We start from the raw sequence: 214,642 nt of genomic DNA, 5'->3' as shown, positions 1-214,642 counted from the left end.
CGGCGGTGCAAGCACCCCGTTACCCCTCGACTTGCATGTGTTAAGCCTGCCGCTAGCGTTCATCCTGAGCCAGGATCAAACTCTTCATCGTTAAATTTTTAAGTCTTTCGACTATCTTTTTAACAACCAAAGAAATTGTCAGTACTCTTAAATGATTTATTCTCTTGTTTTGTAAGTACCGTTTCCAGTACTTACTTACGCTGTCAATTCAATATGTTTATGAACTTTTATTCTCTTTCTCTAAGACCTATATCGCTTAGCGGGTGCAAATATAAAACTTATATTTAAACTCGCAACACTTTTATTAAAAAAAAGATTCTTTTTTTTTAATACCGTGATTTCAATAAGGCTTTGTGAACTTTCCTAAAACTACAATATGATTGCTGTGTTTCGGGGTGCAAATATAAAACGCTTTTTTTAGTTTCACACTACCTTTTTAATTCTTTTTTTTGACAAATAGCATTTAATTATAAAACCACTTTATTTTCAATGTGTTAGACCTGATTATTTTTTATGAGTATACACAATTAAATAACTTTTGCTTGTCCTTATTATATAGCCTCTATTTTTGTTGCTATCGTGCTACTCATTCTTTGTTTCGCACTAAAATTAGGGCTAACTCCTACTCCAGAGGTTTTGAATTATGATAACGAACCTACTAAAAAGAGTAAATAGTAGTTACTTTTAGCGGTTAAAAAGCACAACGCCCCATTGCTGACGTAAATTAGATTAGGAACAAAACGTTTGCGTTAGGGGTTGAGGCTTTGTTGGAGCTCTCCCGATTTTTCTTCGGGAAGCGACTGCCGAAGACCCGACCTCCATTCAAAACAACAGCGTGTTTTGTATGGGGTAACGCCCAAAAAATTTAAGTGATTTTACAAAAAGAAATTCCAAACTAGCCCAAAACGAATTGCAAAATCGCGGTACGGATGGTTGGGTGCAGAGTAATAATCGTATCCTGTAAAGGGTGCATTAAAATGCTCGGCTTTTAAATAGATACGAGTTTGACGCACTTTAGCATTGATAAAGAAATCTAACCGAGGGAATCCGCCATATTTTTTGTCGTTTTGAACATAAAACTCTGCGAGTAGCGGGTCGTAACCATTCATATTATATTCGGTGAAATAATTTAGCGTAAAGCCGGTTTGTAAATACATGGCTTTTTTAAACACATGTTTTGAATAATACAATGTATTACGGGTAATTATTTCGGGAACATTAAATACTTGATTATCGTCTTTTACACTTTGATACATAAGCGTGTTGTTGAGACGAAAATCACCCACTTTAAACTCTTTATTTGCCTTAAGTCTTAAATAGGAAATAGACGCATTACTTTGATGGGGTTTTACCAAACCATTAGCTTCAGATTTTTTAAAGTACACGTAATCATTTACGGTGGTCGCATCTATAGACAGATTTAGGTACTTTTCAGATTCCACATGAAAAGCAACTTGCTGTGTCTTTATATTATTGAAACTATTTTGCCAGTTGTAGTTGATATAATTACTTTGATAAAGGAGCACGTTATAATTCGGTGCTTTTGAACTGTGGTTTAGCTGTGCTGAAAGCAAAATATCTTTATTTAATGCAAACGCAGCTTCTCCTTTAAAATAATTACCATCGAAATCTCCGGTTACATTTACACCTAAATCCCCTTTAACTTGAAACTGTCCAATTTGTTTTTTATACTTCCCTCCTACTGCAACAATATCTCCAATTAAACGGTTGGTTAGGGTCTGATTTTCTAATATCACAATTTTATCATACCCATAATTATAGTGATTATTACTCACATTAAATTGAAGTTCTCCAATGGTATTATTGGTATAATTAACCTGTAATTGATTATAAAAATTCTCTAGCGACACACTATCTTTTAAGGTCGTTGCCTGAAAGGCTTCTCCAAAATAAGAATGTGCTGAAAGCTGCTCATATTTATAAGCACGTCGGTCTAACGAAATAACATGCTTTACATTTAAGGTATTTTGCGAGGTGGAGTCTTCTTTTTTAATAAATTGATAACTGTGATCTAAATAATAACGTTTCCCTTTCAAAATATTTTCGGCATCCTCAAAGTTAACCTCTAACCTACCACGATCTAGCAAGTCTTTATCGCCGGTTTCGAACAACAAAACATTTGAATTTCTTAACCCGCCATTTTCTTGATTCATTAAATCCTGAGCTACAAAGTGACCTCTAACTGTATAGCGTTTGTTCTTTGTTTGATAACTTGATGTGAATCTAAAATTACCTGTGCTTGTTAGAGTATTTTGATAATTCCCTAGGGAACGCAATCCTTTATATGCTATAGATGCATTAAATTGTTTTGATGTATTAACAGTAAAAAAAGCATCTAATAACTGCCCTTGCTTAAAAGCTGTTTTATAAAACAGTTCGGTTAACGGAGTGGGTACGTGATAATAATTAATAGCGTCTGCCTCCATATAATTAAAATGTCTAGCCTGAGCACCAAAACTAGGTAAAAGATTGGTATTCTCGAAATCGTAACTTAGTGTATTATAACTTTGACCTATATTTGCAAAAGGCATAAGATTAAAATTATCTTTGCGCAAATAGTTATATTTATACTCTTTTTTTACAGTTAAGGTTGTATCTATATAGGTCGTATCATTAGCCTGGGACACTATTAAATAGTCGGTAATTTTAGCATCGTCATTTTTAATATTTTTATTACTAGTACTTTTGTTAGAACCCAAATTAGAAAGATTTTCATTTCTAGTCCTATTCTGTTGTATGTCGGTCCTAGAAATAGCCGGTTTTGTTTGCGCAGTTCCAGCAGCACTAAAGACTAATAAAAACAGGATGAAAATTATTTTATTCATTAAATCATAATTATTTTTAAACTTTAAAACTAAGTTTTAAGTTGCGCCAAAAATAGCAAATATCTTTTTGGAATTTTATATTCTACAAAGAAAGACTTAAATATTACTTGTTATAACGTCCAGATGCTAAGAATTATATAAATGTTACAATTAAATTATTCAGGTTTAGATTTAGAATGTGGGACAGATGAAGCTGGTCGAGGATGTTTAGCGGGTCCGGTAACTGCAGCTGCCGTTATATTACCGACACACTTTAAAAATCAGATTTTAAATGATTCGAAGCAACTTTCGGAAAAAAAACGCGATTCGTTATTACCTATTATAGAAGCTGAAGCCCTTTGTTTTAGCTACACTCATATCTACCAAGAGGAAATAGATACGATTAATATTTTAAACGCTTCGATATTGGCTATGCAAAAGTCGATTGCTAAACTTCAACCGGCCCCAGAATTTATAATTGTTGACGGTAATAAATTTAAACCTTATAAAAACATACCACACGAAACCATAATTAAAGGAGATGGTAAGTTTTTAAGTATCGCTGCAGCATCGGTATTAGCAAAAACATACCGCGATAAATACATGAATACCATTCATGAAGAATTCCCTATGTATAATTGGAAGCAAAACAAGGGTTACCCCACCAAAGAGCATCGGGAAGCCATAAGAAAATACGGTATCACCAAATACCACAGGAAAAGTTTTAAACTTTTACCAAGCCAATTAGCACTTGAAGTTTAATTTATTCTATTAGAATCAATAGTTTAAGTAAATTTACCAAAATATGTCACTCGATTTTATGAAAAATATTTATTTCAGCCTATTACTATTTATTATCCTTTCGGGGTGTAAAAACAACTCGAACACCACGTCTCTATATGACTCTATACCTAATAACTCTTCGGTAATTTTTCATATTAATGACAAAGAAAGCTTAACTAGTAATCTTAAAAATAATAGTTTGCTTGATGATTTAGTACAAACTAAGAATTACAATCGTCTCTCTGATAAATTGGCTGCTTTAGATTACGTAAACACTACAGATCGTATTGTTCTTTCCCTAATAAAAGATGATAATGACAGCTTGCAGTTTACATTTGCAACCAAGTATATTCCTAATATTTTTAATTTAGATTCCTTACAAAATCACAAATCTGAAGCCTTTAAAATCAAGGAGCACAACGCTCAAAAAATAACCTATAGAAATGAAAGCTTATATGCGGTAATAAAGGACAGTATTGCTTTTGCAGCTTCAACACAACCTCTTTTAGAAGCGATTTTAAAACCCGCAAAAAAGAATGCGCATTTAGATAAAATTATAAAAGCAACCAATACCGACAAATCGTTTTCGATGATTTTAAATCACCAGGAACTCCAAGCACCAACATCGCTTATACCATCAGACAGTCTGTTCGCCTCCCGCTTTACACATTACAGTGGATTTGACACCGAGATTTCTCAAGACCATATACTACTCAATGGGATTACAATGGCTAACGATTCGACGAACAGTTTAATTAATATTTTTAAAAACACCATACCACAAGACACACAAATTGCACAAATTACACCGTCGAACTGCGATTATGTCACGAGTTTTACTTTTGATTCGTTTACCACGTTTAAGGCGAACTTAGACCGTTATAATAAGACCACGACTCCAACCAAAAATCCTTCTCTTTTTGAAAACATTGTTGAAGTAGGAGTCATTACAGAAAATGATAATACGGCCGTAGTACTAAATTCTATTGATGTAATTGCGACTAAAGATGCTTTAATTAGTTCTCAAACAGCAGTGGAAGACTACAGACAGGTCACTATTTATGAGTTTGATAGTCCTGCGCTATTTAGCACCACATTTTCTCCACTAATCGGGTTTGAAAATGCGGCCTACTACTGTACTATCGATCAGTTTTTTGTGTTTTCAAACTCTATTGAAAACCTACAAAATATCATTGCCAATTACCAAAACAAAACAACACTTAGTGATCGGGACTATTTTAACGACGTTGTTTCTAATTTTAGCGACCAATCATCTTTACTTCAACTAGCAACCTCTTCAGTTTTAAAATCATCATTAGAAAACGGTCTTGGTTCCAAGATTAAATCGGACTTAAAGGATTATAAATTATCAGGAATTCAATACATCTACGATGGTAATTTCGCTCATGTGAATGCGATAATCAAGAAAAACAAAGTAAAAGCGGAACGCCATGCTGTTACAGAACTATTAAACATAAAATTAGACCACGCACTATTAACCACTCCTCAATTTGTTACAAACCACCGTACTAAAGAAAAAGAAATTGTAGTCCAAGACATTAAAAACAAACTGTACTTAATCTCTAATACAGGGAATATTTTATGGAAAAAACAACTTAAAGGCCCTGTTTTAGGTCGTATAGAGCAAATTGACACCCATAAAAATGGCCGACTACAACTCGCTTTTGCAACTCCAAACCACCTTTATGTTATAGCAAGGGATGGCAAGGATGTTGATAAATTCCCAATGGCTTTTAAAGATAAAATTACACAACCTCTATCTGTATTTGATTACGATAAGAATAAAAAATACAGATTATTTGTTACTCAAGGTGCCCATGTACTGCTTTACAATGCGAGTGGAAAAACGGTTAAAGGGTTTCAATTTAAGAAAGCAAACGGACTCATTAATCAACAACCTCAACATATCCGATTGGGAAATAAAGACTACATCCTGGTAAAAACAGATGAAGAACTACATATCTTATCACGGCGTGGCACCCCTCGAGTTAGTCCGAAAACGAAAGTTAAGTTTAGCGACCAAAGTATTTACGAATATAACAACACATTTACAACCACCACACAAGACGGTAAACTGGTTAGTATTGACCAAAAAGGAGGTGTTAGTATTAAAAATCTGGGTTTAAACACTAAAGTTGCATTAACCACCACCACCAAAACACTTGCCGCTCAGAGTGAGAATAAACTAATGATTAAAAACAATTTGTTAGAATTGGATTTCGGAAACTATACTGCACCAGAGATATTCTATATTAATAACAAAATTTATGTCTCGGTAACCGATTTACAAGCCCAAAAAGTATTGCTGTTCGACAGTCAAGGAAAAAGCATCGACAATTTTCCTGTGTATGGTAACTCGCCTATTGATTTAGATAATATTGATAAGGACAATAAATTGGAATTTATTACCAAAGGTGAAAACAATAGTATTTTGCTGTATGAGATAAATTAAAGCTTAGCAGATTTGATTCAAACACACTATAAATAACTGACAATCAGTAATTTTTAAACACATATAGTAGTATAATTCTGAAAAAAGAGTAACTTTATATAGCGTGATCCTTTAATTTTAATTAATCCTTAAAATCATGAAAGCAGCTATATACTCTATAATTTTTCTATTTTCCTTAATTAATTCTTGTAATGAAACTGGCAGTAAAGACACCATAACCTTGTCTTCTAGCAATCACCTTACTGAGAAGCAATTATACACTTTACATGTAATGAACTCCGATGAGCGAAGTACCAACGTAATGGTCAATGACTCTATTGCCATTGGAGGAGGCGATCCGCTTCCACCATGTCCAGACAGTTCTTTTACCGATTGCTGCCCTTCATTAAAATACCTATCCTTTATTAAAGGAACCCTGAATATAAAAATTATTTTGATGGATAGTAATGGCAATACAGTGCAAACATTTCACACTTCTGATTTAACTAAGACTAAGGATGGCACATTAATTTTTTCATTAGATAAATTAAAAGCATCCATTTGCAGTAGCCAAAATAAACTGATAGTATCGACTGACGACAAGGCACCTTACGACGTGATGTTTAGATAAGAAGATCTTCATACCCTTATGAAACAACTCTTATTACTCTTTTGCGTTTTTATCGCTTCTACTAGTAGTGCTCAGAATAATAACACTGATTACAATGCTGCTATTAATAAACTTCAGGCGAAAGCTGTTGCTGTTGCGAAACAGGAGCAAGATTCTGCTTATTTTTATTTAAAAACAAGCATCGCATTATCTACGCAGGAAAAGCAATGGGATCATGTCATGGACGCCTATTTTGAAACCTATAATATTGCTTTCTTCCACAATAATTTAGATCAACGAAAAGGCACTCTACAAACCATTGACTCGTTATACCAAAAACAAATAGATTATTTTAAAAAAACAGATCTATCGCTCCGCTATCATAACCACATTAATTATTACTATGCCTTCCATTATTTTAGGTTAAATAATTACAAATTAGCAAAGAAGCACTTTCAAAACATTATAGATGCCACCGAAAACAACGCAGATACCATAATTAAACTAAACAAATCTTTTTTATCGGTCTCCTATAGTTATATAGCGAAAATGCATACTGATGAAGGTCAATACGCCTTGTCTAAGGCCCTTTATCAAAAAAACATCCGATTGATAAAACGCATTGACAGCACTAATCACGACCTCTTGTTTTCCAATTTTAATTTATTGGCAGAAGTTTTAAAAAAGGAGAAGAAACACAAAGCATCAAATGCCTATTTTTTAAAATCATTCCGTTATTACAGTGCCAAGGACAGCCCAAATACCATTATGTCTTCCTGCTTTAATATTGCTGAAAACTATATAGCCCTGTCGAAAATAGATAGCGCCAGATTTTACTTAAAGCATGCAAAAGCTTATTTAGATGAGAACCATATTTACAACACCAATTACCACGAGTTATATTCTAAAATTTATAGTAAAGAGAATAACTACCCAGAAGCACTAACAGAGTTACAGCAGCTCATCTCTTTTTACAAAAACAAAGCAGATAGAACCACAAATAAAAGTCTTCACTTAGCCAACGGATACAAAAAAATAGGCGCTCTTCAATTAAAGTTTAACACGCCTGTTCCGGCCCTAAAACATTTAGACTCCGCCATTACCCTCTTTACCTCCGACACTATAAAATCCAGCATAAACGCTATACATTTGTTAACTACACTACAATTAAAAGCAGATGGACTTAATAGGGTGTCTAGCTATGAATCTACTATAAAAACTGTGGATTTCGCCATTACTATTCTAGATGAGATAAGACCAGAATTTAGAAATAATACAGACAAGTTATTTCTCATAGAAAACGCTTACCCTCTTTATGAGACTGGACTTCAAGCCGCATTTGCATTATATAGTAAACACAACGACAACCACTATATTGACAAAGCCTTTAAATACGCTGAAAAAAGTAAAAGCGCGCTACTGCTAGAAGGCCTATTAAGTGCTAAGGCAACTGAATACGCCAACATTCCAGAGTCCGTAATAGAGGAAGAATACCATATAAAAAATAACATCACGGCATTAGAAAAAAAATTAAATACTAATCGAAGTGAATCTTTAGAAGATGAATTATTCAACTTAAAGAATACACACCGTGTGTTTATTGAAAGACTAGAGGGTAAGTTCCCGGAATACTACAATTTAAAATACAATTCGCAAACACTATCTATAGAGGGCATGCAACACATGCTCAAAGCCAACACTATGCTCATTTCGTATTTCTATGGTGAGCGTGCTATTTACACGCTAGCCATTTCTAAAGATAAAAAGCAATTTTTAAAAAAACCATTATCTGCGGAACTCACAGCCACTATAAATACAGCATTCCGTATGCTTGGAAATCCTAAATCAGAAGTAATCGAACTAAAAAAACGACTTATTTCATTGCACGAAAGCATAATTAAACCCATTAACCACCTTGAAAGCCAATTAATTATTAGTCCTGATGGGGTGTTAAATTATATTCCCTTTGCTGCGTTAGTAGACGAAAATTCAGAGTTCCTAATTAGCAAGCATGCTATTAGTTATATTAATTCGGCTACCCTACTACAACAATTACAACGAAAAAAAGAAAATAACGGCAATATGCTGGCTTTTGCCCCAGCTTTTAATGACAACACGAAATTGCTACCGTTGCCCAACACAATAAAAGAGGCCGAGAATTGCTTAATACATTTTAAAGGAGAGCTTTTAATACAAGACAAAGCCTCGCTATTAAATTTCCAAGCTAAAAGTGGCAACTATAGTATTTTACATTTAGCTACGCATGCGGTTTTTAATGATGGCTCACCCGAGTTTTCCTACTTGGCATTTACCCCAAGTGTAAGCACCCCCTATTTACTATACACTAAAGACTTATATAACTTAAAGCTGAATGCCGATTTAGTAACTCTTAGTGCCTGTGAAAGTGGCATGGGGACATTACATCGCGGGGAAGGTTTGATGAGCTTAGCTCGAGGGTTTTATTTTAGCGGCTCGAATGCCATTATGAGTACCCTTTGGAAAATAAACGACAATTCTACCGCAGTAGTAATGGATCATTTTTATTCTAACCTTTCGAAGAGACACTCTAAAAGTCACGCGTTACAAAAAGCACAACTCAGTTTTCTTAAGGCTAACAAAGACACCCCCTTATCACACCCATATTATTGGTCGGCATTTATTATTTCAGGACATACCGAAGCCTTGCAAACCCCAACTAATTACAACCTATATATTTTAGCAATAACAACTATATTACTCTTGTTACTTTTTATTAAATTCAGAAAAAAGCTAACTTAATGTGTTTAACAGCTTCTTAGCTTCTGTTCTTTTATAGTTGTGTTTTTCCAAAAGTAATTTAAGTTCCTTTTTAGATTGGATTTTATCACCCTCCTTTAGGTAAATTAACGCGAGGTACCAATGAGATTCTGCAATAAAATTGCTGACCTCCTTTATGTTTTTTTTAAATAATTCTTTAGCCTTATCCAACTCATTAAGTTCTAAATAGGCCTGAGCTTTATAAAAGGAAATATAATTCTCTGGGTTAGAAAGGGTATTAAATGCCGCAATAGCGTTCTCGTATTCTTTAGCTTCGTAAGCCACAAACGCCTGACGTTCTATAGCGTTTAGTGTATCACTACGGGTTATGGGGTAAACTGTATTTGGATATGGATTATAATTAGAAGCATAAAGTTCCACGGTGTTCACTCCAAAAAAGGCGTCGTAACCAAACCACCCTGCAGAAAGAAACAATAGTACAGCCGCAGCCATTTTCCAATTAAACCACGATGTCTTTACTTCGGCATCCGCTTGATGCTTTAAGGCCGTTTCAAATGTTTGTAGCTTCGCTTTTAAGACCTCACTTTCCTCTTCTTTTATAACACGTTTTAAATCTTTTTCAAATTCAAACTGGGCTTTAAAATCAGCATCTTCAGCCAATAAACTTTCAAAAAGCTGTTCTTGGTTTGGAGTTAAGCTATTAGAAAAATAGCCCTGTATTAAATCTTCGTTATTCATATTCGTTTAATTAAGCTTTATGCGTTCTTTTAAGGTTTTCATACAACGCGATTTAGCACTTTTAACAACATTCTCGCTATTATAGGACCCGTGATTCAAAATCTCTTTGATTGTAAATCCGCGATAATAAAACAAGGTTAACAATTCTTGACATTGTCTTCCTAGGGTTTTAAAATGCTTTTTAAGCAAGCGCTGTTGCACTGTTAGCGCTTCCGTTTCAATATCCATAGCATCAACAATATTGGCGTTTTTTTGTAATACACTAACATCAAAATCCACCGTTCTCACCGTCTTATTTCTTTTTAGCTTATCGAAAATCATAAACTTACCTATACTAATAATATAAGTCGAAACACTACTCGTTAAGGTTTCCAGTTTACCGCTCATCACATTATTGTAGAACGCAATATAGGCGTCTTGATAAACGTCTACAATATCGTCGTCCTCTAAACCATAACGTCTCGCGAAATTTAGAAACTTCGTCCTATTGTTTTCGTAAATCGTTTTATAAATAATTTCCGATCCTTTTTTAAGATCCTCGATTGTTATATCTAATTCTACTGTATTCATTTAATGTAAATGCTGTAAAAAGGTTAACACTGCTAATAACTAAAATACAACTTTTAAGAAAATTAAGGATTAATGTTAACCTTTTTATTTTCAATCTATTAAATATCAAAACACAAACTATTTAATTATGAAAACTATCAAATTATTACCCTTTATTTTTTTGCTTAGTATAAGCACTTCAATGAATGCTCAGATTTTAAAAAAACTAGGGAACAAATTAGGAAAAGTTGTTGAGCGCACAATAGAAACTAAAGCTGAAGAAAAAACCGAACAGACAACTAGTAACGCGTTCGATTCTACATTTAATAAGCCTACGGAACATTCTAAATCGAATTCGCCTTTTAACGCGCTAGGTAATTCTGAGCCTCCAGCAAATAACTACAGCTTTACCCATCGCTACGTCATGACGTTTATAGACGGAAAAGACACTTTCGATATTACGTATTTTTTAACCAAAGACGGTAATTACATCGGCTCTAAATATGATACTGACACAAAAAACCAGCAAGATATGTTTGTTGTTATCGACGCTTCTAGAAGCACCCTGTTTACGTTTATGACCATGCAGGGAAAAAAAACCATAATGAGTATGGGCTTTGATTTAAACAAGGCTAGCAAAGAAGCTGCAGACGACCAAAATACTTCGATAAAAAAAACGGGGCGGACAAAAACCATTTTAAATTATGATTGTGAAGAATTTAAGGTGGAAAGTAAAGACTCCCAAGGGTCCATTTGGATAACAAAAGCTGTGGACGTGACCTTTCTTAACATTAATCCAAATAAGAAAGGCAAAAAAAACAGCAATCAGAAATGGCTAAGTATGTCTGACGGTTTGGTAATGGAAATGGATATGGTAGATACGTCAAAACGTAAACCTAAAGCAATAAAAATGATTTGTACTGCTTTAGAAAACACCAATTATACCATAGACACCTCTCAATACGAATCATTATATAAAAATTAATCACCTAACGCTGTTAACCTATTATAAAAATTAACCATTACATAAGTAAACAAACTATTAATCACAATTAAAATTAAAAATCATGAAACATTTAGTATTAAAAACAAAGTATGTCGTATTAGCCTTATTCGTAGCATTTAGCTTCTCTTGTACACCAGAAGACGGTGAAGATGGCCCAATTGGTCCACAAGGTGAACAAGGTATCGCAGGAACAGACGGTATAGATGGCAATGCCAATGTGCAAGTATTAACCATAGACATGTCTACAGAAGCAGGGTCCTACGATGATGTCGTTGTCCCAGAACTAACTCAGGATATTATAGAAAATGACGTCGTATTAGGCTACATAAAAAGAGGAACTAAATGGTTTCCTGTGCCTGCCGTTGCCGATATAATTCCCTTTAGTGTATCTGTAACAATTTCAGTCGGCTTTTACAGTTTAGACTATATTGACAAAGCCACGGGAGGATCTTATAATATTGCTGCCGGAGACATTGATTTACTTAAAATTGTTATTATAGAAGCTTATAATAGTTCTCGAAATTCTACTAACAATCTAAGCGCTTACGAAGGGCTATTAAACTCAGGCGTGGATATCACTAATTTTGAAGCTGTTTGCGATTACTTTCAAATCGCCTATTAAATTAGTATATCATAATTAAGTAATTAACCCGAGGACTCAAGTCTTCGGGTTTTTTTGTTCCTTTTTTAGGCTGAAATGTTTACTATTGTAGTTCAAAATTAAACATATATTTTCAAGATGATTACACGTAAAAGCGCAAGCATTTCAAAATTTATAATCCATAAAGTAGGAAATAAACACAATGATACTAAAAATGCGTTTTCTGATAAGGAAGTGCATTTCGATGAAGAAAGTTACGAGCTTATGCTACCGTTTTTATTACGTCCTTTTGGCTCTGTGGTACAAAGTTTTCGTTTTAATCATCATGCCAATGTTGAACTGAATGAAATTAATGCGTACACCAAATCTATTTTTGAAGATGAAGACAACTTTGTCGAGACTTCTAAAAACATTGTCAAACATTTATACGAACAGTCTAACTCTGCTCAAATAAAAACAGGAGATGTTCTAGTGGCTATTTTTGAAGGTATCGAATACAAAGAAATGGTTACTAACGCCATCGGTATTTTTAAAATTGAAAGTAAAGTTAATTTCTTTCAAACCTTTTTAGAAAACAACAGTTACGATGTACTGGTACAAAAAGGAATCAGTTCTAAAAAAGTAGACAAAGGCTGTTTAATTTTAAATCAAAAAGATACCGAAGGACACATTATTCTAAGTGTAGACAATAATAGTTATGATGCACAATATTGGACGGACAACTTTCTAAATATTAAGTATGCCGATGATATGAATAATCACACTCATAATTATTTAGAGTTGTGCAAAGAATTCTCGACCGAAATACTTAAAACAAGTTACGGCGAACAAGAGCGCAATATCTTTTTAGCTAAAACCATTGACTATTTTAAAGAAAATGAAACCATAAATGTCGAACGTTTTAAAGAGGAGGTATTTACTGAAGAAAAACACATTAGGGAATTTGAAGACTTTAAAAAGGATTACGAATCGGATTTAAATGTGGTATTACGAAATCAGTTTGATCTTGCTGAAGCTGTTGTTTCCAAGGAAAAGAAAAAGATTAAAACCGACATTAAGCTCGACACTCATATACAAATAAAATTAGATATTGACGCCCCCGATGCGGCTAGCGAGCATTTAGAGCGCGGGTATGACGAAGAGAAAAAGATGCATTATTACAAGGTGTTTTTTAATGCCGAAGCTTAATTATACGATTCAAGATGGGAGTTTCTAATTTAACGATTTACGACGAGGCAAAAATTGATTTTGAGGACATTCATTTTAGTCCGGAAAACAAAACAGCCTTAACACGCTTGCTCAAGGAGTTTAAACATATTGAGGCATTAAGCAAATACGGACTAACCGTCGATAACAAAATTCTATTATATGGTCATACTGGATGCGGTAAAACAACAACCGCTAAAGCCATTGCCAAGCATATAGGAAAAAAAACGTACAGCATAGATTTAAGTACAATAATCTCGTCAAGACTTGGCGAAACCTCAAAAAATGTTGCTACCGTATTTAAAAAGGCTGCTCATGAAAAAGCTGTTTTATTTATTGATGAATTCGATTATCTAGGAGCTTCTAGAAATTATAACAAAAAAGATTCGGCCGAAATGCAACGCTTGGTTAATAGTATTATTCAGCTTATCGATTTCTACCCTAGCGATGCCCTTTTAATTGCAGCCACTAATTTTAGTGAGGTGATCGATTCTGCAATTTTACGCCGTTTTCAACTAAAATTAAAATTCGAACTTCCTTCCAAAGAAGGCTTAGATACGTATTACGATTCGCTTTTAAGTGCATTTCCAAACCAATACCACCAGTTTTCAAGAATCTATGATGTTTCTTACGCCGAAGCGAAAGACCATTTACATCAAGCAATAAAAACACAAATAATAAAGGACGAGGAAGAAAAACGCCAGTAGCCTATCGGTATTTCCGGTGGTGACCTGTTTGCATAAAAAAAGCGATCTTAAATTTAAGATCGCTTTTTTTTTGTTATTAATATCGGTTACGCTTTTTCTTTCACAAATTCAGATTCAAAAAGAGTAGTGAAGTGTTTTAACAGTTTTTCTTTTACCTCATCTTCATCCACTGTCTGCTTTCCTAATTCTACATTTAAGGACGTTACAGCCTTACCACGAATACCACAAGGAATAATATTATCAAAATACCCAAGGTTAGCATTTACATTTAATGCAAAACCATGCATGGTTACCCAGCGACTTGCACGCACTCCCATTGCACAAATTTTTCTAGCAAAAGGGGTTCCCACATCCAACCAAACTCCTGTTTCACCAGGACTGCGTTCAGCTTTTAAACCATACTCTTCAAGGGTAAGAATAATCATTTCTTCTAGGAACCGCAAATACTTATGAATATCGGTAAAGAAATTATCCAAGTCTAAAATAGGATACCCTACAATTTGCCCGGGTCCGTGATAGGTAATATCTCCACCGCGATTAATTTTATAAAAGGTAGCCCCCTTCTCTTTAAGTTGCTCTTCGCTTAATAATAAGTTAGATACATCTCCGCTTTTCCCTAAGGTATAGACGTGGGGATGCTCGACGAAAAGAAAATAATTAGTAGTCTCTAAACCTGCATTTTCTCTTCGGTTTTTAATTTTAGTATCTAAAATACCTTTAAATAACTCCTCTTGGTAATCCCAAGTCTCTTTAAAGTCTTTACTACCTAAATCTTGTAATTGGATATCCTTATTCATAGACTACAAAATTACAAAAATAAATAATGCACTGCCTGATCTCCTCGTGTGAAAGTCTTCTTAAAAAATAATGTTTTTATAACCACTTAGTTAGTTCATAAAAACAATATAAAGTTAGTGTTACCTGTTAGGGTTATTTAAAATAACCAGTGCCGCAATTGTTCCAGGCACCCAGCCACATAACCATAATAAAAACACTATAAGTATAGAGCCACAGCCTTTATCTAAAACAGCTAATGGCGGACAAATTATTGAAAGTAACACTCTCCAAAATCCCATAATTTTAATTGATTTAATATTTTTTGATTTGATTGATGGCGGTACTTTGTTATAAACAGTACCTACTAGTAAGATAAGACGTATAATCTAACGATTCGTTACACTACACGTAACACATCGCTCAAACTTCTTTGATTTACTCGGTATTCGCAATGATAATAATAAGATTTATAACAGAAATAAATCACACATAAACAAGGATTTAATAAGCAGATCCCGAAGGTAACATTTGACTATAATCACCAAAAAAAATAATTTTAATTGCAGTGTAATAATCTTATCTTTGCGGGCTTAATTACACACAAATTAAACTATGTCACAATTATCTGAGCAAGAGCTCGTACGAAGAGAAAAGCTTGCAAAATTACGCGAGTTAGGAATTAACCCTTATCCAGCCGATTTATTCCCTGTTTCTGAGACTTCTAAGCAAGTCAAACAGAATTTCGAAAATGGTAAAAAAGTGGTTATTGCAGGACGATTAATGTCTCGTCGTATTCAAGGTAATGCAAGTTTTGCAGAACTTCAAGATAGCGAAGGCAGAATTCAAGTGTACTTTAATCGTGATGAAATTTGCACTGGAGAGGACAAAAGTAAATACAATGATATCTATAAAAAGTTATTAGATATTGGCGATTTTATAGGGATTGAAGGTGAGCTTTTCACTACGAAAGTAGGTGAAAAAACTGTAATGGTTAAAGAGTTTAAATTACTTAGTAAGTCGTTAAAACCATTACCATTACCAAAAATTGATGCTGATGGAAATGCTCATGATGCATTTAACGACCCTGAATTACGTTACCGTCGTCGTTATGCCGATTTGGTAGTCAACCCACATGTTAAAGATGTATTCATCAAGCGTACAAAATTGTATACTGCGATGCGTAACTTTTTTAACGACTCAGGATATTTTGAAGTAGAAACTCCTGTTTTACAACCAATTCCTGGAGGGGCAGCAGCAAGACCATTTATTACGCACCATAACAGTTTAGATATTCCTTTATATATGAGAATCGCTAACGAACTGTACCTAAAACGTTTAATTGTTGGTGGTTTTGATGGCGTATATGAGTTTTCTAAAAACTTCAGAAATGAGGGAATGGACAAAACCCATAATCCTGAATTTACAGCTATGGAAATCTACGTGGCTTATAAGGATTACAATTGGATGATGGATTTTTGTGAGAAACTCCTAGAACATTGTGCTATTGCCGTAAATGGAACTAGCGAGGCGACTTTTGGTGAGCATAAAATTAATTTTAAAGCCCCTTACGCCCGTGTTACTATGACCGACTCTATCAAGCATTTTACTGGTTTTGATATTACAGGAAAAACAGAAGCTGAAATACGCGAAGCCGCTAAAGGCATGGGTATTGAAGTTGATGACACTATGGGTAAAGGAAAATTAATCGACGAAATCTTTGGAGAAAAATGTGAAGGTAATTATATACAACCTACTTTCATTACCGATTACCCTAAGGAAATGAGTCCGTTATGTAAAGAACATAGAGACAATCCAGAATTAACAGAGCGTTTTGAGCTTATGGTTTGTGGTAAGGAAATTGCTAACGCTTATTCTGAGCTTAACGACCCTATAGACCAACGCGAACGTTTTGAACACCAATTAAAACTGGCTCAAAAAGGAGATGACGAAGCTACTGAATTTATTGACCACGACTTTTTACGTGCTTTGGAATACGGTATGCCTCCAACTTCTGGAATGGGAATTGGAATGGACCGTTTAATCATGTATTTAACAAACAACCAATCGATTCAAGAGGTACTTTTCTTCCCGCAAATGCGACCAGAGAAAAAGGCTATCCCTATGAATGACGATGAAAAAGCGGTTTTTGCTCTATTAAAGAAACAGTCTCCAATAGATTTAAACACTTTAAAAGCAGATTCTGGATTGAGTAATAAAAAATGGGACAAAACCATAAAAGGACTAACCAAATTAAAAGTGGCTAAAGTTGAAAAAACAGACGAAGGCTTGTTTGTTGCCTTAGTCTAAAATGATAAAATCTTACAATTTAAAACAGCGTTACTTAAGCTTAAGTAACGCTGTTTTTGGTTAAAGACTAACCATCATCAAAACAAACTTATCTATTTTGTTTTAATTTTTATCTGTTGTACTAACAGTTATTCATTATCGGTGTTGTTTCTGGTTATATACTGAATATCTCGTGTGTTTTTTTGCACCGCAATGGCTGAGAATAAACTCAGTAAAAAGGACATGGCATAAAATCCTTTTTCACTCAGAAGCAAGTCGGCATTCCATAAACCGACAACCAATAAAACCACGGCTGCCAAAGCAGCAAACCAACTAATACTATAATACATATCGGTAACTGGAACGCCTTCCAGCCTATCACGAACGGCTTTCTGCACAGAAACAGCCGCATATAAACCGAATAATAGAATCGTAAAATAATACCCTTTTTCGTTAAGTTGCATATCGGCATTCCATAAACCAATACAATATGATACCATTCCAGCAATTAATGTGCTCCATGCTGCTCCTATAAAAGCTGCTGTTGGTTTCTGATCGTAAACCTTTTTGTCTTTTCTGTTTTTTGTTTCTGCATCTGTCGAAACGTTTTCTTGATAGTTCATAATTTTTGTGTTTTGATTATGAAGCAAATATCCGACACTAGTTAACCTTAAAAAACACTACTTTTCAAAATTACTGACGATATAAAAACATAATAATCAAAATTAACCTTATATTTAATAAGATAATAGACAAACTAACTGACGATATAATGACTGATTTAAATGCGATTGTTTCAACATTTTCTTCTGAAGAACAGCAGCAATTCATTCAATTTTTAGAAAAGAAGAACAAAAGGAAAGACACCAAAAACATTCAATTGTTTAAATTATTAGTCAAAAACAACCTCTCTTCTGATGCACTTTGCACGTCCCTTTATAAAACCAACAACAAATCTGCATATCATGCGCTAAGAAAGCGACTTTACCACGCCATCATTGATTTTGTAGCCACCATTAATTTAGAAGAAGGGCACTCTATAGATATGCAGCTTATAAAATACATATTGGCTGCTCGTGCTTTTTTGCTACAGCACCAATATGCGGTTGCCTATGCCATTTTAAACAAAGCTGAAGTTTTAGCACAAGAGCATTATTTATTCGCTATACTCAACGAAATCTACCATACTCAAATTCAATATGCCTATGCCTATCCCAAAATTGAATTAACCACTTTAGAGCAAAAGTTTAAAGCAAACCAAAAACAGCATTATTTAGAAGATCAACTTAATCTTGTGTACGCTAAAATAAGACAAGCTTTAAACCCTTCGCACTACAAAGGCAAACCTGAAGATTTTGAAAAGCTTTTACAGCACACGCTTAACGAACATCACATTAGCCTTCAAGAATCGTTGTCATTTAAATCACTATACCAATTGATGACTATGGTAAGTCTTTCGGCATTTGTAACAAACGACTATTTAAAAATAGAACCCTTTTTAATTTCGACCTACAACAAGCTACTGTCTTATAAAAACACGAACCGACAATTATATTATCACATCCAAGTCCTTTACATCATTGCTAACACGTTATTTCGGAATAAAAAATTTAAGGATTCTCTACACTATCTAGAACTTATGCATCAGCAGATGCATTTAAATCGGAACAAATATTACAAGGTCTTTGAACCTAAATACTGTTTATTAAAAGCATTAAATTGCAACTATACCAATCGCCAAACGGAAGCTATAAGCATTATAAAAAGTAGGAACACCAAGAATAACGACGATTTAGAAACAGCATTGTTGTTATCCTTAAGCTTAGTGATGTTTAATATGCAGGCTACGAATTACAAAAGTGCACTTCGAGAATTGGCTACTATGCATCACACAGACTCCTATTACGAAAGCAAGGTTGGCCTAGCTTGGGTAATTAAAAAAAATTTAATTGAAATTATTTTACATATCGAACTAGGAAATATAGATTTAGTCGATTCGCGCTTACTTAGTTTTAAACGCTCCTACTACCCCTATTTAAAATCTATAAACCAACAACGTGTGCTCACTTACTTAGGTTTTGTAGAGCGGTATTATAAATATAGCGGTAGCGTAGTGAGTGCGACGTTTAGAGCAAAAGTAGAAGATGCTTTTGAGTGGGTACCTTCAGAAAAAGAAGATATTTTTGTTATGAGTTTTTATGCCTGGCTTAAAAGCAAAATGGAAAACAAACCCCTATATCCAATCACTTTAGACCTCGTAAAACAAGCTATAGATTAATTTAAACGGACTATCATTCTTAACGCATAAAAAAAGCTTCAAGTTAAACTTGAAGCTTTTTTTTTCTATCTAAAAGTATGTGTGTTTACAATCCTAAAGTTTCAATACCTTGTTCAAAAATCACATCTACAGGAATATTAGCATCACTTAAGCGATCTAAGTCACTTTGAAGTTCTTCTGGAATACCACCATAATTTGCAACAAAGGCACCAACACCATCATAATCACCCTCCCCTTGATACGTTAAAATAACTTTAGACAACGCTTCCATAGCTAACTCCATTTTATCAAAATGCACAGCATAGGTTCCATCTTCATTTCTTGAAAATGCTCCCATTTCTTTAAAGAAATTAAATCGGATCATATTTGCTTTTCCGTGCGCACTTGAGGCTCCAAAACGTACAGATCTAAAAATACCAGCCATAAAGGTTACCATATTATCTTTTAAATCTTCTTTTAACTCACCTTTAGCATGTAATTGCTGCACCATATAAAGTCCTAAAATATCTGCTTTTCCCTCTTCTAGTGCACTTGCATATTCTTTTAGCGATGTACGCACGGTACCTTTTCCATTAATGGTATTCTTAATCCCTAGTCCGTGAGCAACTTCATGAAACATAGTATTAGCAAAAAAGGCATCAAACGTAACATGTTTACGTTGGTCTTCAGCTATTAACACATCGGTAATAGGCAACAGTATTTTATCAAACTTTGCTTGCATTGCATTTTTAAGTTGCAAGCGGCGAGTTCCTTTTTTAAGCTGAACTTCTTCATCGTTTGGTAGATTAATAGCAATTGTTTTACTTCCCGAATTACAGTCACCGGCATAAAACACAACATCATAAGCATTTAAATCACTATCTGTTCCCGGCTGTTCTTGTTTGTATTTTTCATCTACTGGTAAGCCTTTTTGTAGTTCTGGCAAAAAGCTACTAAATTTTTCCAAGCGTTTGCTCCACTCTTGATCTTTAATTAAAACATAGCCTTCGTGTGCTGCTTTATTTCCAAAAAGTTGATCTTCATAAGTTTCAATAGGACCAATAACAATATCCAAGGTGTTATTTTTCATATCCATCCAAGCAAAATCACTCTCTTGATACTCATCATTCGACAATGCTGCTGCACGCAACTCCAAATATTTTTTTAGTCCGCCATCCTCTGCTAATTTAGACGCTTCTAACAATAGGTTGGACACCTCTTTAACTTCCGATTCAAATTGTTTGTGGTATGGTATTGTAAATAACTTACCACTCTCATCACGACGCACAAAATTGTATAAGCTAGATTTATTTTCTAACTCAGCATTCTGAAACTCTTCTTTTGTCATATCTGCCGGGTAATAATTTGCCCCTTTAGGTTTTTCACCAATCCCCTCCACAAAAGGTTTGTTATTTGCTAAGCGATCCCAAGGACCATAATTAATGGATGCATATTTTTTCACATCTTCATCAGAAATAGAGTTTAGTAAGGCATCACAATCCCCATAAGCTTCGTACCAGAATAAATCATTCATTTTATCTGCCGCTTTAATTAAGATGGGTAACATCTCGCGCTCATTATCTGTTAATCCACTTAAATCTGCCGTCAATTCAACAGGCACATACTTACTCAAATTCTGTTGCATTTCTGTAAGTTTTTCATCTTCTACTTGCTCAACTTTACTTTCTTTTTCTTTACAAGAAAATGCAATAATAGTTGTCATTAAAAGGATTGCTAATTGCTTCATAATGTTTAGATTTTAATTATATTTACAAAGATAACCATTTTAATTACTAGCATAAATGTAATTATTACATTATAAGAAGTGTTCCGAAATCACAAGACTGCAACTTATAAAATACCACATATAACACACACTAAAAGCATACACCAATGAAAAAAACCTGTATTATTCTCGGAACTTTTTTAACTTTATTATTTACCGCATGTGAAGGTCCTGCTGGGCCTCCGGGTTTTAACGGTTTTGATGGTCAAGACGGCGTGGATGGCTCAATATTTGAAGCCTTAGTTTTTGAAATTGATATTGACTTGGCTTTAAACTCGGCAAACAACACGTTTGAATTTAGAGAAGACTTCTCGGCTCATAATATTCAGCTTTATAACAACGATGCGATTTTTGTTTATAGACTAGAAGAGGTAGACAATGGCCTTGACGTGTGGCGTCAGCTACCACAACCCTTTCTAACCGATCTTGGGGTTCTTTATTACAACTTCGATTTCACTCAATATGATTATAGCATTTATGTAGAACCAGATTATAATGCAAATTCGGTCGCGCCAAGCCTTGTAAACAATCAAGTCTTTCGCGTTTTTATTCTTCCTGCTGATGTGAATTTCTCAACTAAAATGGAATTTTCCAATATGAATACTTTAATGAAGGCTACAGGAATTACCGAAAAGGATATTCAGCAGTTTAAAATAAATTAAGAGAAGTATTTTTTTGCATTTCCTACGATAAAGTGATTATTAGAGATGTAAAACAATAAAAAAGAAGTTATATTTACGGATACTATTAAACCATTAAACTTATTAATAGTCTAAAAAACAAGCAACAACATTATATTAACTAAGCGCTTAGGCGGAAATAAACACTTAAAAACAATGAAAAAATTACTATTAATTGCTATTGCATTAGTCACTTTACAAGTAAGTGCTCAAAATGATAAAACCAACAAATTAAACAATAAAAGTGCTGAAGAGATAGCTCAGATGCAAACAGAACGTTTAACAAAAGCATTATCATTAGATGAAGCTCAGCAAAAGAGAATAAGCATTCTAAATCTACAACATGCCAAAATGCAGGAGGAGCTACGAAGCTCTAAAATGGAGGAGAAAAAAGCGTCTAAAGAAAGACGTATGGAATTAAAAAAAGGCCTAGAGTCTAGTAGAAATAATAGAGATAATAATATGAAGGCTATTTTAAGCGACGAGCAGTATGCAAAATGGACTACACTTAAAGAAAAGCAAAAAGACGAACGATTAGAAAGACGTGGGAAAAAATAATATTCCACTTTTATAAGTTAAGAATAAGGCGCAGCATAATTAATCTGCGTCTTTTTTATTTGCGAATATTATGCAAATAGCTTTTCTTTGAGTAATTAATGAATAATACTTGAAAAATGAAAAAAATAATTACTTTTTGCTTCTTTGCTTTCGCTCTTGTAATAGGAACTCAAAATGTTGTGGCTCAAAACAAACTTGAGATCAATAAAGAAGCGAATGAAAAAGCTTACGAATTGAGAAAACAATTAAAGTTTTCCGATGATGTTTTAGAAGAAACTTACCAAGCGTATAAAGGTAAAGCCTTAAAAAAATATTCTTTAGCTAAACACCACGGTGTAGACACGCCAGCTTACAAAAAAAACATGGCAACCCTTGAAGCTGATTTTAAAGCTAAAATGGAAAGCATCTTAACAGAAGAACAATACAGCAGATTTGTTATACTTAACGAGTCTAAGTAATATAGATTACCTAATTAATCTTATTAATAATTAGTACAAAAAAAGCGATTGTAAATTTACAATCGCTTTTTTTATGTCTTATCTTTTACTACATACTATGAAAAAACAGCGTGACAAGCTGCAATGGTTTTGTCTAAATCTTCATAAGTTAATGCATCAGTTATAAACCATGTTTCAAAAGCACTTGGTGCGATATACACCCCATTATTCAACATCCCGTGAAAAAAGGTTTTAAAAGTCTCATTATTCCCTTTTGCTGCCGTATCGAAATCAACAACCTCAGTCTCATCAAAATGAACAGAAATCATCGAGCCTACTCTATTAATTGTATGCGTAACATTTAGCTGTGTTAAAACATCGGCTAACCCCTTGTGTAAATACGCGGTTTTTTCCTCTAAACGCGTATAAATCTCTTTATCATTATTAAGCTCTGTTAACATAGCCAACCCTGCTGCCATAGCTAAAGGATTCCCACTTAAAGTTCCTGCTTGATAAACGGGACCTAAAGGAGCCAGATGATTCATAATAGCATTATTTGCTGCAAAAGCACCCACTGGCAATCCGCCACCAATAACTTTTCCGAAACAAACAATATCTGCTTTTACATTAAACAGTTCTTGAGCACCTCCTTGCGCTAATCGAAAGCCTGTCATTACCTCATCAAAGATTAATAAGATGTTATGAGCGTCACACAAACTTCTTAACTGTTGTAAAAAGTTGTTTTTAGGTGGCACGCATCCCATATTCCCGGCAACCGGTTCTATAATAATACATGCTATCTCCCCCTTATTAGCTTCAATTAAAGCCTCAACATTATTAATATCGTTATACTTAGCTAGTAACGTATCTTTTGCAGTGCCTTCGGTAACACCAGGACTATTCGGACTACCAAAAGTTACAGCGCCACTACCTGCTTGTATTAAAAAGGAATCACTATGACCATGATAGCACCCTGCAAATTTTATAATTTTATCTTTCCCCGTATAACCTCTTGCTAATCGCACAGCACTCATACAGGCTTCTGTTCCCGAATTAACAAAACGGATTTTGTCAATATTAGGCACCATAGACACTGCTAATTCTGCGATTTGAGTTTCTATCTCGGTAGGCATACCAAAAGACGTCCCTTTTTTTGCTTTATCGATAACGGCGTTAACCACCGGTTCGTAAGCGTGCCCTAAAATCATAGGTCCCCATGAATTTATATAATCGATTAATGTATTTCCATCCTCATCATATAAATATGCGCCTTTGGCTTCCTTTACAAAAATAGGTGTACCACCAACGGCTTTAAATGCTCGAACTGGAGAATTCACCCCTCCAGGAATAACCTGCTCTGCTTTTGCAAACAAAGCACTACTGCGTTTATAAATCATAATATTTTGTAATATTTATTTTCTTATTTAATATATAATTCTTGCCCAATTGCTAATTCATTAGACTTAAGCCCGTTTAACTCTTGTAGCTCCTTCACGGTCATATTGTATTTTCGTGATAAAGAATACAAAGTATCCCCCGCAACAACTATATGTTTATCCTCATTTTTTACTACAGGGCGTTTTGCCGGTGTTTTACCAAGGACCTCTAAATCGTACTGATACAACTGATAGCGTTCAATCAGACTAATTAACTTATCTGGGTATTTTCTATCCGTAGCGTAACCTGCAGCTTTTAGTCCTTTTGCCCATGCTTCGTAATCATCTATAGCCAATTTAAATAATCCCGCATACCTTTTTCTTTCTTTTAAAAATAAGGAGTGATCTCTAAAAGAATACTTAGAGTGTTTATATTTCCTGAAACATTCTTGTGCGGCATCATCATCGTGATAAATTTTATCACCTGTCCATTCGCGGTGGCATTTTATACCAAAATGATTATTTGCTTCTACAGATAAACGTCCGTTTCCTGAACCCGATTCTAATATGCCTTGTGCTAATGTTATACTTGCAGGAATACCATAATCTCTCATTTCATCTTTTGCTATACCACTATAATTTGCAATATAGGCTTCCGTTGCATTTGCGTACCCACTAGACACTGGTTTGGACTCTTCTTTTGGCGCAGCAATAACAACCTTCTCTTCTGTAGGCGTTTTTGGTTGTCTTGTTACACGCTCTGTTTTAGTTTTTGTTTTACTAGTCACCACCTTTTTACGTGATCCACAACTTAAAACTAGTACACTCAAACAAATAATGGTAAATATCTTCTTCATCAACTTTTATTGTATTAACGGTAATTCTTTTTGTTTTAAAATAGCATTCATTCCTGCAATGCCTTGCAAGCCGCCAGTATGAATGGCTAAAATTTTTGTCCCTTTAGCAAAAACACCTTTTTTTATCAACTCTGAAATCCCATACAGCATCTTTCCCGTATAAATAGGATCTAAAGCAATATTATTTTGTGCTTTAAACTGATTGATAAACGTAATCAATTCGGGTTTTATTTTAGCGTAACCTCCAAAATGATAATCGGTGATTAATTCCCAATTATTACGCTTTGCAAATTTACTAATATCCTCTTGTAAAAAGCTTCCTTTTAATGCCGAAAAACCCAAAATTTTCTGATTTGGTTCAGAACTATTTATCAACCCTGATAAGGTCCCTCCTGTGCCTACTGATGCACATACATAATCAAAACACTTATCGGCTTCAGTCAATATTTCTTCACAGCCTTTAACCGCTAAGTCATTTGTTCCTCCTTCTGGAACGGTATAAAAAGTTCCAAACTCGGCTTTTAAGCCGTTTAAAAAGTCAGTACTAGTTTTATCCCTAAACTGCTCGCGACTAACAAATTTAAATTGCATACCACAACGTTTAGCATACTCTAGGGTCTCATTATGAATTGATTTTTTCGCGAGTTCTTCTCCTCTAATCACACCTATCGTTTGTAATCCGGAGACTTTTCCAGCTGCTGCGGTTGCAATGATATGATTAGAGAAAGCACCTCCAAATGTTAACAACTTAGTGTAATTATGTGCTTTAGCAAAGGCTATATTGTATTTTAATTTCCTGTATTTATTTCCAGAAATTATAGGATGTATGGCATCTTCCCGTTTAAGATAGACTTCGACATCTTTAATTCCATTTAAAATAACCTGCTCATTAACACTGTTTTCTATCTTAAAAATCATAGCTACGAATATACTTTAAAAATTGCCAAAACGAACGTGTTTTTAAATAGTTTAAGTTCGATTCGTTAGCATAAGCTTCACGCTCAAATGAGATATTTTTATAGGCTAAATAGACCTGTCTATACTGAATATATCGAAATAAAAACTCTAGTATATAAATGATATAAAAAGGAAGAACCAGCATTTCTACCTGCTGCCTTAAATGAATTTTCTCATGATTAATAAGTACGCCGTCTTTTTTTAAAGCTTTAGACTTTAAAAACACAAACGGATAGATGGCTAATCCAGAATAGCCTTTGGGAACTAAATATTTTGAAAATAATATCACTATTAAAAGCACTCAAAAATCACTCCAATTTACATTATATTTGTAACATATGAAGAAAATTATCCCAATTGAAGAGGGGGATTATTATTTAACCCCTGAAGGCTACAGATGTTTTACAGAGCAATACCACCTAAAAAGAGGCTATTGTTGCGAAAGCGGCTGTAGACACTGCCCTTATGGCTTTAATAAAAAAACGAATAGAAAAACATTATAATTATAAAGTAGTGACGAATGTAAAACCCTACTTTTCATGAACGCTTTACACATTAACTCTAGCGTTTACAACTACTGATAAAACACAACATAAAATGACTTTTAAAGAACAGATTCTTGAAGGAATACCAGACCATTTACCTGCAGAGAAACCTTACGAAATTGACATCAACCATGCTCCAAAACGCAAAGCCATTCTATCTCCTGAGGAAGAAAAATTAGCCTTGCGAAATGCATTGCGTTATTTCGACAAGAAACACCACAATACTTTAATTAAGGAATTCAAACACGAATTGGATACTTACGGTCGTATTTATATGTACCGCTTGCGTCCTGATTATAAAATGTACGCGCGTCCTATAGACGAGTATCCTGCACAATCCAAGCAAGCAGCAGCAATCATGTTAATGATCCAGAACAACTTGGACTATGCGGTAGCACAACACCCTCACGAATTAATTACTTATGGTGGTAATGGTGGTGTGTTTTCAAATTGGGCACAATACCGTTTAACCATGAAATATTTGGCAGAAATGAATGACGAGCAAACTCTAGTGATGTACTCAGGTCATCCTATGGGCTTGTTCCCATCCCATAAAGAGGCTCCGAGAGTTGTGGTTACAAATGGTATGATGATTCCTAACTATTCTCAACCTGATGATTGGGAGAAATTTAACGCTTTAGGGGTTACTCAGTACGGACAAATGACGGCTGGAAGCTATATGTATATTGGCCCTCAAGGTATTGTTCATGGAACGACTATAACCGTTTTAAACGGATTTAGAAAAATTAATAAAACGCCTAAAGGAAACTTATTTGTAACCTCTGGTCTAGGTGGTATGTCTGGCGCTCAGCCAAAAGCCGGAAACATTGCTGGTTGTATTACGGTTTGTGCCGAAGTAAACCCTAAAATAACACAAGTCCGTTTAGATCAGGGTTGGATTGATGAGAAAATCTCTGATTTAGACACGTTAGTTGCACGTGTTACCAAAGCTAAATCAGAAAAAGAAACCATATCTATAGCCTATTTAGGAAATGTAGTTGACGTTTGGAAAAAATTTGATGAAGAAAATATTCATATAGACCTAGGTAGTGATCAGACCTCACTTCACAATCCATGGGCGGGCGGATATTATCCGGTAGGCCTAACTTTTGAAGAAGCTAACGATATGATGGCAAATAACCCTGAACTGTTTAAAGAGAAGGTTCAAGACTCTTTACGCCTTCATGCCGATGCCATTAACAAACATACCGCGAAAGGTACTTACTTCTTCGATTACGGAAATGCGTTCTTATTGGAAGCTTCACGAGCTGGTGCTGATATTATGGCAAGCAACGGCATTGATTTTAAATACCCTAGTTATGTTCAAGATATTATGGGACCAATGTGTTTCGATTATGGTTTCGGACCTTTCCGATGGGTATGTGCTTCTGGGAAACCTGAAGATTTAGAAAAAACTGACGCCATTGCTTGTGAGGTTTTAGAAGAAATAAAACGCCATTCTCCAAAAGAAATCCAACAGCAAATGAGTGACAATATCCAGTGGATTAAAGGCGCTCAAGCCAATAAACTAGTCGTAGGATCTCAGGCTAGGATTTTATATGCCGATGCAGAAGGACGCGCTAAAATAGCTGAAGCGTTTAACCAAGCCATTGCAAAGGGAGATATTGGGACAGTAATATTAGGACGTGATCACCATGATGTATCAGGGACAGATTCTCCGTATCGTGAGACCTCAAATATATACGACGGTTCTCGCTTTACAGCAGATATGGCCATTCACAATGTCATTGGAGACAGCTTCCGCGGTGCTACGTGGGTAAGTATTCACAATGGTGGTGGCGTTGGCTGGGGAGAAGTTATTAATGGCGGATTTGGTATGGTTCTTGATGGTAGTAAAGAGGCGTCAAAGCGCTTAAAATCAATGCTATTTTGGGATGTTAACAACGGGATTTCAAGACGTAGTTGGGCGAGAAATGAAGGTGCTGTTTTTGCAATAAAACGCGCTATGGAAATCGAACCTAATTTAAAAGTAACCTTACCCAATTTAGTAGATGATGAGATTATAGACTCGTTATAATTACTAACTAAAAAATTGAAAGAGATGAAATTAATTAAAACACTACCCTTAATACTACTTGCTTTAGTAGTTACTTCTTGTAGCTCGGTGCGAGTGCAGTCAGATTACGATAAAAATGCCGATTTTAATTCCTATAAGTCGTTTGCATTTTTTAAACCAGGTATTGACAAAGCAGAAATTAGCGACTTAGATAAACGCAGAATTTTAAGAGCTATAGAATCTGAATTACTAGCCAAGGGATTTACAAAATCGGAAACCCCCGATTTACTTGTTAGCATATTCACAAAATCGCGTCAAGAGGTTAACGTGTACAACAACGGAGGTTATGGAATGTATGGTTACGGTTGGGGCTGGAGTCCTTATTACCATCATAACACCGTGAGCTCTTCAACACAGGGGAGTTTATATATAGACCTCATCGATGCCAATAAAAAAGAGCTTATTTGGCAAGGAAAAGGTTCTGGTTATTTAAGCAACGGCAGTAATGTTGAGCAAAAGGAAGCCCGAATTAACGAATTCGTCGCTGAAATTCTAGCTAAATATCCACCGGAATTAAAATAATAAACAATTAAAAAAAGCGATTCAATTTTTAAATTGAATCGCTTTTTTATTACTAGTCTAAAGGGGATTAATCATCCGTCTTTACTTTTATTTTAGTTTCCTCTCCGTCTTCTTTAATTTTCACCTTTTTATCTTCGGTTTCCATTTTTATCTTGGTTTCATCACCATCTGTTTTAACATCTATCTCGGCTCCTTCATTTTGCATTTCTTCGATTAACTCTTCTTTTTGAGTTTTCTCTTCCCTACATGATGTAAAAGCGACTGTCATAAAACATAATGCTAATACTGTGTGAATTATTTTTTTCATTTGTATAATTTTTAATTAATTATTCTAAATATACTAATTAATTGTAAACTAATAACATCACAAAAAAAACAAATCACTTAAAAACCTAGTTCTATTCTCATTGTATTGTTAAGTTCGGAATTAAAAATCTGTAATCCCTGAGTTTGCATAAAAAAAAGAGAAGCTGTTAAGCTCCTCTTTAATAAGTATTTTTTTTTAAGTAAAACAGCATTCTGTTCTCTTCTACACCCTTTAATAATTAAAAAGACTTTCTATTTTAGCTTTAATCTTTTCTGTTGATGGGATCATGGTTTGTTCTAAAGTAGAGTTTAAAGGAATTGCCGGCATATTTTCACTACCGATCGTCATCACAGGGGCGTCCAAATATTTAAAACATTCTTCCTGAATTTTTCCTGCCAAGGCTCTGGCAAAACTATTATTACTTGGCTCTTCGGTAACCACTAAACACTTTCCTGTTTTCTTAACCGATTTCATAACAGTCTCTTCATCTAATGGGAAAAGGGTACGCAGATCGATGACTTCAATTTGATCTTTCATCCCCAGCTCTTCACTAGCATTCATGGCCCAATGCACCCCCATTCCGTAGGTTACTACAGTTAAAGTCTCTACATCGTCTTGCTTCCATATTTCTTGCAACAACCATGCTTTACCAAATGGCAACACATAGTCTTCACTAGGCTCTATAGATGTCGCTCCTTGAGTTCCTGGCACTTTAGACCAGTACAACCCTTTATGCTCTAAAATCACAACAGGATTTGGATCGTAATAGGCTGCTTTTATAAGCCCTTTTAAATCGGCTCCATTACTAGGATAAGCTATTTTAATACCGCGAATATTAGTAATCACACTTTCTACAGAAGATGAATGGTAAGGTCCACCACTACCATAAGCACCAATAGGCACTCTTAAAATCATGCTTACTGGCCATTTACCGTTACTTAAATAGCAACTTCTACTTACCTCTGTAAACAACTGATTTAGTCCTGGCCAAATATAATCAGCAAACTGAACCTCTACGATTGGCTTTAATCCGACTGCAGACATACCTACCGTAGATCCCACGATAAAGGCTTCTTGAATAGCGGTATTAAACACACGATCGTCTCCAAATTTCTGAGCTAATGTAGCTGCTTCTCTAAACACACCTCCCAAGCGACCACCAACATCTTGACCGTATAGTAAACACTCTTTGTGCTTTTTCATTAATTCTTCTACAGCAAATAAAGCGCAATCCACCATCACCACTTTTTCTGCTCCTTTAGGAGCCCGTTCACCATGCTCCTCGGTAATTGGTGTCGGTGCGAAATCGTTTGTAAATAAATCTTCAGGTTTCGGATCTTCGGCTAATAAGGCCTTTTCAAAATCTGCTTGCACATTAGCTTTTGCTGTCTTTTCTAAAGTATCAATATCTTTTTGTGAAAAACCATTATCTAACAGTTGTTGCTTTAATACTGGATAAGGATCTCTAGATTTTGCTTCTTCTAAATCATCGCGATACCACTCCATACGTACACCAGAAGTATGATGATTTAATAGCGGTACTTTAGCGTGGACTAAAAACGGACGACGTTCGGTACGGATGGTTTTTATCACCTTTTCTACGGCCTGGTAACTTTCTGTAAAGTTTGCACCATCGATAGAAATGGCTTCCAAACCTTTAAATCCTTTCGCGTATTCAAAGGCGTCTTGGGCACGGGTTTCGGCTGCATTAGCAGAAATATCCCAGCCATTATCTTGTACTAAAAATAAAATTGGCATTTGTTTTAAAGCTGCCATTTGAAAGGCTTCTGCGATTTCACCTTCGGTTACTGAAGCATCCCCTAAAGAGCACACTACAAACGGCAAGTCCTTTATAGTTTTATCGTCTATTCCCTGAAGCTCTTTATATTGCATCCCCATAGCTACTCCTGTAGCTGGAATAGCTTGCATTCCTGTTGCGGAAGACTGATGCGGAATTTTCGGCTTATCATCATCCTTTAAACTCGGGTGCGCATAATAAGTACGCCCACCAGAAAACGGATCGTCTTTTTTTGCTAATAGTTGCAACATTAAATCGTAAGGTTTTAAACCAAACGATAATAACATAGCATCGTCTCTGTAATATGGAAAGGCATAATCTTGAGGTAACAATTGCATACCCACAGCGATTTGTATCGCTTCGTGACCGCGCGATGTGGCGTGCACATATTTTGAAACTTGTTTAAAGTTTGCTTCGTACAACTCGGCCATGGCTTTGGCTGTGCAAAGGTTTAAAAATCCTTTTTCTAAAATATCTTTTTTCATATTATAATCAATTCGTCGGTTAGCCTATTTATGTAAATAGTTCAGTTTTAATTTTAGAAGTCCTTAGTTATTCTAGTGGTGTTAAAACTTACTATTACTGACGGGTTATTATTTTTTGCGTTAGGGATTGAGGCTTTGTTGGAGCTCTACCAATTTTTATTGGGAAGCGACTGCCGAAAGCGCGACCCTTGTGGTAACGCCCTAAATCGTTTACACCAATTCCTTTTTTAATGTAATAAGCCAGTTGAATTTATCTTCGGTCTGACCCGTTTTAATCGCATTTAATGTATTGTTGACTTCTAAACCTACAGGGCTTTCGTCTGACACATGAACGACCTCATCACCAACTCCAATTTCTTGAATATAAGCGATACCAACGGCGGTACCTGTACCGAAAGCTTCTTCTAAAGTCCCGTTTTTTGAAGCCTCTTGAATTTCGTTAATTGTAATAGCACGCTCCGTTACTTCATAGCCTTTATCTCTTAAAATAGCAATTACACTTAGTCTTGTAATACCATCTAAAATTGATCCATCACGTTTAGGAGTGATAAATTCGCCATTAATTTTAAAGAAAATATTCATGGTCCCTACCTCTTGAATATACTTACGTTCTACAGCGTCTAGCCATAATACTTGGTCATATCCTTTTGCTTTTGCTAATTCGGTTGGGCGAATTGCAGCGGCATAGTTACCGGCAGCTTTAGCCTCTCCTGTACCTCCTTGAGCGGCACGAATGTATTGTTTTTCGGCCCATAATTTAATGCGCTTACTATATAGAGATTGCGCTGGAGATGCCATAATAATAAACTTATAACTAGTTGCTGCACGCATACCAATAAAAGCTTCATCGGCATACATAAATGGTCTTAGATACAAAGCACTCCCTTCTGATGGCGGGATCCAATTGCGCTCTAAAGATACTAATGCTTTTAAACCTTCGACAAATAAATCTTCTGGAAAATGCGGCATTCCCATTCGATCGGCACTTGCATTTAATCGTGCTGCATTTTTATCGGCACGGAAAATAATTGGATTGCCGTCGGCATCTTTTGTAGCCTTCATCCCTTCAAAAATAGCCTGACCGTAATGTAAAGCCATAGCTGCAGGGTGTGTAGGAATTGCTTTTAGTGGTTCTATTCTAGGGTTTGTCCATTCGCCATTATTATAATCGCAGATAAACATATGGTCTGTAAAAGTCGTCCCTAGAGGGATGTTATTAAAATCTAAATTCTTAACGCCAGATTCTGTAACTTTTGTGATGCTTATATTATGTTTCATTATGAGTTATATTTTTTTCATTCTAATTGATCATTAGAATTTACGTGTTATATTTTTTTATTGGTATCAAATTGTTCGAAATAATCGGCAACGCGACGTACGAAGCTACCTCCTAAAAAGCCATCGACAACACGGTGGTCGAATGACAGTGATAGGTACATCATACTGCGAATAGCTATTTCGTCACCATTTTCAGTTTCGATTACTTCCGGGCGTTTTTTAATAATTCCCAAAGCCAGGATGGCTACTTCCGGTTGGTTTATGATTGGTGTTCCCATAACCGAACCAAAGGTTCCTACATTAGAAATGGTAAACGTGCTCCCTTTTATATCATCGCCTGCCAACTTATTTTCTCTTGCTTTTCCTGCAAGTTCGTTAACGTTTGCCGCTATAGTTTTTAAATCTTTAGTATCCGCGTTTTTCACTACCGGAACAATTAAATTCCCACTAGGAAGTGCTGTTGCCATACCGATATTAATATCTTCTTTAACAATGATATTATTACCATCTACAGACGCATTAATATTCGGAAAATCTTTTACTGCTTTCGCTACAGCTTCTACAAATAAAGGCGTAAACGTTAAACGCTCACCATATTTTTCTTGGAAGGCTACTTTATTAGCATTTCTCCAATTTACCATATTCGTTAAGTCGGCTTCCACATAAGCGGTAACATGAGGTGACGTATGTTTAGAATACACCATATGATCGGCGATCATTTGACGCATTCTATCCATTTCGATGACTTTACCCTTACCTTTATCAAAATTTAATTGCGGAATGCGATATGCTGTAGGGTCTTGTGTAATAGGCTGCGCAAATTTGTACGGACGGCCTTCTTCGATATAATTAAAAATATCACTTTTACGTAATCTGTCGTCTTTTCCTGTTGCCGGAATACGAGCTAATTCTTCAAAACTGACATGGTGTTCTTTCGCTATTTTAATCACTAAGGGCGAAAAGAATGTATTGGTATTAGACGTTGAAAAACTACCTGTGGACACCTGTGGTTGTGGTGCTGCCTTAGGTTTTTTGGTTTGTTTTTTGGGTTTAGATGATTTGCTATCGGAAGCTACTGCTTTTGGTGTGTCGCTTGATACTGATCCAGCTTCAGAAAGCTCTAAAGTTGCGATAACGGTACCTACAGGCACAACATCTTTGGCTTGAAAAAGGGTTTTAATTAATTTTCCTGACGCAGGAGCTGGAACTTCGTTATCCACCTTATCCGTTGCCACTTCAAGAATAATATCACCCTCATTAAAACTATCGCCTTCTTCTACTAACCAATTAATGATTGTTCCTTCGGAAATACTTTCGCCCATTTTAGGCATTTTTAATTCAAAATTTTTCAAGCTTAAAAAGGTATTTAGTTAAAGAAATAAAAGTAATAAAATTTAAGCCTGACAAATGTTAAAACCCATCATCTTTACCTAATAAAGAATATAAATCTAAAAATTAGCAGTATTTTAGCGTAAATTTCTTTTCTATTGCTTATTTAAAGAGATAAAAAAATAATTTTCCTATGCCGAACAGCTTAGATAAAATCGACACCCAGATTCTAGCTTTATTACAACAAAACAGCAACAGAACAACAAAAAGCATTGCTAATGAGCTGGGTATGACCACAACCCCAATCTTTGAGCGGATTAAAAAATTAGAAAAAGAGGGTTACATTAATAAATATGTTGCTGTTTTAAACAATAAAAAAATAGGGTTAAAACAGACGGTATTTATAGGCATCACATTACAAGGGCACACCCGAAGTTTTTTAGAAAAATTTGTCACACAAATCAACAGCTTCCCAGAAGTTATTGAATGCCATCGTGTTAGTGGTAATTTTGATTATTTATTAAAGTTAGTCGTTGAAGATATTGAGGCCTACGAAACGTTTATTATTTCTAAGCTCACGCTACTCCCTTACTTAGGTAATGTGCAGAGTTTAATTGCGTTATCTACCAATAAAGAAACCAATGAAATAGACCTTAGTAGTCTACTATAATTACCCCGTATAAAAGCTTTACAAATAGAACAAAATAAAATTAGCCTAAGTAATGGCATGTGTTCCATACTTAGGCTAAGTAGTATTAATCTCGAAGGTTAGATAGATGGTATTTAAGACCTGCGTAAATCGACTATTCGGTTTAGTTTTCCGCCTTCACTTTTAGGAATGGAATCACAACAACATAAAGTCACCTGCATACTTAAACCAACTTTATCTCTAATATTCTTTTTTAATTGATTTGTCATTGCCAATAACGCTGAATTCTTCACAATGTCATCTTTAACAAATCCGTTACCTAAACCTATTTTTACTTGGAAATCAGTACTTGTTTCCACCTTTACTTCTACTTGATCTGTAAGCCCTTGTTTTGTTACCACCAACTGATAATTTGGTGCTAGTTCGGTATATTCTGTAAAGATTTCTTCAATTTGGGTATGGAATAAATTCACACCTCGAATGATTAACATATCATCGGCACGACCTTTTAATTTACCCATTTTTATGTGGGTTCTAGAGGTGCTATGATCGTACGACAGACTACAAATATCGTTTGTCCAATATCTAAGAAAAGGCATCGCTTCTTTAGAAAGTGTCGTAAACACAAGCACGCCTTCCTCTCCGTAAGGAAGAGGTGCTCCCGTATCTTTATCTACAATTTCTGGAAAGAAATGATCTTCCCAAACATAACTTCCTGTTCCTTGTTCATCCCAAGCTTCTTGCGAAACTCCAGGTCCGATTATTTCACTTAGACCGTAAATATTAGTTGCTTTTACACCTAACGACGATTCTATATCTGTTCTTATCGCTTCGGTCCATGGTTCGGCACCAAGAATAGCATATTTTAAGTTGATATCTGATTTACTCAAGTTTCGCTTTTCCAATTCACTTGCAATGGTTTGCGCATAAGACGGTGTACAACAAATAACTTCCGGTTTAAAATCTTGTAATAGGGTAATTTGCCTATCGGTCATCCCCACAGAAACAGGAACCACAGACATCCCTAATTGTTCTGCTCCATAATGAATTCCTATACCTCCGGTAAATAATCCGTAACCATAACTGTTGTGCATTTTCATTCCTGGTTTGGCACCTCCTGCAGCCAATGACCGCGCCGCCACTTCAGAAAAAATATTTAAATCTTTCTTGGTATATGCTACTACGGTAGGTTTCCCTGTAGTACCACTAGAGCAATGAATTCGCGCTAGCTGAGTTTCGGGCACTGTTAAAAACCCAAAGGGATATTGATCTCTTAAATCTGTTTTTTTGGTAAATGGTAATTTATGAATATCATCAATTGATTTTATCGATGACACATCGATACCAGATTTATCAAATAGATCTTTATAAAATGGCACTGTTTTATATACGCGATTTACAAGGTTTACCAAGAGTTCGCTTTGCAGCTTCCTAAGTTTTACAAGAGGAAGCGTTTCTATTTCTTTATTATACATGATGAGATGTCTTAATTATTCTTTCTAAAATCTTGTAGCGTTTTATAAAAATCCTCTTGCTTGGGTAAGTCTTTTGGAACTTCTCTTAAAGGTTCTACAGCCTCTAGGGTCTCGTGACAGTCGGCAGGTAATTGCTGATATAACTTGGTGCCTGCAGTTTTCCAAGAGATCATATCATCACTCACTTCTTTTACTACTTTCGCTGGATTGCCGACTACTAAACTACGCCTTGGAATTTTTGTTTCTGCTTTTACAAAGGCCATAGCTCCTACAATGCATTCATCTCCTATTTCGGCATCATCCATAATAACAGAATTCATTCCGATAAGGCAATTTCTACCTAAGTTAGCCCCATGAATTATAGCACCATGCCCCACATGAGCACTTTCTTTTAAGACAATAGATTTCCCTGGAAACATATGGACTGTACAGTTTTCTTGTACATTCACTCCGTCTTCCAAGATAATTTGTCCCCAATCACCACGAATGGCAGCGCCTGGTCCGATGTAACAGTTCTTTCCAATAATGACATTGCCAGTAACTGCGGCTAAGGGATGTACAAAACTACTTTCATGTACAACAGGTGTGTAGCCTTTGAATTTGTAAATCATGTTTAAGTGATAAGCTGTGAGCTATGAGCTATGAGCTTGATTAATTTTTAATATTTAGTTTTCTTCTTAACGAAGATATCATTTTTCCTATTTCAGTCAATAATGCACGATTTGATTCATATTGCTCTTTAGAAATATACTTTCTCAAATATGCTTTTGTATTCCAAGTCACACATTCATGACTGCTATCCCAAGCCATTTTAAGATATCTATTAAAATTGGCATCCGTACTAGCAGAACCTTCAGAAATATTAGCAGCTATTGAGTCTGCGGCTCTAGAAAACTGAGAGGTTAATCTAAAGGTTTCTTTATGTGGAAAGGTTTCAACCAATTCATTAATAATCTCACCAAAAGCGATTGCTTTCTGATATACAATTAAATTCTCAAAACTAAAATGATAGTTACTTTCAAATTTCATAATGCTAAATCATATTAAGTATAGTTCTCAAAATCCAACTCATAGCTAAAGGCTCAAGACTCAAGGCTATTTATAGGTCTTTAATTTTTCTTTTGTGAATTCTGAAAGCACTAAAGTTCCACTAGTTGCAGCACGTTCTGCTAACAGCGTATCCCAATCTTCCGTTCCTTTCCAGAAAATCGCTTTCATTTCTTTAATCGCTTCTGGATTGTAGGTACATAAGTGCTCCGCTGTTGCTTTTACAGCCTCGTCTAAAGCTTCTGTAGAATCGTAAACTTGTGTATAAAGTCCTTTTTGTTGTGCCCAGTCTGCAGGGTAAAATGAGTTGGCATCAATTGCGATTTGCGACATGGCGCTTAATCCCATTTTACGCTCTATAGCTGGTCCGACTACGAATGGTCCGATACCAATATTTAATTCACTTAATTTTATGGCAGCAAATTTCGATGCCATACAATAATCGGTTGATGCTGCTAAACCAACACCACCTCCTACGGTTTTACCTTGCACTCGACCGATAATAAATTTCGGACATTTGCGCATGGCATTAATAACATTTGCAAACCCTGAAAAGAAAACCTTTCCTGTTGCTGCATCGTTGATGTTGATTAATTCATTAAAACTTGCTCCGGCACAGAAGGTTCTATCGCCTCCACTCTTAAGAACAATCACTTTGATGTCATCGTTAGTTCCCGCGTCGGTAATTGTTTGTGCTAATTTTGCTAAAATATCTCCCGGTAGAGAGTTGTGTGCAGGATGAAAAAATTCTATATATCCTACTTCGTTTTGTATGTCTAGTTTAACATAAGGTTGACTCATCTTAATATATTTTTTGTCTTTCCTGCGAAAGCAGGAGTCCATTTTATGATTATTACTTTTTCTTTAAAGATTCCTGCACACGCAGGAATGACAGACTAAATTAATCCGAATTGCTCGAAATGGTGGTTTAAATGTTTACGCTCTAATAAATACCACTCGTATCTATTTAAATCTCCAAAAACCATATTTGTTAAAACGGCATCTGGATTTTCTTTATAGAAGGCAACATAAGCCTCTCTTGCTTCAAAGAATTTTGCCTTTGCTGTTTCGAAATCTGGATGTTTTAAATCTTCTAACTCTTCTTTTTTATACGTTGGAAAACTCGTTCCTTTTGGGAATTTCTCGTAGTTGTATAATGAATTATGAACTTTCTCAACGATTTTTTCCGGAGTGACACATTCGGTTACTTTAATTTCTCCTGAAGCTAATCTGTAACCTTCTTCAAGGTGTTCTAAAAGATGCTGAGGCGTTAGAATTCCCCATTTCGGTTTAGAATCTTCTTTTAATTTTGAAAGGCATTCTTTGATTTTATCTTCGGTCATTTCAACAAAAACCTCTTGCTTTTTCTCAACCATCGTTAAGATCGTTGCAAAGGCTACCATTTCGTCGGTTAAGGCATCAAAAACCTCAACGTACCATTTTACGATTCCGCTTGGGTGTTCTGCTGAAGCCACATCACGATCAATTTTTTGCTTACAAGTTAAACGCACATAGATCGTGTCGTTGTGGTATAGCGGACGAAGGAATCTACATTCTTCCAATCCGTAGTTTGCTGCTACAGGCCCTTTATTAGGATAAACAAATAAACCGGCTGCTGCTGCTATAATGAAATAGCCGTGTGCTGTTCTTTTTTCAAAAATACTACCGTCTAAAGAGGTGGTATCGGTATGTGCATAGAAATGATCCCAAGTAAGATTCGCGAAGTTGATAATATCAGAATCTGTTAATGTACGGTTATGCGTTTTAAGCGACATACCCGCTTTGATATCTTCCCAGTGGTATTTAAATGGATGCTGTTCTGCTTCCTTATACTCTGCATTTTGCTGATAAATACCTGTAATTTCTGTTAATGTCGTTGGTGAACCTTGTATGGCTGTACGTTGTAAATAGTGTTTTATACCACGCATTCCACCCATTTCCTCTCCTCCACCAGCACGTCCTGGACCACCGTGAACTAAGTTTGGTAATGGTGAACCATGGCCTGTACTTTCTTTAGCCATATCACGGTTTATCACTAAAATTCGTCCGTGGTGACTTGCCGCATTAACCACATAGTCCTTAGCTACTTTATTATCGTAAGTGGCGATAGAAGATACTAACGATCCTTTACCCATTTGCGCTAATGTAATGGCTTCATCCAAGTTTTTATATGGCATTATAGTACTTACTGGTCCGAAAGCTTCGGTTTCGTGTACTGCTAAATTTGTAAACGGATGATCTTCACGAAGTAAAATCGGACTTAAGAATGCGCCTTTTTTAGCATCGGCACCAATCGTCTCAATCTTATCTAAATCACCATAAACAATACTTGCTGTTTTAGATAATTCTTGAACACGCTCTCTCACTTCGGTTACTTGGTCTTTACTCACCAAAGCTCCCATGCGAACCTCTTTTAATCTTGGGTCACCAATAGTTACTTTAGACAAGGCTTTACCTAGGGCAATTTGAACATCTTCAACCAAATTTTGCGGTACAATTATTCTACGGATAGCCGTACATTTTTGTCCACATTTCACAGTCATTTCATTTCTAACCTCTTTAATAAACAGGTCGAATTCTGGCGTTCCAGGAATAGCATCTTCACCTAAAACAGATGCGTTTAATGAATCGGCTTCCATATTAAATGGCACAGACTCGTCAATAATACGCTTATGAGATTTTAATAAACGTCCCGTTGTTGCCGAACCGGTGAAGGTCACGACATCTTGAGATTCTACGGTATCTAAAATCGTTCTTGCCGAACCGGTAATAAGTTGCAGTGCGCCTTCTGGTAAAATTCCAGAAGCTATAATTTCACGAACAACAGCTTCGGTTAGAAACGAGGTGTTTGTTGCTGGTTTTACTACAGCAGGCACACCGGCCATCCAGTTCGTAGCACATTTTTCTAACATTCCCCAAACCGGGAAGTTAAAAGCATTAATATGAACAGCAACTCCTTTTTTAGGCACCATAATATGATGCGCCATAAAGCGACCACCACGAGACAAATCGATAGCATCACCTTCTACGTGATACGACTGATTTGGAAATAATTTACGTAGCGATGCATTGGCAAATAGGTTTCCGAAACCACCTTCAATATCTATCCAGCTATCTACTTTTGTTGCCCCTGTTCTATAACTTAATTCGTAAAAAGCGGCTTTCTTTTTCATAAGATAAAGCGCCAGACTTTTTAGCATATTTCCACGTTCTTGAAACGTCATTTTACGTAGTTTTTCACCACCTTTTGTTCTTCCGTAGTGAAGAATTTCGCCAAAATCTAGACCTTGCGTATCCGATAAGGCAACTACTTCTCCTGTAATAGCGTCGAACATTGGAACACCTTCACCTGTACCTTCTGTCCATTTTCCGTTGACGTAATTTTGTATTTTTTTCATAATATTGCCCACGACAGTGGGTGTTTTTTAAATTTGAAATTGAATCTAAAATTGAAGCTGAATGTGCTCCGAGTTCAATTTCATTTTCATTTTACTTTTTTATTCTTCATCTATTTTTGAGACCTAACAGGTTTTAAAAACCTGTTAGGTTTTATTCCGTCCGAGTGCGTTTGCGTTAGCAATTGAAGCGGCATCCTTTTTTGCCATTAAAAGCAAAAAAGATATAGCGGAAAGTGCGACCCTTGTGGTAACGCCCAAATACTACAGATTTACGTTTTCGATAACCGCTGCATAACCTTGACCAACGCCAATACACATGGTTACTAAAGCATAACGTTTTTTCTGCTCGTTCAATTCTAGAGCTGCAGAATAAGTGGTTCTCGCACCGGTAACACCTAGTGGGTGACCAATGGCGATAGCACCTCCATTAGGATTTAACCTCGGGTCGTTGTCTTTTAATCTCCACGCACGCGTACACGCTAAAGCTTGAGCAGCAAAAGCCTCGTTAAGTTCGATAACATCCATATCGTCCATTGTTAAACCCGCTTTTTCTAAGGCTTTATTAGACGCTTCAACAGGACCGATACCCATAATTCTTGGCTCGACACCAACCACAGCAGAACTTACGATTCTTGCTAGCGGTTTAAGGTTATATTTTTTTACGGCATCTCCAGAAGCAATGATTGTTGCTGCTGCCCCATCATTCAATCCTGAAGAGTTTCCTGCTGTTACACTTCCGCCTTCTTTTTTAAACGCTGGACGTAATTTTGCCAGCACCTCTAAAGAACTCGTTGGTTTTACGAATTCATCTTTTGAAAATTGAATCGGGTCTTTTTTACGCTGTGGAATTTCTACGGTAACAATCTCCTTTGCCAATCTTCCGTTTTCTTGAGCTTTGGTTGCTTTTTGCTGACTCCAAAGTGCGAACTTATCTTGGTCTTCTCTTGAGATATTATATTTCTCTACTAGGTTTTCGGCAGTATTTCCCATACCGTCTGTCCCGTACATCTCGTTCATTTTCGGGTTTACAAAACGCCATCCGAAACTAGAGTCGTACATTTTAGAATCGTTTCCAAAAGCACTAGAAGGTTTAGCGATAACGTATGGCCCGCGGGTCATATTTTCTACACCACCAGAAATAAACAAGTCGCCATCTCCAGCTTTGATTGCTCTATTAGCGTGAATGATTGCTGATAACCCTGAACTACATAATCGGTTCACCGTTTCTCCTGGAACCGTAAAAGGAAGGCCTGCTAAAAGCGCTGACATTCTCGCTACGTTACGATTATCTTCTCCTGCTTGGTTAGCACAACCCATAATCACATCGTCGTAAGCATCACTTGGTATGTTTGGATTACGTTTTACAATTTCTTTGATTACAATAGCTCCTAAATCGTCTGTTCGTACAGCAGATAAAGTACCTTTGTAATTTCCAATTGGTGTTCTGATTCCGTCTATTATATAAGCTTCTTTCATAATCTTTTATTCTTCTCAGCAGCTGAGCATTTTAATATTATAATTTTTTATTTTGGATTCCGTAGCCCGTACGAAATACCAATGGTATACATCTAAAATTTAATTCAGAATAGCAGAAAAGGTATCACCTTGTCTCATATCCCCTGTTTTAAAGCCTTTCATAAACCACTCCATACGTTGCTCTGAAGTCCCATGAGTAAAGCTATCTGGAGAAACCGTTCCTCTTGTACGCTTTTGAATAGCATCATCTCCAACTGCATTGGCTGCACTTAGAGCTTCTTCGATATCTCCTTCTTGTAAATATTTTCTATTGTGATGCGCCCAAACACCTGCATAGAAATCGGCCTGCAATTCCTGAGCTACAGAAAGTCTGTTGGCCTTCGCTTTATTAGATTGCGATTGCAATTGACGTACTTTGTTGGACGTTCCTAATATGGTTTGAATATGGTGACCAATCTCATGTGCTGTAACATAAGCGATAGCAAAGTCGCCTCCCTTAGCACCGAAACGCGATTTGAGTTCGTTGAAAAAGACTAAATCCATATACACTTTTTGATCTCCTGGGCAATAAAATGGTCCTGAAGCGGAACTTGCGCTTCCACAAGCCGTATTCACAGCATCACTGAACAATACCATTTTAGGTTCTTTGTATTCCCCTAAATTATGTTCTCTAAAAAGTTGAGTCCATATATCTTCTGTATCTGCCAATACGGTAGCCATAAAATCACCCATAAGTTGTTCTTCTTGGGTTAATTCTCTTTGCTCTACCTGCTGAACCGTTTGACTATTACCTACTTGTTCTATAATTGGAGCTATTTGCTTTCCTGTTTCACCACCAAAAAGCTGTAAGAGAATCACAACAACGGCGACCAAACCACCACCTGCTGCAATTTTACCTTTAGACCCCATACCACGACGGTCTTCTAAGTTTCCACTTTTTCTTCTACCTTGCCATTTCATATATTAATAGTTTTATGGTTTATTCCCAGTCTTTTTGCGTTCTATAAGCAACCCCTTTAAAAAGAGCTACTAATTCGTCTCCACGTTTTACTTCAATAATATTAAAGCCCAATCTGTTTTTTACATTTTCAATTACGGATTCGGCCACTAAATAATCCCCTTCGTTTAAGGCTTCGATATGATTGATACTCGTATCGATAGAAACGGCATATTTACCATGGGTATTCGCTGCAAAACCGAAGGCGGTATCTGCTAATGAATAACTGATTCCTCCATGGGCTTTTCCCATACTATTAAGCATTTCCTTTCTAACGGTCATCCCTACTTTGCAACGTCCTAATTCACATTCTAGAATTTCAATTCCTAGCCATTGACTATAGGCGTCTTGGCTGAGCATCTTTTTAGGTATGAGGTGTGAGGTAATAGGTTTCATTCGTTATTTAAAATTATATATTAATTCTTTTGAAAATTATTGCACGTAAAGTTGTTATCATTTTTGATAATTCGGTGATTAATCTTCTATTTTCCTCATCTTCTTCAGTCGTAATATAGTTTCTTAACCAAGCTTTAGAACTACAAGCAATACATTCATGTGCACTATACCAAGCGTTACCTAAATAATTATGAAACTGTTTATCAGAACCGCTTGCCCCCTCTGCTATATTCAATGCTATAGAATCTGCCGCTCTTTTAAATTGTGATGTCAACTCAAATCGTTCATCTTTAGGAAATTTCTTTGTTTGTACATTAACAACTTCTCCAAATTCCATTGCGGTTGTATAAATCGTTAATTCCTCAAATTTGAAATGATACTTGGACCTTCTCATACCCCAAACCTATTACCTTTTTTCTTCATTCGTCTTAACAACGGACTACAACGGTATCTGTCTTCGTGGTATTCGTTATATAAATCGTCTAATTTTGACACGCACCAATCGATACCTTTCTCATCTGCCCAAGCCAATAGCCCTTTTGGATAGTTAACCCCTTTAGTCATGGCATTGTCAATATCTTCGGCTGAAGCGATGTTTAAAAACAAGGCATCTGCCGCTTCGTTGATTAGCATCACCAATACTCTATCGAATATTTGATTTGCTAATTCTTTATCTTGTTTTGGTTCTGGTTTTACAGCACCTTCAGAATAATCATAATATCCTTTTCCTGATTTTCTTCCTAAATAGCCAGCTTCTGAAAATCGTTTTTGTGTAAAAGACGGCTTATATCTCGGATCGAAATAGAAGGCCGTAAATACGGTTTCGGTAACGGTATAATTCACATCATTTCCAATGAAATCCATGAGTTCGAATGGTCCCATTCTAAAACCACCAACCTGTTTCATTGCAGCATCAATCGTTGCAAAGTCAGCTATACCTTCCTCGTAAATTCGTAATGCTTCACCATAAAATGGACGCGCTACTCTATTCACGATAAACCCAGGAGTGTCTTTAGCAACAGCGACTGTTTTTTTCCAATCCCTAATGGTTTGTATGGACTTTTCAAGAACTTCTTTTGCGGTTTGAATTGCAGGAATAACCTCTACCAGCTTCATTAATGGTGCTGGATTAAAAAAGTGAATCCCAACACAACGTTCAGGCTTTTGAAGTGATGAGGCAATGGAAGCGATAGACAAACTAGAGGTGTTTGAAGCGATAATACAATCGTCGGCAACATAAGACTCTAATTCTGAAAACACCTTTTTCTTAATGTCAAGGTTTTCAATAATGGCTTCGATGGTTAGGTTTGAATCTGCTAAACTTTTCAATTCAACGACATAAGAAATATTCGATTGAATTCTGTTTTTTTCTGCATCGTCTATTCTACCTTTCTCGATTAAACGAGATAATATTTTCTCAAGAGACGCCTTAGCTTTATCTAAAGCCACTTGATTGGTATCGTATAATTTCACTTTGCAACCAGCAGTAGCAGCAACTTGCGCTATGCCACTTCCCATGGTTCCTGAACCTATAATTCCTACGTTCATGTTTTATATTTTTATTGTGGATTCCTATCTGCGTAGGAATAACAAATCTGTTTATTTAATTATATTATCGAATTTAAGTTGCGGGAAGCAACCTTATTCGAACTTTCTTATTTCCCTTTAAACTCAGGTTTTCTTTTTTCAATAAAAGCAGAAACTCCTTCAGCATAATCTTCTGTTTGTGCCGCTTCAATCTGTAATTTAGATTCTAGAGCTAATTGTTGCTCTAAGGTATTTGTCATCGAGCTATTGAATAACTCTTTGATTAAGCCTAAAGCTTTTGTTGGCATATTAGCGAGTTTCAATGCTAGTTTATTTACTTCTTCATCGAAGCTTTCTAAAGGAATCATTTTATAAATCATTCCCATTTTCTCTGCTTCTTCAGCTGAAATCTTATCTCCTAACATGGCTAAGGCTTGCGCTTTTTGAAAACCGATTAATCGCGGTAAGAAGAAGGTTCCTGCACTATCAGGAACTAAACCTATTAAGCTAAAAGCTTGAATGAAGCTCACTTTTTCATGAGCCACTACAATATCACAGGCTAATGCAATATTTGCTCCTGCACCAGCTGCCACACCGTTTATAGCGCCTATAATTGGTTTTTTAATATTTCGGATTCTGGTAATTATAGGATTGTAATGTTCTTCGAGGATTTTTTTGAATCCCGGATTTAACTCCGGACTGGTTACTTCTTTTAAATCTTGACCTGCACAAAATGCTTTTCCGTTCCCGGTTAAAACCATGGCTCTAACTTCCGGATTGTTTTCACAGTCGTCTAAAACACTTTGCAAACGCAAAGCCATTTCGCGATTAAAACTATTGAAAACTTCTGGCCTGTTTAGTGTAATGAAGGCGATTTTGTTTTCGATTTTTAATTCGATTGAATTATTGCTCATACCTTATATTTTGTTTGTCATAAAAAAAAGGGATGGTCTTAAAGAAGATTTTCCCTTCGTTTTAAATAACTTTTATTTTAAACATTTAAAATAGTCGAACGGCTCTTGGCAGTCATCACACTGAAATTGTGCTTTACACGCTGTTGAACCAAACTGACTGACTAATCGTGTGTTTTGCGAACCACAATTGGTACACTTAACAATACGTTTTCCGTGCAGCAATACATCTTTATCGGCTTCCGGCCCAAGAGGTGCTGCAATTCCGTAATCTTCTAATGCTTTTCTACCTCGTGGCGTAATCCAATCGGTGGTCCAAGCTGGGTGCAGAATTAATTCTACATCAGAATCGTAACCTGCGTGTTTTAAAGCCGCTTTAATATCATCACCAATAACGTCCATTGCCGGACAGCCGCTGTAGGTTGGTGTGATTTGCACTTTAACTTTATTATTTTCGATAACTGCAGAACGCACCACACCCATATCCATAATAGATAGGACCGGAATTTCAGGATCTGAAACTTGCTCCAAGATTGGAACTAAGATGTCGTCTATATTTTGTTCTGTTGTTGTCATTTGTTGTTGAAATTGAAATTGAATTCGAAGTTAAAATTTCACATCTGGCGATTCAACTTCGTGTTCGATTTCGTTATTCTATTTTCTTTGTATCATGAGATTCTTCGCTTTCGCTCTGAATGACATTTCTGTTTTACCATTCCATATTTGGGTAAGCACGTTGCATGTATTGCAGTTCTGCCAACAAATAGCCCATATGTTCTGTATGAATACCTTTTTTACCTCCTTTTTGGAAGTATTTAGATTCTGGTGTTTCTAATGTCGCTTCGGTTAAAACTTCGTTTACTTTTTCGTAATAGGCCTCTTTTAACTTGGTAACATCTACACCAATTCCTTCTGCAACCATAGCTTTATCAGCACCCGTTTGATGGAATAGTTCATCGGTATAGGTCCATAAATCGTTTATAGCTTCTTGTATTTTGGCTTTACTTTCTGCTGTACCATCACCTAAACGCTTTATCCAATCTGAAGTAAATCGCTCATGGTAACGCACTTCTTTAATACATTTTTTTGCAATTGCAGAAAGTGTTAAGTCTTTACTTTTCTCTAATTCTGTAAGGAATAATAAGTGGTATACATCAAAAAGAAAGTGACGTGCTATGGTATAAGCAAAGTCTGTATTTGGTTGTTCTACCAATAAGACATTTACATATTCACGCTCTTGACGAAGCATGGCAATATCATCTTCTGTTCTACCATCACCTGCTAATTTTGATGCATATTGAAAATAGCTACGCACCTGACCGAATAAATCTAATGAGATATTCGTACACGCGATATCGGTTTCTAAACTTGGACCATGGCCACATAGTTCTCCCATGCGCTGAGCAAGGATTAAGCTGTTATCTGCTATTCCAAGTATGTAATTATATAAGTTTTGTTTCATGTTGAAATTGAAATTGAAATTGAAATCGAATTCGAAATCCCTTCAATTTATATTTTTAATTCTTGTGACAATAATTCTAATAAGCTGATCATTTTCATTTTTCAATTTAGCTAAATCAGCTTCAGAAAATAATTTAGCTTTAATCTGAATGTTCAGATTTCTTAAAGACTCTCTTAATTCCTTTAGACAAATCCTTAACTTGTTTATTTTATCTTTATCTGTTCCTGCTCCTAAAACTTCACCATAATTTAAAGCTGAAGAACATGATGAACGAATAAGCTGTTTCGCTAAATAATCTCCGGCATAAGACAAAGGTTTTTTGTCGTAAAGCAAAATAACTTCAGCTGCGAAATCTTCCAATCTTTCCGTTAGGTCAAATTTATAATTACTCATCTTTTCAATTTCTTTTTCAGCTTCAAGTTCAGTTTCACCTTTACATGTGCTTCACTTCGTCTGGTAAATCGTAAAACGTTGGGTGACGGTATACTTTATCTTGAGCAGGCTCAAACATTTCGCCATTATGCTCTGGGTTTGATGCTGTAATATTTTTTGATTCTACAACCCAAATACTTACGCCTTCATTTCTTCTTGTATATACATCACGTGCATTTTCTAGAGCCATATCTGCATCTGCAGCGTGAAGACTACCAAAATGTCTGTGTTCTAATCCGTTTTTACTTCTTACGAAGACTTCCCAAAGAGGCCATTTTTTCATGTGAATTTGAATTTGAATTTGAAATCGAAGTTGAAGCTCCGACATCAAATATTTATTACTTTATTATTTTTTGAAATTATAACTGAATTTAATATCTTTTAATTTATATTTTTAATTCTTGTGACAATAATTCTAATAAGCTGATCATTTTCATTTTTCAATTTAGCTAAATCAGCTTCAGAAAATAATTTAGCTTTAATCTGAATATTCAGATTTCTTAAAGACTCTCTTAATTCCTTTAGACAAATCCTTAACTTGTTTATTTTATCTTTATCTGTTCCTGCGCCTAAAACTTCACCATAATTTAAAGCTGAAGAACAGGACGAACGAATAAGCTGTTTGGCTAAATAATCTCCGGCATAAGACAAAGGTTGTTTGTCGTAAAGCAAAATAACTTCAGCTGCGAAATCTTCAAGTCTTTCCGAAAGGTCAAATTTTCTGTCGCTCATCTTTCAGTTTCGAGTTCAATTTTGAATTCTTAAACGACTTGTTTTTTCTTTCTTTCCTGTGATTTTTCTGCATAAGCCATAGCTGCATCACGAACCCATTCTCCGCGTTCCCATGCTCCTACTCTAGCTTTCATACGTTCTTTGTTACATGGTCCGTGACCTTTAACCACTTGCCAAAACTCGTCCCAATTAATTTCACCGAAATCGTAGCTTCCGCGTTCTTCGTTCCATTTTAAATCTGGATCTGGAATGGTTAAACCTAGAATATCGGCTTGCGGCACTGTTTGATCTATAAACTGCTGACGCAGATCGTCATTAGATTTTCTTTTTAGTTTCCATTTCATAGATTGTTCTGTGTGAACAGACTCTGCATCTGTTGGTCCAAGCATCATTAATGCTGGCCACCACCAACGGTTTAGGGCATCTTGCGCCATTTCCTTTTGTTCTGGCGTACCATTACTAAGTTTTAGCATGATTTCGAAACCTTGTCTTTGGTGGAAACTTTCTTCTTTACACACACGAATCATCGCTCTTGCATACGGTCCGTAAGAGGTATTACAAAGTGGCACTTGGTTAATAATGGCTGCGCCATCTACCAACCAACCAATGGCTCCCATATCTGCCCAAGTAATTGTTGGGTAGTTAAAAATGGAAGAGTATTTTGCTTTTCCGGTATGGAGTTGCTCGTACATTTCGTCTCGTGAAATCCCAAGAGTTTCTGTTGCCGAATACAAGTAGAGTCCGTGACCAGCCTCATCTTGTACTTTAGCAAGAAGCGCTACTTTACGTCTTAAAGATGGCGCTCTGGTAATCCAGTTACCTTCTGGAAGCATCCCTACAATTTCGGAATGTGCGTGTTGCGACATTTGACGAATATGTGTTTTACGGTATTTTTCTGGCATCCAGTCTTTAGGTTCGATTTTCTCGTCTCTTGCGATACGTTCTTCGAATTGTTTTTCTAGATTATTTATTTGTTCTTCACTCATAATAGTAGCTTTTCGCTCTGGGCTCATCGCCTTTCGCTTATTGAACTTATTTTTATTTTAATTAGAAACCGGACTTGTAAACAATCACTGATTTCTGATTATGCCTTTTGTAGGCTGATTAGTGCGTTAGGGATTGAGGCTTTGTTGGAGCTCCTCGTAGAGAGCGACTGCCGAAAGCCCGACCCTTTAGGGTAACGCCCAAATGTTTATATTAAACGTCGAAATCGACAACAACTTTTTCTGTAGTTGGTACCGCCTGACAGCTAAGCACCAAGTTTTGAGACACCTCTTTATCGTCTAAAGCGTAATTGATTTTCATCTCTACCGCGCCATCCACGACTTTACATTTACAGGTGCTACACACCCCACCTTTACAGGCAAAAGGTAAATCGGCACCAGCACCTAAGGCAGCATCTAAAATATTGTCGTATTCCTTGGTCATGGTGAATGCGAATTCTTTACCGCCATCGACGATAGTGACTTCTACGCCTTCTACATTTTGTTTGGCTAGACGCTCAGCACGCTTGATATCTTCTTCTGAAAGTCCGGTAACAAACAGCTCGAAATGCACCAATTCTTTAGGCAGACCGGCGTTGATTAAATAATCGCTTACATAATGTACCATCTTTTCTGGACCACATAGAAATACTTCGCTGGTATCTGGAATATCGATGAATGTTTTGGTGAGGACTTGCATTTTTTCATCATCAAAACGTCCGTTAAACAATTCGATATCGCGACGCTCTTTGGTTAAGAAATAATAAATTTCTAATCTTCCGAAATAGGTATTTCTAAGTTGCTCTAATTCTTCCTTAAAGATAATGGATTTTGCTGTCTTATTCACATAAAACAGTTTACAAGTAGAATTTGGCTCGCCTTGTAAATGCGTTTTTATCATTGACAAAACTGGTGTAATACCAGATCCTGCAGCAAAAAACAAATAGTTTTTAGGTTTTTCTACGTTAACCTCCACACCGAAAGTTCCGCTAGGTTTCATGACTTCAAGCGTATCATTTGCCTGAAGTTCATTATTTACAAAGCTTGAAAACTTACCGCCAGGAATTAACTTTACAGCTACCCTCCATTGGTTATCTATTGGACTAGAACATAAGGAATAAGAACGACGAACGTCTTCTCCGTTAATATCTGCTTTTAAGGTTAAGTGTTGACCTTGTCTAAACTTAAATATATTTTGCAGATCTGAAGGGATATCGAAAGTGATTACCGAAGTGTCATCGGTTTCTTTATAAATGTCTGCAACTTTTAGTTTGTAAAATTCTGCCATTCTATCTTTAATTCGTTTTTCTAAATTTAGCCATATTCGGCCTGTAAAAGAAAAAGAAACTGTTATGTTAAACTTAAATCTTTAACTAACACTTGTTAGTTTAGCAACAAATCTACAAAAATTATCCATAGTGATTTGTTAAAATTTAAGCGTCAATACCTTGAATTAAAATTCGACTTAAACTTCTAGACAAACTATTTATATCTAGATTCTCTTTTTTAGGAATCCACAGATACAATGACCGCAAGGTAGTTAGCATGGAGAAGAGAATAATTTCAGGGTTTTCATTAACGATCTCCTTGTTTTCAATGCCTTTTTTTATAATATCTCTAAAGTCGTCTTCGTAACCATTTCTTAAGGTTAGATAGTGTTGCAATTGGTCACCCAGGTGCATCCAATCATTATTTAGAGACGCCATGCCATAGGTATTTTCGCTTGCTAATTTAATATGAAGCTCGACAATATCGGTTAGTTTTTGAGCAGTTGGGGAATTAGAATTTTTAATATTACTCATCTCTTCGGTAAACTGCTCGGCTATGGAGAGAATAATACTATTAAGAAGTTCTTGCTTAGAATTAATATGGTTATATAAGCTAGCGGCTTTCATACCCAGCTCGGTAGCCAAATCCCTCATAGTAACTGCACTATATCCTTTTTTCTTAAACAGTTTAGCTGCAGCTTCTACAATTTCCTCTTTTCGGTTTTGTTGTTTCATGATAAGAAGTATGTCTCTATATTTACCGGATTTTTACTAATGTACTCTTATTCCATATCTCATTGAGGTATAACAACAGTATTTAGTCATTAGTTAAAAAAACGACGGCACCTATTTTTTGGAGCAAGATAAAAACAAATCTACAAAATGATAAGTTTCCTCAAACTTAAAGCGATATCTCTCATTAAAACACTGTTAGGTGATCAACTTACTGCTACTTCAAGATCTTAATTTAATGAAATACAAAGCGCTATAAAAATTAGGAAATATCTAAAAATCAACATGAAACAAAGCAAAAACTAAAGCTATGCGCGTTAAAAAATCCCGTATAAATTTATGCCCTTAAAATTATAAGCCTTATTTTAAGGCTTAATTTACACAACTGATATGGGGTTTTTGGATTTTATTTTTGGAGCAAAAAAAAGAGAAGTGCAGTCGTTTATAAACCATAATGCGATTATATTAGATGTACGCACGCAACGCGAATGGGACAACGGCCATATAGAAGAGGCGATTCATATTCCTTTAGACGAGTTAAACACGCGAGTTCACGAAATCAAATCACTTAAAAAACCTGTAATTACCTGTTGCGCCAGTGGTGTGCGTTCTGCTAAGGCTGCGAAATTTTTAAACTTGAATAATATTAATGCTACTAATGGCGGCGGTTGGGTTAGCCTACAAAATAAATTATAATTTCATAGTATTTAGAGTCGCTTCAAATGTATCTGGAGATTCAATAATAGTCTCATTGTATTGCAAGGTCCAACCTAGTGAATGCGTTAGAATATAAAACTTAGACAACTCACTAATCAATCTGTTTTTAGCATTCGATTTTAGATCGGAATTTTCAAACTTTTTGAGCAACGCACGGTTTACATTGTCTTTTATAGCATTATAGTCTTTGGCTACAAACGGACTTAAAAAATCGGCTTGCACATCATAGTATTCAAAATCTGGACTGATTTTAATTTCTTCTTTTGGGATGCTTAAAATGTGTAAGATTTTATTTTCCGAATCTATTTTATATTCAATTTTACTAAGATCATAGGCCACAGACACCTCTGCATTAACAATAACCAATGCTTTTTTTTCTACATTAATAAGGTTGCCGAATAAGGCTTCTGACTTGTTATAATTAAAAACCTGACTATAATGACCTTCAGTCACTACTAATTTACCAACATTTTTAAGTTGTTCTTGAATAAGTGCAGAGTGTTCTTTGAGAATGATTTTATCTTCTTTTTGATCCCCACAATATTTAAAAGTCATTAAGATAAGCAGCGTGATAACAACGCCAAATAATAAGTTTCGCATGGACCTAATATAGGAAAACTTTCAGAGTCTTTATTATAATCATAAAAAACATCAGTAAACACTGAAGTTGATTAAAACTTCCAAGTTACTGATGTCTTAAATAAATGATGATTAATAGCACTATAAACTTACAACTTATTAATTATCAGTAGTTAAAAAATCGACGAACTCACAAAATAATTGTTGAAAGGATTATATGCTATAAATTGATATAGAAAAGTAGTAACCTGAAAAAACATCAATATCAAAGTGCTTATCACTCCCAATACTGATGTTTCTAACTGATTAATAGCATATTGAATATACGTCATAAATTCGAACCCACAATAAATACTCGTTAAACTGCGAATTAAATTGTTAAACACATTAAAAGTGGAGTTCAATTAAAACGGGACTCCCAAGGTTTTCAATTTTGAAATCTTATTATTTAATCCTTCAATAAATTTTAAATGCGCTTGAGAATACGGGTTAAAAGGTTTATGGGTAAGACCTTTTTGCACGGCATCAACTTCTTTCATTAAAGGGTATACGTTTGGTGCTATCCAAGCATTTTGAAACAACTCCCAAATATAATTTACTGCAGTAGAATTAGGATGCACTAGGTCTTCGGCATAAAAACGATAATCGCGAAGTTCGTCCATCATAATTTCAAAAGACGGAAAATACATTGGTGAATTAGATATAGAACGCTCATCGGCAATCACCTGATGAATAGCAGCTATAAGGTGGGACTTACTCAGGGTATTTTCAACAAAGCCATCTTTTATATGACGTACTGGAGACACGGTAAAAGTAAATTGAACATTAGGATTCACCGATTTTACTTCTCTTATCACCGATTTTAAACTTGCACTTATTTCGTGAATAGACAACAAGCGTTTTTCGAACATGTTTTGAGGTACTTTATGGCAATTAGCCACAGTAGCCTGTGTGTCTTTTAAAACATACACCCATGCTGATCCGAGAGTAATAATTATATGAGACGCTTTTATTACACTTTGGTACGTTAAAGAAACATTAGAATTTAAAGCTTCTAATAAAGCCTCTTTAGAGACTTGACTTAATTTAGAATGGGCGTCATAACACTGCCAACGCTCATTGTAATAAAACACATCATCGCTAGTATACACCTGTTTATGAAGCGCTTTTAGAAGGAGTTTCTCAATCGCTTTAGGATGAAATAAGATCCCAAATGGGTTGGAGGTGTTTTGAAATTTATAGTATTCAAATTTCTTTGAAATATGTTCGGCAAAACAAGACCCAAATAGCAATACATTTGACTTATAATCGATAGGACTACCGACTTTCTGTATTGGTATTTGGGTTTGAAGTTTCACCTGTATTTAATTATATATCCTACTGTACGTAGTTTTTAGCCTCTTTAAGCGCTTGCTCTATTCCCGCAGGGTTTTTACCTCCAGCAGTTGCAAAGAACGGCTGGCCACCACCGCCACCTTGAATAAGCTTTCCTAATTCTCTAACGACAAGTCCCGCATTAAGGTTGCGTTCTTGAACTAATTCTTTAGAAATATAACACGTTAGCATCGCTTTATTTGCATCGGCAGATGCAAATAATAAAAATAGGTTTTTATGTTTATTCCCTAATTCAAAAGCAACATCTTTAATTCCAGAAGCGTCTAAATCAACTTTCTTAGCTAAAAATTGAATGCCGTTAATTTCACTTAACTCATTGGCTAATTCCCCTTTTAAGTTTTTCGCTTTCTCTTTCAACAAACTTTCGATTTGCTTTTTTAAAGCTACATTTTCCTCTTTTAAAGATTCCAAAGCTTTAACTGGCTCTTTAGCATTATTAAGCAAATCTTTCATTTCAAAAAACGCGCGGTTATTTTCAGAGTAAAAATCTTTAACTGCATCGTTGGTAATCGCTTCTATACGTCTAATTCCTGATGCTACAGCACCTTCAGAAACAATTTTAAAATGCCAAATATCACCGGTGTTTTTAACATGAGTCCCCCCACAAAGCTCCATAGACTGTCCGAAACGAATAGTACGCACGGTATCTCCGTATTTTTCACCAAATAAAGCTACAGCCCCCTGCTCTAAAGCTTTTTCCATAGGTACTGAGCGCTGTTCTTCTAAAGCTAATTTGCCTTCTATTCTCGCGTTGACAAAATCTTCAACATCGCGTAATTGTTCTGGTGTTACTTTTGAGAAATGTGAAAAATCGAAGCGCAAGTATTTTGAATGTACAGCACTACCCTTTTGCTCGACATGATCACCCAAAACCTCTCTTAATGCTTGGTGTAATAAATGGGTTGCCGTATGATTACATTCGGTACGGTAACGTTGTTTGGCATCTACAACCGCTTTAAATGTCGCATTGAGATCTGATGGTAAGGTTTTTGAAAAATGAATGATAACATTATTTTCCTTTTTAGTGTCTACGATATATACAACATCTCCTTTAGCATCTTCAAGGTAACCTTTATCTCCTACTTGTCCTCCACCCTCAGCATAAAAAGGTGTAAGATTAAAAACCAATTGATACATCTCCCCCTCTTTTTTAGAGGTTACTTTTCTATATCGTGTTAATTTAACTTGTGCTTCTAAATGATCGTATCCTACAAACTCTTCTACAGCATCATCCACTAAAATGGTCCAATCATCGGTAGTCATTTCACTAGCGGCACGCGAGCGTTGTTTTTGTTTTTGCAGCTCGTCGTTAAAGCCTTTTTCGTCTAAGTCTAATCCTTTTTCAGATAAAATTAAGGCTGTTAAATCTATAGGAAAACCATAGGTATCATATAATTCGAAAGCTTTATCTCCAGAAACTTCCTTTCCTTTTGTCGTTTCAATAATACGATCTAACAACACTAAACCTTGATCTAATGTTCTTAAGAAAGAGGTTTCCTCCTCTTTGATTACGTTTTCAATAAGTTGCTTCTGACTTTTAATTTCCGGGAAAGCTTCCCCCATTTTTTTACTTAACACATTTACCAGTCTGTAAATAAATGGCTCCTTTTTATCTAAGAAGGTAAAGCCGTAACGCACAGCGCGACGAAGAATTCTACGAATTACATAACCTGCTCCCGTATTACTTGGCAGCTGCCCATCGGCAATAGAAAAGGCTACAGCACGTACGTGATCTGAAATAACACGAATCGCAATATCAACTTTTTCTTCTTTACCATACTCCGTATCTGTTATGGTTTCAATTTCACGAATAATAGGCGTAAACACATCGGTATCGTAATTTGATTTTACATCTTGTAATACCATACACAAGCGCTCAAAACCCATACCTGTATCGATATGTTTGTTAGGTAAACTTTCTAAAGAACCATCGGCCTTACGGTTGTATTGCATAAAAACCAAATTCCATATTTCGACAACCTGTGGGTGATCCTGGTTTACTAAATCTTTACCTGAGACTAATGCTTTTTCTTCTGGTGTACGAATATCAACATGAATTTCACTACATGGTCCGCAAGGTCCTTGCTCTCCCATTTCCCAGAAGTTATCTTTTTTATTCCCCATAAGAATACGATCTTCAGGAATAATAGCTTTCCAAAAATCGTAAGCCTCTTGATCCATTTCTAAATTGTCTCCGTCTTTACTTCCTTCAAAAACGGTAACGTATAATATGTCTGGATCTATTTTATAAACATCTACTAATAATTCCCAAGCCCAAGCGATTGCCTCTTTCTTAAAGTAATCACCAAAACTCCAGTTCCCCAACATTTCGAATAAAGTATGGTGGTAGGTATCGTATCCTACTTCCTCTAAGTCATTGTGTTTTCCGGACACACGTAAACATTTTTGTGAATCGGTAATACGCGTGTTTTTAGGCGTTCCATTACCAAGAAAAAATTCTTTAAAAGGCGCCATTCCCGAATTTACAAACATCAGGGTAGGGTCGTCTTTTAAAACCATGGGTGCAGATGGAACAATACTGTGTTTCTTGCCTTCGAAAAAATTTAAATATGTAGAGCGTACGTCTTGAGATTTCATAATGTATCTATTAGTCTTACTTCTGTTAAATTACTATTAATAGTAAATTGTTTTTAATTTATCTCCCTTAATTTTATGCTATTGATTTTAAGAGATTGAACCTACAATTATACTCTTATCAAAAATAATATGATAATATTTTTGTAGGTTTGTTCGTTTGCTAACCAATTAAACTCTTTTTTTTAATTGTTTAACAGTGCAAAAATAGTATAAATTAGATAATGAGTAAGGTAAAATATTATTATGATTCAGATACATTATCGTATCGCAAGATAGAACGTAAAAAAAGGCGTACTATAAAGTATGCTTTATTCTTTTTATTTGCTGCTGCTTTATTTGGTTTTGTATTTGTTTTTATAGCTAGTCAGTATTTAGAATCGCCAAAAGAAAAGGCCTTACAACGCGAGTTAAGTAATATGCAGATTCAGTTTAATTTACTGAATAAAAAAATGGACGAAGCTGAAGCTGTTCTTGCTAACGTTGAAGATCGTGACAATACTATTTACCGCTTATATTTTGAAGCCAATCCGATTCCTGAAGAACAACGCAGAGCAGGTTTTGGTGGTGTTAACCGATACTCAAAATTACAAGGTTATGACAATTCTAAAATTATTATAGAAACAAGCAAGCGCTTAGACATCTTACAAAAACAAATTGTTGTACAATCTAAATCTTTAGACGAAATTGCTGTTTTAGCCGAAGAGAAAGAAAAACTCCTTGCCTCTATCCCAGCCATTCAACCTGTTAAAAACGAGGATTTAAAGCGTGTAGCTTCAGGATATGGTTACCGTACAGATCCTTTTACTAAAGCTAGAAAGTTTCATTATGGTATGGATTTCACGGCACCGCGAGGCACCCCAATTTATGCCGCTGGAGATGGTGTAGTTGTTAGGGCTGACAATAATTCTACAGGTTACGGAAATCATATAAGAATAGATCACGGTTACGGCTATGTGTCGTTATATGCTCACTTGTACAAGTTTAATGTAAAGAAGAATCAAAAAGTACAGCGTGGAGATATTATAGGTTTTGTTGGTAGCACCGGTCGTTCGGAAGCGCCACACTTGCACTATGAAATTTTTAAAGATGAAGAACGCATCAATCCGATAAACTTTTACTACGGAAGTTTAACTGCCGAAGAGTTTGATAAACTTGTTGAGCACGCTTCTTTAGAAAACCAATCTTTAGATTAATGCATATAGATCTTCCAGAAAAACGCTATTATGCGATTGGCGAAGTTGCCAAGGCTTTCAAGGTAAACACCTCATTAATTCGCTTTTGGGAGAAAGAATTTGATGTGCTTAAACCAAAAAAAAACGCTAAAGGGAATCGTAAATTTACGCCTGAAGACATAGAGCATTTAAAATTTATTTATCATCTTGTAAAAGAAAGAGGATTTACTCTTGAGGGCGCGAAAATTCACTTAAAAGAAGAACGCCGTCAAACACTTTCAACTTTTGAAATTATTAGTAAATTAGAAGGTGTAAAAAATGAACTCATCAAAATAAAAAATCAACTGTAACATCCGCGTTACATTTACTACTAATAAAATAAACACTTAAAACTAACTATTATGAAAAAATGGCTAATCCCGGTAATTATATTAGGCGTACTTGCTTTCAGTCTGTACTCTTGGGGGAAAAACTTTAACAATACTGCTGTCGACTTACAAGAAACAGCAACCAAAACTTGGGGTAATGTAGAGAGTAGCTACCAACGTAGAAACGACCTAATTGGTAATTTAGTTAAAACTGTACAAGGTGCAGCAGATTTTGAAAAAAGCACCTTAGAAGCGGTTATTAATGCGCGATCTAAAGCAACATCTATTACTATAGACCCTTCAAATATTACACCACAGCAATTAGAACAATTTAATCAGGCACAAAGCGGATTAAGTAGTGCGCTTTCGCGATTACTTGTTTCTGTAGAGCGTTATCCAGACATTAAAGCGAATCAAAACTTTTTAGAGTTACAATCGCAATTAGAAGGTACTGAAAACAGAATTAATGTTGCTAGAGACCGATATAACGAAGCCATAGAGCCGTACAACAAACACGTTAAACGTTTCCCTAACTCACTTTTAGCGGGACTGTTTAATTTTGACCCAATGGATTACTACCAAGCCGAAGCAGGAAGCGAAGTTGCTCCTGATGTAGACTTTGATTTTAAATAAGATATGCCAAATACAGTTGAAGCTTTTTTAACACCTAGTGAAGAACAAGAGATTGTTGCAGCTATTCGTGTGGCAGAAAAGCAAACCTCAGGAGAAATCCGAGTACATATTGAAAACACTTCTAAGGGCGACATTGAAGCGCGTGCTTTAGAAGTGTTTTCTTCACTTAAGATGTACAATACAGATCAACGCAACGGCGTGCTTATTTACGTTGCTGTAGACGATAGAAATTTCGCTATTTATGGCGATCAAGGTATTAACGACGTTGTTAAAGACACCTTTTGGGATGATACGATTCACAGTATACAAGCTCAATTTAAAAAAGGACATTTTAAACAAGGCTTAATAGACGGCATTTTAAAAGCGGGCGAGCAATTAAAAGCGTATTTCCCTTGGGATGATACCGATAAAAACGAACTCTCAGACTCTATTTCTAAAGGTTAAAAAATACCATGCACGATTCTCCATCTTATAGTACAGCCTATTCATCGTTAAAAAAAAGCATCCTATTTTTAGTCTTTGCTTTTTGTTCACTAACACTGTCCTTTGGGCAATTTGATATCCCTAAAAAACCACCTTTAAAGGATGGCGGACAAACGAGTGTTTACGATTACTATAATTTACTATCGGCAACAGAAAAAAGCACTTTAGAGAATAAGCTTGTAAAATATTCTGACACCACTTCAACACAAATTGTTGTGGCGATTATTCCATCGACCAAAGGGGAATATATAAATTACCTAGGTGCGAATTGGGCTGAAAAATGGGGTATTGGAGATGCCGAAAAAGACAATGGAATTTTTATTCTTCTTGCCCGAGACGATCGAAAAATTGGGATCAGCACAGGAAAAGGTACCGAGCATTTAATGACCGATGCTATGTCTAGACGTATTATAGAAATGGACATCATTCCTTTTTTTAAGCGCAACGATTATTATGGCGGATTAAATCGCGGTGCAGACGCCATATTCGAAGTAATGCAAGGCGAATACACAGGCACTCGTCAAAAAGCTCCTAACGAAGGTTTCCCAGTAGGACTTATGTTTTTCCTATTTATAGTTTTTATAATCATCTTAGCTTCAATATCTAAAAACCAAAGAGGCGGTGGCGGTGGTAATAATGGCGGACACCGTACAACGAGTATTTTAGATGCGATCATTTTAAGCAGCGCTGGCCGAGGTGGTTTTGGCGGTGGTTTTGGTGGCGGTAGCTCCGGAGGAGGTTTCGGCGGCGGCGGATTTGGCGGTGGATTCGGCGGCGGTAGCTTTGGTGGCGGTGGTGCCTCAGGAGGCTGGTAACAATAATCAACTTTTTACCTGCTCAATTTTCTAATTATTAAGCACTCCATACCACACTAATACAAGATTACTTTAGCAAATTGGTCGTTCAAAATAGAAGGGCCAATTTCCCTGATAAAGAAGAGCATTTATTACCTTATAAAACAGCACTAGCAACACCAAACGCGGGTTGTGTTTATACTATAGATTCTATTCCTAATATTAAAAACGCAATCTAGCAATCAAAACTCACTAGATGAACGTCTTGTATAGGTTCTAATAAGCACTATAGTCGCTTAGTTTTCTAATTTCAAAATACCCTAAGCAAATTTAATAAGCTCTAATCTCAGTATAGCTAACTCTTTAACACATGCTATTATAAACCCTCTTTGGTAGACTCTGTAAAGTAAACGACTATCAGATGGGGTTAGTAAAACATTAGACTGTATTATTAAACATTGGTAAACACTTTAAATCAGAACACATCTCCTAGAGTATTAACAAAAAAAAATCAGCAACTTAGTTGCTGATTTTTTTTTTGATTGTGAGTTTAGCTTTCTTTAAAAGAAATGCATGCCACCACTTCTAGTTTCTCCTTTTGACCCCAAGCTATTAAACTTCCAACTAAAGCTCAACATAAAGTATTGTGTTAAGACCGTACTTTGAGAATCTTCAATATAATCTCGTGTTGCCGTTCGTCTAGCATTGGTATTTTGATTTAATAAATCATACACTTTTAAGGTAACAGCACCTTGGTCTTTCAGAACAGAATAGGCCAAAGTTGAGTTCCAAAACCATGCATCTTTTTGAAAGCCTTCAGCAATATCGGGGTTATAATTAAAGCTAATATCATTTCTCCATTCAAAATTCTTAGGCAAGAACGTCGCTGTTCTCAATCCTAAGTTATGTCTCGAAAACGTACGATCTTCAAAGGCTTCAATATCATATTTATTTTTAGAAAATGTAATTCGGTAATAGGGTTTAAACTCCATAACCTTCTTCCAATCGAACTCTAAAGATAAGTTCGGAGTTATCGAAGCTACTTTACTAGCGTACTGCACACCATTATTAAAGTTTATGTTTTTAGACAAGTTACCCCAAGCACTCAAACGGACTTTAACCTGACGCAACGAATCTAATTTGAAATTTTTACTGTAACTAACACTTGCGTTTCCTCGATAATTCCCATCGACATTGGCATAGGTTGTAATACGCTTTAAAGTCTCAGGGTCGACTTCTGTTTTAGAAACCACCTCGTTATTATTAAAATCAAAATTAGTATAAATATAAAACCCTGTTCTTTTTTGCCAATCGAAAGAGTTATATCCTAAATAAAAGCTGTGCTTATTAGAAGGGCTTAGATTCGGATTTCCAATAACAATGTTTAACGGATTAGACACATCAGAATAGGCTTGTAATTGCCTTAGAGCTGGAGGCGCTGTTTTATAGTCGTATCCAGAATACACAGAGGCTTTTTTACTAAATCGATAATTAAAGTAATAATCGATCTCGAAAGCTTCAAAGTCTTTTTTTACATTAAAATGCTCTCGGAGTAAATCGTTATTTTCAAGTGTTCTAAACACATAACTTCCCTTTAAGCTAGTAAACCATTTCTCTGTTTCATAAGACACTTTTAATCCCGGAGAATGCTTTGTGTCTAGATAATCAAAATCTGTACTTAATTCCTCATTAAAATCATCAAAACCATTAGATATTGAATTATGATCGAAAGTACTTTTGGTATTTTCATCGCTATCTCTATCGTATTCGTATTCAAAATTTAAAAAAAGTTTCTTAGAGATTACCGGCAGGCGATATGTGAAATCTACACCTAAGCCTCTACTTTTATTTAAGCCACTGGTATATTGGTTTCTATTAATAGACTCCGGATTACTTCCAAAAACTTCTGTATCTGAGCTTAAGTAGTCGTCGCTTTCGTTATTATTAATACTATTATTTAACTGCAGTCTAAAAAACGCGCCATCACTCCCATACTTTTTAGTCAGGCTTAAATTATTACTAAAGCGCTTACCTAAACTTTCTACGTTCGAATTCAGCATAGATTGGTTAATAAGCTCTTGATTTTCATTAAGCGTATTATCACTACTGTAGTAATTTGTTTGTGTGGTTGTATAACCAAAAGACGGTTTAATATTGATTAAAAAAGTAGAATCTACTTTTATTTCAAAATCTAAATTTGCTGTATGACTATCGGTATCATTAACGGATCGTGACACGGAGTTAGAAAAAAACCGAGAATCGGATAAAATGGTTTCTCTTTGTGAAGACGATTCATTTTCAGAGTTACTTCCGGAATAAAAATAATCTCCAGACACATCTGCAAACTCCCCTATTTTATCGGCATAATTCGCACCAACATTCTGAGATTTAGTAATCCCTTCTCCCCCACCAAAAGAGCGGCCTCCTATAGAAAATGAGCCATTACTATTCCAAGAGGTACTTCCGCTACGGCCAAACATTTTAGAAATCTCACCAAAACTAAAGCCTGGAGAATTGGTATTATTACCACCCGCAAGAACACTTATACGTTGGTCATTATCAAAAACATTAACCATTCCAGCAAGTTCATAACGTTTATCGGTACCTGCACCGGCAGACACCCGTCCGAAAACACCTTTGTTATTTTCTTCTTTGATTGTTAAGTTGATGGTTTTATTGTCTTTATCCCCTTTTTCTCCTGTAAAGGCTTCAGATTTGGTTTTTGTATCGACAATCTGAATTTTTTCAATAATATCCTTAGTCAGGTTTTTAGTTGTAATACTCGGATCGTCTCCAAAAAAGGGCTTACCGTTTACCAATATCTTATTAACATCCTTACCGTTTATTTTTATTTTACCATCATCATCAATCTCAACACCTGGTAACTGTTTTAATAGATCTTCGACATTAGCGTCCTTTTTTGTTTTAAAAGAGCTTACATTAAATTCTAAGGTGTCCTTTTTAATCGTAACGGGTGCAGTAGATTGAATAACGACTTCCGACAGCGAGTTAGAACTTAGTTCTAGTGGCAGGACATCAAGTTTTAGTTCGGTTTTATCCTGTGGGATTTTAATAATTTGGGAATGTGTATTATACCCCACATAAGAGATTAATAAATGTAATTTATCATCGTAAGTTTTATCCTCTAAAACAAAAGCCCCATCCCTATCGGAAATAGTATAAGACACCAAAGAGCTATCTTTTACGCGTTGCACATAAACGGTTGCAGCTTCAAGAGGAGCTTGATCGTCTGCCCCTATAAGGGTACCGGAGACTTTAAATGATTTTGATTGTGAGAATACACTTCCGACACTTAAAAGTGCTAAAAGCAGTAAGAACTTTCGCATTATTAATAGTTTAAGTTAGTTTAGACAACGAAAATAACCTACTAATAGCATGAAAGTTCTTAATAAAAATATAAAGTTTGAAGTTTAACTTATTTCTTCCTTAGGTACACACTAATTGGCACCCCTTGAAAGTCAAAAATCTCTCTTAGTTTATTTTCTAAAAAACGTTTGTATGGATCTCTTACATATTGTGGTAAGTTACAGAAGAATGCAAATTGCGGTTGCGGTGTTGGCAGCTGCATAATGTATTTAATTTTAACGAATTTCCCTTTGTATGCTGGTGGCGGGTAGTTCTCAATAATTGGTAGTAAGGTATCATTAAGGACACTTGTTTTAATTTTCTTACTACGGTTTTTATAAACCTCAACAGCGGTTTCAATCGCTTTATAAATACGTTGTTTTGTTAACACAGACATAAAAACGATAGGCACATCGGTAAAAGGTTCCATTTGCTTACGGATTACCTTTTCGAATTCTTTAGTCGTTTTATGGTCTTTTTCTACCAAGTCCCATTTATTAACCAAAATCACCACTCCTTTTCTATTTCTTTCGGCTAACCAAAAGATATTTTGTACTTGGCCATCAAAACCACGTGTTGCATCTAATACAATAAGACACACATCACTATGCTCGATAGCTCTAACGCTACGCATTACAGAGTAAAATTCTAAATCTTCTTTAACTTTAGACTTCTTACGAATACCTGCCGTATCGACTAGATTAAAATCAAAGCCAAAACGATTGTATTTCGTATCGATAGAATCTCTAGTTGTACCTGCAATATCTGTTACAATATAGCGGTCCTTTCCAATAAGAGCATTTATAAACGAAGATTTTCCGGCGTTAGGACGTCCTACTACAGCAAAGCGTGGCAATGCCTCACCTTCCTCTTCTACTTGTTCTACTTTTTCTGGGAGAGCTTTTACTAAATCGTCTAATAAATCACCTGTACCGCTACCGTTTATACTAGCAATAGTATAATATTCTCCTAAACCTAGAGAGTAAAATTCTACAGCGTCTTCGGCGCGTTTATTATTATCGACTTTGTTAACAACCAAAAACACTGGCTTTTTAACTTTACGTAATAAATCGGCAACCTCTTCATCCATTCCTGTTACGCCAGACTCTACGTCTACCATAAAAATAATAGCATCGGCTTCTTCGATAGCTAAAACAACTTGCTTATCGATTTCCTCCTCGAAGACATCATCACTTCCTTTAACATAACCACCGGTATCTATTAAAGAAAACTCTTTTCCATTCCAATCACTTTTTCCGTAATGACGATCTCTTGTTACACCACTTACCGCATCGACAATGGCTTCTCTTCGTTGAATTAAACGATTAAAAAATGTGGATTTTCCTACATTTGGTCTTCCGACAATAGCTACTATATTACTCATATTTTTTGTTTTAATCTGCATTACATATCCTGTAAGCGCCTGCAAAGGTAGTGTTTACTTATTTAACAATTTTAATTTATTTTTAATTCGCTGAAAATAAATACAAAAGAGCTTATTAAAAATCTTTACATTAGAAGCTTCTAAAGTTAAAAAAAATGTCATTAACCAACGAAATTGTACTGAGACCGCGTTTTAAATTTGACGTAAACCAGGACAACGAAACACTTTTAAAAGTCTTTGAAGACACTAAAAACACACAACGTGATTTTGTAGTCTCTAGAATTGACGATCATGTTTTTATTAAAATCCCCAAAGCGAAACAACACTTTTGGTCTCCGCAATTACATTTAGAAATTAGCGAAAACGACACCAAAGGAACTTGCACGATTCGCGGTTTGTTTGGTCCTAGCCCTACAGTTTGGACTATGTTTATGTTTTTCCACTTTATAGTGGCTTGTTTATTTTTTGGCTTTGGTGTATGGGCGTATAGTAATTGGACTTTAGACACCAATTACTCTCTACAATTATTTGTAGCCCTTTTTATGGTTCTGATTTGGTTAGCACTTTACTTTGGTGGAAGCATAGGTAAGAAAACCGGTTCAGGACAGATGCATGAATTACATGGGTTTATGCGTAACACCTTGCGAAGTAATGGTATTAGCACCGAAAACCACTAATTACTGATTATAGCCAAAACGCTTTAATTGACGTTGGTTGCTTCGCCAATTTTTATTGACTTTTACATACAGCTCCAAGTGAATTTGTTTTCCAAAGAATTTTTCTAAATCTTTTCGTGCTTCTACTCCAACACGTTTTAAAGCACTCCCTTTATGACCTATAATAATTCCCTTTTGCGTTTCGCGCTCTACCATAATAACCGATCGCACACGAATTATTTCATCCTCTTCAAAAAACTCTTCGGTATCAATTTCTACAGCATAAGGAATTTCCTTTTTGTAGTGCATTAATATTTTCTCACGAATAGTTTCATTAATAAAGAAACGTTCTGGTTTGTCTGTTAATTGATCTTTTGGGTAAAATGGTGGCGATTCGGGTAGCAATTCGATAATTTTATCGAACACTTCTTTGACGTTAAACCCTTCTAAAGCAGAGATAGCAATAATTTCGGCATTAGGCACTTTTTCTGCCCACAGCTGCACTTGCTCTTCTAATTGCTCTTGATTAGATTTATCGATCTTATTTAAAAGTAATAATACTGGTATTTTAGCATTTACTATTTTATTAAAAAACGCTTCATCCTTCAGTTCTTTCTCTCCGATTTCTACCATGTAGATTAGCAAATCGGCATCTTCGAAAGCCGATTTTACAAAATCCATCATCGAGGCTTGCAATTGGTATGCAGGTTTTATAATCCCTGGTGTATCACTTAAAATAACCTGAAAATCATCACCATTAACAATACCTAAAATTCTATGACGTGTAGTTTGCGCCTTAGAGGTAATAATAGATAATTTTTCGCCTACAAAGGCATTCATTAAGGTCGATTTCCCAACGTTAGGATTTCCAATAATATTTACAAAACCAGCTTTATGCATACTCTTTATTTTTTTACAAAGATACTGTTATTACACAAGGTACGAAAAGAAAAAAATACATGCTATTTTTAAAAGGTGACTGTTTTAATTTTTTTCCACAATTGTTTTAAAACCAACGCAAAGATAAGTGTTGATAGTGTTAACAAAATGGCTTTTGTATAACGACCATATATCCAATATCCCGTTGCAAATAATGCGCTATACACAGCTCCACAACCAACAAGGGTTGCCAAAATACCAGAAGGCACATTCCAACTGCCGCTAGTAAGCTCGGAAGCATCGTGGTTTTCCAATTTACTTTTTTCTATCACTTTAGTCCATCCCGGTCCGCCAGGTTGTATCTTTTTACAAAAATTTATAAGGGTAGCACTAGATTCAGCAGGTGTAAATAACGTTACTAACAACCATGATATTGTAGTTACTAATACAATAAATGGATAAGTCATCCAACTTGGCATTAGCCCTTCAACCTCAACACCGGTTACCAAATGTGTTCCACCAAACAACCAGTCGCCAAACGAAGTAAAACTAATTAAAATGGAAATAACTCCGGATACGATCATTGCTGAAATCTCACTCCACGCATTTATACGCCACCAAAACCAACGTAAGATAAAGATAAGCCCTGTACCTGCTCCAAACATTAGAATAATATTAAACAGTTGTAGAGCATTAGTTAGTACTAGCGCTAAAGCGGCAGAAACAACCATTAATAAAATGGTGGATAAGCGCCCTACGTTAACAAGCTCTTTTTCGGAAGCATCTGTTTTTATGTGTTGTTTATAAAAATCATTAACAATATAAGACGACCCCCAATTTAAGTGTGTCGATATGGTGGACATATAAGCTGCCACTAGCGAGGTTAACACAATACCTAAAAGACCGTTAGGCAATTTAGTTAACATGGCAGAATAGGCTAAATCGTGACCCAATTTATCTTCGGCAATATTAGGAAAAGCTGCCTGTATACTTGCGATATCTGGATACACAACTAAAGATGCCAAGGCTACTAAAATCCATGGCCACGGACGAAGGGCATAGTGTAAAATATTAAAGAAAAAAGTAGCTCCTATAGCATGGTTTTCATTTTTTGCCGCCAACATACGTTGAGCAATATACCCACCTCCACCGGGTTCGGCACCAGGGTACCAAGCGCTCCACCACTGTACAGCCAAAGGAATTATTAAAAGTGTAATTAAGGCTTCGGTATCTGTAAACGACGGCAGAATGTCTAATTTATTAACCACATTTTCATTTTCCATTAATGCTGTTAATCCACCAACTTCCGGTAAATTCACACAATAATAAGCCGCTGCGATACCACCAAACATAGCGACAAAAAACAATATAAAATCGGTATACACGACACCTTTGAACCCTCCAACAGTACTAAAAACAACCGTAACTATTCCACCAATAAAAATGGTTTGTAATGGCGTTAACCCCAACATAACTTGCCCAATTTTAATTGCTGCCAAGGTTACAGCAGCCATAGCTAAAACATTAAAAACAACCCCTAAATAAACCGCTCTAAACGCTCTTAAAAATCGTGCCGGTTTACCGCCATAACGCAATTCATAAAATTCAATATCGGTATTCACACCAGATTTTCGCCATAATTTTGCATAAACAAAAACGGTTAGTAAGCCTGTGATAAGAAAAGCCCACCACACCCAGTTACCACTGACACCTTTATCTCGCACAATATCGGTCACTAGATTTGGGGTGTCGGTAGAAAATGTTGTCGCTACCATAGACACTCCTAACAACCACCATGGCATCGTTCGGCCAGACAAAAAATACTCACTAGTACTTTTACCTGATTTTTTTGAAACTACAAATCCTATGGTTAGTGTTACTAAGAAAAATCCAATAATAAAGGCGTAGTCATAGCCATTTAATGAAATCATATAAAAATAGTTTTTGTTGGGTGTTTTATAAACTAGATTACCATAGAAATCTAAAACTATAGATTTCTTTTTTACGGGAGCAATATAACTACTTTTTAAGTTTTATAATTTATATTTACAAGGCAATATTTACAATGAAAGAAATACACATTACTGCAAAAGACACTGAAGGGACTATTTCCCAAATTCAAAAAGCACTCGGTGGCACTATTGAAAGTCGTTGGGGTGAACACACCTTAACCATAGATAACGACTTAGCAAAAGGTAGCATCCGGTATATTGTTTTTGAATGGGGTGGAAGTTTTTTGTATTATGATATAATCTTCTATGACGATATTGTTTTACTAAAAGACACGTCACTTTACAACCCTATTTCCTTTATATATTGCTTAAATGGCTATTTCCAACACCGATTTGAGCATCGAGAAGACTACAATACTCTAGAACAGTTTCAGTCGGTAATTTTAACAAGTAAAAAAGGAGGTTATAGTAGGGAGTATTTTAGTAAAGATGTAAAACTAGAAGTTAACAGCATCCAAATTAGAAGGATTAAATTTATTAATAAGCGATTAAACGATGCCTCTCAACTTAATAAAAAACTTTACGATGTTTTCTATGATACCGATCATGAAAATGTATTCTCTTATTTCGGAACTTACAATTTAAAGCTTGCTGATCATATTGGAAAGTTTAAGAAGATTAAGCAAAAGGGCATGTTACGACTATTACTTATCGAAGGACAAGTTTACCAAGTATTGTCATTGCATATGCAACAACACAATAAAGCCGTTAACAACAAACCCGTTTCTAGGTCTTTAACCAAAAGCGAATTAAAAACAATTCGAGAATTTGGCAATACTATAACATCCAATGTGTCTTTTGATTACTCTTTAGAGCAGCTCGCCTTAGAATCTGGTTTATCGCAAGCAAAGCTCCAAGAAGGTTTTAAACTTCTCTATGCTAGAACAGTCACCGAGTACATAAGACACGTTAGACTTGAAAAAGCACGGGACCTAATTAATACTAGTGATCTCAATATTTCAGAAATTGTGTACAGTATAGGATTTAGTAGTCGAAGTTATTTTTCTAAAATTTTTAAAAAGAAATACAAAATGAGTCCGAGTGAATTTCAAAAAAATAAACGCGGATAGTTTACCTCAGCTTAACAATTGACTTCTAACAAGCTTCTGTAGTAAAACCAGTCATTTCATTGGCTCGCACTGTTATATTTTTTATAGTTTGCATATCCGCACTGCTATCTAACCACGGCGTTCTGTCTTCTTCCCTTATAATTACTGGCATTTTTAAAAACAGAGATTTATCTTGAATAACATTTTCTTTCTCCTTTGTATTTATAATGGAGCAGGTGATAAACCCATCGCTTGTTAGGTTATAAATTCCTGCTAAAGTAAAGGGTTCTTGATTTTCTTTTTGAATAAAAGCGGTTTGTAAATCCCCTGCTTCTAAATACGATATGTAAATACCGGTAACAAGAATTAGACAGCGTCGGCTTTCATACGGTTCACTAAAAAGGTCTCGAGCCGCTATATCTTTAACTTGTACATTTAAAGTGTTCAATGCTTTCTGAAATGTTTTCCATTCATGTTCGTATTCGTGAGGCAATAGGCCCCAAATACCTTGACTAATAAGGTCATCATTTTCTGAAGTTATTATAGGCACCGTTGTTTCTTTGGTGCCATCTATTACTTTATAAGATTTAAACACATTTGGAAATCGAAATTTCCGATTGAAAGTCTGCTCTATAATTTTCAGGGAAGTATTAATCGATAATTTATAATTCATAGTCTGTTGTCATATAATAATTCAATCTATACCGTAAAAATACTTCCTTATAAGGAAATTACTTTGTTCAAATAGAACAAAATTTAGCTGCATCACTAAGTATTAATAATTCACACACCCCTTATTTAATTCAGAATTCTGTTAAATTATCATAACATAATTCACAATATTGTTAAAATACAGTGAAAAAAATACGAATTTCTGAAATGAGTTAATTAACGCATTAAATGAGCAAAAGGAACACACGCATTGCTTATAGATTTGTATAAAACAACAATCAATCTTTTCTGAAATTTCAGTAAAGTATAAATCAACACTTGATTTATTAACCTTAAAATCAAATCATTATGTTACGTTGGACAATCACATTTATTATTATAGCCATAATTGCTGGAGTGTTAGGCTTCGGTGGAATCGCAGGAGCATCTGCTGGAATTGCTAAAGTTCTATTCTTTATTTTTATTGTACTTTTTATTCTTTCATTAATAAAAGGGGCAGCCAAATAAACTAAAAAGAATCAACCAAAGTAAAAACCCATTAATTTAAAAACAACAACTCATGAAAACAACATTTTTAACCTTAGCATTATTATTTAGTTTAACCGTTTTCACCTCATGCCGAGAAGAAAAAACTGCAGACGAAAAAGTAGAAGCTGCAATAAATGATATTGGCGAGGATTTAGAAAATGCATCAGATGATGTACAGGATGCTGTCGAGGATGTAAACGATGAAATCGAAGATGCTGCCGAAGATATGAAGGAAGATTAATTTAATATGGCAGATTCAATTCAGTTAATATTAATTTAAATCACCAACAATGAAAACACTATTTTATATATCGATATTACTTTTTGGAACATACAGTTTTGCGCAAACCAAGCCTGTAGACGAAATGAAAACAACCCAAATTAAAACCCAAACCGTCGAAGAAGACGGAAAGCTGGTAACAAAACAAGTCAAGGTCGTTACAGAAAAGAAGCAGGAAGTAAAAACCGATCCATCAAAATCGGGGCAGATTGATGCACCTATGATTGAAACACCGACAAAAGTCACCAAAACCATTAGTGTAAACACTAATAACAATGGTCGTTTTAAAGCGCTTTCTAAAATTACGTATTACACGTTTAACGACCATGTTTATGGACTTCAAACGACAAACACGGGGTATGAGTTAAGCAGGAAAGTAAACAACAAAAATATGCCTTACGGTACGGCTAGACGTACTCAAAACAAGGATATATACGTTATTACTACAAAACACTATTCTGGAGTAGGATACTTTAACCAAAATAATGACTTTATTATAGAGTATTATGACAAGGATAAAAAGATGATGCAACAGCAATCATTAACATTAAATACGCATTAATAGCAGCCCTATAATTATAAAAAATGCTTCATTTTATCATGAAGCATTTTTTTTATTACAATTCCCAACCTAGAGTCGTACGAATAACATAATCTGAGTACGAGCTTCCTTCAACAGGTTTATTATCATAGTTGTAATTAAACCCCAACTTTACAAATAAATCTAAAGGTAAATCGTATTTTAAATCCATTTTAAAATCGGTTCTAACTCGCCCTTTCTCTGTTAAACTCGGGTAAGCGGTTAAATTAGAAACCAGGCTTAAGTCGTTATAATCAAACATATTTACAGCCAAAGAAGCATAGGCTTCACCACTATTTCTGCTTTGAATTAAAGAGGCTTCGTACTCTTCATTATTCCATGCGACACCCAAGACACCTGCAAGAAACATCTGGTTGTTATGTATAAAATACTTACCAAAACCAAGCTTATTAGTTACCCTAAGTTTTAATTTTTGTTCACTGTTAGACAAAAATTCTGATTGATAAATAAGAAAGTTATCACGTTCTAGAAAATAATTAAAAGCAAGCTCTCCGTAGGTACGCTGTATTTCCTCTACGCTATCTTGATTACTACGCACCGAGTTAAATGTTATACCTATACTATAAAAACTTGACGTATACCCCAAGGTACTAGCTACCGACAACTGACTTAAATTACTAGCCTTAGTAAAATTATAACCAAAAGATACAGACGCATTTAATCGGGATACAAAACCATCTTTAACAGGCTTTATAAAGACAATATCTGTTAAATGAATTGCCTTATCACCCCCGGATACAACATTAATATTAGCGGCCTTATGAGTTTGTAAACCCTTTAATTTAAGGCGCTCCCCATTAGAGCTTATGATTAAAAAATGTTCTGTACTCTTAATCGTATTTACCTTCTTCCATTTAACTTTTAAATCGCTACTGCTATAAGGTGTTTTAATTATTAGCACACCACGATCCATTTTTTTCACCTCCCCTACTATACGATCACCATTGGTTAAGGTTATGGTATCATTTTGCGAAAATAAAGACGCCCCAAAAAGTAAGCAGATACAAAGTATTAGGTATTTTAATTTCATTATAATCTCTTTTTATCACTAAAAAAAAGAGTAAATCATTTCTGACTACTCTTTATACTTTGCAAAGATACAACTATCACCTACTTATTGTGATTTACAGACTTAATTTCTTAAATCATGCAATGCCAAAATAGGAACATCTAAATGAAATGATATTTGTTTCACCATAGGGTTTGTAAGCATGCTACTAAAAAAGGTATGCTTTTTATTTATAAACGCCACCATTCCACTAGACCTGCTTTGAACAAAAACACTTACTGTACTCATTACGGAATCATTCACTATATTATGAAATCTGTAGTCCGTACCTTTTAAAATCTCCTGAAGCAACTCCTTATTATCTTCCTGCCCTTTATCTAAACCCTCTTGCTTTAAAACGTGCAACACGGCAATAGTAGAGTTACAAGCTAGAGCTATTCTAGTTAAATAAACAAGCTCTCTTCTTTTGTAGTGGGATTTATAACTGGTAGGAAAAACAATTTCTTTTGGCATTTCTAATTTTGCACTATTTGGAACCACGATTACAGGACAATGCCGCACTTTTTCCATCACGTTAACAGCGGCACTTCCAAACGGCTCATACACTGCATTTGTTTCGCCTTTTGTTCCCATCACAACCATTTCAATATCCTTTTCGGCCACAACAGTATTGATAGCATCTACCACTGTGTTATAACTCGAAACGACTTCAAAGCTGTGTTTTGAATTAAAATTATCATTCAGAGTTATAACATCAAAAACTTTAGCCAAACCATTTTCAGAATCTAATTTAGCAGCCTCATACAATTCATCTCCCGGTTTTGATTGCATTAAACTAGAAAACACACCTAAAGGAGGCGAAAATGCATTAAGAACATAAAAATCACAGTGGTCATTTTTATATAACTCTCTAGCGTAATTAATAGCCTGAATAGAGTTTTTAGAAAAGTCTGTAGGCAATAAAATTTTATGTCTCATCGGTCTGTTTTTTTAAGTGTATGGTTACTGTGATAGCTTCTAAATAGGCTATAACCTGTATTACTTAGTTAATACACGGCACTACTAAGAACGGTATTATAGGATGAAATCCTATATTTTTCACAATAGGCTCTCTAGTTATGCGCTCTACAAAGCTGTGTTCATAATTTATCATTACCAGAAGATTAATATCGTAGTCCAGTATAAAATCTTTTATCGCACTCTCTTTACTTCCTGAATCTGACATCCAATGAAAACTGTGTTCAAAATTTTCTAGACTCGATTTTAGCAGTGCTAAATTGTTATCTTGTTTCTCCGATAGGTCATCGCCTTTACTAATATGGAACACACTAATTTTAGCGTTATGCAGTTTTGCAAACTGTTTTATTGGCTCTATTTCTTCACCATACATTCTATTAAAATCGGTAGGAAAAGCAATCCGATCGGTCTTAACAAACTTATAATCGGATGGAATAACCAAAATAGGACAGCTTTTAATTTTATTAATAACACCAACAGCATTACTTCCAAATAAAAACTTACTAGCCCCTGACGCCCCATTAGTACCCATTACAATAAAATTAACAGGGTATGCTTTAACCGCCTCTTCAATGGTTTTAACAAGCGGTTCAGTACTAAAAATAATCTCAAAATTATGATCTGCATTACCACTATCTTTCTGGTATTGCTCTTGCAGCTCTACCAACTGTTGTTTCGCGGCAGTCTCTAATTTATCGATATAAGTCGAGCTAATATAAGTTCTTGTACTAGAGTTTGAAAACGACCATGCGTGTAAAAAGTAAAAGGTACACGATTCGTTTTTGTATAAATTAATTGCGTAAAGCGCAGCGCTCATCGCATTATCTGAAAAATCTGTAGGTAGTAAAATATGATGTCTCATTCTGTTCTATTTAAATCTAAAAATTTTAATTTAAGAGGAGGTTACTCCGCTTCAATTCTTATTTGCCTTGACTCGGTATCACTAAAAATGGAATGATAGGATGAATTCCAATGTTTTTAATCACGGGTTCTTTAATAAGTCTTTCAATAATCCCTTGCTTATAATTAATCATTACCAAAATATCAGTCTTGTTATGCTCCAAAAAATCTTTTATCCCTTGGTTTTTAGTGTTGTATTCTGGCACCCAGTGTAAACTGCAAACAAAGTCTTTAAGCGCCTCTTTAAGTCCGTCTAAATTCTGGTCTTGGAGTTCTGTAATATCATCCGTTTTGTTAAGGTGAACAATTTCAATATTAGAATCATACAAACTAGCCAGCTCTTTTAATGGCTGTAACTCATCGCCATAAACACGATTAAAATCGGTTGGAAAAGCAATTTCTTTAGGAACGGCAAACTTGTAATTATCTGGAATAGCTAACACCGGACAGCTTTTAATTTTTTGAATAATATTCACTGTATTGCTTCCAAAAAAGCGTTCTTGAGCATTCGTCGCCCCTTTAGTCCCCATAATAATTAAATCTACATTCATTCTAGAGATATAAGTTTCTAGGGCCTCATGTAAATCGTCGATACTAAGGATTGTTTTAAATTCATGTTTAGGATTCGCATTCGTTTCCTTGGCCAGTCTGCTCAATGCCATAAGCTCTTTCTTAGTATTCTCGCCCACGATACGTCCTAATTTATTAGACACGTTTTGCATCGCTACAACAGGAAGGTTTGAAGAGTGTAAAAAGTAAAATGTACAATCTACATGCTCATACAATTTAAAAGCATATTGCGCTGCACTCCAAGCGTTATCAGAAAAATCTGTTGGTAGTAATATATTTTTTCTCATTTGATTTGTTTTTTATTGATATCTGATGTGTTATACAATCTAATTTAAACCAGAATTAGCCTTTAGCAGGTATAACTAAAAAAGGTAAATGGATATGAAACCCTAATTGATTTATTGTTGATTTGAAAAAAATATTTTCAAAAAAGGATCTTTTATTATTTATCATAGCCAATACATTTAATTTGGCACTCGTTTGAAACTTATCTATAGCCGCAGTTACCAGCATACTTTTATAATGATGAAATACAAAGGTCGTATCGCTAAACTGAGTTTCTAGTTCTGCTTTATTCTCCTTTTGTTGCCTTGTCAATTCAGCCCCCATAGAAACGTGAAGACCGTGAACTTTAGATTGGTTTGTCGACGCTATATGTTTTAAAATATCCAATTGAAAACTGTTAAAATCGACTTGTAGATCTGTAGGAAAAAGAATCTCTAATGGTTTTTCATATTCACAACCTTCAGGAATAGCCATTACTGGACATTTAATATCATTAAATACTTGCACTGTATTAGATCCAAATAAAACCTCCTTTGCCCCAGTTGCTCCTTGAGTTCCCATAACAACAAGATCGGTTTCGTTTTTACTTAGAAATTCTTTAATTCCAGAAACGAGATAATTAAATCTAGACAGCATTTTATATGCATGCTTAGGGTTAGCCCCAAAGGTTTCTGATAGTTTATCATTAATTTGGTTCAGTCCATTTAAAGAGGTTTGCCTTAAAGCATCTGCTAATCCTAATTGAGACGTTGACCCCATTATAGAATCTACTCTATAAACTACAGGTGTATACGTGTTAAGGAAATAAAATGTACAGACCTCTTCTTTAAAAAGTGAGATAGCATATGTAATAGCATTCCACGAATTATCTGAAAAATCGGTTGGTAAAAGTATATGTTTCATAACCTTATCTGTTTATTAATTATTTCCTTGAAGTATTTTGTAACGCTAAAAGCGGTATTTCTAACCCTAAACTTATTTCATCTAATTTAGAAGGAAATAGAATATCTTCTAAAAACGAATATTGGGTATTCACCATCACCAAAAGATCTATGTTATTCTCCTGTATATGACTAGCGATACTTTCCGTGATGTTTTTGCCATTTTTTATGCTAAAATCGACCGTATTATGTACTAAAGCCTCCTTAATAACCTCCTGATTATCCTCTTGTCTTAGCGACAGTTTTTTTACAGTAGAAATATAGACCACGTCTATTTCACTTCTATTCCTCCTCGCTAGGGTTGATACTAATTCTAACTCTCGTTGTTTATAAGGTATTAAATAGTTGGTTGGAAATAAAATGCGTTTTGGTGCTGTATTAGTATATGCCGAAGGAATAATTAACACAGGGCATTGCACATATTTTAAAACCTGAAAAGCCTGGCTACCAAATACAATATGCCGCTCGTTAGACTTGCCTTGAGTTCCCATCACAATTAAATCTATATTTTTACTATCTACTATTTCATTAGCTTCCTCAAGAAGTGTGTTAAAAGCCGAGATAATATGGTACCTATGTTTAGGGTTTGATTCGTTTTCATTAATCTCTTTTAACAAACACTCCAGATTGTTCTGAGATTGAGATTTTACGGTGTTTAAAACCGCATCAAAATCCTTACGAGTAACTAAATCTTTATGATCGTAAAACTCATTTCTATATGTGTTTAAAAAATAGAATTGTACCTCTTGATTTTTAAAGAAATCCAAAGCGTACTTAATGGCATTCATTGCGTTCGCAGAAAAATCGGTTGGCAAAAGTATCGATAACATAGTAATGTGTTTTTTATGATATATAAAAATACGGACATCGAAATTTAAAACCTATGATATATGTCATCCTCAACAAGGAAATAAAAAACGTTTGTTTCAAAAGATTTTGAAGCAAACGTTTTTTATTAAAACCGAATAATTTAGTTGTGGCAAAGCCACATGATTATTACTCGTGGCTTTCTTTCTTTTCATGAATAACCAAAAACGGAATATCGGTATGATAACTAATACTACCAACCTTGGAATGAAACAATATTTTCTGGAAGTAATTAATATTTTTCGCCACCATACATATCATGTTTATAGACCTATTTTCTACAAAATTTTGAATCCCTATTTCTACCTTACTCTCTGTAGAATAGTGAAAACTATGTTGTTGTTGATGAAAATACTCATCAAGCAATTCTCTATTTTGAATTTGATCTTTATTGAGGTCTTCTTTGTACTTACTTATATGTAAGATGCGTAACGCGGAATTAAATTCTTCTAAAATCTCAGATAGAGGGTCTAGAATATGTAAATTATGAGACAAGGTAAAATCGGTAGGCAAGGCAATTTCCTTAGGTCTTATATACGTCGCATTTTCTGGTATAACTAGAGTGTTACATTTTACTTTAGTAAGTACATCGGCGGTATTACTCCCTAATATAATTTTCTCTAAACTAGAAGCCCCTTTGGTACCCATAACAATAAAATCAATCTCCTTCTGGTCTATAATTTTACGTATACCATCAATAAACGGACTTTTTTCTAACAGGGTATAAAAATTATGTCTTTTACGATTTAAAGGCAGGTTTTCAATGCGCTCTATAAGTTCACGCATTTTAAGCTCTGAATGTTTAAGTTGTATAGCATCCCTATCCTTATTATCTAAATTAGGGGGCATTCCACTAGTCATGGCAGCACTCTCGTTATTTATATGCGTAATATAAAAGTTGCATTTTTGGTTTTGAAAAAACTGAATAGCATAATTTATGGCATTCCATGAATTCTTGGAAAAATCTGTGGGTAATAGAATATTTTTCATAGCTCATTATCTTTATAAAGGCTAATTTACAAGTAAATAAAACCTCTTGAAATGATATTGATCACCCCCATACAGAACGACAGGTTTTAAAACATACGTTTTAACATTTCGAGATCTAAAACTCTAATATTCCGACCTTCGATAGCGATAGCTCCTTCTTTTTTAAAGCGTGTCAAGGTTCGGATTAAGGTTTCGGTAGCAATTCCGGCCACACTGGCTAAGTCGCTACGCGAGATATTAATAGGGTCTTCAGGTTTTCTATTTATTTTTTCAGCAAATTTTAAAATCGTTTTTGCCGTTTTTCTATTTACAGAACCATAGGCCATCTCTAATAATTGTTTATTAGCCAGCAGGAGATTGTCGGACATATGCTGAATAAACTCTAATGCTAGTTTAGAGTTCTCACTTAATAACCGATTAAAATATTTTGTAGGTACGCCACTTAACTCCACATCTTCAATAGCCACTGCTGTCGTTTTGTGAGCTACACTATTTGTAAACGAATTATATCCAAAAAAATCATCTTCTTTATACAGCGCTGTAATTAACTCTTTACCTTGCGCGTCGCTCTGGTAACATTTTACGACACCTTTATTAATAAGGTAAATATGATTTGAGTGTTCGCCTTCACGATATATCACCTCATCCTTTTTAAATGAAAAAAGAGCCCCCTCCTCGTCACATATATTTTTTAAATCATTTATCGATTTTATAGGTTCTGAATCCTCCTCTTTATCGGCTAGTTTTAATTCTCTTAAAATAGACGTTTTCGCTATACGACTTTCTATAGCGTTAATAAGATCGGGTTCCGAAAAAGGTTTAGTAATATAATCGTCGGCCCCCAAATTCATACCTACTCTAACATCTTCTCTTTCTGTTTTTGCCGAAAGAAAAATAAAGGGAATGTACTTCGTTTTTTCATTTTCAGAAAGCGCTTTAAGCGTATCGTAACCATCGAGCTCAGGCATCATAATATCACAGATTATAATATCTGGTAAATGCTTTTTTGCATAGTCTAAACCTACAACTCCATTGGGCGCCATAGACACCTCGTAATTGGCTAGTTCTAAAATCTCGGCTGTATTTTCTCTCAGCACTTTATCGTCTTCTATAAGTAAAACTCGTGTCATTCTGATGCTTTGTTTGGAATGGTTATAGTGAATGTTGTCCCCACATTTTCTTCGCTAGTAAAACGCACTGTACCGCCAAGGTTTTCCAAATGATTTTTAACAATATTTAACCCTATTCCGGTACCTTGAATGGTACTCACATTGCGCGCTCTAAAATAGCGTTCAAATATATTTTTCTGATCTTCTAATGGAATACCGATACTTTGATCTTCAACCGCTATCGTTGTTATTTGATCGTCTTGATGTACGGTAATACTAATTACCGTATGGGGTTCTGAATATAAAATGGAGTTATTGATTAAGTTGGATAAGACTACAGCTAGTATTTTTTCATCTTGATACAACGATAAATGGTCTATATTATCGGGGTACTTTATAAACTGACCATCTTTTAATAGCATATTGGCGTTGTAAATAACCGCATCTATCACTTTACTTAATTTAAAATGCGAAAACTGATAATTTAGCCTTCCAGTTTCTAAGCGTTCTAAAGATAGAAAATCATTTAAAATCGTCGTTAAGTATTGCACCTTATCCCCAATAATTTTAACATGCTTATCACGCTTTTCTTGATCTTCTGTACGCTTATATTTCCCTAACAACATAGACGAGGTTAAAATACCACTTAGCGGGGTTTTAAACTCGTGTGAGACTAAGGACAAAAATTTTGTTTTAAGTTCGTTTAGCTCTTTTTCTTTAGAAAGTGCCGCTTCCAATTGCTTGGTACGCTCCTCGACCGTTTTTTCTAATTTTTCAGTATAATTTTTACGCTCAGTAATATCTAAAACTATAGCCACAAAAACCTGTTCTCCTCCTAATTTTGATAACTGCAAGTGCACCTCGACAGGATAAACAGATCCATCTTTTCTAAGGTGCAAAGTTTCAAATTCTATTTTTTCACTGTCATCATTTAATAACGACGCTATTCTCTTCCTAAAGCCCTGCTCATTATCATATACTTTAAGATCCAACGGCGTCATATTTTGCAACTCTTTTAGCGTATACCCTAAGTTTTTTTGTGCCCCGTAATTAACATTTAAAAACTTTAAGGTTATCCCATCAAAAACATAAATCTCATTGAGTGACTGTTTAATAATATGTTCCAAATGATGGCGCTGGCCTTCAGATTTTATCTCTTCGGTCACATCACTTTGAATACTTATATAATTCGTTACCACGCCTTCATCATTAACAATAGGCATGATATAAATATCATTCCAAAAAAGGGTGCCATCCTTTTTATAATTGCGTAATCGCACTTGGCAGCTCTTTCCTTTTTTAATGGCATTTCTTAAAGTTTGCACTCCCGCTTGCTCGCGATCTTCCCCTTGTAAAAACCTACAATTCCTATTAATAATCTCCTCATTGGAATAGCCTGTTAAATCTCGGAATGCCGAATTAAAATAAATAATAGGATTATCGTCTTGTAGTGCATCGGTAATAACAATACCATTACTAGCAGATTGCAAAGCACTACTTTTTAACATCAGGTTTTTTTCTATTTCTTTACGTTCACTCACATCATCTATTAAAGCCATGACAAAGTTATTACCTTCAATAGTAAAAGGATTTAGCTCTACCTCAATAGCAATTTTATTTCCATTTTTCTTTAAGCCATAAATATCTGATGACTCCTTCATGCTTCTGCGCACTTCACTTTTTATGAAGCCCTTAAAATGGTTTTGATGTTTTTTATGATATTCGGGAGGGATTATGGTCTGTAATTCTTTATGTAATAATTCATTTTTTTGATACCCAAATATAATTTCGGCGGCGCCATTGACTTCTACAATTTTCTGATGACTATCGACAATGATTACCCCTTCGGAAACCGTTTCAAGTAAGATGTTAAATATTTTTTTATTCTGATGAAGCATGCCTTCCGGGTTTAATAGGTTTTAAATTTAATTATTTAGTTAGGGATGACCTAATACTATTCGCTAACTTTAAATAGTAATAGTTTTAACTGATTAATATCATAGCGATTTAAAAGTAGTTTTGATATTTTACATTATAAATACCTTAAGATGCTAGCTTCACACCAAAACAAAAGACTTGAATTCTATGAGCACATAGGAATATTATACTACGCTATAGCTTCGTCGGATAATACGGTGCGCACTGAAGAGCTTACAGCTGTTAAAAACTTAGTAGAAAAATATTGGCTTCCCTTTGAAGCTGAAATCCATGAATCGAATTCTAAGGAATCCGTTTATATATTAGATACTTTTAAAAAACTCCAAACCTCTAAAGTTTGGAATAGTGACGATTGTTATACGCGTTTTATAAATTATAAAGAACAACATGTCACTTTATTTACCAATTCCGTACGCGCACTACTTTTAAAAACAGCAAGTAAAATTGCTGTCAGTTTTGCTTCTACAAATAAATCAGAGTTGATTTTACTTGCCAAACTTAGTATTGATTTAAAAAAGGAAAGCTAGACTTTGGGTTTAACAGCGTTGTAACAAATACAGACAGAGTAACCCCTATTTTCTAAGTTTAGTAAAACGACAGAACAAACAACTAAAACTATATAGCTTTCGAATTGCATGTATCGTGCTAAGACTCTATATTAGAGCTAGCTCTAAAAGGATCATTAAAAAACACCAATGAAATCATTTTCTCTTTTTACAATCATCTTATTATGTCTAGCTATACTTCTAGTGGATGTCACCGCTTTTTATTGGTTACAATCTATAACCCAATTTATAGATTCTGCGATTTTCAAAACAATGATTCACGCGCTATTTTGGGTATTTACTGTGGGCTTAATCACTTCCATCTTAATATTAAAAATTACTTTAGACAATATAAACCCGCTAAGAAAACAGCTTCTTATTTCTCGGTTTTATGGTCTTGGAATCTTATCTTTTATACCCAAGTTTGTTTTTATTGTTGTGATTTCCATCCTCCATTTTACTAATTTTTTATTTTCCGAAAACAAGTCATTAATACTAATTCCAATCGTGGGAGTCCTTTCTGGGTTGCTTCCTTTTATTGTTATTCTCTACGGAATTTTTAAGGCGATTTATAAATTTAAAGTGTACCATCACCCTATCAAATCTAGTAAGTTACCAAAAGCTTTTAACGGTATAAAAATCGTTCAGATTTCCGATTTGCACTTGGGAAGCTTTAACTATGCTTACAATAAGCTAGAACACGCCATTGAAAAAATTAATGATTTAGAACCTGACTACATCGTCATCACCGGTGATTTAGTAAATAATTATGCTTGGGAGCTTCGGGGATGGGATAGTGTTTTTAATAAATTACAGGCTAAAGAAGGGAAATTCGCTATTCTAGGCAATCATGATTACGGCGATTATAGTCAGTGGGACACTAAAGAGTTAAAACAAGAGAATTTTAAAGCGATCCAACAGTTTTTTAAAACTATAGATTTTAAATTATTGCTAAACGACTCCAGAATACTTACAAAAGGAGAGGATCGTATTGCACTAATAGGTGTCGAAAACTGGGGCAAACCACCTTTTAAACAGTATGGTGATTTAGAAAAAGCCATGATAGGAACTGAAGGTATTCCATTTAAAATATTATTATCTCATGATCCCACACATTGGACAGAAGAAGTAATTGATAAAACCGATATTATCTTAACTCTTGCTGGTCACACCCACGGTATGCAAGCCGGTTTTAGTTATAAAAACAAGCAATGGAGCCCTATAAAATATAAGTTTAAACATTGGGCCGGCTTGTATAAGCACAACACACAATTCCTATATGTAAATCGCGGTTTGGGTTGGCTTGGTTTTCCTGCACGCATTGGAATGCGTCCAGAGATTACTTGTATCACACTAAAAGCAACTCAGGATTAACAGCTATAAATTCTAAGAAGAATAAACATGCCCATGTAAACTCATAATACTAAGCCCTTATACTTTTTCGTAGCGTCCAGTTTTAGTTGTTAATTCAATTCTATAGACCACGCCAGACAGCGCTTCATTGGCTTGATGATGAGAATCTCTCATTGCGTGTTTAATGGTTGTGTTCCCTGTCATTACAGGCATGACTGTATCTCTCAAAATTTTAACCGCTTCTTTGCGCTCTTCAACACCTTTTAATTCTTCGAACGTCCCCCAAGAAATGACACTTCTCCAATTACTCATATTATCTATAACATCCACTTGGAAACACACCTCAGGGTTCTCTCTCATCATATCGATCTTTAGCCCTTCGGAGGTGTGACCATAGATATATTTACCATCATAAGCATAAGTTACGGGAACCACATAAGTTTTACCTTTGGCATGACAGCCAATCCTACCGACTATCACACTTCCTAAAATAAATTCAATTTGTCTATTGTTTAATTCACCTAGCATAACTTAAAATAATTAATTATTATGCAACAAGATAGGACTGATAAATAGCTTTTAAAATGATATTCATCAGTCCTTTGGGTGTAGACGCTCTTTTCTTATATAAATAAAATACTCTCGGTCTATATCTGTAGAAATACAATAGATAGCGCTTTTCTTCTTTTAAGTTGAGCGCCTATTTTTCATATCTTATTTTGTTTCTAATAATTCGGTAAGAATTTGTTTAAATGTATCTACGGGTTGCGCTCCTGTGACCGCACTTTTTCTATTAAAAACAATAGTCGGTACAGAATTAACGCCTAAACTTTTCCAATACTCTTGTTTAGTTCTCACCTCTTTTTTAGCGTCATCATTATCTAATTGGGCTAGCGCCTCATCAGCATTTAATCCTACTTCCAACAAAGCTTCTTTTAAGATCGCTCTTTTAGAAACATCTTTTCTTTCACTAAAAAAGGCTTTAGTTAATTGCATTTTTAATGCCGTTTGTTTATTAAATGCTTTAGCATATTCTAATAACACATGAGCTTCAAAAGTGTTTGCCATTTGCATGTCGTCATAGTAATCAAAGGTAAAACCCAATTCTGCACCGGCTTGTTCCATTTGTTGTTGGGACTGCTTTTGTTGACCTACAGTCATCCCATACTTTTCTCTAAGATGTTCTTGTAAATTTTGACCTTCCGTTTGCATATTAGGATTCAACTCAAACGGCTGCCATTCAATATCAATTTGGTCTTGCATTCCTAAATCCATAATCGCTTTCTCAAGGCGTTTATAACCTATAGTACACCATGGACATACCACATCGGATACAATATCTATTTTTAATTTCTCTGTCATTTCTATCTGTTTATTTATTTCTAAAAACCATTCTCCTTATAGGTTTTCGGCTTAAAGTTACCCCTTTATAATTAAAATCCTTTATTGTTTTTGTTTCTCCCAAGCAAATTTTTGAAATGGAGTATCTACAGGAGTATTTGCTATATGATTCGTGTAATTGCTTATCACCTTTTGAGATAAACCCAAAATAACTTCTAAAACTTGTCGCTCGCCGTATCCCGCATCATAAAACGCTTGTAAATGTTCTGGTGATACGTGTCCGCGATTACGGGTAACGTTTAAGGTAAAAGTTCGCAAAGCCTCCAATTTCGGATTTTCTAATGGATTTTCATTTCGTAAAGCGTCTGTAATAGCATCATCAACTTTCATCATTTTCGCTATGGCTGTATGACCTGGCACACAGTAGTTACAAGCGTGCTCAACGTTTATAGCTTGCCATACCACCGTTAATTCCTCTTTGTTAAATGAAGACTCTAAAAACAGTTTATGTAACGTTTGATAACCCTCTAAAACACCTGGAGCATTAGCTAATACGCCGTGCAATCCTGGGATCATTCCGTTTGACTTTAAAGATTGCTCAAGTAAGGCTTTGCTCTCTTTGGGAGCTGAATCTATGTTGTGAATTCTTAATGTTGTCATAAGTATTATTTTATTTATTATTAATTTCTAAACGACCGCTTAGTTATGAATCAAAAAAAATCTATAGCCCTTTAAAGGTCATTTCTATGAAGTCGTTAATTTCTTTTTCTGTATTTACTCGTGAAGCTGCTGCCAAGCCGTGTTTTGCTAATAACAGATAGTTAGCTTGTTTTACAATGGTTTCCTCATCTTTATGAGATGCATTCATTTTTAATTTCTCAATAAAAAGAGCCTTTATTTGGTCCATAAAAGCAAGCATCTGCCCCTTGATTATTTCATCTTCCTTTTCGGCAAATTCATTGTAGGTATTCGTTACAAAGCAGCCATTATGATTCCCTAACTCTTCTGATATACGTAATGAATCGTAAAAAAAGTCCTTAATAGCTTCCACGCCGTTGGTGGCGTTTTTTAATTTAATAAACATCTGGCTAGCTTTTGCTTTATAACACTTTAAGCATTCTAAAAAAAGCCCTTGCTTACTACCAAAGCTAGAATAGATAGAAAACTGATTGATTCCCATTTCTTTCTCCAACATACGAACGGAGGTATCCGAATAACCATTTCTCCAAAACAAATGCATTGCTTTTTCGATAACCTCCTCTTCAATATATTCTTTTTTTCTCGCCATTATCTCTTTAGTACACCACAAAACTAAGCAAGTGTTTAGATAACGCAAAACAATTAACTTTTTTTAACGCGACAATAGACAACATACAACTCCAAAATTAGTAATGGAATGGTCTTATTAAAGTTAATTTTCACTCTAAAGGAATCATAAAACTATGGTATGCCCTTCATACCACAAGGTCATTTCTTATTACTTTTTAGCTTCTATTAATGTTTTTGAGTCCTCATTTTTCAGCCTTAAGGAATTTCGGGTTCACGTATAAGGCACCGGCTTTTAATTTATTCCAATACACTTTCATATCCGCATTAATTTCTGGCGCCATAATATAAAGACCTATAATATTTGGAAACGACATAGCTAGAATCATCATATCGGCAAAACTTAATACGGCACCTAAACTTACAGAAGCCCCAAGAACTACAAAGCCCAAATACATCACCTTATAAACGAGTTCCAGTTTTTTACTTCTTCCAAAGAGGTAACTCCAAGAACGCATACCATAATACGACCAAGAAACCATAGTTGAAAAAGCGAATAAGAATACCGCAACAGCCAATACTGTAGGGAACCAAGACACAACGCTACCAAAGGCATCGGCAGTAAGTTCTACACCCCCTAACCCCGTACTACTTTCGTGTTTTCCAGTAAAAATTAAAACTAAAGCTGTCATCGTGTAGACTAGCATGGTGTCGATAAATGGTTCGACCAATGAGGTAAACCCATCGGCAATAGGATGATTGGTTTTAGAAGCACTGTGGGCAATGGCTGCCGAACCAACCCCTGCTTCACTAGAGAATGCAGCACGTTGTAAACCAATAATAAGCACTCCAATAAACCCTCCTTTTAAAGCTTCGGCCGAGAACGCACCGTCTAATATAGCTATAAAGGCACCACCAATATATTCAATATGATAGCCTATTACCACCAAGCAGCCTAAGACATATAAAATTGCCATAATTGGAACTACTTTAGCCGTTACCTTGGCAATGCTCTTGATACCTCCAATAATTACTGCCCCGACCAACAAGGCAAAGCCTACACCAAACCAAAAGCCCTGTCCTTGAAGTGCTGGGATTTGCTCTGATACAATTTTAAACGCTTGATTAGATTGCAGCATGTTTCCACCTCCAAAAGAAGCGCCTACACCTAAAACAGCAAATAAAACGGCCAAAAACTTACCTAATCTTTTAAGATTTCGTTTTTCTAAACCATAGCGTAAATAGTTCATGGGTCCGCCAAAAATACGCCCTTCATCATCAATAAATCTATATTTCACTCCCAAGGTACATTCGGCAAATTTTAAAGACATACCAAAAAATCCTGCAAGAAACATCCAAAAAGTCGCCCCAGCACCTCCTAGTGAAATAGCTACTGCAACCCCTGCAATATTCCCCAAACCTACAGTAGCGGACACAGCTGTAGCCATAGCCTGAAAGTGAGTGATTGTTCCAGGCGCTTTCGGATCATCATATTTTCCTCTAGCCAAATCTAACGAGTGTCGAAATCCACGAATATTGATAAACTTTAATCGTAGGGTAAAGAAAATACTTCCTAGAATAAGCCAAATAACAATAAATGGAATCGTATTGGTTTTAACATCTCCATTAGGGTGTAATAAAGGTTGTGGGGTTTGAAAATTAATGATTCCTAATAGCGGAGTTTTAAAGGATCCCGTTTCTGGTAACTTCGAGATTTGTCCCCCTTCTTGTGCCACATGCTCTAAAGTCCCACTATGGGAGGCCTTTACATACACTTCTTTGTTCTTAGTGCTTTTTAACACGGCAATAGGCTCCCCCTTTTTCACTTGTCCTCCATAAGGAACGACCCATTTTTTTATGTTATAGACTTCATTCCCTATGGTTTTATCTTTTGAGAGACTAATATTTATATGAGATGCATAGACTACTGGATCATAAATACCTAAAGTTGCAAAGGCATCCCAAAATAAAACAGCTCCCATAACATCTACCGCCGGTTGTACTTTACTATTAAATAGCTCCGTTATCGATTTTGCGGGTATGGTAAACGTCTTATTAATTGTATTCCCGTTTGCATCACTTATATCCACGGAATGCTGCATACCCTCTATTAGTCCATCGGATTCCGACTCACTTAAAGGGGTATTAACATTACTCCACTTGTAACTGTATGGTGCTTGCCCCCCTTGAACTTTAACTTTAGCGATCCCATTATTAATTTCAGAAGAAGGGTTTATTAATTGGAGATCGGCCACCATATTACTTGCGGATTGATCTTGAGCTATAGCGGATGACATTGTAAGTAAAATCAATGTAATTAGTGCAAAAAGCTTAGAATTTATCATTAAATATCGGATTTTTATTGGTTTTTTGTCAAAAAACCCAATTTAACGATTAGTCAGGCGTCTTACAAATGATACCGAAATATTTTTTTTTAGAAAACCCCCTAAAACCACCGATTGTAATAGCGGTTTAAGAGCTCAAGGCGATCAGTTGGCTCAGAAACACTCAGCCTATTAATCTGTTTTAAATAACTATTGAGTCCGTAGTCATAAAAACAAACAAGATACACTTGGTAAAGAGACTCATTCTTAATACAATCGACTTCAATTTTATAGGTAACGCGTACACTAAGCAAATTTTAGCTCATTAGAATTACCAATAAAAATACCCAAAGGCGTTTAACTAAATAGGATTATAACTCTATGTTTTGGATTGGACAATTCTTTTACTGTCACGATACTTAATCTCGTTCTTACTTTTTTAAATGGTCATAGTAACACTTTAAAAAGTACAACAACTTTAGCAAAGCTATAGAAAACAAAAAAAGGTCAGATTATATATCTGACCTTTTTCTGATTAATAGCAAGCAATTTATTTGAGCTTTGTAAAGTATTGACTCTCTTAAACTACAGACTAAACATACCACACAACACACTTATAAACAATGACTTGAGTCATGTTTCATCGTTTTTTTTTTAAAACGCTTTTAAAACAGTCTAGTCATGCACTACAAAGCATCCTAAAAAATAGGGTATAGCTTATTGTTTTTCTAATTCTAAATTGAAAACTATTTCAATAGTATCCTCTACCGATATAATTCCAAACAGCTTGTTAGGCGCTTTTAAATCAAAGTCTGACAGCTTGAGTTTTAAATCTCCACTAATCATAATATTACCTTTCTTTTTAAGCTTAATTGGAATAGTATAGAGGCGAGATATCCCGGCAATTTTAATGTCTATATAAGCATTTAAACTAGCCCCTTGATGCTTAATTTCTACTGCTTTTAGGCTTAAGGCTATTTCTGGATAATCATCGGTATTTAAGGTCTTTCTAAAGTCTCTATTTATACCATTCCCTCCACAATCAAAACAAGTGGTTTCTAAAAATAATGTGGTTTGTTCGAAATTAATTTTATTGTCCTCAACCGCATAATGAACACGAATGGGGTTCTTTATTTTTTCAATATCATAAACACAAGAAAAACTATTAACATTACTCTTACCATTAATTAGCAATGTACTTTTCTCGGTAATAACAACGGAAGCGCTCTCTGATACAGACCCTTTGAAAGTAAGAACAGTAGACAAGATTAGTATAAGGCTAATGATGAATTTATTGAAAAACATAAAATATAAAGTCTTTGGTATTATACAATATAAAACAAGTCTCTAAGTACGTCAAGTTTTTCCTAAAAAGAACTTCACCCCCTTGAGACTTGCTTTAATTATTTATGTTCCGGTTAGAAACTAATTACGGCTTCTACCATCACCCCTTTAAAAGCACCTTCATCAAGAATACTTCCTACAGCGTAATCATTATAAGTCTGATTTACATACTCTGCTTTCATTAATATATTTTTGGTCATAAACCAACCTGCACCAGCTTGAAGTCTGTTAATGGTAACTTCATCACCACCCATCAATTCTGCATCTACAGTATTATATCGTCCTCCAACATATAAGTTTTCAGATTTCCCAAATCTATAAACAAGTTCTCCAGCATACTGTTGTGTTTTTCTTCTTTCTGATTCCGCCATACTTCTTCCTGAAGTCATTTCTACAGTTCCGAAGAATTCCAATCCGCCATACTTAACAAATGGATTTATCATAACTGCTGTAATTTTATTAGTGAAATCGGGATTAAAACGTCCTGATCTAAAGTCGTCGTTAGCAGCAGTAGCATTTTGCATGATATCATAATATCTTGACCCTGCTCTATCCGCATTATATAAGTATACACTTGGTGCGTAACCTGTGTTGTATAACGACCCTGTTAATCTAAATCTTAAATCGGTGTTGATTTGCTTATCATATCCTAATTTAGCTAAGAAAGCAGCGCCACCGGTATTAGATCCTGTTTTTACCACCTTTTGATTTAATTTACCATTAGAAAACCCTAACATTCCTAAGAATCCACTTTCAGTTTTATAGTAAACTTCAGCACCAACTTCAGTTGTAAAAGCATCCATAATTAAATTCCCTACAAAAGGATTAAACAAGGTTTGCGCATTATCACTTCTTCTAAAGTGGGCATCCCCATAGTTATTTTCCATATGACCAATTTTAACCGTAGCGTTTTTCATCACGTCGCTAAGGAAGCCTTCTTCTATGAAATCTAACTTATCAATTTGTAAATACCCTCCTTTTACATATGGTTCATGGTGGTGTCTAGAAGACAAGTACGTTCTCAAGTGTAAATTTACACCATCATGCAGAGCAACATCTAAATCTAAATTGGCTGTTGCTAAGTTAAAATTGTATCCCACCTCTTTAATAGGAGTAATTCCAGAATTCTCATTATCTAAAGCCTGATACTGTAATGCAAAGGCTCCACCAATTCTAACTTTTACACCATTAAAAGTAGAGACTGTGTCTTTTGGACTTTCGAAAACATTAATACCATTTTTATCTGGTTGTCTGTAGTTATCTAGATGTCTATCTTGAGCAAATAAGCCGTACCCTCCAAGTAGGGCCATAAATAGAGCTATAGGTTTCATTGTTTTATTCATAATATTTTAGTTTAGAATTATTTAAATTTTGTTTTAAACGTAATGGTAATAGCGTCACCAGTTGTAATCGTACCTAATAATGCTGTAGGAGGATCAATATTGAAATCTGTCATATTAATTTTCTTCTCTCCTTTTAGAGTAGCTGAACTCCCTTCTTTAATCAGTGTGAAGTTCAAGGTAATTCGCTTCTTTACGCCTGCGATTACTAAATCTCCTTTAGTTTTAACTAAGAATGAATTATCGCTTTGTGCCGTTGTTTCTAAAACATCTACCACATTAAACGTAATGTTCTTGTGAGTATCGTGTTTTAATGCTTTATAGGTGTTTTTGTTCATCGCACGTTTTCCGCTTTCTAGTCCTTCCACTTTAACTGATAATGAACACCCTTCAATTTCTCCAGTTTCTAGGTTTTTAAAAACCAAAGTTCCCGATTGCTTTCCGGAATCAATTGTCCAATCATGTAAACTAGATGTCCCTGAAACTTTTAAAGACGATTCTGCATTAACAAGAGACCATTCTTGAGACCACCCCATTTGGGTTGATAGCAATAAAAACGCAAAAAAACTTAGCGCTGTTAATCCGATTTTTTTAGTGTAATTCATAACAAGTATATTTTAATTATACTGCAAAGTTCAATAAAAGAGTTCATCTAAAACATGACTTAAATCACCTTTTATTGATTGTTAATCAGAAAAGAAATAATAATTTATAAACTTGTTTTTTTTAACCTTAAGAAGCCGTTTATGTTTAATTACAGGTTAGATAATTAAAGAAAATAAGAAGCTAAACTTATATACCAATGCTAATCTAGATGATCCATTTTAATGGGTTCATAAAAATTTATAAGGTAAAACTCGTATCGCCTTGTAACTTGTTTTTATGGCAGCCCATAAGTCCCAGTCCTTTTGTAAATCGCTATAGTTCGCTTTAACAGGCAACCTATTGTAAGAGGCGGATAAAGGGAAACGACTATTAGTTTTAGAAGTATACGATAGGGTTTAAATAAAACATTTTCTTCCAGCCTTGGCGATCAGAATCTATTCGCCATATATAAGGAATAACTGTGACCATAGAATAATGCAGATGCGCTGCTTTTCCGGCGGCATTACCACTAGTTCCTACCGTTCCCAATAAAGATTTTGAACTCACAAGCGCAAAGTGCTTTGTATTTATCTCATCCAGATGTGCGTAGTAATGCAAGCGCCATTTTGGTCCTAAAAGCACTACGACCTTCCCTCCCACAGGAATGTCTCCTGCAAAAAGAACCAGACCATAAGTTGAAGCTGTAACCGGTGTGCCTTTGGCCGCAAAAACATCTACCCCCTTATGAGTCACTGATCTCCCCCAAGGGTAATACCAATACGAATTGGCGTGGTAATCGGATGCAGTAGCTCCTTTTACTGGCATTTTAAGATTTTGAGGAAGCAGCAATCCTATAATTAGAATAACTAAAATACTCAGTAACATTTTGTTGCTTTTTTTCACTTATCGGATGGTTTAAATTTAAAGACAGGGAATCCCTAGAAATTACACAGTGGTTAAACACTAAATTTAGGAAATTAAAACCATATTATAAATAGAATAAAAGCTACCACCTTTCGGAACCAAAAGCAATCTCTTTATGGTCCTAGACTTGGTACAAATATATGTATACAAATCTCTTACAACATTATAAACATCACATACAAGCTTATATAAAAAATGATATATTAGCTAATTAAAGACAAAAGAAGTTCCACGTTTACGACTTACATATACAAGCTTGCTTGATTCGGATGTGAGAGGATAAAATAAAAATGAGTTTATAGTATGAAAACAAAACGAATAATAATTATTGCATTCATATTACTGTTGGCAGGTGTTTTAATGTTCACTAAGAAGCACGAAATTTATCAGTATGGAAAGCACGTTTTGAAGTCTTATAATGGAAATAAAACTAAATCTATTAAGAATAGTGATGCCGTATGGGGAATTGATATTTCTCATCATCAAAAAAGCATTGACTGGGATGTTTTAGTTTCAGAAAACAAACCAGATTTTATATTCTTAAAATCTACAGAAGGTGTTACACATCAAGATAGCAAATACAAAGCCTATAAAAAGAAAGCTCAACAGAAAGGCATTTTAACCGGTGCTTATCATTTTTTTAGTTATAGCACCCCCGGAAAAGCACAAGCAGAAAACTTTATTAAACACTCCGAACTCACAGAAAGCGATTTAATACCTGTTTTAGATGTTGAGTATATTAAAAGTAGAAAATCATACAAAAGTAAAGTTGGTGAGATCAAAGCATTTTGCGAAGCGATAAAGGCAGAATACGGAATGTTTCCAATTATATATTGTGAGTGTGATTACAAAAACAAAGTCTTAGGGTCAGACTTTGATACTTATACGTTTTGGATTTCAGATTTATATAAGAGTCCAAGTTGTGATTATGCCTTTTGGCAATACACAGATTCAGGGCGTGTGAATGGGATTGGCAGAATAGATAATAACAAACTGAGAGATGGTTTGAATATTAACGATTACTTAATTGGTTCTGCTAAAAAATAGAGATAAAGAAAGGCAACTTTAAAGAGGGTTTGTTTTATGATTATAACGATTGGATCTGATTATAAAACAGAAAAAGCAACCATTTACTGCACAAAAAAAGAGTGACCATTCCTGATTACTCTTGCTTAGTAGTGAGAATAAGAATTGTACTTGTAACCTTCGGTAGTTTTATCATCATCATTAAAATCTATCAATTTGAAAAACTCTCTCCCTTCAAAAATGAAACACAGCGTTTTAGATTAAAAATATTAAACTCAATTATTGTTATTTTTATGACGGATAGCGATACTCAAATATAAGTACTTAAAGTTTTAGTCTAGTCGCTCTATAATAATTTAGGCGTATGTTAAGCTAAATGAGGCTAAGCCCATAGATAGCGTCATTCACAAAGTAATTTTAAGCACTTAACTAAGAGTTCTAACCATGAAATCACTACAGAATCGTATAAAGGAAAACGCTATATACTAAAAAAAAGTGTTGATATAGGCTTTTTAATTGTGTCTTAATAGTCAAAAGACAATTTTTATATACTACCAAAAATTCACTGACTTAAAATAATACGGTGTAACCAACGGCCTTTCAAATCCATTTTTTAATTAAATATTATTTCATACAAAATAAGATCTTGAGATGGTGTTTTATTTATTGTAAAACAAAATTTACGATTGCCATTTAAAACTATAACTACTTAATAAACATTTGTTTGTGAGATTCTGAAAAAAATATCCGATATTTAATTAAATTCATCATAACAATTAAATACGCTTTTTATGGAAGGATTTGACATTTTAAACTTATTCATTGTACTACTCTCTGCTTGGGGCGCTGGTGCGTTAATTAAACGTATAGGATATCCTGCAATTTTAGGTGAACTTTTAGTAGGTGTTATAATCGGACCATCGCTACTTGGTCTAGTAGAGACCTCTAGTACTTTGGTAATAATCTCCGAAGCTGGTGTCATCTTGCTTATGGCTTACATAGGTATGGAGATAAATTTTAAAGATTTAGGAAAAGCGTCTTGGGCAGGACTTCTTGCCGCAATAGGAGGTTTTGTAGTGCCTTTTGCTTTGGGTTATTATGTGGTTACACTAACTGGTGGCACAAGTATGGCTGGACTATTTGTAGGTATTGCGGTTGGTGTTACATCTCTAGCAACCAAAAGTCGAATTCTTGTCGACCTAGGGTTATTAGATACCCGTATTGCCTATGTTTTAATGGCAGGAGCTTTAATTTCGGATACCTTGGCATTAATCATTTTTGCTGGATTGTCTAGTTTTATTGATGTTGGCGCTGTAAATATGTCCGAGATTTTATTAATCGCTGGTAAAATCATCCTGTTCTTTGCGTTTGCTACGGCTTTCGGACTTTACATACTTCCCAGAATTGGCAAATGGATGGCGAGCAGAAATATAGAAAACCGAACCACCTATTTCACATTACTACTCCTTATTGTTTTTGGTCTTTCGGAGTTAGCCGAACTTGTAGGTCTTCACGGTATTTTAGGTGCATTTGTAGCAGGTGTATTTATAAAAGACGGTGTTTTTCATGATAAAATAACTAAAGACATTACACGTGTTTTTCATGATGTGTCCATAGGTTTTATGGCTCCAATATTTTTTGTTACCGCAGGATTCCACGTCACTTTAGATGTTTTTAAAACAGATTTACAGCTGCTACTATTAATTGTTGGTGTCGCCTTTGCTGGCAAAATACTAGGTACTGTTTTATTTTATTTACCGAGTGGCAATGGTTGGAGAGAAGGGTTAGCTGTTGGAACAGGAATGAATGGACGTGGAGCGGTAGAAATTGTTATTGCGGGTATTGGTTTACAGAAAGGCATTATTACCCAAGAAATCTTTTCCATTCTTGTCTTTATGGCGATTATAACAACACTTTCCGTTCCGCTTCTTTTAACTTGGACAACAAATTGGTTAAAAAAACGAGGGGAATTGGTTAAGCAATTCTCTAGACAGGGACACATAATACTAGGAGCGAATCCACTAGCTTTATTATTAGGCAAGCATTTAGCAGAAGCAAACAAAGTGATGTTTATTGACGCCAACAAAGGGCTTTGCGAAAATGCTAGAAACCAAGGGTTTGATTGTGTTCATGGAAATATCCTTGAGGAATCTACATTAAACGAAGCTTCTGTTAAAGATTTTAGAACGTTTATAGCCTTAACCGTAAATAATGAAATAAACCTTTTGGCATCTCAATTTGTCAATGATATCTTATTTATACCTGAAAAATTTATTGTCATTTCACCTAATAAAGGAGAGGGAGGTAGCATTAACCTTTTAAGTTCGGCATCTGCCTCAACCCTATTTTCTAGTAAAGTAGATATACAGCCATGGATTCAAAAAGTTCAAGACTCAAACTATAAAGAAGTAGAAGTTACAATTACAAAACAAATAGATACACGAGATTGGGTAAAATTTCACGAATCTAAAAATAATACATTGTTACCATTGGTTATTGTAGATCGTTCAGGAACGAAACGTCCTTATAGATATAATGATTCTATTGATATGAATGAAAAAGTCATCTACATTGAATAATCTCTCATTGTAAACAACACTTTATTAATAGAAGCACAAACGCATCCGCTGAATCATTTAATGCTAAAATAAAAGCTTTTAGAGCTCAGTTCAGAGGTGTGAAAAATGTAGAATTGTTCCTTTATAGGCTGACCACAATTTTTGCATAAACACAACAATTGGTCATGATTCATGATCCTTTCTTAATACAAAATAATTGCCAAACAGTTAAATTTCCTGCATAAAAAAAGAGTAACCATTTCTGATTACTCTTACTTAGTAGCGGGAACAGGACTCGAACCTGTGACCTTCGGGTTATGAGCTTAAAGGTAATGTGTTTTAAAATGTATCAGAATATATTAAAATATATGAAATACATCACTTTACATAATTATTGATGTAATTTACATACAATCAAAATCAAACTATTCTGTACTTATTCTGTACTAACATTTTTATATTTTTATTATCTTTGTAATCAAAGGTAAAAGATTATGGCAAGTATTAAGATAGTTTTGCGAAAGAATATGATGAGAAAGGATAACACTATCCCTCTTGCTATACGTATTAGTGAAAATTACAAAACCAACTATAAATGGTTAGGACAATATGTTCTTGAAAAAGATTGGGACAAAAACACAGGAAGGGTAAAAAGAACGCACCCTAATGCAAAAAAGCTTAACAATTTTCTCTTAAAAAAACTTACCGAAACAAATGACATTTATTTTGATTCAAAAGAAAATATCACACCGAAACAGGTTAAGCAAAAATTGAAAGGTGCTGGTGGCTCTAAATCATTTTTTGTTTTTGCCGCAGATAGAGTCAAACGTAAATATGAACGTGAGGTATTTTCAGTTGCGAAATCTGAATTATCCATTCTTTATAACTTGGAAGAGTTTTTAAACTTGAATATTTCATTAGAAAAAGATTTAGCCGTAAAGGGTATATTTGAACGCAGAAAGCAGCGTGTCAGTAAAGGGCGTAAAGGCGAGCATTCATTTATGGATTCCGTTACGTATTTTAAGAAGAATAAGTCTTTAAAGTTTCAAGATATAACAGAATCATTCTTGGACAAATACAAAGATTTTTGTTCCGTATATCTTAATCAAAAATCTCGTACTATCACAAATCAACTTATTTTTATTCGCACCCTATTTAATAAAGCTATAAAGGATGGAATAGTTGATGCTAAATTCTACCCTTTCGGTGGGGAAAAAGAAAAAATACGCATTGGGAACAGTCATAAAATAGGTTTGACTGTCTCTGAAGTTGAACAGATAGAGCTTTTAAGATTAGAACCATATACCTCAATATGGCATACTAAAAATGTATGGCTTACAGCTTTCTATTTTGCAGGTATTAGAATATCAGATGCCGTTAAATTGAGGTGGTCTGACTTCAAAGACAGCAGATTACTCTACACTATGGACAAAAATGAGAAACCAGTTAGTCTTAAAATTCCTGATAAAGCTTCTGAAATTCTAAATTTTTATAAAAAAGAGAGACATCATAATAATGGATATGTCTTCCCATTTCTTAAAGAGGTAAATGTTTCGAATGAAGAAGAAATTTTTAAAAAAACAAGAAACGCCACTAAACTGTTCAATAAATATTTAAAGCGAATTGCAACGATGTGCGAGATTGAAAAAAATCTATCAAACCATATTGCAAGACATAGTTTTGGTAATATTGCCGGGGATTCTATCCACCCTTTAATGCTTCAAAAGCTATACAGACATAGTGATTTGAAAACCACCATAAATTATCAGGCCAACTTCATCCATAGGGATGCAGATGATGCATTGGATAGTGTTATTAACTTTTGAGTGATAGTTTTTATCGACAAATAATTTTATGTCGAAACCATAACCTATGCATTTGATAAAAAACGTGATAGATAAATAATTATAGCACAACTTAAAATAACAAAAGCAAACAAAATTCTACTTCCTAACACCAACCTTTAACCACTCATAATACTCATCAATCCCAGCATACTGTTTCGCTTCGTTTAAAATTTCTAAGTCAGAGGTCATTGTTACATAAAATGGTTGCGATGCAGTTTGAAAATTTAGGTATTGAAACGTTGACCATTTGTCTCCAATGGTTTCTATATCTTTTAAATGATTTTCATTGAGCTTCATTCTAAATTGAGCTTCTTTTGGCAATTCTTTCCTATCATCTATGTACAAGGATATAAGTACGTATTCATCTTTTAAAATCTGATATACTTTTGGATCACTCCACACATTTTCTTCCATCTTTCGACAGTTTACACAAGCCCAACCAGTAAAGTCTAATAATATGGGTTTGTTGTTTGCTTTCGCGAAAGCGATACCTTCATCAAAATCTTTAAAGCAGTCTAATCCTAACGGACAATCTGATTCTTGCTCGTAAAGGCTATAAAAGGTCGGTGGTGGAAAGCCTGCTAATAATTTAAGATGTGAATTTTTAGTAAGTCCTGTACCAAGATAAATAACAAAGGCTACCACTAAAACTGCAAACGAAACTTTTGGGAAACTAAACTTCTTTTTACCATCGTGAGGGAATCTTATGACTCCAAAAAAGTATAAAGCCATTAGCAAGAATATAAGCATCCAGATACCAATAAAAACCTCTCGTTTTAATAATCCCCAATGCGCCACTAAATCTGCGTTTGATAAAAATTTAAATGCTAATGCAAGCTCTACGAAACCTAATAACACCTTTACAGTTGTTAGCCATCCACCTGACTTTGGCGGGGATTTTAAAAGATTAGGAAAGAGCGCAAATAAAGCAAAAGGCAGTGCAAGTGCTACTCCAAATCCTGTCATTCCTGCTGTTAATTGAAATGCGCCTCCTTCACTTGTAAGTGATCCTGCTAACAAAGAACCTAATATAGGACCAGTACAAGAAAATGAAACTAGTGCCAATGTAACGGCCATAAAAAATATACCGATAAGCCCTCCAGTACTGGAAGCAGAATCCATTTTATTAGACCAAGAATTAGGCAGTGTTAACTCATAATAGCCAAAGAATGAAAAAGCAAAGAATATAAAAATCACAAAGAAGATAACATTCAACCAGATGTTAGTCGAAATGGTATTTAAAATCTCTGGATCTACAGAGTCTAAAAAGTGGAAAGGAATACTAAGCATTACATAAATAATAACAATAAAGGCTCCATATAGAATGGCGTTTCTAACCCCTTTTGCTTTATTCCCTGACTGCTTTGTAAAAAATGAAACTGTAAGCGGTATCATCGGGAATACACAAGGTGTAAGTAACGCAACAAGACCTCCCAAGAAACCAAGAACAAAAATCTTCCACAAATTCCCGTCTGAGGTAAGCTCTTCTGAGTCTGATAATAAGCGTTCTTTATGTTTTAAATCGAGTAGTAAGCTATTAGAAAGTGTTTTGCTTTTTTCATCTAAAACCACATTGTCAAGCGTTGCTTTACTACCATCAAGATTAATTACAAACTGCTCTTCTTTATTAATGCAAACTTCTTTACAAACCTGATAGTCTAAGTTTATAGTTATTTGCTTTATATCTTTATTTAAGACTTTAATACGTTGTGTAAACTGAGCTTTTTTAAGAAAATAAGTTTCTTCTACTTCAAAAACATCATTGTATGCTTTTAAAGTTTCACTCTCTTTTGTTTTGCCCAGTAGCTCATAGTTGCCTTCTGATTGCTCAAAGCTAAGAACAGACGGCAATGAGCCATCTTCACTTGTAAATTGAGAAAAAACGTGCCACTTGTCATCAATTGATCCTGTGAGTATTACATCGTACTCGGAGTCTGAAATTTTAGTAATAGTAGATTCCCAAGTTACAGGATCTATAACGCCTTGTTGAGCCGTGCTTATTCCGCTCAAAAAAAGGACAAAAGCTACAATTAAATTTTTTATATTAGTCTGTAAAGGTCTTGTCCTACTGTTAAAGTAGAACAAGATTAGTTTAATAAGAGGTTTTGAATTAGTCCATCACAAATTTAAATCCAGCGGTAATGATGCTAGAGCTAAACGTTGTATCTCTATCGTACTGATAGAATTTAAGGTCTATACTTTTTAAGCCCAATTTCCAGATGTGCGCTTTCGCAAAAATGTCTGTGTAAGAAACTCCAAAGCCAAATTGATTTGCACTGTACTCAGATAAGTCATAATCTGAAGTGTAAAACTCATCTGTGGATAATGCTTCTTCATAAGGCCTAAAGTAATCTGCTGCGGTTTGATTATAGAATCGGTACGAAGGATAAAGCGTAAACTTATCTGTTATCTTAATAGGCACTTCTATACTTGCGGTATGCGATGTAATTCCCCAATCATCATAATAATAGCGGTAAAAAGTACGTACTGTAAAGGTTTCATTGAGATACCAGTTTAAGCGACCACCTGCTGCCACTTTAAATCGAGAATCTGGTAAGCGTTCAATAGCATCTGCTAGTTGAAAATTCTCAATAAAAGAGTCTGCAACATCTCCAAAATATACTCGCTGGAATGGTGTTGACAATAAACCTTGCTGCTGAACAAAATCAAGTGCTAAAGACCCTTGAACATTCTTGTGAAGAATTTGAGAGAATCCAAAACCTAGAGAATATGAATTACGCCCTTCATCTGCAAACTCAGTAAAAATCGGTGCGTAATTTGTATTTCCAGTAATCGTGTTTTGAGTAAATAATCTGTTACTTAAACCATTTCCTCCTTCGCCAAAAGGCCTTAACTCTGTAGGGTAGATAGCATTCCAGGTATCTATATACACATTACCGTTCACACTTAGTTCGGTATTTTTCTCATTGAAGAGCTTAGTATAACTACCTCCTACACCTACAGAAAAATAATCATATTCTGAAGACACAGATAGTTTAGCTGACCAGATATCATTTCTGTCGTCTGAGCTGTGACTGTAACTTCCTGTTAGGTTTGCCCATAAATCGCTGCTTGACGCACCTGATGAAGCTTGAAAAGGATCTGCCTGTCCACCACCGTCAAAAGGTCCAACATTACTTGAAGAAGCAGAGGTGTATGCAGAAACTCCTGCATCTATCGTTAATACATCGTCATCATTTAATGGAATGGAAACCACAAATGTACCTGTAACGTCTGTCAACTCTTCAGTACCAATACCGCCACTTACGGCAGCATTATCTCCATCTTGCGTGTAATAACTTGATAAGAAATCTACTTCTACAGATTCAAGTACTCTTTTTTTATAGACTTTAGTCGAGTCTTGTGCTGTTTGTGAGTACGCTTTCGCGAAAGCGAATACACACATTACTAAAATTAATTTTTTCAAATTGTTTTGTTGTATTAATTAGATTCCGCTATACAGCGGAATAACTTCAATTCACATTTTTAAGTGCCGATTGCTTCTTAAAAAAGGAATTCAGTTAATTACAGCCGCAGCCTCCTCCAGTTTTTCCTCCATTTGCACCTACCGCTGCTTCGCGATAGGAATGTGCTGTGGTTACATTACGATCACACTTCTTTTCAGACAATGCCATATCTGGATCATTGATATTTACTTTTTCGTATTCTTTTACGACTACACAACTACTTAAACAGGTAGCTATTACTGCCGCTATCATTAATCTCTTTATCATATTTTGTCTATTTTTATGTTGTCTGATTTGAAGATATTTCCTTTATCATCAATGATGATACATTCTATCTTTGGCATCTGATTTATTCTGCTCAATCCTACATCTTTACCCATAACAAATACAGACGTAGCGAGTGCGTCGGCAAGTTCTGCTTTGGGCGCAAAAACTGTTACACTTATAATTCCGCTAGATGGATATCCTGTTCTAGGATCAATAATGTGGGAATAGCGTGTTCCATTAAATTTTACAAACTTCTCGTAATTACCAGAGGTCACAACAGCACCATTTGTAATAGGCAATAGCGCAAATACCTTATCCTTATCCATTGGATTTGTGATGGCTACTTTCCATTCTTTACCACTAGGTTGTTTTCCCCAAGTATTCATATCTCCAGAGGCGTTTATAATGCCTGATGATACTCCTTTAGAGATTAACAAAGACTTAGCTTTGTCTGCCGCATATCCTTTTCCGATAGCTCCAAAGCCTATTTTCATTCCTTCTAACTTGAGAAAGACTGTACTATTTTCTTTATCTAAGATGATGTTCTTAAAGCCAACTTTAGCAACAGATTCTTTTATTTTTTCTTCGGAAGGCATCTCTGTCATACTACCATCAAATTTCCAAATGCGATCCATAGATGCATAGCTAATGTCAAAAGCGCCATCTGTCAATTTTGAAATACCTATTGCTCTTTCAATTAATTGAAACAATTCTGAATCTACTTTTACAGCTTTGATACCAGCATTTCTATTAATTTCTGATGTTTGAGAATTGGTATCCCAAGAAGAAATCAGTTTTTCTATTCTTGTAATTTCGGCTACAGCAGTATCGATATACTTATTTCCTATACTTTCATTTTCTGCAACTACGGTTATGTCAAAACGACTACCCATTAGTTTGAGTGTACGTTTGTATGGCTGTTGCGCTATACAGACAACTGAAAAGAACAATAATGATAAATTGATTAGATTCTTCAAATTACTTGGTAAAAGTGTTTAGTTCCTCAATGTACGCTTCTGGCGTCGTCTTTTTATAACTCGTTTCTCCTAATACTTTTCCGTTAGCGTCAAGTATAACTACGAAAGGAAAAATCCCATTTTTGTTATAGGCCTCTGCCAATTTTGCATTTGCTGCAGTTTGAGATTCACTCAATGCGTTTTTCTTTTTTCTTGGGAAGTCTGCTTGAAGCATTACATAGTTTTTTGTTGCGTACTTTTTAAAAGCTTCTGTGCTCCAAATTTCACGATCTAATTTTATACAAGGCGCACACCAGTCTGATCCTTGAAAAACAAGAATTATAGGTTTATTTTCTTCGGTTGCTGTTTTCTTTGCTTTTGCAAAATCCGTATGCCATTCTTGAGCGGTTACTCCGCTAATAGTTAATAGTAGCACAAGTAATGTAAAAATGTTTTTTTTCATAATAATTTATAATCTGTAAAGGTATTTAGTTTAACGTTAAAAGCTATTTATTCTTACATTGACATTTATCAATTTTATTTATAATTACTTGCTTTTACAAGCCCTTCAAGGTCTTCAATAAAAATGATTCTACCCTTAGTAGAAATAAGCTTTTCTTCTTTAAAATCTTTCAACATTCGTACCAAGGACTCTTTAGCAGTACCCACCATACTCGCGAGATCATCTCTATTCATTTCAATTTCTTTAAGACTCTCTTTAACGCTGAATTTTCTTTGTAAAATCAATAGATTTATTGCCGTGCGTTCTCTAACCGTGTAACGTGCTAATATTTTAGTTGCATTTAGAAAAACTCCAAATTCGTGGCTTAAATTCTTTAGCAAGCGTTGCGATAATAGGTGAGATGTACTTACTACGTTTAAAAAATCATTTTTAGGAATAAATGCTACTTCACAATCTAATAATGCAGTTGCAGAGTCTGGATACTCTTCTTCACTTAGAATAGCGTGATACCCAAGATATTCGTTTTCTCCACAGATATAAAATATATGATCTGTACCAAAATTGGTAGCAGTATATTTCTTTACTTTTCCTGATAGTACTCTATAAATACCTTTAGGCTCTGTACCTTCTTTAAATATCTGCGTGCCTGCCTTAAAGTTCAGTATTTCTTTATTAGCTGTGAGTCTCTCGCATTCAGCTGTTGTTAACCCAGATAATAAATCTTGATTATTAAAATTGTATTTTGAGTATGGAAAATTATTATTCATTAAAATAGTTTAAAATGTTTTCAACTTTATGAAGATTTTCCTGCTTGCCGATTTCTAAAGTTTGCTTTCCATAATCACTTCTAAAGTGATGCTCTTTTAAAAATTTGAGATTCAATAAATGCCATTCTTTATTTGTTGTTTTAATATCACAGAATAACTCCCATTCTCTACGAAGCAATAATTTTCTGTAAAAGAAATGCGAGCTACTTATATGAAAAATGTCTGCATCGCACAGAATTTCAGATAATCTATCTGTTGGACTTTGAGGCATTTTAGTGGCTTCAATGCAATTACAGATTCTGTTAATGCTATCGCTTTCCATTCCTAAGCTGGAAAGAAACTTTTTAGCAATTATGATACTTTCGGCTTCGTGGTCTTTGTATGTTTTAGAAAATCCTGTGTCGTGAAACCAAGCTGCAATAATTAACAAATCTGTTTCTACCAAATTGATATCCATTGCTGCACATAAGTACTTTACATTTTGAACAACTTCTTTTGTATGCTCAAGATTGTGAAATGGCAGCTCTTTGCATTTAGAACTTGTAAGTAAACCAGAACAAAATTTAGAAACATTTTCAATCGTCATCGTGGTCATTTTCTTTATTATGAGAATCTAACTGAATTACATTTGCATCACTTCTAATTTCGATATGAGTGATTTCGCCACCACTTGTTCCTACATATTTAGAAATACCTATTGAGGTAACGGAAAGCAGTAAAATCACAACAAAGCCATACTTTGAAAATGGCAACTTTTTATACTCCAAAAACAAAGTGGTTATCGAAACTCCTCCTAAAATTAACAGCATTGTCAAAAACAGCTCCGCGTGCTCTTCGTGTTTATGAATTAATGTCTCGCTAATTCCAGGTAAATTCTCAACGATTTCTTCAGCACCTTCTCCTGTTAAAAAAGCTACTACCGCTGTTAAAGCACTAAATATAAAAATGCCTAATGCAGTGTTTTTTATTTGTGGGTTTTTCATAATAAAACCTGTTAACAGTACTAAAAATCCAATTAATGCTCCCACAATAGGAAGATGGTTTACTGCTAAATGTAAATGTGCGTCGTTCATAATTTTATTTTTTATTTAAAGGTTTACACCAAATAGATGTCCAACTAATGCAGTTAGACCCATCGCTACAGTTCCCCAAAATGTGATACGTATAATAGCTTTTATAATACTTGAACCACCTGTTTTTGCAGCTAAGGCTCCCAAAACGATAAGGAAAAATAGCGCAAAACCATAAAGCGAATATTCCATACTATTTAGAGGAAGAAATAGTGTTACTAAAAAAGGAAGTAAGCCACCAACTGTAAATGCAGCGCCAGAGGCAAATGCTGCTTGCATTGGTTTAGCCTGACTAATTTCATTGATTCCTAATTCGTCTCTAACGTGTGCGCCTAGGGCATCGTGTTTTGTTAATTCTTTGGCTACCGTCAAAGCAGTTTCTTTTTTCAAACCTCTTTTTTCATAGATTTCGGCAAGGCGTTGTAGCTCGATTTCTGGCATATCTTTTAACTCTTGTTTTTCGCGCTCAATATCAGCTTTCTCAACATCTGTTTGTGAGCTAACTGAAACATATTCTCCTGCTGCCATTGATAAAGCTCCAGCGACAAGACCTGCCAAGGTTGCTAATATAATGGGCTCGCGGGTAGCACTTGCAGCTGTAACACCTATTGCAATACTTGCTGTTGATAAAATACCATCGTTAGCTCCAAGGACTGCGGCTCTTAACCAATTACTTCTGTGAATGTAGTGGTTGTCTAAATATGTATCCAATGTTTCTGATTGCTCTTCCATCTATTCTGTTATTAAGTTGAACGCTCCTTTGGTCAAGAATTCGGTATCTGGTTTAAAATCATCACTATTCAAAATTTGGATAAATCCGTTATTGGTAGTACCAACTTTAATTAAAACTCTCTTGAAAGTCGTACCGCTTTCTTTTACCAGAGCAAAGTAATCATTGTCAATATTTGCAACAGCTTCTACTGGAAGTGCAGGATGTTCTGAAGTTGTAGTTAAAATTTCCCCTTCAATGTACATTCCTGGTGCAAACAGTTTTGCTTCGGCTTCATTTACTAAATCTCCGTGAATATCTACTGTTCTATCTTGGGTATTAATTGACTTGTTTACTAAATGTACTTTTCCTCGGTATACTTTATCGGTATCATTTTGAAGTCTTACGTTAATAGGCTGTCCTACTTTTACCATAGGTAGATCTTTTTCAAAAATCTTTAACTCTATGTGTAAATCATCAGTATTTGTAACTGTAATAGCAACATCTGAAGGGTTTAAATACATCCCTTTTGTTGCATTAATTGTTGTCGCATAACCTGACAAAGGCGAAGGTACGCTGATGACAGAACGAATATTATCTCCTGTTAAGGTATTTGGATTAATATTCATTAAGCTCAACTTCTTTTTCATTGACTGGTATTGTGCTAACGTCACGTTGTATTCTGACTCTGCCTTTAGGAAGTTCTTTTTTGATGTTACGTTATCTGCAACCAATTCTTTTTGGCGCTCATAGTCTGACTTTAAATAATTCAAACGTCCTTTGGCTTCTAAAAAATCTTGTTGTGCTTGTACATATTCAGGATTTTCAATCGTGAATAAGGTCTGGCCTTTTTTTACTACATCTCCAGGCAATAGACTAATGTTTTTTACATAACCAGCAAAATAGGCACTTACATCTGCTTGATTTTCTGGTAGAACAGCAAACATCCCGTTTGCTTTTACTACCGTATTAAATGGTTGCATTGTTATTTTGCCAAGCTGCATATCGCCAGATTTAAACTGATTCTCTGTTATTGAAACTACATCAGTGTTTTCAATCTCTGTGGTCGCTTCTGCATTGGTAACTTCGGTTTTCTCTTTAGAATTACAAGAGGCTAAAGCCATTATTACTACTAATAAACAGCTTTTTAAGTATATAGAATCAGCTATGGTGTTACGTGTATTTTTCATCGTTAATTGGTTAAGTAGTTTAATTCTAAAACTGTATTATTATAATTATTTAGGTTTTGTAAATAGTTGATTTCGATATTTTTTGCACTCTCTAAAAGCTGCACATATTGTAAAAAATCTATCTCGCCATTTTGAAACGCTTTTGAAGCTGTTGTTGTTAATTGCTTAGAAAGATCTCTTCCTGTACTTTGATAATAATCAACTGTTTCTTGAAACTTTTTTAAATCAGAAAGCAAGGCGTCGTATTTTGATTGTAATTGAATTTTATAGTTTTCAAATTCATTAGCAATAATCAATGTTTCTGTCTTAGCTGCATTGATTTTTGATTTATGTGCTCCAAACCATAATGGTACTGCAATACCTACTTGAAATCCATTATAATTTCTTGCAGCTACACCATTGTTTGTGCCTTGAAATACTGATAATTGTAAATCAGGTAAAAGCTTTTGTCGCTCTAATGAAAGAGAAGATTTAGCTAAGTTTTCTGCTGAATTATAATACATTAGTCCAGGATGATCTGTTAGACTGAATTCTTTTAATTCCAGTCTTGGTAACACATCTTCTGAAACCGTAATTGTTGAATCGGTCTGTACCCATTGATTTAACATTGTGTAGGCTTTAGAAACGTCTTCGCGTGCTTGAGAAAGTGCGATAGCGATTTCTTTTTGCTTGGTTTCAGCCGTTAGTTTTTCTAATAAATTAGTTTCCCCTACATCGTATCTCTTTTTAGCAGCTCTTGCAAATTGACCATATAAGCTATCTAAATAGACATATTGCCTCACAAGATTATTGCTATAGACTACATTATAATAGGCTGAATTAACCTCTTTAGTCAATATTCTTTCATTTAGACGATACTGCTGCGTTATTAATGCTACTTTTTGTTTTTCTACTTTGCGCTGTGCGCCATATACTGTTGGGAATTGAAGTGATTGACTAATGCCTAACACCTTTAATGGCAAACCATTTTCGGCAATGTTATTTTGGTCATAGCTATAGTAAACTTGTGTTTTGTCCAAATTAAAAGCACTTCCTACCAACTGTTCTGATTGATTAATCTTTTTCGCGTAAGCTTGCAATCCATTATTATTTTCAATAGCCATTTTTACAGTCTGCTCAACATTTACTGGGTTTTGTTGTGCCTTACCAAAGAATGGTAAAAACAATAAAAGCATAATGCTTAGAGCCTTAAAATTCACTTTTGTTTTTATTTTAGGATGATGTCCTTTTCTGTCGAACATTGCATATAAAATAGGCAGTACAACTAAAGTTAAAACGGTTGCAGTTATTAATCCACCTACAACTACTGTTGCTAATGGTCTTTGTACTTCGGCGCCAGCGGAAGTTGATATTGCCATAGGTAAAAATCCTAAAGCTGCTGCTGCTGCAGTTAATAATACTGGACGCAATCTGTTTTTTGTTCCCATTAAAATTCGCTTATTAATATTGCTGACACCGTGTGCTTTTAGTTCTTTAAACTCTTCAATCAACACAATACCATTTAATACTGCAATACCGAAAAGTGCAATAAACCCAACGCCTGCCGAAATGCTGAAAGGAAGGTCTCTGATATACAGAAGCATAACGCCACCTATTGCAGATAATGGAATGGCGCTATAAATCATTAACGCCTCTTTTACAGAATCGAAAGCGAAGTATAACAGCACAAAAATTAATATTAGCGCAATGGGTACCGCTACTTTTAACCGTGCTGATGCAGTTCTTAAATTTTCAAATTGACCTCCATAGCTTATAGAATAACCAGTTGGAATCTTAACATCTCTTTCAATGATTACTTGCACATCTTTTACAACAGATTCTAAATCTCGGTTTCTAACATTGACACCTACTACGATACGACGCTTGGTGTTATCACGTGAAATTTTAGCTGGTCCTTTGGTGTAGCTTATGTTCGCAAATTCGCTAAGCGGTAATTTAGTACCATTAGTTAATGTAACCGATGCGGTTTCTAAGTTTTCAATATCTTTTCTGTGAGCAGCATCAAAACGCAATACTAAATCAAATTGTTTTTCGCCTTCAAAAACAGTTCCTGCAGGCATTCCTGCAAATCCCATTGTTACCACTTTATTTAAGTCTTCAATGTTTAATCCATATTTAGCTATTTTCTGGCGGTCATATTTTACAGACATTTGTGGTAAACCAGCTGTTTTCTCTACAGAAATATCAGCTGCTCCTTCCACATTTTGAATAGCCTTTTCTATTTCTAATGCTTTTCTATAAAGCACATCTAAATCTTCTCCAAAAACCTTGATAGCTAAATCTGCTCTTACTCCTGTAATCAATTCATTAAATCGCATTTCAATAGGTTGTGTAAATTCAAAATCTACACCAGCAATTTCATTGGATAATGCTTCTTTAAATTTATCTGCTAATTCGTCTTTAGACTCAGCAGAAGTCCATTCACCTTTAGGTTTCAATTTTATGATAACATCACTTTCTTCCATAGACATTGGATCTGTTGGCACTTCGGCAGCTCCAATTCTACTTACCACTTGTTCTACTTCAGGGAACTGTTTTAGTATTTTTTCTATTTTGGTAGTGGCTTCAATCGTTTTACTTAATGACATTCCTGTTTTTAGAACGGGTTGAATCACAAAGTCACCTTCATCTAAAGTAGGTACAAACTCGCCACCCATTCTTGTAAATAGAAATCCTGTAAAGACTAACAATCCTACAGCCATACTTAATACCAATGTCTTTTTACGCAATGCCCAAGTAATGGTAGGTCGGTATTTGTTTTCTAAAAATGTAATAAGTCTTGATGATATGGTTTTCTTTTCTGTATTAGAAGGTTTAATAAACAATGAAGCCATTACTGGAATGTAGGTAAAGCATAACAGCATTGCACCTATAAGCGCAAAACAAAACACCAATGCCATAGGGCGGAACATTTTTCCTTCCACACCTACTAAAGATAGAATAGGTATAAATACAATGATGATGATTAATTGCCCGAATACTGCGGAATTCATCATTTTGGTTGCACCTTGATAGGTAATACTATCTATCAATCCTTGTCTTTCATTTTTAGGAAGTGCTAATAATTTTGCTCGCTGACTGGTAATTTTAAAGGCAATAAATTCTACAATAATTACCGCACCATCGATAATGATTCCGAAGTCAATTGCACCCAAACTCATTAAATTGGCATCTACACCAAAAATGTACATCAGCGACAGCGCAAATAGAAGACATAAAGGAATTACGGAAGCTACGACCAGACCAGAGCGCCAGTTTCCTAAAAGCAATACCACTACAAAAATGACAATCAAACAACCTAAAATCAGGTTTTCAGCAATAGTAAAAGTCGTTTTGCCAATAAGCTCGCTTCGCTCTAAAAATGGGTTAATTGAAATACCTGGTGGTAATGAGGCTTGTATTTCTGAAACACGTTGTTTTACGGCTTCAATAACCGCATTAGAATTGGCATCTTTAAGCATCATTACTTGCCCTAATACTTTTTCGCCTTCGCCATTACCTGTAATGGCACCAAAACGGTTGGCGTGACCAAAACCAACAGTCGCGATGTCCCTAACATACACAGGGATTTCGCCTTTGTTGATAACAACAATATCTTCAACATCTTCAATTGATGACACCAAACCTTCGCCTCTAATAAAATAACTTTCATTAATTTTCTCAATATATCCGCCACCAGCAACACTATTGTTTTTTTCGAGCGCAGTAAACACATCGAAAATAGAAACGTCCATTGCGCGCAGTCGTTCTGGGTTTACAGCAACTTCATAGGTTTTTAAATAACCTCCCCAAGTATTGACTTCTACCACTCCCGGAATACCTGAAAGTTGACGTTTTACGACCCAATCTTGAATAGTGCGTACATCGGATAATGAATATTGGTCTTTGTGGTTTGCATCGACATCGATAACGTATTGGTAGATTTCTCCCAGACCTGTAGAAACTGGTCCCATAAAAGGTTTGCCAAAACCTGCGGGAATTTTTTCTTCGGCACTCTTTATTTTTTCAGCAATAAGTTGACGTGGTAAATACGTTCCCATATCATCATCAAAAACAACCGTAACTACCGATAAACCAAACTTAGAAATAGAACGAATCTCTTTAACTCCTGGCAGGTTTGCCATTTCTAATTCTACGGGATAGGTTAAGAATTTCTCCACATCTTCAGTAGCCAAATTTCTAGACGTTGTAATAACCTGTACTTGGTTATTGGTTACATCGGGAACTGCTCCAATAGGAATATTTGAGAGGGAATACAAGCCGAATCCGACGATTCCTGCAGTAAATAATAGCACAATAAGTTTGTGATGAATACTGTACTGAATAATGCGTTCTAACATTTTTTTGGTGGTTTATTGAAATAATAACCAAATGTAGACGTACTATCTAAGTAGCACCTAAACCGTTTCTTAAGATTGGCTTAAGATTACTAATAAAGCTAAAAACAAAAGCCTTGAGAGTTCTCAAGGCCTTTGCAACAATTAACCAATAATCACCAACCAAAAGCTATAGGGGAATCTATCTTCCTTTTCTATAATAGATGTAATATTTTATAATATAAATGTAGTCTTGAAATATTAAGGTTGGCTTTTCTAAAACTTAAGATTGGCTTAAAAGATAATAGTAAACGTAGTTCCAGCACCAAATTCACTCTCAACAAATATTTCAGCATTTATTGCATCGGCAGCTTTTTTGGCTATGGAAAGCCCTAAGCCATTACCAGAAATATTTTTGTGATTGAGCGCATCTGATCTGAAGAAATTATTAAACAAGTTGTTTAAATCTTCTTTTTTAATGCCTATGCCTTCATCTTGAATTTTACAGATTATTTTAGAATCTGATTGTGTTATTGAAATATAAACCTTGGTCGCGTTTTTAGCATATTTCACTGCATTCCCAATAATATTTTCAAGGATTAGATTTGAAAAATATTGAGGTACCAAAGTTTCATTTTCAATATCATTTTTAAAACTGATAGAAAGCTTCTTTTCTGATATTTTGTTTTTATGTCTTGAAAGAATTTCGTCGATAATTGTTGCTAAAGGCATTGAAGAGTCGTCTGTTGTCTTTGAACTGGTGTCTAATCTTGCCAATAATAATAGCTGCTCTAGTGTAGCAGTCATACGGTCAATTTCTGTAAGACTAAATTTTATTTTGTCTTCATATTCTGCGCGTTCTCTTGGCTTACGAATTAATACTTCTAAAGTGCCTTTTAGGGTTGTTAAGGGTGTACGCAATTCGTGAGAGGCGTCCGATGTGAATTGACGTTCTCGTTCCATCGCATTCTCAATACGCTGCAACAGGTCATTGATGCCAGCAGACAAGTCAAACAATTCGTCTTTATTCTGAGGTAATGCTACACGCTTGTTTAAGTTGTTGCGTGTAATTCTGTTGGTTGTTTCTGTTACATTTTTGACTGGAATAATACTTCTGCCCGCTATGAACTTGGAAATAAAATAGAGACTCGCCAAAAGCAATAAATAGACAAGCAGTAAAATATTTCTGAGATTAAGCAGTACCATTTTTGAGGCTTCCAGCAACATTGCAGCGACAATAAAGCCTTTTATTTTACCATTTTCTTCAATAGGTAATTGGATTTGCCTGATGGGTTTGCTATTGAGAATTTCATTATAGCTTCCGCCAAAATTTGCTTTTTCATTGTAGTCAAGCTCGTTTTCTTTTAGGTTTGGGGATTTATCCATAAAAGTCCCATTCTTATCTAAAATCTGAATAAAAACAGGGTTTACCTGAACCTCTCTATGCTCGCGTTCTTCCCACTCTTTTTTGTTTTTTATTTTGATGCTGTCTCCGACGACTTTTATTTCTTCGGTATGTTTTTCTGCTTCAAAAGAGAGGTCATTGTCGATATTTTGATACACCACACCTTTGACTACAAAATAAACCGCTGTAAAGGCTACCGCCATTATAATTGCTGTGGCAATCATATAATGTAAGGCTAACCTATTTTTAAAGCTCAAATTCATAATTCCTTCGCAATGTAACCTACACCTCTAACTGTTTGAATATAATTTTCGTCCTTTCCCAATTTTAGCTTTTTACGAAGTGCGTTGATAAATACATCGATAACACCAGTATTGTAATCAAAGTGGATATCCCAGACGCTTTCAATAATTCGAGACCTTCTACATACCATTCCTTTGTTCCGTAATAAATGCTCAAGCAATGCAAATTCTTTTTGTGTCAAACTTATTTCTTCATCTTCTTTATGTACTTGGTAGGTCGACGTATTGAGCGTGATATTTCCTAGTTTAAAGACGGAATGTTCTCCAGATTTTGGGCGTAGTTGTACTTTAATGCGTTCTAGAAGTTCTTCAAAATGAAAAGGCTTTTTTATATAATCGTTAGCACCAGTTTGAAGCCCGAAAATGGTCTCGTCCAAGGTATCTTTTGCAGTTAAAAAAATAACGGGTGTTTCTTGAAATTCCTTTCGGAATTGGCGACAAACTTCAATACCACTTATGCCTGGCACCATCCAATCTAACAACAATAAATCGTATTCTCCTGAAAGTGCCATTTCAAGCCCTTTTTTGCCTTCTTCGGCAATATCCACAGCATAACTCTCTTCCTCCAAGCCTTGCTTGAGGAAATTAAATATACCTGGTTCATCTTCTACTATTAAAATTCTCATCGCGCAAAATTTACGATTTTTTATTAAGTCTATATTTACTTTTTCTTAAGATTTGCTTAAGATTAGTTATTGTAAATCCTTTCCACGCAATTTTGCTACACTCTTTAAAATATAGTTTTTGAGACTCTTATTTATTTGGATGTTTTCTACTAAGGTGTTGTTATCAATTTTGATTTAATACACACAAAAATTAATTCTTAGTCTTAGCGTTTGATTAGTAGATTCTTAAGACTTGCTTAAGATAATCAACAATCGATTAACAGTAAAAAACTTACACTAACTTTACAAAGCGGATACGTTTGTATTAACAATAATAAACACCATTTGAATGATTACGATATTAACTACAGGCGGAACTATTGAAGGACTAGATTACGTAGGCGATAAGACAATCAATAAAACAAATGTATCTATTGCAGATTTTCTTGAAAGCGCTAATGTAGATTTTGAATATACTATTGTGAGTGTATTTAAAAAGGATAGTCGAGCTATAAAAGACGATGACAGGGAAGAGATTGCACGTAAAATAGAAGAAACCAATGCAAGTAAAATATTGATAACACACGGTACTTTTACAATGGAAGATACCGCAAAATATTTAGGAAAGCTCAATCTTAATAAAACCATCGTTTTAGTTGGGTCTTTCATTTTAGGGTCATCTGCAGATACAGATGCACCGTTTAATTTAGGGTATGCAATTAGCTCACTACAGCTTCTAAAACCGGATGTTTATATTGCTATGAACGGACAAATTTTTCTTTGGAACAACGTTTCCAAGAATTTAGAAACCAACAAATTTGAGCGCAATGAGTAGTAATATAAATGTTTGGAACTTCAATACATTGGACAACGTTCTTCTATCTAATAATAGATACGGTCATCGTATTGTTTACACTTTACTTTTCAGGAAAGAAAACGCATAGTAGCTTTAAGCGTTTTCTAATTCTCGGTTTACTATTCGTCATCTATAATGTAACTGGCGGATTTCTTCCAACAGATAATTTTCCTGGGCCTTTTATACTTCAATACATCATAACGTATAGCGTGGCAATAACGCTATGTGTCTTCATCGTATATTATCTCTATAAGGAATATGATATTGTTGTTCTGAAGTATAATTCTTCCATTCGTAATCTTGCTATATTCACGAGCGTTAGTTATATCATTCTTTTTTTAATTCCGTATTTTATTACAGGCTCTTTAGACTCTGCCAGATTCCTATTTACCATACCAATATCCATAGCGGCCATTATATTTCTGTTCATTTTTTACAGAAGGATTTCTAATCCAAATGCTTTTATTTTAAGACGTAACAGGCTTTCTATAGTGAGTGTGGGAAGTATTGCGTTATTGCCAATTTGTACTGTAATAGGTGATTACCAATGGATAACCTTTACCGTGATGAACTTGGCTTTTTATGCCATTACTACAATTGAAGTAGATAGGTATTTATATTTCATAGAAAATAATAACCGAATGTACGAGGTGTTTGCGCTTAAGAAAAAACAGAAAGATGAAGCGATAGAGAGTAAAATCTTTTATGAAGATTTAACAAGACGAGAAATTGAGATAGCACTTTCCATTTTAAGTGATTTAAGCTACCGAAATATTGCTAAAGATTTATTCATTGCTGAAAGTACCGTATCAAAACACGCATCCAATATCTTCAAAAAGACAGGTGTAAAGAACAGACGTGAATTCTTGAAGCGATTTCGTAAGAAAAAGATGTAGTCGTAATCAACCTGAAAAGCATTGAATTTAGAGTGTTTCACAAAATGTCCGTAGAAAAATACGGTGTATTCCGTATTTAATTACGGAAAGTTTTCCTTGTATAATTACTACGTAAAGTTAACTTACAGACAGTTCCATAAATTCTACTAATGAGCTACAAATTTTATTATTTAGAGCTGTCATTACATAAATTTTGCAGGACAATGAAAACTAAAACGCAACCTTATCAACTAAATCCCATTCCTATGGTTTCCAAACAAAAATTGCCTGCTTATGAATTCTCAAATACTATCAAAAAATCTACTTCAGGACCTGGATGAAATAAAATTTCAATATGAAAATATTTTAGAACGGGCGTATCGTTCTATAAAACTGTGTCGCAAAGTTTTAAGTACTTACAAAAAAGAAATCCTCAATAATGAATTTAAAACTACCAAGGAAGAAATAGAATTCTTCAAAGAAATCAAACAGATTCCTCTCATCAAACTCATCTACTTTTCAGAAATCCATTCTTTTGAAATTCAATTTCCCAAAGGGGATAAACATTCTCAGTTAAAATCCATCAAAAAGAAAATCAACAAGGTAAATCGCTTTTTTCTCTACAATATGGATTTTGGATGTTACGTTAATTCTGGTGCGACACATTTTGACGAGGAATATTACACGAGAGATTCTATGGAAACATTTCACATCACTACCTCAAAATTCTACTTTCAAGACCCTGAATTTTGCACACCAAGAGATATGCTCTTGGGCAAATACAAAGCCTACGATTTTTTAGTGACTTATTTGGATGAAAAAAAGCATAAAGTTCGTAAAGGTCTAAACGGGAAACTCAACGGCTTTAAACCAATTGAAAAGATAGACTGGCCTTTTTCTAATACAGACTACGTGGAACTGGTTTACGCATTGTGTGCGAAAGGATTGGGCAAACAGGAAAATCAGGGTATAATGCAAGTTTCAAAAAAGTTACAACAGCTTTTTAATATTGAGCCAAAGGACATCTACAAAACCTATCACGATATCAAAAACAGGAAAAACAGTAGAACGCTTTTTCTCGACGAACTCTCTACATCACTACTCATTGAAATGGATAAAAGCGAGGAATAAACCTTCAATTTTTTTATTATGCCTTTCTATTTTGAACTGTTAAAAAAAGACCGTAGTACGGTTGACCTACGGTAATTGAATTCTGTATTTGTTTTTCATAAAATTTAGTTCAATTTGATGGTGTCGATTTACAAAAACACCTTCAAATCTTATCAAAACACACCAAATTTCAAAATGTTAAATTTTAACCGTAGTACGGTCGTACTGGGGAATAAAATCCAATAAACCTATTCAAATTTGTAGAACGAAAGTCAAATCAGGTCAGGGACTATCATTTAAAATCACAAACACAGATAGTCCCTTTCCATTAAAACCGTTCTATTATGCCGACAAGTATTATTACAACAGACGACCTTCGGGAATTCAAAATGGAATTACTCGATGACATTAAACAATTACTGACCAGAGAAGCCAGCGGGAAACTCAAAAAATACCTCAAATCTTCTGAGGTTATGGACTTGCTTCAGGTAAGTCCTGGCACATTGCAAAACCTTCGTATCAATGGCACCTTGCCATACACTAAAGTTGGTGGTATCATTTATTACGATACCGAGGAAATTCAAAAAGTTATGGATGCCAACCGTGTGCACCACGGTCTAAACTCTTAAGCGATGAACTATATAAAGCTACTTAATGCGGCTTTTGAGAAGTTCTATTTTGATGACCGCCTTAATCCAACGCATATCAGCCTGTATATGGCGCTGTTCCAAGAATGGAACAGTTGCCGCTTTATGGATGAATTCTACGTTAATCGCAGGGATTTGATGCGTTGTGCCAAAATAGGCTCTAAGTCCACATATCATAGATGTATAGTCGAGTTAGATTCTTGGCAATACCTCTCTTATTTCCCTTCCAACAATCCCTACAAAGGCAGCAAAATTAAGATGGCCATTATTGGGACAAGTGATGAACCGGTTGTGGGACAGTACCATCCCGAATTAGAACAGCTTGCGGAACAGTACCATCCCAGAGGTGTACCGCTTGAGGGACACCACCATCCCACAAATGGACAAGCTGTGGACTTGCACCGTCCCATAGGTGGACAAGCATTGGTATCTGAAACAAACAATAACAAACAAGAAAACTATATAAAACAGCCAAAGGGCTGGCAGGCCGTTTTTATTTTTTTTGAAGAAAAAGGTTTTGATGCTGATGAAGCAAAAAAATTCTATGAGCATTACCAAACCCGAAATTGGCAAACAAGCGATGGAAAAGATATTCGAGATTGGCGCGCCGTAGCCATCAACTGGATGGACAGAACTGAAATATTCGACGAGGAAAACAAACCAAACAAAAAACAACCGTCCCAAATCAAGGACAACTTGCGAACCACTAAAAACAAAGATTATGGACAACCCCTCTAAAATTACCGAAGGTGGCGTGGAATATTCGCTGGGAAAATTTGACGGTAAAAGCGTCCTCTACGACTTTCCCAAAATATTGATATACCTGAATGCCAAGGGAAAACTTTTATTTGGCGAAAAGTTCAGGATTTATGATGAGGATAAGGATATTTTGCTGAAGCTCTGTTCCTACTTCATCAAGGATAAAGACAACTGTAAAACCTATGGAATTGATATTGACAAAGGAATTTTGCTTTCTGGACCTGTTGGATGCGGAAAGACCAGCTTAATGAAATTACTGCGTCATTTGGTTCCTTTGCAACGTCCTTATGAAATGATTCCTTGCCGGAATGTAACTTTCAGTTTTAATCACTTGGGTTTTAAAACAGTTGAGGAATACGGTAACACAAAATTCTATTGTTTTGATGATTTGGGCGTGGAACCATCTGGCAGATTCTATGGAAAGGATTTGAATGTGATGGGCGAAGTGCTTTTATCTCGATACGAGCTCTACCTACAAACCAAACATAAAATCAAGACCCACGCCACCACAAATCTAAACGCTGAAGAACTAGAAGAGCGTTACGGTAATCGCGTTCGTAGCCGAATGCGTGAACTTTTTAATTTGATTGCTTTTGACACAAAGGCTGGCGATAAGCGGAAGTAAGATAAATTACTTGCTCAATTTTAAAATGCGAAATGCACCTTGAATTACCAATACAAAAACGATTGTTCCGATAATCAAATCAGGTTTACTCGAACTCAACCAATTTACCAAAAGTCCAGCGATTATTACTCCTAAATTGATAATCACATCATTTGAGGTGAAAATCATACTTGCTTTCATATGTGCCTCTTCTTTGCTCTTTGACTTTTGCAAAATGTAAAGACAAATTCCATTTGCGATAAGTGCAAAAATCGAAACGATAATCATTGTCGAAAAATCGGGAAGTTTCTCGTCTCCAAAAAATCTTCTTATAACTTCCACAAATCCGATAATAGCAAGTGTTATTTGAAAATATCCAGCAAGTTTTGCAATCCGCTTTTTCTTAATCAACGTTCCGCCAACCGCAAATAAGCTAATTCCGTAAACGAAACTGTCGGCAAGCATATCCAAACTATCGGCAACAAGTCCCATTGATTTTGAGATAATTCCTGTTGTCATTTCGATAATGAAAAAGACAAAATTTATGACAAGTACAGACCAAAGTAGCTTTTTCTGGTTTGCATTTTCTTTAAATTCTGTTTGGTCGGTTTGTTCCGTTGAGATTTTCTTTCCGCCTAAATTCAAATCGATAACTGACTTTTCGATTTGGTCAATTTCTCCGCTGTGAAAAACGGTCAATTTTCGGTTCGGAATATCAAAGTCCAAATTCGCAATACTTTGAATTTCGTCCAGTTTCATTCGGATTAGATTTTCCTCGGAAGGACAGTCCATCTTACTGATTTGAAATACCGTTTTGTTGATTTTAGTCGTCATCTTCGTTTCCAAAAGGTTTAATAATTACTCCTACGCTAAAAATAAATCCGTCTGTTGGTGCATAAATTTCGGGAAATACTGGATTGTCGTGTGGTGGTAAAACCAAAGGTGAAAACCTGCTTTGTCTTCTGTCCGTAAAGTTTTCAAAATTCGTAAAAATTGTTCCCCATTTAAAATTACGCATTGCCACAAAACCCATCGTAACAAAATCTGTGGTTTCTGTGCCATTAGACAAAAACTGTTTTCCTGTGTAAAAAGTTTCGTAACCTATTCGCCATTTTTCAGATTCGTACATCAACACACTTCCTGCGTTGTGTTTTGCGGTTAAAGGCTTTTGAGGATTTCCAGCCAAATAGTTCAATTTAGTGTCTATAAGAGCGTAATTTAAAAACCATCTAAAATCTTTATAAGTAAACTTTATGTTGGTTTCTAATCCTTTACTCAAAATTTCATCGGTTGCATTTTCAAATGCAAACAAACCGTTATTTGTACTATTTAATAGCAAACCGTTGTTAATTGCTGTTACATAAAAAAGCTGATTAATAGAAAAACCTACAGTTTCAAATAACCTCGTTTGGTAGTTGACATCAAAATTAACACCATAAGACCGTTCTGCTTTAAGTGCTGATTTATCTATGGCGAGAACATTTTCAAAGTTTATAAATTCTGCCTCTTCAGTAAAAATATCTGGTATTTTGTAACCTAATCCGCCACCAATTCTGCTTGAAAATCCGCTGTCGTTTTTATAAAGTAATGAAACTTTTGGAAGTGGAAAAAAGCCAAAATCAGTATTGTAATCTGCTCGCAATCCAGTTTCTAAAATCCAATTATCTGAAATATCGTAAATGTTGTTTACAAATGCTCCATAGGTAACATCTGTTTGGTCACGTTGTAATTGTGAATTATCATTTTCATCGAAATTTGATGTGTACAAATTTGCACCCAAAATCCAATCGGTTTTTTTAGATGCCTTTTGATAGTTAATTTCCGTAAATGTATTGGTTTGTTTACCGTCAAAACTGAAATCGGGAATCGACAATTTTCTATCGAAAAATGAGATGCTATTTTTGATGTTCAATGAACTCACGGAATCTATCTTTGTTTCATAAACCGCTTGACTGCTCAACCTTTTAGAAATATTTTCTTCTGTATATTGATGAATTCCATTTTCGCCACTTTCAATTTTTGTTATGTCGCCACCAATTCTGTCGTCATACGTTCCATTTAGTCCAATCCAAAACGTTGTTCTCTCGGATGGATAATAAAAAAACTTGGGGTTGAATGAAATAGAAGTAGTTTGTGGCAAATTACTAAAACCATCATCTTCTGGGTCGTACACTTTTTGGTAATGACCAGAACCGTATAGAGAAATCCCAACTTTTTCGTTCCGTTTACTGTAAAATACATTCGCTGTACTTCCCAAAGCTTGTGTTTGGGTTAACATAATATCCAATGCAGGTTCTTCGTCAGGTGTTTTTGAAACCATATTTATCAAACCTGCAATAGCTCCACCACCATATAGTGTTGATGAACTTCCTTTAATTATTTCAAATTGTTGCAAGTCTAAAGGTGGAATTTGTAAAATACTCAAACCGCTGGAAAATCCACCATACAAAGGAAATCCATCTCTCAAAAGTTGTGTGTATCGTCCATCGAGTCCTTGAATTCTAATGTTGGTGTTACCACTACTTAACGAGGTTTGTTGCATTTGTATTCCTGTACTTTCTCGAAGCACCATTGAAATATTGGTCGGATTCATTACTGCTTTTTCGCTTAATTCTTCCGCTCCAATAAATTCAATTCTCGTGGGAATTTTTCTAACCGTTCGTGTACTTCTTGAAGATTGAATAACGACTTCATCCAATTCATTTCCTCCCGATTCGAGTTTGAATGAAAAGACTTTTTTTGTACCAACTTCAATAGTTGTTTCTATGGTTTTGAAACCTACGTATGAAATTTTGATAATATGGTTTCCGTCTGGAATTTCTGTGAACGTTGCGATTCCGTCAAAATCGGTAATTGCTCCTTTTTCAAGCTCTTCGAAATAAACTGTTGCTCCAAGTAACGGTTCGTTGGTTTCTGAATCTGTAATGAAAATAGAAATATCGCTGTTCTGTGCGAAAGAAATAAATGATATAACGAAAAATAATGAAGTTAAAAATGCTTTTGCCATTTGCTAATTCTGTTTTTAAGAATAGTACAAATGTAAATTGCTTTTAGTGCAACTCGATTGCAAAGATTATTTGTTGCAATTATTGCATAAACCTTTTACGACCATATTTGCCTGTTGTAATTTGAAGTTTTCGGGAAGTTGAATTTTAGGAATGAGAACATCAAAAAGGCAGAATGTTTTATCACAGTTTGTACAATAAAAATGATAGTGCAAATCCTTTGGGTCGCAGTTACAGCCTTCGGCACAAACTGCATACTTTGTCATACCAGAACCATCTTCAATGCTGTGGATGACTTTGTTTTCCTCAAATGTTTTTAATGTTCTGAAAATGGAACTTCTGTCCGTGTATGCCAATGCGTTTTCAATATCTTTTAAAGATTGGGCTTTTTCTTGGTTCAAAAGGTGACGTAAAACCACAGTTCTAACTGCGGTATTTTTTACCTTTTTTATTTTTAGGATTTCTTCTTCGGTTTGCATTTTCCTAATGTATCATTTTTTTTGAGATTTCTTAAAAATGAAAAGCCTTTTTCATAATCCAACGAGCTTTTAGTGTTTCCAAAGCCCAGTAACTAATATTTTAATCTCTAATAAAGTTTTTAAGAGTATATTCTTTATACTCTTTATCACTTCCGTAAACATTTCTTTCATAATCTCATTTTTTAATTTATAATTTCTTTAAAATTGATAGCGCAATGGCGAGCACATTTTCTTTTCTCATTAAATACTGAGCTTCATCTACATTGCTTAAAAAACCCAATTCCATTAGTATCGCAGGACAATACTCTGTCGTTTCCCTCAGCACCTGAAAGTTTGCAAACTTCACACCTCTACTTTCATAGCCTATTGTTTTACAAAGGGCTCTTTCAATTTTATAGCCTGCAAATACCGATTCCTTCGAGAACCTTTCTTGTTTTCTCAAAGCATAAACCTCTATTCCTTTCGCATTTGGATTATCCGAATGATTGCAATGCAAGGACACAAATAAATTAGCTTTTAGAACTTTGGACAGCTTGGTTCTGTCAGATAAAGAAATGAGCGTATCACTATACCTGGTCAAATAAATATCGAGTGGTTTTTCCAAGTTGTTATTTAACCTCAAAATTTCATTTGCAATGGACAAAACCACATCCTTTTCTTGGATGCCGTTTATGCCAATTGCGCCAGCATCTTTTCCACCGTGTCCAACGTCAATTACAATTCGTTTTTGAGCAGTCATTTCCTGTCCAAAAATGATGCACATTTTTAGAAGCAAAATCACAAAACTGACGTTTTTAAGCACTTTTTTCATTTTCAATTTTCGGGTTATCAACAATTTCCATTCAAAATTCCATAGAATTTGATGCTAATTAATAGCAAACAAATTCAATTGATTTCAAATAATATTTTATTCACAAATATTTGATTTTCAGTTATTTATATTCAAATATATGTAAATTTCCAATAACGAAAATGAACTAAAAATTTAAACTTTTCCGTTATGAAAAAATCACACTATTTAGCATCCATTCTTTCGCTCTTATCCACTTCGCTTTTTGCTCAAATTGGTGGCATTGAAGATTCAGTTAATGATGTTGGCGACACTATCCGAACTATTTTTCCAATACTACTCGGTGTAATCTTCCTTGTAGGTTTCCTGTTCAACGCAGGACATTTTTTTGGGGAAAATGCAGATTTAAAAAAGGGGATTACCCGAGTTTTAGTATTTGTATTGATTGCAGGTGCAGTAGTAGGAATCTTTACTTACCTAATAGGAATCGTAGTATAAATGAAACGGTTCGAGGTCTATAAAAACATCAGGAAAAGGGCAGTCATTTTTGGGTTGCCCATTTCCCTGTTTGCCTTGATGATGGTTTCTATTTTGGCTTCGTTGCTCATCATCATCTTCTCATTCAGCTTTGTGATGATAATTGGTGTGCTGGTCTTTAATGCTTCCCTATATGTGGCGCTGACAAGAATAGCCCACAATCCGCAACTATTCCAAATGGCAAAAGCATTTCCGCAAATCATTAGTAACAAAAGAAACTCTGGCTTCGATTATGAACAAGATTAACCTTTCGGCATATCAACCCATTGTAGATATTCAGGACAATATCGTATTTGCCAATAATGGCAACGTAGTCTTGTGCTATAAAGGGAATTTACCGGAAATCTATTCGCTTTCAGAAAAGGATTTTGAAGATATGCACGGTGCTTGGTTTCAGGCATTAAAGTCTTTGCCTGTTGGTACTGTGGTTCATAAACAGGATATCTACCTCAAAAAATCATATACTTCAGAACAACTTCCGAATACAACCTTTCTTGAAAAGGCTACACACAAGCATTTTAAAGGTCGTGGGCATATCGAGCACAGCTGTTATTTGTTCATCATCCTGACCAAGAATAAGGCTCTAAACAATCCTAAATATGTCAATCCCTTCAGAAAAGTTTCAAAGGGAATCGTACAGGAACTGGATGACAATATTAAGAGTTTCGCCAACTCGGTAAGCGATTCGGTTTCCTTCATCAACAATAGCCGAAAGATGGATTTTGTTTCGCTTAAAGCCGAAGAAATACAGCAACTGACAAACAGTTACTTCAACGGTTTTAATGAAGGCTATGATACCGATATTTTACTGGACAAAAAAAGCGTCAATATTGGCGAAAACCATTTTGATGCCCTTGCCATCAATAGCGAACTGTGCTTTGGCGAAAGTGTACAGAGTAGCAAAACCAATGAGAAATTCACTTCTGACGATTTTGTGTTTCATCAAGGGTTTATTGATGGCTTAGGGCTTACGCTTAATGAGAACCACATTGTCAACCAGATTTTGTATTTGGATAACAAACAGAAGTGGCGAAAGCTACTGGATAAAAAGATTGAAGAACTCAATAAAAGTTCAAATTTCGGTTCACAGAATAAAGTGGTTTTAGGGAAAATCCAGCACATTCTTGACCAAATCAATGCCGATGATAATGCACGAATCATCCGTGGGCATTTGAATATTGTCTATTGGGCAAAGGAAGCTAAAGAGCTCGACAAAATAACTTCAAAAATAAAGACCGAATTTAAGGAATTGGATATCATACCATACTATCCAAGAGGCGAAGAACGCAAGAATTACATCCTTAATAGTTACTGCTGTTTCTCTTCCAATTTCTCAAACAACGATTTATATGTAACCGATTTAAAACACGCGCTTTGTCTCTTTATAAATAACACCAATTACAAAAGTGATAACACCGGAATCATATTTAATGACCGTGAGCATAACATTCCTGTTCTAAAAGATGTTTGGGATGAAAATAAGAAACGAATAAAGGCACGAAACTTCGCCATTTTTGCACCAACAGGCGAAGGAAAATCTTTTTTGGCCAATAACATTCTACGCCAATATTTTGAAAGTGGCGTTCGTTTGGTCATTATTGACTTGGGTGGTTCATACACCAAATTCGCCAAACTCTATCCTGAGAAATATACGGTGCTTCGCTATGAAAGTGGAAAGAACCTTGGTATCAATCCATTTTACATAAGTGATACAAATGACCTTACACCCGAACGATTGGAAGACTTGTCGGTTTTCTTATTTGAACTTTTTGCCTCAGATTTAAAAGTTACGAAAGCTCAATCTGTATCGGTTAAAAAGATACTTCAGCATTATTATGATAGCATTTTAGAAAATCACTCGCTGGATGGTTTTTACAGTTTTATAGAAAAGAGCCAAGAAAATCTACTTGACACTCTTAAAATCCATCCCGACTACTTCAATGTTACGAGCTTCTTGCACGTAATGTCAGAATATGTCGGCGATGGTCTATATAGTTTCCTATTTGAAGTAAGCGAAGACCAGACCTATAAGATTGAAGACAAACGTTTGATAGTTTTTGAACTGGATGAAGTCAAGGACAATAAGGAAATCCTGTCTGTGATGCTCAAGCTCATCAAGTCAGCCATCCAAAGAACGATTTGGAAAAACAGGGCAGAAAAAGGCATTATCCTTTTCGATGAGTTTGCCAAACAACTGAAGTTTGAAAACGTATTGGAAAGCGTCGAGTTCTACTACCAAGCCATCCGTAAACAGAACGGTGCGATAGGGATAATTCTTCAGTCGATAAATCAACTTCCTAACAATTCAACTTCAGCAAGTATTCTTGAAAACACGCAGGTCATTTATAGCTTAAACAACGAAAAAGGCTATGACGAATTGGTCAAAAGACTCAACCTTTCCAGCCACGACCTAAATCAATTAAAATCCATCAAAAACAATCTTTCTGGTCCACGCAAATACACCGAAATGTTCATCAAAATTGGTAGGGAAAGTAACATTTTCCGCCTCGAAGTTCCGAAGGAAGTATATGCAGCTTACTTGACCGATGGACAGGAAAATGAAGAAATAATGAAGCTCTACAACGAGTATAACGATATGCAAAAAGCAATAATTCAATTCACATCTAAAACATAATATTATGAAGACAAAAATCAAAATTTTAGTAATGACCGTAGCTCTGACCTTGTTTATGTCAGGTAATGCTACCGCCCAAGGAATGCCCACTTATGACAATACCAATTTTATCAGTTTGGTAAAACAACTGTTGGAATCAGGTAAACAGACCGCTCAAATGATTAAGTCTGTAAAATTCCTAAAGGATGCTAAAGAAGCCATCGAGCAAGTATCAAGCGTAGTTCAACAACTCAACGCTGTCCAAGAAATTGCAGACAATAATCAGCGCCTTATCAATGTAATGCAAAATGATTTACAGGATATTTTAAACTCGCCCTACATCAAACCCGATGAAGTTTCAAGAGTTATGGAATCATTCGATGCAATAGTCCAAAACTCATTAGAAACGGTAGATTTTATTGATGAAGTTTTATCCAGCGATTACCTAAAAATGAGCGATGCCGAACGCGCCGAAATACTCAAACTTAAAGAGCAAGAATCGAAACAAATGGTTTCTACCATTACCACTAAAACAAAACGGTATCGAGATATTATTTCTTTCAGAAAAATGCAGGATAAAGTAAATAACCGAGAAACAGATTACTAAAAATGACCGCAACTATACTTTTAGGGATTGGGTTGGAATACATCGATGCGGTGTTCCAGACCATACAGAGCAGCAACTTCTCGCAATACACTATTGCCGGAATGAAAACGCTCGCTGTCCTATTTTTTCTGGTTAACATCCTGAAAAAGTACAACGAAGGTGTTGCGGATAAAGATGGTTATACTTGGGGATTGAGCCCAGGGGACTTGATGAAGAATTTTGCCATTGTCATATTAGTAATTTTCTCAACGCAGGTGTTAGGGTTCTTTGATGGGATATTGGTGGCCATCGAGGGGCAGTATAGGGGCACAGCACCTGCGTTATTACCATTACAAATGCAGGACATTCCTTTAGAGGAAGACGTAAGTCTTTTTGATGCTGCAAGCTCAGCAATGACCCTTTTATACGAAGCTTTAGTAACACCATTGTATGGGTTTAAGATATTGGCATTTATTCTAAGCACTATACTTTGGATTCTTGACCTATTCATTTATCCGTTGTTTTTGGCAGAGCGTTTTTTCCTTTTGGGGATAATGCAAGCGTTCTTCCCTTTGGTCATTAGCCTTGCAGTATTTGAAAAATTCCGTTCACTTGCTTATACATTCTTCAAGTTGTATGCTGCTGTATATATGTTAGTGCCGGCATTCTTTTTAGTCAATGTATTTGTTAACGCTATTTATACGGAAATCAACACCAATTTTTGGGTCAACTTATTTGGTACCGATACAGGTCAAGGTTTTTTTGCGCCTGTTGTTCAATTGGGTTCTGTTGCATTTATTGTTTTCCTGAAATTCAAATTGTACAAACGAGCTACATCCTTTACTCTTAGATTATTTACCAGCTAATTCAAATGAAAATGAAAACACCTTACAAAAACATATACAACGTCCTGAAAATGAATCGATTTATCGTACTGGCAGTTGTCATTTTTGCAATGCTTTCCAGCACTTTTTCACTTTGGATGGCATTTACAACTAATAAAAATGCGCTCAATAGTGCATTTGCAATAAATACAGATGGTAGCATTATTCCGCTGAAGCTCGTAACTCAAAAAGAGAATTTTAGAGTCGAAGCTCTGGCACATTTAGAACTGTTCCACAACTACTTCTATAACATCGATGCCAGTAACTATGAAAGGAATTTGGAAAAAGCACTTTGGTTAGGAAATAGTTCTGTGGACAATCTTTACCGTCAGAAGAAAGCTGATGGCGTTTATAACCGATTGCTTCAGTATTCATTGGTTCAAAAAGTATTGAGTATTGACTCAAGGATAAACGAAAATAATGGCTCATATAGTTTTACAACCACCACCATTTTTGAAATTAACAGAGGTTCAATAATTGACACCTACGAATTGGTTTCAACAGGAAACCTGATTATGGTTGACCGAAACTTTCCCAACAATCCGCACGGACTTCTAATTACAAATTACTTCGAGAACACTTTAAAAAAACTAAACGATGAAAGTTGAAAAGAATAAAATAGTATTCGCTGCCGTATTGGCTGTGATTTTCATATTCCTGATTTCCTATTCTGTAATGGTATTAGGCGATGATGATACTGAAACTGAAAACCTAAAACAGACCTTAGTGCCTGATTTAGAGGAAAACCAAAAAGAATACGACTCTAAACTGGATGCTATAAATGACTTAAAGAAAGTTCGTGAAAATAACGCGCCCAGCATCTATGATGAAAAGCTCATTGATTCCTTGGGATTCTACGACCCAGATTTACCAGAACGCGAAAAAGAGCGTATTGTAGATAGCATCTATGAAGCTGGCAAAATTCAATATACATCGAAACGATACCAAAACTTAGGACAGAAAAGAACTGTTCGCAAAGCGGTATCAAAAATTGATTCTACTGAAGTAAAAAGAGAACAAAAAATTGAAGCCAAAGAATTAGGCTTAGAACATCAATTGTTCTTTGCCGCATCGCCAAAACCCAACGAGTTTTCAATCATCGGTAATACTGATGAAACAATTTACGTAGTAGTAGATGGCGACCAAATAGTCAAAGCGAATACCAGATTACGAATGCGCCTTACCAAAACAGCTACCATTAATGGTAAGCTGATGCCAAAGAACACACCTATTTTCGGTTTTATAAGCTTTCAACCTAATCGTGCTCTCATTGAAATTGAAAACATAAAGCACCATCCTACAAAACTCAAAGCTTTTGATTTATCTGATGGTAGTGAAGGTATTTACGTACAGAACAATTTTCGGGCAGAAGCCACCACCGAAGTCTTGGACGATATTATTGGCGATATCAACATTCCTACCGTACCACAAGTTGGTGGTATATCCAAAGTACTCAGACGTAACAACCGAAACGTAAAAGTTACGGTATTGAATAATTATAAATTAATTCTAAAACCTAAATTATGAGAGCAACAATTTTAATATTTGCGATACTGATTTCCGCTTTCGCACCTCGACTTTGCTCGGCACAGGCTACAGCGCAAACAACTACAGTTCTCGATACCATATATGCCAACGACACCAAAAACGTTGCATTATTCTTCCCTGAACCTATTCGGCAAGGAATAACCGGTTCAGATAATTTTGTATTTACCTACAATCGTGAAAAAGAACAGTATTTTGGACTTCTTCAGGCAAAGCCTGGGAAGGAAAGTAATCTGTTGGTAGTCAATAGAAATGGTTCAATTTTTTCGTATATTGTAAGATATAAAAAACAGCTATCTAAGCTCAATTATTTCATTCCGCTATCAAGTAGTATCGGAAATGAGAAACCAATTAAGGTCGATTCGATTCTTGCTGAATCTTCTGAAGAACGTGTAGATAATAGAACGTATTACTATCAAAAATTCTGCTCGTATCTTCTTAACAGAAACCAGCGTATCGGTCGGATTAAGAAGCGAACGCAAGGCATTGTCTTGACTGTTGAAAATGTTGTTTTTGATAAGGAAGAACTCTACTTCGTTATCCAGATTGAGAATAATTCTACTTTGGATTACGATTTGAATTTCTTAAACCTTTCGATTGAAACAAGACAAAAAGGGAAAAGAAAATCGTTGCAACGCCTGTATCAAGAACCAACGTACAAACACAATCTGCCTTCAAAAATTGCAGAAAGTGAAACTGTGCGCTTCGTTTATGTATTGCCCAAATTTTCATTATCTAATGACCGTAGGGCGATTTTAGAATTGAATGAAAAGGATGGCGAACGAAACATTGAACTGAAAATATCACATAGATATATCAATAACCCAAATTAAGAATATTATGAAAAAAATTGTCGTTTTCTCGCTCGTACTGCTGTTCCTTTCTTGTGCCGATTCTGATACTAAAATTTCGGGACCAAGTGCCACAGCCCAAATCGTCATCGAAAGCTTTTATGAAAAAGATGAGGAAGCTTTAAAAGCCAACTCAACACCACAGGCATATTCTAATTATATGAATACTATAAATATGTTCAATGCGACGGTAAAGGATGATTCAAACTTTACAGTTTTGCAGGATACGATAATGGGTGACGTGGCTTGGGTAAAATATACTACAGCCTATGATAAGACACCGGGTCTTTTTAAACTGGTTAAGCAAAATGGCAAATGGTTGGCGGATGCGAGAGGCTCAAAGGATAAATCGCCTTTTTAAAAGGATACTTACTGATTTTTTTCGAGATTAATTTCCCAATAACCTTGTGTGCCACCGTGGCGTTTTATAAACCCTTTGGTTTTGAGCGCATTAATATGTTTGCCCACAGGGGATTCATTGATGCCTAAAGCTTCAGCTATTTCAGTATAAGTAATAGTAGTATTGGTTGCAATTAGTTTAAGTACTTCTTTTTGTCTTTTAGTAAGTATATCTATAGCATCTATTGCACCACCTGTTACACCACCCATTGCACCACCTGTTACACCACCTTTTTGACGATCTTCTCTAATAGTAGATTCATCAGCAACTTCTTTAGCAATAAAAGTCATTCTAAGAAAGTTATCGGAAAAACTAAAACTCTCTTTTCCATAGTGTTCTAAAATACGAGGGATGCCAGAACCTAATTGTTCAACCAGTTCTAAATCTTTAAAAATTCGCATCAGTTCCTTATTTCGTGGAACTGAAAAGCCTTCAAAAAATTCTTGCTTGCTCAATCCTTCCGGAAGACCACCAGCTGATGTGATTTCGATTCTATCGGTAAAAATCTCAAACTTTGGGGTAATCTCATTGGTATAGTCATTATGCACAAACGCATTAATGATGGCTTCTCGCAAGGCGATGGGATGCCAAAGGTTGGCTTGTTGTCTTTCTTTTGATGTGATTTTTGTGGTTGTTCTGTTCTCGACCGCAATTTTATCTATCACTTGTTTAGTAGCCTTAACTAAACATTCGTGACCATATTCGTTGCTTTCTATTAAGTCTGTTCTGGTTATGCCTGAATATTTGGCGACTTTAATTGAAGTGTTATTTTTGTCTGCCAAAAGATAGCCGGCATAATTAAAAGTACCATCTTCCGTAAGTAGTTCCAAGTTCTTTGCAAAAGCTTTACCAAGGGTGTACCCAGATTCTTCGTAGTAAATTTTTAGCTGTCCGAAGCCTAAATCCTGCCGTCCTGCTTTAATCTTGCTGATGGAATTTCGGGTACGTTTAGCAAACAGCTCATCTATCATTTTTTGGGGCATCGGTTCAGCCGCTGAACCCAAGCGAATAAAACAACCCTTTTCGCTCATCCCGTATTTTTTAAGATGATATGGTTTTTCTGGACCGCTGGCCACTATGATTTTCAGAATGTTCTTGCCGTCCCTTTCCTCACTCACAATATCAAACAGACCAAGGGCGGAAGGGCGGATGTTGTTTTTTAACCTATCCTTAATCTTTAACTGGTCGCCATCAGCATCTGCCAATCCGTAAGTATTTCCATCCTTATCGATGCCGATATGAATAATGCCACCTTCACGGTAGTTCAAGAAAGCAATGACCTCTTTTTCGAGTCCATCGGACAATTCTCGTTTATATTCTATGCGGTTTGTTTCGGTCATTGTTTTATTGAAATCGGACAGTAAAGATAATGATATTAAATTGTGAGAATTGATATAAGCTGTTGCAATAAGATTACAGCTATACCCAATGCAGGAAAATGTTTGTTGAATTTATAACCTAAAAACCAACCTTTCGATTACTATAAGTGTGTATCATTTCCAACATAACAAATTATTATTTTATCCAATCCGATTTTTCACCAATGCCCGTAATGATTAGTGTTTGAATTGCTCTTGAAAACACTACATAGTAAAGTGATTTTTCTTGTTTTAGATATGCTCTTTTTTGAATATCCGAATAAGTGTCAAAATCTGGATGCTTAAACGGCACAAGGTCTTTACTAAAGCCTCTTACCAATAAATGCTTAAACTCGTGTCCTTTCAAATTATGAAACGTTGATACAACCACAGCTTCGCTCGGTCTTTTACTTGCTTTAATATCTGTATACTTCTGTTGAAATTCGTTTAGAAGAGTTTTGGTGTCATCAACAAGTTTATTGGTTCTACCGGCAATGCAAATATCACTAGGACTTACATTGTCGTTAATTAAAAGCTTTTGAATTTCTCCAATGATATAGGAATCTTCTTCCTCTGGATTAGAAAATGTTTGATATAAAGGGTCTGCACCGTGCATTAAACTTACGTAGCCTGCATTTGTCTCAGCTTCTCCATCAAAATCATCATAGACTTCATCAAAGAGAACACTTACAGCTTTCTTTTTGATTTCTTCTGTCGTACGATAATTGACTTTTAATTTCCTAGACCGTCTTCCTCTTATGTGTATTCCCGATTTAGAAAAGTTAATTCTCCTACCATAAATATTTTGAAATGGATCGCCAACTAAAAATAAATCGTTTGCTTTTTCTGTCACTAATAATCTTAACAAGGTCAATTCTAGATTGGAAAAATCTTGAATTTCGTCACAGATAATATAAGAAAATGGTTTGTCTTCTTTATCTCTATAATGAGCTATAAGTAAATTACAAAGTTCAAACTTTGTGAAATTGGCTTCTTTAGCTTTTTTAAACTCCTCACATAATTCCCATATTTGAGTTTTATCTTGACGACCTATTCTAACCGAACGACCTATTCTTGATGTCTTATAATATTCACTTAATGTATCAACCGAATTGGATAAAATAACATCATTATATTCTTCTTGTAGAAACCTTTCATCAAAGGTTGATGGATTATATTCAATAATCTCTTTCCATATTTCTAGTTCTTGAGAACTATTTATCATTCCAGATGATGATTCAATCACCTTTGAATTTTTAGAAATATCAAATATCAATTTGTCAATATTGCTTATTTCAATTTCACTTTCTGGAATATTAAACTTTTCTGTTACAGAGCTTAAATACTGGGTCAAACTTTTTGTATAGGTTGTAAACAATATTGGCTTATCAAAAGTTTCTAATTTTTGACTTAAATGTTTTGCTCTATGTAATGCGCATACTGTTTTACCTGTTCCAGCACTTCCAGTTACTTTTAATGGCCCTTTGAATTCTCCATAGGCTATTGATCGTTGAGATGGATGAAGAAAAAGTTTCCATTTTTCAAAATCTCCTGAAAGTATATTTTCTAAATCACTATCTTCAGTAAGCACATAAACACTCTTCTGAGCATTAGGACTTAGCTCTTCTGAATCTTGAACTTTACCAGCTTCTATCTCTTCTAATATATCTTCAATTGAAATGCCTTCAGATAAATAATAGAGGTATTCATATACATCTGTTGGGATATTTGAAGCATAGCTTTCTAAATGTTCTACGCGTTCAATACTCCTTACAAGCTCTAATAAGTCGCTAGGTACTCCAATTTGAGTGAGTTCAGAATCTGTGTAGGTTTTAAATAGAACTGGTGAACTTTGAACCTTATCATTTGCAACTACTTTACGATCTTCCGTAGCTGGCTTATCATACATTTGAAAGGACTGTGTACTTGAATTCCATTCAAAGACTTTGTTTTGAGCCCAGTCCATCGCCTCGTCGTGATTATCCACCCAAAGCAAGTGATAACCGTTTCCTTCTTCTGGCGCTTGAATGATAGCACGATATTTTTGGTCAATTCTTACAGTTCTCAAAGACTGGTCTCTAAACGTACTTATCTTTTCGTAATTGATTGCACTAGACTTAGGGTCTTCCTTAAACTTTTTCATAAACTCCCTTGTCTTCTTTTGAATTTTTCTAGGAAGTGCTGAAAAAGCATCGAAAAAAGAATCGTGTATAAATAGTTTTATTGCGTGATTCATATTAATCTTCTAATTTAAAATTATCCGGACTATATACTTTGTATCCGTTCTTAATAAATGTTTGTTTTGATTCTTCATCAAATGGATTGATAACAATTTTCTTGGTATGTGTACCTAATTCTGCCGAGGCAATAATTATATCGCTTTCAATAAGATCAAAGTCATACTCAGTATTAAACTCAATATTATTTTTAAATAATACCCTAACAATATCGTGCAGAGATTCATCAAAATTCGAGAGAACTTCATTGCTTACCTCATTTTTAGGCACGACCACTTGTGGTTTAATTTCAGCATCTAATGACTCAACAGTTATATTGTGAAATTGTGTTAGATTATAAATTTTCCAAAATTTAATCCAATTTTCTTTTTCCCAAAACGGAACAATCTTGAATCCACCAAAAGCTTTTAACAGAAAATCTTGAGGGCGAATAAATACTCCAAATGTGGCTTCATCCTTAAACTTTATGCCATCAGCATAAACATAATTAGTAAGTCCTTGAGGTGCTTTTTCAATTTTAGAAACACTTCTATGAGTTAATATAGCTTCAGTATTATCGGGACTATAAAACATTCCCATCATTTTAGACTGTGAATTAAAGAGTGCCAAACTTGACCACATTTTTAAATCAATATTGGTTATTGGATTAATAATTAGATGGAAGAATCTAGTTATATTATTATTGAGAAATATGTCAGAAACGTCATAGCCTTTAAATGAAGGATGCTTTAGGAAAAACTTATCTTTAATGACTTTCTCATCTTGCTTTAATCCAAGAATATCTTTTTCGTTAAACATATTTTCAGAAAAATCTCCCCAAGTAAATGTCCATTGATTATACCTTCCAGAATCTATAATGTTATTCCTTATTGCCAAGTCAGAAGGAAATCTCGGGTGATTTTCACTTGCGTGGAATTCATATCCATCTAGGTAAATAGCAATAGATTTTAATTTTTCTATATCATCTAAAGACCTTTCTTTGTCATTAATTGAGATACGAACACAAGACATTACAAAATCCGGGCGCGTCTTTAACGTTACCCCTTGAAGGACTCTTCCTAAATTTTGAGGATATATTTTGTAAACAATTTCGTTATTTCCATAGACCAGTTTCAGTCTATAAATCTTAAGCCCTTTTTCATTATCTGGCTTAAAGGAAGATCCTTTGTATCGGTCTGATAATGTTTCTAATAATGTTACGAACTTCAGTTCTAAATCAGATTCTTCGTTGTTAGCAAATGTGCTTACGTTTTGTAGGCTCTCAATGCTATTCCATTCGTCTGCTTTTTCAATAATATCTGAAAATAATTCTTGAGCTTCAGACCTACTTAAAATTGTTCTTTCATATTGGTTTCCATAAGTATAAATACACCTATAGCAACCATCTTTACCCTCTTGTTTACAAGGACAAAAAGCAATTCTTTCATATGCTTTTTTAAGAATTTCTGTAAACACCTCGGTATCAAATAACTTGGATAAATAACCTGTACCTCCTGGTATTGTTTCATAGAAAACCAAATACTTGTCTTTTCTATTTGAAGCTTTGTTAAAGATCTCATTTTCTCTAATCAAAATATGGTCTGGTCTTCCTTTAAAATATTCTTTAAGCCCTAGTTGTAAACCCGCTTTAAATAAAGCGATTCTTTCCTCAGACCTAAATTCTTGAATAGGCAACAAAATAGATAATGCTTCTGTATTAAACTTTCTATACAAATAGATTTCATTAAATACGTCATCGATGGTATCGTCATAAATAGCTTCTCTATTCGAACAATATGGAAAGTGATATGCTCTTCGTCTATCGCTTAATTCTCTAGCTGTTAAGGGTCTTTCCGTTGACTTGCCGCAAGTTTTACAAATCACAAAACCTACTTGAGGGTGTTTTTCACCGTTTATTTCAATTTCTCTTGTGCCAAAGAAACCTTCTTCTCTAATTCCTGTATTAATTTCTAAATACTCAACATCTTGAAAAAATTCTATTCCAAAAGGAACTCTCTTTAGTACGTGAGCTCCCTGAGAAGAAGATTGGTTAATTTTTATATGAACTGATTTTTGATAAAATTTCCGTTCTCTATCATCCGAAGAATCTGTTATTTTAGAATCCTCCTTGTCATTTACAGACAAAACCCCTTGAAGTTTAACTAGTACTTTACGATTATTCAAACTAGACCAAGAGCCGTGACCACAAACAGGACATTGAGTTTGCTGTTCTTCTTCAACATCTATTTCTTTCTTTACGTGGTCGCAATTACTACAAAAACGATGTTCTTCGTAATCTTCTTGTGACTTTATTTCTAAACCTTCTGATTTTAATTTATAGCCTTGTGAGTAAAAAGTATTTGCAGGTGCAAGCTCGGTTAGCGCGGAAGAGCTAGGTCTTACTATCTCACTAAAATCTTCGTATTTATATTCTGTCTTACCATCAACTTGCTTTTTCCTTTTTATTTGAGCATTGAGGGTTACACCTGTCTCTGGAAAAGCATAATTTGGAAGTAAGCCTATATTTGTTAGATATTCTATGACATTTCGCCTATGAATATTATAAATAGCGCTTGATAAAGCTCGCTTTTCATTCTTTAAAATAATAGTTTCATTACCAGTTTCAGGCAAGCTTCTCAATCTTTTATTTACATCCTTCACTTTCTTTGCGTAATACTCTAGTTCTGCAAGTAAATCTTTATGAATTACAGTTAGACGATTTACTAATCTCCCTGAACTTAAGTCCTCGAATATTGATGATAAACTATTAGAATTTTCCCCCAACTGATCTTTATATTGGTCAACAAATGCCTCATATAACTCCGTTTTATTTGATTCTATATAAGCTGCTATTTTTTGAAACAGAAAATTAGGATCTCCAGGCCTAAGTGATTTTACACTTAGCATTCTAACCAAGGGTGGAATTTTATTTTCTTCAGGATCTAAAGTTGCCCAATTATCAAAGCAAAAGGCCATAAAATGTCTTTTCAGAATATCTTTCGCCTCTAAATAGCAAGCTGGTGTTTTAATTTCACCACTCATCATATCTTGAGGGTCTTGAAAATAATAGAGATCGTGTTCATCTCTTCCGGCTAGATTTAAAATCATAGACGTTCCGCTAGATCTACCTGCACGTCCAATGCGCTGTAAATAGTTTGCTGTTTCAGGTGGAAGTGACGAATTAAATGTCACATTTAAGTCTCCAATGTCAATACCCATTTCTAGCGTTGACGTTGCCACTAATACATTGGTGCTATTTTGCTTAGGTTGTTTTTTAAAATCGTACTCTAATTTTTCTCTTTCGTTTCTATCTATAAGCCCTGTATGGTCTTTTGCAAAAATTCTTAATGAGCGCCCTCTGTTATAGACCATTCTATAGTAATCTAACTGAGATTTTTCTATAACCTCATAATGTCCATTACACCTATATTGAAGGCATTTCATATCCTTAACCAAATCGGCGCCACTAGAACCGGTATTTACTTTATGACCACACTTTACACAGCCAAAAAACTTCACATCGGAACTTACGTAAATACTATCTTCTGCTAAACCATAATTAGTAACACCAGCTGCCACTCGCGTATCTAAGATTCTATTAGAATCTAAATAAGCTAATAACTGTGCATAGAAATCATTAATTAGTTCTTTTTCTTCTGATACAATGGTTTGAAAACACTTTTTAAAATAAGCACTAAACCAATTGTCCTTTGATGCTGCTTGCACGACATCAAAAGCTCTTGTATTTGGGCCACTTGTAAGTGCTAAAAATTTTGGCAATCTAGATGAAGGTCCAAAATTCTTCATTAAAAAGAATTGTTGATTTACATTTCCTCTATGCCCTATTAAATAAGAATTTGTACGCTCTGTCCTGTACTTTTTCAAGTAGCGGTGATCTACACCTCCTTTTGTTCTCAACCTGTGTAAAAAGCCATTTAAAAACCTAAGGAAAGGCTCTTTATCAATAGCACTACCTAATTCATTTTCATCTAACCAATACTTCATCTGGTCATATACTTCTCCCATCAATCCACTATCAAAGTGAGTTGCTGAAGCTCCTGTTTTTTCTAGGGTACGACCAATGATTGCTCGATAAGAAAACTCAGCCCATATTTCCCAAGACATTCTATTCGAGAATTCTTGGTCAAAAACAGCACTAAATTTTCCGCTTTTATTTTGATAATCTGTTATTTCTAACCTTGCCTCGCAATCTGGCGGAAAGAATTTGTAATAATACGCTTCAAGATTCCCTTTACCTTCATCATCTGAGTTTGTTCTCCAATACTCAATAAAGCGTTCATATACTTCAGATAATTTTACTGGTTCTTTTGAACCTTTCAGTATGGTTTGGATGGCGTGCCTCATTCCAAAACGAAAATTTCTATTTTCAATGAATCCCGCTTGATGGGCTGCATCTTGGACTCCATTAGTAAACGCCAATAATTTTCTTTGACGGTCGTTGGTTGGATCTGTAGCAGTTGCCAATACTTGTGCTGTTGCAATAGATTCTAATGTTGGCACTCCTGTACCAATTAAAGCTAAGGTGTTTCTTGAATTACAATGCGGACAAATCTTATCTACTCTATTACCGTCAACAATGCGAGTACCTAATATTTTAAAATACTCCGGACTTTCATAATTATCGTAAATACTTAGAGAATGTGGATGTAAATAGCCATCAATTTCATCACCAGAATGACTGTAGTCTGACGCATATATTTCTGTATATCCTTTATCTTGTAGGCTACTAATAAAGTAAAGGTTCTTATTTTGATTATTTGCTATTAAATGTTGACGTGTTCTTTTTAAGTCTTCTTCAAAATGAACATTTTGCTCTTTTTTAATTCCTATCCAACCACTACCTCCACATTCACGGCAAAAGTATGGTGGTAATGATTTTGCCTTATCATTTGGGTTACTGTCACTTTCCCATTCAAATACTGGACTAGGCTGAAGCTTGCGAACGATTTTGGAAAGACTGCGTAACCAATAGGTTATTTGTAAATAAAGAAATGGAAATTGCTTTTTACCCGACTGTTCCTTAGCATAGGTTATCAGCGACAATAGCGAGCCAAATAATAATCTTACATTATCTGGTTCTAAGTCTACATCAATTTTATCCTTCCATCTTATAAGTAGTGGCTTAATTTCAACCACTTTAGATTTTGATATCTTAAGTAGTTCAAAAAACCATTCGTTTTTCTTTAAAGCTTCTCCTAACTGGCTTGGGTTTAAATCCTCGTAATTCCAAAATTGTAGTTGTCTAGCTAAATAGGTCTCATAAGTATCGTTCTCTAAAAATGCACATTGTGCTATATTTTTAAGATTAACATTAGGGGCTTCAAGAGTATCTGCAAAAAACTCATCAGGTTCTTGCCTTTGTTCTTCTATTACTGAATCTATTGTTACTTTAACACCAAAAACTTTAGAAAAGAATTCAACTAATTCTTGTTTTCCTTCATCGCCTCCAGCTAATGTTGCAGAAGTTCCAACAGGAATAATTTGATCTTTTGGTAGTTTAAGTTTTAATTTTAATCGACGTATTAAGTTTGCTACATCTGAACCTTTTGCACCATCATAGGTGTGAAGCTCATCTAAAACGATGAATTTCAGCAAGCTTGTATTCTTAAAATTATGGTGCCATAAATTGTGAAATCTTGATTGCAATAAAGCAAAATCAAGCATTTTAAAGTTTGTCAATAAAATGTCTGGTGGTGATTTTACAAGGGTATCTCTATCTTCAATGATATGGTCTTCACCCATTCTTGTATTACGCACACCATTTTTATCTTTTCCCTCACCAATAAATAAACCTGCACGAATTTTACCTTGTAAAACGTGTTTGCCATCGGCATCTTCAAAATTGTTTATTTCTTCTGCAATTCTTCTCGCCTGATCTGTAGCCAATGCATTCATTGGGTATAGAATTATTGCTTTTATCCCTGGCGTATCTCTATTCTGGTAGCAATAATCCAATAATGGGAATAAGAAACTTTCTGTTTTACCAGATCCAGTTCCTGTTGTTAGAATTACAGGCTCAGGATTATGCCCATTTCGGGTAGATAACTTGGCAAAGGAAGCAAATTGATGGTGATAAGGATCAAACGAAGGTTTTACAAATAGGGATTTTTCAAAAATTTCTTTATCACTATCCGATGTGATTTTATCAAACGGTAGTCTAAGTTGCATATATGGCCCTTTAAACATACCTCTCCTTTCATTCAAAAGAAAGGCCTCAAAAGAATGGTCTAATGCTGCATCTTCAAAATTGAAAGTAGATCTTAAGTAATCTACTACCGCACGTTTTATTTCATTTGCTTGTAATAATGGTAGCATAGTCTTTTACTGTTCTTTTTTTAGTTGTAATGAAATTATATAATCTGATGGCGATGCATAAAACAAATCATTGTTATCAAAATCGACATCTTCATTAAAATAGTCTTTCAAAATATGTACTTGTCCATCAATGACTAGAGCTATTTCAAAATCCTTTCCTCTCTTAATTGCTTCCTTTTTTTCAGACCTACTTAAATGAAAGTAAGTGCCATTAAATGACTTAACCTCTAAGTATTTCCAGTTTGGGTTGTCATTCAATTTGTAACGTATATCGTAATGTTTGTTATCTGATTTATCTGATGTATTAGAAAAACTAGAAACCCATTCTACCTTTTCTATTTCCTCACTTTTCTTTAATGAATTAAATACTATTTGCTCTGCTTTCTTTCCAGATATTTTGTTTCGTTTCACATCTTTATCGCTGTGATTCCAACTACTTTTCTTACGGTTTTTACCATTGGAAATAGTAGGGTTTATTTTTATTGAGGAACTAAATATAATCTCTCCTGTCTCTTCTTCTTCGGGTTCAAAATCGTCTTCATTATCATTGATATCTTTAATACTTGCTAGATAACCAAGGATTTCCTCATCATTCCCTTTAAAATATAATAAGCTTCTAATTTCTGCTTCTTCAATATCTACTTCGTTTATCTTATTTTCTTTAAGCAGCACTTTATATTCAGGTAGAATCTTGATTGTATATACTTCTACATCTTTGTCTATTTCAATTCCAAACTCTTTATTTACTGCCTCTTTTAGCACATCTAAATAGTTTAGCTCTAATTCAAATCTGTTATCTAACAGAACGTTTTCAATCATTTTGGTATGAATAAGGTTTTCATACGCTTCTTGGAACGTAATTAGTTGTTTTTGCAGTTCTCTATGTTGATTTAAATGTTTCCATAAAGACGTATTAAAATCCTCCTTAAAATCAAAAATTGTAGTTTGAAACTGCGCTTTATGATAACTTATAATTCCATTAAAATTCTTATCAAACAAGTGAGAAATTGGAATTTCTAATTCACTCGTTAGTGCTTTCAAAAATTCTATTGATTGTTGGTCATTAAAATCAGCATAATTAATATTTTTAAATTGCTTCAAGATTTTAAAACCAAAATCATTTAGCACTAATTCTGCTAATTCATCTGAATCCTTTAGGGTACTAGGAAAATTCTTGTCACTAAATTCATAAACTTTAGACCAAAAACGACTTTCATCTCTTGAAATCCCCAATAATTCTAAAGCCTGATTATAATGCTCAGTTAAAGAATTTACCTCAATAGTAAAAATGGTGTCTTTGAGACTGTTTTTATCTTTAAAGATTGTTCTGTAGTTGTCTTTGTGCTCATTCACTTTAAACAACACACATAAAATTTCAGCAAAAGCTTCACATACTTTTGGGGTGTCTTTTACAATCTCTAAACTGGTATTTTGTTCTACACATAAATAAAAGCCTTGACTTGTTGGATTGGGAAGGAACTCACCTGAAAGAAGGTTCTTAAATTCCCCATTTTCAATAGCATACTTTAATGAAGAAACGAGTTTTATATTAACTTTCTTCAACTCATCTGCTTCATTTTTTTGAATAGAGTCCTTAATTGAACTTAACCTGTATGTTAGGATATATGGTTTAATTTTATCGAACCACTTTTGAAACTCTTCATCGGCAACACTTTCACGTACAGAATCTTGGTAAATCTGTAAATCAACATCTTTGAATGTTTTTACCCCAAAATATTTCGAGATTTGACTTTCCCCAGACCTTTTCGGAAAATCAAAAACCCAAAAATCTTCAGCAATTTTTGAAGGCAAAGTTGAATTATCACTGTAGTATACTTTGTCAACAGATATGTATTCTTTCTTATTACGCTTCTTTGCTAATAGTTTGTAGTCTTTAATTTGGTGGGCATAGTTATAATCCTTTTTAATCTTAAAAAAATTGAAAGCAAGATTATAGATCTTACGAGCATATTTTTCTTCAGGTTTTATTACTTCTAAATCTTGTAAAATGCCATACACTTCTTCAACCTCTAAATCATTAAAAGACTTACCAATGTTTAATAAATTCAATACGTTATGAATCCTATGCTCATCAATATTTAAATCTCTAAAGACTTGATTTTTAAAATCTATACTATTATAGCCTAACTCAGTAGCGAAATCTAAATCTGATATAAATTTAGTTTTCAGATTTTTAAGAAATAAATTCTGTAATTGATAATAAATAAAGGAAGGTTTGTCATATGCGTGAGTGACCTCCCTATCAAATGTGTGAATAAACTCATCATTATTATTATCAAAATTTAATTGCTTCAAAAGGGTGTCATCCGAAATTAACCAAGCTATTAAAATTTCAATAGAAAAATTATCAAATGTGACAATCGTTTCAAAATTTGAGATTTCAGTTACAGTATAGTCCTTGTATACATCCTTACGAGTAGCATTAGTTTTATCTAAAATGTAATTTGTATAATCATTGTTATCCCATCTACCTAAATTCTCCTTTACTTTTCTGGTTTTTGTAATCTTATTGACCCCAAGCCAAGTAAAAAAATTATCAAGATAACCTTTGCCTTTATCTTCCAACAACCAAAATTCATTTGTCCTCAAATAGTCCTCATCAGAATATATCTTATCAAAAATTATAGCGGCTACTTTTCCAGAATCAAAACCCGAACCTAAAAAAAGGCTTTTTGCATATATAATCTCATTTGCACGATTTATTAAAGGTATTTCCAAAGCAAGACTACTTCTTCTTTCAGGATTCACTTGATAGATCGAAAATAAAGACTTTACCATTTCAGTAACTATCTTTAACTTGTCATCATCATTATCCTCTATAGCCTTTATTTTATTTTCTGAAATAGCAACAATATGCCTAATAACATCTGTTATATCATTAGAGCCAATGTTCACAACACTTGAAACAAGCTGTTTTAATGGCCTTGAAGGATGTTCTTTTACTTTATTTATGCGCTTTTCTTCAATCTCTGCAATTTCCTCCTTAAAAGCTTTAGTAAACTCAATGAACAAATCATCTGACATAAATGATATTTCAGCATCATCAGGGATGAAATATTTTTCAATATCTTTCCTATTCATCATAAATGCCTGGTTGTACTCAGGTATTGGAACACCTGTATTATCTATAAGCAATGGCACTTTATTTTTTGAAGAATGAATTTTGCTAAAAGATGATTTTGACAATAATTTTATTAGTAGTGCCCGTTCTTGAATATTTGATATTAGTTCAGTAACTGAAGCTAATATTTCCTGCCAGCCTTCTTCGGAATATTCAGAACCATAATTTAAATCTACCTCTGAATCCTCTGGAATAACGAGCTCTGTAAATAACGATTCTACTTTGTTACGTAGTACCCAATTAGAAAACTCATCACCGTAAAACACCGCATCTTTAGAAGTACAATAACCGCCATCAACACAAGGAAAAATCTTTAGAGTATTCTTAAAGTCTGCTATAGTTTTATAAAAATTGGTAAGTATTTCATTTTCATTTTCTCTTTCTACAGATAGAAATTTATAGGAAGACCAATCGCTAGTCTCTTTTCTAATGTTGTTCTCAGCAATATCACCTATACTTTTAGCGATTTCTGATAGTAAATGGGTGTTGTCTTTTTTATCATTTAAATGATTTCGAGTAGGGTCAAGATTAAATGTTCCGTGTATTAAAAACGGTAAATGTGTACGTTCTTGGGTAGGAAAGTAGGTAAAAAACTTTGAATTTACATCACTTAAATCATCTTTCCAAGCTATTTTATATCTGTAGTATTGTTCTTTTCCTTTTTTTGTATTGTACAAAACATCACCAGAATCCATAATGTTCCAAGTAGCATTGTTAATGGATACTTTGGCTTCAGATTCGTTTATGACTTTGGAAAGACTTTTATCTAAAACACCCTTGCTATCTTTTACTACAATGGTTTTTATATGATTTAAAAAAAGTAATATCTCAGGTGCTAATAAACTTAATTGACTCTCAATTCCATCTATTACTTCTTCGTTACCATTAATGTATTTTAATTCAATGGTAGTTTGGTAAGCCGAAGGTTCTTTGTTTTCAATTAGTCTTGGAATTGCTAGAATAGCGAAAGGCACTTCTCCTTCGCTTAAATGATCCTCATTGTCTGTAATTAATTTACGTTGAGCCTCTTCTGTAAGCGCATTAAATTCTTTTTTAGCAATCTCTTGAGAAAAAACAACACTATCGGTTTTGGTTTTAATTTTTACTTCGGTAACCCAATTAAGAATAGAACGGAAGCCCAAACCTTTATTACCAATAAATTCTCTCTTTTTACTAGAAGTGTTTGCAATCATTAAGGAAGCAATTCCTTCTTCGGCAGTAAACGGATCTCCGTTGTTTGAGATAGATAAGGTTTGATTCTCCCTATTTAGTTCAATAAATACAGTGTCTGTCTTTGCATCATCTGCATTTTGTAACAGCTCTAATATCTGCCTACCATTGTAAGATTCTGTTGTTCCTTTCTCTAATCTATAATCTGCGGTAATTCGTTTTACTTGTTTATAGGTATCACGATTTTCCTCAATTAGTCTGAGTACATCTTTAGCAAATATGGTCTGTTCTTTGGTCAACATCGTTAGACTTCCTGTTCTTTTTTATCGTTAAATACTTTTTCAAAATGAGTCCAAGCCGTTTTATAATCTTCTACGCGGTCGCATTTAGCAAATGGTGCATAGTAGTTTACCTTTTTTCCTTGATACAATTCGCTTTTTTCAATGGTATGTTCGTAGGTTTCGCCTGCTTTCATTGCGGCTATAGAATTCCAATCTCCTCTATCTAAACCTACTCCTTTAAGTCCTTGATGATTATTCGTATAAATAATATTACCAGTAATATCATAATATGTATCATCTTCATAACTCTGAAGCACGGGAAACTGAATTTCGTAAATAAGAATCAATTCTTTAAGATTCAATCCAAATGCCATTGCCGTTATAACATCAATTTCAACCAAGGTCTGTCTTCGCTCAAAGAAATTTCTCAATGGTGTTTCAATAGACCATTCTTTTTTTAATTCTGAAAAATTGCTTAATCGCTCATCCTGTTTTGACCATATCAATTCTTTGAAACCTAGAGAAAATAACTCTTCCCATAAGCTCGAATACGTTTCTGTCAAACAGTTTAATAAAAGTGTCCTTGCTAACAATTCGTTTTTAAACTTTTCATTTACACCCAATGGGAAAAATTTTAATTTTCCTTCTGTCAAATTAGCTGCACCAATCGATTTTACATAAAAATCTAAAACTAATGAGCTACAAAGACCTGCAAATTCAACTAAATCTATGTGCCTCTCAAAAATCGTAGAAACCACTCCATTTACGTGAGAAACTTTAGGTGGAATAATTGCTGCTTGAAGCGATCGCTCTCCAGTTAGACTTATCATTTTACTCATTGCTACCTTGTAATCATCAATCCAAACATTTTTGTCATCTAACCCTTTTGTAGCATTTCTGAAGTCTTCAATATTTGTATTTGGCACATAATTAGTCCGAGGAATATAATCTCTTGTTAATTCTGTTGTATAGATATTATCAAAATCCTGATTTTTTTCACAAATTTCTCTGGGGGTTTTATAAAATGGATTTGCAACAAAAAAATGAGGTCCATTAAAGATTAATTCATAATCATTGTAGCTAGCCCATTTGGTAGTTCTCTCTACCCACTTTCCAATATCATTAGTTTCGTGCCAACCTTCTACAGTCTTCTTTTTATAATTATAAAGTTTATTAGTAAATGTGCTTAACTTTTTTAGAACCGAAAGTATTTCATTTGAGTGAATTGAAACTAATTTAGCAACTTGCCAATTATCAGAGTCCTCAAAGGTTTTTGCTAATATGCTGAGACTTTCTTTATTGAATTGAATAATTCTACTTTTATGAGGATCTGTGTTCCAAATAAATTTACCGTTCTCATCTTGCTTTTTAAATCCACCAGGCAATCCATTACCAGAATGATTAAAGCTATTATCAATAGTGCTTGGATGGAATAAATTATTGATAGAATAAAAATTAGGTTCACTTTTACTCCCTGCATAAATATTTAAACTATAAATATTATGATGGTCAATATCAAATAAATTTAATTCGTTTTTAAATTGAAAATGATAAACTAACCTTTGATATAATTCTTTCCTTAAAGGTTGACCATTAGGATCATCATATACAGATTCAGGATGCACTAAACCAACATATCCTAGATTAGAAGCAATAGCCAAAGTGTTATTAATTATTGATCTATACAAATCCGTTTGTTGGCCTTTTAGTAAAGCATAATTTTGTTTAGCGTTCATAAATTTAGCGGAAGAATCAGAACCAATAAATTCTTTTAGATACTCTTCTTTCAAATTTTCATCTGATAGATATTTTGGACGTCTTTTTGAAATTACTGGCGCCTTCTCTTTACGAATAATAATTTCAGGATATTTCTCACTCATTAGTTCCGCCTCTTCAAAAGTAACTTTTACCCAAGGTGGATTCCCGACAATGACGTCAAAACCACCACGTTCTTTAAATACTTCTATAAATTCAATTTCGTTATGGAAAAAGCGGTGTTGTTTTGCTAGGGCTTCTACGTATTTTATGCGGGCATCATCGTCAAACAAAGTACCTGCTTTGGTTTTTTTGCGTATTTGGTCTTTAATACTTTGCGCTGTACCATCAACGGTAAGCTCGTTACTGTCTATCTGTAATATAGATTCAATCTCATTGTACCACTCGGTTCTGTTAGGTAATAAGCGTACATCTCGCACATCCCAAAACCAAAGGCTACACCAATAGTCCAACACCAGTTTTAACTTATAATATGGCGCAGAACGGTCTTTACGAGATTCGGCTAGTCGCTCTTTTTCGTCATAGCCTTTTGCCTTAATTTGTGGATTAGGTTGTCCATACACTTGGTACACAGAAGACGTATCTGCAATTACTCCTTTTTGCTGTTTGTAATGCTCTTCTAGTAAATAATCAATGACACTACTTATCTTTTGTAGCCTTGTAATTTCAACACTGGTTAAGGGTTGTTTAAATTCGTTTCTCCAATCTTTAAAAGCACTTAATTCAACATCCGTTAATTCTTCCTTCAATAATTTAATGCCATAGCTTGGCACCATATTATCATCTGCTAATAAGAAGTGATATATTTGATTTTGCTTTCGCGAAAGCGTACCATCTTTCTTCCACAATACACGCTTAGGTGCTTTGTCCCACCAAGGTTTTGGCAATGGTTTTTTAGCAATAGCACCGGATGCGGTTTTCGGGTATTCTACTGAGCAATCCTTTTCGTTATAAACTTTTAGCCAAGCGCCCACAACTGCATTACCAGCACCAAGACGGTGTGCAAAAAATGGGGTTTCCATATTTTTGTGCATACAGTTAAGCCATAGTGATAGTTTGCCAAGCTCTACCGCTGTTGGGTTTAAATCTACACCATACACATTATTTGCAGCGATAAAAGCCTTTACTTTCTGTAATTCATCTTTATAAACCCCTGGCGTAATACGTTTACGGCCAGCTGCTTGTTCTTCATTTTCCTTTAACTCTAAATATGCAACAGCAAGTTGGTTAATTACCTCGTTATGAAATGCCGCCGCACCCATAGCAGGCTCTAGTATTTTAAGTTTTAAGATTTCATCTGCACAGTTTGTTCCTGTCAGCTTTCCGTCAACAATCGCTTGTTGTTCTTTGAGTTTTTCAATAATGCCTTTAAGTGTATATTTTACGGTACACTGCGTTAAAACTTCGGGCGTATAATACGATGCTGAGTTTTTACGGTCTCTACCATTTAATCGATATACAAATTGTCCTTTTGGTATAACTACATCTTGTTCTAGGTGCTCACTATCTTTTAAAATTTCAGCTTCTTTAAAATCATCTCGTCTTGATTTTGGCACTAAAAATGTACCGTCACTTCCATTTTTATCTTTAGCACTTTTAACTTCAATTAAGTCTTCTCTTGCAAAGAAACCAGAATAGGATAGCAAACTTTCATATACGCTACCCAATTGGTTAATCCCTAGATTAGAATACGATATTCTGCCACGACCTTTATTTTTTGTCCTTTCGGAAAGCGATAAGCGAACCATAATTTCTTGCAGTACTTTGTTGCTAAATTGAATTCCCTGTAGATGTATAAGCGCATCATTATCAAACAAAGGGGAATCTAAAGGTCGCATTTGGAATCCATTTTTTAAATTGGAACCTGTATGCAGGAAATCAAAAAGTTTCCATAAGCTTTTGGAAAAGAAATACCCGTTCCTAGAAGATTCTGTCGTTAATGCTACCATTTCCAAATCACGAAGCATTTCAAGACTGTAGCCTTTTTGATAGGTACTGTCTTTCATAGGTAAAATCTCTAAATCCTCTCTAGATTCTGCATAGAAAAGGAAGAGTAAACGGTATACAAAATTTAGACATTCGTCCTTTAGTTCTCTAGCAAAATTATCGCTGTTACGCAGTTCTACAATTTTACGTTTGTCATCTTGCGTAGCTGCATTTTTTAATCTGTATTCAATAGCTTCATTTGCCAATGCTTCTACAGCATAGATAACCGCACTTTTTAAAGTAACTGTTACGCCATAACTTGCTTTATGGGCATCTTCCTCTAAACTAGTTAAAATACTTTCGGTTTCAGAAATGAATTGTTTTTTTGCTAGTAAAGCATAAAATAACGCGAGCAAATTTCTATTGGATGCTGTTTTTGTGACTGTAAATAACTCTTCTAAATCAAAGAGTAAATAGCTATCAAACTTCCATTTCTCGTACTGTATTAAAAATATTTTTGGACCAGCAAGCATAATTAGATAAACTGGACGTTCTTCTTCGGGAAGTAAAAATAGTTCGGATAACGCCTCTTTAATTACTTCTGGTCTTATATCAAAACCATCCCAAGAATTTGGAAGCACTTTTTCCCAATCGTCTTTAATATAACTCTGCTCATATAAACCATCTGCATCTACATCGCCCACTTGTATCATAGGCTGCATTTCCATTATGTACAGATATGGCTTGTCATTTTTATTGAAACGATAGCGAACAGGAATAATTTTATTATCGTCCATTACTACAGGTTCATCATAGGCTCTAACGCCATTAATATAACCTAAAGCTTCTAATAGTTCTGTATGGAACTGGTGCGTGCGAAGCACTTTATCTTTTGTTCTTCTTAGATTTAGATAATCATTCTTAAACTTATAATACTTTTCACTAATTGGGGCGATCTTGCTTGTAAACTCTTTTATATGCTCAGTCCCATAGCCAGACTTATCAAACACTTTCTTTGGAAAATCTTCATCAAAGAAATGTTGAGAAAAGTAATCGCCTATATTTTCTAAAAATTCTATCATTCTTAATTACCCATTATAAAAAACCGCTAATACTCTTAGGAAGGGTTCATTTTCTAATTGGAAGTATTCATTGTAGAATGCATCCATTTGATTTTTCACATAATTTACTTCACTCTGTCTTTTCTTTTTATAGAAAGAGCCTCCTCCATTTTTTTCATCGCCAAACTTAATTTCCATTTGTCGCTCGGATGCGCTTAGCCAATCATTTAGTTTCTTTTGATAGCGTTCTAATTTATCTTCCATTTCATCTTCAAGGTCGCCTTGAATCTTTAAATCATAAATCTGCTTTGCACTTTTTACCGCTTCTGGAAGTAACTCCTTAATTTTTTGAAGTTGTTTTTCTGAAGTTTCAAGTTCAGGTAATGTGTCCTTAAGACGGTATTGATTAAGAAATTCTTCAAAATCTTCCAAATTTCCTACACTAGATCCGTCAAATGATTTTCCAACCACATAGGTTTTTGAAAAAATAGGTTTTCCTTGCTGATTAGATGTTATTCCTTGAAAGACAAACCAAGCTGTATTTTTAGGTAGTGGCTCTCTTAGTCTAGCGACTAAAGCTTTCCCACGATCTATTTGTCCAAGCAACTTGTATTGCATCCATTTAGCAATAGGATTAAGGTCGTATAATAATTGAAAGTTTGGCCATTCATTTTGTTTCTTTCGCGCCTGAATAATTGCATTTTCAACGAAATCCACATTTGTAGTAAGATTGAATGTTTGATTTGGTTTTGGAAAAGCTTCTTTAGGCATATCGTACAAAACACCTTTAGATGAAAGCTCTTCAAATTGTTCAATCTCCAAAACTTTGTCGGCATTATCTATGTTAATTAAAGGGATGAGCCTATCATCTTTCGATTTTAATTCATCAATAAGCGAAGCATAATAACTAAAATCATCTTCATAAAACGAAGCAAAACCTTCGTCAATTTTCATTTGAGCTTTAGTAGCCGATGAATCTTCAGTCAATGCACTTAACCAATCATCGTCCACCGTATTTTCTTCATTGGAATCAAGAATTGACGGGTCATTATTGGCAATAGCTTTTTCTACTAATTTAGATTCTTGCTGTTGGTCATAAAAGCCCATAACACTCCCAGCATCTCCTAAACTTTTATGTACTTCTTCTTCCTTTTCTTTTAAACGCTCTACAATTCTAATATCTCCTTGAACATCTTCACTTTGAGATTCAGCAATAAGGTAATAGATGAATGGTGTTTTGGTTTGACCAAAACGATCTATCCGACCATTCCTTTGATCTAAAGTTATAATTGACCAAGGAATATCGTAATTAAACATTTGATTACAGAAGTAATGAAGATTTACGCCTTGACTTCCAGCATCAGAAGCAAGAAAAAGCCTAATGGTACTATCTTCTTTAGAGAAATCTTCTAGGATATCTTGCTGTTGCGTATCTGTGAGACTTCCGTTAAATTGAACTACTGCGTTATCGTTTAGCTTGAAATCTTCTTTCAGATTCTTTTCCAATTCATTTAATGTAGCTCTACGCTCTGCAAAAATGATTATACGCTCATCATTCTTTTTCCCTTTCCAACCCATTTGGTCAAGTTTAAAGAGCAACTGGTTATATTTAGAATCACTTTTTTGAGCCACAATTTTTTCGAGAACGCTTTTCAGCTCTTCAAGATGTTCAATTACACCATCTTCATCAATCGCTTTATCTATTCTTTTAATTACTGTTTCCAAACACGCTTTCGGCGAAGACATATATGCCTTGAATAAACCAATGGAAAAAAGTAATGCTCCGAATGTAGAATTCCCAGCACTTTCTTCCTGTGCGACAGCTTTAAATTCTTGTATAATTCGTAAAGCTTCTTCTTCATCAGGATTTAAAGGACAATCTATTTTACTTGTTATCCTATCTCTAAAAGCATCACCAACTTCATCTTCAATATCTTTTTTAAACCTACGAACATATAAGGGCTGAATATCTTCTTTTGTAAACTCACCATCATAAGGTATTGCCGTAGGGTCTAACATACTTATTAAATTGGCAAAATTCTCGCGTTTACCGTTGTGAGGTGTCGCAGATGTCAAAACCATTGCTTGCGTCCTCTCTGATAAAAATTTTGCTAATCCACCTCTCTGAGATGCAACATTGGCAACTGTATGGCATTCATCTATTGCTACAATATCCCATTTTACTTTTTCTAAATAGTGTCTAAATTTTGCATTATTTTTCAACGTATCGATAGATACGATAACCTTATCATAGTAATCGAATGGATTTTTATTTGATGGTATTTCTGTTTTAATTCTTGCTATTCCCTGACTATCTAATCTTACTAATGGAATTGCGAAACGAGCCCATATCTCCTGCTGAAATTGAGCAAGGATAGATTTTGGTGTTACTACTAGAACTTTCTTTCCTTTTCCACGTCTGATTAATTCGGCTAAAAAAATGCCAACTTGAACAGTTTTACCAAGCCCAACAGCATCTGCAATGAGGATTTTTGGTTGTGGCAATGAAAGTGCCTTTATAGTAGATTCGAATTGATAATTAGCACCTCTTATTGCCGCTTTATGTGCTATCTCAATATGTTCAGAATAATGCGAAGAGTTTCTGAATATTGTTTCAAGAAATAGCTTGGTTTGTCTATAATGAGTAGAATTGTCTGCTTGAAGCTCGGTTTCTTCTGGTTGTATTACTCGGTAGTTTTCTAATCGTAAATCAAATTGAAAACTTTGACCATACACCAATTCAGAAATACCTTCGACATCAATAATATCGCGTTCTCTGTTGGTAACTATAAAATCTTCTCCTCTTAAGTTAATCCTTATTCCAGGTGTAACATTAAGGCTTTGGTTGGTTAAAGTATCGTTGCTCAAATTATTATATCTAATCTTTATACATTATCGATTGCAAGCCTTAAAGCTTCTTTTGTAAACTTCTCACTTTTAGCTGTTTTCAAAATTTTATCTGCTAACCACATCGTAAGTAAATCTTTTTTTGGTTGCTTAAAAATTTTTGCTAAAACATCTATATGTTCTCTTTTAAATGAACGCTCACTGCGTTCCATTTTACTTAACATTGCTTGGTCTATTTCCAATTGAGCTGCTAATTGCCGCAACAAAACATCGTTAGACTCTCTAAGTGCTCGTATGTGTTCGCCTATCATAATCAGGTAGTTTTCATTAAAAGACTTGACAAATTTTGGACAATTTAAGGAATATATTTGGGAATAGTTTTTGTTTTGGTCAATAAATTTTATCGCTAGGGATTTAACTAGACTTCTTAACTAAATAAGGACTTTGCCTCCTCATAAACCCGTTCAAAATTAGCCGCTAAATCAGCCTGAGAAAACTGCTTTGATTCCTTTGGTAACGCTCTTTGAATATCTGCCAATTTAAATTGAACTTTCTTATCCTTCCCATCAGCATACGCGATAAACTCTCCTTGTTTTAATCTAAAAAACACATCTGCCCTAATTTTAGGAATTTCCTTTTCTCCAGTTGTAATTCGTGTATCAAAATCTAAATTATGTCCACGACTAATACTTTTGGTTGGATCTTTAATAATTTCAAAAAAACGTTCGTAATATTTTGCAGTATCAGGATCGTTGACCTTTCCAAAGAATTGATAAGATAGATTACTCAATATCGCTTTGCTTGCCTTATCTCCATACATCATATCATTCTGAATTTTATCCTGCATAACATAAATAGTAGAGATATTATAACTCCGTAAAGTTGCCGGAATACGATGCATATTCAATAACCTAATGGTTGGCGCTTCTTCCATTAATAAAAACGAAGGCTCACTATTCCGAACACTCATTTGTTTTGTAATTGTATGAATAATTGTTGCGATTACAGGCGAATACGAAGTCTCAAATTTTGGATTATTAACAATCGAAATAACACAAGGATTTTTAGAATCATTTATATTGAGTGGCACTTCATCTGCGGATAGTGTCATAAAAATACGTTGTGTACTAATTCTTTTCAACGCATTTGCCAATGTACTTTTAACACCTGCGGTCTGTCTTTCAGAATCTTTGCCACTTATAAAGGCATCTGCCATTGCCCTTGATGTCGTATTGGTTTCCAGAAATTGGATTAGGCTATTCGTATCAAGAAATTGATAAACCGCAATTAAATGTGGCAACGTGCAAAATTTGGGATAATCCGTTTTCAGTTTCCAAATCAAACCACCAATCAACCCTTCCGCAGCATCATTAAAGAATTTTGTCGTGCCAGTTGTTCCACTTTCTCTTTGCTCTAATAGGTTTTCAATTAACACCCTCGAAACCTCGTTTACGCTTTCCTCGTTCTCTAAATAACGTGGCGCAATAGGATTTACCCTATGGATGATTTTATCAAAGGAAATGACCTTAAATAGGATATCACTATCCTTGTAAAGCGGATATGCCATTTCTGTCAGTTCAAAATCTTTATAGTCGTGAATAATTCCGCAGAAACCTTCTTTTTCAAAATGCTTTAGAAATCCATAGACAACGCTTTCGGTCTTACCACTTCCTGCAGAACCGATGATGGATGCACCACGTTTAATATTATCTAATTTGAAATTTCCTTTGGTGGTCGCAAAGTTTACTTGGTATTTGCTATCGCCATTTTTCGGGCTTTCGGTTTTATGAAGAAAAACATACAGTCCTGTATTAATTAGCATTAGCGGACAAACCAAATAAAGTAATATAAATATCAATTCATTTCCTTCGGACAAATAGAGCACGAGGACTGAAAGCAATATGCTATTCAATACAAACGCATATTTTGATACTCGAAACATTCCATAGAAAACGGTACTGGCCAAACCAATAATTGAAAGTGTCATTATGAGATTGTCTATCTGCATACTCGTTAGATTCCTATTGAACTTGATTTTATGGCCACTTCTGCGCCACGTCTCAATCGCTTAAAGACCCGAAGTGCTATTTGTGCCTGACTTACTGGAATACTCGGCACTATGGGCAATCCTGATTTGCTTATAATTTTAAAAGCCAATGCTTTTTCATTGGCAGGTAATTTCATCAAAGCGGAAAAATATAGGTTTGGATTCTTTACAAAGGTCTTTTTAGCTTTGTAGGTCTCTGCGTAATTGCGCTTATATCCAAACGTCTTATCAAAAGTTTTTTCCGCTTTCGCGAAAAATGCATCTCTATCAAAACCTCGTTTTACTTTTTTTCCGTGCATTTCAACTTCAGAAGCTTTGTGTTTACTTCCTGGCGAAAGACTTACAGAATTTGAGGCATCCTTTCTGCTCACGATAATATGGATATGACTTTGGTTTCCATCTTTCGCCATTCCCTGGACAATTCGTTTTCCGTTTTGTTGATGTGGTGCTTGTCGTTCTAATTTGGCAATTTCCTTTTCCATTTTCTTGATATTCCCTTCAGCTCGTCCTTCTTGAACATTTCGGATATCCGTTTTGAGCTGAAGTATTTTTGTGGCGAAAGGTTGGTTCTCTTTTATCTGAAAGTCCGTCCCCTTGAAAGTTCTTTGATGCTCAATTTTGGCGTAGTATTTTATGTCGTCTATTGATATAGGTCGTCCATTGATTTCACGATTGAAACTGGCAACATAATCTTTCATCAGCTCACGAGTGTAAGTTTTTAAATCTTGACTATTGTTCTGAAGTTTTCGTAATTCATACTTTGATGGGCTGACTGTAATCGAATAAAACTTGGGCTCTTTCTTTTTCAATTTTGCCGTGTTTCCATCAATTTCTTTGACCACTTCTTCAGCTGAAATCTCGTCGCCATATTGGTTGAAAAAGTGTTCTATATCTGGTTGTTCTAAACCTTCATTTTCTTTCTCTAAATAGCCTACAAAATCCGCTGAACTTTGGCTATAATTACCGCCCATTTTTTGAGCTGTGATTGTGATATACATAGTTCAAATATTTATAGCTGATTATTCGGATTCTGCTTTTCGCGAAAGCGGACTTCCTTCTTTTCTTCGGCATATTTCTTTTCAACAATCAAAGGTTTTTTTGCAGGTTCTTCCATTTCAAAAAGGGATTGAATCATCGCCACCGTGGGTTTGGTTTGTGTCTTTTCTACATCTCGCATTATGGCGATAACGGCATTTATTCTTTTGAGAAGTTTTGCTTCGATGGTTCGCCCTGTTGGTCCTAATTTTTCCTTTGGCGATATTTCGTTGTAGAAGAAAAAATCGAGCATCGTAGCCATCGCCTCGGTGTGCGATTTAAAGTAAGTGCGTGAAAAAGTTTGGAAACGCTTCGCAGTTTCCTTTTTAAATCTAATTCCAATAAATGAGTCCATATTTCGCCGATTTGTCGCAAAATCTTCCCTAAAATTGGGCGTTTACAGCCCGTTTGTCGCAAATCGCTGATTGTCAGGAAATTAAAGTATATTCAAATCGCTGGTAATCAGCTATTTGAAAACGAAAAGGAATCCGAAACATCGCGCAGCGTGTTACCCTCTTGCTACTCCTTTTCGTTCGCCACAGGCGAACAAAAATTTCGTACAATCTGGCTATCCCGATAACTATCGGGAGCCAATTGCCATTTTAGGAAAATAAATTTCCGATATGTTATTTTTCGATGGGTACGGTTATCGGCGAAAGTCGAAAAATGGATAACCCTACGTAAAATTGAATGCTGAATTTCAGCGAACTAAAGATACGATTTTTTATTTGAATTGGAATTAATCTAACAGAAAAACACCTCCAAGATTTAGAGGTGCTTTAATTATTAAGTTTAGAAAATTAGATGTTGAATATGAAAGTATAGGAATATAAATTTCGTAATGCTTCCTCCTCTACCATCGTTTCAAAACAGGTATAATTTTCTCTTACGTATTGCCGAATACTATCGCCAAATTTTCGTTTCACATCCTTTTTAGAATCTTCTAAAAGCCGGTTTTGAGCTTCTTCGCTCAGATCCGTAAAATTGAGATATACCATAGCTTTAGATATTAATATTCACTTGGCAACATCAGCGTATTATTTACAAAAAATAACCGCAATTCATCGAGTGGAAAATCAGTCACTCTATACCCGTGCTTTTCTAAAACAATATCATTGCCATCGGTGTATATAATTTCAGCTTCGTATCCTGTATAATCCTGTTCATCTTCGGATAATCTTTTAAAGTCTATTGTGATAAACTCACTTCGGTTCATTAGACTTTTTGCAATTACAGAAGTGTCCGTAATGAGCCAAAAACAATCTGCCACATTAGCAAGATATTTTAGTCCGTCCGTAAAACGTGTTCTTAATAATGGGATTTGATAAAACATTTCCGTTCCGTGAAAATGTTGCAATCCTTCTTTGATTTCGTTAACTTGTGCTTTCATTGTTCATTTATTTTATAAGTGAATAATTAAAAGAGGGCACGAACTAATTGAAAACTGGTATCTGTGCCCTCTTGGATTTTTATGATTACTTGTCGTTTTTGCTTCCGAGTAATAGGATTTCATCGGCTACAACTTCCGTTACATAGCGTTGTTCGTTATCATCAGTTGTATAGCTTCGAGTTTTTAGTTTTCCCGATATTCCAACTTCTTTGCCTTTTTCGACAAATTTCTCAACGATTTCTGCAGTCTTGCCCCAAGCTACAACCGTATGCCAATTGGTTTCTGTTTGCTTTTTGCCTTTGGCATCCTTGTAATATTCGTTTGTTGCGAGTGAAAAACGGGCTACTTTTTTACCGCTTTCAAGGTTTGTAATGGTTGGCTCTTGTCCAACGTTTCCGATTAACTGTACGTGATTTTTTAAAGTGCTCATAATAAAATATTTAAGAATTAATTAAAATTGCTATCTGAACTATTCAGACAGTTTATTGTTATATTTTTTTGAAGTGATTTACTTATTATATCTTGAGCGTTTTCCTTTTTTGTTTTTTTCGGTGCCGCTTCCTTTTTGATGTTTTTGTAAGATTTCATAAGATTCATTTTAGATTTACTTCCCATAGCGCCCTCGCTGTTACCTTTTTTTGTTGCTGATACATTTTCAATATTTGGAATTGATAAGGACTTATAAAAAGTGAAGCGCAGCGTAGCGGTTTATGCAGTCCGTTCAACTTCCAAATGTTGGTATTTTGCTGGCAATAAAAGGGTATAACGGCGAGGGTGCGGATGGAGGTTTAAAGACTTTTGTGAAGTACGAAAACATAGGAAGTGGCACCAAATGATTAAATGGAATTCCGATTTGGCGGACTCCGTTCACAATTTCGGATTGGGAATGAAGTGTCCCGTTCCAGTCCCGATAGCTATCGGGACGGACCGGGTTAGCGGAATGGAAAGTAGAAATTGGGTATTGTGTCCAAGATATTTGCAGTGAAGCTCTTTTCCCGCAATGTAGCTTTTCGCGGAATGCAGGGGAATGTGCTGAACGGGATTTAAAAGCTGTATATGATTCTTTGCAGGATTTAAAGCGGACTTAACTTCGAAAATGGAGATGGAATAGAGTTTGTCCGCTTCCCTTTTTTTTCAGGAAGTGGTCAAGTGGAATGGAATTGGAATCTTTGGAGTTTTGTCCAAGACCTTTATAGGGAAGCTCTTTTCCCGAAATGAAGCTTTTTCAGCGGTTCCGATAGCTATCGTAAGCAAGGGAATCGGCTGAGTGGGATTGTACTTGAAATAGACACCTGTTTATTAGATGCTTGCAGTTAAAAATGTATTTTTGAGTTGATAAAATTAATGTGTTAAACTCTGAAAAATCAGGTCTATAAATAAAATTAGTGATAACAGAACTTATAATATTATTCGTCATCAGTTATATTGCTGCAACTGTATCAGGAGCTGCGGGTTTTGGTGGAGCATTAATTATATTGCCTTTTGTTATAAATATTGTTGGACTGCAAACAGCAGTCCAATTTTGACAATAGCTTCAATTTTTGGTAATGCTTCCCGAGTTTGGTTTGGCAGATATGAATTAAAATGGAGACCGATTATATACTTTCTTTTAGCCGCTCTTCCTTTGACCATTCTTGGAAGTTATTTATTTACGGACATCAACAGTAAAATCATAAAAATTGGCATCGGCGTTGTTTTGATTTTATTAGTGGGGTATCGAAGGCTTAAAATTAAAAAAATAGTTCTGGGCGAAAAAGGAATGTTAATAGGTGGAGGGCTGACAGGATTTTTGTCTGGACTAATTGGGAGTGCCGGACCGATTGGAGCAGCATTTTTCCTTGGTCTTGACCTGACAGCGACTGCCTATGTTGCAAGTGAAGCATTTACAGCGTTAACAATGCACTTGACCAAAACAGTCGTTTACAGCAAATATGCACTAATCGGAAAAGAAGAACTTTATTATGGATTATTTATTGGCGCAGCAATGATTTTGGGAAGTTGGTCGGGAAGAAAAATCATCGAAAAGATAAGTAGGGATAAATTTATATTCCTCGTTGAAATACTATTGATTATTACAGGAATACAAATGATTTGGACATCGTAAAAAATGGTGAATAATTACCCAGGCGTTCCAAGAACAGTATTTATTTTTATTTAAATGATAAAATGGTGTTTGTGCTATGAACGCTAATGTGCAAATATTTTTCAAATCGGATTATACATATTGTGTAGGATGTAAAGCGGACTTAACTTCAAAGTCGGAGATTGGGAATGGAGTTTGACCGCTTCCCTTTTTTTTCCGGAATAGGCGGGCAAGTGGAATGGAAATCGGAAGCTTTGGAGTTGTGTCCAAGATTTTTTTTAATGAAGCGCATTTACCGTAATGGAGTTTTTTACGGAATGCAGGGGAATGGGTTGCAATGGCTTATGTAAACAAAATCTATAAAATGAATTAGCTTTTTGTCTTTCTTAAAATTTGTCATTCTTATTTTTACAATCTAAATAATTTTTTCATAATGGCCAATAAGAAAAAACAACACTATGTCCCGAAATTTTATTTACGATACTTTAGTTTAAATGATTCCACGAAAATAATTAAGCTCTGTCTAAAGGATACAGGTAGAATCATCCATAAAGCAAATTTGGAAGGACAAGCCCAAGAAGATTATTTCTATGGCAAGGATTTGGAAAGGGAAGAATGGTTTGGGACTATTGAAAATCAGAGCTCATTAATTCTAAATAGGGTGGTTCAAACAAAAGAGTTGCCAAAGGATAAATCTGATAATTATTATCTTATTTGGCTATTTATCCTTCTTCAAGCGTATCGCACCAAGTCGAATGTTGAAGATTTTAATCATATGATAGATACAATTATGAAAACGGCAATGAAGCTCGAACCTCAATTTAAAAATTTTGATTATGATACTCATTTTTTTGCATACGAAGATGCAATAGAAAAAAAACTTGACTTACTTCTTAATAGTCTACCTATGATGATGGATATGCAAATCAAGCTGATTCGAAATACTACTTCAAATGAATTGATAACAAGCGACAATCCTATTTCGAAATATAATCAGTTTTTGGAATCAAGAAAATTTCCCTTCGGACACAATGGAATGGCAAGTAAGGGATTACAGATTTTTTACCCATTAGCACCAGATTTGCTACTTATAATGTATGACCCAAAAGTCTATAAAATTGGAAATAAAAAACAATTCAGTAACATTCCTATGAATGAAAAAGATATTGAGTATTTAAATATTTTAACTTGTTTGTATGCTAATAAATCTATTTATTCTACGGATAATGTAACTGATTTTCAGCTTGAACAATGGGTCAAAGAATCGAATATTTATAAAGAACAAAAGAAACTGGAAGTAAAACATTTTGACCCCATACAAAGTGAGGATGATGCTGAATCGGTGATTGTACAACATCATCAAACGCCTTATATGATTAAACTGACCCTATCCTTTGTTAAGCAAACACAGCACGCCAAATCGTATAAAATGTCGGGCTATTATGCTGAATTTAGGGATGAGCGTATTCGAAATAGAGAGCAATAGATTATCTTGTTTCATTACGAACGAACATTATGAACATTATAGTCTATACAACAGTTAATGTTTATGAATATTCCCTTTTACCACAAAATAGTACAATAACAACGCGGATATTATCACAAATAATATTGCAAGAATACCATTGAACTTATCTTTCCTTGTGATTTGATTATTGGATTTACCAACTTTCTTATTTCTTTTTTTTCTTTGTTTTTGATACATCCTTTTTAGTTATTTCTAAATAACCCTCTATAATAGCTTTGTATCTAAATAGTTATAAAGTATTTCAAGAAAAGCAGGAATAGAATAAACAAAACAAACAATACAAATATGATTATAACACCAATCCATATTATTTTATCCCTTTTAGAAATGACAGTTTTTTCAGTTTGTACTTTACTTTTCTCTTTCAGACGTCTTTTCCTTCGATTTTCTGACATATACTATTGTTTTATTTATATATCTATTTCTTCCATTCCATCTTCTGTAACCTTACGGCATTCAATATTGCCAATAAAGCCACGCCCACATCTGCGAAAACCGCCTCCCACATCGTTGCCAGACCTCCTGCACCCAATACTAAAACAACTGCTTTTACTCCGAATGCTAAAATAATGTTCTGCCAAACGATGCGACGTGTGGATTTACCAATTTTTATAGCCTTTGCAATTTTGCTCGGTTGGTCTGTTTGGATGATAACGTCTGCAGTTTCTATTGCCACATCACTACCCAATCCACCCATTGCAATACCTACATCGCTAACCGCCAATACGGGTGCATCATTGATGCCATCTCCAATAAAAGCTACTTTGTTGTTGTTTTCGGACATCAGCTTTTCGACTTCTTTCAATTTATCTTCTGGAAGCAAACCCCCTTTTGCCCAATCTACACCCATTTCTTTTGCGACTTGTTGCGTAATAGAATCCTTATCGCCCGAAAGCATTATTATTTTGGTAATTCCTGATTCACGGATTTGTTTGATGGCTTCGTGAGCATCATCCTTCAACTCGTCTGCAATAATTACATAACCAGCAAATTTGCCCTCAATGGAAACCATCACGATAGATTCTACTATGTTGTCGGTTTCAGATGGAACTTCGATGTTGTTTGACGTCATCAATGGTTTGTTACCTACCAATACGGTTTTACCGTTTACTGTTCCCTTTAGACCTTTTCCTGCTATTTCAGTTACTTCGGAAGCTTGAAAATCTTCGCCATCGGCTTTATATTCCATAATTGCCTTGGCAATGGGATGGGTAGATTGTTCTTCCATCGCCATTAGGTATTTCATAAATTCAGGCTCATTCCAATCAATGGCTTTTATTTCCTTGATTTTGAACACACCTTTGGTCACGGTTCCGGTTTTGTCCATAACAACGGTATTAACCTTTGTCATTTCATCCAAATACGATGCTCCTTTAAACAGAATGCCATTTTTTGAAGCTGCTCCCAATCCTCCGAAATAACCTAAAGGAATAGAAATAACCAAAGCACAAGGACAAGAAATCACAAGAAAAATTAAGGCTCTGTATAACCAATCGCTAAAGATATAATCGTCCACAAAAAAGTAGGGTATAAACGTCAATCCAATCGCAAGAAAGACAACAATAGGTGTATAGATTCTTGCGAACTTTCTAATGAACAATTCGGTTTTCGATTTACGAGCTGTTGCATTCTGCACCATATCGAGAATTCGGGCAATGGAACTGTCCTTAAATTCTTTGGTGGTCTCAATTTCAATCACACCATCCAGATTGATACTTCCGGCAAACACCTTTTCGCCTTTTGCAATAGTATCAGGTTTACTTTCCCCTGTCAAGGCTGCTGTATTGAACGAGCCTTTTTTTGATAGCAACACCCCATCCAAAGGAATTTTTTCGCCCACACGAACCTGTACTTTTTCGCCAATTTCAACGGTTTCAGGATTTACAGAAATGTAATCGTTGTTTCGATAAACCAAAGCTTCATTAGGTCTTACATCGAGCAAGGCTTTAATATTGCTTTTGGCTCGATTGACCGCTGCGTTTTGGAACAATTCGCCCACTGCGTAAAAAAGCATTACTGCCACACCTTCGGGATATTCGCCAATGGCGAATGCTCCAATGGTAGCAATGGACATCAAAAGAAATTCCGTAAAGAAATCGCCTTTTATGATGCTGTTCCAGCCTTCTTTTATCACGGGAAAACCTACTGGAAGGTATGCTATTACATACCAAACGATACGTACCCAATCCTTAAAAAATGCAACATCAAAATAGTCCATAGCGATACCGATAATCAGCATCACAAAACTGAAAATTGCTGGTAGATAGGTTTTAAATTTTCCTACACTTTCCGGGTCGCTATGGTTGTGGCCATCGTCGTGTGCGTGTTCTCCTTTATGTTCTTCGGTATTGATATCACGAAGATTTTGTTTTTTCTTGCTCATTTTATTTTATTATAAATTTATCCATTGCTTGGCTTGTTCCTTATCTTTTAAATCAAAATATCTTACCTCTGAACCGGTAAAGAAATCGGTTGCCTTGGCAGCCCATTCTTGCCATTTCCTTTCGCCCACAAATGCCATTTTGCCATAATCGGAAAGATGGGAGTTGTCTACTTTAATATCTGCCCAAAGACCTTGCAGGTCGTAACCGTGGAAATCGTGCATTTCAAAATAGAAATCAACCTTCTGGTTGCTGTTCAGGATTTCATCAATTCGGGAATGTATCAGTTCTACATCGCTTGTAGATATTTTGCCTTCCAATTTTGCGGCAATTAAATTTTCGTTTTTAGAATTTACAAACTGTATCATAATTTTATTTTTTTATCAATTTAATGAAATATATAGTGCTATGGAAGTGCATTTATTGGCCACTTCATATATCGCAGATTATTTAATTTTAAAATATAATTGTCACTTATTATCGATATTCTTTTCCATTTTACCTAAATAAAAAATCAATGCAACACTTGCACCTAACAGTCCAAACAGAATATTCTCGACAATTTGATTCCCGTTTATATTCAAAATTTCGACTAAATTACTTTTCAAATATTGCAGCCAATTAATTTCATTAGCTTGATTTCCATAGTTAAAAATAGTGATTCCCAAGGGTTGAATAATAAATACACCTATGGCGAACCCTACTAGTATGGGAATTGATAATTTCTTAATTTTTATCATCTATTTTAAAATTAAAGGAGTCCAAAATTTTAAAGATTAACCTTCCAAATCATAAAACCATTCTTCAGCCATAACAATTGCTTTTTTGATGGCTAAATCTTGTGAAAGACCTTCCTTTTCTATTAAGTCATTCGCAATTTCGATTGCCTTTTTTCGTACCGCTGGATTAAGGGTGTCAAGCTCTGTTCTAAATTCTTCAAATGTCCAGTCCATAAAAATGTATTAGTGTTTAAACAATTCATTTTCTTTTTCAGCATCTACGTCTTTTTTCGGTCTTTTATCCAAAAAATAATCGAGTATTATTCCCACTATTATCGCACCTACAAAGGCAGCGTAAACCAATCCATCATATTGAATAATTAGAGTAAGGCTAACCAATATGGCCAAAATGGGCAGTACTGGAACTTTACCGATGGACAATGGCACTCTAAAAGGTCTGTTCTGTTTTGGTTCTTTAAAACGCAAAATTATAAGTGCAATATTTACGGCAACATATACAAGTAGCGCACCCAAAGAAGACATCCCAGCTACAATTTTAATATCGCCCAATAGCAAAAAACAACCCACCGCAGCCATAACCACAAATGTGGTTACCCAAGGTACTTTTTGTGCATTTACTTTGGTCATAAATTTTGGAAGCTCGCCCACGATTGCCATTCCGAACAACAACCTGCTTATGGAAATAATACCGCTAAACGCTGCATTGGCCGTGGCAAAGAGAGCAGCAACAGCCAAGACAACAGGCAACCAAGCATTAAGGTTGGATGCTGCCAAGGACAATGGCGAATCTACCTTTGAAATAGCTAAAGGGTCAGCTATGTTAAGTACCGTAAAAGAAATGAGTAAATAAAAGATAGTGGTAATTACCATTGTCAGCAAAAAGGCACGAGGAATTGTTTTTCCTGGATTTTTAACTTCTGAACCCAAAGATGCCATATGTTCAAAGCCAGTATAGACAAAAAACAAAGTTGCCGTAGCCGCAAGTGTTCCAGAGAATGAGTTGATTTGAAAAATTTCAGCTTTTGGCAGGCCTGTTTCTTTAAGGCCTATAAAGATAAGAATGAGCAAACCTAACAATTGAATACTGACCATTATAATATTAGCAGTAGATGATTTCTTGATTCCTGTAACACTTATCAGGGCAAGCAGCAGCAGTACACCATAGCTTATCAATAATCCCGGTACTTCAAAAAAGGTATTGAAATATCCCGAAAATGCCAATAGTACGGCTGCAATTGTTGCCGAACTATGGAAGGCAACGGTCCAACCCGTAAGAAAGGAAGGAATGTCGATTTTTGGAAATGCTTTCCTTACAAATATAAATTCTGCGCCTGCATTGGGGTAGGTAGATGATAATTCTGCATAAGACATTGCAGAAATACTGGCTGCAACTGCCGCAAAAATAAAGCTCAACCAAATATCGGTTCCTGCCTGTCCAGCTGCCGCGCCAATCACGGTATAGATTCCTGCGCCCACAATTGTGCCAACACCATAAAACGTAAGTCGAAGCGTACCCAAGGATTTTTTTAGTTCTACCATAATATTTTTTAAGTTAGAGAAGGTGGAAGAAACCTGAACCTGACCATTGGGCGCAAGGGTTCAGAGTTCTGGAACTCCCACCTGTTATTTTTGCCTGCATTTTTCACATATTCCCTTTAATACCAGATTCACATCGCTCACTTCATAATCGTCTGGCAAGCTTTCTTCCGATATCTTATTCGGTAAACAGATTGTTCTCCTACAATCGGTGCAATGAAAGTGCATATGTAAATCTATACCATATTTAACTTTGGCGTTTTCATCAGAAATCGCATATTTTGCCACTCCGACCCCATCATTAATCTGATGAATTAGCCTTTTATCCTCAAAAATTTTGAGGTTGCGATAAAAGGTAGTTCTGTTTGCTGTTTTATTGGTTTCGCTCTTTTGAACAAAAGCCTTTTTCAAATCGGAAAAGGACACGGCACTTTGTTTCCTTTTCAGGAACTTGTATATCTTCGACCTCATTTTAGTAGGGCGAATACCGTGATATGATAATATTTTTTCCGTTTTGGTCATTTTAACCTTGATTCAAAAGCAACCCTTTTTATTAAATTTATTTCTTATAAGCCAAAAGCCTTAACGCATTAAAAACCACAAGTAATGTTGAGCCTTCGTGGATGACCACTGCAATACCGATATTGGCCCAACCCATAATGGTCGATGGGATAAGCAATGCCACAATACCGAGGCTGACCCAAAGGTTTTGCTTGATAATGGCCTTTGCCTTCCTGCTCAAACCTATGGCAAAGGGCAGTGTTTCCAGTTTATCAGCCATTAGGGCAATGTCCGCAGTTTCCAAGGCCACATCACTGCCCGCTGCACCCATTGCGATACCTACGGTGCTGTTTGCCATTGCAGGGGCATCGTTCACACCGTCGCCTACCATTGCGACTTTGGATTCCTGTTCTTTTAATTTTTTAATGGCATTTACTTTTTCCTCTGGCAACAGGCTTCCCCAGGCATCGGTCAACCCAATTTCTTTAGCAACGGCATCGGCAACCTTTTGATTATCCCCGGTTAGCATTATCATCCGCTTGATACCGATTTCCTTTAATTTTTTCAGTGTTTCCTTGGCCGCTTCCCGTGGGGTGTCCATCAGGGCGATGATACCTATATATTCTTTGTTCCTTCTTATGAGCATCGTAGTATTTCCACCACCTTCAAGTTCTTTTACTTTATTCGATATATCTTCGGATGGTTTTGCTTCATCGAGGTCTTCGTACAAGTCAAGGTTTCCAATATAGATTTTATCCTTGCCCAAAGAAGCTTTGATACCTTTTCCGAGAACTGCTTCCAAATCTGACGCATCGATAATATCAGTACCTTTCAGACGCTCTTTCCCATCCCTTACGACGGCTTTGGCCAAAGGGTGGTCGCTCAAGTTTTCAACGGCAACGGCTATCTTTAACAGTTCATTTTCTTCAATATCCCCCAATGGTACTACTTCGGTAAGTTTGGGCTTGCCTTCGGTAAGCGTGCCTGTTTTATCAAAAGCCAAAGCGGTCAATTCGCCCAAATCTTCCAGCGGTCTCCCACCTTTAATGAGTACACCACCACGCGCTGCTCGCGCCACACCGCTCAATACGGCACTTGGTGTTGAAATGGCCAGAGCACAGGGACTTGCAGCTACCAATACCGCCATTGCACGGTAAAAGCTGGCACTAAACGGTTCATCAATGACCAGAAAGGCAAAGAGCAAGACACCAACCAATATCAGTACGGATGGCACAAAGTATTTTTCAAACTTATCGGTCAACAGCTGTGTGGGGGACTTTTGGGTCTGCGCCTCGTTGACCAGTTTAACCAATCGGGACAGGGTAGAGTCTTTGGCTTCTTTGATTACCTTAATTTCCAACATACTATTACCGTTGATAGTTCCAGCAAACACACGGTTTTCATCCTTGATATCATCGTCTGCCGAATAGTTTCTGTCCTTATCTTCCACAGGGATTTTGTCCACAGGTACACTTTCCCCAGTAATTGGTGCTTGGTTTACACTACTTTTTCCGTTGACCACGACGCCATCTGCGGATATTTTACTATTGGGCTTGACCACTATAATATCGCCAATACTCAATTTCTCAATCCCAACTTCTACAGTCTTACCATCTTTTTTAAGCAAGGCTGTTTTTGGTGCAAGGTCTGCAAGCGCGGCAATGCTTTTTCTTGCTTTGTTCATTGCGTAATGTTCCAAGGCGTGCCCAAGGCTAAATAAAAACAACAACAGTGCACCTTCTGCCCATTCTCCCAGAATGGCGGCACCAATGGCAGCGACCAGCATTAAAAAATCAATTTCAAAACCACCCTTGGCCACAGTTTGAACCGCTTCCTTGGCCGTAAAGAAACCACCGAAAAAGTACGCGCCAATGTACAAAGTAAGACTGACCCAATCCGGGATGGATTCCACATAAGAAAGCCCGAAACCTATCCCGAGAAGTGCCCCACAGATAATGGAAAAAATAAGCTCCGTATTTTTACCGAAAACCCCACCGTGGGCGTGCTCTTCTCCTTCCTCGTGGGTCTCGCCCTCCTTGTGCTCGTGGCCCTCTGTGGAAGTTTGCTCTTTAGTATCTTCCTTCTTTGAACGTTCCTGTTTTTTTTTGGATGCTTCGGTGTAATTATTTTCGTTTGAAGAACTCCGCTTAACCTGAAGGTCTTCCTTTTCAATCTGTTTACTTATTTCATCAAAATTTGTTTGCTTTTTATCAAACTCAAGGCGCACCATTCCAGAGGCCGAAACGGAAGCCTCCAAAACCCCATTGATTGCCAAAAGACTTTTCTCTATGGAACGTGCCTGTCTTGTATGTCTGATTCCTTTAACCTCAATGAGCAAATGCCCGTATTTTTCGGTAATTTCAGCACCAGTCCGTTCGGCGAGGGATTGAATGCGGTCTATAGAAATGATATCGGGGTCATAATGAAAACAGAGCTGTGGTGTGTCATCTTCCTTTGTATCGGCAACGTGTACTTTTTCGATGCCCTCTTTAGCCTGTAATTCTTTTATAAGCCGCTCAACACAAGTATCTTTTTCGTTTGGAACTTGCGGAAGGATAACTGGAATTTTTAGTTGTATTTTTTTCATTTTTTACTATTTTTTTTTATCCATTCTTTGGCATCGTCTTTTTCTTCTGGCTTATAAAATTTTATATGAGCTTCTGAAAAAGGAAGCAATGCCTCGGTAAATTGCTCCTGCCATTTAACGCTACCCACTAAAGCAACACGCTTTAAATGCGTTTCATTCGGAAGATTTAATTCAATGCCCTTCCAATAGGCACTTACCGTCCAGCCTTCAAAATTTTGCATTTCAATGTACCAGGAAACTTCCTGATATGCAGTTATATGTTCTGTTAAGACCGGTATCAAGTTTTCATAATCCTTGGCATCCAGCTTATTCTCTGCCACCATATATACAGTAGCCTCTTTTTTATAGATTGTTATCATTGCTCACTATTTATAAATGATAATTGAATTTAAAAACCAAACGTTTAATCCAGATTGTCGCTGCATTTTTCGCAAATGCCCTTTACCACCAAGTTGATATCCTCGGTAATATAGCCATCAGGTAAGTTGATATGAGGGATTTTATGCTCTGTTAAACAGACAGTTTCATTACAATTGTTGCAATGAAAGTGTAAATGAAGGTCGTTGCCGACCTCGCACTCACAATTTTCTTCGCAAAGGGCGTATTTTATAACACCTGTCCCATCCTCAATTTGATGCACAATACCTTTTTCTTCAAACGCTTTCATAGTCCTAAATAGGGTGCTTCTTTCACTGACCTTAAAATCCTTTTCCAAATCGCCAAGACTGATGGCTACCTTTAATTCCACCAAACGTTTATAAGTCATTAGGCGCATAGCCGTAGGTCGTATCCCTTTGCTTTCAAGTAGTTGGACTATTTTTTCCATTTGCAACAAAGTGTTTTATAGGTCGTACCGTTTTAAGGAATCTCCAGATTTAATCTGAAAGGCATCTTCAATATTTGCTATATAAATAATACCATCTCCAGGTCCGTCGGTTTTGGCGTTGGCTATAATTGTTTCAATGGCCACTTGGGCTTCCTCATTTTGGCAGACCAGTTCCAACTTAACCACTGGACTATCTGTCACGTGAAAATCCAACGACGGTCTTGCACCTTTTGACTTAAAGGCGCCAGTTCCTTCTGCTTGTGAAAGGGTCATACTTTTAAATCCATTATCTGATAGTGCTTCAATGACTCTTTGGATTCGGTTCGGTTTTATAAATGCTTTTATTTCCTTCATATTATGAATATTTTAAATCAATTTTGAACCGAGCCTGTTTTCTAATTTTTAACTAACTAATTAAGACGATAAACAAACCCGGAATCAAAATCTTTGATTATTATTGAATTAATGTCCGTGTTCCAGTTCGCCTTTAACCATTTCCGAAGAGAGATTATAAGCTCCGTTTATGACAACTTTGGCGTCCTTTGAAACTTCGGCAGGCAGATTGACTTCAACAAAGCCTAAATCAGTAATACCAACCGTTACGGGTATCATTTTAAATTTCATTTTGTTCGCTTCCATTTCTCCATCTTCATCCAGAATAAAAATAAAGGATTGCTCGCCTTCTTTTATAACGGCGGCTTCCGGTACGGCGAAACCTTTTTTCTCACCTTGCACTATTCGCCCTTCCACGTACATACCCGGCAATAGGTTTTTATCCTCGTTTTCAATATCTGCCAGAACTTCCAAAGCTTTTGGGTCGGTGTTAAATGTTTTACCCACAGACCGAACGGTTGCTTTAAGCAGTTCATCTGGACGAGAGGCCGTAGAAAAATATATCTGTTGTCCTTTCTTGATTTGCTTTATGTCCTTCTCATATATTTTGAAGTTGACATAAATCTTTGAATTATCGCTTATTGAGAACATTTTGGATTGTTGCGCCACGTAATCGCCAAGGCTAATCATTACTTCATCCACATAGCCACTTATGGGTGTGGTAATGGGAACAGCGGAATATATTTGGCCTTCAGCCACTTTGTCCGGATTAATGCCCAACAGTCTCAATTGGGACCGCAAACCATTGACGCTGGATGTTGTGGAACGAAATTTTGACTGCGCCATCTGAAATTCCTTTCCAGAAGAAACACCTTTGTCATAAAGAGTCTGCTTGCGCTCAAAATCCTGTTTCAAAAAGACCAGTTCGTCATTTTTTTCCTGATATTCCTGTTGCATTGCAATGATATCTGGGTGTTCTATATATGCCAATACCTGTCCTTTACTTACATTATCTCCAGGTATTACTTTTATGGAACTCACATTTCCACCAACAAACGGACTGATATTCGCCTTATCCTGTGGGAAAAGTTCCAGCGTACCTGTTACCTTAATGTTGTTCCCTAAATTCCGTTCCTCCAAAGATTTCATTTCCAAACCGATGGTTTCAGCTTGTTGCTTTGTAAGTTCTACAACGCCTTCTTCCTCGCTGTGACCACCTTCTTCCTCTCCTTCAACGTGGCCTTCTTCGCCGTGTGCATCTTCTCCAACTTCATTGGTCTTTGATACACCTTCGGCTTCATTATGTCCAAGTTCAGATTTTTGGGCATCATTACAACTCATAAACATAAGTGTAAATAATACGGTACTAACTAATAGTATATTCTTCATTTCTCTTTTTTTAAGGTTATAAATTGCCCAATTGATATTGCATATCAATGGTCTGCTGGTTATACTGATTGATGTATTGTAAATGGTTTTGTTTAATACGGATGGCACTATTAAGAATGGTGATATAATTGACGTAATCTATTTCGCCTTCTTTAGAAGCCAACTGCGCTGTGGTAATTTGTTCTTCTGCCAACAATAGTGCGCCTTCTTCGTAATATTGCAAAATCTTCTTTGTTTTTTCGAGTGATTTGGTCAATTGTGAAACACGACTTTCTGTAACCGCTTTTTGCTCCAAATATTGATTCTCTGCTACCATTGCGTCTGCCTTGGCTGCCTTAACCCTTGACTTCTGCGGAAAAAACCATAACGGAATACTAATACCTGCCTGATAGGTATTAAACCCTGAAACATCATCCACAACCTGCCTGCCATATGATAAACTGAATTTCGGTAGGAATTGCGATTTTTCAACGCCCACATTTGCTTTACTTACTTCGGCATTTTGCAAGGCATATTGCAACATTGGGTTATTGGCAACCGAAGTTGAATCCAATGTCGCCATAAAATCCAATGGCTCGTAAAAACCATCTACCGTCTCGATGGTTTCATCCGTTCCCAAATATTGTTTTAAGGCACGTTTGGCAATTTCAATATCATCAAAAGCTTGTTGCCTCAACACTTGAATCTGTTGAAATTCGGAAGAGGCTGAAATAAATTCCAACTTGCCTGTTTCTCCAGTGTCATACCGAAGTTGGGCAGCGGACTTAAAATTGGCATAAATACTGTCCAATTGGTCTGCAAAACGCAACTGTGCCTTGTAATAATTAATTTGGTCATAGGCTTGCATCACATTGCGCACCAACTGTTGTTCACTGGCCACATAAAACTTTTCTCCCAAGGCAATGCGCTCTTTATAAAACTTCGATTTTGAAAATCCTGAAAGCAAATCGATATTGCCCTGTTGCACGCCAACGGTTGTTTGCACTCCAGGAAGATTATTGCCATATTCTTCTTTGCCCGTGAAAACTTGTGTGCTACCAAGGTCAAAACTCGTTCCCTTCAGTGCCTTTTCCCGTTCAATAAATGCCTGACTTTCCTTAAGCGATGGATAATTCTGTTTTGCCATAGCAATGGCCTCATCTACAGTCAAGGTTTTTGGCATTGTTCCATTTTGATTGGTGTCTTGGGCAAAAGCAGTTCCAGAAGCCATCAAACCGCCAACCATCAATAATACGGTTACAATGTTCGTTGATTTGTTGACATAGCTTACACCTCCATCGTTATTGTTTCGTTCCTTTCTCGATTCAAGCCAATAATAAAGAATAGGAATAACCACCAAGGTCAGAAATGTTGCCGTAAGCATTCCTCCAATGACTACTGTCGCCAAGGGCCGCTGTACTTCGGCACCACCAGAGGTAGAAATCGCCATTGGGATAAAGCCCATAATTGTTGTAATGGCTGTTAATAAAATTGGACGTAAACGTTCGTGCGTAGCTTCATATATACGTTTTTTTAAATCTGTCATTCCACTGTCTTTTAATTCATTGAACTTATTTATGAGTATGAGTCCGTTTAATACGGCAACTCCGAAGAGCACGATAAATCCGACTCCCGCGGAAATACTGAAAGGCATTCCACGAATCAACAAAACGAAAACGCCACCAATGGCCGCCAAAGGCACTGCCATATAGATCATCAAGGCTTGTGTAACTGAATTCAAAGCAAAGTAAAGCAGAACAAATATTGTTAATAGAACGATTGGGACTACAATCATCAATCGGTCTGATGCTCGTTGTAGGTTTTCAAATGATCCGCCGTAGGTTACAAAATAACCTGGTGGCAGTTTAACATCCGTTTCCAATTTTTGTTGAATTTCCTCGACCATCGATTTTACATCGCGCCCACGAACATTCACGCCCACGGAAGTACGACGAGAGGTATTGTCTCTTGAAATCTGCATTGGTCCGGGTTTATAGCTGATATCTGCCACCTCCTTTAATGGTACTTGTGCACCGTTTGGCAGGTCTATATAAAGGTTTTTTAAGCTATTGATGTCTTGTCGATATTCCTCTGCCAAACGAATGACCACATCGAACCGTTTTTCCCCTTCAAAAATGACTCCTGCCTGTTCTCCTGAAAATGAAGCACTTACATAATCATTCAGCTTATCAACGGTTACACCGTATTGTGCCATTTTCGCACGGTTATATACCACCGTCATTTGTGGCAAACCACTTGTAGCCTCCACATTAATGTCAGCCGCTCCGGGAACGGTCCTAATTACTGCCGCGATTTCCTGTATCTTGTCTGCCAAAACGTCCAAATCTTCTCCGTACAATTTGATGGCCACGTCTTCACGGACACCAGTCAGCAATTCATTAAAACGAAGTTCTACAGGTTGTGTAAACACAAAATTTACGCCGGGAACTACTGAAATTTTTTCTTGAATCTTTTCTATGAGTTCTTCTTTACTATCTGCGGATGTCCATTTACTCTTGTCCTTTTCAAGAATAATATAACTATCGGCAATATCCATAGGCATTGGGTCTGTTGGTATTTCAGCCACACCAATCCTTGAAACTACTGTTTTTACTTCCGGAAACTCATTGATTAAATTCTGAAGTTTCTCTGAGGCCTCAATAGATTCTGAAAGACTGCTCCCTGGTTTTATCAATGCTTGAAATGCAATATCGCCTTCATCAAATTTAGGGACAAATTCTGCTCCCATATTGCTAAAAATAAATCCTGCAATCAAAAGCAAGGCAACCGCGCCTATAACCACACCTGCCCGAAAGCGAAGTGCAAAATTTAATATAGGCAGATAGATACGATTCAGAACCCCCATAATTTTATCACTGAACCTATCAATCTTGTTTTCAAATTTGGCAAACCAACTATTTTGATTTTTAGCAGGTTTTAAAAATAATGATGACATCATTGGTACGTAGGTAAGGCAAAGAATAATTGCCCCTAAAACGGCAAAACCAAATGTAAATGCCATTGGTCGAAACATTTTCCCTTCCACACCGGTCAAAAACAGAATAGGTGTAAAAACTATAAGAACAATTAGTTGACCGAAGAAGGCAGAATTCATCATTTTACTTGAAGAGTCATAGGCGATTTCATCCATTTCAGCTTGGTTAATGGCGGTTGTGGATTTTTTCATCCGTTGATGAATGTGGAAAACCGCTCCTTCCACGATAATCACCGCACCATCTACAATAATCCCAAAATCGATCGCACCCAAGGACATTAAATTTGCCCAAATGCCAAATTGTTTCATCAAAATAAATGCAAATAATAGGCATAAAGGGATTATCGACGCTGCTATCAAGCCACCACGGAAGCTTCCTAAAAGCAAGACCAAAACAAATATGACAATAAGGGCACCTTCTATTAGATTTGTTTTAACGGTACTTGTGGTTGCCTCAATAAGTTCACTTCGACTTAAAAAAGCATCAATATAAACGCCTTCCGGCAGGGATTTTTGAATTTCTACAATACGCTTTTCCACATTTTCGATCACGTCGCCTGGGCTTTCGCCTTTCAGCATTAAAATTTGTCCGCCCACAGATTCGTGTCCATCTTGGGTAAAAGCGCCATAGCGTACTTGGCTGCCATATCCAACCTTTTCAGCGACATCCCGTATTAAAACGGGACTACCGTTTTGAGTAGTTACAACTGTGTTTTCCAAATCGGCGATACTTCGGGCCAAGCCTTCGCCACGGATAAAATTGGCTTGGTTATTTTTTTCTATATAGGCACCTCCAGTATTGGCATTGTTCACTTTAAGGGCTTCAAAGACCTGGTTCATTGTAATACCGAAACTTTTTAGCTTATTGGGGTTTATGGCTACTTCATATTGCTTCACAAATCCTCCAAAAGCATTTACCTCGACGACTCCTGGAACTAATGCCATTTGGCGTTTTACAATCCAATCTTGGATGGTACGAAGCTCCATTGCATCGTATTTATCTTCGTAGCCTTCCTTTACTTTTAGGCTGTATTGGTAGATTTCGCCCAAACCTGTGGTAATTGGGGCCATAAATGGCGTGCCGAAGCCTTCGGGGATTTCTCCGGCAACTTCGGTTAATTTCTCTTGCACTAATTGCCGGGGAAGATATGTGCCTGCCTCGTCCTCAAATACGATAGTAACAACTGACAATCCAAAACGAGACACCGAACGCAGCTCGATAACGTCTGGTAGATTTGCCATTGCCAATTCTACCGGATAAGTAACAAATTGTTCAATGTCTTCAGTACCTAAATTTGGGGCAACTGTAATAACCTGTACTTGGTTGTTGGTAATATCGGGTACAGAACCCAGATTTATAGTGGCCATAGACCAAATGCCCGTACCTACAAGTGCCACTATAAAGAGCCCAATAATAAACTTGTTATTAATGGAAAATGAAATGATTTTGTTAATCATAGAAAAAGTATTAATTCAGTTTAAACATCGCAATGCAAAGAAATGCAATGCGTTTATGATGCGATACTTACTTTGAAAAGCATCACGGTAGGATATAGCTATCCTAAAAAAAACTGAATTATACTTTAGGGGGTTGGAAAAGCGATTCCAGATATCTGGAAGTGAAGTTTACTTTATGTAAGTTAAACTGTTTTTTCTCTTCAAACTTTAGTCGATTGGTTAAAACCGAATTGTTGTTCGCAATAATTAATACTAAAGGGTGACAACATTGATGATGGGAATGGACTGGTGTATTCTCCTTATCTGGGTTATTATGATGCCCTTCATTTTTTGCATCATTGTCAATGTAATCTTCAACTACATATTCAAGGAAAGAGTCTCCATAAACTTTATGGTCTTGATAATGGGTAATAATGCTTGAAATTTCTTTAATTGGTCCACAAAAGTCCATATCAATGCTAATTCCCTGAAAAAAGAATAAAATTGACATTGATATGGAAACGAATATTTTCATAAAGTTTGACAAAGATACAAAATAATGGATGCACAGGTTGTGCAAAGAAAGAATGTTCACCTTTATATCCAAACACTATTTAGATATTTGATACTACTTATTATCAATAGAAGGCAAATGAGCATAAATAGAATTGAATTTTGAAAATAGGAATATTCTGTACTTATTCTGTACTATTGGAAATAAAAAAAGGCCTCACATTTCTGCAAAGCCTTTTCTTTACTAGTAGCGGGAACTGGACTCGAACCAGTGACCTTCGGGTTATGAGCCCGACGAGCTACCTACTGCTCTATCCCGCGCTATTCGACTGCAAATATACAAACCTTTTTAGATATAACAAGCATTATTTTAGTAAAAAATTACTACCCTATATTAATCGCTTCAAAACCAACAAGTTCTCCGTTAAAATAATTTACAGAAATCTGAATAGGATTGCAACACACTTCACAATCCTCAACATAGGCCTGCTTAATCACACTAGGATCAAGTAACATGGAGATAGTCTCCCAGCAGTAGGGACACTCAAAAAAGTGTTCGTGCATTGTCTTTGTTTATTTATAAATATAAAAAAAGCCAACTAAATAGCTGGCTTTTAAAATAAGATATAATGTATTGTTACAAACTAATCGCGTTCTACAACATAAGTATCCTCTATATTTAAAATAGATTTACTTACGTCTGTAGGGTTTCCTACCACGGTGATGTATTCACGATTCATATTGTTATCGCTAACCATCATAGTATGAAGATTAGTTAAGCTGTTAAAGGCAAGCGGTAAATGACCAACTAATTTATTATCAGATAATACAAGTACTTCTAAATGTACTAAATCTCCTAACTCCGCCGGAATATGCCCAGTAAGTTGATTATCGATTAAACTTAACATTTTCAGATTAGATAGTGCTCCTAATTCAAAAGGAATAGAACCTGTTAATAAATTACTTCCTAATTCTAATTCTTCAAGTGCACTTAATTCACCTAAACGTGTTGGAATAGTTCCAGAAAGGGCATTACTAAATAAAGACAATTTTTTTAATTGTTTTAAATTCCCTATTTCCGAAGGGATAGAACCATGTAGTTTATTTAAAAATAGCTCTAAAGAGGTTAATTGAGTTAACTCTGCTATTGCTGCTGGTATTGTTCCTGAGATCGTATTAAATCCTAAATTTAAAGTCTGTAAATAGTGTAATTCACCAATAGACTGAGGCAAGGTCCCCACTAAATTGTTATACTGTAAATCTAAGCCCACCACTTTGTTATCTTCTACAGTAACTCCATACCATGTATGTACAGGTTCTGAAAGATTCCAAGTATTTTTCCATTGCTCTCCTTGGGTGGCATGGTATAAAGATACTAAAGCCTCCTTTTCTTGTGTAGACACATTAGCAATCGATATTACAGATACAAATAAGCAAAATAATGTTAGTGTAATCGTTTTCATAAGCTATAGATTTGAGACTATTAGAGTCCAAATATAACGCGAACGAAGACAAACTGCAACTTTTTTCGATGAACTGCACAATAAAAATTCAATTCAGAACTACCCTAAATCATTATCCCTGTGAGAATTAGCGGTTAAAGCCTGTAAAACACCCTGTTTTTAGGCCATTTCGTCGAGTTCTTCTTGCACCGTTTCCCAATCTTCCATTAGCGTCTTCAACTTCTCCTTTTTAGCTTCATAAGCACCAAAAAACTTAGGATCGGAAACGACTTGATCATAGTTAGTGGCTAATTCTACATCGATAGCTTTGATTTCTTTCTCTAATTGGCTGATTTTAGATTCTATATTACTTAATTTATTATTAAGTGATTTAAGGCGTTTTTGATCGTCGTAACTTTGTTTCTTAGTTTCTTTAGGGGTTTCTTTTACCACCGTACGTTTTTCTACTTCCCTAAGGTTTTCAACTTTACGTTGCTCTAGGTAGTAGTCGATATCTCCTAAATACTTTTTAATATTTTGATCTTTAAACTCGTATAGTGTAGAGGTTAGCCCTTGTAAAAAGTCCCTATCGTGAGATACTAAAATCAAAGTACCTTCAAATTTAATCAGGGCCTCTTTTAAGACGTTCTTAGATTTAATATCTAAGTGGTTGGTAGGCTCATCCATAATCAGGACGTTAAACGGTTGAAGCATTAGTTTCGCTAAAGCCAAACGATTTCTTTCTCCTCCCGAAAGTACCCTTACATATTTCTCTGCTTCATCACCACGGAATAAAAAGGATCCTAAGATATCTCGTACTTTACTTCTATTGGTTTCATTAGCGGCATCAATCATGGTATCTAAAACGGTTTTACTCCCGTCTAAATATTCCGCTTGATTTTGTGCAAAGTATCCGATTTGCACATTATGCCCCAACTTTAAATGACCGCCATGCTCGATATCGCCGACTAATATTTTTGCCAAGGTTGATTTACCTTGTCCGTTTTGCCCTACAAAAGCTGTTTTAGCATCGCGTTCTATAAGTAAATTAACACCAGAAAGCACCTGTTTATTACCGTAGCTTTTAGATAGGTTTTCGGCTTCAATAACAACTTTACCTGGTGTGATAGACACTGGAAAGTTTAAGGTCATGACGCTATTATCATCTTCATCGACCTCTATTCTATCAATCTTATCAAGTTTTTTTATTAAAGATTGAGCCATTGTAGCCTTACTTGCCTTAGCTCTAAATTTTTCGATCAATTTCTCGGTTTGCTCAATTTGTTTTTGCTGATTCTTTTGCGATGCCAATTGTTGAGAACGTAATTCTTCGCGCAATACTAGGTATTGACTATACGGTTTTGGATAATCGTAAATACGACCTAAAGAAATTTCGATAGTACGATTGGTTACATTATCTAAGAACATCTTATCGTGAGATACGATAGCCACTGCACCAAAATAATTTTTAAGAAAGCCTTCTAACCATATAATAGATTCGATATCCAAGTGGTTGGTAGGCTCATCTAAAAGAAGTACATCGTTATTTTGAAGCAACAACTTTGCTAATTCAATACGCATACGCCATCCTCCTGAAAAGGTATCGGTAAGTTTATTAAAATCCTCACGTTTAAATCCTAAACCTTGAAGAATTTTCTCTGTTTCCCCTTGGTAATTATACCCGCCTACAATTTCATACTGATGTTGCACCTCGTTAAGCTCAACCATCAAATCATGATATCCCTCACTTTCATAATCCGTACGCTCTGCCAATTGCGTATTTATATATTCCATTTTAGCTTCCAACTCCTTAATTTCTGTAAAGGCTTGGTAAGATTCCTCTAAAACTGTACGCCCTAGTACAAAATCGATATCTTGTTTTAAGAATCCTATTTTAAGTTCCTTATCAGAAGCGATTTGTCCTGTATCGGGTTCCATCTCTTTAGATAGAATTTTAAGCATCGTAGATTTTCCGGCTCCATTTTTACCAATAAGCCCGACTCTATCCCCGTTACCGAGTTTAAACGTGATGTCTTCAAATAAATAAACGCCTTGAAATGATATGGATAAATTATGTATGTTTAGCATAAATTTGCAACTATTGTTACCAAGTTTCAGTTTATAAAACTTAATTTTGTGTTTAGAACGCTATCTTAATAAAAGCGGTTATAAAGCACCAGTGTTAGGAGAAACTTTTCTTCTGAGAAAGAAAAAAATCAAGTCTAGAACACCGTTCTCTTTAACTTTTTAGTTAACTACGCGTTTAGATTATAAAAATGCAAAAGTACGTAAATAATATGTTTAAAAAAGGATCTAAATTATACGGAATTTTCACAGGTGTTTGTCCGAAGTGCCATAACGAGTCTATGTATAAAAACAAGAACCCTTATGTGTTAACCGAAGTATTCCAAATGCATGAAAGGTGCGGTCATTGTCATACAAAATACCAAATTGAACCGTCTTTCTTTTACGGTTCTATGTATGTGAGTTATGGGGTAGGTATTGCTTTTGCCACTGCCGCTTGGATAATTAGTTATGTATTTCTTGGCAGTTCGAAGGAAATAGGCTTTTGGGCTATAGTAGGAACCTTAATAGTGTTCATGCCATACATTATGCGTTTGTCGCGAAATATATGGATTAACATCTTCTTAAGCTACGATAAAAAACTAGATAAAAAAGCTAAGAAATAAAGCGTTTATAATCGATTTCACTATCTATAGCACCTTTATTTTCTATAGCATTATAAAGAATTTTAGCTATATAGGGCCCTATCATCACGCCCCGGGTTCCTAGACCATTAATAATATGTACGTTATGGTGTTCTGGGTGGGTACCAATAACTGGACGCCTATTACTCACTGTAGGACGGATACCAGCCGATTGTCCAACAACTTTAAAATCACAGTTTATAAGCGGCTTTAGTTTGGCTAACAACTCAACTTTAGCCGCTTCTGTAACTGTATTAGATTTATCTGTCCAATTATAAGTTGAACCCACAGTATACAGATCATTACCCATAGGTATAATAAAAACATTCGCCTTTAAAATATAATCGATCTTAAGTTCAGGTGCATGTATGGTCAATAACTCTCCCTTAGCTTCTTTTAATTTTATATCAGGAAAGAAATAGTTGTTTACTACACCGTAGCCTTCAGCAAATACAATATGTTTGGCTTTAATCGTTTTGTAGTTGATTTCAGTATCCCCAAAGGTAATCGCTTCAAAATCGAAAGTTTCCTGTACTAGCTGATTGTTTTCTTTTAAATAGGACGTATAGTGATCAATTAAACACTGGGTATCAATTTTACCCGTATCTAAAACTTCACCAAAACCAAAGTCCGCATTCACCGACGGATTTAAATTCTTAATAAGGGAGTCGGACATGAATTTAGAGAGCTCAGATTGCTCTGAAGCCGTATACCAATCATTTTGCTCCTCTAAGGAGGTAAAACGCCTATAAACGGGTATTTTATAATCTAATTGGACATTCAAGCGTTCTTCAATTCTTTTGTACATGGGTAGAGCAACCGCCAGCTGTTCTACAGATTTCCAAACGACGCTAAAACGTTTTAGAACAACAGGGTTATACACCCCACCAGCAACTAAGGATGCTTGTTGTGAGTGATTATTAATTACAACAAACGTTTTATCATTCGCTATTAATTGCTCACAAAAAGAGACCCCTGCAAGTCCGCAACCTACTATAATATAATCTACATTCATAACTGCGAAGATATCAATTTAAACGATTCTGAAAGCGGTAAAAACAAAAAGCGCCCACTTAACAAGTGGGCGCTTTTATAAACTATAGTAATCAAATTAGTATGACCACATATCTAATTCAAAATTTCTAATTTTCTCTTTGATTCTTTCAGACTCTAACAATTGCATTAAAGCATTTTCTGCAACATACTCGTCGATTGTTCTATCTCCGTAAACATTTTCTTCTTTATAAATCACACCGTTAAATCGTCTTGAGTTTAAAATGTGATCGAAGCTAAATGGAACGGCACTATTTTTAGTGTTAAACGATTTAGCATCGTGTAATACGTTTCTAGCATCCGGATAGAAAATCCAAAATAATGGGTTTGGTAATTTATTCGCTTCGTCGTTAGAATCGATAAAGTTAACATCCGGTGCTGCAGGAGCAATACCTAATAGTCTATACTTTAATTCTCCTTGACGCTTGTCGAAATACCAAAGTCCTTTAATTAAATAAGCGCTTACATCAAAAGATGAAATTTTTCGAGTTGTAATATACTCAGGATCTACAAAACCATCGGCATTAAACTGGTCGTACCCTATTTCTAAAGTATCCACCTTTGTTGTAATGTCTCTAAGTTCTTTTTGAGTACGTAAACCAGTGAAATACGAATCGTTATATACTTTATCAATTTTACCAGTGGCTATTGCCTTGGTTAAAACATCGTAAAGTGATCTTCTGTCGCTACCAATGTTGTTGGTATCTACAGGGTAATATAACGGGAAGTTAACACGCTCATCTAGTACTACTTTTTCCCAAGTCATTTTAGCGAACATAATATCTCTATCGTCAACGTACCCGTAATTTAACGGTTTGTCGTTATCTAGCGCTTTCTGTTCTTCAGTTCTTACTCCGATTTCTTCTGGAGCTTTAGCATTTAATATGTTAGCCTGAGCAAACGCTCCTGAAGACAAACACACTCCTAAAATAACTGTTAATAAAGATTTATAATTCATTCTAAAAATAATTTAATTGTTATTAATTACAAAGTTGGATGATTAGTTAGATAACTCTATAATAATTGGAGCAGCTGGCTTAATTTTAGGACCGTTAGATCTTGATTTAATATCAAATATCTGAACATCGGCACCTCTTTTAGCTTTTCTTAAAGCTGCTTTAGCTTGACCGTTAAGTCTGTTTCCTGATACCGTTACACTTGGTTGACCAGGAACTTTCATTTTAAATCCAGTAACTGTTAAAGGTAAATCGAAATCGAAGTCTTCTAAGACCGCACCAATTTTACCAATCTCCACGTTGTTTCTAGGTAATTTGAAAGATCCAGTTTTTCCAGCTAATTGACCAGAAGGTGTTGGGATATCTTTAATTCTAAATGTTTTCTTATCTGAAGCTTTAGAACCATCATCAAGAGTAGCGCTTACATTGATAGTAACCTCTCTTCCTGAAGTTGGAACCATAGTATAAGATCCTGGCTTAGATCCTTTTTTAAGTCCTGATCCACTAGCCGATACTTTATTATCTGGAACACCAGCAAAAGAAATCGTCATTGGGTTAGATACTCCACGGTATACAACGTTCATCTTATCTGCAGATATTGTAGCAGAGTTAGGACGTGGCACTACCACATAGTTACCTTTAATAGGAATTTCTAAAGGCTTACCATCCTCTAAGAATGTAAATTTTCCTTGAATTTCATGTGCTCCTACATTACCTACATTAAAGTCTAATTTAGCAGCTCCAGTAGAATCAATTGCATTTGCAACCTCTATTTCATTTCCTTGAACTTCTAATTTAGTAGGCGTTACATTAGCATATTTACCTAATACTACTCTACCTGAGAATTTTTCACCAGCAAAAAACGCTGATTTATCTGCTAGTACAATAGCTTGATAGTTATTAAGTGATACAGCAGCATCTAAAGTATTACCTAAGAAAAGGTTAAACATATTTGCTTCTGTTACTTTTACATCGTTTTGCATTGCTGTTAACTTCGTGTAAGATGCAATTGCTGGATACCCTTTATAGTGGTAATCTAACCAAGGAATTTCTTTTCCTTCAGCATCTTTCATTGGGTCAGTATTAAAACGCTTATTGAAACTTTCAATTGCTTTTTTATACTTTACATCAGTTCCTAAAATTGCATGAATTTCTTTTTTGTACTCTTCAATTTTAGCCAAAACTTCTTCACCACCTTTAGTTAAACGATCTCCTGTAAACCATTTCTCGTCAAGGATATCTGTTTTATCCATTGCTTGAAAAGGTAATTGTCCTGTTACAGGATCTACTTCGTAACCTCCACTTTTTAATAAGTCTACTTTTAAAGTTTCGATATATCTAAAAAACTTATCTGAAGCAAGACTTACTTGTTTTGCTTTAGTCGCAGGTACTGCGAAGTCTTCTGGTTTCTCTTCTGCTTTATTTTCTAAATCGGCTAATAACAAGCTGTTTTTTTCTGTAGTGTCCATGTTAGACTCTACAAACTTCGCTTCCATTAATCCAAATGCCGATAGCACTTCTTTCGACATATTCATTGCCATCATTGCGATAAACACCAAATACATCAAGTTAATCATTTTCTGCCTTGCGGATAATTTTCCTCCTGCCATGTCTAATTAGTTTGTTTTGTTAATAATTACGTGTACTAATTACTAATTAGTTTTTGTTCATTGCAGATAACATACCTCCATAAACACCGTTTAAAGATGATAAGTTAGATGCTAATGACTGCATTTGCTCTTTTAATTTGTTAGCATTTTCAACCGTTTCTTCATTGATTGAAGCTTGACGGCTAGCGCTATCCATTTGTACTTTATAAAGACTGTTTAAAGATTCTAATTGAGCAGCAGCTAAAGACATTTGCTCTCCGTATTTTTTAGTCGATGCGATAGAGTCTACCGTTGGAGAAATTCCTTTTGCTGCACCTTCAAAGTTTTTAATGCTGTTACCTAAACTTGCCATTAATTCACCATCAATTTTAGCTTCTTTTAATAAGTTATCTAATTTTTTAGATAATAATCCATCTGCGTCTTTTGGTTCTTCTACCTTAGCTGCATTTTTTCTTCCTGTACTCTCTCCTCCAGCTAATTCTGGGTATACTTTAGACCAATCTAAATCTCCTGCTTGTTTCTCGAATGCTGAAATTGTAAATACTAAAGCTTCAACAATCATACCTATTGTTAAAATAAGTGATGCGTAAGGCCAGTGTTGGATTTTGAATAATGCTCCAAGAATTACAATTGGAGCTCCAAGTCCGTAGACCATATTCATCATTGAAAGTTTTCCTTTTTGTGCCATAATTTCTAAGTTTTTTAAAATTTTTAGTTGTTAAGTTGATTTATTTATTTTAGTAGGTATGTATTTGTATTATCTTCTAGAGTTAGCCGTAACTTCAGTTCCCATATAATCTTGAACAGTTCTGAAACCAATATAACTTCTTGAAGAATCTGCATATTCGTAATCTCTTGAACTTACTTGTAGGAAGTAAGCTACATCTTTCCAAGATCCTCCTCTAACCACTTTACGTTGATTATTTTTATCGTTTACACTTGGATTAATAGTCGATGCAAACTCATATGATCCTGGATCGTATGATGCGTTTACCCATTCTGAAACGTTTCCAGCCATATTGTAAAGGTTGAAATCATTTGGCTCATAAGCATCAGCTTCTACAGTATATAAAGCTTCATCTGCTGCATAGTCACCACGTAATGGTTTAAAGTTAGCCATAAAACAACCTCTGTCGTTTTTAGCATATGGCCCACCCCAAGGGAATGTTGCTGCTTGCAATCCTCCTCTTGCTGCATACTCCCACTCTGCCTCAGATGGCAAACGGTAAGAGTTTACAAAAGCTTTCTTTTTCTCTTTTCTATATTCATTGTGTAATAAAGTTCTCCATTGACAAAATGCTTTAGCTTGTTTCCAAGTAACACCAACTACTGGGTAGTTACTATACGCATCGTGCCAGAAGTAATCGTTGTGCATTGGTTCGTTATAAGAGTAAGCGAAATCTCTAATCCAAGCCGTAGTATCTGGGTAGATAGCTACTTCTTCTTTCATAATAACATCCTTACGTCTTAAGTTTCTATTTTTTGCCGCTTTTTCAATATCCATGTAAGTATATTGAAACTTAAACTTAGTGACATCCCAAGTTCTTTGTCCGTTATAAGACTCTTCTATAGGAAGATACATTGTATCCATAACCTCAGCATAGTATTCGTCTGGATATTCAGCAGTATCGAAAATCAAATCAACTTCTTTGTTTAATTTTCTTCCTTCATATCCTGTTTCACCTAAGCCACTATAGTTATCAAACATATACTTTTCATATACTGTCATCTCCTCTTCGTTAGCGCCTTTAAAAGCAAACTGACCAATTCCAGGGTTTTCTGAATCCGTTTCACCAACCTCATCAGCTAAAATTGCCAATTTTGTTCTAATTGTAGAGTCACGAACCCATTCTACAAACTGACGGTACTCACTATTAGTAATTTCCGTTTCGTCCATGTAAAAAGCTCTTACCGTAACTGTTTTTGCCGGAGCATCCTGAATACCAGCTAAATCATCATCAGCTTTACCCATAATAAATGCACCACCTGGCACCAATGTCATACCATAAGGTTTTTCTGGATGCCATTTTTTTCCTTTCACACCAACTAGTTGACCTTTGTCTTTAGATCCACAACTTGCTAAAAGTGTCAAAACTGCCGTTAATAATAGAAATTTCTTCATATTTATTGATACCTATAAGGTTAATTAATTGCTCTTATTTTTTTTAAGAGCGTAAACATATTTATATAATATTTAAAAAACAACTTTTTTACTAAAAAAAACAACATTTAATCGTGTTAAAATACCATTAATCGATTAATAAAATGTTAAAAAACAATAACATTCGGTTGCCTAATATACGCTGTTTTTCTGAAACGCTTTATACCATCTATCAGGTATTTGGTTATTGCACGCATCCAAATAGTCTTTATGAGTACATGGTAATAACGTGTGCTTTTTTAATTTATTATTAACATTTGCTAAAAAAGGTATTTCAATCCACCAACGCCCTGTTTTAATACTCTTGTAAAATACCAGCTCATGACTCTCTGCTAAAGTAATGTATTTTTGATGATTATTACCGGTTACAAAGTCATCATCTTTAACACGATAGTTGAATCCTTCAATAAAATACCAAATCATTTGCGCAAGTAACATTTCGGTCATTTCATCATCATAAGACGGTTTGTAGTCGAAAATCCCAAATGCCGACACCTTATTACTTATACCAGCATAGCGCGATACAGCACAAATTTCTTTACCATCGAGTCCATTGGGAGACAACCGCTGTTTTAAACTTACCTCCGATGCTTTTAAAACACCTAAGTCGACACTTACAATATTGGCATCTCGCATTACAGGTTCTACAATAGTAATATCGTTAGACACCTCACCTAATCGGTACGCCTCAAAATACAAGCGCTCCATTAAATCGATCTCTTCTTGAGAATTAAAATAGGTTTGATACCCAATAGCCGCGTAATTGAATAGGTTATAAGGTTCGTCTAAAATAATCTTACCTATAAAACTATTATTTTTAATTGGTTTTGCCGAATCACCTAAATCAAATTTTGCATCTACATTGACAATATTTACCATAGGCATTACATTGTCGTATGCGCGATATATAGGGTAGGTTAAATCTTGACTTCCCCCTATAATAATAGGTATAATCTTTTTTTCGATTAAAATAGACACCGTTGTCTTTAACGCAAAGTAGGTATCCTCTACGCTTTCGCCTTTTTCTATATCTCCTAAATCGGCAATAGTAACATTCCAACTTCCTGGGTATAATGCATAGAAGGCTTTACGGACTTCATTCAAATCATACTCCTCACCAATATAATCGACACTATTACGATTTTCTAACACACCAATAAGTGCTACAGAAACGCCTGTTAAATCTGGAATTCCTTCTTCTACACTGTGTATTCTTAATTTCCGCCCTAGAGCTTGCATAGATAACAACTCATTATGAGAAAGTACTGCATTGGCAACGGGCGAAAGAAAACTAAAATTCATGAATTTACTTTTTTGTAGTGGTTTTCTTTACAGCTGTTTTCTTAGCTGTGGTTTTCTTGGTTGCTGCCTTCTTAGCCGGTGCTTTTTTTGCTGCCGCTTTTTTCTTGGTCGCTTTTTTCTTTGGTGCCTGTTGCTCTATTAAAGCCTTCACTTCATCTAAACTCAATGCTTCAGCATCTGTTGTTTTTGGCAACTCTATTTTTGTTTTACCTTGAATAATATTAAAACGGCCCCATCGTGCTTTTTCTACGCGAATACCTTCATCTTCCCAATTGTGAATCACTTTATCAATCTCCTTTTGGATTTTTGTTTCTATCAATTCTACAATATCAGCATCCGATAAATTATCCCAATCGTATTTTTTATTCACATTAATAAACATATCATTCCATTTAATAAATGGTCCGAAACGCCCTTTTCCTTTTTGCACCGGTAAATCTTTATACATATATATAGGTGCATCTGCTTTCTCTTTCTCTTTAATCAGCTCCAGAGCATCATCAAATTCTACACTTAAAGGATCGGTACCACGAGGTAAAGAGACAAAAGCATCCCCAAACTTAACATACGGACCATAACGTCCATTATTAACTTCTACAGACTCTCCTTTATATTCCCCCAGCGTTTTTGGCAACTGGAATAAATCCATAGCCTCCTCAAAGGTGATGGTGTTTAATTGTTGATCTGGGCTTAAACTTGCGTAAGTCGGTTTTTCTTCATCCTCTACTGTCCCCATCTGTACCATAGGTCCGAATTTACCTAAACGCACACTAACGCGTTTTCCTGTTTTTGGGTCTTCTCCTAAAATACGTTCTCCCGATTCGCGTTCCGCATTCTCCTGAACATCGATAACTTTAGGATGGAAATCTTTATAAAACGATTTCATAACAACTTTCCAGTCGGCTTTACCATCGGCAATATCATCAAACTGATCTTCTACATTAGCCGTAAAACTATAATCTAAAATAGTTTCAAAATGATTTACCAAGAAATCGGTAACAATCATACCAATATCTGTTGGTACCAACTTTCCTTTATCCGATCCTACTTTCTCTGTTAAGGTGTTATCTTTAACAGTATCATCTTTTAAAACGAGTTGCGTATAATTACGTTCTACTCCTTCTATAGTTCCTTTTTCTACATAGTTTCTATTCTGAATTGTAGAAATCGTTGGGGCATAAGTAGACGGACGACCAATTCCTAACTCCTCTAACTTTTTAACTAAAGAAGCCTCGGTATAACGGTAAGGCGCTCTAGTATAGCGTTCGGTAGCTGTAATATAATTATTCAATAACGTTTCGTTAACCTTCATTGCTGGTAACATACCTTCTTGCTCGATATCTTCATCATCGGTACCTTCTAAGTACACTTTTAAAAACCCGTCGAAGGTAATAACCTCTCCATTTGCTGTAAAGGTTTCATTGTGCGATGCCGCTTCAATTTTAACATGGGTACGTTCTAGTTTAGCCTCACTCATTTGCGATGCAATAGCACGTTTCCAAATTAAATCGTATAAACGCGCTTGATCGCGTTCTAAATTTACTGTATGGGTTTCAAAATTTGTTGGTCGAATTGCTTCGTGAGCTTCTTGAGCTCCTTTAGATTTCCCTTTATAATTTCGTGTTTTACTGTATTCTTTACCGTAGGCTTTAATAATTTCCTTTTCGGCGCCTTTTCGAGCTTCATCAGACAAGTTTACACTATCTGTTCTCATATAAGTAATTAGACCGGCTTCGTATAAACGTTGTGCCATGTTCATGGTTTTACTTACCGAGAAATATAGTTTACGTGAAGCTTCCTGTTGTAATGTTGATGTGGTAAACGGTGCTGCTGGCGATTTCTTCGCTGGCTTTTTCTCTAAGTTAGCAACCTTAAAAGTGGTATTGGCCTTTTTTTCTAAAAACGCTACTGCTTCTTCTTTAGTCTGAATTGATTTTGGCAATTTCGCTTTAAACGACTGCCCTTCTTCATTAGAGAATTCTGCATCGATACGGTAAGACGCTTCCGCTTGAAAGTCTTGAATTTCGCGTTCACGCTCTACTATTAAACGTACAGAAACGGATTGCACACGACCAGCCGACAAGCCTCCTTTTACTTTTCTCCATAATACAGGAGACAATTCGTACCCTACTATTCTATCTAATACACGACGTGCTTGTTGTGCATCGACTAAATCGTAATCTATTTGTCTCGGGTTTTCTACTGCTTTTTGTATTGCCGATTTAGTAATCTCATGAAATACAATACGTTTCGTTTTATCTTTATCAAGGTTTAAGGACTCTGCTAAGTGCCATGCTATCGCTTCTCCCTCGCGATCCTCATCACTTGCTAGCCAAACCATATCTGCTTTCTTTGCTAAATCTTTTAATTTTTTAACTACCGCTTTCTTATCGGTAGACACCTCGTATCTTGGTTCAAAATCGCCTTCTACATCGACTCCTAATTCCTTGGAAGGTAAATCGGAAATATGTCCGTAACTAGATTCAACTTTAAAATCTTTTCCTAGAAATTTTTCAATTGTTTTTGCCTTTGCAGGGGACTCTACTATAACTAAATTCTTCGCCATTCTTCGTGTTTTATGGCTACAAATGTATATCAAAAATTATTCATGAACCTAATTTTTATCCTTTTTAAGACGACCAACTCCTTAATAAAGACATTAATTATGAAGTGTTTATTTTATAAAAATTATCGATTTACGTGTTCTATTTCAACTTTATTACTTTCAAAATCAACTCCTCATTTTTTATTTTAAAACTTTAATAAAGCCTAAAATTTAACTTTTAGGAGGGAAAAATAATAACACTGTCACTTTGTCACCATCATTAAATAGCCCTATATTTGCAAACGGATTAAATCTGAGTATTTGAATACATACTTATGGAAAAAACAATAGACGAAACAAAGCAAGGAGAGACTCTTGTTTTAAAACATAAAGAAGAAAACACAAAAAAATTATTTATTGAGAGTTATGGCTGTGCTATGAATTTTAGTGATAGTGAGATTGTGGCTTCTATTCTTACAAACGAAGGTTATAATACAACACAAAACCTTGAAGACGCCGATCTTGTATTAGTCAATACCTGCTCGATAAGAAATAAAGCCGAACAAACGGTTAGAAAACGTTTAGAGAAATATAATGCTGTTAAACGAACCAATCCGAAAATGAAGGTTGGAGTTTTAGGCTGTATGGCAGAACGTTTAAAAAGCAAGTTTTTAGAAGAGGAAAAAATTGTAGACCTTGTTGTTGGGCCCGATGCCTATAAAGACCTCCCAAACTTACTCGCAGAAGTAGAAGATGGTCGTGATGCGATTAACGTGGTACTTTCTAAAGATGAAACTTATGGTGATATTTCGCCTGTGCGATTAAACACTAATGGGGTTAGTGCTTTAGTATCAATTACACGAGGTTGCGATAATATGTGTACCTTTTGTGTCGTGCCTTTTACACGCGGTCGAGAACGCAGTAGAGACCCACAAAGTATTATAGAAGAAATTAACGATTTATGGACTAAAGGCTACAAGGAGATTACCTTATTAGGTCAAAACGTTGATAGCTACCTTTGGTATGGCGGCGGATTAAAAAAGGATTTTGTTAAAGCTTCAGACATGCAAAAAGCAACCGCTGTAGACTTTTCCAAACTACTTTCTATCTGTGCAGAAGCCCAACCAGGAATGCGCATCCGATTTTCAACTTCGAATCCGCAAGACATGTCCTTAGACGTGATTAAAACCATGGCGAAGTACGACAATATTTGTAACCATATTCATTTACCGGTACAAAGTGGTAGTAACCGCATTTTAAAAGAAATGAATCGCTTACACACAAGAGAAGAATACTTCACTTTAATCGATAACATTAGATCTATTATTCCGGACTGTGCGATATCTCAAGATATGATTGCTGGTTTTCCTACAGAAACTGAAGAAGACCACCAAGACACGCTATCCTTACTAGAATACGTAAAATACAACTTTGGCTATATGTACACCTACTCTGAGCGACCGGGAACTTTAGCAGAGCGCAAACTAGAAGACGACGTGCCGGAAGACGTAAAAAGCAGACGCTTGAGTGAAATTATAGACCTTCAACTTAAGCATAGTGAATTTAGAACGCGTCAAAACCTTGGAAAAACAGTTAAGGTTTTAGTAGAACGTGAGTCTAAAAAATCTAAAGACCATTGGTCTGGTCGCACCGAACAAAATATTGTAGCTGTTTTTCCAAAAGCACACTATAACGTTGGTGATTTCGTAAATGTAAATATTACAGATTGCACTAAAGCCACCCTTATTGGTGAAGCTATAGGGCTTTCTTCAAACTAATTAAATATGAAAAAAATAGTATTCCTTTTAAGTTTAGCAATAGCTTTTACAAGCTGTAACAATGAACCGCTAGATCCTGATATTATTATTGGCGCTGAAGACCCTTTTACGCCTACAAACCCTGGAACACCAAGTGATGACTTAACTTTAGCAACTTATTCTTATAATGTAGATGCTCAAGTGCCCTTTTTCGGAACAATTACTACCGATTCTGATTTTACATTTACAAACGGAAAAGCATCAGCAATTACCACTGAAGCTTCTTTTCTAGGTACAACATCTACCACACAAACAGAAATCGTAACCAATGCTTCTAATCAGGTTACCGACTTGCTGTCTTATGAAGGCAGTACCCTAACAAATGAAACGCTTATAGCTTACGACGGACAAAACATCTCTCAAATAGTATATAATTTTATTGAGGATGATACAGAAGATTACACGTATACCTTTACATATAATGCTAACATCGCAACGCGAACCGATGCAGATAATGGTCAGACCACAGAATTTGAATTTGATGGCAACAACAACCTTATAAGAAAGGAAACTTTTGAAAATGGTGTAAGCTTACAAAAAGAGACTCTTAGTTATTTACCTAATGGTAATTGTGCGAGTTCTACAATGACAGGAGAAACAGAAACCACAGTAACCTATGCTTACGACACCTTTACAAACCCTTTAAAACAAGGGTTTAGCAATCAATATTTATTAAGTCTTTTTAACGACGATTACGATTCTCAAGCGGGTAATATTATCGCTCAGTTTCACGGCGTAAATAATTGGATAGCAAGCACCACTCCAGAAGGGACTTTTGAATTTACTGTTAATTATATCGCTACCAATAGAATATCAACTAAAAACAGTTTTGTAGATTTAGGCGAAGGAGCCACAATAACACAGTCTGAAGTTTTTAATTATATGAATTAATTTTAGTTCGTTATGGAATCTATACAAGCAACAAAGCAACGTTTTGGGATTATTGGAAATAGTCCGTCATTAAACCGAGCTATAGAAAAAGCAATACAAGTGGCTCCTACAGATATTTCTGTTTTAGTCACCGGAGAAAGTGGTGTTGGAAAAGAAAGCATCCCAAAAATTATTCACTCCCTATCTCATCGTAAACACGGAAAATATATTGCCGTTAACTGTGGGGCTATCCCAGAAGGAACCATAGACAGTGAATTATTTGGCCATGAAAAAGGGGCTTTTACTGGCGCTACCCAAACGCGTTCTGGTTATTTTGAAGTGGCCGACGGAGGAACCATCTTTTTAGATGAAGTTGGAGAACTTCCCCTAACCACTCAAGTGCGTCTTTTACGTGTGTTGGAAAATGGAGAGTTTATAAAAGTAGGATCTAGTAAAGTACAAAAAACAAACGTACGTATTGTAGCTGCTACAAACGTGCAAATGTTTGAAGCTATAAAAAACGAGAAGTTTAGAGAAGATTTGTATTACAGACTAAGTACTATCGATATTCATCTCCCTCCGCTTCGCGACAGACAAGAAGATATTCATTTGTTATTTAGAAAATTCGCTAGCGATTTTGCTTTAAAATATAAAATGCCGACCATAAAATTAACAGACGATGCTGTTAATATTTTACTTAAATTTAGATGGAGTGGTAATATTAGACAATTGCGAAATGTTGCCGAACAAGTGTCTGTATTAGAACAAAACAGAACAATCACAGCCGATACCTTAAGACACTATTTACCAAGTGGAAGTCCTAGTCTACCAGCTGTTGTTAAAAACACGAAATCTGAAAGTGACTTTAGTAGTGAACGCGAAATTCTCTACAAGGTATTATTTGATATGAAAGCTGATTTAAACGATTTAAAAAAGCTGACTATGGAATTGATGAAAGCGGGTAATACGAAGGATGTTCAAAAATCCAACGAAGGACTTATAGATAAAATCTACGGTAACACTCAAGATACAGAAGATTATGAAGAAGCTCTAGAAGACCTTCAGATTCTAGCTATTCCGCAGAAACCTAAAGAAGAGGAAACCGTTGTTACTACCGATAAGTATCATTTTGCTGAAGAAATAGAAGAGGAAGAAACGCTTTCTTTACACGATAAAGAATTAGAACTTATTAAAAAATCATTAGAGCGTCACAACGGAAAACGTAAACTTGCTGCCGAAGAATTAGGTATTAGTGAGCGTACATTATACCGTAAAATAAAACAATTCGATTTATAAGTCGTCAGACTATTTTAACCTACTCCTAATTGTACATTAGGTTTTTATAACGCTATGAAATACGTAAATTATTTATTATTACTAGTAGTCACAGTAACAACAGTAAGTTGTGGTGCATACTCTTTTACTGGTGCCGATACCGGTGACGCTAAAACGTATCAGGTAAATTATTTTCAAAATAATGCGGTTTTAATAGAACCCGGTTTGGAGCGTGATTTTACAAACGCCCTTGCCGATCTTATTCAAAACCAAACCAATCTAAGCTTAGTAAGCTCTAATGGTGATTTAGTTTACGAAGGTGAGATTACCGAATACCGTATTTCTCCAACCACAGCAACCGCAAATAACACAGCCGCTCAAAACCGACTAACTATAAGTGTTAACGTGCGCTTTTACAACAAAAAGAAAGAAGATGAGGATTTTGAAAGAAAGTTCTCATTTTACTATGACTATAATGGTAGTGCGCAATTAGTAGGCAGCACTAAAACAACAGCTTTCGAAGAGATATTTGAACGTATTACCCAAGACGTTTTTAATGCCTCGTTAGCAAACTGGTAAATAAAATGAATACTTCAGAGTTTACATATTTATTACAAAACCCCGCTAAGGTTAACGCCCCGCAAACCGATGCGCTTAAAGGGATTATTAATACCTTTCCGTATTTCCAATCCGCTCGCGCCTTATATTTAAAGGGTCTTAAAAATGCCGATAGTTTTAAATACAATCAGGTTTTAAAAACAACTGCCGCCTACACTACTGACCGTAGTATTCTTTTTGATTTTATTACCTCGGATGACTTTGAGCAAAATAAGATATCAGAATTTATAAAACACCATAAGCTAGATATTAGCGATGTGTTTGTAGCCACTAATACTGCAACTAAAAAGACGGATAGCAAAGGGTTTTCAGACGAAGAACTCCAAGAAGAAATATCAAATACCACACAGGTTTTAGATGCCGATTTTTTTCAACCTGTTAGCAAGTCAGAAAAAGAGGCATCAGCAGTAGAAGGCAACGAAACCGCGACAACGGACAATGTAACAGCTAAAAAATCAGCAGACACTGATAGTCCGGAAAAAATATTAAATCTTGGCGAACCGCTTAAGTTTAATAAAAACGAAACACATTCTTTTAATGAGTGGTTAAGCCTATCTAAATTCTCTCCTATCGACAGGGAAAACGAAGCTGTTTCGCAAGAAAAAACAAGCAATAAAGTTGAAGAAGCCCCTATAGAAACGGAGAAAAAAGAAGAAAATTCCGAATCTTTGGATAAAGCTAAAAAATTCGAGTTAATCGAGCAATTTATCGCCAAGAAACCAAAGCTAAAAGCTCCTGCTACCGGCACTTCCCATCATAATATTGCTCAAGCACAAATGATTCAGCCAGAAGCCTTAATGACTGAAACTTTGGCTAGAATTTATGTCGAACAAGGCAATTATAAAAAGGCAATTCAATCTTATAAAATTTTAATTTTGAAATATCCAGAAAAAAGTGGTTTCTTTGCAGACCAAATTAAGGCAATAAAACAATTACAAGAACAAAATAACAAACAATAATGGGAGTATTTACAATTTTTTTAATACTTATAGTCGTAGTAGCTTTTCTACTAGTCGTAGTAATAATGGTACAAAACCCTAAAGGAGGTGGTTTATCTTCTTCTTTTGGAGGTGGAGGAACACAACAGTTAGGTGGTGTTAAAAAAACAACCGATTTCTTAGATAAAAGCACATGGACACTTGCTACTATTTTAATTGCGTTAATTTTATTATCTAACGTAGCTATTAACCGTACTGGTGGAGCGACAGAATCTAGAGCTTTAGATACTTCTGAAGTTATCGAAACTTTACCAACAACACCTGCTACACCAGCAGCAACCGAAGAAACATCTACAACGACTGAAGAGTAAAAAAAAACTCTTTTATATATTACAAAATGCCAACTTTATAAGTTGGCATTTTTTGTTTCTGAAAGTTTGTCAGTTCCCATCTATTGGCACATTTTTCGCTTAATTAGTTCTATACAAATTTAACCTAATTAATAAAAAATATAAACAATGAGTAAAGTAAACATCAAGCCGCTAGCAGATCGCGTTTTAGTAGAACCATTACCTGCAGAGACTAAAACAGCTTCTGGATTATTTATTCCAGATAGTGCCCAAGAAAAACAACACAAAGGGACAGTTGTAGCAGTAGGAAATGGCAAAAAAGATGAGCCTTTAACCGTTAAAGTTGGAGACACAGTACTCTACGGAAAATATTCTGGTTCAGAACTTAAATTAGAAGGTAACGACTATCTAATAATGAGAGAAGAGGATATTATGGCAATAATCTAATCCTGATTATTCCAAACACAAAAACAATTTATTAATATTTTAATTATAGTAAGCGCAAACCAAATAACACAGCGCGACTATAAACAGTATAAAAATTAAACAACATGGCAAAAGATATAAAATTTGATATTGAAGCTCGCGACGGATTAAAACGTGGTGTAGATGCATTAGCAAACGCAGTTAAAGTAACTTTAGGACCTAAAGGAAGAAACGTTATTATTGGACGTTCTTTTGGTGCTCCAGTAGTCACTAAAGATGGGGTTTCGGTTGCAAAAGAAATCGAACTTGAAGATCCTTTAGAAAACATGGGCGCTCAAATGGTAAAAGAAGTTGCTTCTAAAACCAATGATTTAGCAGGAGACGGTACAACTACCGCTACTGTTTTAGCTCAGGCAATTGTAAAAGAAGGTTTACGCAACGTTGCTGCCGGTGCAAACCCAATGGATTTAAAAAGAGGAATCGACAAAGCGGTTACAGCGATTGTTGAAGACCTTGGAAAACAAAGTAAAGAAGTTAAAAACTCTTCAGATAAAATAAAACAAGTCGCTTCTATTTCGGCTAATAACGATGAGCTTATTGGTGATTTAATCGCTAATGCTTTCGGAAAAGTAGGAAAAGAAGGTGTTATCACTGTTGAAGAAGCTAAAGGAACAGATACTTATGTAGATGTTGTTGAAGGTATGCAGTTTGACAGAGGCTACTTATCTCCATATTTTGTTACCGACAGTGAGAAAATGATTACCGATTTAGAAAACCCTTACGTCTTACTTTACGATAAAAAAGTATCGACAATGAAGGATTTACTACCGGTATTAGAACCTGTAGCACAATCTGGAAAACCCCTATTAATTATCGCTGAAGATGTGGACGGGGAAGCCTTAGCTACATTAGTAGTTAACAAATTACGTGGATCATTAAAAATCGCTGCTGTTAAAGCACCAGGATTTGGAGACCGTCGTAAAGCTATGCTAGAAGATATTGCTATCTTAACTGGAGGTACTGTTATTTCTGAAGAAAGAGGATTTACTCTTGAAAACGCAACTTTAGATATGCTAGGTACTGCTGAACGTATCACTATCGATAAAGACAACACAACTATTGTTAATGGTTCTGGAGATAAAGACATGATTAAAAACCGTGTAAACCAAATTAAATCTCAAATAGAATCAACAACTAGTGATTATGATAAAGAAAAGCTTCAAGAACGTTTAGCTAAATTAGCTGGTGGTGTTGCTGTACTTTATGTAGGTGCTGCTTCTGAAGTGGAAATGAAAGAGAAAAAAGACCGAGTTGATGATGCTTTACACGCAACTCGTGCTGCTGTAGAAGAAGGTATTGTTGCTGGTGGTGGTGTTGCTTTAGTAAGAGCGAAAGCTGTTTTAGCAAAACTGACAACAGAGAACTTAGACGAAACAACAGGAGTACAAATCATAGCACGTGCTATCGAATCTCCTTTAAGAACTATCGTAGAAAATGCAGGTGGCGAAGGTAGTGTCGTTGTAGCAAAAGTTATGGAAGGTAAAGGTGACTTTGGTTACGATGCTAAATCTGAACAGTATGTAGACATGCTTAAAGCAGGAATTATCGATCCTAAAAAAGTAACGCGTATCGCATTAGAAAACGCGGCGTCTGTTGCAGGAATGATTTTAACTACAGAGTGTGCACTTGTAGACATTAAAGAGGATGCTCCAGCTGGAGGCGGAATGCCAATGGGTGGAGGTATGCCAGGAATGATGTAATACCAAATCACATAAAATATAAAAACGCTTCTAGACCTCTAGAAGCGTTTTTTTTACCTTTTAATCTAATTAATTCTAGCTAGATTTACACTGCTAGTGCAAGCCATTTATCGCGGTCAAACGCAGTGCTTCTACAAATAATAGAGTGCAAACCCTTTGGAATTTATAGATATCAAAACGAATTTGTGTTATTCTTTATGATCATCGATCACTTCCTCATCGCGGTATTTACAGCAACCATGAATCGACGCATAAGCTTCATCCGAAGCTTTTAGGTGTTCGGTATCATGCCCAACAGCCGCAATGTTTTTATGAATCTCATTGAGGTTCGTTTTTTCTTCATTATAAATTAGCTGTAATTCATGGGTTTTAACATCCCAAATAGCCGACTTTACGCCTTTAGTTTTAAAGCACGCTTTTTCAATTCTGTTTTTACACATACCGCAAACACCATCAACTTCTATGGTTGCTTTTGCATTTTTGTTTTGTGCCATTGTTGTTAAGCCCATAAATAAAAAGAGGGCTAATGCTACTATTTTTTTCATTTTAAATTATGTTTATTGTTTCAAAATCATGAAACTTATTAATTAATCTGTTATTGTATTTTAAATCGTAATCCTGCATAATAATTAGATCCGTAAATAGGACCATATACAAAAGTGGTATCAAAATACGGTCCAAAAGGATCATCGCTACCAAGGATAGGATTATCTTGTTGTACATTCGTAACATTCTCACCTCCTAAATATACTTCAAATTTCGGAGAAAAAACCTTAGTCACTTGCACATTTAAAGTCCCCACCGATGGTGAATATTCGGAAAGTTGGTATAATGAAGGGTTGGTAGCTGTAGAAGAAAAACGTTGTTTTCCTAACCAATTATAGGTCGCATCAAACTTCCAATGTGCACCACTCCCCGCTTGAATAGGCGTTTCATAGGAGGCATTAGCAAAAAAGCGATGTTTAGGAACCAATGGTTTTTCTAATTTTCCCGAACCATATTGTGTTTGTACGTCATAGTACTTATAAGCTAATCGCGTATCGAAGCCTTCGAACATATTATAATTAAATTCGACTTGAAAACTATTCGCATAGCTATCACCTACTAAATTATAAAAACTAACAACTTGCGGGTTTTCAAAATCGACCACCACCTGATTTTGAAAATCTGTTCTGTAATAATCGATAGTCACATCTGCTTTTCTAGAAAACACATTAAACCCTTGTAAAAACGAAATCCCATAATTCCATGCAATTTCAGGATCTAAACCATATAATTCACCACCTGCATTTACGATATTAATCGCTCTTGACGTTGCAAAGACACTTTGATTTTCGGCAAAAATACTAGCACTTCGTTTTCCTCGACCAAAAGAGGCTCTTAGTGCCGATTTCGCCCAAGGAGAATAGCGTGCATGTACTCTTGGTGTAATAAAAGTCCCCAACACATTATGCGTATCTACACGCAGTCCGGCGGTAATATTAATATCGTCCAAATTATCAAACGCATACTCAAAAAATGCTCCAACCGAGGTCTCTGTTCGTCCGTAGTCACTAGCATTCACCATTTCATTATAGTGATCATAAGTATAGCTTAATCCCGTTTTAAATTTACTTCGGGAATCTCCAATAATAGAGTTATACATCGCGTTAGAATACAGACTATTCTGTTTTATATTGTAAGTATTCAATCCAAAATAAGATTCTTGATTATGGCTGCTAAATGCCGCTTGCACGCCTATACTCTGCCACGGTATTTCGGGGTTAACATAGCCCATTTTTGCCGACACTTCATACCTTTCCGTATCTATTTCACTCCCCCAAGAACGCGTTGTCCCTTTATCGGTTTCCGGGTTAAAATCCAATTGGCCGGTTTGCTTTTCATCATTTAAATACTTCAAATTTATAAAACTTACAAAGCCTTTTTCGGGATTGGTATATTGCCAGCGGTTCATAACATTAATTTGATTATAAATAGGCATATCTAAAAACCCATCATCATTAACATCGTGCTTTTCATTGTGGGTATTCCCATGTAAATACACACCTGTATCCCATTTCTCACTCAATTTTGTATTAAAATGTGTGTTTAATTCCAAACGTTGGTTACTTGCTCCATAGACATTTACAAACAACCTATCATCGGTAGAAGGTTTTACAAGTTCTGCATTTATTTGTCCTGCAATACTTTCAAAACCTGTCACTACCGTCCCTGCGCCTTTTGTGATTTGTATACTTTCCACCCAAGTCCCTGGAATAAAACTTAAACCAAAAGCTTGAGATGCCCCACGAATAGATGGAATATTCTCGGTGGCTATTAATAAATACGGACTGGTTAATCCCAACATTTTTATCTGTCGCGTCCCAGTTACCGCATCGGCAAAGTTTACGTCTATAGACGGATTGGTTTCAAAACTTTCGGAGAGGTTACAGCAGGCCGCTTTTAGCAACTCTTTACTACTTACGGTAAATGTATTGCTCGCTTTTAAATAGGATTTTGAAGTGGCTTGCTTTCTAGACGTTATCATTACTTCTTCCAAATCTCTTGTGGCCTCTAAAACATGTCTTACATTTTTAGAAGAAGAAATGGTAAGCGTATCGGTTTTAAACCCTACATAACTAACAATTAATTTTTTATACTCTTTAGTATATGGAATTGTAAAATTCCCGTCAAAGTCGGTTGTTGTACCAACAGTGGTATTCAACCAATACACATTGGCACCGAATAGCGGTGTTGACTTATTTTTTTGATTGGTTTCTAAAATTGTTCCTTTAATTTCATCTTGCGCTAAAGCAATAACAGGAAACATTAGTAGAATATATAATAGGTATTTCATTGATATAGATACTTTTCATTAAATTTACGTTCTGTTTTATTATAAATCCATACCCAGACAGCCCTTTTAAACAGGTCATTAAGCGACTTGATAAACTGTATTAATCTGGTATAAATCTATAGCGGATAAAGCCATATCTCAAGTACTTTAGGATATGGTTTTAATAGCAAGAAATCAAATCAAGAATGTATCGTTGAGTAATTGTATGTCTACAATTATGGTAGGCGGAACATAATTAGAATAAGCAGTAAGTTCTAATACCCTTTCTTCAGAATATAAAACACTAAGACGTGGTAGCTGAGCAAAAAGAACCGGTTGTTCCAGGTTAATAGTATCGCTATTATTTAAAGCAAGCACATGTTGCCCTTGAACTACAGCAACATCACTTTTACAGCAACCTATTTTTATAACTAGAGCAGGATCCTTTTTAGGGCTAGTGCCTGCACAGTGTTTAGCATCAGAAAATATAGAGACATCTACTAACACCTCACCACAAAATTGTTTTTCAATAGTAAGAAACACCGTAGAAAATAACACTAAAATAGCGAGGAGAATAGAAAAGCCCTTATGTATCACTTGCTTAATCACCACACAAAACTACAAAAACAAAATGGCTAATTCATAAGTTTATAGTCCGACTTGAAAAAAAATAGTTTTTTAAGTATTAAAATTGTAAAATGCTACCGCATTAAGAACTTAAATCAACATTGTTAGAAACAACCTAAATTAAAGATTAAAATTATTTGTAATTAGCATTAAAAAAAATGTAAGGATAAATTGAATTACAGACTTATATTTTACGAAAAGTGCTTTCACTTAAATTATTAACAGTAGATTATTATTTATAGGATTTGAAAGGTTGAAATTAAGCCTTTTTAAATACTTTTACCAAAATTTTTATACTTATCATGTTCGACACCTTAAAAGCTAAAGTAGAAACTATTGTTTTACAACAAAACACAACATTAGACGACAAACTCTTGGAGATCTGTACGCTCTTAGAAGCCAACATATCACATTATGATTGGGTTGGTTTTTATTTTAAAAATGGAGATAAAAACGAATTAAAACTCGGCCCTTATGTTGGCGAGCCTACCGATCATGAGATTATTCCTTTTGGAAAAGGTATTTGCGGACAAGTTGCTGTGAGTAACGAAAACTTTGTGGTTCCCGATGTCGCTGCGCAAGACAATTATATTGCCTGCAGTATTACTGTGAAGGCAGAAATAGTAATTCCTATTTTTGTAAATGGTGAAAACATAGGGCAAATTGATATTGATTCTAGTACAGCAGATCCATTTACAGAAGCTGATGAACGCTTTTTAGAATTTGTATGTTCTAAAGTATCAGAACTATTACAAGCCTCATAACACTGTTAACAACTAGACTATTTAGTTAAAAAACACTTTAAATTTTTATTTCAATTAAAGCGCTAAATCCGTATATTTGACCGCTTATTAACACAACTACAATGAGCAACAACAAAACAATTAAATCTGCATTAATTTCTGTATTTAGCAAAGACGGTTTAGAACCGATTGTTAGAGAATTAAACGCACAAGGTGTCACTATATATTCTACTGGTGGAACCGAAAAATTTATTACTGATTTAGGAATTAAAGTCATCCCTGTAGAAGACGTAACCTCATACCCTTCTATACTTGGCGGACGTGTAAAAACATTACACCCTAAAGTTTTTGGAGGTATTTTAAACCGTCAAAATCACGATGGTGATGTTAAAGAAATGACGGACTATGACATCCCTCAAATAGATGTTGTAATTGTAGATTTATACCCGTTTGAAAAAACGGTAGCTTCTGGAGCTCCAACTCAAGATATTATCGAAAAGATTGATATTGGAGGTATTTCATTAATTCGTGCGGCGGCAAAAAACTATGCTGACGTTATTTGTGTGTCTTCGGTTAATGATTATGCCGAATTTTTAGAATTAATCACCGATAAAAAAGGTAACTTGACAGAAGCCGACAGAAAACGCTTTGCAGCCAAAGCTTTCAACGTATCGTCTCATTACGACTCTGCTATCTTTAATTATTTTAATACGACAGAAAACATTCCTGCATTAAAATTATCGGAAACAGAAGGTAAAGTACTTCGCTACGGAGAAAACCCTCATCAACGTGGCTTTTTCTATGGAGATTTTAACGAAATGTTTACTCAACTTCACGGAAAAGAATTAAGCTACAACAATTTATTAGATGTTGATGCGGCTGTAAACTTAATGGACGAGTTTAAAAACGATGCACCAACATTTGCTATTTTAAAACACAACAACGCTTGCGGATTAGCGCAACGTGACACACTTTTAGAAGCCTATAATGATGCCCTTGCTGGCGATCCTGTTTCTGCTTTTGGAGGCGTTTTAATTTCAAACTCTGAAATCGACCTAGCTACTGCCGAAGAAGTTCATAAATTATTTTGTGAGGTGGTAATTGCACCTGCATTTTCTACTGAAGCAGAAGCCTTATTAAAAGGAAAAAAGAACAGAATCTTATTGGTTTTAAAAGATGCTGAATTGGCTCAAACCACAGTAAGAACGTGTTTAAACGGGGTATTAGTTCAAGACAGAAACACAATTACTGACAAAAAAGAAAACACCACTAAAGCAACCGAAAAAGCGCCTACAGACGCTGAGTTAGACGATTTAATCTTTGCTTCTAAAATTTGTAAGCACACCAAATCGAATACCATTGTTTTAGTAAAAAATAAGCAATTGTGTGCTAGCGGTACCGGACAAACAAGCCGTGTAGATGCCTTAAACCAAGCGATTCATAAAGCACAATCTTTTAAATTTGATTTACAAGGTAGTGTGATGGCTAGTGATGCATTTTTCCCTTTCCCTGATTGTGTGGAAATCGCTAAACATGCCGGAGTTACTGCGGTAATTCAACCAGGAGGTTCTATAAAAGATCAATTAAGTATCGATTATTGTAATGACAATAATGTGTCGATGGTATTTACCGGAACACGTCATTTTAAACACTAAGAAGACCCTTAAAATAAATTTAAAAGCTCCGGTATAAAACTGGAGCTTTTTTTATGCCTACAAATGAAATAAAACCCTAAAAAATAAGTTCTATTACTGAAATAATTGAATATTCAAAATTTAATAAAGAAGTATAAGCAATTAAGCGCTTTTTTTTCTTTACTTTTAGTACTTTTACAACCTCGTAACTTCGAGACTGATAATAACTTCAATAATTACAAATAAAGCATGGGTTTTTTTGATTTCCTGACAGAAGAAATTGCTATAGATTTAGGAACTGCAAACACGTTAATTATACACAACGATAAAGTTGTTGTAGATGCACCGTCTATTGTCGCTCGCGATCGCATTTCTGGAAAAATAATTGCTGTTGGCCAAGAGGCTAATATGATGCAAGGTAAAACGCACGAAAACATAAAAACAATTAGACCATTAAAAGATGGTGTTATTGCTGATTTTGATGCTTCAGAGCAGATGATTAGCATGTTTATTAAAAACATCCCTGCGCTTAAAAAGAAGTTATTCACTCCTGCTTTACGCATGGTTATTTGTATCCCTTCAGGAATTACTGAAGTAGAAATGCGTGCGGTAAAAGAAAGTGCAGAACGTGTTAACGGTAAAGAAGTGTATTTAATACATGAGCCTATGGCAGCCGCTGTCGGAATAGGCGTTGATATTATGCAGCCTAAAGGAAATATGATTGTCGATATAGGTGGTGGTACTACCGAAATCGCTGTGATTGCTTTAGGAGGTATTGTTTGTGATAAATCTGTAAAAATTGCAGGTGATGTATTTACAAACGATATAATCTATTACATGCGAACGCAACACAACCTTTATGTTGGGGAGCGCACCGCTGAAAAAATTAAAATACAAATAGGAGCTGCCACAGAAGATTTAGATCTTCCACCAGAAGATATGAGTGTTCAAGGACGTGATTTATTAACTGGAAAGCCTAAACAAGTACAAATCTCTTACCGTGAAATTGCAAAGGCTTTAGACAAGTCTATTTTAAGAATAGAGGATGCTGTTATGGAGACCTTATCACAAACACCTCCAGAATTAGCTGCCGATATTTATAACACAGGGATTTATTTAGCCGGTGGAGGTAGTATGCTTCGCGGCTTAGATAAGCGTTTGTCACAAAAAACAGACTTACCTGTTTATATCGCCGAAGATCCTTTAAGAGCTGTTGTTCGTGGTACTGGTATCACCTTAAAAAACCTCGCTAAATACAAAAGTATACTGATAAAATAAACCGTCACAATTAAATGCAACAAATAGTAAACTTTATAATTAGAAACAAATCGTTTCTACTGTTTCTATTGCTTTTTTTAGTGTCTTTGGGTTTTACTATTCAATCACATTCGTTTCATAAAAGTAAGTTTATTAACTCCGCTAACTTTTTAACTGGTGGCGTTTTTAATATGTCGAATACTGTTAGTGATTATTTTGGACTTAAAAAGCAAAATAAACTACTCCAAGAGGAAAACAACACTTTAAAATCTTTGCTGTACAATGTTAAAACCGAAAATGACACGGCTTTTATAGACAGTACGCGGTTTAACAAACCCTATCGTTTTATTCCTGGGCAAATAATTAGAAACAGTTATTCTAAAACAAATAATGTTATTTTAATAAATAAAGGAAAAAACGACAGCTTAAAACAAGATTTTGGAGTGATTACATCCAAAGGTATTTTAGGTATTGTTGATAAAACGAGTGCAGATAATGCAACCGTGCTATCGGTGTTAAATACAACCACACGAATTAGTGCGCAGTTAAAAAAAACCAATCATTTTGGAACCATTTCTTGGGATGCCAAATCACCAAAATACATCCAGCTAACAGAGATACCACAAATTGCACCTGTAGTTATCGGGGACACGATTATCACCTCCGGTCGTTCGGCTATTTTTCCTAAAGGTGTACCTGTAGGCACCGTCGCTAAATTTAATCTCGATACAGCAGAGAACTATTACGAAATAACCGTTAAGCTGTTTAATGACATGACTAATTTAGAACATGTTTACGTTATAGAAAACACAAATAAAAACATCCTTAAAAACCTACTTAACAGAAATGACTAATATCTTATCTGTAAATACCGTACGTTTTGTTGTGTTACTACTATTACAAGTTTTAATATTTAGCAATATTAACTTCTTGGGGTATATTAACCCTCATGTTTATATTTTATTCATTCTGTTATTCCCAGTGAAAAACAACCGAATGACCATTATTTTTTTAAGTTTCCTCATAGGATTGAGCATCGATATGTTTTTAGATACAGGAGGTATAAACGCTGGTGCTTCTGTGTTAATAGCCTATATTAGGCCGGCGGCATTAAAGTTTAGTTTTGGCGCACTTTACGACCATCAATCTATTAACTTTAACACCACAGAATTAGGTCAAAATATCACGTATATTTCTATACTTACTGTCATCCATCATTTTACTTATTTTACCCTAGAAACATTTAACTTTTCTAAAATACTTTTAATACTTCAAAACACGTTATACTCGAGTATATTCACTATACTACTCTGTGTTTTAATAACTATAATTTTTAGTAGAAAGAAAAAGAAATGAGACAATTTTTACTTTTTATATCTGTAGTAATTGTTGGTTTACTTTTTACTGCCAGATTGTTTTACCTTCAAGTGTACGCTTCGGATAGTTACAGTTTGTACGAAGATAATGCCATCCGAAAAGTTTATAAATACCCTAAACGCGGATTTGTTTATGATAGAAACGGGGAGCTCCTCGTTGCTAATCAGCCCTCTTATGATGTCATGGTTATTCCGCGAGAAGTCAAACCATTAGACACATTAGAGTTTTGCCAATTACTAAAAATAGATAAAGAGCAATTTAATAAACAATTAGAAAAAGCTAAGAACTACTCCTACCGCTTACCTTATGTTTTTGTTTCACAGCTCTCTAAAGAGGACTACGCCATTTTACAAGAGAAAATGCGTAAATATGAAGGGTTTTATATTCAAAAGCGATCGTTAAGGCAATACGAAACGACTATTGGCGCCAATGTTTTAGGAGATATTGGAGAGGTTAACAATGCTATAATTAACAAAGACCCTTACTATAAAATGGGGGATTTAATAGGAAAACAGGGGGTTGAAGCCTCTTACGAGGATATATTACGAGGAAAAAAAGGAATTCAATTTATCCAAAAGGACCGGTTTAACCGTAATATCGCGCCGTATAAAAATGGAACCTACGATACCTTACCCGAACCCGGAAAAGACATAACGATAACTATTGACGCCAAACTACAGGCTTATGGCGAACTGTTAATGCAACATAAACGCGGTGGTATTATAGCTATAGAGCCACAGACGGGTGAGATATTAGCTATGATCTCTGCTCCTACCTACGACCCCAATGCTTTGGTGGGACGTAAGCGTTCAAAAAACTTTACAAAATTATTCTATGACACCATTGCAAAACCGCTATTTAATAGAAGTTTACAAGGGGTATACGAGCCTGGCTCTCCCTTTAAATTATTAACAGGGCTGATTGCTTTGCAAGAAGATGTTATAGACACTTCAGAAAAAATAACCTGTTATACCGGTTACAAATACGGTAACCGATTTATGAAGTGCCACTGTGCTTCTGGAACAAGAAATGATATTATAAGTGCTATTGAAAAATCGTGTAATGCCTATTTTGCATCGACTTACCGACGTATTTTAGATAAGAACGGAAATGCTTCTTTAGGTATCAATCGATGGAGTGACCACCTTAAAAGTTTTGGCTTAGGTAATTTCTTAAATAATGATTTAAATGTAGGGCAACCTGGACGTGTTCCCGATCGTGAGTATTATCGTCGTATATACCCTAACACCTTTTACTCTACCTACACCATTTCTAACTCCATTGGCCAAGGGGAAGTAGCAACCACGCCAATACAGCTCGCTAATGTTGTTGCTGCCATAGCCAATAGAGGTCATTATTTTACGCCTCATATTATTAAATCGATATCAGGAGATACCATTCCTTCAAAATACAAAACACCAATACATACTACTATTGATAAAAAACATTTTGATCCCGTAGTGGAAGGCATGTTTGAGGTGTATAACAAAGGTACAGCGAGTTCCTTAAAAGTTGAAGGGATAGACATTTGCGGAAAGACTGGTACAGTAGAGAATTTTACAAAAATTGATGGTAAGCACACCCAACTTACAGACCACTCTATATTTGTGGCTTTTGCTCCAAAAGACAACCCGAAAATAGCGATCGCTGTTTTTGTGGAAAACGGGTATTGGGGAAGTCGATTTGCTGGAAAAATTGCCAGTTTAATGATCGAAAAATATATTAAAGGCACAATTTCAAGAACCGATTTAGAACATTGGCTACTTACCCATAGTTTAGAAGACGAGTACGCTAAACCTTACTCTGGAGAACCTTTTGGAATAAACAGGCAAGCAAAGTTACAAGTTATACCAGTCGATAAAGAGGCCTTAAAAATTTACGAAGACAATAATAAGAAGTTATAATTCATGTTAAGAAAAACCGACAGACATTTTAAATTTGACTGGATTACTATTATTTTGTTTTTCTTGTTGGTTGGCTTTGGGTGGCTAAATATTTTATCGGCGTCACATACCGGTGAAACTTTAGACTATTTCAATTTTCAAGACCCATACAGCAAGCAACTCATTTTTATAATGCTATCGGTCGTTTTAATAATTATAACGTTATCTATCGACGCCAAATTTTACGAACGGTTTTCGAGTATCATTTATATGGTCGCCTTACTCTCCCTGGTGGGGGTTTTTATTTTCGGAAAAACCATTAACGGAGCGACTTCTTGGTATAATTTAGGCGTGATGACCTTTCAGCCTAGTGAGTTCGCAAAAGCCGCCACCGCCCTAGCTGTAGCAAAATACATTAGTGATTTAAATACCGATTTAAAATATTTCAAGGATCAACTAAAGGTCTTTATTATTATTGCTATTCCGGCCATTTTAATTTTACTTCAAAATGATACGGGAAGCACCTTGGTATACGCTGCTTTTTTCTTTGTTTTATATCGCGAAGGCCTACCAACAATATATTTAATTAGCGCCCTACTTGTTATAATCATTGCTATACTGACTTTAAAATTCGGTATCATTATCACGACGATAACTGCTGTGGTGTCTGTTTTAGCCTATCATTTTACGCGACGTAAAAAACCGTCTATCATACAAACAACACTCATTATTCTAGCGGCAATTTTATTTTCATTTGCAATACGTTATGCTTACAATACTATTATTCCTGCCCATCAAAAGGATAGAATTAGTATTTGGTTACGCTTAGAAAAGGACCCCTCAGAATTAAGAAAAATGAGACAAACGGTAGCCTATAACCTTAACGAATCGGAAAAAGCGATTAGCTCTGGAGGATTCTCAGGAAAAGGGTTTCTAGAAGGTACACGAACTACCGGTAAATTTGTTCCAGAACAACACACCGACTACATTTTTACTACTGTAGGTGAAGAATGGGGCTTTATCGGTACCTTTGGAGTGGTTTTAATCTTTGTCTTATTAATCATACGTATTTTACACCTTTCCGAACTTCAGAAATCACAATTTAGTCGTGCCTATGGCTATGCGGTGGCTTCTATCTTCTTTATTCACTTTATGATTAATATAGGGATGGTAATGGGTTTAATACCGACTATCGGAATTCCCCTTCCCCTATTTAGTTATGGAGGTTCTGGACTTTGGGGCTTTACCATTTTACTCTTTATTTTTATAAAGTTAGATTCGAATAAAATTAATGAGTGGTAAACTAAAGGCACAAAAAAAACCTTAAGGTTTCAAGCTTAAGGTTTGTTTAATTATAATCAGACTCTTATTTAATCTTTTTTATTTAATTCTAATTTTTCTGCAAAGTAGTCACAAAAGTCTTTCATTGTTGCAGCCATCTTATCGTCTTGTGTTGCACGTTGAAAAGTTGTACTCATTGCCACTAAAGTTTGATGAAAAAACACTTTCATCTCATCTACGGGCATGTCTTTAGTCCACAAATCGATACGTAACGATTCCTGAGCACTACTGTCCCAAACAGACAACATTAATGCTTTTGCCTCTTCATTAGAAATTCCTCCATCTTTCGCTGTCCAATTTAATTTTTCTGGAACGCGATTCTCATCTAATTCAACATTTAAAATGATTTCAGATTTTATATTTGCCATTATCTACTTGGTTTAAATTTTGCGTTATTAAAAATTTCATCGCTACTTTTATTCAAGAGTTGATTAAAAGTAACCTCATTATTATCCATATAAGACTTTACGATTTGCCAACCTATATATTGCCCCAATTTATCAGGTGACTCGTTATCTATCGCCTCCAAATAAAACTTAGAAAAAGGTGCTGAGTTAATAAATCTATTAGCCAATTTTGTATCGGTACTAAAAAGCAGTTCGCGATCTACAAAATAACTCCATATATATAATTCATTAACTTTTGCCCACTCCAGCTGTTCTGGAGTATAGCTAATTTTCTGTGAGTCTGTTTTAAAAGGAATAACCTTATCTTTAAAATACAGTATTTTCCCAGAATAAATCATATCATCTAATAGGCGTTTTCGAGACCCTTGAAAAATAAATTTTTCGGCATACTGTTCGGCCATATCGACCACCATTAGGTCGCGATTAAAATCGGCTCTTAAATAGTCTTGAATGCCTTGATAAAAATAATGATCAGACCCCAAATAAGTATCCAATGAAATTAAAGTAATGGTATCGGTTACTATTACTTTATTCCTATGATCTACACTTGATGTAGTTGTAATAACACGAGGGGTTTTAAATTGAGGAAAGTAATATTTGAGGTGTTTAAACAACTGTTTAATTTCGTCTTCTTCTGAATCTATAGACGGAAAAGCCTTTACTGTTTCTCTACTTAATTCTTGTTGAATAGTATCTTTTAGTTGTTCTAACCAAAAGGAGTCATCAAACTTTTCCGGAAACATAAAAGGGTACTTTGCCTTTAACTCAGGCAAATTCTCTTCAGAAGCTTCACTAAAAGCCACATCAAAGCGTTCGATATTTAAATCTATTTCTATCTTATCTATTGCCTGCGCTTCCTTATCCTCTTTATTACAAGAAAAAACAAAGAGCAAAGTAAAAAGGATGTACGGATATACTTTCATCTTAAACTTAGACGCTGTTAATTTTTATTAATTAAGTGTTTCGTTTACTTTTGTGTTGCAAAGGTACTATTCTTTGTTATAAATTCTCTAATAATGCAAACAGAAAAAGTAGTTAAACATATCGTAAAATGGTTAAAAGATTATGCTAACAACGCCCATGTAAATGGTTTTGTTATAGGAATTTCTGGCGGCGTAGACTCGGCCGTAACCTCAATACTTTGTGCAGAAACAGGACTAGACGTGCTGTGCATTGAAATGCCTATTCATCAAGCCGAAAGCCACGTCTCTCGCGCTCAAGAACACATTACTTTTTTAAAGGAGAACTATTCTAATGTTAGCGCTATACGAACCGATTTAACCCCGGTTTTCGAAGAATTTAAAACAGAAGTCTCTCTTCAAGGCAAACAGGCCACGGTAGATATGGCATTAGCAAATACACGAGCGCGACTACGCATGACTACGCTATACTACTATGCGGGACTAAAGGGCTTACTTGTTGCGGGAACCGGTAATAAAATTGAAGACTTTGGCGTTGGATTTTACACAAAATATGGTGATGGCGGCGTCGATTTAAGTCCGATTGCCGACTTAATGAAAAGCGAAGTGTATGCCATAGGAACCTATTTAAAAGTACCTGCATCCATTTTAAAAGCAGCGCCTAGTGATGGCTTGTTTGGTGATGCCCGAAGTGATGAAGATCAAATAGGAGCTTCGTACCCAGAATTAGAATGGGCAATGACTCAAGATGAGAATGGCAAAACAGCATCCGATTTTTCTGGTAGACAACGCGAAGTCTTTTCTATATATAAACGTTTAAACACAGCCAACCAACACAAAATGGTGCCAATTCCAATTTGTGATATCCCAAAAAATTATAAGTAATAATAAGTTATATCTAAAAAAAAGGTATCTTTACTACGCTATTATTCAAATATTTATATGATTACCTCTAATTAATCATATCTAAAACTTTATTATTATGGTCAAACTATTGGTAGTTGATCAACATCCTGTCCTTAGAAAAGGATTGGAATTGATATTCGCTCCATCCCGCGAGATTAAGCTTATGGGATCGGTTGGAGACGGAGAAGCTATATTCGATTTTATAAAAAAAACTAGTGTAGATGTTATTTTAACCGAGATTGATCTACCAAAACTAAACGCACTCACCGCATTAAGGCGATTAAACAAAGAATTCCCAAAGATTAAAGTTATTATTTTTAGTGCGTTACCAGAAGGGGTTTACGCCTTAAGTTCTATAAAGGCCGGAGCTTATGGTTTTATACCTAAAACCATAGATGTCTTATCGCTTAGCGATGCCATAATTAAAGTTAAAAATGGCGGTATGTTTTTAAGTGATACTATTGCCAAGCGCCTGTCTCAAACTTCTAAGTCTAAAAACAATGATGCCTTTTATAAGAAGTTATCGACTAGGGAGGTTGAAGTTTTAAAACTATTATCTATTGGTAAGCGAAATAAAGAAGTTGCCGAGGAACTTTCTATTAATGAAAAAACGGTAAGCACTTACCGTTCACGATTAATGAAAAAACTAAACGTCACTAATTTAGTGGACTTAATAACCCAAGCTAAAAATATAGGATTATAACACGCGATTCAGCTTGCGCGACAATAAAATCTTTAACCCGTAATAATCTTTCACTTCTTCAAGAATATTCCTATTCACTTCATTTTTATTCTGAAATGTTTCGGCTTGAAAACCTTTTACTTTGCGATCTATTAAATGGCATCGTAAACTTAGAATGGTCTCGCTAACCAACTGAGCGACGGTTTCACTTTTACTTTTAGGAAAAATATCCTTACGTTCCCAATCGGACAGGGAGTGACGTTCGTCTTCCATTAAAATAGAAGTCACATCTTGTGCCATATCCTGATCGACAGCATTAATAAACGTGTCGACTTTAAAATCGGGGTTTTGATTTAGGATATCTATAATTTTAAAATATAAGGTTTTAAATTTAGTATTAGAAAACTCCATTTCATCTTCTTGTAAGTCTAAAAATATTTTTTCAAATACTTTTACTTGATGCTTAACAGGTTCTAATTCTAAATCTCCTTTATCATTTTCTTTTAAAATAAGGTCTTCAAAGTCTTCTGTTCTATTTCCGTACAGTAATAGTAATTCGATAATTTTTCGTTCTAATATGTACTGAACATCTACTTTTTGCGGCGGCTCTTCATTTTTAATTACATCAAAAGCTCTCGGGTCGTTATTATAATCTGGCGTTGCCTCTTTCGTGTTTTTATTGTTTAATTGCGCTAGAGAACTAAACAACACCTGCTCGCTAATATCCATAATTCGCGCGCACTCTTGAATATAAATTTCTTTCTTTATACGATCTGGAATCTTGGAGATACTATTCATAATATCTCTAATCGTATCTGCCTTTTTTATAGGGTCATTTTTTGCTTCTTCATATAAAACAGAAGCTTTAAATTGAATAAAGTCTTTAGCATTTTCATCCAAATACGTTTTCAATTCACTAAGGGTATTCTGTCTAGCAAAACTATCGGGGTCATCTCCTACCGGAAAAGTACACACCCTAACATTCATTCCTTGTTCAAGAATTAAATCTATTCCACGAAGCGATGCTCGCATTCCCGCTGCATCACCATCAAAAAGAACTGTAATGTTTTTGGTTAAACGATTTATTAACCGAATTTGATCGCTCGTTAATGCTGTTCCGGAAGAGGACACGACATTATGAATTCCCGTTTGGTGAAATTGGATCACATCGGTATAGCCTTCTACCAAATAACAATTATCTTCTTTTGCAATGCTTTGTTTAGCGTGATAAATACCATAAAGTACTTTGCTTTTATAGTATATTATACTTTCTGGTGAGTTTAAATATTTTGCTGCTTTTTTATCATTAGTTAAAATACGTCCACCAAAGCCCAAAACACGGCCACTCATACTTTGTATAGGGAACATCACACGGCCTTTAAAGCGGTCGAATCGTTTCTCTCCCTTTACTATAGTCAAGCCCGATTGCTCTAAAAACTCAAGTTGATAGCCTTTTTTTAAAGCTTCATCAGTAAAGCCCTGCCACTCATCAAGGCAGTAACCCAGATCAAATTTCTTAATCGTCTCGTCGGTAAACCCACGCTCCTTAAAATAGCTTAATCCTATCGCTTTACCCTGATCTGTTTTATGCAAGGTGTTTTGAAAATACTTACTAGCATACTCACTAACCAAATACAAGCTTTCCCTATTATCTTGAGCTATTTTTTGCTCATTAGATTGTTCGGTTTCTTCAATTTCAATATTATACTTCTTCGCTAAGTATTTAATCGCCTCTGGGTAGGTAAAGTGCTCATGCTCCATTAAAAAAGCAACCACGTTCCCACCTTTTCCACTAGAGAAATCTTTCCATATCTGTTTTACTGGAGAGACCATAAAACTAGGAGAGCGTTCATCACTAAAAGGGCTTAAACCTTTATAGTTACTACCAGATTTTTTTAACTGCACAAAATCACCAATAACTTCTTCGAGTCTGGCAGTTTCGTAAACTTGATCTATGGAGGCTTTAGAAATCAAAAAAAATAAGGTTTTAGAACTGCAAATTTAAGTATTTATTTTTGTTAAATCATACTTAATAAAGCTACATTACATGAAACCCTTTCCTCTATTTTATAGATTTATTTTTATATATCCCGTTTAAATCAACCTATAATAAATTGCTCATAATTATCATCTATTAACTTATCCCCATAAAAAAAACCTGAACATTACTGTTCAGGTTTTTTTGTTTATTCTATCAGATATTCGTTTTGCTTTTAGCGTTTTAATGTAAAGTGTGCTTTAAAGCTTTTCTTATTATCTGTTCCTGGCTCTCTGTAGTCTACAGTAAACCAATAGTCACTTGTTGGCATTGGGTTTCCGTTATACGTACCATCCCAACCTGCTCCTGTTGGACTTAATTGTTTTAACAGTTTTCCAAAACGGTCGAAGATAAAGATCTTAGCATCTGGCTGATTCTCGATGCCATAGATATTCCATGTATCGTGGTAACCATCATCGTTTGGTGTGAAGTA

At 35.3% G+C, this 214,642-nt stretch carries 188 protein-coding genes, 1 tRNA gene and 1 rRNA gene; 69 read left to right on the top strand and 121 right to left on the bottom strand.

The window, feature by feature from the left end; translation table 11 throughout:
* Both BLV64_RS03390 and BLV64_RS03385 read right to left on the bottom strand, forming a co-directional pair.
* A 16S ribosomal RNA gene (locus BLV64_RS03390) occupies positions 1-91 on the bottom strand; the annotation flags it as partial.
* A 784-nt stretch (positions 92-875) separates the two neighbouring features.
* Positions 876-2,846: a putative porin gene (locus BLV64_RS03385; RefSeq protein ID WP_092132432.1), complete on the bottom strand. Its 1,971-nt coding sequence runs from the start codon at positions 2,844-2,846 to the stop codon at positions 876-878.
* A 141-nt stretch (positions 2,847-2,987) separates the two neighbouring features.
* Between BLV64_RS03385 and BLV64_RS03380 the strand changes: the two genes are divergently transcribed.
* The 4 genes from BLV64_RS03380 to BLV64_RS03365 all read left to right on the top strand — a co-directional run bounded on the left by BLV64_RS03380 (position 2,988) and on the right by BLV64_RS03365 (position 9,448).
* The gene (locus BLV64_RS03380; RefSeq protein ID WP_092132429.1) at positions 2,988-3,587 is read left to right on the top strand and encodes a ribonuclease HII; all 600 of its coding nucleotides are present in this window, start codon (positions 2,988-2,990) and stop codon (positions 3,585-3,587) included.
* Between the two features lie 58 nt (positions 3,588-3,645).
* Positions 3,646-6,081, top strand: coding sequence for a ribonuclease HII (locus BLV64_RS03375; protein ID WP_092132427.1), 2,436 nt, complete (start codon positions 3,646-3,648; stop codon positions 6,079-6,081).
* A 136-nt stretch (positions 6,082-6,217) separates the two neighbouring features.
* On the top strand, positions 6,218-6,691 hold the full coding sequence (locus tag BLV64_RS03370) for a hypothetical protein (RefSeq protein WP_092132424.1): 474 nt from the start codon (positions 6,218-6,220) through the stop codon (positions 6,689-6,691).
* An 18-nt stretch (positions 6,692-6,709) separates the two neighbouring features.
* A complete protein-coding gene (locus BLV64_RS03365) occupies positions 6,710-9,448 on the top strand; it encodes a CHAT domain-containing protein (protein ID WP_092132421.1) in 2,739 nt (912 codons plus the stop codon).
* Here BLV64_RS03365 and BLV64_RS03360 read toward each other — a convergent pair.
* Together BLV64_RS03360 and BLV64_RS03355 are read right to left on the bottom strand one after the other, a co-directional pair.
* Positions 9,440-10,165 (bottom strand): tetratricopeptide repeat protein, encoded by a 726-nt coding sequence (locus BLV64_RS03360; protein ID WP_092132418.1) that lies wholly within the window; start codon positions 10,163-10,165, stop codon positions 9,440-9,442. The genes BLV64_RS03365 and BLV64_RS03360 overlap by 9 nt on opposite strands.
* A gap of 6 nt (positions 10,166-10,171) precedes the next feature.
* A complete protein-coding gene (locus tag BLV64_RS03355; RefSeq protein ID WP_092132415.1) occupies positions 10,172-10,735 on the bottom strand; it encodes an RNA polymerase sigma factor in 564 nt (187 codons plus the stop codon).
* 127 nt (positions 10,736-10,862) lie between these two features.
* Here BLV64_RS03355 and BLV64_RS03350 point away from each other — a divergent pair, with 127 nt between their 5' ends.
* The 4 genes from BLV64_RS03350 (at position 10,863) to BLV64_RS03335 (ending at position 14,234) form a co-directional block, all read left to right on the top strand.
* Complete coding sequence (locus BLV64_RS03350) at positions 10,863-11,699, top strand: DUF4412 domain-containing protein (protein ID WP_092132412.1); 837 nt, start codon at positions 10,863-10,865, stop codon at positions 11,697-11,699.
* An 82-nt stretch (positions 11,700-11,781) separates the two neighbouring features.
* Positions 11,782-12,342, top strand: a complete 561-nt coding sequence (locus BLV64_RS03345) for a hypothetical protein (RefSeq protein ID WP_092132410.1) — start codon at positions 11,782-11,784, stop codon at positions 12,340-12,342.
* A 117-nt stretch (positions 12,343-12,459) separates the two neighbouring features.
* Positions 12,460-13,509 (top strand): nucleoid-associated protein, encoded by a 1,050-nt coding sequence (locus BLV64_RS03340; protein WP_092132407.1) that lies wholly within the window; start codon positions 12,460-12,462, stop codon positions 13,507-13,509.
* Between the two features lie 14 nt (positions 13,510-13,523).
* Positions 13,524-14,234, top strand: a complete 711-nt coding sequence (locus BLV64_RS03335) for an AAA family ATPase (protein ID WP_092132404.1) — start codon at positions 13,524-13,526, stop codon at positions 14,232-14,234.
* An 86-nt stretch (positions 14,235-14,320) separates the two neighbouring features.
* On the opposite strand, the gene lipB is transcribed toward BLV64_RS03335, so the two are convergent.
* Both lipB and BLV64_RS03325 read right to left on the bottom strand, forming a co-directional pair.
* A complete protein-coding gene (lipB, locus tag BLV64_RS03330; RefSeq protein WP_092132401.1) occupies positions 14,321-15,031 on the bottom strand; it encodes a lipoyl(octanoyl) transferase LipB in 711 nt (236 codons plus the stop codon).
* 120 nt (positions 15,032-15,151) lie between these two features.
* Positions 15,152-15,310 (bottom strand): YqaE/Pmp3 family membrane protein, encoded by a 159-nt coding sequence (locus BLV64_RS03325; RefSeq protein WP_092132399.1) that lies wholly within the window; start codon positions 15,308-15,310, stop codon positions 15,152-15,154.
* A gap of 313 nt (positions 15,311-15,623) precedes the next feature.
* Here BLV64_RS03325 and lysS point away from each other — a divergent pair, with 313 nt between their 5' ends.
* The gene (gene lysS / locus BLV64_RS03320; protein WP_092132396.1) at positions 15,624-17,318 is read left to right on the top strand and encodes a lysine--tRNA ligase; all 1,695 of its coding nucleotides are present in this window, start codon (positions 15,624-15,626) and stop codon (positions 17,316-17,318) included.
* Between the two features lie 128 nt (positions 17,319-17,446).
* Here lysS and yiaA read toward each other — a convergent pair whose 3' ends face one another.
* Positions 17,447-17,920, bottom strand: a complete 474-nt coding sequence (yiaA, locus tag BLV64_RS03315) for an inner membrane protein YiaA (RefSeq protein WP_092132393.1) — start codon at positions 17,918-17,920, stop codon at positions 17,447-17,449.
* 149 nt (positions 17,921-18,069) lie between these two features.
* Between yiaA and BLV64_RS03310 the strand changes: the two genes are divergently transcribed.
* Positions 18,070-19,575, top strand: coding sequence for a hypothetical protein (locus BLV64_RS03310; RefSeq protein WP_092132390.1), 1,506 nt, complete (start codon positions 18,070-18,072; stop codon positions 19,573-19,575).
* An 85-nt stretch (positions 19,576-19,660) separates the two neighbouring features.
* On the opposite strand, the gene BLV64_RS03305 is transcribed toward BLV64_RS03310, so the two are convergent.
* Positions 19,661-21,301, bottom strand: a complete 1,641-nt coding sequence (locus BLV64_RS03305; protein WP_092132387.1) for a dipeptidyl-peptidase 3 family protein — start codon at positions 21,299-21,301, stop codon at positions 19,661-19,663.
* Between the two features lie 146 nt (positions 21,302-21,447).
* Here BLV64_RS03305 and BLV64_RS03300 point away from each other — a divergent pair, with 146 nt between their 5' ends.
* The 3 genes from BLV64_RS03300 to BLV64_RS03290 all read left to right on the top strand — a co-directional run bounded on the left by BLV64_RS03300 (position 21,448) and on the right by BLV64_RS03290 (position 23,036).
* Positions 21,448-22,002, top strand: a complete 555-nt coding sequence (locus BLV64_RS03300) for a collagen-like triple helix repeat-containing protein (protein WP_092132385.1) — start codon at positions 21,448-21,450, stop codon at positions 22,000-22,002.
* A 174-nt stretch (positions 22,003-22,176) separates the two neighbouring features.
* Complete coding sequence (locus BLV64_RS03295) at positions 22,177-22,578, top strand: hypothetical protein (protein WP_092132382.1); 402 nt, start codon at positions 22,177-22,179, stop codon at positions 22,576-22,578.
* 116 nt (positions 22,579-22,694) lie between these two features.
* Positions 22,695-23,036 (top strand): hypothetical protein, encoded by a 342-nt coding sequence (locus tag BLV64_RS03290; protein WP_092132379.1) that lies wholly within the window; start codon positions 22,695-22,697, stop codon positions 23,034-23,036.
* A 95-nt stretch (positions 23,037-23,131) separates the two neighbouring features.
* On the opposite strand, the gene hemL is transcribed toward BLV64_RS03290, so the two are convergent.
* The 4 genes from hemL to BLV64_RS03270 are packed head-to-tail and all read right to left on the bottom strand — an operon-like array spanning position 23,132 to position 26,494.
* Positions 23,132-24,412: a glutamate-1-semialdehyde 2,1-aminomutase gene (gene hemL / locus BLV64_RS03285; protein ID WP_092132377.1), complete on the bottom strand. Its 1,281-nt coding sequence runs from the start codon at positions 24,410-24,412 to the stop codon at positions 23,132-23,134.
* Positions 24,413-24,435: 23 nt separating this feature from the next.
* Positions 24,436-25,248 (bottom strand): glucosaminidase domain-containing protein, encoded by an 813-nt coding sequence (locus BLV64_RS03280; protein ID WP_092132375.1) that lies wholly within the window; start codon positions 25,246-25,248, stop codon positions 24,436-24,438.
* A gap of 6 nt (positions 25,249-25,254) precedes the next feature.
* The gene (locus tag BLV64_RS03275; RefSeq protein WP_092132372.1) at positions 25,255-26,166 is read right to left on the bottom strand and encodes a 1-aminocyclopropane-1-carboxylate deaminase/D-cysteine desulfhydrase; all 912 of its coding nucleotides are present in this window, start codon (positions 26,164-26,166) and stop codon (positions 25,255-25,257) included.
* Positions 26,156-26,494, bottom strand: coding sequence for a hypothetical protein (locus tag BLV64_RS03270; RefSeq protein ID WP_092132450.1), 339 nt, complete (start codon positions 26,492-26,494; stop codon positions 26,156-26,158). The genes BLV64_RS03275 and BLV64_RS03270 overlap by 11 nt, the downstream gene beginning before the upstream one ends.
* Positions 26,495-26,543: 49 nt before the next feature.
* Here BLV64_RS03270 and BLV64_RS14510 point away from each other — a divergent pair, with 49 nt between their 5' ends.
* From BLV64_RS14510 to BLV64_RS03260, 3 genes are all read left to right on the top strand, one after another.
* The gene (locus BLV64_RS14510; RefSeq protein ID WP_177165288.1) at positions 26,544-26,708 is read left to right on the top strand and encodes a C1orf53 family protein; all 165 of its coding nucleotides are present in this window, start codon (positions 26,544-26,546) and stop codon (positions 26,706-26,708) included.
* A 94-nt stretch (positions 26,709-26,802) separates the two neighbouring features.
* The gene (locus tag BLV64_RS03265) at positions 26,803-28,788 is read left to right on the top strand and encodes a urocanate hydratase (RefSeq protein WP_092132369.1); all 1,986 of its coding nucleotides are present in this window, start codon (positions 26,803-26,805) and stop codon (positions 28,786-28,788) included.
* A gap of 24 nt (positions 28,789-28,812) precedes the next feature.
* Positions 28,813-29,349 carry a DUF4136 domain-containing protein gene (locus BLV64_RS03260; RefSeq protein WP_092132366.1) on the top strand — a complete coding sequence of 179 codons (537 nt, stop codon included), beginning with the start codon at positions 28,813-28,815 and terminating at the stop codon, positions 29,347-29,349.
* Between the two features lie 67 nt (positions 29,350-29,416).
* Here the strand turns inward: BLV64_RS03260 and BLV64_RS03255 are convergent, their stop codons facing one another.
* From BLV64_RS03255 to BLV64_RS03240, 4 genes are all read right to left on the bottom strand, one after another.
* Positions 29,417-29,617: a hypothetical protein gene (locus BLV64_RS03255; RefSeq protein WP_245705860.1), complete on the bottom strand. Its 201-nt coding sequence runs from the start codon at positions 29,615-29,617 to the stop codon at positions 29,417-29,419.
* Positions 29,618-29,887: 270 nt separating this feature from the next.
* Complete coding sequence (locus BLV64_RS03250; RefSeq protein WP_092132360.1) at positions 29,888-31,939, bottom strand: alpha-ketoacid dehydrogenase subunit alpha/beta; 2,052 nt, start codon at positions 31,937-31,939, stop codon at positions 29,888-29,890.
* A gap of 210 nt (positions 31,940-32,149) precedes the next feature.
* Positions 32,150-33,217: a branched-chain amino acid aminotransferase gene (locus BLV64_RS03245; RefSeq protein WP_092132357.1), complete on the bottom strand. Its 1,068-nt coding sequence runs from the start codon at positions 33,215-33,217 to the stop codon at positions 32,150-32,152.
* A gap of 47 nt (positions 33,218-33,264) precedes the next feature.
* Complete coding sequence (locus BLV64_RS03240) at positions 33,265-34,539, bottom strand: dihydrolipoamide acetyltransferase family protein (RefSeq protein ID WP_245705859.1); 1,275 nt, start codon at positions 34,537-34,539, stop codon at positions 33,265-33,267.
* Between the two features lie 200 nt (positions 34,540-34,739).
* Between BLV64_RS03240 and BLV64_RS03235 the strand changes: the two genes are divergently transcribed.
* A complete protein-coding gene (locus tag BLV64_RS03235) occupies positions 34,740-35,216 on the top strand; it encodes an Lrp/AsnC family transcriptional regulator (RefSeq protein WP_092132351.1) in 477 nt (158 codons plus the stop codon).
* A gap of 113 nt (positions 35,217-35,329) precedes the next feature.
* Here BLV64_RS03235 and BLV64_RS03230 read toward each other — a convergent pair whose 3' ends face one another.
* From BLV64_RS03230 to BLV64_RS03140, 19 genes are all read right to left on the bottom strand, one after another.
* A complete protein-coding gene (locus BLV64_RS03230; protein ID WP_092132349.1) occupies positions 35,330-36,670 on the bottom strand; it encodes a phenylacetate--CoA ligase family protein in 1,341 nt (446 codons plus the stop codon).
* A gap of 11 nt (positions 36,671-36,681) precedes the next feature.
* The gene (locus BLV64_RS03225) at positions 36,682-37,281 is read right to left on the bottom strand and encodes an acyltransferase (RefSeq protein ID WP_072348776.1); all 600 of its coding nucleotides are present in this window, start codon (positions 37,279-37,281) and stop codon (positions 36,682-36,684) included.
* A gap of 40 nt (positions 37,282-37,321) precedes the next feature.
* Complete coding sequence (locus BLV64_RS03220; RefSeq protein ID WP_092132346.1) at positions 37,322-37,699, bottom strand: four helix bundle protein; 378 nt, start codon at positions 37,697-37,699, stop codon at positions 37,322-37,324.
* Between the two features lie 66 nt (positions 37,700-37,765).
* A complete protein-coding gene (locus BLV64_RS03215) occupies positions 37,766-38,518 on the bottom strand; it encodes an enoyl-CoA hydratase/isomerase family protein (protein ID WP_092132343.1) in 753 nt (250 codons plus the stop codon).
* Positions 38,519-38,613: 95 nt separating this feature from the next.
* Positions 38,614-41,115 carry a phenylacetic acid degradation bifunctional protein PaaZ gene (paaZ, locus tag BLV64_RS03210; RefSeq protein ID WP_092132341.1) on the bottom strand — a complete coding sequence of 834 codons (2,502 nt, stop codon included), beginning with the start codon at positions 41,113-41,115 and terminating at the stop codon, positions 38,614-38,616.
* Between the two features lie 261 nt (positions 41,116-41,376).
* Positions 41,377-42,591 (bottom strand): 3-oxoadipyl-CoA thiolase, encoded by a 1,215-nt coding sequence (gene pcaF / locus BLV64_RS03205; protein ID WP_092132338.1) that lies wholly within the window; start codon positions 42,589-42,591, stop codon positions 41,377-41,379.
* Between the two features lie 99 nt (positions 42,592-42,690).
* Complete coding sequence (gene ypfJ, locus BLV64_RS03200) at positions 42,691-43,551, bottom strand: KPN_02809 family neutral zinc metallopeptidase (RefSeq protein ID WP_092132335.1); 861 nt, start codon at positions 43,549-43,551, stop codon at positions 42,691-42,693.
* 19 nt (positions 43,552-43,570) lie between these two features.
* Complete coding sequence (locus BLV64_RS03195; RefSeq protein ID WP_092132332.1) at positions 43,571-43,984, bottom strand: PaaI family thioesterase; 414 nt, start codon at positions 43,982-43,984, stop codon at positions 43,571-43,573.
* Positions 43,985-43,997: 13 nt separating this feature from the next.
* Positions 43,998-44,378 carry a four helix bundle protein gene (locus tag BLV64_RS03190; protein ID WP_092132329.1) on the bottom strand — a complete coding sequence of 127 codons (381 nt, stop codon included), beginning with the start codon at positions 44,376-44,378 and terminating at the stop codon, positions 43,998-44,000.
* Positions 44,375-45,532: a 3-hydroxyacyl-CoA dehydrogenase NAD-binding domain-containing protein gene (locus BLV64_RS03185; RefSeq protein ID WP_092132326.1), complete on the bottom strand. Its 1,158-nt coding sequence runs from the start codon at positions 45,530-45,532 to the stop codon at positions 44,375-44,377. Before BLV64_RS03185 ends, BLV64_RS03190 begins: the two co-directional genes overlap by 4 nt.
* A 107-nt stretch (positions 45,533-45,639) precedes the next feature.
* Positions 45,640-46,425, bottom strand: a complete 786-nt coding sequence (locus tag BLV64_RS03180) for an enoyl-CoA hydratase-related protein (protein WP_092132323.1) — start codon at positions 46,423-46,425, stop codon at positions 45,640-45,642.
* Positions 46,426-46,497: 72 nt separating this feature from the next.
* Positions 46,498-46,998, bottom strand: coding sequence for a 1,2-phenylacetyl-CoA epoxidase subunit PaaD (gene paaD / locus BLV64_RS03175; RefSeq protein WP_092132320.1), 501 nt, complete (start codon positions 46,996-46,998; stop codon positions 46,498-46,500).
* 133 nt (positions 46,999-47,131) lie between these two features.
* Positions 47,132-47,884, bottom strand: coding sequence for a 1,2-phenylacetyl-CoA epoxidase subunit PaaC (gene paaC, locus BLV64_RS03170; RefSeq protein WP_092132317.1), 753 nt, complete (start codon positions 47,882-47,884; stop codon positions 47,132-47,134).
* A gap of 42 nt (positions 47,885-47,926) precedes the next feature.
* Positions 47,927-48,277: a four helix bundle protein gene (locus BLV64_RS03165; protein ID WP_092132314.1), complete on the bottom strand. Its 351-nt coding sequence runs from the start codon at positions 48,275-48,277 to the stop codon at positions 47,927-47,929.
* 40 nt (positions 48,278-48,317) lie between these two features.
* Entirely contained in the window at positions 48,318-48,599 is a 282-nt protein-coding gene (gene paaB / locus BLV64_RS03160) for a 1,2-phenylacetyl-CoA epoxidase subunit PaaB (protein WP_092132448.1), read from the bottom strand.
* A gap of 98 nt (positions 48,600-48,697) precedes the next feature.
* Positions 48,698-49,048: a four helix bundle protein gene (locus BLV64_RS03155; RefSeq protein ID WP_092132312.1), complete on the bottom strand. Its 351-nt coding sequence runs from the start codon at positions 49,046-49,048 to the stop codon at positions 48,698-48,700.
* A 29-nt stretch (positions 49,049-49,077) separates the two neighbouring features.
* Positions 49,078-50,034 (bottom strand): 1,2-phenylacetyl-CoA epoxidase subunit PaaA, encoded by a 957-nt coding sequence (gene paaA / locus BLV64_RS03150; protein ID WP_245705857.1) that lies wholly within the window; start codon positions 50,032-50,034, stop codon positions 49,078-49,080.
* Positions 50,035-50,245: 211 nt separating this feature from the next.
* Positions 50,246-51,319, bottom strand: coding sequence for a 2Fe-2S iron-sulfur cluster-binding protein (locus BLV64_RS03145; RefSeq protein ID WP_092132306.1), 1,074 nt, complete (start codon positions 51,317-51,319; stop codon positions 50,246-50,248).
* 145 nt (positions 51,320-51,464) lie between these two features.
* Positions 51,465-52,034, bottom strand: a complete 570-nt coding sequence (locus BLV64_RS03140; RefSeq protein WP_092132303.1) for a TetR/AcrR family transcriptional regulator — start codon at positions 52,032-52,034, stop codon at positions 51,465-51,467.
* 387 nt (positions 52,035-52,421) lie between these two features.
* On the opposite strand from BLV64_RS03140, the gene BLV64_RS03135 reads away from it, so the two are divergent.
* Positions 52,422-52,727, top strand: coding sequence for a rhodanese-like domain-containing protein (locus BLV64_RS03135; RefSeq protein WP_092132300.1), 306 nt, complete (start codon positions 52,422-52,424; stop codon positions 52,725-52,727).
* Here the strand turns inward: BLV64_RS03135 and BLV64_RS03130 are convergent.
* The 3 genes from BLV64_RS03130 to alaS form a co-directional block, all read right to left on the bottom strand.
* Positions 52,722-53,348 carry a DUF4230 domain-containing protein gene (locus BLV64_RS03130; RefSeq protein ID WP_092132297.1) on the bottom strand — a complete coding sequence of 209 codons (627 nt, stop codon included), beginning with the start codon at positions 53,346-53,348 and terminating at the stop codon, positions 52,722-52,724. The two genes, BLV64_RS03135 and BLV64_RS03130, sit on opposite strands and share 6 nt — an antisense overlap.
* 383 nt (positions 53,349-53,731) lie before the next feature.
* Complete coding sequence (locus BLV64_RS03125) at positions 53,732-54,685, bottom strand: GSCFA domain-containing protein (RefSeq protein ID WP_092132294.1); 954 nt, start codon at positions 54,683-54,685, stop codon at positions 53,732-53,734.
* Positions 54,686-54,704: 19 nt separating this feature from the next.
* Positions 54,705-57,320, bottom strand: a complete 2,616-nt coding sequence (gene alaS, locus BLV64_RS03120; RefSeq protein WP_092132291.1) for an alanine--tRNA ligase — start codon at positions 57,318-57,320, stop codon at positions 54,705-54,707.
* A 221-nt stretch (positions 57,321-57,541) separates the two neighbouring features.
* On the opposite strand from alaS, the gene BLV64_RS03115 reads away from it, so the two are divergent.
* Genes BLV64_RS03115 through BLV64_RS03095 form a run of 5 tightly spaced genes read left to right on the top strand, consistent with a single transcriptional unit; the run spans position 57,542 to position 60,791 of the window.
* The gene (locus tag BLV64_RS03115; RefSeq protein WP_092132288.1) at positions 57,542-58,513 is read left to right on the top strand and encodes a M23 family metallopeptidase; all 972 of its coding nucleotides are present in this window, start codon (positions 57,542-57,544) and stop codon (positions 58,511-58,513) included.
* Positions 58,513-58,842 carry a MerR family transcriptional regulator gene (locus BLV64_RS03110; RefSeq protein ID WP_092132285.1) on the top strand — a complete coding sequence of 110 codons (330 nt, stop codon included), beginning with the start codon at positions 58,513-58,515 and terminating at the stop codon, positions 58,840-58,842. Before BLV64_RS03115 ends, BLV64_RS03110 begins: the two co-directional genes overlap by 1 nt.
* Before the next feature lie 51 nt (positions 58,843-58,893).
* Positions 58,894-59,493, top strand: a complete 600-nt coding sequence (locus tag BLV64_RS03105; protein ID WP_092132282.1) for a LemA family protein — start codon at positions 58,894-58,896, stop codon at positions 59,491-59,493.
* Between the two features lie 3 nt (positions 59,494-59,496).
* Entirely contained in the window at positions 59,497-59,937 is a 441-nt protein-coding gene (locus BLV64_RS03100) for a TPM domain-containing protein (RefSeq protein WP_092132279.1), read from the top strand.
* 8 nt (positions 59,938-59,945) lie between these two features.
* Positions 59,946-60,791 carry a TPM domain-containing protein gene (locus BLV64_RS03095; protein WP_092132277.1) on the top strand — a complete coding sequence of 282 codons (846 nt, stop codon included), beginning with the start codon at positions 59,946-59,948 and terminating at the stop codon, positions 60,789-60,791.
* A 539-nt stretch (positions 60,792-61,330) separates the two neighbouring features.
* Here BLV64_RS03095 and BLV64_RS03090 read toward each other — a convergent pair.
* Both BLV64_RS03090 and der read right to left on the bottom strand, forming a co-directional pair.
* Entirely contained in the window at positions 61,331-64,117 is a 2,787-nt protein-coding gene (locus BLV64_RS03090) for an outer membrane beta-barrel protein (protein WP_092132275.1), read from the bottom strand.
* An 89-nt stretch (positions 64,118-64,206) separates the two neighbouring features.
* On the bottom strand, positions 64,207-65,520 hold the full coding sequence (gene der, locus BLV64_RS03085; RefSeq protein WP_092132272.1) for a ribosome biogenesis GTPase Der: 1,314 nt from the start codon (positions 65,518-65,520) through the stop codon (positions 64,207-64,209).
* Positions 65,521-65,675: 155 nt separating this feature from the next.
* Between der and BLV64_RS03080 the strand changes: the two genes are divergently transcribed.
* On the top strand, positions 65,676-66,197 hold the full coding sequence (locus tag BLV64_RS03080) for a GTP-binding protein (RefSeq protein WP_092132269.1): 522 nt from the start codon (positions 65,676-65,678) through the stop codon (positions 66,195-66,197).
* Here BLV64_RS03080 and era read toward each other — a convergent pair whose 3' ends face one another.
* On the bottom strand, positions 66,198-67,076 hold the full coding sequence (gene era / locus BLV64_RS03075) for a GTPase Era (protein ID WP_092132267.1): 879 nt from the start codon (positions 67,074-67,076) through the stop codon (positions 66,198-66,200).
* Positions 67,077-67,144: 68 nt separating this feature from the next.
* Positions 67,145-68,986 carry a sodium:solute symporter family protein gene (locus BLV64_RS03070; protein ID WP_092132264.1) on the bottom strand — a complete coding sequence of 614 codons (1,842 nt, stop codon included), beginning with the start codon at positions 68,984-68,986 and terminating at the stop codon, positions 67,145-67,147.
* A 134-nt stretch (positions 68,987-69,120) separates the two neighbouring features.
* Between BLV64_RS03070 and BLV64_RS03065 the strand changes: the two genes are divergently transcribed.
* Positions 69,121-70,137, top strand: coding sequence for a helix-turn-helix domain-containing protein (locus BLV64_RS03065; protein WP_092132262.1), 1,017 nt, complete (start codon positions 69,121-69,123; stop codon positions 70,135-70,137).
* Positions 70,138-70,162: 25 nt separating this feature from the next.
* On the opposite strand, the gene BLV64_RS03060 is transcribed toward BLV64_RS03065, so the two are convergent.
* On the bottom strand, positions 70,163-70,789 hold the full coding sequence (locus tag BLV64_RS03060) for an SOS response-associated peptidase family protein (RefSeq protein WP_092132259.1): 627 nt from the start codon (positions 70,787-70,789) through the stop codon (positions 70,163-70,165).
* A 347-nt stretch (positions 70,790-71,136) separates the two neighbouring features.
* Between BLV64_RS03060 and BLV64_RS03055 the strand changes: the two genes are divergently transcribed.
* Genes BLV64_RS03055 through BLV64_RS03045 form a run of 3 tightly spaced genes read left to right on the top strand, consistent with a single transcriptional unit; the run spans position 71,137 to position 72,158 of the window.
* Entirely contained in the window at positions 71,137-71,295 is a 159-nt protein-coding gene (locus BLV64_RS03055; protein ID WP_092132257.1) for a DUF1328 domain-containing protein, read from the top strand.
* A 52-nt stretch (positions 71,296-71,347) separates the two neighbouring features.
* Complete coding sequence (locus BLV64_RS03050; protein ID WP_092132254.1) at positions 71,348-71,557, top strand: hypothetical protein; 210 nt, start codon at positions 71,348-71,350, stop codon at positions 71,555-71,557.
* Positions 71,558-71,606: 49 nt separating this feature from the next.
* Positions 71,607-72,158, top strand: a complete 552-nt coding sequence (locus BLV64_RS03045; protein WP_092132251.1) for a hypothetical protein — start codon at positions 71,607-71,609, stop codon at positions 72,156-72,158.
* A gap of 55 nt (positions 72,159-72,213) precedes the next feature.
* Here the strand turns inward: BLV64_RS03045 and BLV64_RS03040 are convergent, their stop codons facing one another.
* From BLV64_RS03040 to BLV64_RS03000, 9 genes are all read right to left on the bottom strand, one after another.
* Positions 72,214-73,227: a DUF481 domain-containing protein gene (locus BLV64_RS03040; RefSeq protein ID WP_092132249.1), complete on the bottom strand. Its 1,014-nt coding sequence runs from the start codon at positions 73,225-73,227 to the stop codon at positions 72,214-72,216.
* Positions 73,228-73,329: 102 nt separating this feature from the next.
* Entirely contained in the window at positions 73,330-74,184 is an 855-nt protein-coding gene (locus tag BLV64_RS03035) for a universal stress protein (protein ID WP_092132246.1), read from the bottom strand.
* 64 nt (positions 74,185-74,248) lie between these two features.
* On the bottom strand, positions 74,249-75,085 hold the full coding sequence (locus BLV64_RS03030) for a universal stress protein (protein WP_092132244.1): 837 nt from the start codon (positions 75,083-75,085) through the stop codon (positions 74,249-74,251).
* A gap of 58 nt (positions 75,086-75,143) precedes the next feature.
* Positions 75,144-75,980 carry a universal stress protein gene (locus BLV64_RS03025; RefSeq protein WP_092132241.1) on the bottom strand — a complete coding sequence of 279 codons (837 nt, stop codon included), beginning with the start codon at positions 75,978-75,980 and terminating at the stop codon, positions 75,144-75,146.
* Between the two features lie 55 nt (positions 75,981-76,035).
* A complete protein-coding gene (locus BLV64_RS03020) occupies positions 76,036-76,881 on the bottom strand; it encodes a universal stress protein (protein ID WP_092132239.1) in 846 nt (281 codons plus the stop codon).
* Positions 76,882-76,900: 19 nt separating this feature from the next.
* Positions 76,901-77,749 (bottom strand): universal stress protein, encoded by an 849-nt coding sequence (locus tag BLV64_RS03015; protein ID WP_092132236.1) that lies wholly within the window; start codon positions 77,747-77,749, stop codon positions 76,901-76,903.
* 166 nt (positions 77,750-77,915) lie between these two features.
* Positions 77,916-78,776 carry a universal stress protein gene (locus tag BLV64_RS03010; RefSeq protein WP_092132234.1) on the bottom strand — a complete coding sequence of 287 codons (861 nt, stop codon included), beginning with the start codon at positions 78,774-78,776 and terminating at the stop codon, positions 77,916-77,918.
* An 86-nt stretch (positions 78,777-78,862) separates the two neighbouring features.
* Positions 78,863-79,906, bottom strand: coding sequence for a response regulator (locus BLV64_RS03005; protein WP_092132231.1), 1,044 nt, complete (start codon positions 79,904-79,906; stop codon positions 78,863-78,865).
* Positions 79,903-81,783, bottom strand: a complete 1,881-nt coding sequence (locus BLV64_RS03000; protein ID WP_092132228.1) for a sensor histidine kinase — start codon at positions 81,781-81,783, stop codon at positions 79,903-79,905. The genes BLV64_RS03005 and BLV64_RS03000 overlap by 4 nt, the downstream gene beginning before the upstream one ends.
* Before the next feature lie 150 nt (positions 81,784-81,933).
* Here BLV64_RS03000 and BLV64_RS02995 point away from each other — a divergent pair, with 150 nt between their 5' ends.
* The gene (locus tag BLV64_RS02995; RefSeq protein WP_092132226.1) at positions 81,934-82,350 is read left to right on the top strand and encodes a hypothetical protein; all 417 of its coding nucleotides are present in this window, start codon (positions 81,934-81,936) and stop codon (positions 82,348-82,350) included.
* A gap of 168 nt (positions 82,351-82,518) precedes the next feature.
* On the top strand, positions 82,519-83,742 hold the full coding sequence (locus tag BLV64_RS02990) for a metallophosphoesterase (RefSeq protein ID WP_092132223.1): 1,224 nt from the start codon (positions 82,519-82,521) through the stop codon (positions 83,740-83,742).
* Positions 83,743-83,799: 57 nt separating this feature from the next.
* Here the strand turns inward: BLV64_RS02990 and BLV64_RS02985 are convergent, their stop codons facing one another.
* The 9 genes from BLV64_RS02985 to BLV64_RS02945 all read right to left on the bottom strand — a co-directional run bounded on the left by BLV64_RS02985 (position 83,800) and on the right by BLV64_RS02945 (position 92,806).
* Positions 83,800-84,249 (bottom strand): pyridoxamine 5'-phosphate oxidase family protein, encoded by a 450-nt coding sequence (locus BLV64_RS02985; protein ID WP_092132220.1) that lies wholly within the window; start codon positions 84,247-84,249, stop codon positions 83,800-83,802.
* Between the two features lie 186 nt (positions 84,250-84,435).
* A complete protein-coding gene (locus BLV64_RS02980) occupies positions 84,436-85,083 on the bottom strand; it encodes a DsbA family oxidoreductase (RefSeq protein WP_092132217.1) in 648 nt (215 codons plus the stop codon).
* 81 nt (positions 85,084-85,164) lie between these two features.
* Entirely contained in the window at positions 85,165-85,722 is a 558-nt protein-coding gene (locus BLV64_RS02975; protein ID WP_092132214.1) for a carboxymuconolactone decarboxylase family protein, read from the bottom strand.
* 61 nt (positions 85,723-85,783) lie between these two features.
* The gene (locus BLV64_RS02970) at positions 85,784-86,350 is read right to left on the bottom strand and encodes a TetR/AcrR family transcriptional regulator (protein WP_092132212.1); all 567 of its coding nucleotides are present in this window, start codon (positions 86,348-86,350) and stop codon (positions 85,784-85,786) included.
* Between the two features lie 223 nt (positions 86,351-86,573).
* Positions 86,574-88,673, bottom strand: coding sequence for an amino acid carrier protein (locus tag BLV64_RS02965; protein ID WP_092132210.1), 2,100 nt, complete (start codon positions 88,671-88,673; stop codon positions 86,574-86,576).
* A gap of 696 nt (positions 88,674-89,369) precedes the next feature.
* Positions 89,370-89,957, bottom strand: a complete 588-nt coding sequence (locus tag BLV64_RS02960) for a YceI family protein (protein WP_092132209.1) — start codon at positions 89,955-89,957, stop codon at positions 89,370-89,372.
* 113 nt (positions 89,958-90,070) lie between these two features.
* Positions 90,071-91,339, bottom strand: coding sequence for a hypothetical protein (locus BLV64_RS02955; protein WP_245705856.1), 1,269 nt, complete (start codon positions 91,337-91,339; stop codon positions 90,071-90,073).
* 17 nt (positions 91,340-91,356) lie between these two features.
* On the bottom strand, positions 91,357-91,941 hold the full coding sequence (locus BLV64_RS02950) for a YceI family protein (RefSeq protein ID WP_092132207.1): 585 nt from the start codon (positions 91,939-91,941) through the stop codon (positions 91,357-91,359).
* A gap of 376 nt (positions 91,942-92,317) precedes the next feature.
* Positions 92,318-92,806, bottom strand: coding sequence for a M23 family metallopeptidase (locus BLV64_RS02945; protein ID WP_218138663.1), 489 nt, complete (start codon positions 92,804-92,806; stop codon positions 92,318-92,320).
* Positions 92,807-93,148: 342 nt separating this feature from the next.
* Here BLV64_RS02945 and BLV64_RS02940 point away from each other — a divergent pair, with 342 nt between their 5' ends.
* The 4 genes from BLV64_RS02940 to BLV64_RS02925 all read left to right on the top strand — a co-directional run bounded on the left by BLV64_RS02940 (position 93,149) and on the right by BLV64_RS02925 (position 98,255).
* Positions 93,149-93,892 carry a glycoside hydrolase family 25 protein gene (locus tag BLV64_RS02940; protein WP_092132202.1) on the top strand — a complete coding sequence of 248 codons (744 nt, stop codon included), beginning with the start codon at positions 93,149-93,151 and terminating at the stop codon, positions 93,890-93,892.
* A 770-nt stretch (positions 93,893-94,662) separates the two neighbouring features.
* Positions 94,663-96,450: a cation:proton antiporter gene (locus BLV64_RS02935; protein WP_092132200.1), complete on the top strand. Its 1,788-nt coding sequence runs from the start codon at positions 94,663-94,665 to the stop codon at positions 96,448-96,450.
* Complete coding sequence (locus BLV64_RS14825; protein WP_449374822.1) at positions 96,447-96,599, top strand: transposase; 153 nt, start codon at positions 96,447-96,449, stop codon at positions 96,597-96,599. The genes BLV64_RS02935 and BLV64_RS14825 overlap by 4 nt, the downstream gene beginning before the upstream one ends.
* Positions 96,600-96,923: 324 nt before the next feature.
* Entirely contained in the window at positions 96,924-98,255 is a 1,332-nt protein-coding gene (locus BLV64_RS02925; protein ID WP_092132197.1) for a tyrosine-type recombinase/integrase, read from the top strand.
* 117 nt (positions 98,256-98,372) lie between these two features.
* Here BLV64_RS02925 and BLV64_RS02920 read toward each other — a convergent pair whose 3' ends face one another.
* From BLV64_RS02920 to BLV64_RS02860, 13 genes are all read right to left on the bottom strand, one after another.
* A complete protein-coding gene (locus BLV64_RS02920) occupies positions 98,373-100,286 on the bottom strand; it encodes a protein-disulfide reductase DsbD family protein (protein WP_245705855.1) in 1,914 nt (637 codons plus the stop codon).
* Between the two features lie 100 nt (positions 100,287-100,386).
* Complete coding sequence (locus BLV64_RS02915; protein ID WP_092132440.1) at positions 100,387-101,682, bottom strand: DUF3570 domain-containing protein; 1,296 nt, start codon at positions 101,680-101,682, stop codon at positions 100,387-100,389.
* 115 nt (positions 101,683-101,797) lie between these two features.
* Positions 101,798-101,995, bottom strand: coding sequence for a DUF4266 domain-containing protein (locus BLV64_RS02910; RefSeq protein ID WP_373865839.1), 198 nt, complete (start codon positions 101,993-101,995; stop codon positions 101,798-101,800).
* Positions 101,996-102,006: 11 nt separating this feature from the next.
* Complete coding sequence (locus tag BLV64_RS02905) at positions 102,007-102,903, bottom strand: FAD:protein FMN transferase (protein WP_245705854.1); 897 nt, start codon at positions 102,901-102,903, stop codon at positions 102,007-102,009.
* Positions 102,904-102,988: 85 nt separating this feature from the next.
* Positions 102,989-103,429, bottom strand: a complete 441-nt coding sequence (locus BLV64_RS02900) for a thioredoxin family protein (protein WP_092132191.1) — start codon at positions 103,427-103,429, stop codon at positions 102,989-102,991.
* Positions 103,430-103,503: 74 nt separating this feature from the next.
* On the bottom strand, positions 103,504-104,196 hold the full coding sequence (locus BLV64_RS02895; RefSeq protein WP_092132189.1) for a Crp/Fnr family transcriptional regulator: 693 nt from the start codon (positions 104,194-104,196) through the stop codon (positions 103,504-103,506).
* Entirely contained in the window at positions 104,189-104,791 is a 603-nt protein-coding gene (locus BLV64_RS02890; RefSeq protein ID WP_092132186.1) for an HD domain-containing protein, read from the bottom strand. Before BLV64_RS02890 ends, BLV64_RS02895 begins: the two co-directional genes overlap by 8 nt.
* Entirely contained in the window at positions 104,772-105,269 is a 498-nt protein-coding gene (locus BLV64_RS02885; protein WP_092132184.1) for a DUF2231 domain-containing protein, read from the bottom strand. The genes BLV64_RS02890 and BLV64_RS02885 overlap by 20 nt, the downstream gene beginning before the upstream one ends.
* Positions 105,270-105,284: 15 nt before the next feature.
* A complete protein-coding gene (locus tag BLV64_RS02880) occupies positions 105,285-105,998 on the bottom strand; it encodes a VIT1/CCC1 transporter family protein (protein ID WP_092132181.1) in 714 nt (237 codons plus the stop codon).
* Positions 105,999-107,165, bottom strand: a complete 1,167-nt coding sequence (locus BLV64_RS02875; protein ID WP_092132179.1) for an efflux RND transporter periplasmic adaptor subunit — start codon at positions 107,163-107,165, stop codon at positions 105,999-106,001.
* A gap of 2 nt (positions 107,166-107,167) precedes the next feature.
* Positions 107,168-111,505 carry a CusA/CzcA family heavy metal efflux RND transporter gene (locus tag BLV64_RS02870; RefSeq protein ID WP_092132176.1) on the bottom strand — a complete coding sequence of 1,446 codons (4,338 nt, stop codon included), beginning with the start codon at positions 111,503-111,505 and terminating at the stop codon, positions 107,168-107,170.
* 270 nt (positions 111,506-111,775) lie between these two features.
* Positions 111,776-113,110 (bottom strand): sensor histidine kinase, encoded by a 1,335-nt coding sequence (locus BLV64_RS02865; RefSeq protein WP_245705853.1) that lies wholly within the window; start codon positions 113,108-113,110, stop codon positions 111,776-111,778.
* 35 nt (positions 113,111-113,145) lie between these two features.
* The gene (locus BLV64_RS02860; protein WP_092132171.1) at positions 113,146-113,814 is read right to left on the bottom strand and encodes a response regulator transcription factor; all 669 of its coding nucleotides are present in this window, start codon (positions 113,812-113,814) and stop codon (positions 113,146-113,148) included.
* Between the two features lie 328 nt (positions 113,815-114,142).
* Here BLV64_RS02860 and BLV64_RS02855 point away from each other — a divergent pair, with 328 nt between their 5' ends.
* The 6 genes from BLV64_RS02855 to BLV64_RS02830 all read left to right on the top strand — a co-directional run bounded on the left by BLV64_RS02855 (position 114,143) and on the right by BLV64_RS02830 (position 118,665).
* Positions 114,143-114,628, top strand: coding sequence for an asparaginase domain-containing protein (locus BLV64_RS02855; RefSeq protein ID WP_092132168.1), 486 nt, complete (start codon positions 114,143-114,145; stop codon positions 114,626-114,628).
* 8 nt (positions 114,629-114,636) lie between these two features.
* The gene (locus BLV64_RS02850; RefSeq protein WP_092132165.1) at positions 114,637-115,545 is read left to right on the top strand and encodes a helix-turn-helix domain-containing protein; all 909 of its coding nucleotides are present in this window, start codon (positions 114,637-114,639) and stop codon (positions 115,543-115,545) included.
* Positions 115,546-115,818: 273 nt separating this feature from the next.
* The gene (locus tag BLV64_RS02845; RefSeq protein WP_092132162.1) at positions 115,819-116,655 is read left to right on the top strand and encodes an RteC domain-containing protein; all 837 of its coding nucleotides are present in this window, start codon (positions 115,819-115,821) and stop codon (positions 116,653-116,655) included.
* A gap of 323 nt (positions 116,656-116,978) precedes the next feature.
* Entirely contained in the window at positions 116,979-117,263 is a 285-nt protein-coding gene (locus BLV64_RS02840) for a helix-turn-helix domain-containing protein (protein WP_092132158.1), read from the top strand.
* Positions 117,264-117,266: 3 nt separating this feature from the next.
* Positions 117,267-118,019 carry a hypothetical protein gene (locus tag BLV64_RS02835; protein ID WP_092132155.1) on the top strand — a complete coding sequence of 251 codons (753 nt, stop codon included), beginning with the start codon at positions 117,267-117,269 and terminating at the stop codon, positions 118,017-118,019.
* Positions 118,003-118,665, top strand: coding sequence for a P-loop NTPase family protein (locus BLV64_RS02830; RefSeq protein ID WP_092132152.1), 663 nt, complete (start codon positions 118,003-118,005; stop codon positions 118,663-118,665). Before BLV64_RS02835 ends, BLV64_RS02830 begins: the two co-directional genes overlap by 17 nt.
* Positions 118,666-118,671: 6 nt before the next feature.
* On the opposite strand, the gene BLV64_RS02825 is transcribed toward BLV64_RS02830, so the two are convergent.
* The 4 genes from BLV64_RS02825 to BLV64_RS02810 all read right to left on the bottom strand — a co-directional run bounded on the left by BLV64_RS02825 (position 118,672) and on the right by BLV64_RS02810 (position 122,939).
* Positions 118,672-119,466 carry a cation efflux transmembrane domain-containing protein gene (locus tag BLV64_RS02825; RefSeq protein ID WP_166643317.1) on the bottom strand — a complete coding sequence of 265 codons (795 nt, stop codon included), beginning with the start codon at positions 119,464-119,466 and terminating at the stop codon, positions 118,672-118,674.
* Position 119,467: 1 nt separating this feature from the next.
* Entirely contained in the window at positions 119,468-121,651 is a 2,184-nt protein-coding gene (locus BLV64_RS02820) for a TonB-dependent receptor (protein WP_092132149.1), read from the bottom strand.
* A 66-nt stretch (positions 121,652-121,717) separates the two neighbouring features.
* The gene (locus BLV64_RS02815; protein ID WP_092132146.1) at positions 121,718-122,128 is read right to left on the bottom strand and encodes a Fur family transcriptional regulator; all 411 of its coding nucleotides are present in this window, start codon (positions 122,126-122,128) and stop codon (positions 121,718-121,720) included.
* 187 nt (positions 122,129-122,315) lie between these two features.
* Positions 122,316-122,939 (bottom strand): N-acetylmuramoyl-L-alanine amidase family protein, encoded by a 624-nt coding sequence (locus BLV64_RS02810; protein ID WP_092132143.1) that lies wholly within the window; start codon positions 122,937-122,939, stop codon positions 122,316-122,318.
* A gap of 189 nt (positions 122,940-123,128) precedes the next feature.
* On the opposite strand from BLV64_RS02810, the gene BLV64_RS02805 reads away from it, so the two are divergent.
* The 9 genes from BLV64_RS02805 to BLV64_RS02765 are packed head-to-tail and all read left to right on the top strand — an operon-like array spanning position 123,129 to position 130,296.
* Positions 123,129-123,416 (top strand): hypothetical protein, encoded by a 288-nt coding sequence (locus tag BLV64_RS02805; RefSeq protein ID WP_008610937.1) that lies wholly within the window; start codon positions 123,129-123,131, stop codon positions 123,414-123,416.
* Complete coding sequence (locus tag BLV64_RS02800; RefSeq protein ID WP_092132140.1) at positions 123,417-123,701, top strand: hypothetical protein; 285 nt, start codon at positions 123,417-123,419, stop codon at positions 123,699-123,701.
* Positions 123,688-126,090 (top strand): TraG family conjugative transposon ATPase, encoded by a 2,403-nt coding sequence (locus BLV64_RS02795; RefSeq protein WP_092132137.1) that lies wholly within the window; start codon positions 123,688-123,690, stop codon positions 126,088-126,090. Before BLV64_RS02800 ends, BLV64_RS02795 begins: the two co-directional genes overlap by 14 nt.
* Before the next feature lie 4 nt (positions 126,091-126,094).
* A complete protein-coding gene (locus BLV64_RS02790) occupies positions 126,095-126,676 on the top strand; it encodes a conjugal transfer protein (protein WP_092132134.1) in 582 nt (193 codons plus the stop codon).
* A gap of 2 nt (positions 126,677-126,678) precedes the next feature.
* Positions 126,679-127,521: a hypothetical protein gene (locus BLV64_RS02785; RefSeq protein ID WP_092132131.1), complete on the top strand. Its 843-nt coding sequence runs from the start codon at positions 126,679-126,681 to the stop codon at positions 127,519-127,521.
* Between the two features lie 11 nt (positions 127,522-127,532).
* Positions 127,533-128,147 (top strand): conjugal transfer protein TraK, encoded by a 615-nt coding sequence (locus BLV64_RS02780; protein WP_092132436.1) that lies wholly within the window; start codon positions 127,533-127,535, stop codon positions 128,145-128,147.
* Positions 128,137-129,066: a conjugative transposon protein TraM gene (gene traM / locus BLV64_RS02775; protein ID WP_092132128.1), complete on the top strand. Its 930-nt coding sequence runs from the start codon at positions 128,137-128,139 to the stop codon at positions 129,064-129,066. Before BLV64_RS02780 ends, traM begins: the two co-directional genes overlap by 11 nt.
* Complete coding sequence (locus BLV64_RS02770; RefSeq protein ID WP_092132125.1) at positions 129,063-129,917, top strand: DUF4138 domain-containing protein; 855 nt, start codon at positions 129,063-129,065, stop codon at positions 129,915-129,917. The genes traM and BLV64_RS02770 overlap by 4 nt, the downstream gene beginning before the upstream one ends.
* A gap of 7 nt (positions 129,918-129,924) precedes the next feature.
* Positions 129,925-130,296 (top strand): hypothetical protein, encoded by a 372-nt coding sequence (locus BLV64_RS02765; protein ID WP_034260987.1) that lies wholly within the window; start codon positions 129,925-129,927, stop codon positions 130,294-130,296.
* 8 nt (positions 130,297-130,304) lie between these two features.
* Here BLV64_RS02765 and BLV64_RS02760 read toward each other — a convergent pair whose 3' ends face one another.
* The 13 genes from BLV64_RS02760 to BLV64_RS02700 form a co-directional block, all read right to left on the bottom strand.
* Positions 130,305-131,675 carry an RNA-binding domain-containing protein gene (locus tag BLV64_RS02760; protein WP_092132122.1) on the bottom strand — a complete coding sequence of 457 codons (1,371 nt, stop codon included), beginning with the start codon at positions 131,673-131,675 and terminating at the stop codon, positions 130,305-130,307.
* A gap of 175 nt (positions 131,676-131,850) precedes the next feature.
* Complete coding sequence (locus tag BLV64_RS02755) at positions 131,851-133,929, bottom strand: UvrD-helicase domain-containing protein (protein ID WP_092132119.1); 2,079 nt, start codon at positions 133,927-133,929, stop codon at positions 131,851-131,853.
* Position 133,930: 1 nt separating this feature from the next.
* Positions 133,931-140,245 (bottom strand): DEAD/DEAH box helicase, encoded by a 6,315-nt coding sequence (locus tag BLV64_RS02750; protein WP_092132116.1) that lies wholly within the window; start codon positions 140,243-140,245, stop codon positions 133,931-133,933.
* 6 nt (positions 140,246-140,251) lie between these two features.
* On the bottom strand, positions 140,252-144,859 hold the full coding sequence (locus tag BLV64_RS02745; RefSeq protein WP_092132113.1) for a sacsin N-terminal ATP-binding-like domain-containing protein: 4,608 nt from the start codon (positions 144,857-144,859) through the stop codon (positions 140,252-140,254).
* Positions 144,860-144,861: 2 nt separating this feature from the next.
* The gene (locus BLV64_RS02740; protein WP_092132110.1) at positions 144,862-149,622 is read right to left on the bottom strand and encodes an Eco57I restriction-modification methylase domain-containing protein; all 4,761 of its coding nucleotides are present in this window, start codon (positions 149,620-149,622) and stop codon (positions 144,862-144,864) included.
* A 6-nt stretch (positions 149,623-149,628) separates the two neighbouring features.
* Positions 149,629-152,469, bottom strand: a complete 2,841-nt coding sequence (locus tag BLV64_RS02735; protein ID WP_092132108.1) for a DEAD/DEAH box helicase — start codon at positions 152,467-152,469, stop codon at positions 149,629-149,631.
* Positions 152,470-152,486: 17 nt separating this feature from the next.
* The gene (locus tag BLV64_RS02730) at positions 152,487-152,759 is read right to left on the bottom strand and encodes a helix-turn-helix domain-containing protein (protein WP_092132105.1); all 273 of its coding nucleotides are present in this window, start codon (positions 152,757-152,759) and stop codon (positions 152,487-152,489) included.
* A gap of 116 nt (positions 152,760-152,875) precedes the next feature.
* Positions 152,876-154,456 (bottom strand): type IV secretory system conjugative DNA transfer family protein, encoded by a 1,581-nt coding sequence (locus BLV64_RS02725; RefSeq protein WP_092132102.1) that lies wholly within the window; start codon positions 154,454-154,456, stop codon positions 152,876-152,878.
* A gap of 5 nt (positions 154,457-154,461) precedes the next feature.
* A complete protein-coding gene (mobB, locus tag BLV64_RS02720; protein ID WP_092132099.1) occupies positions 154,462-155,493 on the bottom strand; it encodes a MobB family relaxase in 1,032 nt (343 codons plus the stop codon).
* Between the two features lie 11 nt (positions 155,494-155,504).
* Complete coding sequence (locus BLV64_RS02715; protein ID WP_092132097.1) at positions 155,505-155,885, bottom strand: BfmA/BtgA family mobilization protein; 381 nt, start codon at positions 155,883-155,885, stop codon at positions 155,505-155,507.
* A gap of 445 nt (positions 155,886-156,330) precedes the next feature.
* Complete coding sequence (locus BLV64_RS14685; protein ID WP_026451355.1) at positions 156,331-156,528, bottom strand: hypothetical protein; 198 nt, start codon at positions 156,526-156,528, stop codon at positions 156,331-156,333.
* A gap of 11 nt (positions 156,529-156,539) precedes the next feature.
* Complete coding sequence (locus tag BLV64_RS02705) at positions 156,540-156,920, bottom strand: DUF6876 family protein (protein ID WP_026451356.1); 381 nt, start codon at positions 156,918-156,920, stop codon at positions 156,540-156,542.
* A gap of 85 nt (positions 156,921-157,005) precedes the next feature.
* A complete protein-coding gene (locus tag BLV64_RS02700) occupies positions 157,006-157,350 on the bottom strand; it encodes a single-stranded DNA-binding protein (RefSeq protein ID WP_026451357.1) in 345 nt (114 codons plus the stop codon).
* Between the two features lie 1,092 nt (positions 157,351-158,442).
* On the opposite strand from BLV64_RS02700, the gene BLV64_RS02695 reads away from it, so the two are divergent.
* Both BLV64_RS02695 and BLV64_RS02690 read left to right on the top strand, forming a co-directional pair.
* On the top strand, positions 158,443-159,024 hold the full coding sequence (locus tag BLV64_RS02695) for a sulfite exporter TauE/SafE family protein (RefSeq protein WP_177165287.1): 582 nt from the start codon (positions 158,443-158,445) through the stop codon (positions 159,022-159,024).
* A gap of 412 nt (positions 159,025-159,436) precedes the next feature.
* A complete protein-coding gene (locus BLV64_RS02690; protein WP_026451358.1) occupies positions 159,437-160,489 on the top strand; it encodes a DUF4238 domain-containing protein in 1,053 nt (350 codons plus the stop codon).
* Positions 160,490-160,949: 460 nt separating this feature from the next.
* Here BLV64_RS02690 and BLV64_RS02685 read toward each other — a convergent pair whose 3' ends face one another.
* The 16 genes from BLV64_RS02685 to BLV64_RS02610 all read right to left on the bottom strand — a co-directional run bounded on the left by BLV64_RS02685 (position 160,950) and on the right by BLV64_RS02610 (position 179,278).
* A complete protein-coding gene (locus BLV64_RS02685; protein WP_026451359.1) occupies positions 160,950-162,914 on the bottom strand; it encodes a heavy metal translocating P-type ATPase in 1,965 nt (654 codons plus the stop codon).
* Positions 162,915-162,923: 9 nt separating this feature from the next.
* Positions 162,924-163,280, bottom strand: coding sequence for a SpoIIAA family protein (locus BLV64_RS02680; RefSeq protein ID WP_026451360.1), 357 nt, complete (start codon positions 163,278-163,280; stop codon positions 162,924-162,926).
* Positions 163,281-163,688: 408 nt separating this feature from the next.
* Complete coding sequence (locus tag BLV64_RS14505; protein WP_166643315.1) at positions 163,689-163,865, bottom strand: DUF2188 domain-containing protein; 177 nt, start codon at positions 163,863-163,865, stop codon at positions 163,689-163,691.
* Positions 163,866-163,874: 9 nt separating this feature from the next.
* Entirely contained in the window at positions 163,875-165,191 is a 1,317-nt protein-coding gene (locus tag BLV64_RS02670; protein WP_092132091.1) for an APC family permease, read from the bottom strand.
* An 84-nt stretch (positions 165,192-165,275) separates the two neighbouring features.
* On the bottom strand, positions 165,276-165,710 hold the full coding sequence (locus tag BLV64_RS02665) for a Fur family transcriptional regulator (protein WP_092132089.1): 435 nt from the start codon (positions 165,708-165,710) through the stop codon (positions 165,276-165,278).
* 37 nt (positions 165,711-165,747) lie between these two features.
* The gene (locus tag BLV64_RS02660; RefSeq protein ID WP_027126744.1) at positions 165,748-168,276 is read right to left on the bottom strand and encodes a heavy metal translocating P-type ATPase; all 2,529 of its coding nucleotides are present in this window, start codon (positions 168,274-168,276) and stop codon (positions 165,748-165,750) included.
* Positions 168,273-168,635 (bottom strand): SpoIIAA family protein, encoded by a 363-nt coding sequence (locus BLV64_RS02655; protein WP_027126745.1) that lies wholly within the window; start codon positions 168,633-168,635, stop codon positions 168,273-168,275. Before BLV64_RS02655 ends, BLV64_RS02660 begins: the two co-directional genes overlap by 4 nt.
* A 44-nt stretch (positions 168,636-168,679) precedes the next feature.
* The gene (locus BLV64_RS02650) at positions 168,680-169,102 is read right to left on the bottom strand and encodes a Fur family transcriptional regulator (protein ID WP_027126746.1); all 423 of its coding nucleotides are present in this window, start codon (positions 169,100-169,102) and stop codon (positions 168,680-168,682) included.
* A 15-nt stretch (positions 169,103-169,117) separates the two neighbouring features.
* A complete protein-coding gene (locus BLV64_RS02645; RefSeq protein WP_027126747.1) occupies positions 169,118-169,456 on the bottom strand; it encodes a P-II family nitrogen regulator in 339 nt (112 codons plus the stop codon).
* A 108-nt stretch (positions 169,457-169,564) separates the two neighbouring features.
* On the bottom strand, positions 169,565-170,824 hold the full coding sequence (locus BLV64_RS02640; protein ID WP_027126748.1) for an efflux RND transporter periplasmic adaptor subunit: 1,260 nt from the start codon (positions 170,822-170,824) through the stop codon (positions 169,565-169,567).
* A gap of 16 nt (positions 170,825-170,840) precedes the next feature.
* Positions 170,841-175,256, bottom strand: coding sequence for a CusA/CzcA family heavy metal efflux RND transporter (locus BLV64_RS02635; protein WP_027126749.1), 4,416 nt, complete (start codon positions 175,254-175,256; stop codon positions 170,841-170,843).
* 118 nt (positions 175,257-175,374) lie between these two features.
* The gene (locus BLV64_RS02630) at positions 175,375-175,746 is read right to left on the bottom strand and encodes a hypothetical protein (protein WP_027126750.1); all 372 of its coding nucleotides are present in this window, start codon (positions 175,744-175,746) and stop codon (positions 175,375-175,377) included.
* Between the two features lie 250 nt (positions 175,747-175,996).
* Positions 175,997-176,069, bottom strand: a tRNA-Met gene (locus tag BLV64_RS02625).
* Between the two features lie 63 nt (positions 176,070-176,132).
* Positions 176,133-176,312 (bottom strand): CPXCG motif-containing cysteine-rich protein, encoded by a 180-nt coding sequence (locus BLV64_RS02620; protein WP_092132086.1) that lies wholly within the window; start codon positions 176,310-176,312, stop codon positions 176,133-176,135.
* Between the two features lie 80 nt (positions 176,313-176,392).
* Positions 176,393-177,211, bottom strand: coding sequence for a leucine-rich repeat domain-containing protein (locus tag BLV64_RS02615; RefSeq protein ID WP_092132083.1), 819 nt, complete (start codon positions 177,209-177,211; stop codon positions 176,393-176,395).
* A 159-nt stretch (positions 177,212-177,370) separates the two neighbouring features.
* Positions 177,371-179,278, bottom strand: a complete 1,908-nt coding sequence (locus BLV64_RS02610) for an ABC-F family ATP-binding cassette domain-containing protein (protein WP_092132080.1) — start codon at positions 179,276-179,278, stop codon at positions 177,371-177,373.
* A 209-nt stretch (positions 179,279-179,487) separates the two neighbouring features.
* On the opposite strand from BLV64_RS02610, the gene BLV64_RS02605 reads away from it, so the two are divergent.
* A complete protein-coding gene (locus BLV64_RS02605) occupies positions 179,488-179,880 on the top strand; it encodes a DUF983 domain-containing protein (RefSeq protein WP_092132078.1) in 393 nt (130 codons plus the stop codon).
* Here BLV64_RS02605 and BLV64_RS02600 read toward each other — a convergent pair.
* The 7 genes from BLV64_RS02600 to topA form a co-directional block, all read right to left on the bottom strand.
* On the bottom strand, positions 179,870-180,913 hold the full coding sequence (locus tag BLV64_RS02600) for an NAD(P)/FAD-dependent oxidoreductase (protein ID WP_092132075.1): 1,044 nt from the start codon (positions 180,911-180,913) through the stop codon (positions 179,870-179,872). The genes BLV64_RS02605 and BLV64_RS02600 overlap by 11 nt on opposite strands.
* A 96-nt stretch (positions 180,914-181,009) precedes the next feature.
* Positions 181,010-181,909 (bottom strand): type IX secretion system ring subunit PorN/GldN, encoded by a 900-nt coding sequence (porN, locus tag BLV64_RS02595; RefSeq protein ID WP_092132072.1) that lies wholly within the window; start codon positions 181,907-181,909, stop codon positions 181,010-181,012.
* A gap of 42 nt (positions 181,910-181,951) precedes the next feature.
* A complete protein-coding gene (gene porM / locus BLV64_RS02590) occupies positions 181,952-183,517 on the bottom strand; it encodes a type IX secretion system motor protein PorM/GldM (protein ID WP_092132069.1) in 1,566 nt (521 codons plus the stop codon).
* Between the two features lie 46 nt (positions 183,518-183,563).
* Positions 183,564-184,205 carry a type IX secretion system motor protein PorL/GldL gene (gene porL, locus BLV64_RS02585; protein WP_092132067.1) on the bottom strand — a complete coding sequence of 214 codons (642 nt, stop codon included), beginning with the start codon at positions 184,203-184,205 and terminating at the stop codon, positions 183,564-183,566.
* A gap of 69 nt (positions 184,206-184,274) precedes the next feature.
* The gene (porK, locus tag BLV64_RS02580) at positions 184,275-185,639 is read right to left on the bottom strand and encodes a T9SS ring complex lipoprotein PorK/GldK (protein ID WP_092132065.1); all 1,365 of its coding nucleotides are present in this window, start codon (positions 185,637-185,639) and stop codon (positions 184,275-184,277) included.
* A 171-nt stretch (positions 185,640-185,810) separates the two neighbouring features.
* Positions 185,811-186,980 carry a formimidoylglutamase gene (locus tag BLV64_RS02575; protein ID WP_092132062.1) on the bottom strand — a complete coding sequence of 390 codons (1,170 nt, stop codon included), beginning with the start codon at positions 186,978-186,980 and terminating at the stop codon, positions 185,811-185,813.
* A 4-nt stretch (positions 186,981-186,984) separates the two neighbouring features.
* A complete protein-coding gene (gene topA, locus BLV64_RS02570) occupies positions 186,985-189,546 on the bottom strand; it encodes a type I DNA topoisomerase (RefSeq protein WP_092132059.1) in 2,562 nt (853 codons plus the stop codon).
* A 314-nt stretch (positions 189,547-189,860) separates the two neighbouring features.
* Between topA and miaB the strand changes: the two genes are divergently transcribed.
* The 8 genes from miaB (at position 189,861) to groL (ending at position 197,579) form a co-directional block, all read left to right on the top strand.
* Positions 189,861-191,303 (top strand): tRNA (N6-isopentenyl adenosine(37)-C2)-methylthiotransferase MiaB, encoded by a 1,443-nt coding sequence (gene miaB, locus BLV64_RS02565; protein WP_092132056.1) that lies wholly within the window; start codon positions 189,861-189,863, stop codon positions 191,301-191,303.
* Between the two features lie 6 nt (positions 191,304-191,309).
* Positions 191,310-192,233, top strand: a complete 924-nt coding sequence (locus BLV64_RS02560) for a hypothetical protein (protein ID WP_092132054.1) — start codon at positions 191,310-191,312, stop codon at positions 192,231-192,233.
* A gap of 12 nt (positions 192,234-192,245) precedes the next feature.
* Complete coding sequence (locus BLV64_RS02555; protein WP_092132052.1) at positions 192,246-193,508, top strand: sigma-54 interaction domain-containing protein; 1,263 nt, start codon at positions 192,246-192,248, stop codon at positions 193,506-193,508.
* Between the two features lie 54 nt (positions 193,509-193,562).
* Positions 193,563-194,066, top strand: a complete 504-nt coding sequence (locus BLV64_RS02550; RefSeq protein WP_092132049.1) for an LptE family protein — start codon at positions 193,563-193,565, stop codon at positions 194,064-194,066.
* Between the two features lie 5 nt (positions 194,067-194,071).
* Positions 194,072-195,064 (top strand): tetratricopeptide repeat protein, encoded by a 993-nt coding sequence (locus BLV64_RS02545; RefSeq protein WP_092132046.1) that lies wholly within the window; start codon positions 194,072-194,074, stop codon positions 195,062-195,064.
* Entirely contained in the window at positions 195,064-195,414 is a 351-nt protein-coding gene (secG, locus tag BLV64_RS02540; protein WP_092132043.1) for a preprotein translocase subunit SecG, read from the top strand. Before BLV64_RS02545 ends, secG begins: the two co-directional genes overlap by 1 nt.
* 147 nt (positions 195,415-195,561) lie before the next feature.
* Positions 195,562-195,840, top strand: a complete 279-nt coding sequence (locus tag BLV64_RS02535; RefSeq protein WP_092132040.1) for a co-chaperone GroES — start codon at positions 195,562-195,564, stop codon at positions 195,838-195,840.
* A gap of 104 nt (positions 195,841-195,944) precedes the next feature.
* On the top strand, positions 195,945-197,579 hold the full coding sequence (groL, locus tag BLV64_RS02530; RefSeq protein ID WP_092132037.1) for a chaperonin GroEL: 1,635 nt from the start codon (positions 195,945-195,947) through the stop codon (positions 197,577-197,579).
* Between the two features lie 188 nt (positions 197,580-197,767).
* Here groL and BLV64_RS02525 read toward each other — a convergent pair whose 3' ends face one another.
* From BLV64_RS02525 to BLV64_RS02515, 3 genes are all read right to left on the bottom strand, one after another.
* Positions 197,768-198,124 carry a heavy-metal-associated domain-containing protein gene (locus BLV64_RS02525; protein WP_092132034.1) on the bottom strand — a complete coding sequence of 119 codons (357 nt, stop codon included), beginning with the start codon at positions 198,122-198,124 and terminating at the stop codon, positions 197,768-197,770.
* Between the two features lie 50 nt (positions 198,125-198,174).
* Positions 198,175-200,415, bottom strand: a complete 2,241-nt coding sequence (locus tag BLV64_RS02520) for a TonB-dependent receptor (protein WP_092132031.1) — start codon at positions 200,413-200,415, stop codon at positions 198,175-198,177.
* 174 nt (positions 200,416-200,589) lie between these two features.
* A complete protein-coding gene (locus BLV64_RS02515) occupies positions 200,590-200,991 on the bottom strand; it encodes an HYC_CC_PP family protein (RefSeq protein WP_143034125.1) in 402 nt (133 codons plus the stop codon).
* Between the two features lie 332 nt (positions 200,992-201,323).
* Here BLV64_RS02515 and BLV64_RS02510 point away from each other — a divergent pair, with 332 nt between their 5' ends.
* From BLV64_RS02510 to rodA, 7 genes are all read left to right on the top strand, one after another.
* On the top strand, positions 201,324-201,785 hold the full coding sequence (locus BLV64_RS02510) for a GAF domain-containing protein (RefSeq protein WP_092132025.1): 462 nt from the start codon (positions 201,324-201,326) through the stop codon (positions 201,783-201,785).
* A 101-nt stretch (positions 201,786-201,886) separates the two neighbouring features.
* Complete coding sequence (gene purH, locus BLV64_RS02505) at positions 201,887-203,419, top strand: bifunctional phosphoribosylaminoimidazolecarboxamide formyltransferase/IMP cyclohydrolase (RefSeq protein ID WP_092132022.1); 1,533 nt, start codon at positions 201,887-201,889, stop codon at positions 203,417-203,419.
* A 228-nt stretch (positions 203,420-203,647) separates the two neighbouring features.
* The gene (locus tag BLV64_RS02500) at positions 203,648-204,676 is read left to right on the top strand and encodes a rod shape-determining protein (protein WP_092132019.1); all 1,029 of its coding nucleotides are present in this window, start codon (positions 203,648-203,650) and stop codon (positions 204,674-204,676) included.
* 14 nt (positions 204,677-204,690) lie between these two features.
* Positions 204,691-205,509, top strand: a complete 819-nt coding sequence (gene mreC / locus BLV64_RS02495) for a rod shape-determining protein MreC (RefSeq protein WP_092132016.1) — start codon at positions 204,691-204,693, stop codon at positions 205,507-205,509.
* Entirely contained in the window at positions 205,502-206,011 is a 510-nt protein-coding gene (gene mreD, locus BLV64_RS02490; RefSeq protein ID WP_092132013.1) for a rod shape-determining protein MreD, read from the top strand. Before mreC ends, mreD begins: the two co-directional genes overlap by 8 nt.
* Complete coding sequence (mrdA, locus tag BLV64_RS02485) at positions 206,008-207,936, top strand: penicillin-binding protein 2 (protein WP_092132010.1); 1,929 nt, start codon at positions 206,008-206,010, stop codon at positions 207,934-207,936. Before mreD ends, mrdA begins: the two co-directional genes overlap by 4 nt.
* Positions 207,937-207,939: 3 nt before the next feature.
* The gene (gene rodA / locus BLV64_RS02480; protein ID WP_092132008.1) at positions 207,940-209,217 is read left to right on the top strand and encodes a rod shape-determining protein RodA; all 1,278 of its coding nucleotides are present in this window, start codon (positions 207,940-207,942) and stop codon (positions 209,215-209,217) included.
* Positions 209,218-209,285: 68 nt separating this feature from the next.
* On the opposite strand, the gene gldC is transcribed toward rodA, so the two are convergent.
* Together gldC and gldB are read right to left on the bottom strand one after the other, a co-directional pair.
* A complete protein-coding gene (gene gldC, locus BLV64_RS02475; RefSeq protein WP_092132005.1) occupies positions 209,286-209,624 on the bottom strand; it encodes a gliding motility protein GldC in 339 nt (112 codons plus the stop codon).
* On the bottom strand, positions 209,624-210,586 hold the full coding sequence (gene gldB / locus BLV64_RS02470) for a gliding motility lipoprotein GldB (RefSeq protein WP_092132003.1): 963 nt from the start codon (positions 210,584-210,586) through the stop codon (positions 209,624-209,626). Before gldB ends, gldC begins: the two co-directional genes overlap by 1 nt.
* A 93-nt stretch (positions 210,587-210,679) precedes the next feature.
* On the opposite strand from gldB, the gene nadE reads away from it, so the two are divergent.
* Together nadE and BLV64_RS02460 are read left to right on the top strand one after the other, a co-directional pair.
* Positions 210,680-211,468, top strand: coding sequence for an NAD(+) synthase (nadE, locus tag BLV64_RS02465; protein ID WP_092132001.1), 789 nt, complete (start codon positions 210,680-210,682; stop codon positions 211,466-211,468).
* 97 nt (positions 211,469-211,565) lie between these two features.
* Positions 211,566-212,192, top strand: coding sequence for a LuxR C-terminal-related transcriptional regulator (locus BLV64_RS02460; protein ID WP_092131999.1), 627 nt, complete (start codon positions 211,566-211,568; stop codon positions 212,190-212,192).
* Here BLV64_RS02460 and dnaG read toward each other — a convergent pair.
* The gene (dnaG, locus tag BLV64_RS02455; protein WP_092131997.1) at positions 212,187-214,145 is read right to left on the bottom strand and encodes a DNA primase; all 1,959 of its coding nucleotides are present in this window, start codon (positions 214,143-214,145) and stop codon (positions 212,187-212,189) included. The two genes, BLV64_RS02460 and dnaG, sit on opposite strands and share 6 nt — an antisense overlap.
* Before the next feature lie 239 nt (positions 214,146-214,384).
* Positions 214,385-214,642: T9SS type B sorting domain-containing protein (locus BLV64_RS02450; RefSeq protein ID WP_143034124.1), on the bottom strand; the 258-nt coding region annotated here is incomplete at its 5' end.

This window comes from Bizionia paragorgiae (genome assembly GCF_900107625.1).
GTDB lineage: Bacteria > Bacteroidota > Bacteroidia > Flavobacteriales > Flavobacteriaceae > Bizionia > Bizionia paragorgiae.
The sequence above is the reverse complement of the archived record's forward strand: the minus strand, read 5'-3'. Positions and strand labels throughout refer to the sequence as shown.

Coding starts and splice junctions, on each gene's coding strand:
- BLV64_RS03385 (WP_092132432.1), bottom strand. CDS start 2,846: ATGAATAAAATAATTTTCATCCTGTTTTTATTAGTCTTTAGTGCTGCT.
- BLV64_RS03380 (WP_092132429.1), top strand. CDS start 2,988: ATGTTACAATTAAATTATTCAGGTTTAGATTTAGAATGTGGGACAGAT.
- BLV64_RS03375 (WP_092132427.1), top strand. CDS start 3,646: ATGAAAAATATTTATTTCAGCCTATTACTATTTATTATCCTTTCGGGG.
- BLV64_RS03370 (WP_092132424.1), top strand. CDS start 6,218: ATGAAAGCAGCTATATACTCTATAATTTTTCTATTTTCCTTAATTAAT.
- BLV64_RS03365 (WP_092132421.1), top strand. CDS start 6,710: ATGAAACAACTCTTATTACTCTTTTGCGTTTTTATCGCTTCTACTAGT.
- BLV64_RS03360 (WP_092132418.1), bottom strand. CDS start 10,165: ATGAATAACGAAGATTTAATACAGGGCTATTTTTCTAATAGCTTAACT.
- BLV64_RS03355 (WP_092132415.1), bottom strand. CDS start 10,735: ATGAATACAGTAGAATTAGATATAACAATCGAGGATCTTAAAAAAGGA.
- BLV64_RS03350 (WP_092132412.1), top strand. CDS start 10,863: ATGAAAACTATCAAATTATTACCCTTTATTTTTTTGCTTAGTATAAGC.
- BLV64_RS03345 (WP_092132410.1), top strand. CDS start 11,782: ATGAAACATTTAGTATTAAAAACAAAGTATGTCGTATTAGCCTTATTC.
- BLV64_RS03340 (WP_092132407.1), top strand. CDS start 12,460: ATGATTACACGTAAAAGCGCAAGCATTTCAAAATTTATAATCCATAAA.
- BLV64_RS03335 (WP_092132404.1), top strand. CDS start 13,524: ATGGGAGTTTCTAATTTAACGATTTACGACGAGGCAAAAATTGATTTT.
- lipB (WP_092132401.1), bottom strand. CDS start 15,031: ATGAATAAGGATATCCAATTACAAGATTTAGGTAGTAAAGACTTTAAA.
- BLV64_RS03325 (WP_092132399.1), bottom strand. CDS start 15,310: ATGGGATTTTGGAGAGTGTTACTTTCAATAATTTGTCCGCCATTAGCT.
- lysS (WP_092132396.1), top strand. CDS start 15,624: ATGTCACAATTATCTGAGCAAGAGCTCGTACGAAGAGAAAAGCTTGCA.
- yiaA (WP_092132393.1), bottom strand. CDS start 17,920: ATGAACTATCAAGAAAACGTTTCGACAGATGCAGAAACAAAAAACAGA.
- BLV64_RS03310 (WP_092132390.1), top strand. CDS start 18,070: ATGACTGATTTAAATGCGATTGTTTCAACATTTTCTTCTGAAGAACAG.
- BLV64_RS03305 (WP_092132387.1), bottom strand. CDS start 21,301: ATGAAGCAATTAGCAATCCTTTTAATGACAACTATTATTGCATTTTCT.
- BLV64_RS03300 (WP_092132385.1), top strand. CDS start 21,448: ATGAAAAAAACCTGTATTATTCTCGGAACTTTTTTAACTTTATTATTT.
- BLV64_RS03295 (WP_092132382.1), top strand. CDS start 22,177: ATGAAAAAATTACTATTAATTGCTATTGCATTAGTCACTTTACAAGTA.
- BLV64_RS03290 (WP_092132379.1), top strand. CDS start 22,695: ATGAAAAAAATAATTACTTTTTGCTTCTTTGCTTTCGCTCTTGTAATA.
- hemL (WP_092132377.1), bottom strand. CDS start 24,412: ATGATTTATAAACGCAGTAGTGCTTTGTTTGCAAAAGCAGAGCAGGTT.
- BLV64_RS03280 (WP_092132375.1), bottom strand. CDS start 25,248: ATGAAGAAGATATTTACCATTATTTGTTTGAGTGTACTAGTTTTAAGT.
- BLV64_RS03275 (WP_092132372.1), bottom strand. CDS start 26,166: ATGATTTTTAAGATAGAAAACAGTGTTAATGAGCAGGTTATTTTAAAT.
- BLV64_RS14510 (WP_177165288.1), top strand. CDS start 26,544: ATGAAGAAAATTATCCCAATTGAAGAGGGGGATTATTATTTAACCCCT.
- BLV64_RS03265 (WP_092132369.1), top strand. CDS start 26,803: ATGACTTTTAAAGAACAGATTCTTGAAGGAATACCAGACCATTTACCT.
- BLV64_RS03260 (WP_092132366.1), top strand. CDS start 28,813: ATGAAATTAATTAAAACACTACCCTTAATACTACTTGCTTTAGTAGTT.
- BLV64_RS03255 (WP_245705860.1), bottom strand. CDS start 29,617: ATGACAGTCGCTTTTACATCATGTAGGGAAGAGAAAACTCAAAAAGAA.
- BLV64_RS03250 (WP_092132360.1), bottom strand. CDS start 31,939: ATGAAAAAAGATATTTTAGAAAAAGGATTTTTAAACCTTTGCACAGCC.
- BLV64_RS03245 (WP_092132357.1), bottom strand. CDS start 33,217: ATGAAACATAATATAAGCATCACAAAAGTTACAGAATCTGGCGTTAAG.
- BLV64_RS03240 (WP_245705859.1), bottom strand. CDS start 34,539: ATGGGCGAAAGTATTTCCGAAGGAACAATCATTAATTGGTTAGTAGAA.
- BLV64_RS03235 (WP_092132351.1), top strand. CDS start 34,740: ATGCCGAACAGCTTAGATAAAATCGACACCCAGATTCTAGCTTTATTA.
- BLV64_RS03230 (WP_092132349.1), bottom strand. CDS start 36,670: ATGTATAATAAAGAAATAGAAACGCTTCCTCTTGTAAAACTTAGGAAG.
- BLV64_RS03225 (WP_072348776.1), bottom strand. CDS start 37,281: ATGATTTACAAATTCAAAGGCTACACACCTGTTGTACATGAAAGTAGT.
- BLV64_RS03220 (WP_092132346.1), bottom strand. CDS start 37,699: ATGAAATTTGAAAGTAACTATCATTTTAGTTTTGAGAATTTAATTGTA.
- BLV64_RS03215 (WP_092132343.1), bottom strand. CDS start 38,518: ATGAGTCAACCTTATGTTAAACTAGACATACAAAACGAAGTAGGATAT.
- paaZ (WP_092132341.1), bottom strand. CDS start 41,115: ATGAAAAAAATACAAAATTACGTCAACGGAAAATGGACAGAAGGTACA.
- pcaF (WP_092132338.1), bottom strand. CDS start 42,591: ATGAAAGAAGCTTATATAATAGACGGAATCAGAACACCAATTGGAAAT.
- ypfJ (WP_092132335.1), bottom strand. CDS start 43,551: ATGAAATGGCAAGGTAGAAGAAAAAGTGGAAACTTAGAAGACCGTCGT.
- BLV64_RS03195 (WP_092132332.1), bottom strand. CDS start 43,984: ATGAAACCTATTACCTCACACCTCATACCTAAAAAGATGCTCAGCCAA.
- BLV64_RS03190 (WP_092132329.1), bottom strand. CDS start 44,378: ATGAGAAGGTCCAAGTATCATTTCAAATTTGAGGAATTAACGATTTAT.
- BLV64_RS03185 (WP_092132326.1), bottom strand. CDS start 45,532: ATGAACGTAGGAATTATAGGTTCAGGAACCATGGGAAGTGGCATAGCG.
- BLV64_RS03180 (WP_092132323.1), bottom strand. CDS start 46,425: ATGAGCAATAATTCAATCGAATTAAAAATCGAAAACAAAATCGCCTTC.
- paaD (WP_092132320.1), bottom strand. CDS start 46,998: ATGACAACAACAGAACAAAATATAGACGACATCTTAGTTCCAATCTTG.
- paaC (WP_092132317.1), bottom strand. CDS start 47,884: ATGAAACAAAACTTATATAATTACATACTTGGAATAGCAGATAACAGC.
- BLV64_RS03165 (WP_092132314.1), bottom strand. CDS start 48,277: ATGAGTAATTATAAATTTGACCTAACGGAAAGATTGGAAGATTTCGCA.
- paaB (WP_092132448.1), bottom strand. CDS start 48,599: ATGAAAAAATGGCCTCTTTGGGAAGTCTTCGTAAGAAGTAAAAACGGA.
- BLV64_RS03155 (WP_092132312.1), bottom strand. CDS start 49,048: ATGAGCGACAGAAAATTTGACCTTTCGGAAAGACTTGAAGATTTCGCA.
- paaA (WP_245705857.1), bottom strand. CDS start 50,034: ATGAGTGAAGAACAAATAAATAATCTAGAAAAACAATTCGAAGAACGT.
- BLV64_RS03145 (WP_092132306.1), bottom strand. CDS start 51,319: ATGGCAGAATTTTACAAACTAAAAGTTGCAGACATTTATAAAGAAACC.
- BLV64_RS03140 (WP_092132303.1), bottom strand. CDS start 52,034: ATGAAACAACAAAACCGAAAAGAGGAAATTGTAGAAGCTGCAGCTAAA.
- BLV64_RS03135 (WP_092132300.1), top strand. CDS start 52,422: ATGGGGTTTTTGGATTTTATTTTTGGAGCAAAAAAAAGAGAAGTGCAG.
- BLV64_RS03130 (WP_092132297.1), bottom strand. CDS start 53,348: ATGCGAAACTTATTATTTGGCGTTGTTATCACGCTGCTTATCTTAATG.
- alaS (WP_092132291.1), bottom strand. CDS start 57,320: ATGAAATCTCAAGACGTACGCTCTACATATTTAAATTTTTTCGAAGGC.
- BLV64_RS03115 (WP_092132288.1), top strand. CDS start 57,542: ATGAGTAAGGTAAAATATTATTATGATTCAGATACATTATCGTATCGC.
- BLV64_RS03110 (WP_092132285.1), top strand. CDS start 58,513: ATGCATATAGATCTTCCAGAAAAACGCTATTATGCGATTGGCGAAGTT.
- BLV64_RS03105 (WP_092132282.1), top strand. CDS start 58,894: ATGAAAAAATGGCTAATCCCGGTAATTATATTAGGCGTACTTGCTTTC.
- BLV64_RS03100 (WP_092132279.1), top strand. CDS start 59,497: ATGCCAAATACAGTTGAAGCTTTTTTAACACCTAGTGAAGAACAAGAG.
- BLV64_RS03095 (WP_092132277.1), top strand. CDS start 59,946: ATGCACGATTCTCCATCTTATAGTACAGCCTATTCATCGTTAAAAAAA.
- BLV64_RS03090 (WP_092132275.1), bottom strand. CDS start 64,117: ATGCGAAAGTTCTTACTGCTTTTAGCACTTTTAAGTGTCGGAAGTGTA.
- der (WP_092132272.1), bottom strand. CDS start 65,520: ATGAGTAATATAGTAGCTATTGTCGGAAGACCAAATGTAGGAAAATCC.
- BLV64_RS03080 (WP_092132269.1), top strand. CDS start 65,676: ATGTCATTAACCAACGAAATTGTACTGAGACCGCGTTTTAAATTTGAC.
- era (WP_092132267.1), bottom strand. CDS start 67,076: ATGCATAAAGCTGGTTTTGTAAATATTATTGGAAATCCTAACGTTGGG.
- BLV64_RS03070 (WP_092132264.1), bottom strand. CDS start 68,986: ATGATTTCATTAAATGGCTATGACTACGCCTTTATTATTGGATTTTTC.
- BLV64_RS03065 (WP_092132262.1), top strand. CDS start 69,121: ATGAAAGAAATACACATTACTGCAAAAGACACTGAAGGGACTATTTCC.
- BLV64_RS03060 (WP_092132259.1), bottom strand. CDS start 70,789: ATGAATTATAAATTATCGATTAATACTTCCCTGAAAATTATAGAGCAG.
- BLV64_RS03055 (WP_092132257.1), top strand. CDS start 71,137: ATGTTACGTTGGACAATCACATTTATTATTATAGCCATAATTGCTGGA.
- BLV64_RS03050 (WP_092132254.1), top strand. CDS start 71,348: ATGAAAACAACATTTTTAACCTTAGCATTATTATTTAGTTTAACCGTT.
- BLV64_RS03045 (WP_092132251.1), top strand. CDS start 71,607: ATGAAAACACTATTTTATATATCGATATTACTTTTTGGAACATACAGT.
- BLV64_RS03040 (WP_092132249.1), bottom strand. CDS start 73,227: ATGAAATTAAAATACCTAATACTTTGTATCTGCTTACTTTTTGGGGCG.
- BLV64_RS03035 (WP_092132246.1), bottom strand. CDS start 74,184: ATGAGACATAAAATTTTATTGCCTACAGACTTTTCTAAAAACTCTATT.
- BLV64_RS03030 (WP_092132244.1), bottom strand. CDS start 75,085: ATGAGACATCATATTTTACTACCTACAGATTTTTCAGATAATGCGATG.
- BLV64_RS03025 (WP_092132241.1), bottom strand. CDS start 75,980: ATGAGAAAAAATATATTACTACCAACAGATTTTTCTGATAACGCTTGG.
- BLV64_RS03020 (WP_092132239.1), bottom strand. CDS start 76,881: ATGAAACATATACTTTTACCAACCGATTTTTCAGATAATTCGTGGAAT.
- BLV64_RS03015 (WP_092132236.1), bottom strand. CDS start 77,749: ATGTTATCGATACTTTTGCCAACCGATTTTTCTGCGAACGCAATGAAT.
- BLV64_RS03010 (WP_092132234.1), bottom strand. CDS start 78,776: ATGAAAAATATTCTATTACCCACAGATTTTTCCAAGAATTCATGGAAT.
- BLV64_RS03005 (WP_092132231.1), bottom strand. CDS start 79,906: ATGACACGAGTTTTACTTATAGAAGACGATAAAGTGCTGAGAGAAAAT.
- BLV64_RS03000 (WP_092132228.1), bottom strand. CDS start 81,783: ATGCTTCATCAGAATAAAAAAATATTTAACATCTTACTTGAAACGGTT.
- BLV64_RS02995 (WP_092132226.1), top strand. CDS start 81,934: ATGCTAGCTTCACACCAAAACAAAAGACTTGAATTCTATGAGCACATA.
- BLV64_RS02990 (WP_092132223.1), top strand. CDS start 82,519: ATGAAATCATTTTCTCTTTTTACAATCATCTTATTATGTCTAGCTATA.
- BLV64_RS02985 (WP_092132220.1), bottom strand. CDS start 84,249: ATGCTAGGTGAATTAAACAATAGACAAATTGAATTTATTTTAGGAAGT.
- BLV64_RS02980 (WP_092132217.1), bottom strand. CDS start 85,083: ATGACAGAGAAATTAAAAATAGATATTGTATCCGATGTGGTATGTCCA.
- BLV64_RS02975 (WP_092132214.1), bottom strand. CDS start 85,722: ATGACAACATTAAGAATTCACAACATAGATTCAGCTCCCAAAGAGAGC.
- BLV64_RS02970 (WP_092132212.1), bottom strand. CDS start 86,350: ATGGCGAGAAAAAAAGAATATATTGAAGAGGAGGTTATCGAAAAAGCA.
- BLV64_RS02965 (WP_092132210.1), bottom strand. CDS start 88,673: ATGATAAATTCTAAGCTTTTTGCACTAATTACATTGATTTTACTTACA.
- BLV64_RS02960 (WP_092132209.1), bottom strand. CDS start 89,957: ATGTTTTTCAATAAATTCATCATTAGCCTTATACTAATCTTGTCTACT.
- BLV64_RS02955 (WP_245705856.1), bottom strand. CDS start 91,339: ATGAATAAAACAATGAAACCTATAGCTCTATTTATGGCCCTACTTGGA.
- BLV64_RS02950 (WP_092132207.1), bottom strand. CDS start 91,941: ATGAATTACACTAAAAAAATCGGATTAACAGCGCTAAGTTTTTTTGCG.
- BLV64_RS02945 (WP_218138663.1), bottom strand. CDS start 92,806: ATGTTACTGAGTATTTTAGTTATTCTAATTATAGGATTGCTGCTTCCT.
- BLV64_RS02940 (WP_092132202.1), top strand. CDS start 93,149: ATGAAAACAAAACGAATAATAATTATTGCATTCATATTACTGTTGGCA.
- BLV64_RS02935 (WP_092132200.1), top strand. CDS start 94,663: ATGGAAGGATTTGACATTTTAAACTTATTCATTGTACTACTCTCTGCT.
- BLV64_RS02925 (WP_092132197.1), top strand. CDS start 96,924: ATGGCAAGTATTAAGATAGTTTTGCGAAAGAATATGATGAGAAAGGAT.
- BLV64_RS02915 (WP_092132440.1), bottom strand. CDS start 101,682: ATGTGTGTATTCGCTTTCGCGAAAGCGTACTCACAAACAGCACAAGAC.
- BLV64_RS02910 (WP_373865839.1), bottom strand. CDS start 101,995: ATGATAGCGGCAGTAATAGCTACCTGTTTAAGTAGTTGTGTAGTCGTA.
- BLV64_RS02905 (WP_245705854.1), bottom strand. CDS start 102,903: ATGGGTAGTCGTTTTGACATAACCGTAGTTGCAGAAAATGAAAGTATA.
- BLV64_RS02900 (WP_092132191.1), bottom strand. CDS start 103,429: ATGAAAAAAAACATTTTTACATTACTTGTGCTACTATTAACTATTAGC.
- BLV64_RS02895 (WP_092132189.1), bottom strand. CDS start 104,196: ATGAATAATAATTTTCCATACTCAAAATACAATTTTAATAATCAAGAT.
- BLV64_RS02890 (WP_092132186.1), bottom strand. CDS start 104,791: ATGACCACGATGACGATTGAAAATGTTTCTAAATTTTGTTCTGGTTTA.
- BLV64_RS02885 (WP_092132184.1), bottom strand. CDS start 105,269: ATGAACGACGCACATTTACATTTAGCAGTAAACCATCTTCCTATTGTG.
- BLV64_RS02880 (WP_092132181.1), bottom strand. CDS start 105,998: ATGGAAGAGCAATCAGAAACATTGGATACATATTTAGACAACCACTAC.
- BLV64_RS02875 (WP_092132179.1), bottom strand. CDS start 107,165: ATGAAAAATACACGTAACACCATAGCTGATTCTATATACTTAAAAAGC.
- BLV64_RS02870 (WP_092132176.1), bottom strand. CDS start 111,505: ATGTTAGAACGCATTATTCAGTACAGTATTCATCACAAACTTATTGTG.
- BLV64_RS02865 (WP_245705853.1), bottom strand. CDS start 113,110: ATGATTGCCACAGCAATTATAATGGCGGTAGCCTTTACAGCGGTTTAT.
- BLV64_RS02860 (WP_092132171.1), bottom strand. CDS start 113,814: ATGAGAATTTTAATAGTAGAAGATGAACCAGGTATATTTAATTTCCTC.
- BLV64_RS02855 (WP_092132168.1), top strand. CDS start 114,143: ATGATTACGATATTAACTACAGGCGGAACTATTGAAGGACTAGATTAC.
- BLV64_RS02850 (WP_092132165.1), top strand. CDS start 114,637: ATGTTTGGAACTTCAATACATTGGACAACGTTCTTCTATCTAATAATA.
- BLV64_RS02845 (WP_092132162.1), top strand. CDS start 115,819: ATGAATTCTCAAATACTATCAAAAAATCTACTTCAGGACCTGGATGAA.
- BLV64_RS02840 (WP_092132158.1), top strand. CDS start 116,979: ATGCCGACAAGTATTATTACAACAGACGACCTTCGGGAATTCAAAATG.
- BLV64_RS02835 (WP_092132155.1), top strand. CDS start 117,267: ATGAACTATATAAAGCTACTTAATGCGGCTTTTGAGAAGTTCTATTTT.
- BLV64_RS02830 (WP_092132152.1), top strand. CDS start 118,003: ATGGACAACCCCTCTAAAATTACCGAAGGTGGCGTGGAATATTCGCTG.
- BLV64_RS02820 (WP_092132149.1), bottom strand. CDS start 121,651: ATGGCAAAAGCATTTTTAACTTCATTATTTTTCGTTATATCATTTATT.
- BLV64_RS02815 (WP_092132146.1), bottom strand. CDS start 122,128: ATGCAAACCGAAGAAGAAATCCTAAAAATAAAAAAGGTAAAAAATACC.
- BLV64_RS02810 (WP_092132143.1), bottom strand. CDS start 122,939: ATGAAAAAAGTGCTTAAAAACGTCAGTTTTGTGATTTTGCTTCTAAAA.
- BLV64_RS02805 (WP_008610937.1), top strand. CDS start 123,129: ATGAAAAAATCACACTATTTAGCATCCATTCTTTCGCTCTTATCCACT.
- BLV64_RS02800 (WP_092132140.1), top strand. CDS start 123,417: ATGAAACGGTTCGAGGTCTATAAAAACATCAGGAAAAGGGCAGTCATT.
- BLV64_RS02795 (WP_092132137.1), top strand. CDS start 123,688: ATGAACAAGATTAACCTTTCGGCATATCAACCCATTGTAGATATTCAG.
- BLV64_RS02790 (WP_092132134.1), top strand. CDS start 126,095: ATGAAGACAAAAATCAAAATTTTAGTAATGACCGTAGCTCTGACCTTG.
- BLV64_RS02785 (WP_092132131.1), top strand. CDS start 126,679: ATGACCGCAACTATACTTTTAGGGATTGGGTTGGAATACATCGATGCG.
- BLV64_RS02780 (WP_092132436.1), top strand. CDS start 127,533: ATGAAAACACCTTACAAAAACATATACAACGTCCTGAAAATGAATCGA.
- traM (WP_092132128.1), top strand. CDS start 128,137: ATGAAAGTTGAAAAGAATAAAATAGTATTCGCTGCCGTATTGGCTGTG.
- BLV64_RS02770 (WP_092132125.1), top strand. CDS start 129,063: ATGAGAGCAACAATTTTAATATTTGCGATACTGATTTCCGCTTTCGCA.
- BLV64_RS02765 (WP_034260987.1), top strand. CDS start 129,925: ATGAAAAAAATTGTCGTTTTCTCGCTCGTACTGCTGTTCCTTTCTTGT.
- BLV64_RS02760 (WP_092132122.1), bottom strand. CDS start 131,675: ATGACCGAAACAAACCGCATAGAATATAAACGAGAATTGTCCGATGGA.
- BLV64_RS02755 (WP_092132119.1), bottom strand. CDS start 133,929: ATGAATCACGCAATAAAACTATTTATACACGATTCTTTTTTCGATGCT.
- BLV64_RS02750 (WP_092132116.1), bottom strand. CDS start 140,245: ATGCTACCATTATTACAAGCAAATGAAATAAAACGTGCGGTAGTAGAT.
- BLV64_RS02745 (WP_092132113.1), bottom strand. CDS start 144,859: ATGTTGACCAAAGAACAGACCATATTTGCTAAAGATGTACTCAGACTA.
- BLV64_RS02740 (WP_092132110.1), bottom strand. CDS start 149,622: ATGATAGAATTTTTAGAAAATATAGGCGATTACTTTTCTCAACATTTC.
- BLV64_RS02730 (WP_092132105.1), bottom strand. CDS start 152,759: ATGATAGGCGAACACATACGAGCACTTAGAGAGTCTAACGATGTTTTG.
- BLV64_RS02725 (WP_092132102.1), bottom strand. CDS start 154,456: ATGCAGATAGACAATCTCATAATGACACTTTCAATTATTGGTTTGGCC.
- mobB (WP_092132099.1), bottom strand. CDS start 155,493: ATGTATATCACAATCACAGCTCAAAAAATGGGCGGTAATTATAGCCAA.
- BLV64_RS02715 (WP_092132097.1), bottom strand. CDS start 155,885: ATGGACTCATTTATTGGAATTAGATTTAAAAAGGAAACTGCGAAGCGT.
- BLV64_RS14685 (WP_026451355.1), bottom strand. CDS start 156,528: ATGGTATATCTCAATTTTACGGATCTGAGCGAAGAAGCTCAAAACCGG.
- BLV64_RS02705 (WP_026451356.1), bottom strand. CDS start 156,920: ATGAAAGCACAAGTTAACGAAATCAAAGAAGGATTGCAACATTTTCAC.
- BLV64_RS02700 (WP_026451357.1), bottom strand. CDS start 157,350: ATGAGCACTTTAAAAAATCACGTACAGTTAATCGGAAACGTTGGACAA.
- BLV64_RS02690 (WP_026451358.1), top strand. CDS start 159,437: ATGGCCAATAAGAAAAAACAACACTATGTCCCGAAATTTTATTTACGA.
- BLV64_RS02685 (WP_026451359.1), bottom strand. CDS start 162,914: ATGAGCAAGAAAAAACAAAATCTTCGTGATATCAATACCGAAGAACAT.
- BLV64_RS02680 (WP_026451360.1), bottom strand. CDS start 163,280: ATGATACAGTTTGTAAATTCTAAAAACGAAAATTTAATTGCCGCAAAA.
- BLV64_RS14505 (WP_166643315.1), bottom strand. CDS start 163,865: ATGGACTGGACATTTGAAGAATTTAGAACAGAGCTTGACACCCTTAAT.
- BLV64_RS02670 (WP_092132091.1), bottom strand. CDS start 165,191: ATGGTAGAACTAAAAAAATCCTTGGGTACGCTTCGACTTACGTTTTAT.
- BLV64_RS02665 (WP_092132089.1), bottom strand. CDS start 165,710: ATGACCAAAACGGAAAAAATATTATCATATCACGGTATTCGCCCTACT.
- BLV64_RS02660 (WP_027126744.1), bottom strand. CDS start 168,276: ATGAAAAAAATACAACTAAAAATTCCAGTTATCCTTCCGCAAGTTCCA.
- BLV64_RS02655 (WP_027126745.1), bottom strand. CDS start 168,635: ATGATAACAATCTATAAAAAAGAGGCTACTGTATATATGGTGGCAGAG.
- BLV64_RS02650 (WP_027126746.1), bottom strand. CDS start 169,102: ATGGAAAAAATAGTCCAACTACTTGAAAGCAAAGGGATACGACCTACG.
- BLV64_RS02645 (WP_027126747.1), bottom strand. CDS start 169,456: ATGAAGGAAATAAAAGCATTTATAAAACCGAACCGAATCCAAAGAGTC.
- BLV64_RS02640 (WP_027126748.1), bottom strand. CDS start 170,824: ATGAAGAATATACTATTAGTTAGTACCGTATTATTTACACTTATGTTT.
- BLV64_RS02635 (WP_027126749.1), bottom strand. CDS start 175,256: ATGATTAACAAAATCATTTCATTTTCCATTAATAACAAGTTTATTATT.
- BLV64_RS02630 (WP_027126750.1), bottom strand. CDS start 175,746: ATGTCAATTTTATTCTTTTTTCAGGGAATTAGCATTGATATGGACTTT.
- BLV64_RS02620 (WP_092132086.1), bottom strand. CDS start 176,312: ATGCACGAACACTTTTTTGAGTGTCCCTACTGCTGGGAGACTATCTCC.
- BLV64_RS02615 (WP_092132083.1), bottom strand. CDS start 177,211: ATGAAAACGATTACACTAACATTATTTTGCTTATTTGTATCTGTAATA.
- BLV64_RS02610 (WP_092132080.1), bottom strand. CDS start 179,278: ATGCTAAACATACATAATTTATCCATATCATTTCAAGGCGTTTATTTA.
- BLV64_RS02605 (WP_092132078.1), top strand. CDS start 179,488: ATGTTTAAAAAAGGATCTAAATTATACGGAATTTTCACAGGTGTTTGT.
- BLV64_RS02600 (WP_092132075.1), bottom strand. CDS start 180,913: ATGAATGTAGATTATATTATAGTAGGTTGCGGACTTGCAGGGGTCTCT.
- porN (WP_092132072.1), bottom strand. CDS start 181,909: ATGAATTATAAATCTTTATTAACAGTTATTTTAGGAGTGTGTTTGTCT.
- porM (WP_092132069.1), bottom strand. CDS start 183,517: ATGGCAGGAGGAAAATTATCCGCAAGGCAGAAAATGATTAACTTGATG.
- porL (WP_092132067.1), bottom strand. CDS start 184,205: ATGGCACAAAAAGGAAAACTTTCAATGATGAATATGGTCTACGGACTT.
- porK (WP_092132065.1), bottom strand. CDS start 185,639: ATGAAGAAATTTCTATTATTAACGGCAGTTTTGACACTTTTAGCAAGT.
- BLV64_RS02575 (WP_092132062.1), bottom strand. CDS start 186,980: ATGAATTTTAGTTTTCTTTCGCCCGTTGCCAATGCAGTACTTTCTCAT.
- topA (WP_092132059.1), bottom strand. CDS start 189,546: ATGGCGAAGAATTTAGTTATAGTAGAGTCCCCTGCAAAGGCAAAAACA.
- miaB (WP_092132056.1), top strand. CDS start 189,861: ATGGAAAAAACAATAGACGAAACAAAGCAAGGAGAGACTCTTGTTTTA.
- BLV64_RS02560 (WP_092132054.1), top strand. CDS start 191,310: ATGAAAAAAATAGTATTCCTTTTAAGTTTAGCAATAGCTTTTACAAGC.
- BLV64_RS02555 (WP_092132052.1), top strand. CDS start 192,246: ATGGAATCTATACAAGCAACAAAGCAACGTTTTGGGATTATTGGAAAT.
- BLV64_RS02550 (WP_092132049.1), top strand. CDS start 193,563: ATGAAATACGTAAATTATTTATTATTACTAGTAGTCACAGTAACAACA.
- BLV64_RS02545 (WP_092132046.1), top strand. CDS start 194,072: ATGAATACTTCAGAGTTTACATATTTATTACAAAACCCCGCTAAGGTT.
- secG (WP_092132043.1), top strand. CDS start 195,064: ATGGGAGTATTTACAATTTTTTTAATACTTATAGTCGTAGTAGCTTTT.
- BLV64_RS02535 (WP_092132040.1), top strand. CDS start 195,562: ATGAGTAAAGTAAACATCAAGCCGCTAGCAGATCGCGTTTTAGTAGAA.
- groL (WP_092132037.1), top strand. CDS start 195,945: ATGGCAAAAGATATAAAATTTGATATTGAAGCTCGCGACGGATTAAAA.
- BLV64_RS02525 (WP_092132034.1), bottom strand. CDS start 198,124: ATGAAAAAAATAGTAGCATTAGCCCTCTTTTTATTTATGGGCTTAACA.
- BLV64_RS02520 (WP_092132031.1), bottom strand. CDS start 200,415: ATGAAATACCTATTATATATTCTACTAATGTTTCCTGTTATTGCTTTA.
- BLV64_RS02510 (WP_092132025.1), top strand. CDS start 201,324: ATGTTCGACACCTTAAAAGCTAAAGTAGAAACTATTGTTTTACAACAA.
- purH (WP_092132022.1), top strand. CDS start 201,887: ATGAGCAACAACAAAACAATTAAATCTGCATTAATTTCTGTATTTAGC.
- BLV64_RS02500 (WP_092132019.1), top strand. CDS start 203,648: ATGGGTTTTTTTGATTTCCTGACAGAAGAAATTGCTATAGATTTAGGA.
- mreC (WP_092132016.1), top strand. CDS start 204,691: ATGCAACAAATAGTAAACTTTATAATTAGAAACAAATCGTTTCTACTG.
- mreD (WP_092132013.1), top strand. CDS start 205,502: ATGACTAATATCTTATCTGTAAATACCGTACGTTTTGTTGTGTTACTA.
- mrdA (WP_092132010.1), top strand. CDS start 206,008: ATGAGACAATTTTTACTTTTTATATCTGTAGTAATTGTTGGTTTACTT.
- rodA (WP_092132008.1), top strand. CDS start 207,940: ATGTTAAGAAAAACCGACAGACATTTTAAATTTGACTGGATTACTATT.
- gldC (WP_092132005.1), bottom strand. CDS start 209,624: ATGGCAAATATAAAATCTGAAATCATTTTAAATGTTGAATTAGATGAG.
- gldB (WP_092132003.1), bottom strand. CDS start 210,586: ATGAAAGTATATCCGTACATCCTTTTTACTTTGCTCTTTGTTTTTTCT.
- nadE (WP_092132001.1), top strand. CDS start 210,680: ATGCAAACAGAAAAAGTAGTTAAACATATCGTAAAATGGTTAAAAGAT.
- BLV64_RS02460 (WP_092131999.1), top strand. CDS start 211,566: ATGGTCAAACTATTGGTAGTTGATCAACATCCTGTCCTTAGAAAAGGA.